193 protein-coding genes, 11 pseudogenes and 2 riboswitches (1 of these 206 only partly in view) are annotated in these 230,686 nt (G+C 72.6%); of the genes and pseudogenes, 112 read left to right on the forward strand and 92 right to left on the reverse strand.

Annotation, left to right across the window (positions count from 1 at the left end; genetic code table 11):
* Positions 1-593: 593 nt before the first annotated feature.
* The 5 genes from OG435_RS03395 (at position 594) to OG435_RS03415 (ending at position 6,148) form a co-directional block, all read left to right on the forward strand.
* A complete protein-coding gene (locus OG435_RS03395) occupies positions 594-1,316 on the forward strand; it encodes a phosphatase PAP2 family protein (RefSeq protein WP_266875205.1) in 723 nt (240 codons plus the stop codon).
* Positions 1,317-1,633: 317 nt separating this feature from the next.
* On the forward strand, positions 1,634-3,190 hold the full coding sequence (locus OG435_RS03400; RefSeq protein WP_266875206.1) for a carboxylesterase/lipase family protein: 1,557 nt from the start codon (positions 1,634-1,636) through the stop codon (positions 3,188-3,190).
* 102 nt (positions 3,191-3,292) lie between these two features.
* The gene (locus tag OG435_RS03405; protein WP_266875207.1) at positions 3,293-4,300 is read left to right on the forward strand and encodes a LacI family DNA-binding transcriptional regulator; all 1,008 of its coding nucleotides are present in this window, start codon (positions 3,293-3,295) and stop codon (positions 4,298-4,300) included.
* 110 nt (positions 4,301-4,410) lie between these two features.
* The gene (locus tag OG435_RS03410; protein WP_266875208.1) at positions 4,411-4,575 is read left to right on the forward strand and encodes a hypothetical protein; all 165 of its coding nucleotides are present in this window, start codon (positions 4,411-4,413) and stop codon (positions 4,573-4,575) included.
* A gap of 184 nt (positions 4,576-4,759) precedes the next feature.
* Positions 4,760-6,148, forward strand: a complete 1,389-nt coding sequence (locus OG435_RS03415; RefSeq protein WP_266875209.1) for a hypothetical protein — start codon at positions 4,760-4,762, stop codon at positions 6,146-6,148.
* A gap of 139 nt (positions 6,149-6,287) precedes the next feature.
* Here the strand turns inward: OG435_RS03415 and OG435_RS03420 are convergent, their stop codons facing one another.
* Positions 6,288-7,247 (reverse strand): alpha/beta hydrolase, encoded by a 960-nt coding sequence (locus tag OG435_RS03420; RefSeq protein WP_266875210.1) that lies wholly within the window; start codon positions 7,245-7,247, stop codon positions 6,288-6,290.
* Between the two features lie 293 nt (positions 7,248-7,540).
* On the opposite strand from OG435_RS03420, the gene OG435_RS03425 reads away from it, so the two are divergent.
* From OG435_RS03425 to OG435_RS03465, 9 genes and pseudogenes are all read left to right on the forward strand, one after another.
* Positions 7,541-8,056, forward strand: a complete 516-nt coding sequence (locus tag OG435_RS03425) for an ATP-binding protein (RefSeq protein WP_266875211.1) — start codon at positions 7,541-7,543, stop codon at positions 8,054-8,056.
* A gap of 179 nt (positions 8,057-8,235) precedes the next feature.
* Positions 8,236-9,894 (forward strand): annotated as a pseudogene (locus tag OG435_RS03430) (AMP-binding protein); the annotation flags it as partial.
* A gap of 159 nt (positions 9,895-10,053) precedes the next feature.
* A pseudogene (locus OG435_RS03435) lies at positions 10,054-10,422 on the forward strand (acyl-CoA thioesterase); the annotation flags it as partial.
* Positions 10,413-12,713: an FAD-dependent monooxygenase gene (locus tag OG435_RS03440; RefSeq protein ID WP_266875213.1), complete on the forward strand. Its 2,301-nt coding sequence runs from the start codon at positions 10,413-10,415 to the stop codon at positions 12,711-12,713. The pseudogene OG435_RS03435 and the gene OG435_RS03440, both read left to right, overlap by 10 nt.
* A gap of 19 nt (positions 12,714-12,732) precedes the next feature.
* Positions 12,733-13,764: a carbon-nitrogen hydrolase family protein gene (locus OG435_RS03445; RefSeq protein WP_266875214.1), complete on the forward strand. Its 1,032-nt coding sequence runs from the start codon at positions 12,733-12,735 to the stop codon at positions 13,762-13,764.
* Positions 13,761-14,873 carry a cupin domain-containing protein gene (locus OG435_RS03450; protein WP_266875215.1) on the forward strand — a complete coding sequence of 371 codons (1,113 nt, stop codon included), beginning with the start codon at positions 13,761-13,763 and terminating at the stop codon, positions 14,871-14,873. The genes OG435_RS03445 and OG435_RS03450 overlap by 4 nt, the downstream gene beginning before the upstream one ends.
* Positions 14,874-14,996: 123 nt before the next feature.
* Entirely contained in the window at positions 14,997-15,911 is a 915-nt protein-coding gene (locus OG435_RS03455; RefSeq protein WP_266875216.1) for a fumarylacetoacetate hydrolase family protein, read from the forward strand.
* Positions 15,912-16,017: 106 nt separating this feature from the next.
* Complete coding sequence (locus OG435_RS03460; protein WP_266881515.1) at positions 16,018-16,761, forward strand: maleate cis-trans isomerase family protein; 744 nt, start codon at positions 16,018-16,020, stop codon at positions 16,759-16,761.
* 62 nt (positions 16,762-16,823) lie between these two features.
* Positions 16,824-17,675 (forward strand): PaaX family transcriptional regulator, encoded by an 852-nt coding sequence (locus OG435_RS03465; protein ID WP_266875217.1) that lies wholly within the window; start codon positions 16,824-16,826, stop codon positions 17,673-17,675.
* Positions 17,676-17,730: 55 nt separating this feature from the next.
* On the opposite strand, the gene OG435_RS03470 is transcribed toward OG435_RS03465, so the two are convergent.
* Positions 17,731-18,723 (reverse strand): LacI family DNA-binding transcriptional regulator, encoded by a 993-nt coding sequence (locus OG435_RS03470; RefSeq protein WP_266875218.1) that lies wholly within the window; start codon positions 18,721-18,723, stop codon positions 17,731-17,733.
* Positions 18,724-19,129: 406 nt separating this feature from the next.
* Here OG435_RS03470 and OG435_RS03475 point away from each other — a divergent pair.
* The 7 genes and pseudogenes from OG435_RS03475 to OG435_RS03505 all read left to right on the forward strand — a co-directional run bounded on the left by OG435_RS03475 (position 19,130) and on the right by OG435_RS03505 (position 26,692).
* Positions 19,130-20,850 (forward strand): annotated as a pseudogene (locus tag OG435_RS03475) (discoidin domain-containing protein).
* Between the two features lie 71 nt (positions 20,851-20,921).
* A complete protein-coding gene (locus OG435_RS03480; protein ID WP_266875219.1) occupies positions 20,922-21,842 on the forward strand; it encodes a carbohydrate-binding protein in 921 nt (306 codons plus the stop codon).
* Positions 21,839-22,285, forward strand: coding sequence for a DUF1996 domain-containing protein (locus tag OG435_RS03485; protein WP_266875220.1), 447 nt, complete (start codon positions 21,839-21,841; stop codon positions 22,283-22,285). Before OG435_RS03480 ends, OG435_RS03485 begins: the two co-directional genes overlap by 4 nt.
* The gene (locus OG435_RS03490; protein WP_266875221.1) at positions 22,261-22,827 is read left to right on the forward strand and encodes a DUF305 domain-containing protein; all 567 of its coding nucleotides are present in this window, start codon (positions 22,261-22,263) and stop codon (positions 22,825-22,827) included. Before OG435_RS03485 ends, OG435_RS03490 begins: the two co-directional genes overlap by 25 nt.
* A 79-nt stretch (positions 22,828-22,906) precedes the next feature.
* Entirely contained in the window at positions 22,907-24,307 is a 1,401-nt protein-coding gene (locus OG435_RS03495; RefSeq protein WP_266875222.1) for a GH1 family beta-glucosidase, read from the forward strand.
* The gene (locus tag OG435_RS03500; protein ID WP_266875223.1) at positions 24,304-25,554 is read left to right on the forward strand and encodes an MFS transporter; all 1,251 of its coding nucleotides are present in this window, start codon (positions 24,304-24,306) and stop codon (positions 25,552-25,554) included. Before OG435_RS03495 ends, OG435_RS03500 begins: the two co-directional genes overlap by 4 nt.
* Before the next feature lie 145 nt (positions 25,555-25,699).
* Entirely contained in the window at positions 25,700-26,692 is a 993-nt protein-coding gene (locus tag OG435_RS03505) for a VanW family protein (RefSeq protein WP_430625568.1), read from the forward strand.
* Here OG435_RS03505 and OG435_RS03510 read toward each other — a convergent pair.
* From OG435_RS03510 to OG435_RS03520, 3 genes are read right to left on the reverse strand one after another with little or no spacing between them, the layout of a single operon-like run.
* Positions 26,682-27,653: an NAD(P)-dependent alcohol dehydrogenase gene (locus tag OG435_RS03510; RefSeq protein ID WP_266875224.1), complete on the reverse strand. Its 972-nt coding sequence runs from the start codon at positions 27,651-27,653 to the stop codon at positions 26,682-26,684. The genes OG435_RS03505 and OG435_RS03510 overlap by 11 nt on opposite strands.
* Positions 27,650-27,892, reverse strand: a complete 243-nt coding sequence (locus OG435_RS03515) for a helix-turn-helix transcriptional regulator (RefSeq protein WP_266875225.1) — start codon at positions 27,890-27,892, stop codon at positions 27,650-27,652. The genes OG435_RS03510 and OG435_RS03515 overlap by 4 nt, the downstream gene beginning before the upstream one ends.
* A complete protein-coding gene (locus tag OG435_RS03520; protein WP_266875226.1) occupies positions 27,886-28,353 on the reverse strand; it encodes a hypothetical protein in 468 nt (155 codons plus the stop codon). The genes OG435_RS03515 and OG435_RS03520 overlap by 7 nt, the downstream gene beginning before the upstream one ends.
* Positions 28,354-28,488: 135 nt before the next feature.
* Between OG435_RS03520 and OG435_RS03525 the strand changes: the two genes are divergently transcribed.
* The 4 genes from OG435_RS03525 (at position 28,489) to OG435_RS03540 (ending at position 32,136) form a co-directional block, all read left to right on the forward strand.
* Positions 28,489-29,133 (forward strand): hypothetical protein, encoded by a 645-nt coding sequence (locus OG435_RS03525; RefSeq protein ID WP_266875227.1) that lies wholly within the window; start codon positions 28,489-28,491, stop codon positions 29,131-29,133.
* Between the two features lie 107 nt (positions 29,134-29,240).
* Positions 29,241-29,486, forward strand: a complete 246-nt coding sequence (locus OG435_RS03530) for a ferredoxin (RefSeq protein ID WP_266881516.1) — start codon at positions 29,241-29,243, stop codon at positions 29,484-29,486.
* Positions 29,479-30,873 carry an NAD(P)/FAD-dependent oxidoreductase gene (locus OG435_RS03535; RefSeq protein WP_266875228.1) on the forward strand — a complete coding sequence of 465 codons (1,395 nt, stop codon included), beginning with the start codon at positions 29,479-29,481 and terminating at the stop codon, positions 30,871-30,873. The genes OG435_RS03530 and OG435_RS03535 overlap by 8 nt, the downstream gene beginning before the upstream one ends.
* A gap of 24 nt (positions 30,874-30,897) precedes the next feature.
* A complete protein-coding gene (locus tag OG435_RS03540; protein ID WP_266875229.1) occupies positions 30,898-32,136 on the forward strand; it encodes a cytochrome P450 in 1,239 nt (412 codons plus the stop codon).
* Positions 32,137-32,224: 88 nt separating this feature from the next.
* Here OG435_RS03540 and OG435_RS03545 read toward each other — a convergent pair whose 3' ends face one another.
* From OG435_RS03545 to OG435_RS03595, 11 genes are all read right to left on the reverse strand, one after another.
* Positions 32,225-32,476 carry an EF-hand domain-containing protein gene (locus tag OG435_RS03545; RefSeq protein ID WP_266875230.1) on the reverse strand — a complete coding sequence of 84 codons (252 nt, stop codon included), beginning with the start codon at positions 32,474-32,476 and terminating at the stop codon, positions 32,225-32,227.
* 107 nt (positions 32,477-32,583) lie between these two features.
* Positions 32,584-33,714 carry a mechanosensitive ion channel family protein gene (locus tag OG435_RS03550; RefSeq protein ID WP_266875231.1) on the reverse strand — a complete coding sequence of 377 codons (1,131 nt, stop codon included), beginning with the start codon at positions 33,712-33,714 and terminating at the stop codon, positions 32,584-32,586.
* Between the two features lie 213 nt (positions 33,715-33,927).
* Entirely contained in the window at positions 33,928-34,740 is an 813-nt protein-coding gene (locus tag OG435_RS03555) for an amino acid ABC transporter ATP-binding protein (protein ID WP_266875232.1), read from the reverse strand.
* Between the two features lie 28 nt (positions 34,741-34,768).
* Positions 34,769-35,569 carry an amino acid ABC transporter permease gene (locus OG435_RS03560; protein WP_266875233.1) on the reverse strand — a complete coding sequence of 267 codons (801 nt, stop codon included), beginning with the start codon at positions 35,567-35,569 and terminating at the stop codon, positions 34,769-34,771.
* Positions 35,566-36,408, reverse strand: coding sequence for an ABC transporter substrate-binding protein (locus OG435_RS03565; RefSeq protein ID WP_430625569.1), 843 nt, complete (start codon positions 36,406-36,408; stop codon positions 35,566-35,568). Before OG435_RS03565 ends, OG435_RS03560 begins: the two co-directional genes overlap by 4 nt.
* 225 nt (positions 36,409-36,633) lie before the next feature.
* Positions 36,634-37,536: an ABC transporter ATP-binding protein gene (locus tag OG435_RS03570; protein WP_430625570.1), complete on the reverse strand. Its 903-nt coding sequence runs from the start codon at positions 37,534-37,536 to the stop codon at positions 36,634-36,636.
* Positions 37,533-38,555 carry an ABC transporter ATP-binding protein gene (locus OG435_RS03575; RefSeq protein WP_266875234.1) on the reverse strand — a complete coding sequence of 341 codons (1,023 nt, stop codon included), beginning with the start codon at positions 38,553-38,555 and terminating at the stop codon, positions 37,533-37,535. The genes OG435_RS03570 and OG435_RS03575 overlap by 4 nt, the downstream gene beginning before the upstream one ends.
* Entirely contained in the window at positions 38,552-39,442 is an 891-nt protein-coding gene (locus OG435_RS03580) for an ABC transporter permease (RefSeq protein WP_266875235.1), read from the reverse strand. The genes OG435_RS03575 and OG435_RS03580 overlap by 4 nt, the downstream gene beginning before the upstream one ends.
* The gene (locus tag OG435_RS03585) at positions 39,439-40,419 is read right to left on the reverse strand and encodes an ABC transporter permease (RefSeq protein WP_266875236.1); all 981 of its coding nucleotides are present in this window, start codon (positions 40,417-40,419) and stop codon (positions 39,439-39,441) included. Before OG435_RS03585 ends, OG435_RS03580 begins: the two co-directional genes overlap by 4 nt.
* The gene (locus OG435_RS03590) at positions 40,416-42,101 is read right to left on the reverse strand and encodes an ABC transporter substrate-binding protein (RefSeq protein ID WP_266875237.1); all 1,686 of its coding nucleotides are present in this window, start codon (positions 42,099-42,101) and stop codon (positions 40,416-40,418) included. The genes OG435_RS03585 and OG435_RS03590 overlap by 4 nt, the downstream gene beginning before the upstream one ends.
* 139 nt (positions 42,102-42,240) lie before the next feature.
* Positions 42,241-43,935, reverse strand: a complete 1,695-nt coding sequence (locus tag OG435_RS03595) for an amidohydrolase (RefSeq protein WP_266875238.1) — start codon at positions 43,933-43,935, stop codon at positions 42,241-42,243.
* A gap of 129 nt (positions 43,936-44,064) precedes the next feature.
* On the opposite strand from OG435_RS03595, the gene OG435_RS03600 reads away from it, so the two are divergent.
* A complete protein-coding gene (locus OG435_RS03600) occupies positions 44,065-44,760 on the forward strand; it encodes a TetR/AcrR family transcriptional regulator (RefSeq protein ID WP_266875239.1) in 696 nt (231 codons plus the stop codon).
* Positions 44,761-44,881: 121 nt separating this feature from the next.
* Here the strand turns inward: OG435_RS03600 and OG435_RS03605 are convergent, their stop codons facing one another.
* Positions 44,882-46,918, reverse strand: a complete 2,037-nt coding sequence (locus OG435_RS03605) for a prolyl oligopeptidase family serine peptidase (RefSeq protein ID WP_266875240.1) — start codon at positions 46,916-46,918, stop codon at positions 44,882-44,884.
* Positions 46,919-46,995: 77 nt separating this feature from the next.
* On the opposite strand from OG435_RS03605, the gene OG435_RS03610 reads away from it, so the two are divergent.
* The gene (locus tag OG435_RS03610) at positions 46,996-48,294 is read left to right on the forward strand and encodes an MFS transporter (RefSeq protein ID WP_266875241.1); all 1,299 of its coding nucleotides are present in this window, start codon (positions 46,996-46,998) and stop codon (positions 48,292-48,294) included.
* 10 nt (positions 48,295-48,304) lie between these two features.
* Here OG435_RS03610 and OG435_RS03615 read toward each other — a convergent pair whose 3' ends face one another.
* The 9 genes from OG435_RS03615 to OG435_RS03655 all read right to left on the reverse strand — a co-directional run bounded on the left by OG435_RS03615 (position 48,305) and on the right by OG435_RS03655 (position 69,140).
* Positions 48,305-49,564: an MFS transporter gene (locus OG435_RS03615; protein ID WP_266875242.1), complete on the reverse strand. Its 1,260-nt coding sequence runs from the start codon at positions 49,562-49,564 to the stop codon at positions 48,305-48,307.
* 30 nt (positions 49,565-49,594) lie between these two features.
* Positions 49,595-50,887 carry an alkaline phosphatase family protein gene (locus OG435_RS03620; RefSeq protein WP_266875243.1) on the reverse strand — a complete coding sequence of 431 codons (1,293 nt, stop codon included), beginning with the start codon at positions 50,885-50,887 and terminating at the stop codon, positions 49,595-49,597.
* 73 nt (positions 50,888-50,960) lie between these two features.
* The gene (locus OG435_RS03625) at positions 50,961-52,013 is read right to left on the reverse strand and encodes a galactokinase (protein WP_266875244.1); all 1,053 of its coding nucleotides are present in this window, start codon (positions 52,011-52,013) and stop codon (positions 50,961-50,963) included.
* The gene (locus OG435_RS03630) at positions 52,010-53,986 is read right to left on the reverse strand and encodes a class I SAM-dependent methyltransferase (protein WP_266875245.1); all 1,977 of its coding nucleotides are present in this window, start codon (positions 53,984-53,986) and stop codon (positions 52,010-52,012) included. The genes OG435_RS03625 and OG435_RS03630 overlap by 4 nt, the downstream gene beginning before the upstream one ends.
* Complete coding sequence (locus tag OG435_RS03635; protein WP_266875246.1) at positions 53,983-55,158, reverse strand: glycosyltransferase; 1,176 nt, start codon at positions 55,156-55,158, stop codon at positions 53,983-53,985. Before OG435_RS03635 ends, OG435_RS03630 begins: the two co-directional genes overlap by 4 nt.
* Complete coding sequence (locus OG435_RS03640) at positions 55,155-55,985, reverse strand: alpha/beta fold hydrolase (protein WP_266875247.1); 831 nt, start codon at positions 55,983-55,985, stop codon at positions 55,155-55,157. The genes OG435_RS03635 and OG435_RS03640 overlap by 4 nt, the downstream gene beginning before the upstream one ends.
* A gap of 7 nt (positions 55,986-55,992) precedes the next feature.
* Complete coding sequence (locus tag OG435_RS03645; protein ID WP_266875248.1) at positions 55,993-56,319, reverse strand: acyl carrier protein; 327 nt, start codon at positions 56,317-56,319, stop codon at positions 55,993-55,995.
* On the reverse strand, positions 56,309-61,078 hold the full coding sequence (locus tag OG435_RS03650) for a type I polyketide synthase (RefSeq protein ID WP_266875249.1): 4,770 nt from the start codon (positions 61,076-61,078) through the stop codon (positions 56,309-56,311). The genes OG435_RS03645 and OG435_RS03650 overlap by 11 nt, the downstream gene beginning before the upstream one ends.
* A complete protein-coding gene (locus OG435_RS03655) occupies positions 61,071-69,140 on the reverse strand; it encodes a type I polyketide synthase (protein WP_266875250.1) in 8,070 nt (2,689 codons plus the stop codon). Before OG435_RS03655 ends, OG435_RS03650 begins: the two co-directional genes overlap by 8 nt.
* Positions 69,141-69,680: 540 nt before the next feature.
* On the opposite strand from OG435_RS03655, the gene OG435_RS03660 reads away from it, so the two are divergent.
* Entirely contained in the window at positions 69,681-70,574 is an 894-nt protein-coding gene (locus OG435_RS03660) for a LysR family transcriptional regulator (protein ID WP_266875251.1), read from the forward strand.
* Between the two features lie 137 nt (positions 70,575-70,711).
* Positions 70,712-72,043, forward strand: coding sequence for a putative Ig domain-containing protein (locus OG435_RS03665; RefSeq protein WP_266875252.1), 1,332 nt, complete (start codon positions 70,712-70,714; stop codon positions 72,041-72,043).
* Positions 72,044-72,090: 47 nt separating this feature from the next.
* Here the strand turns inward: OG435_RS03665 and OG435_RS03670 are convergent, their stop codons facing one another.
* Complete coding sequence (locus OG435_RS03670; RefSeq protein ID WP_266875253.1) at positions 72,091-72,807, reverse strand: 6-phosphogluconolactonase; 717 nt, start codon at positions 72,805-72,807, stop codon at positions 72,091-72,093.
* A 59-nt stretch (positions 72,808-72,866) separates the two neighbouring features.
* On the reverse strand, positions 72,867-73,955 hold the full coding sequence (gene surE, locus OG435_RS03675) for a 5'/3'-nucleotidase SurE (RefSeq protein WP_266875254.1): 1,089 nt from the start codon (positions 73,953-73,955) through the stop codon (positions 72,867-72,869).
* A 394-nt stretch (positions 73,956-74,349) separates the two neighbouring features.
* Between surE and OG435_RS03680 the strand changes: the two genes are divergently transcribed.
* The 4 genes from OG435_RS03680 to OG435_RS03695 all read left to right on the forward strand — a co-directional run bounded on the left by OG435_RS03680 (position 74,350) and on the right by OG435_RS03695 (position 79,304).
* On the forward strand, positions 74,350-76,269 hold the full coding sequence (locus OG435_RS03680) for a beta-glucoside-specific PTS transporter subunit IIABC (RefSeq protein WP_266875255.1): 1,920 nt from the start codon (positions 74,350-74,352) through the stop codon (positions 76,267-76,269).
* A 98-nt stretch (positions 76,270-76,367) separates the two neighbouring features.
* Positions 76,368-77,774, forward strand: coding sequence for a glycoside hydrolase family 1 protein (locus tag OG435_RS03685; RefSeq protein WP_266875256.1), 1,407 nt, complete (start codon positions 76,368-76,370; stop codon positions 77,772-77,774).
* A 120-nt stretch (positions 77,775-77,894) separates the two neighbouring features.
* The gene (locus OG435_RS03690) at positions 77,895-78,725 is read left to right on the forward strand and encodes an HAD family hydrolase (protein WP_266875257.1); all 831 of its coding nucleotides are present in this window, start codon (positions 77,895-77,897) and stop codon (positions 78,723-78,725) included.
* 162 nt (positions 78,726-78,887) lie between these two features.
* The gene (locus tag OG435_RS03695; protein WP_266875258.1) at positions 78,888-79,304 is read left to right on the forward strand and encodes a GNAT family N-acetyltransferase; all 417 of its coding nucleotides are present in this window, start codon (positions 78,888-78,890) and stop codon (positions 79,302-79,304) included.
* Here the strand turns inward: OG435_RS03695 and OG435_RS03700 are convergent.
* On the reverse strand, positions 79,252-80,520 hold the full coding sequence (locus tag OG435_RS03700; RefSeq protein ID WP_266875259.1) for an MFS transporter: 1,269 nt from the start codon (positions 80,518-80,520) through the stop codon (positions 79,252-79,254). The genes OG435_RS03695 and OG435_RS03700 overlap by 53 nt on opposite strands.
* Positions 80,521-80,886: 366 nt before the next feature.
* On the opposite strand from OG435_RS03700, the gene OG435_RS03705 reads away from it, so the two are divergent.
* On the forward strand, positions 80,887-81,042 hold the full coding sequence (locus tag OG435_RS03705) for a DUF6131 family protein (RefSeq protein WP_266875260.1): 156 nt from the start codon (positions 80,887-80,889) through the stop codon (positions 81,040-81,042).
* A gap of 85 nt (positions 81,043-81,127) precedes the next feature.
* Positions 81,128-81,364, forward strand: a complete 237-nt coding sequence (locus OG435_RS03710; RefSeq protein WP_266875261.1) for a DUF6213 family protein — start codon at positions 81,128-81,130, stop codon at positions 81,362-81,364.
* Between the two features lie 46 nt (positions 81,365-81,410).
* Here OG435_RS03710 and OG435_RS03715 read toward each other — a convergent pair whose 3' ends face one another.
* Positions 81,411-81,734, reverse strand: coding sequence for a plasmid stabilization protein (locus OG435_RS03715; RefSeq protein WP_266875262.1), 324 nt, complete (start codon positions 81,732-81,734; stop codon positions 81,411-81,413).
* Between the two features lie 193 nt (positions 81,735-81,927).
* Between OG435_RS03715 and OG435_RS03720 the strand changes: the two genes are divergently transcribed.
* The 4 genes from OG435_RS03720 to OG435_RS03735 all read left to right on the forward strand — a co-directional run bounded on the left by OG435_RS03720 (position 81,928) and on the right by OG435_RS03735 (position 83,435).
* Positions 81,928-82,107 carry a CsbD family protein gene (locus tag OG435_RS03720; protein ID WP_266875263.1) on the forward strand — a complete coding sequence of 60 codons (180 nt, stop codon included), beginning with the start codon at positions 81,928-81,930 and terminating at the stop codon, positions 82,105-82,107.
* 65 nt (positions 82,108-82,172) lie between these two features.
* Positions 82,173-82,472, forward strand: a complete 300-nt coding sequence (locus tag OG435_RS03725; protein ID WP_266875264.1) for an STAS domain-containing protein — start codon at positions 82,173-82,175, stop codon at positions 82,470-82,472.
* A 62-nt stretch (positions 82,473-82,534) separates the two neighbouring features.
* Positions 82,535-82,900, forward strand: a complete 366-nt coding sequence (locus OG435_RS03730) for an STAS domain-containing protein (RefSeq protein ID WP_266875265.1) — start codon at positions 82,535-82,537, stop codon at positions 82,898-82,900.
* Positions 82,901-82,913: 13 nt separating this feature from the next.
* The gene (locus OG435_RS03735) at positions 82,914-83,435 is read left to right on the forward strand and encodes an ATP-binding protein (protein ID WP_266875266.1); all 522 of its coding nucleotides are present in this window, start codon (positions 82,914-82,916) and stop codon (positions 83,433-83,435) included.
* On the opposite strand, the gene OG435_RS03740 is transcribed toward OG435_RS03735, so the two are convergent.
* From OG435_RS03740 to OG435_RS03750, 3 genes are all read right to left on the reverse strand, one after another.
* Entirely contained in the window at positions 83,359-84,249 is an 891-nt protein-coding gene (locus OG435_RS03740; protein ID WP_266875267.1) for a SigB/SigF/SigG family RNA polymerase sigma factor, read from the reverse strand. The genes OG435_RS03735 and OG435_RS03740 overlap by 77 nt on opposite strands.
* A 107-nt stretch (positions 84,250-84,356) precedes the next feature.
* Complete coding sequence (locus OG435_RS03745) at positions 84,357-86,816, reverse strand: SpoIIE family protein phosphatase (RefSeq protein ID WP_266875269.1); 2,460 nt, start codon at positions 86,814-86,816, stop codon at positions 84,357-84,359.
* 50 nt (positions 86,817-86,866) lie between these two features.
* Entirely contained in the window at positions 86,867-87,121 is a 255-nt protein-coding gene (locus OG435_RS03750; RefSeq protein ID WP_266875270.1) for a hypothetical protein, read from the reverse strand.
* 1,007 nt (positions 87,122-88,128) lie between these two features.
* Here OG435_RS03750 and OG435_RS03755 point away from each other — a divergent pair.
* The 19 genes and pseudogenes from OG435_RS03755 to OG435_RS03840 all read left to right on the forward strand — a co-directional run bounded on the left by OG435_RS03755 (position 88,129) and on the right by OG435_RS03840 (position 105,915).
* Positions 88,129-89,910, forward strand: coding sequence for an enoyl-CoA hydratase-related protein (locus OG435_RS03755; RefSeq protein ID WP_266875271.1), 1,782 nt, complete (start codon positions 88,129-88,131; stop codon positions 89,908-89,910).
* Between the two features lie 98 nt (positions 89,911-90,008).
* Positions 90,009-91,082: a hydrogenase expression protein HypE gene (locus tag OG435_RS03760; protein WP_266875272.1), complete on the forward strand. Its 1,074-nt coding sequence runs from the start codon at positions 90,009-90,011 to the stop codon at positions 91,080-91,082.
* 75 nt (positions 91,083-91,157) lie between these two features.
* Positions 91,158-92,942: a nickel-dependent hydrogenase large subunit gene (locus tag OG435_RS03765; RefSeq protein WP_266875273.1), complete on the forward strand. Its 1,785-nt coding sequence runs from the start codon at positions 91,158-91,160 to the stop codon at positions 92,940-92,942.
* Positions 92,939-93,481, forward strand: a complete 543-nt coding sequence (locus OG435_RS03770; protein WP_266875274.1) for a hypothetical protein — start codon at positions 92,939-92,941, stop codon at positions 93,479-93,481. The genes OG435_RS03765 and OG435_RS03770 overlap by 4 nt, the downstream gene beginning before the upstream one ends.
* On the forward strand, positions 93,478-94,131 hold the full coding sequence (locus OG435_RS03775; RefSeq protein ID WP_266875275.1) for a DUF5947 family protein: 654 nt from the start codon (positions 93,478-93,480) through the stop codon (positions 94,129-94,131). The genes OG435_RS03770 and OG435_RS03775 overlap by 4 nt, the downstream gene beginning before the upstream one ends.
* Positions 94,128-94,820, forward strand: coding sequence for a DUF6084 family protein (locus OG435_RS03780; RefSeq protein WP_266875276.1), 693 nt, complete (start codon positions 94,128-94,130; stop codon positions 94,818-94,820). Before OG435_RS03775 ends, OG435_RS03780 begins: the two co-directional genes overlap by 4 nt.
* A complete protein-coding gene (locus OG435_RS03785) occupies positions 94,817-96,265 on the forward strand; it encodes a hypothetical protein (RefSeq protein WP_266875277.1) in 1,449 nt (482 codons plus the stop codon). The genes OG435_RS03780 and OG435_RS03785 overlap by 4 nt, the downstream gene beginning before the upstream one ends.
* Entirely contained in the window at positions 96,262-96,819 is a 558-nt protein-coding gene (locus OG435_RS03790; RefSeq protein WP_266875278.1) for a hydrogenase maturation protease, read from the forward strand. The genes OG435_RS03785 and OG435_RS03790 overlap by 4 nt, the downstream gene beginning before the upstream one ends.
* Positions 96,816-96,920: a DUF6893 family small protein gene (locus tag OG435_RS50670; protein ID WP_430625571.1), complete on the forward strand. Its 105-nt coding sequence runs from the start codon at positions 96,816-96,818 to the stop codon at positions 96,918-96,920. The genes OG435_RS03790 and OG435_RS50670 overlap by 4 nt, the downstream gene beginning before the upstream one ends.
* 117 nt (positions 96,921-97,037) lie before the next feature.
* Entirely contained in the window at positions 97,038-97,448 is a 411-nt protein-coding gene (locus OG435_RS03795; protein ID WP_266875279.1) for a hydrogenase maturation nickel metallochaperone HypA, read from the forward strand.
* 3 nt (positions 97,449-97,451) lie between these two features.
* Complete coding sequence (gene hypB, locus OG435_RS03800; RefSeq protein ID WP_266875280.1) at positions 97,452-98,423, forward strand: hydrogenase nickel incorporation protein HypB; 972 nt, start codon at positions 97,452-97,454, stop codon at positions 98,421-98,423.
* Positions 98,423-100,813 (forward strand): carbamoyltransferase HypF, encoded by a 2,391-nt coding sequence (gene hypF, locus OG435_RS03805; RefSeq protein WP_266875281.1) that lies wholly within the window; start codon positions 98,423-98,425, stop codon positions 100,811-100,813. The genes hypB and hypF overlap by 1 nt, the downstream gene beginning before the upstream one ends.
* Positions 100,782-101,078 (forward strand): HypC/HybG/HupF family hydrogenase formation chaperone, encoded by a 297-nt coding sequence (locus tag OG435_RS03810; protein ID WP_266875282.1) that lies wholly within the window; start codon positions 100,782-100,784, stop codon positions 101,076-101,078. The genes hypF and OG435_RS03810 overlap by 32 nt, the downstream gene beginning before the upstream one ends.
* Positions 101,075-102,217, forward strand: a complete 1,143-nt coding sequence (gene hypD / locus OG435_RS03815) for a hydrogenase formation protein HypD (RefSeq protein WP_266875283.1) — start codon at positions 101,075-101,077, stop codon at positions 102,215-102,217. The genes OG435_RS03810 and hypD overlap by 4 nt, the downstream gene beginning before the upstream one ends.
* Entirely contained in the window at positions 102,210-103,304 is a 1,095-nt protein-coding gene (gene hypE, locus OG435_RS03820) for a hydrogenase expression/formation protein HypE (RefSeq protein ID WP_323187779.1), read from the forward strand. Before hypD ends, hypE begins: the two co-directional genes overlap by 8 nt.
* 104 nt (positions 103,305-103,408) lie before the next feature.
* Positions 103,409-104,248 (forward strand): class II glutamine amidotransferase, encoded by an 840-nt coding sequence (locus OG435_RS03825; RefSeq protein WP_266875284.1) that lies wholly within the window; start codon positions 103,409-103,411, stop codon positions 104,246-104,248.
* A gap of 65 nt (positions 104,249-104,313) precedes the next feature.
* A pseudogene (locus OG435_RS03830) lies at positions 104,314-104,739 on the forward strand (carboxylate-amine ligase); the annotation flags it as partial.
* 202 nt (positions 104,740-104,941) lie between these two features.
* Positions 104,942-105,148, forward strand: a complete 207-nt coding sequence (locus tag OG435_RS03835; RefSeq protein ID WP_266882303.1) for a hypothetical protein — start codon at positions 104,942-104,944, stop codon at positions 105,146-105,148.
* 356 nt (positions 105,149-105,504) lie between these two features.
* Positions 105,505-105,915 (forward strand): DUF5133 domain-containing protein, encoded by a 411-nt coding sequence (locus OG435_RS03840; RefSeq protein ID WP_266881520.1) that lies wholly within the window; start codon positions 105,505-105,507, stop codon positions 105,913-105,915.
* 24 nt (positions 105,916-105,939) lie between these two features.
* Here OG435_RS03840 and OG435_RS03845 read toward each other — a convergent pair whose 3' ends face one another.
* The 8 genes from OG435_RS03845 to OG435_RS03880 all read right to left on the reverse strand — a co-directional run bounded on the left by OG435_RS03845 (position 105,940) and on the right by OG435_RS03880 (position 113,035).
* Positions 105,940-106,428: a DUF6328 family protein gene (locus OG435_RS03845; RefSeq protein WP_266875285.1), complete on the reverse strand. Its 489-nt coding sequence runs from the start codon at positions 106,426-106,428 to the stop codon at positions 105,940-105,942.
* A gap of 345 nt (positions 106,429-106,773) precedes the next feature.
* On the reverse strand, positions 106,774-107,742 hold the full coding sequence (locus OG435_RS03850) for a Ku protein (protein ID WP_323187780.1): 969 nt from the start codon (positions 107,740-107,742) through the stop codon (positions 106,774-106,776).
* A complete protein-coding gene (locus OG435_RS03855; protein ID WP_266875287.1) occupies positions 107,633-108,037 on the reverse strand; it encodes an ATP-binding protein in 405 nt (134 codons plus the stop codon). The genes OG435_RS03850 and OG435_RS03855 overlap by 110 nt, the downstream gene beginning before the upstream one ends.
* A gap of 259 nt (positions 108,038-108,296) precedes the next feature.
* The gene (locus OG435_RS03860) at positions 108,297-109,307 is read right to left on the reverse strand and encodes a D-alanyl-D-alanine carboxypeptidase family protein (RefSeq protein WP_266875289.1); all 1,011 of its coding nucleotides are present in this window, start codon (positions 109,305-109,307) and stop codon (positions 108,297-108,299) included.
* 309 nt (positions 109,308-109,616) lie between these two features.
* Complete coding sequence (locus OG435_RS03865) at positions 109,617-109,772, reverse strand: CsbD family protein (protein WP_382744546.1); 156 nt, start codon at positions 109,770-109,772, stop codon at positions 109,617-109,619.
* A gap of 141 nt (positions 109,773-109,913) precedes the next feature.
* Entirely contained in the window at positions 109,914-110,426 is a 513-nt protein-coding gene (locus OG435_RS03870; RefSeq protein ID WP_266875293.1) for a flavin reductase family protein, read from the reverse strand.
* 534 nt (positions 110,427-110,960) lie between these two features.
* Complete coding sequence (locus tag OG435_RS03875) at positions 110,961-111,098, reverse strand: hypothetical protein (protein ID WP_266875294.1); 138 nt, start codon at positions 111,096-111,098, stop codon at positions 110,961-110,963.
* Between the two features lie 203 nt (positions 111,099-111,301).
* Positions 111,302-113,035 (reverse strand): IS1182 family transposase, encoded by a 1,734-nt coding sequence (locus OG435_RS03880; RefSeq protein WP_266875295.1) that lies wholly within the window; start codon positions 113,033-113,035, stop codon positions 111,302-111,304.
* A 194-nt stretch (positions 113,036-113,229) separates the two neighbouring features.
* Between OG435_RS03880 and OG435_RS03885 the strand changes: the two genes are divergently transcribed.
* Complete coding sequence (locus OG435_RS03885) at positions 113,230-114,591, forward strand: hypothetical protein (RefSeq protein WP_266875296.1); 1,362 nt, start codon at positions 113,230-113,232, stop codon at positions 114,589-114,591.
* A gap of 76 nt (positions 114,592-114,667) precedes the next feature.
* Here OG435_RS03885 and OG435_RS03890 read toward each other — a convergent pair whose 3' ends face one another.
* The gene (locus OG435_RS03890) at positions 114,668-116,647 is read right to left on the reverse strand and encodes a bifunctional metallophosphatase/5'-nucleotidase (protein ID WP_266875297.1); all 1,980 of its coding nucleotides are present in this window, start codon (positions 116,645-116,647) and stop codon (positions 114,668-114,670) included.
* A 74-nt stretch (positions 116,648-116,721) separates the two neighbouring features.
* Positions 116,722-116,943 (reverse strand): hypothetical protein, encoded by a 222-nt coding sequence (locus OG435_RS03895; protein WP_266875298.1) that lies wholly within the window; start codon positions 116,941-116,943, stop codon positions 116,722-116,724.
* Between the two features lie 45 nt (positions 116,944-116,988).
* Here OG435_RS03895 and OG435_RS03900 point away from each other — a divergent pair, with 45 nt between their 5' ends.
* Positions 116,989-117,264: a hypothetical protein gene (locus OG435_RS03900; RefSeq protein ID WP_266875299.1), complete on the forward strand. Its 276-nt coding sequence runs from the start codon at positions 116,989-116,991 to the stop codon at positions 117,262-117,264.
* 327 nt (positions 117,265-117,591) lie between these two features.
* Here the strand turns inward: OG435_RS03900 and OG435_RS03905 are convergent, their stop codons facing one another.
* Together OG435_RS03905 and OG435_RS03910 are read right to left on the reverse strand one after the other, a co-directional pair.
* The gene (locus OG435_RS03905; RefSeq protein WP_266875300.1) at positions 117,592-118,188 is read right to left on the reverse strand and encodes a hypothetical protein; all 597 of its coding nucleotides are present in this window, start codon (positions 118,186-118,188) and stop codon (positions 117,592-117,594) included.
* Position 118,189: 1 nt separating this feature from the next.
* On the reverse strand, positions 118,190-118,732 hold the full coding sequence (locus OG435_RS03910; RefSeq protein ID WP_266875301.1) for a hypothetical protein: 543 nt from the start codon (positions 118,730-118,732) through the stop codon (positions 118,190-118,192).
* A 152-nt stretch (positions 118,733-118,884) separates the two neighbouring features.
* Between OG435_RS03910 and OG435_RS03915 the strand changes: the two genes are divergently transcribed.
* From OG435_RS03915 to OG435_RS03925, 3 genes are all read left to right on the forward strand, one after another.
* Positions 118,885-119,256 (forward strand): hypothetical protein, encoded by a 372-nt coding sequence (locus OG435_RS03915; RefSeq protein ID WP_266875302.1) that lies wholly within the window; start codon positions 118,885-118,887, stop codon positions 119,254-119,256.
* 111 nt (positions 119,257-119,367) lie between these two features.
* Positions 119,368-121,368 carry a hypothetical protein gene (locus OG435_RS03920; protein WP_266875303.1) on the forward strand — a complete coding sequence of 667 codons (2,001 nt, stop codon included), beginning with the start codon at positions 119,368-119,370 and terminating at the stop codon, positions 121,366-121,368.
* 4 nt (positions 121,369-121,372) lie between these two features.
* On the forward strand, positions 121,373-122,848 hold the full coding sequence (locus OG435_RS03925; protein WP_266875304.1) for an ABC transporter substrate-binding protein: 1,476 nt from the start codon (positions 121,373-121,375) through the stop codon (positions 122,846-122,848).
* A gap of 28 nt (positions 122,849-122,876) precedes the next feature.
* Here the strand turns inward: OG435_RS03925 and OG435_RS03930 are convergent, their stop codons facing one another.
* A complete protein-coding gene (locus tag OG435_RS03930; protein ID WP_266875305.1) occupies positions 122,877-123,233 on the reverse strand; it encodes a hypothetical protein in 357 nt (118 codons plus the stop codon).
* Between OG435_RS03930 and OG435_RS03935 the strand changes: the two genes are divergently transcribed.
* The 3 genes from OG435_RS03935 (at position 123,232) to OG435_RS03945 (ending at position 125,458) form a co-directional block, all read left to right on the forward strand.
* A complete protein-coding gene (locus OG435_RS03935; RefSeq protein WP_266875306.1) occupies positions 123,232-123,372 on the forward strand; it encodes a hypothetical protein in 141 nt (46 codons plus the stop codon). The genes OG435_RS03930 and OG435_RS03935 overlap by 2 nt on opposite strands.
* 303 nt (positions 123,373-123,675) lie before the next feature.
* The gene (locus OG435_RS03940; protein ID WP_266875307.1) at positions 123,676-124,923 is read left to right on the forward strand and encodes a lipase family protein; all 1,248 of its coding nucleotides are present in this window, start codon (positions 123,676-123,678) and stop codon (positions 124,921-124,923) included.
* Positions 124,924-125,044: 121 nt separating this feature from the next.
* Positions 125,045-125,458 carry a rodlin gene (locus OG435_RS03945; RefSeq protein ID WP_266875308.1) on the forward strand — a complete coding sequence of 138 codons (414 nt, stop codon included), beginning with the start codon at positions 125,045-125,047 and terminating at the stop codon, positions 125,456-125,458.
* A 51-nt stretch (positions 125,459-125,509) separates the two neighbouring features.
* Here OG435_RS03945 and OG435_RS03950 read toward each other — a convergent pair whose 3' ends face one another.
* Together OG435_RS03950 and OG435_RS03955 are read right to left on the reverse strand one after the other, a co-directional pair.
* Complete coding sequence (locus OG435_RS03950; RefSeq protein WP_266875309.1) at positions 125,510-125,968, reverse strand: GNAT family N-acetyltransferase; 459 nt, start codon at positions 125,966-125,968, stop codon at positions 125,510-125,512.
* 117 nt (positions 125,969-126,085) lie between these two features.
* On the reverse strand, positions 126,086-127,372 hold the full coding sequence (locus OG435_RS03955; protein WP_266875310.1) for a glycosyltransferase family 4 protein: 1,287 nt from the start codon (positions 127,370-127,372) through the stop codon (positions 126,086-126,088).
* Positions 127,373-127,493: 121 nt separating this feature from the next.
* Here OG435_RS03955 and OG435_RS03960 point away from each other — a divergent pair, with 121 nt between their 5' ends.
* Both OG435_RS03960 and OG435_RS03965 read left to right on the forward strand, forming a co-directional pair.
* A complete protein-coding gene (locus OG435_RS03960; RefSeq protein ID WP_266875311.1) occupies positions 127,494-128,186 on the forward strand; it encodes a response regulator transcription factor in 693 nt (230 codons plus the stop codon).
* Positions 128,179-129,705, forward strand: a complete 1,527-nt coding sequence (locus OG435_RS03965) for a sensor histidine kinase (RefSeq protein WP_266875312.1) — start codon at positions 128,179-128,181, stop codon at positions 129,703-129,705. Before OG435_RS03960 ends, OG435_RS03965 begins: the two co-directional genes overlap by 8 nt.
* Positions 129,706-129,714: 9 nt before the next feature.
* On the opposite strand, the gene OG435_RS03970 is transcribed toward OG435_RS03965, so the two are convergent.
* A complete protein-coding gene (locus tag OG435_RS03970; protein WP_430625572.1) occupies positions 129,715-130,512 on the reverse strand; it encodes a polysaccharide deacetylase family protein in 798 nt (265 codons plus the stop codon).
* 162 nt (positions 130,513-130,674) lie between these two features.
* Between OG435_RS03970 and OG435_RS03975 the strand changes: the two genes are divergently transcribed.
* The 7 genes from OG435_RS03975 to OG435_RS04005 all read left to right on the forward strand — a co-directional run bounded on the left by OG435_RS03975 (position 130,675) and on the right by OG435_RS04005 (position 137,659).
* Positions 130,675-131,475, forward strand: a complete 801-nt coding sequence (locus OG435_RS03975; protein ID WP_266875314.1) for a maleylpyruvate isomerase family mycothiol-dependent enzyme — start codon at positions 130,675-130,677, stop codon at positions 131,473-131,475.
* Positions 131,476-132,043: 568 nt separating this feature from the next.
* On the forward strand, positions 132,044-133,864 hold the full coding sequence (locus OG435_RS03980; protein ID WP_266875315.1) for an RICIN domain-containing protein: 1,821 nt from the start codon (positions 132,044-132,046) through the stop codon (positions 133,862-133,864).
* 262 nt (positions 133,865-134,126) lie between these two features.
* Positions 134,127-134,696, forward strand: a complete 570-nt coding sequence (ectA, locus tag OG435_RS03985; protein ID WP_323187781.1) for a diaminobutyrate acetyltransferase — start codon at positions 134,127-134,129, stop codon at positions 134,694-134,696.
* An 86-nt stretch (positions 134,697-134,782) separates the two neighbouring features.
* On the forward strand, positions 134,783-136,051 hold the full coding sequence (gene ectB / locus OG435_RS03990; RefSeq protein ID WP_266875316.1) for a diaminobutyrate--2-oxoglutarate transaminase: 1,269 nt from the start codon (positions 134,783-134,785) through the stop codon (positions 136,049-136,051).
* A 35-nt stretch (positions 136,052-136,086) separates the two neighbouring features.
* Positions 136,087-136,491, forward strand: coding sequence for an ectoine synthase (locus tag OG435_RS03995; protein WP_266875317.1), 405 nt, complete (start codon positions 136,087-136,089; stop codon positions 136,489-136,491).
* A 90-nt stretch (positions 136,492-136,581) separates the two neighbouring features.
* Positions 136,582-137,484: an ectoine hydroxylase gene (gene thpD, locus OG435_RS04000; protein ID WP_266875318.1), complete on the forward strand. Its 903-nt coding sequence runs from the start codon at positions 136,582-136,584 to the stop codon at positions 137,482-137,484.
* Positions 137,485-137,527: 43 nt separating this feature from the next.
* Positions 137,528-137,659, forward strand: coding sequence for a solute carrier family 23 protein (locus tag OG435_RS04005; protein WP_266875319.1), 132 nt, complete (start codon positions 137,528-137,530; stop codon positions 137,657-137,659).
* Positions 137,660-137,986: 327 nt separating this feature from the next.
* Here OG435_RS04005 and OG435_RS04010 read toward each other — a convergent pair whose 3' ends face one another.
* From OG435_RS04010 to OG435_RS04040, 7 genes and pseudogenes are all read right to left on the reverse strand, one after another.
* The gene (locus tag OG435_RS04010; RefSeq protein WP_266875320.1) at positions 137,987-138,646 is read right to left on the reverse strand and encodes an agmatine deiminase family protein; all 660 of its coding nucleotides are present in this window, start codon (positions 138,644-138,646) and stop codon (positions 137,987-137,989) included.
* Positions 138,544-138,945, reverse strand: a complete 402-nt coding sequence (locus OG435_RS04015) for an agmatine deiminase family protein (RefSeq protein ID WP_266875321.1) — start codon at positions 138,943-138,945, stop codon at positions 138,544-138,546. Before OG435_RS04015 ends, OG435_RS04010 begins: the two co-directional genes overlap by 103 nt.
* A 122-nt stretch (positions 138,946-139,067) precedes the next feature.
* Positions 139,068-139,172: pseudogene (locus OG435_RS04020) on the reverse strand (hypothetical protein); the annotation flags it as partial.
* A gap of 31 nt (positions 139,173-139,203) precedes the next feature.
* Positions 139,204-139,413: a hypothetical protein gene (locus OG435_RS04025; protein ID WP_266875322.1), complete on the reverse strand. Its 210-nt coding sequence runs from the start codon at positions 139,411-139,413 to the stop codon at positions 139,204-139,206.
* Positions 139,414-139,446: 33 nt separating this feature from the next.
* Positions 139,447-140,667 (reverse strand): annotated as a pseudogene (locus OG435_RS04030) (purine-cytosine permease family protein).
* Between the two features lie 375 nt (positions 140,668-141,042).
* Positions 141,043-142,245, reverse strand: a pseudogene (locus tag OG435_RS04035) (MFS transporter); the annotation flags it as partial.
* 477 nt (positions 142,246-142,722) lie between these two features.
* A pseudogene (locus tag OG435_RS04040) lies at positions 142,723-144,199 on the reverse strand (NF041680 family putative transposase).
* Positions 144,200-145,108: 909 nt separating this feature from the next.
* Between OG435_RS04040 and OG435_RS04045 the strand changes: the two are divergent.
* The 4 genes from OG435_RS04045 to OG435_RS04060 all read left to right on the forward strand — a co-directional run bounded on the left by OG435_RS04045 (position 145,109) and on the right by OG435_RS04060 (position 160,810).
* On the forward strand, positions 145,109-148,261 hold the full coding sequence (locus tag OG435_RS04045) for a non-ribosomal peptide synthetase (protein ID WP_266875323.1): 3,153 nt from the start codon (positions 145,109-145,111) through the stop codon (positions 148,259-148,261).
* 122 nt (positions 148,262-148,383) lie between these two features.
* Entirely contained in the window at positions 148,384-154,026 is a 5,643-nt protein-coding gene (locus tag OG435_RS04050) for a non-ribosomal peptide synthetase/MFS transporter (RefSeq protein ID WP_266875324.1), read from the forward strand.
* Positions 154,023-157,511, forward strand: a complete 3,489-nt coding sequence (locus OG435_RS04055; RefSeq protein WP_266875325.1) for a condensation domain-containing protein — start codon at positions 154,023-154,025, stop codon at positions 157,509-157,511. The genes OG435_RS04050 and OG435_RS04055 overlap by 4 nt, the downstream gene beginning before the upstream one ends.
* A gap of 197 nt (positions 157,512-157,708) precedes the next feature.
* Complete coding sequence (locus OG435_RS04060; protein WP_266881522.1) at positions 157,709-160,810, forward strand: AMP-binding protein; 3,102 nt, start codon at positions 157,709-157,711, stop codon at positions 160,808-160,810.
* A gap of 88 nt (positions 160,811-160,898) precedes the next feature.
* Here the strand turns inward: OG435_RS04060 and OG435_RS04065 are convergent, their stop codons facing one another.
* Positions 160,899-161,327 carry a hypothetical protein gene (locus OG435_RS04065; protein WP_266875327.1) on the reverse strand — a complete coding sequence of 143 codons (429 nt, stop codon included), beginning with the start codon at positions 161,325-161,327 and terminating at the stop codon, positions 160,899-160,901.
* 215 nt (positions 161,328-161,542) lie between these two features.
* On the opposite strand from OG435_RS04065, the pseudogene OG435_RS04070 reads away from it, so the two are divergent.
* Positions 161,543-162,096: pseudogene (locus tag OG435_RS04070) on the forward strand (YbaK/EbsC family protein).
* A 75-nt stretch (positions 162,097-162,171) separates the two neighbouring features.
* Here the strand turns inward: OG435_RS04070 and OG435_RS04075 are convergent.
* Both OG435_RS04075 and eno read right to left on the reverse strand, forming a co-directional pair.
* The gene (locus OG435_RS04075; protein WP_323187782.1) at positions 162,172-162,534 is read right to left on the reverse strand and encodes a transglycosylase family protein; all 363 of its coding nucleotides are present in this window, start codon (positions 162,532-162,534) and stop codon (positions 162,172-162,174) included.
* 195 nt (positions 162,535-162,729) lie between these two features.
* On the reverse strand, positions 162,730-164,046 hold the full coding sequence (eno, locus tag OG435_RS04080) for a phosphopyruvate hydratase (RefSeq protein WP_266875329.1): 1,317 nt from the start codon (positions 164,044-164,046) through the stop codon (positions 162,730-162,732).
* 175 nt (positions 164,047-164,221) lie between these two features.
* Between eno and OG435_RS04085 the strand changes: the two genes are divergently transcribed.
* The 3 genes from OG435_RS04085 (at position 164,222) to OG435_RS04095 (ending at position 167,899) form a co-directional block, all read left to right on the forward strand.
* Positions 164,222-164,644 (forward strand): MarR family winged helix-turn-helix transcriptional regulator, encoded by a 423-nt coding sequence (locus OG435_RS04085; protein WP_266875330.1) that lies wholly within the window; start codon positions 164,222-164,224, stop codon positions 164,642-164,644.
* A gap of 113 nt (positions 164,645-164,757) precedes the next feature.
* Positions 164,758-165,978: a 4-hydroxybenzoate 3-monooxygenase gene (locus OG435_RS04090; protein WP_266875331.1), complete on the forward strand. Its 1,221-nt coding sequence runs from the start codon at positions 164,758-164,760 to the stop codon at positions 165,976-165,978.
* Between the two features lie 184 nt (positions 165,979-166,162).
* Positions 166,163-167,899, forward strand: coding sequence for a methyltransferase (locus OG435_RS04095; protein WP_266881524.1), 1,737 nt, complete (start codon positions 166,163-166,165; stop codon positions 167,897-167,899).
* A gap of 28 nt (positions 167,900-167,927) precedes the next feature.
* On the opposite strand, the gene OG435_RS04100 is transcribed toward OG435_RS04095, so the two are convergent.
* Positions 167,928-168,494, reverse strand: coding sequence for a dihydrofolate reductase family protein (locus tag OG435_RS04100; RefSeq protein WP_266875332.1), 567 nt, complete (start codon positions 168,492-168,494; stop codon positions 167,928-167,930).
* 79 nt (positions 168,495-168,573) lie between these two features.
* Here OG435_RS04100 and OG435_RS04105 point away from each other — a divergent pair, with 79 nt between their 5' ends.
* The 3 genes from OG435_RS04105 to OG435_RS04115 are packed head-to-tail and all read left to right on the forward strand — an operon-like array spanning position 168,574 to position 173,636.
* Positions 168,574-171,039 (forward strand): ATP-binding SpoIIE family protein phosphatase, encoded by a 2,466-nt coding sequence (locus tag OG435_RS04105; RefSeq protein ID WP_266875333.1) that lies wholly within the window; start codon positions 168,574-168,576, stop codon positions 171,037-171,039.
* A 60-nt stretch (positions 171,040-171,099) separates the two neighbouring features.
* Complete coding sequence (locus OG435_RS04110; protein WP_266875334.1) at positions 171,100-172,488, forward strand: pyridoxal phosphate-dependent decarboxylase family protein; 1,389 nt, start codon at positions 171,100-171,102, stop codon at positions 172,486-172,488.
* A gap of 50 nt (positions 172,489-172,538) precedes the next feature.
* Positions 172,539-173,636 (forward strand): PP2C family protein-serine/threonine phosphatase, encoded by a 1,098-nt coding sequence (locus tag OG435_RS04115; protein ID WP_266875335.1) that lies wholly within the window; start codon positions 172,539-172,541, stop codon positions 173,634-173,636.
* A gap of 24 nt (positions 173,637-173,660) precedes the next feature.
* On the opposite strand, the gene OG435_RS04120 is transcribed toward OG435_RS04115, so the two are convergent.
* The 3 genes from OG435_RS04120 to OG435_RS04130 form a co-directional block, all read right to left on the reverse strand.
* Positions 173,661-176,309 carry a SpoIIE family protein phosphatase/ATP-binding protein gene (locus OG435_RS04120; RefSeq protein WP_266875336.1) on the reverse strand — a complete coding sequence of 883 codons (2,649 nt, stop codon included), beginning with the start codon at positions 176,307-176,309 and terminating at the stop codon, positions 173,661-173,663.
* A 157-nt stretch (positions 176,310-176,466) separates the two neighbouring features.
* Complete coding sequence (locus OG435_RS04125) at positions 176,467-177,162, reverse strand: phosphatase PAP2 family protein (RefSeq protein WP_266875337.1); 696 nt, start codon at positions 177,160-177,162, stop codon at positions 176,467-176,469.
* Complete coding sequence (locus tag OG435_RS04130) at positions 177,159-177,818, reverse strand: DedA family protein (RefSeq protein ID WP_266875338.1); 660 nt, start codon at positions 177,816-177,818, stop codon at positions 177,159-177,161. Before OG435_RS04130 ends, OG435_RS04125 begins: the two co-directional genes overlap by 4 nt.
* 268 nt (positions 177,819-178,086) lie before the next feature.
* On the opposite strand from OG435_RS04130, the gene OG435_RS04135 reads away from it, so the two are divergent.
* From OG435_RS04135 to OG435_RS04145, 3 genes are read left to right on the forward strand one after another with little or no spacing between them, the layout of a single operon-like run.
* Positions 178,087-178,467 carry a BlaI/MecI/CopY family transcriptional regulator gene (locus tag OG435_RS04135; RefSeq protein WP_266875339.1) on the forward strand — a complete coding sequence of 127 codons (381 nt, stop codon included), beginning with the start codon at positions 178,087-178,089 and terminating at the stop codon, positions 178,465-178,467.
* Complete coding sequence (locus OG435_RS04140) at positions 178,464-179,411, forward strand: M48 family metalloprotease (protein WP_266875340.1); 948 nt, start codon at positions 178,464-178,466, stop codon at positions 179,409-179,411. The genes OG435_RS04135 and OG435_RS04140 overlap by 4 nt, the downstream gene beginning before the upstream one ends.
* A 51-nt stretch (positions 179,412-179,462) precedes the next feature.
* Positions 179,463-179,975, forward strand: a complete 513-nt coding sequence (locus tag OG435_RS04145) for a MarR family winged helix-turn-helix transcriptional regulator (RefSeq protein ID WP_266875341.1) — start codon at positions 179,463-179,465, stop codon at positions 179,973-179,975.
* Positions 179,976-180,011: 36 nt separating this feature from the next.
* Here OG435_RS04145 and OG435_RS04150 read toward each other — a convergent pair.
* The 5 genes and pseudogenes from OG435_RS04150 to OG435_RS04170 all read right to left on the reverse strand — a co-directional run.
* Positions 180,012-180,820, reverse strand: a protein-coding gene (locus tag OG435_RS04150; RefSeq protein ID WP_266874839.1) for an IS5 family transposase whose coding sequence is annotated in 2 segments (ribosomal slippage) — positions 180,012-180,481 and positions 180,481-180,820 — 810 coding nt in all. Because the reading frame shifts where the segments join, the coding sequence is not laid out codon by codon here.
* A gap of 160 nt (positions 180,821-180,980) precedes the next feature.
* Positions 180,981-183,305 carry a 5-methyltetrahydropteroyltriglutamate--homocysteine S-methyltransferase gene (gene metE / locus OG435_RS04155; RefSeq protein WP_266875342.1) on the reverse strand — a complete coding sequence of 775 codons (2,325 nt, stop codon included), beginning with the start codon at positions 183,303-183,305 and terminating at the stop codon, positions 180,981-180,983.
* A gap of 161 nt (positions 183,306-183,466) precedes the next feature.
* Positions 183,467-183,689: riboswitch (cobalamin riboswitch) on the reverse strand.
* Between the two features lie 72 nt (positions 183,690-183,761).
* The gene (locus OG435_RS04160) at positions 183,762-184,991 is read right to left on the reverse strand and encodes an alpha/beta hydrolase family protein (RefSeq protein WP_266875343.1); all 1,230 of its coding nucleotides are present in this window, start codon (positions 184,989-184,991) and stop codon (positions 183,762-183,764) included.
* Positions 184,992-185,225: 234 nt separating this feature from the next.
* Positions 185,226-185,645 carry a DUF5990 family protein gene (locus tag OG435_RS04165; RefSeq protein ID WP_266875344.1) on the reverse strand — a complete coding sequence of 140 codons (420 nt, stop codon included), beginning with the start codon at positions 185,643-185,645 and terminating at the stop codon, positions 185,226-185,228.
* A 101-nt stretch (positions 185,646-185,746) separates the two neighbouring features.
* Positions 185,747-186,730: pseudogene (locus OG435_RS04170) on the reverse strand (glycoside hydrolase family 26 protein); the annotation flags it as partial.
* A 251-nt stretch (positions 186,731-186,981) separates the two neighbouring features.
* Here OG435_RS04170 and OG435_RS04175 point away from each other — a divergent pair.
* From OG435_RS04175 to OG435_RS04185, 3 genes are all read left to right on the forward strand, one after another.
* Positions 186,982-187,674: an SMI1/KNR4 family protein gene (locus OG435_RS04175; RefSeq protein ID WP_266875345.1), complete on the forward strand. Its 693-nt coding sequence runs from the start codon at positions 186,982-186,984 to the stop codon at positions 187,672-187,674.
* A gap of 198 nt (positions 187,675-187,872) precedes the next feature.
* Positions 187,873-188,478, forward strand: coding sequence for a hypothetical protein (locus tag OG435_RS04180; RefSeq protein WP_266875346.1), 606 nt, complete (start codon positions 187,873-187,875; stop codon positions 188,476-188,478).
* A gap of 103 nt (positions 188,479-188,581) precedes the next feature.
* The gene (locus OG435_RS04185) at positions 188,582-189,088 is read left to right on the forward strand and encodes a DinB family protein (protein WP_266875347.1); all 507 of its coding nucleotides are present in this window, start codon (positions 188,582-188,584) and stop codon (positions 189,086-189,088) included.
* 38 nt (positions 189,089-189,126) lie between these two features.
* Here OG435_RS04185 and OG435_RS04190 read toward each other — a convergent pair whose 3' ends face one another.
* The 4 genes from OG435_RS04190 to rpmB form a co-directional block, all read right to left on the reverse strand.
* The gene (locus OG435_RS04190; RefSeq protein WP_266875348.1) at positions 189,127-191,364 is read right to left on the reverse strand and encodes a hypothetical protein; all 2,238 of its coding nucleotides are present in this window, start codon (positions 191,362-191,364) and stop codon (positions 189,127-189,129) included.
* Position 191,365: 1 nt separating this feature from the next.
* Positions 191,366-191,737 carry a hypothetical protein gene (locus tag OG435_RS04195; protein WP_266875349.1) on the reverse strand — a complete coding sequence of 124 codons (372 nt, stop codon included), beginning with the start codon at positions 191,735-191,737 and terminating at the stop codon, positions 191,366-191,368.
* A gap of 232 nt (positions 191,738-191,969) precedes the next feature.
* Positions 191,970-192,275 carry a 30S ribosomal protein S14 gene (gene rpsN, locus OG435_RS04200; protein ID WP_266875350.1) on the reverse strand — a complete coding sequence of 102 codons (306 nt, stop codon included), beginning with the start codon at positions 192,273-192,275 and terminating at the stop codon, positions 191,970-191,972.
* Positions 192,275-192,511 (reverse strand): 50S ribosomal protein L28, encoded by a 237-nt coding sequence (rpmB, locus tag OG435_RS04205; protein WP_266875351.1) that lies wholly within the window; start codon positions 192,509-192,511, stop codon positions 192,275-192,277. Before rpmB ends, rpsN begins: the two co-directional genes overlap by 1 nt.
* Positions 192,512-192,580: 69 nt before the next feature.
* On the opposite strand from rpmB, the gene rpmG reads away from it, so the two are divergent.
* The 5 genes from rpmG to rpmF all read left to right on the forward strand — a co-directional run bounded on the left by rpmG (position 192,581) and on the right by rpmF (position 194,770).
* On the forward strand, positions 192,581-192,745 hold the full coding sequence (gene rpmG / locus OG435_RS04210; RefSeq protein WP_030162346.1) for a 50S ribosomal protein L33: 165 nt from the start codon (positions 192,581-192,583) through the stop codon (positions 192,743-192,745).
* 49 nt (positions 192,746-192,794) lie between these two features.
* Positions 192,795-193,043 carry a type B 50S ribosomal protein L31 gene (locus OG435_RS04215; protein WP_266875352.1) on the forward strand — a complete coding sequence of 83 codons (249 nt, stop codon included), beginning with the start codon at positions 192,795-192,797 and terminating at the stop codon, positions 193,041-193,043.
* Positions 193,040-194,218, forward strand: coding sequence for a CobW family GTP-binding protein (locus OG435_RS04220; protein ID WP_266875353.1), 1,179 nt, complete (start codon positions 193,040-193,042; stop codon positions 194,216-194,218). The genes OG435_RS04215 and OG435_RS04220 overlap by 4 nt, the downstream gene beginning before the upstream one ends.
* Positions 194,219-194,267: 49 nt before the next feature.
* The gene (gene rpsR, locus OG435_RS04225) at positions 194,268-194,507 is read left to right on the forward strand and encodes a 30S ribosomal protein S18 (RefSeq protein ID WP_266875354.1); all 240 of its coding nucleotides are present in this window, start codon (positions 194,268-194,270) and stop codon (positions 194,505-194,507) included.
* Between the two features lie 92 nt (positions 194,508-194,599).
* Positions 194,600-194,770 (forward strand): 50S ribosomal protein L32, encoded by a 171-nt coding sequence (rpmF, locus tag OG435_RS04230; protein ID WP_266875355.1) that lies wholly within the window; start codon positions 194,600-194,602, stop codon positions 194,768-194,770.
* A gap of 97 nt (positions 194,771-194,867) precedes the next feature.
* On the opposite strand, the gene OG435_RS04235 is transcribed toward rpmF, so the two are convergent.
* Positions 194,868-195,776 (reverse strand): serine hydrolase, encoded by a 909-nt coding sequence (locus OG435_RS04235; protein ID WP_266875356.1) that lies wholly within the window; start codon positions 195,774-195,776, stop codon positions 194,868-194,870.
* 159 nt (positions 195,777-195,935) lie between these two features.
* Here OG435_RS04235 and OG435_RS04240 point away from each other — a divergent pair, with 159 nt between their 5' ends.
* Complete coding sequence (locus OG435_RS04240) at positions 195,936-196,898, forward strand: hypothetical protein (RefSeq protein WP_266875357.1); 963 nt, start codon at positions 195,936-195,938, stop codon at positions 196,896-196,898.
* A 38-nt stretch (positions 196,899-196,936) separates the two neighbouring features.
* Here the strand turns inward: OG435_RS04240 and OG435_RS04245 are convergent, their stop codons facing one another.
* The gene (locus OG435_RS04245; RefSeq protein WP_266875358.1) at positions 196,937-197,452 is read right to left on the reverse strand and encodes a PP2C family protein-serine/threonine phosphatase; all 516 of its coding nucleotides are present in this window, start codon (positions 197,450-197,452) and stop codon (positions 196,937-196,939) included.
* Complete coding sequence (locus OG435_RS04250; protein ID WP_266875359.1) at positions 197,364-198,065, reverse strand: GAF domain-containing protein; 702 nt, start codon at positions 198,063-198,065, stop codon at positions 197,364-197,366. The genes OG435_RS04245 and OG435_RS04250 overlap by 89 nt, the downstream gene beginning before the upstream one ends.
* 61 nt (positions 198,066-198,126) lie before the next feature.
* Here OG435_RS04250 and OG435_RS04255 point away from each other — a divergent pair, with 61 nt between their 5' ends.
* Complete coding sequence (locus OG435_RS04255; RefSeq protein ID WP_266881525.1) at positions 198,127-198,981, forward strand: PAS domain-containing protein; 855 nt, start codon at positions 198,127-198,129, stop codon at positions 198,979-198,981.
* Positions 198,982-198,990: 9 nt separating this feature from the next.
* Here the strand turns inward: OG435_RS04255 and OG435_RS04260 are convergent, their stop codons facing one another.
* Both OG435_RS04260 and OG435_RS04265 read right to left on the reverse strand, forming a co-directional pair.
* Positions 198,991-201,108 carry a hypothetical protein gene (locus OG435_RS04260; protein WP_266875360.1) on the reverse strand — a complete coding sequence of 706 codons (2,118 nt, stop codon included), beginning with the start codon at positions 201,106-201,108 and terminating at the stop codon, positions 198,991-198,993.
* Between the two features lie 54 nt (positions 201,109-201,162).
* Positions 201,163-201,918, reverse strand: a complete 756-nt coding sequence (locus tag OG435_RS04265) for a type 1 glutamine amidotransferase domain-containing protein (RefSeq protein WP_266875361.1) — start codon at positions 201,916-201,918, stop codon at positions 201,163-201,165.
* A 265-nt stretch (positions 201,919-202,183) separates the two neighbouring features.
* Here OG435_RS04265 and OG435_RS04270 point away from each other — a divergent pair, with 265 nt between their 5' ends.
* Entirely contained in the window at positions 202,184-203,221 is a 1,038-nt protein-coding gene (locus tag OG435_RS04270) for an AraC family transcriptional regulator (protein ID WP_266875362.1), read from the forward strand.
* 47 nt (positions 203,222-203,268) lie between these two features.
* Positions 203,269-203,332, forward strand: a riboswitch (guanidine-III (ykkC-III) riboswitch).
* Positions 203,333-203,407: 75 nt separating this feature from the next.
* Positions 203,408-203,875 carry an Ohr family peroxiredoxin gene (locus OG435_RS04275; protein WP_266875363.1) on the forward strand — a complete coding sequence of 156 codons (468 nt, stop codon included), beginning with the start codon at positions 203,408-203,410 and terminating at the stop codon, positions 203,873-203,875.
* On the opposite strand, the gene OG435_RS04280 is transcribed toward OG435_RS04275, so the two are convergent.
* The 7 genes and pseudogenes from OG435_RS04280 to OG435_RS04310 all read right to left on the reverse strand — a co-directional run bounded on the left by OG435_RS04280 (position 203,865) and on the right by OG435_RS04310 (position 212,561).
* A complete protein-coding gene (locus tag OG435_RS04280) occupies positions 203,865-205,202 on the reverse strand; it encodes an aldehyde dehydrogenase family protein (RefSeq protein WP_266881526.1) in 1,338 nt (445 codons plus the stop codon). The two genes, OG435_RS04275 and OG435_RS04280, sit on opposite strands and share 11 nt — an antisense overlap.
* 139 nt (positions 205,203-205,341) lie before the next feature.
* Positions 205,342-206,658, reverse strand: coding sequence for a flavin monoamine oxidase family protein (locus OG435_RS04285; protein ID WP_266875364.1), 1,317 nt, complete (start codon positions 206,656-206,658; stop codon positions 205,342-205,344).
* Positions 206,659-206,690: 32 nt separating this feature from the next.
* Positions 206,691-207,761 (reverse strand): annotated as a pseudogene (locus OG435_RS04290) (ABC transporter ATP-binding protein); the annotation flags it as partial.
* 389 nt (positions 207,762-208,150) lie between these two features.
* Positions 208,151-209,110, reverse strand: coding sequence for an ABC transporter permease (locus OG435_RS04295; RefSeq protein WP_266875366.1), 960 nt, complete (start codon positions 209,108-209,110; stop codon positions 208,151-208,153).
* Positions 209,107-209,928 (reverse strand): ABC transporter permease, encoded by an 822-nt coding sequence (locus tag OG435_RS04300; protein WP_266875367.1) that lies wholly within the window; start codon positions 209,926-209,928, stop codon positions 209,107-209,109. The genes OG435_RS04295 and OG435_RS04300 overlap by 4 nt, the downstream gene beginning before the upstream one ends.
* A 103-nt stretch (positions 209,929-210,031) precedes the next feature.
* Positions 210,032-211,162, reverse strand: a complete 1,131-nt coding sequence (locus OG435_RS04305) for a polyamine ABC transporter substrate-binding protein (RefSeq protein WP_266875368.1) — start codon at positions 211,160-211,162, stop codon at positions 210,032-210,034.
* 109 nt (positions 211,163-211,271) lie between these two features.
* On the reverse strand, positions 211,272-212,561 hold the full coding sequence (locus OG435_RS04310) for an aromatic ring-hydroxylating oxygenase subunit alpha (RefSeq protein ID WP_266875369.1): 1,290 nt from the start codon (positions 212,559-212,561) through the stop codon (positions 211,272-211,274).
* A gap of 399 nt (positions 212,562-212,960) precedes the next feature.
* On the opposite strand from OG435_RS04310, the gene OG435_RS04315 reads away from it, so the two are divergent.
* The 8 genes from OG435_RS04315 (at position 212,961) to OG435_RS04350 (ending at position 221,174) form a co-directional block, all read left to right on the forward strand.
* Positions 212,961-213,362 carry a hypothetical protein gene (locus tag OG435_RS04315; protein WP_266875370.1) on the forward strand — a complete coding sequence of 134 codons (402 nt, stop codon included), beginning with the start codon at positions 212,961-212,963 and terminating at the stop codon, positions 213,360-213,362.
* Positions 213,359-214,690, forward strand: a complete 1,332-nt coding sequence (locus OG435_RS04320) for an NADH-ubiquinone oxidoreductase-F iron-sulfur binding region domain-containing protein (RefSeq protein ID WP_266875371.1) — start codon at positions 213,359-213,361, stop codon at positions 214,688-214,690. Before OG435_RS04315 ends, OG435_RS04320 begins: the two co-directional genes overlap by 4 nt.
* Entirely contained in the window at positions 214,687-214,878 is a 192-nt protein-coding gene (locus tag OG435_RS04325) for a ferredoxin (protein WP_266875372.1), read from the forward strand. The genes OG435_RS04320 and OG435_RS04325 overlap by 4 nt, the downstream gene beginning before the upstream one ends.
* Before the next feature lies 1 nt (position 214,879).
* Entirely contained in the window at positions 214,880-216,955 is a 2,076-nt protein-coding gene (locus tag OG435_RS04330; RefSeq protein WP_266875373.1) for an acetate--CoA ligase family protein, read from the forward strand.
* 119 nt (positions 216,956-217,074) lie between these two features.
* Positions 217,075-218,250, forward strand: a complete 1,176-nt coding sequence (locus OG435_RS04335) for an acyl-CoA dehydrogenase family protein (protein WP_266875374.1) — start codon at positions 217,075-217,077, stop codon at positions 218,248-218,250.
* A gap of 57 nt (positions 218,251-218,307) precedes the next feature.
* Positions 218,308-219,483 carry an acyl-CoA dehydrogenase family protein gene (locus tag OG435_RS04340; protein WP_266875375.1) on the forward strand — a complete coding sequence of 392 codons (1,176 nt, stop codon included), beginning with the start codon at positions 218,308-218,310 and terminating at the stop codon, positions 219,481-219,483.
* A gap of 62 nt (positions 219,484-219,545) precedes the next feature.
* Positions 219,546-220,406, forward strand: coding sequence for a 3-hydroxybutyryl-CoA dehydrogenase (locus tag OG435_RS04345; RefSeq protein ID WP_266875376.1), 861 nt, complete (start codon positions 219,546-219,548; stop codon positions 220,404-220,406).
* Between the two features lie 132 nt (positions 220,407-220,538).
* Positions 220,539-221,174 (forward strand): TetR/AcrR family transcriptional regulator, encoded by a 636-nt coding sequence (locus OG435_RS04350; RefSeq protein WP_266875377.1) that lies wholly within the window; start codon positions 220,539-220,541, stop codon positions 221,172-221,174.
* Between the two features lie 44 nt (positions 221,175-221,218).
* Here the strand turns inward: OG435_RS04350 and OG435_RS04355 are convergent, their stop codons facing one another.
* The 8 genes from OG435_RS04355 to OG435_RS04390 all read right to left on the reverse strand — a co-directional run bounded on the left by OG435_RS04355 (position 221,219) and on the right by OG435_RS04390 (position 228,114).
* The gene (locus OG435_RS04355) at positions 221,219-222,634 is read right to left on the reverse strand and encodes a sensor histidine kinase (RefSeq protein ID WP_266875378.1); all 1,416 of its coding nucleotides are present in this window, start codon (positions 222,632-222,634) and stop codon (positions 221,219-221,221) included.
* On the reverse strand, positions 222,631-223,362 hold the full coding sequence (locus OG435_RS04360; protein WP_266875379.1) for a response regulator transcription factor: 732 nt from the start codon (positions 223,360-223,362) through the stop codon (positions 222,631-222,633). The genes OG435_RS04355 and OG435_RS04360 overlap by 4 nt, the downstream gene beginning before the upstream one ends.
* A gap of 27 nt (positions 223,363-223,389) precedes the next feature.
* Complete coding sequence (locus tag OG435_RS04365; RefSeq protein ID WP_266875380.1) at positions 223,390-223,950, reverse strand: hypothetical protein; 561 nt, start codon at positions 223,948-223,950, stop codon at positions 223,390-223,392.
* Positions 223,951-224,008: 58 nt separating this feature from the next.
* Positions 224,009-224,752 carry a cytochrome c biogenesis CcdA family protein gene (locus OG435_RS04370; protein WP_266875381.1) on the reverse strand — a complete coding sequence of 248 codons (744 nt, stop codon included), beginning with the start codon at positions 224,750-224,752 and terminating at the stop codon, positions 224,009-224,011.
* The gene (locus tag OG435_RS04375; RefSeq protein WP_266875382.1) at positions 224,749-225,378 is read right to left on the reverse strand and encodes a TlpA family protein disulfide reductase; all 630 of its coding nucleotides are present in this window, start codon (positions 225,376-225,378) and stop codon (positions 224,749-224,751) included. Before OG435_RS04375 ends, OG435_RS04370 begins: the two co-directional genes overlap by 4 nt.
* Positions 225,375-226,172, reverse strand: a complete 798-nt coding sequence (locus OG435_RS04380; RefSeq protein WP_266875383.1) for a thioredoxin family protein — start codon at positions 226,170-226,172, stop codon at positions 225,375-225,377. The genes OG435_RS04375 and OG435_RS04380 overlap by 4 nt, the downstream gene beginning before the upstream one ends.
* Before the next feature lie 307 nt (positions 226,173-226,479).
* Positions 226,480-227,043 (reverse strand): hypothetical protein, encoded by a 564-nt coding sequence (locus OG435_RS04385; protein ID WP_266875384.1) that lies wholly within the window; start codon positions 227,041-227,043, stop codon positions 226,480-226,482.
* Between the two features lie 228 nt (positions 227,044-227,271).
* Positions 227,272-228,114: a CAP domain-containing protein gene (locus OG435_RS04390; protein ID WP_266875385.1), complete on the reverse strand. Its 843-nt coding sequence runs from the start codon at positions 228,112-228,114 to the stop codon at positions 227,272-227,274.
* Between the two features lie 182 nt (positions 228,115-228,296).
* On the opposite strand from OG435_RS04390, the gene OG435_RS04395 reads away from it, so the two are divergent.
* The 3 genes from OG435_RS04395 to OG435_RS04405 all read left to right on the forward strand — a co-directional run.
* The gene (locus tag OG435_RS04395; RefSeq protein ID WP_266875386.1) at positions 228,297-228,872 is read left to right on the forward strand and encodes a putative glycolipid-binding domain-containing protein; all 576 of its coding nucleotides are present in this window, start codon (positions 228,297-228,299) and stop codon (positions 228,870-228,872) included.
* A gap of 127 nt (positions 228,873-228,999) precedes the next feature.
* Positions 229,000-229,563, forward strand: a complete 564-nt coding sequence (locus OG435_RS04400; RefSeq protein ID WP_266875387.1) for a potassium channel family protein — start codon at positions 229,000-229,002, stop codon at positions 229,561-229,563.
* Positions 229,560-230,686, forward strand: partial view of a chloride channel protein gene (locus tag OG435_RS04405; protein WP_266875388.1) — the 5' portion only. It continues 208 nt past the right edge of the window; the window shows 1,127 of its 1,335 coding nt (coding positions 1-1,127); it begins with the start codon at positions 229,560-229,562; its stop codon lies off the right edge, out of view. The genes OG435_RS04400 and OG435_RS04405 overlap by 4 nt, the downstream gene beginning before the upstream one ends.

Genomic DNA, 230,686 nt, shown 5'->3' on the forward strand with positions numbered 1-230,686 from the left:
TCCGCAGCGGGCGTCCACGCGTCCCCGACAGTGCGCCCCCTTCGCACGCCTCCGCGCATCCCCTTCCGCACACGTCCTCAACCTGACCGCCGTCACCGCCTCCCCCGACGGCTCCATCACCCTCGCCTTCCAGACGGCCTGACCCGGACGACCCGCGCCCTCGACAGCGCGCGCCATCCCACGCCTGCGCGCATCACCTTCCGCCCACCTCCGTCCATCACCTCCCCGCACCTCTGCGGCGCGCATCCGCACCTCCGCAGCAAGACCTCCGCCCCCCATCCGTGCGCGCCTCCGCAGGCTTCCGCGGGTGCCCCTCCGCACACCTCCGCCCGCCGCGCGCCGACTCCGGCACGCCCGCCGCCCCACTTCGCTCACCGCACGCCAGCACCCGAACGCCCCTCCCCTCCGCACCCCGCTCGGCGGACGTCAGCTCCTGCACGCCCGCCGCCCGTCCCCACCCCGCTCACCGCACGCCCGCACGCCCGCACCCGCACGCCCGCCACCCCTCCGCTCCGTCCCCGCGCTTCGCGCACGTCCGCTGCCCTCCCATGCGCCGCATCGCGCCTTGGGAGGCGGCCGCGAAAGGTTCCGCCATGTCCGGCTTCCCCGGTCACGCCCCCACCCCGCCACCGATCACCGCCCGGCCGCCCCGGCGCCCCGTCCCCGCGGCTCCGCCCCGCCACGCCCTCGCCTGGGGCCTGGCACTGACCCTGCTGTCCGCGCTGACCGGACTGCTCCTGCGCCTGGACGAACGGCCCTTCTTCCAGGGCCTCGACGACGCGTGGGCCGCTTCACTGAAGGGCTCGCCCGCGGACACCGCCAGCGGGTTCGCCACCGTGCTCGACCGCTTGGGCGGGCCACTGGGTACGGTCCTGCCGCTGCTGTTGATGGGCTGCCTGTGCATGTACGGGCGCTGGCGGTCGGCTCTCTTCGTATTCACCACGGCGATCGTGGCCAACGTGCTCCTGGTACTGCCCCTCAAGCAGTTGGCCGACCGGCCGCGACCCCCGCACACCTGGGTCCTGGTCAACGACGGCTCGTACCCGTCCGGCCAGGTCTTCAGTGCGGTGGCCCTGGTGATGGCGGCCGCCGTGGTGCTGTTCCCGCCGGGCGGCCGGCGCTGGTGGTGGCTGATCGGCGGGTCCTGCACCGGCGCCATGATGTGGAGCCGCACCTGGCAGCACGCCCAGTGGCTGAGCGACACCTTCGCGGGCGCCCTGGCGGCCGTAGGGGCCTGCCTGCTCCTGTGGCGGGCGTTCGCACCCCTACTGGAGACGGAGGCGGAACGCATGGCGTCGGACACCCTCTGGGTCTGACGGCCCTCCGCCCCCTCAGGGAGCGATCCCCAGCTCGAAGCTTTGGGCCGCCGGCACACGACTGCATCAGCGCGATGCCGCCGGCCAGGTACGGATGGACGGACGGACGGACGTGCGCCGGAAGCCGCCTCAAGTGCGGTTGGCGGCGGCGCGGCCGCCCGGCTCGCGCGCGCCCCATCCGACCGCCTCACCGCCTCACCGCCTCCCGCATCCACCGACTAACCCCGCTATCGCGAAACATTGACGGTCGCTGAATTCGCACCATATTCTCGACGGGTCGGCACGCGTTCCGCGCGCGGACCAGGAAGGATCGACTCATGGCATCCACCCCAGGCCCCGGCCCCCACCACCCCGTGGCACACCCGCCCGCGGGCCCGCTCCTCGGCGCGGTCGAGGACGGGCTGTCCGTCTTCCGGGCCGTGCCCTACGCCGCACCCCCGGTCGGCGCGCTGCGCTGGCGGCCCGCGCGGCCGCATCCGGGCTGGAGCGGCATCCGGGACGCGACCGCCGACGGGCCCAGCGCCCCGCAGATATACATGGAGGGCGGCGACCCCGTCCTCGGCGGGCACGGTTCGCCGCCCTTCGACGAGGACTGCCTGACCCTCGACATCTGGACCCCCGCCGTCGACGACGCCCGGCGGCCGGTGCTGGTCTGGATCCACGGCGGGGGCTTCGTCTCCGGCTCCGGGTCGCTGCCGAACTACTCCGGCGCGACCTTCTCCCGCGACGGGGACCTGGTCGTCGTCAGCATCAACTACCGCATCGGACCGCTCGGTTACCTCTACACCGACTCCGAGGAGCAGCCCGACGGCTCCGGCGCCAACCACTGGCTGAGCGACCAGCTCGCCGCCCTGCGCTGGGTACGGGACAACATCTCCGCCTTCGGCGGCGACCCCGACTCGATCACCGTCGCGGGCCAGTCGGGCGGCGCGGTATCCACGGCCGCCCTCGCGGGACTGCCCGAGGCCCGGGGACTGATCCGCCGGGTGATCCTGATGAGCCCGCCGTTCGGGCTGGACCTCCCCGCACCCGACGCCTACCGGGAGCGCACCACCGCGTTTCTGGAGCTGGCCGGGGTCAAGACCCTGGCCGAGCTGCGGACCGTGCCGTGGCCCGAGCTGATCGGCGCCATGGGCGGGCTCTTCGCCCTGACGACGCGGTGGGGGTACTGGCCCACGCCGTTCCTGCCCGTGGTCGACGGCGTCACCCTGCCCCGCCACCCGGCGCAGGCCCTGCTGCACGGCGCCGCCGAGGACATCGAGGTGATGATCGGCTGGACGCGGGAGGAGGCCAACTTCGGCTTCGCCCTCAACGAGGCCTACGCCGCCGCCGACCGGGAACAGGTGACCGCCCGGATCGCGGACACCTTCGGCCCCGAAGCCGCTCCCGACGTGTACGCGGCGTACGAGCGCGCCCGGCCGGGAGCCGGGCCGGCCGGCGTCCTGATGGACCTCATCACCGACGAGCTCTTCCGCGTGCCCGCCCTCCGGCTGGCCGAGGCGCGGGCCGCGGCGGGCCGTCCGGTATGGGCCTACCAGTTCGACCTCCCCGCAGCCGCCTACGACGGCCGGCTCGGAGCCGCCCACTGCCTCGAACTGCCCTTCGCCTTCGCCAACTTCGACCAGTGGGCCCACGCACCGCTGACGGCCGGGCTCGACCCCGCCGTCCGGGACGGGCTCGCGCACGCCATGCACGGGGCCTGGATCTCCTTCGTCCGCACCGGCGACCCGAACCATCAAGGCCTGCCGACCTGGAACCCGTACGGGAAGCACGCCCGCACCACGATGCGTTTCGACACCGTGGTCGGCGCGCTCGACGACCTCGCCGGGGACTCCCTGCGCCTGCACGAGGGAGCGCTTCCCCGGCCCGAGTAGGCCCGTCCGCCCATCCGGGCGGGCCCGCGCTCCCTTGATCTAACTCGTGTAACCTTCGAAGGGAAGGCAGCGAGCCGATCAAAAGGAGCGTCGATCGACGTCATGGCCAAAGACACTCCTGTTCCGGCGTCCCCGACCAGCGCCGACGTGGCCCGCCTGGCCGGGGTGTCCCGCGCCACGGTCTCCTTCGTCCTCAACGACACCCAGGGCCACCGCGTCGGCGAAGCCGCCCGCGCGCGCGTCCTCGACGCCGCCCGACAGCTGGGCTACGTACCGCACGCCGCGGCCCGGTCCCTGCGGGCCGGCCGCAGCAATCTCGTCCTGATGCCCTCGTCGATCTCCGCGGTCGGCCGCCTCGTCAGCGACTGGGTCGACGATCTGCACAGCGAGCTGGACCGGCACGGCTACACCGCGGTCCTGCACGCCGGACGCTTCAACGATCCCCTCGACGCCGCCCGCGCCTGGGCCGAACTGCGTCCCGCGGCCGTCATCGCCCTCGACGGGGACCGCCTCACCGCCCAGGCCGCCGATCTGCTGCGGCGCGCCGGGGTGCGGGGGCTGATCGCCTTCGCGGCCCACCCCGTACCCGGCGTGCACACCATCGGCTTCGACCACGCCCTCATCGGCGCCACCGCCGCCGAGCACCTGATCGCGCGCGGCCGGACCCGTATCGGCGTGGTCATGCCCCAGGAACGCGGCCTCGACCTGTTCGCCGGGCCGCGGCTCGCCGGCGCCGAATCGGTCGCCTCCCGCCACATGGCCACGGTCACCCCGGTGGAACTCTCCTACACCCGGGAGTCCGCGACCGCGCTGGCCCGGCGCTGGCGGAGCCTCGGCCTGGACTCCGTGTTCGCGTACAACGACGAGTACGCCGCCCTTCTGCTCCACGCACTGCGGGCCGAGGGGATCTCCGTACCGCAGGACGTGGCGGTCGTGGGCTCCGACGACCTGGTCCTCTCCTCGCTCCAGGACCCCCCACTGACCTCGATCCGCCTCCGCCTGGTCTCGCCGGCCGCGGTCGCGGACGCCGTGCACGAGCTGATCGAAACGGGCACCACGGCGCCCGTACCGGACATAGAGGCGATCCTGGTGCAACGCGAAACCACCTGAGGCTCTGGCCACCGACCGGGCTCCCCGGACGACGGCGCCGGTGCGGCCTGCCCGCACCGGTGCCCCGTCGTGCGCCTTGGCAGGTCGAGTTCACCGGAACGATCGACGCCATGGGCGCGCCCGAACCCAACGAACACGCTCGATCGCTCAGCGGTGAACTGCTGTACTGGGTCACCTTCGACGCGCCGCAGTACGACTGTGACGGGGCCGGTCCCCATCGCAAGGCCCAGATCTGGGATCGGTACCTCAGGACCGGACCGGAGGCCGCCCTGTAGGGGTACAGCCCTGTAGGGGTACGACACCTTGGGCCGTTCGCACATCCTCCTGGTCCGTCCGGGCTGTCCGCCCGCCTGTATGGATCAAGCCGGGGAGCCGACGGTGGCCGGCCGTGGTCGGCTGGGGGCGGTCGCTGCGGTCCGCTGACGGCCGGTTACGCAGCGCAGGAGGAGGAGTCCCCCGATGTCTCGTCGGCATGTCCCGGCCGTTCTCGGCCTCGTGGCGGGCGTGTTGGTGGCGGTCCCCGCCCCTGCCGCCCACGCCGCCACGCTGCAGGTTCCCTGCTCGGTTCCCGAACTCGTCGCCGCGATCAACGCCGCGAACGGCTCGCCCGGGCCGGACACCCTCCAGCTGGCGCACACGTGCACCTACGAGCTGACGGCGCCGGACCCGGTGAATCCCGGCAACGGGCTGCCGGTAATCACCAGTGAGATCACCATCGACGGGCGCGGGGCCACGATCAAGCGGGACGAGCGGGGGCACAAGGTGCCGAGGTTCCGGATCCTGCTCGTCGGCCCGACAGGGAACCTCACGCTCGACCGTACGACGGTCAGCGGCGGCTACGCCACGGACTGCCCCGCCTTCCCCGACCCGCCGGGCCTGGCCTGCGGTGGCGGCATCTCCAACACCGGACGGATGAGCGTGACCCGCAGCAGGATCACCGGGAACACGTCCCGGTCCGACGTGTTCGCCCAGGGCGGCGGCATCGACAACCCCGGCACCGGCAGCGTGAGCGGGACCGAGGTCAGCGCAAACCACGTCATCTACAGCGGCAGCGATCTCGGCAGCGGAGCCGCGGGCGGCGCCATCGCCAACGACGGTCCGCTCACGGTCACCGACTCCCGGCTGACCGGGAACACGGCGACCGTCACCGAGAACACCCAGAGCTTCGCGTTCGGGGCCGGCATCATCAGCTTCGCCGAAACGACCGTTCGTGACACGGTCATCAGCAAGAACCGTGCCTTCGCCCGGGGCGGGTTCGCGCGCGCCGCCGTCTCCAACGGCATCCCGGAGCCGGGCAGGATGACCATCACCGGCGGCGGCATCACGGCCAACACCTCGGACAGCCCGCACGGCGTCGCCCAGGGCGGCGGCATCGCCAACAACGCCCTGATGACCGTCAGCGGCGTGAAGATCAGCGGGAATCGGGCCGTCGCCGAGAACGGCACCGCGCGCGGCGGCGGCGTCCGCGTGGGCCCCTTCGGGACCCTCGCCCTGAGCGACAGCCAGATCACCGGCAACACCGCCGACGCACCGGGCGGCACGGCTCAGGGCGGCGGCCTCGACAACCCGGACGGCGGCCGCCTGACGGCCAAGCGCAACAAGGTCCTGCGCAACACGGCCGTCGCCAAGGGCGGCACCGCGCAGGGCGGCGGCCTCTACCACGCCGGGGGAACCGAGGAGCTGGGCAGCACGACGCTGGAGGAGAACACCCTCACGCGCAACCGGGCGGGTGACGGCGGCGGCATCTTCACGGCGTCCGGCGTCCTCACCCTGAACGGTGACGACGTCCGCGCCAACCGCCCGAACAACTGCAGGCCGGCCGGCGCGGTCCCCGGCTGCACCGACTGAGAGCGCTCCCCGGGCTGGGCCGTCCCCTCCGGTTCCCCCTCGCGCCCACCGGGCGGAGGGGGAACCGGCGCGTCCGGCGACGGCGACAGCTTGCGCGCCCCCGCCGCCGGAGCGGCCGTTCCTTCTCCCGCTACGAGCCTCAGGCGCCCAGGTGACGGACGAGGAAGGCCACGCTGTCGGCGACGATGCGGCCGATGTCGGGAGAGCCGAGGAAGATGTGGTCGGCGCCTTCCACAGGGGTCAGGAGGACCTCGCCCCCGGCCTTGGCGAGGGCCGTGGCGAGTTCCTCGCTCTGGCTGTACGGGACCAGGCCGTCAAGGGTCCCGTGGACCAGGAGGAACGGCGGCGGGTCGGAGCCCTCGACGGCGTACGTGACCGGGCTGGCGGCCCGCGCCAGCTCCGGGCTCTCGGCGACGGACGCGCCGAGCAGGGCTTCGTAGGGGTCGGGGAACTCGGCTCCGCCGGGCAGCGGCGGGAACGCCGGCATGGGGTGCTCGGCGAGGGTCACCAGGTCGGAGACCCCGTACCAGTCGACGACGGCCCGTACCGCGGTGTCACCGGCGCCCACTCCCTGCGTGCCCTCCAGGGCCACGGCGTCCGGGGTGTCCGCGCCGACGACCCCGGCGAGGGCCGCGAGGTGGCCACCGGCGGACTCGCCCCAGACAGCGATCCGGTCCGGGTCGATGCCCAGGGTGGTGGCGAACTGCCGGACGTAGCGGATCGCGGCCTTCACGTCGTGCAGCTGGGCCGGGAACGGGGCCTCCAGGCTGTGCCGGTAGTCGATCGAGACGAGGGCCAGCCCCGCCGCCAGCACCGATCCGTGCAGCAGCTCGACGGGCACGGTCGGCGGCGGGTAGCGCCGGTCGCCGTCCAGCCAGCCACCGCCGTGGATCCACACCACCGCCGGGAAGGGGCCGTCACCCGCGGGTACGTGGACGTCGAGCAGGCGGGGACGGTAGCCGGGCGAGGTCGCGTAGGTGACCCCGTCGAAGTGGCGGACCCCGTCCACGTCCACGACGGCCGCGACGGGTGTCTGGAACGGCGGCGGCGGCCAGGTCATGTCCACCGTGTCGATCGCGGCGGGGGGCGATTGCGTCATTTCGGCCCTTCCAATCTGCTCGGCCCAGGGGGCCGACGGGTCGAGGTGCGGGTCAGTCGAGGTGCGGGGCAGCGGATCCGGCCCCGGCGCAGCGATAGCGGTACGGACAAGGCTTCGTGACGTATGTCCGAAATGCTTGCGCGAGCCGGGGAGGAGGCCTAGCGTGTTACACGTGTAATCTCGACTCTAGCGACGCGTTTCCGCAGACCACAAGAGCAAGGGCAGTCCCAGTTCCCCGGCAGTTACACGAGCCACCGCGCGAATGTCGTCGCCTTCCCCTCCGGGAGCACGTCATGCCCACCTCCACACCCCCCGCCATCCAGCCCGCCATCCGGCCCGGCGCCGTTCCGGACGCAGCCGCCGCGGACGCTGCCGCGACCGCGTCCGCGGCCGCCCCCCGGGCCCGCGGCTTCGGCCGCTGGGCCGCGGAGCCCATCGCGGAGACCGTTCCCCTGATCCGCTCCCGCGTGCGCTCGGTGCTCGACGGCTGGGAGATCTGCGCCGACATCGCGGACGTCCTGCTGCTGGCCGCGAGCGAGCTGGTCGGGAACGTCGTCCTGCACGCCGCCGGCGCGGGCCGCCTGCGCGTCGAGGTCTCCCTGCGAAGCGGCTGGCTCCAGCTGGAGGTCACCGACGGATCCCCCTCGCTGCCCCGGCTGCCGCAGCCGCGCGGTGAGGTGGACCAGGACTCCGAGGACGGGCGCGGCCTGCTGATCGTGCACCTGATGGCCGCCGAGGCCGGTGGCCGACTCAGCGTCCAGGCAGACGAGTTCGGGAAGTCCGTACGCGTGCGCGTGCCGGCGGCCTGACGCCCACGACCCGGCGCGCACCGGAACCACCGGAGCCCCCGGAGCGAGGTGAGCCGAGGGCCGGGAAGGGCCGAGGGGGACGATTGGCTCACATAACTATGGCTAGGAATTGTCGGTCGCCAAATTATCGAGATACTTGCCCCATCTCCCCCGCTGCTCCCTGAACGAGGTGCCGCCCCATGGAGCTCTCCCCCTCGGCACACGCCGATACCTTCTGCCGCGACCGGCTTCCGCCGTTCGATCTCTGGCCCGAACTCCACTTCGATCTCCCGGAGTTGGACTACCCGGACCGGCTCAACTGCGCCCGCAGCCTCCTCGACGACGCCGTCGAGCGCTGGGGCCCCGACCGCCCCTGTCTGCTGACCGCCGAAGAGCGCTGGACCTACGGCGAACTGCAGCAGCGCGCCAACCAAGTCGCCCAGGTACTCACCGAGGACCTCGGCCTCGTCCCCGGCAACCGGGTCCTGCTGCGCGGCCCGAACAACCCCTGGCTCGTCGCCGCCTGGTTTGGCGTGCTCAAGGCCGGTTGCGTGGCCGTCACCACGGTGCCGCTGCTCCGCGCCGCCGAGCTCGCCGCGCTGTGCGGGATCAGCCGCCCCGCCGTCGCCCTGTGCGACCACCGCTACCTCGAGGAGATCGAAGCGGCGGCCGGCCTCACACCCGACACCGAACCGGGCGCCGCCGAGTACACCGCTCCGCGGGTGCTCGCGTACGGAGGCCCCGGCGAGGACGACCTCGCCGTCCGCTGCTCGTCCAAGGCCGGCGTCTTCACCGCCGTGGACACCGCCGCGGACGACGTGGCCCTGATCGCCTTCACCTCCGGCACCACCGGGCGCCCCAAGGCGACCCTGCACTTCCACCGGGACGTGCTCGCCAACGCCGACACCTTCTCCCGGCACGTCCTGCGACCGCGGTCCGACGACGTGTTCACGGGCACTCCGCCGCTCGCCTTCACCTTCGGGCTCGGCGGGCTGGTGGTCTTCCCCCTGCGGGTCGGGGCCGCCACCCTGCTCGTCGAGAGCGCGACGCCCCGGGAGTTGGCCGACCTGGTCGCCGCACACGGTGTGACCGTCCTGTTCACGGCGCCCACCGCCTACCGCGCGATCCTGGCCGCTGGTGCGGCGGGCCTGCTCGCCGGGCTGCGCCGCTGCGTCTCGGCGGGCGAACCCCTGCCCGCCGCCGTGTGGGAGGAGTTCCACACCGCAACCGGGCTGCGCATCATCGACGGCATCGGCGCCACCGAGATGCTCCACGTGTTCATCTCCGCGGCCGACGAGGACATCCGGCCCGGCTCCACGGGCCGGCCCGTCCCGGGCTACCGGGCCGCCGTGGTGGACACGAACGGGGTCCCCGTTCCCGACGGGCAGCCCGGCCTCCTGGCCGTCACCGGTCCCACCGGCTGCCGCTACCTGGACGACCCGCGCCAGTCCACGTACGTCCGGGGCGGCTGGAACATCACGGGCGACACCTACGTCCGCGACGCCGAGGGCTACTTCTGGTACGTGGCCCGCAGCGACGACATGATCGTCTCCTCGGGCTACAACATCGCGGGTCCCGAGGTCGAGAAAGCGCTCTCCGACCACCCGTACGTGACGGACTGCGGTGTGGTCGGGGTCCCCGACGAGCGCCGCGGCATGCTCGTCAAGGCGTACGTGGTGCTGCGCGCGGGCGTTCCGGCCGCCCCGAAGACCGTCCGGGAGCTCCAGGAACACGTCAAGGCGGCGATCGCCCCGTTCAAGTACCCGCGTGCGGTGGAGTTCGTCACCGAGCTCCCCCGGACGGAGACCGGCAAGCTGCGGCGCGGCGAACTCCGCACCCGGGGAGCGGAACCGGCCGGAGCCGCCCCCGTCGCCGCGGCCCCGGAGGACGGCGGCTGCGCCGCCGGGTGTCCCGAGGCGCTGGTGCCCGACCTGCCCAGCGTCGTGGTCGAGCGCCGGGTCGAGTGGACCGACACCGACGCCGCGGGCCACTACCACCACTCCACGGTGATCCGCTCGGTCGAGGCGGCCGAGGCCGTGCTGCTGCGCCGCCTGGGCCTGTCGCACCTCTTCGGCAGCACGCCGCGCGTCCACTTCGAGGCCGACTACCGGGCCCGGCTGTGGTTCGGCGAGGCCGTACGGACCGAACTGCGGGCCAAGGTGGGCGCGAGCTCCCTGCACTACGCCTTCACCGTCCGCGGCGAAGCCGGCCCGGCGGGACCGGAAGGCACGGAGGCCGCCTCCGGCCGCATGGTCATCGCCCACTCGGCCGCCCGCGCGACCGGGACCACCCCCTGGCCCGCCGAGGTCCGCGAGGTCCTCACGAAGGCCGGCCGGCAGGCCCCCGAACTGATCGAGAACAACCGAGGAGGCGCCCCGTGCGCATAGCAGTCATCGGAGGCGGGCCGGGCGGCCTGTACTTCGCCGCCCTGGCCAAGCAGATCTCCCCGCACTGGGAGGTGACCGTCTGGGAGCGCAACGCTCCCGACGACACCTTCGGCTTCGGGGTGGTCTTCTCCGACGAGACCCTCGACGGCATCGCCCAGGCCGATCCCCTCGCGCACTCCGCGATGTCGGCGGAGTTCGCCCGCTGGAGCGACATCGACGTCCGCCACCGCGGCCGGACCCTCACCTCCGGCGGGCACGGTTTCGCCGCGCTGGGCCGGCGCCGGCTGCTGCAGATCCTCCAGGACCGCTGCGCCGCCCTGGGGGTGGACGTCCGCTACCGCACGCAGTCCCCGGCGCCGGAGCGACTGGCCGCCGACTACGACCTGGTGGTCGCCTGCGACGGCGTGCGCTCGGCCACCAGGGCCGCCTACGCCGACACCTTCGGCGCCGATCTCGACGAGCGCGCGGGCCGCTACATGTGGCTCGGCACCGACAAGGTCTTCGAGGCCTTCACCTTCATCGTCGAGGAGCGGGAGTTCGGCACCCTCCAGGTGCACGCGTACCCGTACGACGACACCCGCTCCACCTTCATCGTCGAGATGGACGAGGAGACCTGGCAGCGCGGCGGGTTCGCCGGGCCGGCCGGATCCACCGGCGCGGACCTCGCTCCCGGGGCCAGCGACGAGGAGGGGATCCGCCGCTGCGAGGAGATCCTCGCCGAGCACCTGGACGGCCACCGGCTCATCCCCAACAACTCCAAGTGGCTGCGCTTCACCACCGTGCGCAACCGCACCTGGCGCCACGGCAACACCGTGCTGCTCGGGGACGCCGCGCACACGGCCCACTTCTCCATCGGCTCCGGCACCAAGCTCGCCATGGAGGACGCCCTCGCGCTGGCCGCCTGCCTGCACGAGCACCCCGACGTGGAGAGCGCTCTCGCCGCGTACGAGGACGAGCGCAGGCCGGTCGTGGAGTCCACGCAGCGGGCGGCGCAGGCCAGCCTGGAGTGGTTCGAGAACATCGACCGGTACACCGGCCAGGACCCGCACCAGTTCGCCTTCAACCTGCTGACCCGCAGCCGCAGGGTCACCTACGACAACCTGCGGGTGCGCGACGAGGAGTTCACCACCGCCGTCAACGCCACGGCGCCCGTCCCGCCCATGTTCCGGCCCTTCCGGCTCGGCGGCCTGCGCCTGCGCAACCGGATCGTCGTACCTCCCATGGCCCTGTCCACGGCCGTCGACGGAGTCCCGGGCGACTTCGACCTCGTCCACCTGGGCACCCAGTCCCTGGGCGGCGCGGCCCTGGTCCTCGCCGGGATGACGGCGGTCAGCGCCGACGGCCGGACCGATGCGCGCTGCCCCGGCCTGTGGACCGACGAGCAGGAGGCCGCCTGGCGGCGGATCACCGCCTTCGCGCACGGCCAGTCCGACACCTGCCTCGGCATCCAGCTCACCCACGCGGGCCGGCGGGCCGCCCGAGGGCCGCTGCTGGCGGCCTCCCCGCTGCCGTGGGACGAGGACGGCGAGGTCCCCCGCGAGGCGGCCCGCGCCGATATGGACCTGGTCGTACGGGACTTCGTGCGCGCGGCCGAGCGCGCCGACCGGGCCGGTTTCGACGTGCTGGAACTCCAGTACGGGCACGGCCATTTGATGTCCGGGTTCCTCTCCCCACTGACCAACCGGCGCACCGACGAGTACGGCGGCCCGGTCGGGAACCGGCTGCGCTTCCCGCTCGAAGTGCTGGACGCAGTACGGGCGGTGTGGCCGGCCGGGAAGGCTCTCCTGGTCCGGGTCTCCGCCGCCGACTGGGCCGAGGGCGGCCTCGACGAGGCGGACGCCGTGCACATCGCGCGCGCCCTGGCCGCGGCCGGCGCCGACGCCATCGACGTCTCGACCGGCGAGGTCGTCCCGTACGAGCGCCCGGCCTTCGGCCGCAGTTACCAGACCCCGTACGCCGACCTGATCCGCAACACCACCGGGGTGGCGGCCATCGCCGTCGGTGCGATCTCCACCTACGACGACGTGAACTCGGTGATCCTGGCGGGCCGCGCCGACCTGTGCGCGGTGGGCCGTGCCCAACTCCACGATCCCCTGTGGACCCTGCACGCGGCCGCGGCCCAGGGGTACCGCGGACCGGCCGCGCCCTGGGCCCGGTCCTGGCGGGCCGGCAGCGCCCGGCCGCCGGCCGCGCGCACCGACCGGGTGCCGCCGCGCCTCGAACTGCTGCGGCGGCCCGCCGCACCGGTGCACCAGCGATGGCTGCCGCGCGTCGCCGCGCCGGCCCTCTGAACGGAACGGCCGAGACCTCATGGACACCCGTGACACCCGTCCCCCGAACGACCTGCCCCGTTTCACCGCGGCCGCCGTACAGGCCGCTCCGGTCTACCTCGATCCCGCCGCCACCGTCGACAAGGCCGTCGCCCTGATCGCGGAGGCCGCCGGGAGGGGCGCCGAACTCGTCGTCTTCCCGGAGGCGTTCGTCCCCGGATACCCGTACTGGAACTGGACGATGAACCCGGTCCAGGGTTCGCCCTGGTTCGAGCGCCTGCAGCGCGCCTCCATCGACGTCCCCGGCCCGCACGTCGACACCCTGCGCGCGGCGGCCCGCCAGTACGGGGTCGTCCTGGTCATCGGCGTCAACGAACGCGCCCCGCATAGCCTGGGCGTGCTCTACAACACGCTGCTGACCATCGGCCCCGACGGCGAACTGCTCGGCGTGCACCGCAAACTGGTGCCCACCTGGGCGGAGAGGCTCACCTGGACCGGCGGCGACGGCAGTTCGCTGCGCGTCCACCAGACCCCCGTCGGCCCGGTCGGCGCCCTCGCGTGCGGGGAGAACACCAACACCCTGGCCCGTTTCGCGCTCCTGGCCCAGGGCGAACTGGTGCACGCGGCCTGCTACATCGCCCTGCCCGTGGCGCCCGCCGACTACGACATGGCCGAGGCCATCGCCGTCCGCACCGCGGCCCACAGCTTCGAGGGCAAGGTGTTCTCCGTCGTCGCCTGCTCCACCGTGTCCCCCGAGATCATCGACGCGGTCGCCGGTGAGGACGAGGCGGTCCGGGCCCTGTTCGCCCGGCCGCGCAGCGCCCTGTCGGGCATCTTCGGCCCCGACGGCCGCCCGGTCACGGAGCCGCTCGTCGACGTCGAGGGCATCGTCTACGCCGAGATCGACCTGAACCGGTGCATCCAGCCCAAGCAGATGCACGACATCACCGGGCACTACAACCGCTTCGACGTCTTCCGCCTCGAAGTGGACAACCGGCCGCGGCAGCCGGTCACCTTCACCGTCCCGCACACCGCCCTGCCGCCCACCGCCACCCCCGAGGAGGACGCATGACCACCGAACAGGACGACACCGCGCTCGGCCGCGCCCGGGTGTCCGACACCCCCGAGCTCACCGCCTACTACGGCGAGCTCGAAGCCCTGGAGGCGGGTGCGCTGTGGACGGTGGCCAACGACATCGAGCCCTGGTATCCGCAGCCCAAGTCCGCTCCCGTGCTGTGGCGTTACGAGGAGCTGCGGCCCCTCGTCCACAAGGCGCTCGGCCTGGTCCGGGCCGACGACGCGGGCCGACGCGTCGTGATGCTGGTCAACCCCGGCCGCAGGGACGTCAGCGCCGCCGCCGGACTGCTCTACACCGGCCTGCAGATCATGGGTCCCGGCGAGGCCATGACCGCCCACCGCCACCAGGCCGCGGCGCTGCGCTTCGTGCACGAGGGCACCGGGGCGTGGACGATCGTGGACGGCCAGAAGCTGAAGGTGGGCCCGCGCGACTTCGCCATCACCCCGAACGGCACCTGGCACGAGCACGGCAACGACGCCACCGACGCGCCGGTGATCTGGCAGGACGGCCTCGACATCCCGCTGGTCAACGCCCTGGACGCCGGGTTCTACGAGGTCCACCCCGAGCTGTACCAGCGGCCCGGGAAGGTGGTCAACTCCTCGGTCCTGACCTACGCCGCGAACCTGCTCCCGTACGGCTCCGAGAAGTGGACCCGGCCGTACTCCCCGCTGCTGGCCTACCCCTGGGAGCAGACCTACGAGGCCCTGCGCGCTCTGGCCTCGGCCACCGACGGCTCCCCGTACGACGGCGTCATCGCGGAGTACACCAACCCGGTGACCGGCGGCTCGGTGATGCCCACCATGAGCGCCCACATGCAGCTGCTGCGCCCGGACCAGGCCACCCTGGCCCACCGCCACACCGGGTCGGTGATCTACACGGCGGCCAAGGGCCGCGGGGTGTCGGTGGTCGCCGGGCAGCGCTTCGAGTGGAAGCAGGGCGACGTGTTCTGCGTCCCGTCGTGGGCCTGGCACGAGCACCGCAACCTCGACCCGTCCGAGGACGCCTGCCTGTTCTCCTTCAACGATTTCCCCGTGATGCGCTCCCTCGGCTTCCACCGCGAAGAGGCACACCCGGACAACGGCGGTCACCAGCGCGCCTCTTGAGCCGCGTCGCCGCACCGGACCGCCGGCCCGGACACCGGTCCCGGTGCGGCGGCGCACCCCGCGCTGCCGTCCTTCCTCCCCACCCCTCCCCCTCTCCTCTTCCCTCTCCCCTAGGAGCCACCGATGCGTCTGGTGACCTACACGACCGCGCCGATGACCGGAACCGCCGACCGTCTGGGCGCCCAGGCCGACGGCCTGGTGTACGATCTCGCGGCCCTCGCCCGGCACGCGGGCGTCGACCTGCCCGCCGACCTGCTCTCCTTCGTCCGGGCCGGCGCTCCCGCCCGCGAGGCGGCCGCCCGCCTGCTGGCCGGCGACCCCGCGGACCGGCCCGCGGGGGCCGTCCACCGGCTGGAGGACGTGACCCTGCGCGCCCCGCTGCGCCCCGGCAAGATCATCGGGGTCGGGCTGAACTACGTGGAGCACGTGGAGGAGTCCAGCCGGAGCCTGGACACCGACAAGGACCTGCCCCCGCGTCCGGTGCTGTTCAGCAAGCCCGCCACCGCCGTCACCGGCCCCGGGGCGCCGATCCTGCACAACGCCGACCTCACGGCGCAGCTCGACTGGGAGTGCGAGCTCGCCGTGGTCATCGGAACGACCGCCTTCCGGGTGACCGAGGAGGAGGCGTACGGCCACATCTTCGGCTACAGCGTCGTCAACGACATCAGCGCCCGCGACCAGCGCCGTTCGGGGCAATGGTTCTTCTCCAAGGGGCAGGACTCCTACGCCCCGTTCGGCCCGGCCGTGGTCACCGCGGACGAGGTCCCGGACCCGATGGACCTCGACCTCGAACTGCGGGTGAACGGGGTCACCAAGCAGAAGTCCAACACCCGCCACATGCTGTTCCCCATCGCACGGCTCATCGCCGACATCAGCTCGGGCGTGACCCTGGAGCCCGGTGACGTCATCGCGACCGGCTCGCCCTCCGGCGTGGGGGCCGGCATGGTCCCGCCCGAGTTCCTCGTGCCCGGCGACACCGTCGAGGCCACCGTCGAGGTCGTCGGAACGCTCTCCAACCCCGTCGTCGACGCCCGCTGAACCCCGCCCGGACAACTTCCCCAACACCCCGCCCGACCATCGAGGAGCACCCGTGCCGCCCCGTACCTACCGCATCGGCCAGATCGTCCCGAGTTCCAACGTCACCATGGAGACCGAGGTCCCCGCGATCCTGCGCGCCCGCATGGAGATCGCTCCCGACGAACGCTTCACCTTCCACTCAAGCCGCATGCGCATGACGCACGTGACGCCGGAGCAGCTCAAGGCCATGGACGCCGATTCGGACCGCTGCGCCGTGGAACTCTCGGACGCGCGGGTCGACGTACTCGGCTACGCCTGTCTGGTCGCCATCATGAGCATGGGCCTCGGCTACCACCGCGCCTCCGAGGAGCGCCTGCACACGCGCACCGTGGAGAACGGTGCCCCCGCCCCCGTGGTCACCAGCGCGGGCGCCCTGGTCCACGGGCTGCACACGATGGGCGCCAGGAAGGTGGCCCTGCTGGCCCCGTACATGCGCCCGCTCACGCAGACCGTCGTCGACTACCTCACCCACGAGGGCATCGAGGTCATCGACCACCAGGCCCTGGAGATCCCGAACAACCTCGACGTGGCCGCCCACGACCCGGCCAGGCTCCCCGGGCTGGCCCGCGCCCTCGACTACGCCGACGCCGACGCGGTCGTCCTGTCGGCCTGTGTGCAGATGCCCTCGCTCGGCGCCATCGAGGAGGCCGAGCAGCTCCTGGGCAAGCCGGTGGTCTCCGCGGCCGTCTGCACCGCCCACCAGATGCTGCGCGCCCTCGGCCTGCCGGCCGTCGCCCCCGGCGCCGGTCATCTGCTCTCCGGTGCCTACGCGGAGGCTCCCCTGCTCCCGGGGACGCCGGCCTCGGGGTGACCGGAGGCGGCCCGGCCGCCGCCCCTCGATAGGATCACCACCCACACCACGGGAAGGTGATCATGCCGGACAGCCCCCTCAGGCCCAGCTCGTTGATCAGTACGGTCTACGGGGCCTTCGTGCGCGGGAGCGGCGGCTGGATCTCCGTCGCCGACCTGATCACGCTCATGTCGGAACTCGGCGTGGAGAGCCAGGCGGTGCGCTCGGCCATCTCCCGGCTCAAGAAGAAGGGCGTGCTCGAACCGGAGCGCCGCGGAGCCACCGGGTACCGGCTGAGCCCGGCCGTCCACCCCGTCTTCGACGCCGGTGACCGGCGCATCTTCGCCAGCCTCGAACCGGCGGACCTGGCGGACGGCTGGGCCATGGCGGTCTTCTCCGTTCCGGAGTCCGAGCGCTCCCACCGCTACCAGTTGCGCACCAGGCTGACCTGGCTCGGCTTCGGCAACATCGCCCCCGGCGTGTGGCTGGCGCCGGGCCGGCTCCTGGAGGACGCGCGCGACATGCTGGTCCGGCTCGGGCTCAGCGAGTACGTCCACCTGTTCGCCGCCGCCGACTACGCCGCCTTCAGCGATCTGCCGGAGGCGGTGAGCTCCTGGTGGGACTTTCCCGCGATCCAGGCCCAGTACGCCACCTTCACCGGGGCGTACGCGCCGGTCGCCGCGCAGCTCGCCCGGCAGGACGGCATCGACGCCGCCGAGGCCTTCCGCCACTACGTGCCGATGCTCACCGAGTGGCGCCGGCTCCCCTACCTCGACCCGGGCCTGCCCGCCGAGCTGCTCCCCTCGGACTGGAACGCGGTGGGCGCCCGGCAGGTCTTCCAGCAGCTGCACGAGGTCCTGGCCGGGCCGGGGCTGCGGCACGTACAGGACGTGACGGGTCCCACGGAGGGTCCTACCGAGGGACGCGGCGTCTGAGGAAGCGCGCCTGAGGGGGACGCTCAAGGGAGCGCTCCCTCAGGACGATAGGACCTCAGGACGATTCGCGGACCTCGAGGCTGTTCGGCATGACCACCCGTTCCCGGGAGCCTCCCTCGATCAGGCCCAGGAGCAGCCGCACCGTGGCCCTGGCCTGATCGGCCATGGGGCTGCGTACGGAGGTGAGGGCGGGGACGGTGTAGGCGGCGGCCTCGATGTCGTCGAAGCCGACGACGGCCACGTCCTCGGGTACCCGCAGGCCCACCTGCCGCAGGGTCCGCAGGGCGCCGACGGCCATCAGGTCGTTGGCCGCGAACACCGCGTCCAGCTCCGGGTCGTCCTCGATCAGCTGCCGCATGCCCTCGGCTCCTGAGGCCCTGGTGAAGTCGCCCAGCGCCACGATGGAGCGGCGGCCGGTGTGGCGCAGGGCGGCGCGGTAGCCCTCGAGGCGTTCGCGGGCCTCGAAGAGGTCCAGGGGTCCGGTGATGGTGGCGATCCGGCGCCGGCCCCGTTCCAGGAGGTGGTGCACGGCGAGCGCGGCGCCGGCCGCGTTGTCCAGTTCCACGTACGGCACGTCCGGGGCGCAGGTGCGGTTGAACGAGGCGACCGGGAGGCCCGTCCTGGCGAGGGCGGCGGGCAGGGGGTCCGTACCGTGCAGGGCGACGAGCATGACGCCGTCCACGTGTCCGCCGGCCACGTACTCCTCGACCCGGGCCCGGCTCCGGTCGGATTCGGCGAGCATGAGCACGACCTGTTTTCCGGCGGCCTCCAGTTCCCTGCTGACGGCGCGGACCACGGTGGAGAAGAGGGGGTCGTCGGAGACCACGCCCTGGGGCGGATCGGAGACGACCACGGCCACCGCGTCGGTCCGCCGGGTGACCAGGTTGCGGGCGGCCGCGTTGGGCACGTAGCCCAGTTCGCGCACGGCCCGCATGACGACCTCGCGGATCTCGGGCGCGACCGTGGCCTCCCCGTTGACGACGCGGGAGACGCTCGATCGGGACACGCCCGCCCGGGCGGCGACCACTTCCAGCGTGGGTCTTCTCATTCCGGCCCGTTCGTTCGGCGGCGCCGCCGGATCGGACGACGGTCCGCGGGGAGCGTTCTCCGGCGATGGTGGACCGGAGCCTGATCGACTGTCAACAGTCCCTGATTCCCTGTGGATTACTCGAGCCCGGAGACAGGGTGATCACCCGCTCGGGATCCTCCCTGGTCAGCGCGGATCACCTCGGTGCGCACGGGCACCGAGGGAGCGCTCCATCAAGGGACGAACCGAAGTCGTGCATGTATCCGCCCGGTGACACGACACCTTGACAGTCCTGTGGGGCCGCCCCATCTCACCCCTCAGGGAGCGCTCCCCCATCTGTCCGCTCCACCTCTCCCCCCCCCTTCGGCCTACTCGCCCTGCTCGCCCTTCCCGCCCTTCTCGTCACCCCTCGTTTCCAGGAGCCGCCGTGCCTCCGTCGCTGCGCCGCCTCGGCTTACTCTTCGCCGTCGCGTTGACCCTCCTCACCTTCAGCACCCTTCCCGCCTCCCCCGCCCGCGCCGCCGAAACGCTGCTGTCCCAGGGCAGATCCGTCACCGTCTCCGGCAGCGAGCCCGGCTACAGCCCGGCGAGCGCCGTCGACGGGAACGCCGGCACCCGTTGGTCCAGCGCCTTCGCGGACCCGCAGTGGATCCAGGTGGACCTGGGGTCCGCGGGCACGATCAGCAGGGTCTCCCTCATCTGGGAGGCCGCGTACGCCAAGGCCTTCCAGATCCAGGTCTCGGACGACGCCACGAACTGGACCACGCTCTACGGGACGACCACCGGGTGCCGGCGGCACGCAGAACCTGACCGTCTCCGGATCCGGCCGCTTCGTGCGGATGTACGGCACCCAGCGCGCCACCGGATACGGCTACTCCCTCTGGGAGTTCCAGGTCTACGGCACCCCCGGCACCGGTGGCGGCGGGGGTGACGCGCTCCTCTCGTACGGCAGGACTGGCGCGGCCTCCTCCTCCCAGGCCGACGGGAACTGCTGGGAGTGCACCCCGGCCAGGGCCTTCGACCGCGATCCCGCCTCCCGCTGGGCGACGAGCCCGGCCACCGGCTGGACGGATCCCGGCTGGATCTCCGTGGACCTCGGCGCACCCGCGCAGATCAGCAAGGTGGTCCTCCAGTGGGACCCGGCCTACGCGAAGTCCTTCCAGATCCAGGTCTCCCCGGACGGAAACACCTGGACCCCGGTCTACTCCACGACGGCGGGCACCGGCTTCAAGCAGACCCTGACCATCTCGGGCTCCGGGCGGTACGTGCGGATGTACGGCACCGAGCGCGCGACCCCGTACGGCTACTCCCTGTGGGAGTTCCAGGTGTACGGCACCGGCGGCGCCCCGGTGACTCCCCCGCCGCTCCCGCCGGACCCCCGCGAACCCGCCGAGGCTGGTGTGGAGCGACGAGTTCGACGGCCCCGCGGCCGGCAAGCCCGACCCGGCCAAGTGGCGGGCTGACCCGGGCACCGGGCAGAACGGCGAGCTGGAGTACTACACCGACCACCAGAACGCCGCGACGGGCGGTGCGGGCCACCTCGTCATGGAGGCCCGCAAGCAGGCCACTCCCGGCAAGGGCTGCCCGCCCGACCCGCTGACCGGCAGCACCACCTGCCAGTACACCTCGGCGCGGATGAACACCGGGGCCACGTTCCAGTTCACGTACGGGCGCGTCGAGGCCCGGATCAAGGTGCCCAAGGGCAACGGGCTGTGGCCGGCGTTCTGGATGATGGGCGGCGACTTCCTGACCGGGCGGCCGTGGCCGTACAACGGCGAGGTCGACATCATGGAGGTCCTCGGCAAGGACGTGAAGACCTCGTACTCCACCGTCCACGCGCCCGCCTACAACGGCGGCGGCGGGATCGGCGGCCCGTACAAGCTGCCCGGGGACGCGGACTTCTCCGACGACTACCACGTCTGGACCGCCGACTGGAGCAGCAAGGGCATCGTCTACAGCCTGGACGGGCGGACCGTCTTCACCCTCGACAAGGAGCAGGTGGAGCGCACCCGCGGGCCATGGGTCTTCGACCACCCCCACAACATGATCCTCAACCTCGCGGTGGGCGGTGACTGGCCCGGCCCGACGGACGCCACCACGCCGTTCCCCGCCCGGATGCTCGTCGACTACGTGCGCGTCTACCAGTGACCCGCCGGGGCTGCCCGACCCCACGGGCAGCCCCACCTCCCCCCACCCCCTCAGCCCTGTGAGGAATCCCCATGAAAAGACCGCAATTACGCCGGACCCTGCTCGCGTGCGGGCTGGCGACGGTGCTCGCCGCCGGTCTGAGCGCCACGATCGCCGGGGCGCCCGCCGGAGCCGCCACCGTCCTGGTCCAGGCCGAGGCCTACGCCGCCCAGAACGGCGTCGTGTTCGAGGCGACCGCCGACGCGGACGGCGGACAGAACGCCGCGTACCTCGCCGACGGCGACTGGCTGCGCTTCGACAACGTCGACCTCGGCGCCGCCGGCCCCCTCACGGTCTCGGCCCGCGTGGCCTCCGCCGTCGGCGGCCCCGGCGCCGTGGAACTGCACACCGGATCCGCCGACGGACCGCTGCTCGCCAGGATCGAGGTCCCGGTGACCGGCGGCTGGCAGAGCTGGGCCACGCGCACCGCGGACGTGACCGCCCACCCCACCGGCCCGCAGACCGTGTTCGCGGTGATGCGGGGCAGCGGCACCGGGGACTTCGTCAACATCAACTGGTTCTCCTTCGGCACCGGTTCCGCCCCGGGATGGATCCCAGTCGATCAGGCGAAGTGGGGAGCGCAGTTGGCTCAGTTCCGGGCGATGACCCCGGCTCCGGTGCCCTCGAACTCGGTGCGCGTTCCCGAGTTCAACGCCACCTGCGTCTACAGCCACTCCAAGCCCGACGACCCGATCGTGGCCCCCGGTCTGCCCGGCGCGTCCCACATGCACAGCTTCTTCGGCAACCGCAGCACGGACGCGTTCACGACGACCGAGTCCCTGCTGTCCCACACCGCGACCAGTTGTTCGCCCGCCAAGGACCTCTCCAGTTACTGGATCCCGACCCTGTACGAGCACGGCAAGGCGGTCGAACCCGAGGGGATGATCGTCTACTACGGCTCCCGGCTGCCCGACCCCAGGCGACGGTCCCCTTCCCCCAGGGTTTCCGGGTGATCGCGGGCAACTCCAAGTCCCAGGTGCCCACTCCGGCCGGCTCGCCCAACCAGTTCTGGTGCGCGGGCGAGGGCGGTGAGATCGGTCGCAACGCCGACGGGAACTGGCCGGTGTGCGCTCCTACCGCCAAGTTGGTGTACCAGCTGGTCTTCCCGGACTGCTGGGACGGCAAGCACCTCGACAGCCCCGACCACAAGTCGCACGTCTCCTACGACACCGTGAACGGCAAGTGCTCCGGCGCCTACCCCGTCGCCATCCCCTCCGTCTCCTTCGTGATCGGCTACCCGACCGGCGGCAGCCCCGACGGCCTCTCGCTGTCCTCGGGCATGGCCTCCTCCATCCACGGCGACTTCTTCAACGCCTGGGACAACACCGCGCTCGGCCAGCGCGTGAAGGACTGCGTCGTACAGAGCGCCAAGTGCAACTCCGCCGGTACGTTCTGACCCGGCGGCCCGCGTGGGCCCTGCTCGCGGCGCTCCTGGTCACCGGCTGCACCGCGCAGCCGGTGGCCGGGCCGCCGCGGGCGGCGGCCTTCAACCCCACCGACATCGCCTGGATCCAGCTCATGATTCCCATGGACGAGCGGGCCCGGCTGCTGACGGAGCTGGCGCCGGGGCGGGCCGGGGATCCGGAGCTGGCCCGGTTCGCGCAGCGGGCGGCGGACCGGCAGGAGGCCGAACTGGCGCGGCTGGGCGAGCTCCTGGCCCGGTCCGGGGCGCCCGACACCCGTCCGCACGAGGGGCACGACATGCCCGGCATGGTGTCCGCCGACACCCTGCGCAGGGCGGGAGCGCTCTCCGGGGAGGAGTTCGACCGGGTCTTCGCCGCCGCCCTGCGCGCGCACCTCACCCAGTCGCTGCTGCTCTGCGGGGGTGAGCGCGCCTCGGGCGGCGCCGGGGAGGCGCGGGAGCTCGCCGGGGAGCTGGAGAAGGGCGGTGCGGAGCAGCTGGCCCTGCTCGACGAGGCACTCCCCGGCAAAAGTTGAGAATTGTTCACTTTCCATTGACAGGGCGGGTCCGGGGACCCGAAAGTGCCGTGAACGTCCCCGACCGAAGCGAGCCCGCATGTCAGCGTCCGTACCGCCCCCGCCCCCGCCCCCCGTGCCGTCCCTGCCGCGGTTCCCGGCCGCCTTCCGCTGGGGGGTCTCCGCCTCCGCCTTCCAGATCGAGGGCTCCCCGACCGCCGACGGCCGGGGGCCTTCGTCCTGGGACGCCTTCACCCGGGAGGAGGGCCGGGTCAAGGACGGCTCGCACGCGGAGGTGGCCACCGACCACTACCGCCGCTACCGCGAGGACGTGGCCCTGATGGGCGGACTGGGCGTGGACGCCTACCGGTTCTCCGTCTCCTGGTCCCGGGTCCTGCCCGACGGGCACGGGGCCGTCAACCGGGCGGGGCTGGACTTCTACGACCGGCTCGTCGACGAGCTGTGCGCCGCGGGCATCGATCCGGTACCCACGCTCTTCCACTGGGACACCCCGCTCGCCCTGGAGGAGCGGGGCGGCTGGATGGAGCGCGACACCGCCGAACGGTTCGCGGCCTACGCCTCGGTGGTCGCGGAGCGGCTCGCCGACCGCGTGCCGATGTGGATCACCATCAACGAGCCCGCCGAGGTGACCCTCCTGGGGTACGGCCTCGGCGAGCACGCCCCGGGCAAGCAGCTCGTCTTCGACGCCCTGCCCGCCGCCCACCACCAGCTGCTGGCCCACGGTCTGGGCGTGCAGGCCCTGCGCGCGGCGGGCGCCCGCCACATCGGCATAGCCGCCTCGCACAGCCCGGTGTGGGCCGCCGGCGAGAGCGAGGAGGACCGGGCCGCCGCCGCGTTGTACGACACCCTCACCAACCGTCTCTTCGCCGACCCGATCCTGACCGGCGCCTACCCGGACGGCCTGGAGTCCCTGCTGCCCGGCCCGGTGGCCGAGGACCTCAAGACGATCTCGGCGCCGCTGGACTGGTACGGGGTCAACTACTACAACCCGATGCTCGTCGGCGCCCCCACCCCGGCCGGCACCTCCGCCTTCGGCGGGATCGAGATCCCTTCCGGACTCCCCTTCGGCATCCGGGAGATCGAGGGGTACGAGCGGACCGACTTCGACTGGCCGGTGGTGCCGGACGGGCTGCGCGAACTGCTCGCCACCCTGCGCGAGCGCTACGGGGACCGGCTGCCGCCGCTGTACATCACCGAGAACGGCTGCTCGTACGGGGACGGACCGGACCCGGGCACGGGCCGGATCGAGGACGCCCGCCGGATCGCGTACCACGAGGGCCACGTGCGCGCCCTGCACGAGGCGATGGCCGAAGGGGCCGACGTCCGCGGCTACTTCATCTGGTCGATCCTCGACAACTTCGAGTGGGCGGAGGGCTACCGGCAGCGGTTCGGCCTGGTCCACGTCGACTACGAGACCCTCGCCCGGACCCCCAAGGAGTCGTACGCCTGGTACCGCGACCTGATCAAGAGCGGCAGGTGACCGCCGGGTTCGGGCCGAAGGCCGCGGCGGCCACGGAGAGCGCCACCCCGCCCGGTGGTCGCTGGGTGAGCGCTCTCTCGCTCGCCAACCTGGGTGTCTGGGTCGGCTGGTTCGGCCCGCTCCAGCTGCTGCTGGCCCGCCAGGCCGAGCAGCTCACCCCGGACCACAAGGCGTCCACCCTCGCCCTGGTGACGGGGCTGGGGGCGGCCGTCTCCATGGTCGCCAATCCCGTCTTCGGAGCGCTGTCCGACCGTACGACGGCGCGTGCGGGCCGCCGGATCCCCTGGGTGGTCGCCGGGGTGACGGGCGGGGCGGCCGGCCTGGTGGTCCTCGGGCTCACGCAGAGCCTCGCGGTGGTGATCGCCGGCTGGTGCCTGGTGCAGCTCGCCCTCAACGCCGCCTTCGCCGCACTCGCGGCCGTCCCCGATCAGGTCCCGGTCCGGCAGCGCGGGCTGGTCGGCGGCTGGCTCGGCGTCTCCCAGGTGATCGGGATCCTGGTCGGCACGGCGCTGGCCACGGTCGCGGGCGGGATCACCGCCGGCTATCTGACCTGCGCGGCCTTCTCCGTGCTCGCGGCCGTGCCGTACGTCCTGATGCGACGGGACTCGGTGCTCACCCCCGCCGCCCGGCCGGTTTTCCGGTGGCGCGGCTTCCTGACCGGCTTCTGGATCGACCCGCGCCGCCATCCCGACTTCGGCTGGGCCTGGCTGACCCGCTTCCTGATGAACCTCTCGTACTCGATCAGCACGATGTACCTGCTCTACTACCTCACCGACGCCGTGCGCTACCGGGGCGACGCGGACACCGGCGTCCTGATCCTCACGGCGCTCAACGCGCTCACCCTGCTCTCCACCGTGGTGATCAGCGGTATCCGGTCCGACCGCAGCGGCCGCCGGAAGTCCTACGTCATCCGGTCGGGTCTCGTCATCGCCGCGGCCACGCTGCTGCTCGCCGTCTGGCAGACCTGGACCGGCGCGGTCGTCGCCTCGCTCGTCCTGGGGCTCGGCTTCGGCGTGTACACGGCGGTGGACTTCGCCCTGCTCACGGACGTGCTGCCGACCGCCGAGGACCGGGGCAAGGACCTGGGCCTCATCAACATCGCCAACGCGCTGCCGCAGGTGCTGGCCCCGGTGATCGCGGCCCCGGTCGTCACGCACCTCGGCGGGTACACGGCCCTGTACGCGCTGGCGGGAGCCCTGGCGCTGGCGGGATCGCTGCTGGTCCGGCGGATCCGTTCGGTTCCGTAGGCGCGTGGGCCCGTGGGCCCGTGGGCCGGTGATCCTGTGGGCCCGCCCGTGGGCCCGTATCGTGACACCCGGCACATTTCTCACCCTTTTGGTCCAATTTGTACCAAACTTGTGTAGTTCGGTTTCCGAAGCGACAGGGAGAGACATGCGACGCGCCCACGGCCGTACCGCCACCAAGCGGATCGCCCTGATATCGGCCGGCACGGCCGCCGTGCTCGGCCTCGGCGGCATCTGCGCCGGCTCCGCGGCAGCCGCGGGCACGCCCGCCCCGGACCGGACCGCCGAGCCCGCGGCGACGGCCCCGGCAGCCGTCGGGCAGCAGGTCCTCTCCACCTTCACCGTCGCCTATCCCGCCGCGCCCTACCGCACCCACAACATCGCGCGCGCCGTGGAACTGATCAACGGGGCCGTCGTCGAGCCGGGCGACATCTGGAGCTTCAACCGGGCGGTGGGCGAGCGGACCGAGGAGAACGGCTTCGTCGACGGCATCATGATCAACGACGGCCGTTACGTGAAGTCCCCCGGCGGCGGGGTCTCCGCGGTCGCGACGACCATGTACAACGCCATGTTCTTCGCGGGCCTGAAGCCGGTAGAGCACGGGGCGCACTCCTTCTACATCGAGCGGTACCCGGAAGGCCGCGAGGCCACCGTCGCCTGGGGCACCCTCGACCTGCGCTGGCAGAACGACTCGGGGCACCCCGTGACCGTCCGGGCCACCTCCACCGCCAACTCGGTGACCGTCACCCTGCTCGGAACGAAGCAGTACGACGAGGTGCGCGCCACCAAGAGCCCCCGCACCCACATCACACCGCCGGCGAAGCGCACCGTGGCCGGCCCCACCTGCGAGCCGCAGACCCCGCTGGAGGGGTTCGACGTCTCCGTCGACCGCGTCCTCGTCCGGGACGGCCACGAGGTCGGCCGCGAGACCTTCCGTACGCACTACACCCCGCGCGACGAGATCGTCTGCGCCCCGGAATCCCCCACGGCCACGCCCGGCACGACCCCGTCGGGCTCTCCCGGGAGGCCGTCGGGCTCCCCCGCCACAGCACCCTCGACGACCGCCGCGCCCTCGACGCCCCCGACGACCGCCGCACCCACCCCCTCCGGCACCGGAACGGCACCCGCGCCTAGGGCGTGATCAGGATCTTTCCGCGCGCTTCGCCCCGGTGGAGCCGGTCGATGGCGGCCGGGGCCTCGGCGAGCCGGCAGGTGAGGTGGACGGCCGGGGACAGGGTGCCGTCCTCGACGTGCCGCCGCAGGACCTCCAGGTCGGCCTGACGTTCAGCGGAGATGAACCCCTTGAGGCCGTGCCGGACGAAGGGGTTCAGCAGCGCGGCCCACAGGACCCGGCCCATGCCGCCGAGCCAGGGCCCGCCGCCCTCGCCACCCACGATCACGAGCGTGCCGCGCAGGGTCAGCGCCCGCCGGAGGTGGGCCAGGGAGCGGTTTCCCGCGATGTCCAGGATGAGGTCGTAGCGGCGCACGCCCTCCGCGAACTCCTCGCGGGTGTAGTCGATGACCTCGTCAGCCCCGAGCCCGCGCACCAGCTCCGTCTTCGCGGTGCTGCACACCCCGGTGACGTGCGCCCCGTACACCTTCGCCAGCTGGACCGCGAAGGTGCCGACCCCGCCGGCGGCGCCGATGACCAGGACCCGCTGCCCGGGCCGGACGCGCCCCGCGTCGCGCAGCGCCTGGAGGGCGGTGAGCCCGGAGATCGGGAGGGCCGCCGCCTCGGCCAGGGGCAGCCCCGTGGGCCGGTGCGCCAGCTTGTCCTGCCGGGCGGTGGCGTACTCCGCGAAGGAGCCCTCGCAGATGCCGAACACCTCGTCGCCCACCCCGAAGGCGCTCACCCCCTCGCCGACCGCCTCGACGCGCCCGGAGACCTCCCGGCCGCGTACGGGGACCTTGGGCGCGCGCAGCCCGTATCCGAGGAGCCGCAGCAGGTAGGGCTTGCCGCTCATGAGGTGCCAGACCCCCGCGTCCAGGGCGGCGGCCCGGACGGATATGAGCACCTCCCCCGCGCCCGGTGCCGGCGTTTCGACGTCCCTGAGCTCGAGCACCTCGCTGGAGCCGTACGTGTCCTGCACGATCGCCTTCACGGCGTCGCCCCTTCCTCGTCTGCACTGCCTGCGTACTGGAATACCTGTTCGAGCGGCACCGCGAAGACGCGGGCGATCCTGAAAGCCGTCTCCAGGGAGGGCGAGTAGCGGCCCTTCTCGATGGCGATGACGGTCTGGCGGGTCACGCCGATGCGTTCCGCCAGCTCCGCCTGGGTCATCTCCCCGCACTCGAAGCGCAGGATCCGGATCCGGTTCGTGATGCCGGTCGGCTTCACCACGACTGGAACCCCCAGCGGTAGGCGGCGAGCTTGACGACCGACCCGAGCACCGCCGAGAGGACGAAGCCCAGGTAGAGGGCGTTCGAGATCCAGAAGCGGTCCGCCCCGGCCATCGAAAGGATCAGCGCGGTCACCGCGCCGATGACGAGGAAGGACTGCCCGGCGTGCTCGCCGAGGCGGCCGATCTCCCTGTCCCGCTGGTCCTTGACGTCGGCCTCGCCGGGCTTGGCCACCGCCACCGCGATGTTGAGGAGGATCGTGGCGGCGATGGCGCCCCCGACCGTCCAGAGCAGCGGGGTGACGTACGGGACCTCCGCGAGGGGGACTCCGTCGCCGGACCCGCCCAGCACGAGGGCCAGGTAGACCGCGTACCCGATGACCGCGACCACCCCCATGATCCACGCGCGCTTCTCCTCGAAGGCCACGACCGCACCCGCTCTCATGTAAAAGAACTTTGACATCAGGAATGTAAAAGGATCCATACCCGGTGTCAATAATTTCTTACATGCGGTTCTCGGGGCCCCGGCCCCGGCCCCGTGTCACCCGGGCGCGCGGCCCCGCTGGCACCACGGCCGCACCCCGGGCTTGCTGGACGAATGAGACCAGAAGCACCGGGGACGGCCCCGGGACAGAGCCTGAGCACCCCCAGGGCGGCGGGGCTCGCGGGGATCGTCTTCGCCGCCCTCATGGCCGCGGCCATCGTGCTGGCCCGGATCGCCCTGCCGGAGGGGGGCGGCGCGGCCGAGATCGAGGTCACCTCGGGGCAGCGGGACGCGGTGACCACCGCGCTGGAGCTCGTCCCGTTCGCCGGCATCGCCTTCCTGTGGTTCATGGGCGCCCTGCGGGAGCACTCGGGCGAGGCGGAGGACCGGTTCGTCGCCAGCGTCTTCCTGGGCAGCGGGATCATCTTCGTCGCCTGCCTCTTCGGCGCCGCCGCGGCCGCCGGGACGGTGCTGGACTCCGACCAGCCCCAGGAGTTCGGCCGTCACTTCGCCTACACGCTGCTGACCACGTACGGGATGCGGATGGCCGCCGTGTTCGTGTTCGCGACCTCCACGATCGGCCGCCGGCTCGGGGTCTTCCCGCGCCCGCTGGCCCTGACCGGTTACCTGGCCGGTCTGGTGCTGCTGGTGGCGGGCTCCTCCCTGCCCTGGTCCGAGCTGGTCTTCCCGGCCTGGGCCCTGCTCGTGAGCGTGTACATCCTGCGATCGGGCCGGGGCCGCCCCCGGCCGGCCCCCTGAGGGGCGACCGCACACCACTCCGATGGCGGTATCTGACGCGCTCCTTAGCAACATCGCGCGCAGGCTGGTTCGGAAAGCCCAGGGGGGCGCCGAAAGGACACGCTGTGCTGAGGCTCGTCGTCGATCTCAACCGGTGCCAGGGATACGCGCAGTGCGCCTTCCTCGCCCCCGACGTCTTCGCGATGCACGGGGACGAGGGACTGCTCTACGATCCGCAGGCCGCGGCGGCCCAGCGCGAGCGCGTGCTCCAGGCCGCGGCCGCCTGCCCCGTGCAGGCGATCCTCGTGGACGGCCTGGACCTGGCCGCCACCGCCCCTGCCGCCGCCTCCCACGGGGAGGCCTCCGATGGCTGACACCGCCCTGGACCAGCTCAAGCGCTCCGGCCGGGTCGTGGTCGTCGGCGCCTCCCTGGCCGGCCTGCGGGCCGCCGAGGTCATCCGGGAGAAGGGCTTCGCCGGCTCGCTGACCCTGATCGGCGACGAGCCCCACGAGCCGTACGACCGGCCGCCGCTGTCCAAGCAGGTGCTGCTGGGCAAGGCCGACGCCGAGCGCACTCTGCTCCCCCGGCGGCGCGACATCGACGCCGAGTGGCGCCTCGGCGTCGCGGCCACCGGACTCGACATGGCGGCCCGTACGGTCAAGCTCGCCGACGGCGAGGAGGTCCCGTACGACCGGCTCCTGATCGCCACCGGGGTTCGGGCCCGGCCCTGGCCGAACGAGGCCGAGGGCGAGCTCGGCGGGGTCTTCACCCTGCGCACCCGCGAGGACGGGGTGGGCCTGGCCCGCGCCCTGAACGCCGGGCCGCGCCGGGTGCTGGTCATCGGCGCCGGGTTCACCGGCTCCGAGATCGCCTCGGCGTGCCGCGAACGCGGACTGGAGGTCACCGTCGCCGAACGCGGCAACGGCCCCCTGGTCGGCGCCCTGGGCGGGGTGATCGGGGCCGTCGCCGCCGAACTCCAACGGGAGAACGGCGTGGACCTGCGCACCGGCATCTCGGTGACCGCCCTGGAGGGCGACTCCACCGGACGGGTGCGCGCCGCGCACCTCTCCGACGGCACCACGCTGGAATGCGACGTGGTGGTCGTGGGGCTCGGCGCCCAGCGCAACACCGAGTGGCTGATGGGCTCCGGGCTCGGGGCGGGTCCGCGCGGCATCGCCTGCGACGCGGGCTGCCGGGCCTTCGACCTCCGCGGGATCGTCACCGACGACATCTACGTCGCGGGCGACGTGGCCCGCTCCCCGCACGCGCTCTTCGGCTACCAGTTCCTCTCCCTGGAGCACTGGGGCAACGCCGTGGCGCAGGCCGAGACCGCCGCCCACAACATGATGAGCGAGAGCACCGACCGCCGGCCGCACCTGTGGGTGCCGGCGTTCTGGTCCTCCCAGTTCGGGGTGAACATCAAGTCCGTCGGCGTTCCCTCCATGGGCACCGAGATCATGATCACCCAGGGGTCCCGGGCCGAGCGCCGGTTCACCGGGGTCTACGGCTACCAGGGCCGGGTCATCGGTGCCGTCACCTTCGACAACGGGCGCTGGCTGCAGTTCTACGAGAAGCAGATCGAGTGCACGGCCCCGTTCCCGCCCCCGTTCACCACGGTGGACCGCCGCCCCGACGGGCAGCGGCCGATCCCGGCCGACTTCCCCGACCCCTCGGTGCCCACGCACGGCCCGACCATCACCCTCAGCGGGTACTCGCCGGCGGACCGCCGGATCGCCACCTTCACCCCCGCCGGGCACTGACCCGCACGTTCCCGGAGGACCCCCATGGCCCACGGCATCCTGAGCCAGATCCTGGACTATTCCAGCCGCGCGAACCCGTACCCGCTGTACGAGGAGCTGCGCAAGACCCCCGTCTTCCACGACGGGACCGGACCGTACGTCATCAGCACGTACTACGACATCCAGAGCCTGCTGCACGACCCGCGGCTCAGCTCCGACGCCCGCAACCTGGCCGCCACGGCCGGGGACCCGCTGGCCGAGGGCGAGGACGGGGAGGAGACGGCGCTGCCGCCGAGCTTCCTCAAGCTGGACCCGCCGGAGCACGACCGGCTGCGGCGGATGACCAACCGGCCCTTCGGGCCGCCGCACTCCCCGCACCGCGTGGACGGGATGCGCGGCGGGCTGAAGGACATCGTCACCGGCCTGATCGACAACCTCGGGGACACGGAGAACATCGACTTGGTCGACCAGTTCGCGTACCCGTTCCCGGTGACGATGATCTGCCAGCTGCTCGGCGTTCCGCGCGAGGACGAGCCCAAGTTCCACGTCTGGGCCGACACCCTCGCCGCCAGCCTGGACCCCGATCCGGACGCCGATCCCGCCGAACGGCAGCGCAAGACCCATGACTCCCGCATGGAACTGGGCATGTACCTGGCCGGGCTGATCGAACAGCGCCGCAAGGATCCCGGCGAGGACATGCTCTCCCAACTGGCCGTGGGACACGGCCCGGACGAGTCCATGTCCACGATGGAGCTGCTGAGCACGGCGGCCCTGCTACTGATCGCCGGCCACGAGACCACGGTCAACCTGATCACCAACGGGATGCTGACCCTGCTGCGCAATCCGGACGTGCTGGCGAAGCTGCGGCAGGAGCCGGGGCTCGCCGTGCCGCTGGTGGAGGAGCTGCTGCGGTTCGAGCCGCCGGTCCAACTACTGCCGCAGCGCACGCCGTTGGTGGACATCGAGGTCGGCGGGATCACGATCCCCAAGGGCTCCTCGATGTGGCTGATCCTGGCCTCCGGCAACCGGGACCCGAACCGCTTCGAGAACCCGGACCGCTTCGACCCGTACCGCAAGGACATCCAGCACCTGGGCCTGGGCAGCGGCATCCACAGCTGCTTCGGCGCCCCGCTGGCACGGCTCGAGGCCCAGCTGGCGCTGACCGAACTGGCCCGGCGGCTGGAGAACCCCCGGCTGCTGGAGGATCCGCCGCCCTACCGGCAGAACGCGGTGCTGCGCGGGCCCCGGCACCTGCGGATCGCCTGCGACGGGATCCGCGCCTGAACGGGCCCTGAGCAGGACCGCTGAGCAGGCCCCCCTGAGTCGGGCCCCGGACCGGTCGCACCGACCCCGGTCCGGGGCCCGCTCGCGGCTACCAGCCGAAGCGGCGGTCGACCTCGCGCTCGAACTCCTCGAAGGTCAGCACGTCGTCGCCGTCCGCGTTCGCCCGGTCGAAGAGGGCCGAGGAGGTGTCCACGTCGCCCACGGCCCAGAAGGGCAGATCGCCCTGGGCGGCGAGGGTGGGGCCCTTGCTGCGCAGGGCCGTGATCACCTCGACGCGGGTCAGCACCCCGTCACTGTTCAGGTCGAGCGCGTCGAAGAGCTTGCGGGCCTTCTCACTCATGACAGGGTCCTTTCGATGGGCTGCGCGGTGCGGGGGGCGAAGGGGCGCGGGCCCCGGACCGTCAGCTTATGACCCGCCTCCGCGCCCACCGCCGCCGGTGTCCCGCGCTACCGCACACCGTCCGCCAGGGCCGGTACGGACACCGGCGCCTCGCGCTGCTGCGGGACCGGCGACACCGCCGGGGCCGCGCCGAACGGCGCGGACCGGAGGTCCTCCTGCTGGAGCGCGACCGTCCGCGTGGGGGCGGGGATCGAAATGCCCTCCGCCCGGAACCGGCTGTGCAGCCGCTTGATGAACTCGTGCTTGATCCGGTACTGGTCACTGAACTCGCCGACGCCGAGGATCACCGTGAAGTTGATCCTGGAGTCCGCGAAGGTGTGGAAGCGTACGAGTGCCTCGTGATCGGGGACCGCGCCCCTCACGTCCGCCATCACCTCGTCGACCACCTCGATGGTCACCCGCTCGACGTGCTGAAGGTCGCTCTCGTAGCCCACGCCCACCTGGACCAGGATCGTCAGCTTGTCTTCCGGCTGGGTGAAGTTGGTCATGTTGGTGCGCGCGAGCCGCCCGTTGGGGATGATCACCAGGTTGTTCGACAGGTTGCGGACCACGGTGTTGCGCCAGTTGATGTCGACAACGTACCCCTCCTCGCCGCTCGTCAGCCGGATGTAGTCGCCGGGCTGCACCGTCTTCGAGGCGAGGATGTGCACGCCCGCGAAGAGGTTGGCGAGGGTGTCCTGGAGTGCCAGGGCAACCGCCAGACCACCCACGCCGAGGGCCGTGAGCAGGGGTGCGATGGATACGCCCACGCTTTCGAGGGCGACGAGCATGCCCATCGCGAGCACCAGGACCCGGGTGATGTTGACGAATATGGTGGCCGATCCGGCCACTCCCGTCCGTGCCTGGGCCACGGACTGGACGAGGCCGGCGACGACGCGGGCCACGCCGATGGTGGCCACGAGGATCAGCAGCGCCGTCAGCGAGTGGTTCACCCACCCGGAGACGCGCGGACCGAGGGGCAGCGTCGAGGCGGCCACGGCGGCGCCCGCGATGACCGCGGCCGCGGGTGCGAGGGTGCGCAGCGCGTCGACGATGATGTCGTCGCCGCTCCAGCGGGTCCTGAGGGCGTGCTTGGCCAGCCAGCGTACGAGGGCGCGCAGGAGCAGCCCGGCGAGCCCACCCGCGGCCAGGGCGATGGCGGCGATCAGCCAGTCGTGCAGGACGAGGTCCCGGGTCAACGGACGTCCTCCGCATCTCGCCGGACCGGAGATGCGGCGGCCGGGCCTGCGGGCCGCCGGATGAGGGGTGTGGTCACCTTGTCACCTGTCAGTTCGTCGTGCGTGGGGCCGCGTTCGCGCATGCGTGCGCATACCGAACGGGATGCCATCCTGCCCCATGATCAACGCGGCGGCGCAGGTGGGCCACGGGAACCGGGCGGGTGCTCCGCTCGATCAGGCGTCCCCGTCCTGCTGCCGGCCCTCGCCGCGGGCCCCGGGTGCGTCGGTCGCCGCCGGGTCCAGGATCCGGTTGAGGAACTCCCTGGTCCGCTCGTGCCGGGGATCCCCCACCACCTGGGCGGCCGGCCCGTGCTCGACGACGACTCCGCCGTCCATGAACACGACCCGGTCCGCGACCTCGCGGGCGAAGCTCATCTCGTGGGTGACGACCATCATCGTCATGCCCTCGCCCGCCAGGACCCGCATCACCGCCAGTACCTCACCGACGAGTTCGGGGTCCAGCGCCGAGGTCGGCTCGTCGAAGAGCATCACCTCCGGGCCCATCGACAGGGCCCTGGCGATCGCCACCCGCTGCTGCTGGCCGCCGGACAACTGGGCGGGGTACGCCTCGGACTTGTCGGTCAGGCCTACACGGGCGAGGTTCTTCACGGCCACGGCCTCGGCCTCGGCGCGGCCCCGGCGCAGGACGCGGCGCTGGGGCAGGCTGAGGTTGTCGCGCACGCTCAGGTGCGGGAACAGGTTGAACTGCTGGAAGACCATCCCGATGCGGCGGCGTACGGCGTCGATGTCGACGTCCGGGTCGGTGACCTCGGTGCCACCGACGAAGACGCGGCCCTCGCTGGGCTCTTCGAGCAGGTTCACACAGCGCAGCAGCGTCGATTTCCCCGAGCCGGAGGGCCCGATGACGCACACCACCTCGCCGCGGGCGATCTCCAGGTCGATGCCGCGCAGGACGTGGTGGGCGCCGAAGGACTTGTGCAGTCCCTGGACCTCGATCTCCGGGCCGTCCGTGACCGTCGTGTCCACCGCTGGGGCCTCCTGTGGCATGTCTTCCTCACACGGCCTTGTCCGCGCGGGCCTCCAGGCGGCGCACCACGAAGCTCAGCGGCACGGTCACCAGGAGGTAGCACAGGCCCGCGACCAGGATCGGGGTGGAATTGGCGGTCTGGCTGGCGAGGTCCCGCCCGAACTTGGTCAGTTCGCGCTCCGACAGCGTCACGCCGAGGAACAGCACGAGCGAGGAGTCCTTGAACAGCAGGACGAGTTCGTTGGTGAGGGGCGGGATCACGATGCGGAAGGCCTGCGGGATGACGATCGAGACCATGGCGCGCGCGTGCGAGAAGCCCAGCGAACGGGCCGCCTCCATCTGCCCCTTGGGTACGGCCTGGATGCCGGCCCGAATCGTTTCCGCCATGTAGGCGGCGGCCACCAGTCCCAGCCCGATCGCGACCTTGCCGTACGTGCCGCCCGGGATCTCCGTACCGGGGAACGCCAGGGGCACCGCCACGCCCACGAAGATGAAGATCAGCAGCGCCGGGAGCCCCCGGAACAGCTCGATGTAGACGCTCGCGACCCACCGGTACGGGGCCACGGAGGACAGTCTCATCATGGCGATGACCAGGCCGAGGACCAGCCCGAGGAGGAACCCGGACGTCGTGTAGATCACCGTGTTGCGCAGGGCCGTGGTGATGATGTCCGGGAAGAGCCGCAGCGCCAGGTCCTTCTGGGCGAACTGGTTCTGCAGCCTCCCCCAGTCCGCGGAGACGGCGATCAGCACCAGTACCGCGGCGAAGAGCGCGTACTGCAGTCCCTGCGAGACCCGGCGGCGCTGGCGCCGGGTCAGCCGGGAGGTCACGGGGTGGTCTGGGGCAGCGGGCCGATCCACTGCTCGTAGAGCTTCTTGTAGGTGCCGTCGGCCTTGGCGTCGGTGATGGCCTTGTCGATCGCCGCCACGAGGGCGGTGTTGCCCTTCTTCACCGAGAAGCCGTACTGCTCGCCCGTCTCGATGTTCTGTCCGAGGGTGAACTCGGCTGCGTTCTTGGGGTCCTTGAGCCAGCCCTGCACCACGGGGTAGTCGATGACGATCGCGTCCACCTGGCCGGTGCGCAGTCCGTTGAGCACCGCGTCCGAGCTCTCGAAGGCGACGGGGTCGAAGCCCTGGGCCTTGGCGTAGCTCTCGCCGGTGGTCTCGGCCTGCGCGCCCAGCTTCTTCGACTTCGCCTTGAGGTCGGCGAGCGAGGTGACGCCGCTCTTCTTGGTGGCGAGCAGTGCCTGCGTGGCGTCGAAGTAGGGGACGGAGAAGTCGACGTTCTTCTTGCGCTCGTCGGTGATCGTCATACCGGCGGCCGCGAGGTCGCATTCGCCGGAGTTCAGGAAGGCGCCGGTCTTGAAGTTCTCGAAGGGGGTGTCGAGGATCTTCTGCTCCACCTTGAGCCGGGTCGCCACCAGGTCGACCAGGGCCACGTCGAAACCGACGACCTTGCCGTCCTTCTCGAACTGGAACGGCGGATAGGGCAGGTGGGTGCAGGTGGTCAGCTTGCCCTTCTCCACGACGGGCACCCCACCGGCCGCCTCGCCCGGGCCATCACCGCCCGAGGAACATCCCGCGACGAGGAACGCACCCGCGGCCGCGGCGCCGACGCGGATTCGGAGGCTGCCGGGGCGCGTGCGGTTTCCTCTGGCCGTCCGGAACACGGTTGACCTCCACGGGTGCGGGTCGAGCAGCGATCACGGACGGGACCGTCCGCGGCGATCGTAAGGCACGGGCGGTGCCCGCTCAGGGATCTTCCGCCATGCGTTGCGGGGACGCCAGCGCGGATCCGGCCATGATCGCCCGGCTGCCCGGAGGGGCCGGTCGGACCGCGCTCGTGACGGTGGCGCCCCGCGGCCGGGGCGGGTCCGTGCGGACCCGCCCCGGCATCAGGCCCCCGCAGCCGCCGGCGCCGTGAGCGGGTCCAGCTCGCGCCGGCGCCGGCTGATCGAGTCGGGGTCCCAGCCCGGACGGGGTACGGAGGCCAGCAGCAACCGGGTGTAAGGGTGCTGGGGGTCGGTGAGGAGCTCGTCGACCGGACGGTGTTCCATCGTCCGGCCGCGGTACATGACGAGCGCCTCGTCGCAGACGTAGCGGACGACGGCCAGGTCGTGGCTGACGAAGACCAGGCCGATCCCGGTGTCGCGCCGGATGTCCGACAGCAGGTTGAGCACCTGCGCCTGCACGGACACGTCCAGGGCGGACACCGCCTCGTCGAGCACCAGGACGGCCGGTTCCACGGCCAGTGCCCTGGCGATCGCGGCGCGCTGGCGCTGCCCGCCGGAGAGCCGGCGGGGCAGGGCGCCGGCCTCGCGGTCGCCGAGGCCCACCTGGGCCAGCAGTTCCCGTACCCGTGCGGTCCGGGCCGTCCGGTCGGACAGGCCGTGCAGCCTGAGGACGCCGTCGACGGTCTCGCCGATGCTCAGCCGCGCGTCCAGGGAGAGGTAGGGGTCCTGGAAGACGATCTGGACCGCCTTGGCACGGGCCAGCCGGGCCGGCCTCCCCCGTACGGAGGCCGCCAGCGGCCGGCCCTGGACCAGGATCTCGCCCGCGTCGGGGCGTTCCAGGCCGATCAGCATCCGGGCGGTGGTGGTCTTGCCCGAACCGGATTCACCCACGATGCCGAGGGCTCCTCCGGCCCGCACGGAGAACGACAGGTCGTCGACGGCGATCACCTCCGTCCCGCCGGTCCGGTAGGTCTTGCGCAGTCCGGTCACCCGGAGGAGCTCCGGGGCGGTCTTCTTCCCTGGCTCGGCGCCCTTGCCGGTGTCGGTGTCGGTGCGGGTGCTCAACGGTCCTCCTCGGACGCGAACTCGGGCGCGAGCTCGGACGCGAACTCGGGCACCAACTCTGGCGCGACTTCGGCGGCGCGGTGGCAGGCGACCTCGGCCGGGCCGTGCCGCAGGAGCTCGGGCGGGGACTGGTCGCAGCGACCCGGTTCGGCGAACCGGCAGCGGGGTGCGAAGGCGCAGCCGGACGCCGACTCCAGCAGGCCCATCGGGGCGCCGGGGATGGGGGTGAGGCGAGCGAGGGGGCCTTCGAGGGGCGGGGAGGAGCCGAGCAGGCCCGCGGTGTAGGGGTGTCGCGGGGAGGCGAAGAGTTCCGCCACGGGCGCCGTTTCGACGATCCGGCCCGCGTACATGACGTAGATCCGGTCGCTGACGGAGGCGGCGAGCTCGATGTCATGGGTGATGAGGAGGAGTCCGAGGCCGCGTTCGCGCTGGAGCCGGCCGAGGACGGCCAGGATCTCGGCCTGGGTGCTGACGTCGAGCGCGGTGGTCGGCTCGTCGCAGAGCAGGAGCTTGGGTTCGGCGGTGAGGGCCGCGGCGATCACGACACGCTGGAGCATGCCACCGGAGAGCTCGTGCGGGAACTGGTTCAGGTGGCGGACCGGGTCGGGCAGGCCGACCGCGTCGAGCAGTTCGGCGGCCCTGACGTTCGCCCGGGCCCTGGACCAGCCGTGCACCAGGCGCAGCGGTTCGGTGAGGAAGTCCCCGACCCGGCGGACCGGGTTGATGGCGGCCCGGGGGTCCTGGTAGATCATCGCGGCCTTGTTCGTGCGCACCTCGCGCAGGCTCGCGGGGCCGGCGCCGACCAGGTCGGTCCCCTCCACGCGGACCCGGCCGCCGATCTCGGCGCCCTGCGGGAACAGGCCGAGGGCGGCGCGGGCGGTCACGGACTTGCCCGAGCCGGATTCGCCGACCAGGGCGACGACCTCACCGGCCGAGACGGTGAGGCCGACGCCGTCGAGGAGGGGGCGGGCCATCGCGGGGAGGGTGACGCGCAGGGCTTCGTAGTCGAGCAGTGTCATTGGGAGTCCCTCCCCGCGAGCCGGTCGCCGAGGTCTTCCCCGACGACGTTGAAGGCGACCACGACCAGCACGACCGCCACGGCCGGCGCGATCGCGGAGAGCGGCTGCCCTTGCAGGACGGCCGCCTGCCCCTGGTTGATCATGGCTCCCCAGTCGGGGGTGGGCGGCTGTACGCCGAGGCCGAGGAAGGAGAGGGCGGCGAGGTCGAGCAGCGCGTAGCCGAAGTTCACCGTCGACTGGGCGAGCAGCGTCGGCGAGATGTTGGGCAGCAGCCTGCGGACGGTGACGTACAGGGGCGAGTGGCCCTGCACCTGGTAGGCGGCGACGTAGGGCCGGGACTTCTCCCGGACGGCCAGGCCCCGTACGAGGCGTGCGGTGTACGGCATGTAGGCGATGGCCATGGCGATCACCGGGGCCGTCATCCCCTTGCCGAACAGGGCCACCGCGAGGATCGCGAGGAGCAGCGCCGGGAAGGCGAACAGGACGTCGAGGACCCGGCCGACGGCGGTGTCGATCCAGCCCCCGCGCCAGGCGGTGAACAGGCCGACGGCGACGCCGAGGACCGTGGAGAACAGGACGACCGCGAGCGGACCGGCCAGGCTGGTCCGGGTACCGGCCAGCAGCGCCGAGAGGGTGTCGTGGCCGCCCTGGTCGGTGCCCAGCCAGTGCTGGGCGCTCGGTCCCAGGAGGGTGTCGCCGAGCTGTCCGAAGGTGGGGTCGTACGGGGCGATCCAGGGTCCGAGCAGTGCGATGAGGACGAACAGGACGAGGAGCGCCAGGCAGGTCCGCTGGAGCCGGCCGCCGCCGAGGCGGCGCAGCCGGGCGAGCGGGTCGCGCCGGGTACGAGGGGTGAGGGGCGCGGCGCCCGCTTCGGAAAGGGTGCTCATCGGGCGCTCCCCGCTGCCGCCGTGCGCGGATCGATCAGTGGCAGGACCAGGTCCACGAGGGCGTTGACGACGACGAAGGCGGCGACCACGAGCAGCACGACGGCCTGGACGACCTGGAAGTCGAGCTGGTCGACGGACTGCACCAGCAGGGAGCCCACGCCGGACATTCCGAAGGCGGTCTCGACGATCGCGGTGCTGACGAGCATGCCGGAGACCAGGAGGGCGGAGACGGTGACGATCGGTCCGAGCGCGTTGCGCAGGACGTGCCGGCGGATGACGGTCCGCCGTGGCGCTCCGCGGCTCAGCGCGACCTCCACGTGGTCGCGGCCCAGTTCGTCGAGCATGGCCGAGCGGGTCACCCGGGTCACCAGGGCCGTGAAGGTGACGGACAGGGCCGCCGCGGGGAGGATCACGTGGTGCAGCCGGTCCATGAGGCCCTCGCCGTTCCCGATGGTGGGGAACCATCCCAGCTGCACCCCGAACACCGACCTGAGCAGCAGGGCGGCGACGAAGGCCGGCGCCGCCGCGCCCACCGTGACGAGCAGCATCAGGGAGCGGTCGGTGCGCGAGCCCCGGCGCAGCGCGCCGACGATGCCGGAGCCGATGCCGAACACGGCGATCATCAGGCCGGAGACGGCGATCAGCAGCAGGGAGGAGGGCAGGCGCGACCAGATGACGGAGGAGACGTCCTGGTGGAAGAGGTAGGAGCGGCCGAGGTCGCCGTGCAGCACCCCTTCGAGCCAGTTCCAGTACCGGACCAGGAAGGGTTCGTCGAAGCCGTACTGACTGCGCAGCGCGGCGAGGTCCTCGGGGCTGGGGCTGCGTCCCTTGATGAGGAAGCTCGCCGGGTCGCCGGGGGCGAGGAAGAGGGAGGAGAAGACGAGGAAGGAAGTGACGAGCAGGGTCGCCGCCATGCCGGCCAGGCGCCGCAGCACCCGTACGGCGCAGGTGGTCGCGGCCGTCGCCGCGGCCGTCATCCCTTGGCTCCGATCTCGGCCGCCCACGGGTAGTAGAGGTAGGCGATGGAGGGCTGGACGCCGGTGATCTTCTTGCCCATGAAGACGCTGACGGGGAGGGTGTAGAGGGGTAGCCAGGGCAGTTCGCGCGAGGCGATCTGCTGCGCCTCGGCGTTGGCGGCCGCGTGCTGGGCGGGGTCGTAGGCCCCGACGGCCTTCTCGACGGCGGCGTCGAAGGCCGGGTCGGACCAGTTGCCGTAGTTGCTGAAGGCTCCGGTCTCCAGCGAGGCGAACATGTCCAGCGGGTCGGTGATGGACGTGTACCAGAAGGTGAGGAAGAGGTCGATGCCCTCGCGCGCCGCGGGGTCGGTGAAGAGGGTCGTGTACTTCTCCGCGGAGAGGGAGTCGATCCGCGGCTTCAGTCCGATGGCGGTGGCGGCCTGGGCTACGGCCTGGGTGATGATCGTGGTCTGCGAGTCCAGCGGGCTGGTCGCGATCACGACCTCCTGGCCGTTGACTCCGGCCTCGGCGGCGAGCGCCTTGGCCTTGGCCGGGTCGTACGGGTACTTCGGCAGGTCCTTCAGGAGCGCTTCGCGGGTCGCTGGGGGCGCGTCGGCCCACAGGTTGTCGGTGACGAGCGAGTCGGAGACCTCGCCGACCCCGCCGGCGCCGGCCTTGACGATGCCCTTGCGGTCGATGGCCATCAGGAGGGCCTGGCGGACCTTGGGGTCGCCGAGGGGGCCCTTGAGGTTGGCGACCACCTCGTCGGCGACGGTGGTGTTGCGGCCGAAGTAGAGCTTTCCGGCCTGGGTGGAGCCCAGTTGGGCGTAGGCGTTCGGCGGGACCATCCAGCCGCCGTCGACCTCCCCGCTCTGGAAGGCGTTGACCCGGGTGGTGGCATCGGCGAGGAAGACGAACTTCACCTCGCCGGACTTGGCCTTCCGTTCCTGGTTCCAGTACCCGTCGAACCGCTTGAGGGTGAGGGACTGGCCGGAGGTCCACGATCCGAAGGAGAAGGGGCCGGTGCAGTTCACGCCGGTCTGCGGATTGCCGTAGTCCTTGCCGGACTTGGCCAGGGTGGCGGCGGACTCCACGGTGCCGGGGCCCGCGGCCAGGTACTTGTTGAAGGTGGAGTCCGGCTTGGTCAGGGTGACGGTGACTTCCATCGGGCCGGTCTTGTCGATGGACTTGACGTTCTTGTACTGGTTCGCCCAGACGCTGGCGGTCTCCGGGTCGAGGTTGCGGCTCAGGGAGGCGACGACGTCGTCGGCGGTGAGCGCCGTCCCGTCGTGGAAGCGCACGCCGGGGCGGATCTGGTAGACCCAGGTGGTGGGCGCGGGGTTGGTGTACGAGGCCGCGAGCCCGGGGGAGGTCGTCAGGTCGGGGTTCCAGCGCAGCAGGCTCTCGCAGACGTTGGAGAGGATCTGGTTGGGCGGGAAGTCGAAGGAGTACGCGTAGTCGATGGTGGTCGGCTCCGCGTAGACGGACCAGGTGAAGGAGTTCACGTTCCCGGTGGTGGCGGGCGTCTTGTCCGTGATCCGGTACGCGGCGGCGCGGTCCGCGTCCTTGTCGGCGGCGGCGCCGCTGCAGGCGCTCGTGACGAGGAGGGCGGCCGAGGCGAGGGCGGCGGCCGCGGCCTGGCGGATGCGGCTGTGGGTGCGGCGGCCGCGGTTCAGCGGGGATCCCGATCGGGCGGATGACATCGTCTGGCTCCCTGAGGGATGAGCTCGGTGGGGTGGGTGACGCTCGGCCGGTGGCGGCCCGGCCGGTGGCGGTGCGGTGACGGTGCGGGGGGCGGTGCGGAGGGGGCGGTACGGGACGGGCGGCCTGGCGGCCGGGCGCTCAGTCGGTCGCGGCGAAGACCAGTTCGCCGTCGATGTACGTGCGCAGCACGCGGGTGTCGGCGATCTCCAGCGGGGGGTGGGCGAAGGGGTCCCGGTCGAGGACGACGAGGTCCGCGTACTTGCCCTCCTCGACGGTGCCGGTGACCTCGTCGAGGTGGTTCACCCACGCGCTGCCGGCGGTGTAGGCGGTGAGCGCCTGGGAGAGGGTGAGCGCCTGCTCGGGGAAGAAGGGCGGCGCCGGTTCGAAGGTCCCGGTGGCGCCCGGCGCCTCGTCGGGCACGGAGCGGTTGACGGCGACGTGGATGCCCCACAGCGGGTTGGGGCTGCTGACCGACCAGTCGCTGCCCGCGACCAGGCGGGCTCCGGCGCGCTGGAGGTCGCCGAACGGGTACTGGAGGCGGGCTCGTTCCGGGCCGAGGAAGGGGATCGTGAGCTCGTCCATCTGCGGTTCGTGCGCGGCCCACAGGGCCTGGATGTTGGCGGCCGCGTCCAGGCTCGCGAAGCGGGCGATGTCGTCCGGGTGGACGAGCTGGAGGTGGGCGAGGTGGTGGCGGTTGTCGTTGGCACCGTTGGTCTCGCGGGCCTCGGCGAGGGCGTCGAGCACCTCGCGGACGGCCCGGTCGCCCAGTGCGTGGAAGTGGATCTGGAAACCTGAGCGGTCGAGCCGCGACACCGCCTCGGTGAGCACCTTCGGATCGATGAAGCTGAGCCCGGAGTTCTTCGTGGCGCAGCCGCAGCCGTCGAGGTAGGGCTCCAGCATGCCGGCGGTGAAGTTCTCGGCGATGCCGTCCTGCATCATCTTCACGCTGGTGGCGTTGAAGCGGCCGGCCTGTCCGGTGCGGCGGCGCTCCTCGATGTCGGGTATCTGCTCCAGGCCGCGTTCGCGGTCCCACCACAGGGCGCCGACGACGCGGGCGCGCAGGGAGCCCTCGCGGGCGGCGCGCAGGTAGACGCCGTAGTTGTCGGGGTTGCCGGGGAAGGCGCCGATCATGGCGTCCTGCCAGCTGGTGACGCCGAGGGAGAAGAGGTGCTCCTGCGCCGCGAGCAGGCCGGCGAGCGCCTCGTCCGGGGTCGCGATGGGCACGTGGTGCGCCACCAGCTCCACGGCGCCCTCCTGGAGGGTGCCGGCCGGGGTTCCGTCCTCCTCCCGTTCGACCCGGCCGTCCGCCGGGTCGGGGGTGGTGCGGTCGACTCCCGCGGTCTCCAGGGCCCTGGTGTTGACCCAGGCTCCGTGGCCGTCGCGGTTGGTGAGCAGGACGGGCCGGTCCGGGACCACCACGTCGAGCAGGGCGCGGGTGGGCGTGCCTCCGGGGAAGACGTCCATCGACCAGCCGCCGCCGCGGATCCAGTCGGCGTCGGGGTGGGCGGCGGCGAATTCCGCGACCACCGCGAGGTAGCCCTCGACGGTTCGCTCCTCGCTCAGGTCGCAGCCGAGCATCTGGACGCCGGCCACGGCGGGGTGGACGTGGGCGTCCTGGAACCCGGGGACGAGGAGTCCTCCGGCGAGGTCGACGACCTCGGTGCCGGCGTCCGCGAGCGAGCGCACGGCCGCCTCGTCGGCCACGGCGATGATCCGGCCGCCTCCGACGGCGACGGCGGCGTCGATCGGGGTGGGTGAGGTGCCGGTGAAGACCCGTCCCCCTACGAAGACGATGTCGGCACGCTGCCTGATCGGCTGCCTGGTATTGCCCATCGACGCATCCTTCGGCTCGGCGGGCGAGGCCCGCACGGCTGGTTCGTTGAGGAGGAGTGAACGGGAGCGCAACATTGTTGTCAACGGTGTTGCGCTCGCTCTGTTCCACATCGTTACACTGGCCCCACCATGCCGAAGTCATCCGACACACCCGCCCGGTCCAAGCGCGCGGGCAGCCAGCTCACACCCGACGCGATCATCGAAGCGAGCCTGCGCATCGCGGCTCGCGGCAGCGAGGACGCCTTCACCGTGCGGCGCCTCGGCGAGGAGCTCGGCGCCGACCCGACCGCGATCTACCGGCACTTCCGCGACAAGGACGAGCTGCTGCTCTCGGTCGCCGACCGCACGCTCGGCGAGGTGCTCGACAGCATCCCCGAGGGGCTCGACTGGAAGGGCCGGCTGCGGGCGCTCGCCGACGGCTCCCTCGAAGTGGCCCTCAGGTACCCGGTGGTCGGCTCGACCATGGCCAGCCGGACCACTCGCAGGCCCAACGAGTTCCGCGTCGTGGAGCTGATCCTCGGCGCGGTGACGGAGGCGGGCCTCGAAGGGGCGGAGGCGGCCGTCCACTACCGGATGGTCGGCGACTCCCTCCTGGCCTACGTCGGGCAGCGCGCCGCCTACCTCTTGTTCGACCCGGAGGTCCGGGCGGCCGACGAGTCCTCGTGGAACCGCGAGTACCGCCTGGTCGATCCCGCGGGCTTCCCCAACATCACCCGGCTCGGCGCACAGCTGGCCGAGGTCACGGACGAGCAGATCTTCGAGGCCAGGGTCGAGGCGCTGATCACCGCGATCGAGAACCGGGTCCTGGCGCTGCGCGGAGCCTGAACGCGGCGCGGCCCGGGATCAGGTACCGGATCTGATCCCGGGCCGCGCGCACCGCGTAAGAGGCGTCACCTCTGTGGCCTCACCTCTATGCCGTCACCTCTGTGCCGTCACCTCTGAAGGGTCACCTCTGCGGGGTCAGCCGGTCCCACAGGAAGGTGTGGACCAGCGCGTGGTTGAAGGCCGTCTGCCCGTGGTCGGTGGCGCCGGAATGGCCGCCGCCGAGGTGCTCGTGGAACAGCACGGGATGCCCCGACTCCCGCAGCCGGGCGGCCATCTTGCGGGCGTGCCCGGGGTGGACGCGGTCGTCGCGGGTCGAGGTCAGCAGGAGCAGCGGCGGGTACGCGGGCCCGTCCGTCCGGACCTGGTGGTACGGGGAGATCCCCTCCAGGTGGGGCCGGTCGGCCGGGTCGTCGGGGTCCCCGTACTCGGCGATCCAGCTCGCACCGGCGAGCAGCTTGTGGAAGCGCAGCATGTCCATCAGCGGCACGAGGGCCACGACCGCGCCGAACAGTTCGGGGTCGCGGGTGAGCATCGCGCCCATGAGCAGTCCGCCGTTGCTGCCGCCTTCGATGCCGAGCTGGGCCGGGGTGGTGATGTCCCGGGCGATGAGGTCCCGGGCCACGGCCGCGAAGTCCTCGTAGGCCCGGACCCGGTTCGCGCCGAGTGCGGCCTTGTGCCAGTCCGGCCCGTACTCGTGCCCGCCCCGGATGCCCGCCACCACGTAGGTGCCGCCGCGCGCGAGCCAGGCGCGGCCGGTCACGGCGCTGTAGCCCGGGACCATGGAGATCTCGAAGCCGCCGTAGCCGTAGAGCAGGGTGGGCCCGGGGCCGGTGCGGTCCTCGGGGCCGACGACGAAGTACGGGACCTCCGTGCCGTCCGCGGAGCGCGCGAAGTGCTGGCGGACCGTGAGACCGGCCGTGTCGAAGAGGGCCGGGTCCTGCTTGACGGTCTCGTCGGCGCCGGCCGGGGCCGTACCCCGGTAGAGCGTGGACGGCTGGAGGTGGCCCGAGACGTTCAGGAAGAACTCGTCGCTCACGTCCGGATCGGTGCCGGTGACGGAGGCCGTGGACAGCGGCGGTACGCCGGACAGGGGGGTGCGGCTCCAGCCGTCGGGGCCCGGTCCGGGGGTCAGGATCTCGAGCCGGGAGGAAACGTCGGCGCTGGTGGTGAGGATCAGGTGGTGGCGGGTCCAGCTCCAGCCCGCGAGGGCGGTGTGCTCGTCCGGGGTGAAGAGCACCGCCGCCTCCCGCTCCCCCGCCCGGAAGGCCTCGAAGTCGAAGGCGAGAAGACTGCCCGCGACGTGGCCGAGCCACGGGGACTTCGGCGAGACGATCAGCCACTCGCGGTGGACGGAGGCACCGGCGTCGTCCGGGACCTCGATCTTCTCGGGCTCCGCCGGGGCGGCGGTGTCCCCGGGCAGGAGGAACAGCTCCTGCTTCCAGAAATCGATCTGCCGGTGGACGAAGTCCCGTTCAAAACCGGGTGTGTCATCGTGCCATCCGGTGGCGGTCATGTCCGTCGGGCGGCCCTCGTAGACCAGTTCCGCCTCCGCGAGGGGCGTGCCGCGCCGCCACCGGCGCACCTGGAGGGGGTAACCGGACGTGGACATCGAACCGGGGCCGAAGTCCGTGCCGATCCAGACCAGGTCCCGGTCGATCCAGCCGATCTGGGTCCTGGCCTCGGCGACCTCGAAACCGCCCTCGACGAACTCCCGCTCCTCCAGGTCGAACTCGCGCACGACACAGGCGTCAGCGCCGTCCCTGGACAGCATGACCAGGGCGTGGCGATGGTCGGGACCCAGCACGGCGCTGCCCGCCCAGGCCCACTTCTCCCCCTCGGCCTCGGCGAGTGCGTCCAGGTCGAGGACCGGCTCCCAGTCGGGCCGCTCCTTGCGGTACTCCTCCAATGTGGTGCGCCGCCACAGGCCGCGTACGTGGTCGGCGTCCTGCCGGAAGTTGTAGAGGTGACGTCCCCGCCGGCGCGCGTAGGGGATCCTGCCGTCGTCGTCGAGGGCCTCGCGGACCTCCGACTCCAGCACCTTGAACCCGGGATCCGAGGCCAGCGCGGACACCGTTTCCTCGTTGCGCTCGCGCACCCAGGACAGGGCGGCCTCGCCGGTCACTTCTTCCAACCAGAGGTAGGGGTCTTCATCGCTCATCCGCCGATTGTGCAGGATCGGAGGGCAGCCGAAAATCGGTTGCCGGAGGGACGGGCGGGCGCCGACCATGGCCCCTCGTGAGCAGATCCCGTTTCGCCTCCGTACTGCCCGACCTGTCCCCGTTGCGGTCCAGCCCCGATTTCCGGCTGCTGTTCTACCAGGGCACGGTCACCTTCTTCGGCTCGTTCATGGCGATGATCGCGCTCCCGCTGCAGATCAAGCACATGACGGACTCGCCGCTCGCGGTCGGTGCGATGGGCGCGGTGGAGCTGCTCCCGCTGGTGGTCTTCGGCCTCTACGGCGGCGCCCTCGCCGATGCCGTGGACCGGCGTCGGATGATCCTGCTGACGGAGGCCGGGCTCGGGGTGCTCGCTCTGGTCCTCCTGGTGAACTCGGCCCTGCCGACCCCGATGCTGTGGCCGCTGTACGTGGTCGCGGCGTGCGTGTCGGCGCTGACCGGCCTGCAGCGGCCGGCCATGGACTCGCTGATGGCCCGGATCGTGCCGCACGACCAGCTGACCGCCGCCGCCGCGCTGAACGGGCTGCGCTACCAGTTCGGAGCCATCGCGGGTCCCGCGGTGGCCGGCCTGGTCGTCGCGTACGCCGGGTACGCGTCCGCGTACGCCGTCACCGTGGCCGGGTTCCTCGTCTCCGTGCTGCTGTGCCTGCGGCTGCGTCCGGCTCCGCCCGCCCGGGACGCCGAGCGGCCCTCCTTGCGGGGGATCGCCGAGGGCGCCCGGTACGCGTGGAGCCGGCCCGTGCTGCTCGGCACGTACGCCGTGGACCTGGCGGCGATGTTCTTCGCCTTCCCGAACGCCATCTTCCCCTTCCTCGCGGACGAGCTCGACGCGGTGTGGGCGCTGGGTCTGATGTACGCGGCCGGGGCGGTGGGCTCCCTGGTGCTGGGGCTGACCAGCGGCTGGGCCTCGCGGGTACGCCGGCACGGGCTGCTGGTGGTGTGCGGGGCCGGGGTGTGGGGGCTGGCCATCGCGGCCGCGGGCTGGTCCGGGAACATCTGGCTGGTGCTGCTGTGCCTCGCCGTGGCCGGCGCGGGCGACATGCTGAGCGGGCTGGGGCGGGCCACCATCTGGAACCAGACGATCCCCGAGGAGCTGCGGGGCCGCCTCGCGGGCATCGAGGTGCTCTCGTACACCGTCGGCCCGCAGCTCGGTCAGGTCCGTGCGGGCACGATGGCCGGCTGGACCGGTACCCGCTCGGCCTTCTGGAGCGGCGGGCTCGCCTGCGTGGCCTCGGTGGCGGTGCTGGCGGCCCTGTTGCCGAAGCTGATCTCCTACGACGCCGACACGGACGAGGACGCCCTGCGGCGCCGGGCCGCGAAGGAGGAGCCGCAGCCGAGCGGGGCGGCGACGGCCTGATCCACCGCCCTCACCCCTCGGGGGACTCCTCCCCCGGGGTGGGGACGCGGCCCGCGAAGGCAGCCGTCAGCGCCAGGGTCAGCAGCAGTCCGACGGCCGTCACGGCCAGCGCCGGACCCGGGCCCCACAGGGTCCACGCCGCGCCGAAGAGCAGGGAGCCCGCGAACCGCGCCAGGGCCTGCGCCGTCTGGAGCACCGCCAGCCCGGTGGTGCGCAGCCCCGCGGGCAGCAGCGGTCCGGCCGCGGCCATCAGCACCCCGTCGGTGGCGGCGTAGAACAGGCCGAGCAGACCGAGGACCCCGCACACGAGCACGGGGCCGGGCGGTACCGGAGCCAGCAGGATCAGGCAGGCGCCGAGCAGGAGCAGGTGGCCGCCGAGGAAGACGCGGTGGCGTCCCAGCCGGTCGGCGAGCCGGCCCACGGGCAGGGCGGCGAGCAGGAACACGGCCGCGGTGCCGACCGGCAGCAGCGGGAACCAGGCGGCCGGCAGTTCGAGGCGCCGCTGGAGCAGGAGGTAGAGGAAGGCGTCCCCGACGGTGAACAGGCCGAGCACCGCGGCGGTCAGGCAGAGCCGCCGCAGGCCCGGGATCCGCAGCAGGGTCCGTGCCGAAGCCGTCCCGGCCGCCGGTGACGCGGGCGCGGGGCTCTCGCGTACGAAGAGGACCAGGATCAGGACGCCCAGCACCGCGAAGCAGCAGCTCAGGGTGAAGACGGCCTCGTACCCGTCGACCGCCACCCACAGCACGCCGAACGCGGCCAGCGGCCCCAGCAGGGCCCCGGCCGTGTCCAGCGCGCGGTGCACGCCGAAGGCGCGGCCCTGCTCCCCCGGCGGGCAGGACAGCGAGATCAGCGCGTCGCGCGGGGCGGTGCGCAGGCCCTTTCCGGTCCGGTCGGCGGCGAGCACCGCCGCCACCGACCAGGGGGTCGTGACCGCGAGCAGGGCCGCCTTGCAGACGGCGGAGATCGCGTAGCCGGTGCCGGCGACGAGCTTGCGGCGCTGCGTGCGGTCCGAGACCCGTCCTCCGAGGAGGCGCAGCAGTGCGGTGGCGCCCTGATTGAGCCCGTCCAGGGCGCCGAAGGCGAGCGGGGACATCCCGAGTCCGGCCACCAGGTACAGCGGCAGGACGGCGGTGACCATCTCCGCGGAGACGTCCGTGACCAGGCTGACCATGCCGAGGGCGAGCACCGTGCCGGGGACGGCCCGCAGCGGGCCCTTCGGTGCCGGAGGGTCGGCGGCGACGTCCGCCGCGCGGCTGGTCGACAGGTACACAGTGCCTCCTTCACGTTCTGAACAGGTTGGTCAGAACCAGGTGAGGGTGAGGGGGAAGGTGGTGGTGGCTGTGGTGGGGGTGGCGTCGGTGGCGGTGGCGGTGATCTGGATCGTTCCGGTGGCCCAGGGTTTGCCGCTGATGCGGCCGGTGGTGGCGTCGAGGGTCAGGCCCCACGGCAGTCCGGTGGCCGTGTAGCGGACGGGGGGCTTTCCGCCGGTGGTGGTGAGCTGGATGGTGCAGTTCTGGTTGAACTTGCAGCTCTGGGGGCCGGGGTTGGCCAGCTTCAGGTCACCGGGGGTCGGCGTGGAGGTGGGTGTCGGCGTGGGAGTCGGGGTCGGGGTGGGTGTCGGGGTCGGGGTGGGGTTCGTGGGGGTGAACACCTCACTGATGGGCTGGACGTTGGCGGCGTTCCCGGCGTGGGTCGCCGTGCCGAACAGGTCCTCGAAGGTGCGCAGCAGGTGGTGGTGGTTGAAGGCGGTGGCGTAGGTGCCCGTCTTGACGTTCGCCCCGTAGAACACGGTGGCGATCTGGTTGGAGCCGAGGTAGTTGTCCTCGTCCCAGGTCAGCACCAGCAGGCTGTTGTTGGCCTTCGCCCACTGCGCGTAGGCGTCGATGTTGTTCTTCGTCCAGGTGTCGCCCGTGCCGACCGAGCAGGAGTGCATGTCGTTGCACTGGTTGGGGACGACGAACGACAGGTTCGGCAGGGCGGCGAAGTTGTTCTGCGGGAACTGCGTCCAGGTCTTCCCGGTGTTCAGCGGCACGTTCTTGAAGGCGAACCACGGGTTGTGCTTCTGGGCGTACTGGCCGTTGGTGCAGGCCGTGGAACCCTCGCTCGGCAGGTCCTCGTTGTACGTCGCGAAGGTCTTGCCGGCCGCGATCACCTCCTGGCCCAGGTTGGGCGCGGTCATCGACTGCGGGGTGTAGCAGCCGTCCCCGGTGATGCCCTGCGTGGCGCCGGAGAACAGGTTGAAGTAGTTCGGCTGGCTCGGGTGGGTCAGCGCCTTCATTCCGGTCAGGCTCGCGCCGCCGCCCGCGAGCTGGTTGATGTAGGGGGCGTTGGCGCTGCCCATGATCTCGCCGTACTGCTTGTTCTCGTACACGACGACGACCACGTGGTCGTACGCCGGGAGCGCGGCCGCGGCCGCCGGAGCCGCGGAACCGCTTTCCGCTGCCTGGGAGTTGGCGATGGTGAAGGCGCCCAGCAGGCCCAGGGCGCCGAGGGCTGCGACGGCGGCGGCCAGGGCGGAGCGGTGGGCCCGGTGTCTCGGGCGTGCGGTCGCGCCCGGGCTCGTGCTCGCTGTCGTCGGGGGACGGAGGGGCATGGGTGGTTCCTCCTCGTGATGAGTGGGGTGGTGCTCGGGGCCGGGACCGGTGCCGGGACCCGGGGGTGCGGTCTCACACCTCGCGGCGGGCCGCGCCCGCGACGGTGATGTTCAGGAACCGGGGCACGGGCAGCTCGCGGTCGCGGAAGTCCTCCGCGACCGCCGCCCGCACCGCCGCCAGCCGGGCCTCGGGCAGCAGGACCAGGACGCTGCGCCCGGGCCGCTTCCCGGGCTGCCAGGCGCTCAGGGCCCCGGCCCGGCGGGCGCACGCGACGGCCCGGGCCAGTTCGGCCGTACGGTCCTGCGTGCCGTCGCCGAGCAAGAGCACCGAGGTCGGGCGGAGCGCCAGCAGCACCAGGCGGGACCCCGACGGGGCGGGGTCGAAGACCACGAACCGCTGGCGCTGGCGCTGCCGCCGGGGCTCCGGACGGGCCGGACCGTGGCCGAGCAGCAGGGCCCTGCCCGGCCGGGCGAAGAGGGCGCCCCGGCGCAGGGCGTCGTCGCCGTCCGGCAGCGCCTCCGCCATCAGCCGGGCCAGCCGTACCCGGTCCGGGTCCTCGCCCGCCGGTGTGTGGACGTCGGCCACCGCGAGCGCCACCGCGCAGTCGGCGGCCTCCTCGGTGGCCAGCCCGGCGGCGGCGGTGAGGGAGCCCTGCACGTGCAGGTCGGTCCCGCCCCGGCCGTACCCGGCCCGGGCCAGCGCGCGCAGCAGGGCGTACGGACGGGCGGCCCAGGCCGGGGCGGCGGGCGGCGGCCCGGACAGGGTCAGGGGCAGGTCGCAGCCGTCCGCCGGGTGGGCCAGGGAGCTGAGCCGTACGAGGCCGTCCGTGCGCGGGGCCGCCGCGGCCGCGACGGGCCAGCCGGCTGCCGCGACGAGGCCCGGGGAGCCCAGGTGAAAGGTGTACGGGGCGCTCCAGACCGCGGCCGGCGGGCGGCCGTGCGCGGCCTCCAGGGCGTAGGCGACCAGGCGGAAGAGCGGGTCGGCGGTGGCTCGTCGGGCGAGGTCCGCCCCGGCGGGGGCCCCGGGGCGGGCGGCGGCTTCGCCGGTGCCGGTCCCGGTGCCCGTGGTGGCTCCGGCGGGGACGGTGGCCGGGGCCGGGCCGGTCCGCGCGCCCGGGCCCGTCACCGCTCGTCCTTGCGGGCCAGCATCCGGTAGGCGTTGCCGCCGTCCGTGCGGCGGGCCGCGGCGGTGCGCAGCCCGTCGAGCACCGCCGCCGCGGCGAAGCAGGGCAGCGAGGCCAGCCGTACCGCGCCGGTGAGGACGCGTCGGCCGGTGGTGGCCGGGGGTCCCCAGGGCCGGTCCGGGTCGGGGGCCAGCCGGGTCGCGGTCAGGGCCACCGCGCCGAAGAAGTCGTTGCCCTGGTGGGCCGGCCCGCGTTCCTCGGCGAGGACGGTGAAGCCCCGGTCGGCCAGCGCCTCGCGCAGGTTCAACGAGGGGATCAGGTGCTGGTGCTGCGGCTGGAACCAGGGCAGCCAGGCCGGGCCGAGCAGCCGGGCCATCCGGGACTCGGGGTCGGGGAGTTCGATGGTGAGGTAGCCGCCGGGGGCGAGGAAGGCGGCCGCCGTGTCCAGTTCGGCGAGCGGGTCCCGGGTGTGCTCCAGGTAGTGGTACATGCTGACCACCTCGTACTGGCCCGCCAGTTTCACCGCGAACTCCGGGAACTGGCCCTGATACCCCGTCTCCACCCAGCCGCGCAGCTCCGCCTCGCGGACCCCGTCTCCCATGTCCAGCCCGTCGAAGCGGGTGTCGGGCCACACGGCCCGGGCCGCGTTGCAGAAGTGGCCGTGTCCGGTGCCGACATCGAGCCAGGACACGGGATCGGTGTGGGGGCGGAGCATCTCGGCCCGGCCCCGGTAGGCGGCGCCGAGCCGGCCGAAGACGGTGGCCGCGCCCTCGCCGCCGCGGCCGTCGTAGAAGTCGCGGTAGTAGAACTCCAGTCCCTCCGGGGAGAGCCGGGGGTTCTGGAAGACGTGCCCGCAGGCTCCGCACTGTTCCAGGGTGAACCGGCCCGGCTTGCCCTGGAGCAGGTCGGGGACCCGGACCCGGACGGTCAGCTGCCCGGAGCCGCACCAGGGGCAGTCCGGCCGGCGCGGTTCGAGGAACCGGTCGGTCCCGGCGGCCAGGTCGGCCCGGTAGGCCTGGATGGCCTCGGCGCGGACCACCTCGGCCCGTACGGCGGCCTGCTCCACCTCGGTGGTGGTGGCCCGGCCGTCGGCGGTGGCGCGGCCGTTCGCGGCCGGGTCGGCCCCGGGTCGCGGGGTACGGGCCGTCGCGGCGGCCGTACGCAGGGCCGCGCCGAGGGAGCGGACAGGGCGGGCGGCCGTGGCCCGGGCGAGGTCGCCGGGGCGCAGGGGCGCGCCGGGCTTTCCGAAGGCCAGGTAGGGCTGGATCCAGTAGAGCCCCGCCGCGGCGGCCCCCCACCGGCCCTGGCGTGCGGCGACGCCGGCCAGCAGGGCCAGCCCGGCGAGCTGCGCGGCGGCGAGCGGCCCGGGCGGCAGTCCCTGGGCCCGTAGTTCGGCCGCCCGGGCCGTGCCGCGCCCGTCCTCGGACGGGCCGCAGCTCAGGGCGGGTGCGATGGCCAGTCCGGTGGCGTCGGCGGCGTACTCCTTCAGTCGCCGGGTCACCGCCATGAGTTCCGCCGGAGTGGTGTCCGGGCCCGTCGGGTCCACTCCGGCCCGGGCGAGCACCTCTTCGGTGACGAGCAGGGCGAATCCGGCCCCGCGCCCCTCGCCGAGCCGGTCCTGCCGGTAGCCGGCCGGATCGACCAGGCGCAGCAGCCCGAGCAGCCGCTCGGCGGGCAGGTCACCGGGCAGCAGGTCCAGCACCCGCAGCCCCTCCCGATCGGCGTGCGCGCAGGCTGCGAGGAAGGTGGCCGCGTCGGGCTCCACCCCGCGGGCGGTGAGCAGCCGCCACCCGGCGGCGCGCGGTACCCCGGTCTCCGCGGACGCGACCATGGGCAGCACCGGGACGGCCCGCAGCCGACGGGCCGCGCGCACGGTGCCCGCGCCGAGGGCGATGAGCAGCAGGGCGGAGGTCCACCGGATGCCGGACGGGAGAAGGGGGATCCGGGCGGGGGAAGGGGGCGGGGTGGGCGTCACAGGAGTTCCTCCAACCGGTCGGCCGCGGCGGCTGCCCCGCCGGCCGCGGCGAATGAGGCCTGGATCCGCCGGGCGCCCCGGCGGTGGCCGGGTTCGTCCAGTACGGCGGTCAGCGCGTCGCGCAGTTCCTCGGCCCTGGTCCTGCCGAACCGCACCCGCACCCCGGCCCCGGCCTCCACGACCTGCCGGGCGACGATCGGCTGGTCGTCGCGGATCGGGGCGACCACCAGGGGCAGGCCGTGCGCGAGGGCCTCGCAGACGGTGTTGTGGCCGCCGTGGCAGACGACCGCGTCCAGGTGGCGGAGCAGCTCCAGCTGCGGGACGCTGTCGCGCAGCAGTACGTTCCCGGGGACCGCCCCGACGAGTGCCGCGGGGGCCGCCAGGATCAACTGGACTTCCTTGTAGAGTCGTTCGGCGGCGCCGAGGACCGCCCCGTAGAACCGGCCTCCGGCTTCCTGGTTGAGGGTTCCCAGCGAGACGAGCACCCGGCGCCGTTCCGGATCCAGCTGTTCCCAGGGGAATCCGGGAGCGGGCGGACGGGCCCCGAAGGCCGGCCCGACGAAGGCGTAGTGCGGAGGGAACTTCCCGTCTCCTCCCACCAGTTCGCGGCTGGAGAAGACCAGGACCAGCCGCCCCGAGAACCGCGGGTCCCACGGCTCCCCGGCCGGTGCGGGGTCGTCCCCGAACTCCGTCAGCAGTCCGGCGATCTGCGCGGCCACCCACTCCCCGATCTTCGGGAAGTCCGTGAAGGGGAGGGTGAGTTCGGCCGAGGTGCTGGCGGAGGTCACCCAGGGCACCCCGAGCCCCCGCGCGGCCACCGGACCGGCCAGGGCCTGCTGGTCGGCGACGATCAGGTCCGGCCGGAAGGTCCGGACTGCCCGGACCACGCCCGGGAGCATCGCCCTGGCCAGGGGGACCAGAGCCTCCTCCCAGAGGAACCGCAGGGCCCCGACCCCTCGCAGATCGCGCCAGCGGGCGTGGAGCAGGGCGTAGTCGCCGCCCGCCTCGGCGCCCGACGAGAGGATCCGGGCGTGCTCGGGCAGCAGCCGGGCCAGTGTCCCGGGCGGGCCGGTCCAGGCGACTTCGTGGCCGCGGGCGGCCAGTTCGCTGCCGACCGCCACGGTCGGGTTGACGTGTCCCGCGAGCGGCGGCACGGTGAAGAGCACCCTCATCGGACCAGCGCTCCCGCCATGGCCGTGGCCGTCGCCTCGAGGTGGGCCAGTACGGCCGCTCGCAGCGCTCCGCTGTTCTCCTTGAGCACGTCGTGCCCGAGGCCCGGCAGGATCTCGACCGCGGTGACGTGCGGGGCGTGGCGGGCCAGTTCCAGTGCGCCCGGGACCAGTTCGGAGTGCTCGCCGCAGACGATCAGGACCGGGCAGCGCAGTCCGGCGTAGTCGGCCGGGGTGAAGGTGCGGCTCGCCGCGATGTCGTCGATGAGGGTCGTGCGGTTGAGCAGGTCGTCGGCGATGGCCGTGAGGTTGGCCGCCTTGCGCAGCCGCAGCGTGAGTAGTTCGGCGGGTACCGCGCTGTCCTCCAGGCCGAGTGCGGCCGCCGACAGGGTGTCCACCATGTTGTCCACCCAGGCCCCGCTGAGCGGGGGTTCGAGCAGGGTGAGCCCGGCGACCAGGTCGGGCCGGGCGAGGGCGGCGTGCAGGGCCAGGGTGCCGCCGTAACTGTTGCCGACGAGGTGCACCGGGCGGTGCCCGAGGCCGAGCGCGCCGAGCAGGGCGAGGAGGTCCCGTACGGCGGTGCGGCTGTCGTAGCCGGTGGCCGGGCGCTCGGTGCGGCCGTGGCCACGCAGATCGTAGAGGACCACCTCGTGCCCGGCCCGGGCCACCGGGACGGCCAGCGGGCAGTAGAAGGAGGACAGGTTGTCGACGACCAGCCCGTGCAGGAACACCACCAGGGGACGGTCGGCGGCGTCGGGGCCGGCCGCTTGCGCGGTGGCCGGGAGGCGTTGGACGTGGAAGCGGACGTCGCCCGCGGGAAGGAAGGCCATGGCGGGATCAGCCGTCCGATCCGGGCGCGGCGGCGGATCCCGCGGAGGTGCACGCGAGGGACGCGTGGGTGATCCGGCCGATGTGCGTGACGAGTTCGCCCACGGACATGGCCAGGATGCCGTCCATGTCCTTCTCGGACAGGAACCCCATCAGGTCGACGTCGGCGCCGTAGCGGTGGTGGAGGAGTTCGGCGAGGGCGACGAACTCGATGCTCTCCAGGGCGAGGTCCTCGTTGAACGTCGTCTTCATCGTGACCTCGTCCGCGAGGAGGTACTCGTCACCGACGATCTCCACGAGCATGCCGGTGATCTCGGCGAGGATGTCAGCTGCCATGACTGGTCTCCGTGAGGTGGAAGGGGACGGGGGACGGGGTCGCGGGCCGGTCGGTCCAGGCGACGACGTGGCCGGGGTGGATGACGTGGCCGGGGTGGCCCGGGTGGCCGGAGTGGCCGGGGTGGCCGGAGTGGCCGGGGTGGCCGGAGTGGCCGGGGTGGCCCGGGTCTTCGAGTGGCGCGTCCGCGAGCAGGGTGGTGCGGATCGGGTACGGGTGCCCGTCCGGGGAGAGCACGCACAGCTCGCCGGAGCCCGGGTCACCGGTGGTCCGCCAGTCGCGCGGGCGGCCTCCGAGTCCGGTTCCGGCGGCCTTGGCGGCCGCCTCCTTGGCGCACCAGAGTGCGGTGAGCGCGGCCGGCAGTCCGGTGCCCTCCCGGGCCGCCATCCGCTCCGCGAGGCCGAGTTCGCCCGGCGCCAGGGCGATGCGGATGAGCGCGTCCGGGTCGGTGGTCACCTGTTCCACGTCGATGCCGACCGGCAGGCCGGGGTGGGCGAGGGCGACCGCGATCCGGTCCTTGTGGGCGATCGCCAGCCGGACTCCCCCGGCCAGGGCTCCCCCGGCGAAGGGCCGCCCGGCCGGGTCGTTGCCGATCGGCACCTCGGCCGGGAAGACCGGCCCGGCCCCGCCGTCCCAGAGCAGGTGGCGCACCGCGTCCTTGGCGGCGATCCGGCCCAGCAGCCAGGGCGCCCGGGCGCGCGGCGCCAGCCGCTCGTAGGCCGCGCGCTCGGCGGCGCCGAGGTAGCGGCGCATGACCAGCTCCTGCGAGGCGGGGTCGGTCCAGCGGCGCCGGGCCAGGCACCAGCCCTCGGGGCGGGGTTCGCCGATGCCGCAGACCTCCGGGGTGAACTTCATCGGCCAGACCCGCTCGTCGGCGCCGAAGCGGCGGTACGTCCAGCCGTCGATCCGGGCCCAGACCCGGCCGTCGGCACGGAGCAGCTCGACATCACCGCGCACGGTGACATCGCGGACCTCGCGGATCCGGGCCGTGGCCTCGACGAGCTCGTACGGCGAGGGCGGCGGCCCCGAGAAGCGGACGGCGTCCACGGCGGCCGGGAACACCAGCCGGTCCACGGGGAGCCTCAGCTGCATCCAGTGCCCGAAGAGCTGCCCGGCGGCGTCGAGCAGCGCGCCGGGGTCGGGCAGTGCGCGCAGCACCCCGCGGATGCCGTCCGCACCGACGGCCCGTACCTCGTGCACCCCGGCGAAGCGGGGCCCGTGGAACATCCACCGGTCCCGGTAGAGGGCCTCGGCGCTGACGGGGGCCGGCCGCGAATCGCGCAGCGGGGCGGGATCCGGGCCGGGCAGGGGCTCGTACCCCTCGCCGAGCAGCACGCACACGTCGGTGTACTCCCCGAGGGTGACGCGCACACGGCCCGGGCCGGCGGGCCGTACGGTGACCTCCACGTCGAGGGCCGGTTCCACGGGGAGCCAGCGCAGGGCCCGTACCCGGTCGTAGCCGATGACGGCCAGGCCGGGCGGTGCGTCCCGCAGGGCGGCTTCTGCCGCCAGTTCCAGCATGGTCGTCATGGGGACGACGGGGAACCGGTCGGAGTCCTCCGGCCAGCCGTCGGGCTGCAGGTAGACGCAGTGGTCCCGTACGTAGGGCAGCGCGGCGAGGGAGAGGTGCAGGGTGTGGGTGCCGGGCTCGGTCCCGGGCCGGGGGTCGGTCGTCCACGGCGCGGGCGCCGGCGCATCGGTGGGTCCTGCGGCAGGGGCCGCGTCCAGGGCCGAGAGCAGGACCGGGCGGGGATCCGCGGCCACCGGGACGGGAGCGTCGGGGGCGTCGGGGGCGGCAAGGGTGACGGGCGCGGCCGTCGGGGTGGTGGCCTGTGGCAGGAGGCCGGCGAGGGTGGTGCGTGCGGCCTCACCGAGGCGGACCAGCGGCGAGCCGAGGTCCAGGAGCACGCCGCGCCGCCCGGCCGTAGGCTCCGCCGGTGCTCCGGCGGCCGCCCGGTCGGGGCCTCCCGGCCCGTCGGGGGCCAGCCGGTCCCAGCGCGGGGCGTGGCCCCCGGTCCACAGGGCCGCGCAGGTGCGCCGCAGGGCGGCGAGTCCGGTGAGCCGGGGTGAGGAGGCCGCCACCGAGAGGTGGGGGCGGTCGCGCAGGGTGTCCTCGACGAAGCCCGGCAGGCTGCCCGGGCCGAGCGTGACGAAGCCGCGGACGCCCGCGTCCTCGTACAGCCGGAGCGTCAGCTCGCGGAAGCGGACCGGCTCCAGCAGGTGGCGGACGACGAGCTCGCGCACCGCTTCGGGCTCCGGGGGGAACGGCGCGCAGGTGGTCGCCGACCAGAGGGGCAAGGTGCCGGGCTGGAGCGGCAGTCGGGCGAAGGCGGCGCGGACCTGTCCCAGGTAGGGCTCCCACATAGGGGTGTGGAAGCCGGAGCGGAAGGGGAGTTCCTGGCCGAGGACGCCCTCGGCCTTCAACCGTTCGAGTGCCGTCGTCACTTGGGAGGGATCACCGCAGACGACCGACTGGTGCGGGCAGTTGTCGTGGCTGACCACCGCCCCGTCCAGTCCGTGCAGCGCGGCCTCCGCCCGCCTGGTTCCGCATCCCAGCGCCGCGTAGACCAGGTCCGGCACCTTGACGGACCCGGGTCGCAGCGAGTCCAGGAAAGTGTCGGCCGCGTCCTGTCGGTACATCCCGGCGGCCACCATCGCCGCCCACTCCCCCAGGCTGTGTCCCGCCAGCACCTCGGCCCGGATGCCGAGTTCGGGCAGGGCCCGGGCGAGGAAACGGCCCGTGGCGATGGCGTCCAGCGCCCGCTCCGTCAGTTCCTCGCCACGGGTCAGCCGGGGCGGCTCCAGTCCGAGCCGGTCCGCCACGTCGTCCAGTACCGGGGCGAACTCCGGCTCCAGGCCCGGGAAGAGGAACGCCAGCCGGCCGCCCAGCGGCTCGGGCGTGAACCACACCTCCCCGCGTCCCTGCCAGGCCCGGCCCCGCGCCACCACCTTCGCGGCCAGCGCGAGCCGCTGGGGTGTGGGGCCGACTACGGCGAGGCGGCAGGGCCCGTCGCCGACGGACACCGGGGCTGCGGAACCGGACGTCAGGGCACCGGAGCCGGACGCCGGGGCGCCGGACGCGGACGCCAGGAGGGCCGACAGCTCGGCCGGGTCCGGGGCCGCGAGGAGGAGCACGTCCTCGCGTGCGGGCGCCCCCACGGGGGCGGCCGGGCCGCCCAGGGGCAGGAACCGGCGTACGGGCGCGGCCGGGCGGGCGGGCGCCGTCCGACCCGAGGGCGCGGCCCGGAGCGCGGCGCCGGGAGCCTCCTCCAGCACCACGTGCGCGTTGATGCCACCGAAACCGAAGGCGTTCACCCCGGCCCTGCGCGGCGCCGGCCCGCGCTCCCACGGACGGGCCGCCGTCACCGGACGCATCCGGGTCCGGGCCAGGCCGGGGTGCGGATCCTCCAGGTGCAGGGTCGGCGGTAGCACTCCCTCGTGCACCGCGAGCGCCGCCTTGATCAGCCCGGCCATGCCGGAGGCCTGCATCGTGTGGCCGAGCATGGACTTCACCGAGCCGAAGCCGATGGCGTTCCCACCGTCGAGGCCGGCACCGTCGTCGCCGGCATCGTCGTCGCTGGGGTGCGGGCCGAACACCTCGGCCAGGGTGTCCAGTTCGGCCGTGTCCCCCACCGGGGTGCCGGTGCCGTGCGCCTCCAGCAGCCCGAGTGCGCCGGGTGCCCGCGGGTCCAGACCCGCCTCCCGCCAGGCCCGTTCCAGCGCCCGCACCTGGCCCGCGACGAGCGGGCTCATCAGGCTCGCCGCCCTGCCGTCCCCGGCGACCCCGGTGCCGCGGATCACCGCGTAGATCCGGTCGCCGTCCCGCTCCGCGTCGGCCAGCCGCTTCAGCAGCACCACTCCGGTGCCCTCGGACAGCAGGGTTCCGTCGGCTCGCCGGTCGAAGGGCCGGATCCGCTCGCTGGGACTCAGGGCGCGCAGCTGCGTGAACACGCTCCACAGGGTGGCGATGTGGCAGTGGTGCACGGCCCCGGCGACCACCGCGTCGCAGCGCCCGCCGGCCAGCAGCCCCACCGCCTGGTCCACCGCCAGGAGGGAGGAGGCGCAGGCCGCGTCCAGGGTGTAGGCCGGTCCGTGGAAGTCGAGCCGGTTGGCGGTCCGGGCGGCCGTGAAGCTCGGTACGAGTCCGATCGACGCGTCGGGCCGTTCGGGACCCAGGGCCTCCTGGAAGGCGGAGCGGACCGCGGCGATCCGCCGCTCGCCGAGCTCGGGCGCGAGCTCGCGCAGGGTCTGCGCCAACTGGTGGGCGGTACGGACGCGTTGGTCGAGCCGGGCGGTGGCCACGCCCATGAACCCGCCGCGCCCCAGCACGATCCCGATCCGCGAGCGGTCGGTCGGCAGGCGGCTCTCGCCGCCCGCGTCGGCGATGGCCTCGGCCGTGGCGTGCAGGGCGAGCATCTGGTCCGGTTCGGCCTCTTCCACGGTGGCCGGCATGATGCCGAACCGGGTCGGGTCGAAGGCGGCGAGCCCGTCCACGAAGCCCCCGCGCCGGCAGTAGAACCGGTCGCCGGAGACCGGTCCGGTGGCGCCGTCCGGGTCGTAGTACACCTCGGGATCCCACCGGCCGGGCGGGACGTCGCCTATGCAGTCCGTACCGGCCAGGAGGTTGCGGCGGTAGGCGGCGAGGTCCGCGGCGCCCGGGAACACCGCGCCCATTCCGACGATCGCCGCGTCGGTGGGACGCGGACCGCGATGGTGCCTCCGCTGACCGGATCCCCGGCCCTGCTGGCGGCGGTCAGGCACGCCGCTCACTCCCCTCGTGCCCCTCGTGCCTCTCGTGTCCCTTGTGTGCCTCGGCCGCCATCAGGACCACCTGTACGTCCGTCCCGTGCGCGAGTTCGGCGAGGAACGCGGCGCCGCCCGCGTCCGGGTCGATGAGCGGAATGCCGCGGCGGCTGTACGCACGTGCCAGTTCGGGGCTGACCATCCCGCCCGCCTCGGCGGCCCAGGGACCCCAGTCCACGGACAGCACCCGGCCGGGGAAGCTCTCCGACCACAGGTGTGCCAGGCCGTCGAGGGCGTCGTTGGCGGCGGCGTAGTCGGTCTGCCCCCGGTTCCCGTACACGCCCGCGACACTTCCGAACAGGGCGAGGAAGCGGGGTGCGGGAGCCGCGCCGTGCTCGGCCGCCGCGGCGGCGAGGTGGAGTGCGCCGGTCACCTTCGTGGTGAACACCTGGGCGAATGCGCCCGGTTGCTTGTCGCGGAGCAGCCCGTCGTTCAGGGTCCCGGCTCCGTGCACGATTCCGTCGAGTCGGCCGTGGCGGGCCCGCACGGTGGCCACGACGTCCCGTACCGCCTGCCCGTCCGTGACGTCCGCGCAGCGGTAGCCGACGGACGCGGCCACGGTCGCGAGGGTCGCCAGGGTGGTCCGTACCTCGCGCTCGGCGAGGATCCGCGAGGCGGCGGCCTCGATCTCCGCAGGGGTGCGCAGACCGGTGGCGATCAGTGCGGCACGCAGGGCCACCCGGTCGGTGGCGTGCCCGAACTCATCCGCCTGAGCCGGTGGTTGAGGTGTGCGCCCCATCAGTTCTACGTGGCATCCGGTGGCCCGGGCCAGCGCCAGGGCGGTCCGGGCGGTGATCCCGCGGGCCCCGCCGGTGAGCAGGACCACCGAGTCCGCGTCGAGGGGCGGTGTCGCGCCGCCGGGGACCAGCGGTGCGGGGACCGGCCGGCGGGTGACCCGTAGGCCCTCGGCGGTGTAGGCGACGGAGGCGGGTGCCTCTCCGGACGGGGCGGCCGGCTCGGTTGCCGGTGCGCAGCTCAGCTCGGCGAGGAGCTGCGCCGCGATCCGCTCGGGGTCCTCCTTGGAGTGGACCTCCACGGCGCGGATCAGCCGGCCGGGGTATTCGAGGGAGGCGCTGCGGGCGAAGCCGTGCACTCCCGCTCCGGCGGATTCGCCGCGGGCGGTGACCAGGAGGAGCCGGTGCACACCGCCGGTCAGGGCCCGCTGCAGCCCGGGAAAGGCCTCGGGCAGGACGGGCGCCGCGCCCGACCGCAGGGCGGAGAGGTCGAGCAGGGCGTCGAACCCGGCTTCGCCTTGCGCCAGTTGCCGTACGTCCGCCCCGAGGGACCGGAGGGCCCCGGTGACCGCGGGGCCGACACCCTGGGCGTCTCCGGCGTCCCCGACGGCTCCGACGACTCCGATCCGCAGACCGCGCAGCGCCGCCGGGTCCCCGGGCGCGGGTGGCAGGGTCTGCGCTTCCACCCGGAGGCGGTCGAGTGCGGGCGGGGCGGTTGCCGGGGCCCTGACCGGGACCGGGGCCACCGCTTCCGTGGCCGACGGCTCGGGGTGGGCGGTGTGGCCGGAGACCCAGTCCACGATGCCGCGCAGGGTTTTGATCCGGGACAGCTCCTCGATGGCGCTCTCGGCGGAGCCGCCCGCGTCCTGGGGCAGACCGATCCGGTCGGCCAGCGCGCCGATGATCTCCACGCGCTTGATGGAGTCGATGGACAGGTCCGCCTCCAGGTCCAGCTCGGGAGCGAGCATGTCGCGGGGGTACCCGGTCCGGGTGTGGACGATCTCCACGATCACGTCCATCACCTCCTCGGCGGACCGAGGCTCCGCGCCGGCCGCACCCCCAGCGCCTTCGCCGCCGCCACTCACGCTCGCCCCGCCCCCGCGGGCCACACCCCCGAGGACCCCGCCCCCGGGGGCCGAGCCGCCGCCAGCGGATGCGGGAGCACCACCGGATACCCAGTCACCCGGCGCACCACCCCCGACCGTCCCCCCGCCCAGGACCACACCTCCCGGCATCCCCACACCTGCGGGCACACCCCCGCCCAGCCCAGCTCCGCCCGGCAGGCCATCTCCCGGAACCGCACCGGCGGACACCCCGGGGCCCATACCGACCCCATGGGGCATGCCACCCCCCAAGGGCGCACCGCCGGGCATCCCCGCGCCCAGGGTGGCTCCGTCAAACACCGGACCATCTGCCGCCGTTGGCCACGATCCGGGTCCGGCGAAGCCCGCGGCCGCCGGCCAGGACCCGTTCGCGCCGCCCGCAAGGCCCGCGCCGTCAGGCCGGTACCCGGCCCGGGCGGGCGCGGCGGATGCGGCCCCGAACAGCCCCGAGGCCGCCCCCGGACCGCCGGGCAGTCCGGCGCCCGGGACCCCGCCGCCTGCGGCCGGCGGCCATGGGCCGGAGTCCGCGAAGCCGACCAGCGGGCCCGGGACACCACCCTGACCCGTGGACCCGGCTCCGCCGGCGCCCCCGGGCCGGCCCCGGCCGTCCACGCCGGTCCCGGCCCAGTGAGCGGCCGAAGCCGTGCCCGGGAACACCCCGGAGCCGGGATCCGCAGCCACCGGGGCGCCGCCCAACGCCCCGGACCAGGCACCGTCCGCACCCGCGGGCAGGCTCCGGCCGTCCGGTCGACTCCCGGGCCAGAGGGAGAGCGGCGCCGTCGACGCCAAATAGCCGATCATGACGTCTCGTTGCGCCTGTACCAGTTCGCGAGAGCCGCGGAGGTACTCCAGGACGGCTTCCTCCCGGCGGTCGGCCGCGGCGGATGCGATGTGCCCGGCCGGGTGGCCGGAGGGAGCGCCCAGGCCCGCCGGGGAGTCGTAACCCGTGCCGGGGCGGCCGTTCACGCTCCGGCGATACCGGCCGTCCCCACCCCCGACGCCCGGACCGGCCACCAGCGCGCCGCTCCCGGGGAGGGCGAAGACCCCCTCGGGCGCCGGAACCCCGGCCCACCCGTTCCGCACGTCCGCGTGCCCGTTGTTCGCGTGGGCCGCCAGCGGGTCCGGGCCCACGTTCAGCTGCGCCCCGAACTGAACGGGCCCGCCGTTCGCGTGTGCCCCCGCGGAGTCGGGGCCCGCGCCGGCCAGGGCCCCCGCAGGGGCGGTCCCGCCGTTCGCATGGGTCCCCAGGAAGGCCGAACCCCCCTCCGGCCCGGTGCCGTTCGTCGGCTGCGTCATCTGATGGGCTCCCTTTCCTTCGGATACCGCGACGTGGACCCGGCGGGCCGGGCGGAGCCCGCCGGGGACGGGGTTGCCGTCCCGGGTGCGGACCAGGTGGCCGTCCACCAGCCAGCCCGGGCGGCGCGGAGCACGCTCGGGGAGCCGGGAGGTGCGGCCTCGGAACAGGGCTTCGGGGGCCATCGGCACGCCCGCCGCAGCCAGTTCGGCCAGGGCCGTGACCAGGCGAAGCAGCCCGTGCTCACCCGGCACGTCCAGCGGCACCACCGTGTGCGGCCGGTCGTGCAGGATGCGGCCGACCAGGCCGGACAGGACGCGGCCGGGCCCGGCCTCCACGAAGGTCCGTACCCCGGCGGCGTACATGTGCTCGACCTGCTCCACGAACCGGACCGGTTCGGCGACCTGACGGGCCACCAGGTCGCGTACCGCATCGGCGGTCTCCGGATAGGGTCCGGCCGTGGTGTTCGACCAGACCGGGAGGGTGGCGGCGGACAGCTCCGTCCCGGCCAGCTCCTCGGCGAGCGCCGTGGCCGCCCCCGCCACCACCTCGCTGTGGAACGCGCAGGCGACGGGGAGCGGGGTGGCCGTGAGACCCGCTTCCCACAGGGCGGTCACCGCCTCGGCCACGGCGTCCGCCGGACCTGAGATCACGCACTGCCGGGGCGCGTTGTGGTTCGCGACCACGCACCCGGCCCGTTCCGCGATCTCCCGCACCTCCTGCGGCGCTGCCGTCACCGCCGCCATCGTCCCCGGATCCGTTCCGGCCGCCGCGAGGATGGCCTCGGCCCGGCGCGCACTCAGCCGCAGCAGGCTCGCCTGGTCCCACACCCCCGCCGCCCACAGCGCGGTGAGCTCGCCGTACGAGTGCCCGGCGACGCAGTCCGGCCGTACGCCCAGCTCCCCCAGCAGCAGGTGCGCCGCCGAGCCCGCCAGCCCTTGGGCCGGCTGGGCGATCCGGGTGTCGGTGACCGCGGCCCGCTGCGCGGTCCGCCCCTGCGGGGTGAAGGACGCCGGGGGGAACACGGTGGAGACCACCGCGCCCGGTGCCGCGTCGAGGAGTTCCCTCAGTTGGGGAAAGGCCGTGAACAACTCTCTCAGCATCCCGGGGCGTTGGCTGCCCTGGCCGGGAAAGAGGAAGGCCACCTGTCCCGGGTCCGCCGATTCCTCCCGTACGTGGACCCCCTCGCCCGGGGTGAAGGCCCGTGCCCGCTCCAGCCTGGCCGCCAGCTCGTCCAGGTCGGCGGCCACGACCGCCACCCGTACCGCGCCCGCGCCCTCCGCGGCCTCCGCGGCGAGGTCCCGCAGCGCCCACGGGCGTCCGGCCGCGTCGTTCTCCTCCAGCCTGGCCGCCAGCCGGGCCATCGCCCGGCCGGCCGCGCGCCGGTCCTCGCCGCGGAAGCAGAACAGCTCGGCCGGCCATTCCTCCAGTCCGTGCCGGGGCTCCTCGGCCCCGGCGTAACCTGTCAGCACCGCGTGGTAATTGGTGCCGCCGAACCCGAAGGCGCTCACTCCGGCGATCCGCCGCTCGGCGGGCACCGCCCACGGCCGGGCCGCGGTGTCGAAGGAGAAGGGACTGGTCTCCGCGTTCCAGGACGGGACCGGTGCGTCGAGGTGCAGGGTCGGCGGCCGTACACCCGCGTGGACCGCCCGGACCGCCTTGATCAGTCCGGCCAGTCCGGCCGCGCATTTGGTGTGCCCGATCTGCGATTTGACCGAACCCAGTGCGCAGGATCCCGGAGTTGCGCCCGATTCGGCGAACAGGGCCGTCAGTACGCCCAGTTCGGTGGTGTCACCGACCACGGTTCCGGTGCCGTGCGCTTCGATCAGGCCGACCTCGCCGGGGCTGATCCCGGCCCGTGCGTAAGCCCGGTCCAGGGCCCTGCGCTGCCCCTCCGGCCGGGGTGCGGTGAGACCCAGGGAGCGTCCGTCGCTGGCGGCTCCGACCGCCTTGATCACGGCGTACACCCGATCGCCGTCCCGTTCCGCGTCGGCGAGCCGCTTCAGTACGAGCGCCCCCACCCCCTCCCCGAGGGCGATCCCGTCGGCAGCCGAATCGAAGGGCCGGCAGCGTCCGCCGGGGGACAGTGCGCGGACGGAGGAGAACAGCAGGTAGTCGTTGATTCCGTTGTGGACGTCGGCGCCTCCGCACAGCACCATGTCGCTGTCCCTGTCGCGCAGTTGACGGCAGGCGAGGTCGAGCGCGGCCAGCGAGGAGGCGCATGCGGCGTCCACCGTGCAGTTCGCGCCGCCGAGGTCCAGCCGGTTGGCGACCCGGCCGGCGATGACGTTGGCGAGGACCCCGGGGAAGGAGTCCTCGGTGAGCCGCGGGAGCTGTTCGTCCAGGGCGGGAGGGAGCTCGCCCAGGTATCCGGGATAGAGCGCGCGCAGCCCGTACGCGCCCGCCAGCTCGGTGCCGGCCTCCGCGCCGAAGACGACCGAGGTACGGGACCGGTCGAACTCCCGGTCCTTGCCGTATCCGGCGTCCGCCAGGGCGCGTGCCGAGATCTCCAGGGCCAGGAGCTGCACCGGCTCGATCCCGGCCAGCGAGGCCGGCGGGATGCCGTGCGCGAGGGCGTCGAAGGGCATCGGGCCGAGGAAGCCGCCCCAGCGGGACGGGGTGCGCTCGCCGGCCCGCGCCGGGTCGGGGTCGTAGTGGAGCGCCGGGTCCCAGCGTTCGGCCGGGACCTCGCTCACGGCGTCACTGCCGTCCAGGATCCGCGCCCAGTAGGCGGCGAGGTCCGGTGCGCCGGGGTAGGCGCAGGCCATGCCGACGACGGCGACGTCCAGCGGTTCGGGCCGCGCGGCGCCGGTGGCGGACGCCGCGTCGGTGGCGCCGGCCACGGGTTCCCCACCGGCGAGCTCCTGGGCCCGCCGCGCGAGCAACCGGCATGCACCTTCGGTGACTTCGGCGTGCAGGGCGGCGATGGTGGTGGTCCCGGAGCGCAGGGTGGCGGCCTGGCCGAGCATGAACAGCCCTTCCGTGTCCTGCTGTTCCTCGCCCACGAACACCATCGCGGAGCCGTCGGCCGCGCGCCGCAGCCCCTTGCTGGCGATCCGGAGCCTTCCCAGGTTGAGCCGCTCCAGCTCCTCCCACACCTCGCGCGGCTCGGCGCCGCCCTGCGCGAGCCGTTGCCGGGTGGCCTCGAAGGTGTCCACGTACGGGGTGCGCGCACAGCGGGTGGCGTGTCCGGGGGCGGTGTGCAGCAGGACGGTGTCCGCGCACTCCAGCGCCGCCCGCTGGAACCGGGGCAGGACCGCGCCCGCCGCCACCGCCTCCTCGGTGAACAGGTAGGCGGTGCCCATGAGCACCCCGATGCGCGCACCCCGCTCGGCCAGTGGGGCCGCCGCGGCGGCGGCCATCGCCGCGGAGCGGGCGTCGTGGATTCCGCCCGCGAACAGCACGTCCAGCGCGGCCGGTTCGGGGCAGGACAGCAGCAGCTCGATCTGCTCCTCCCAGAGCGGGAACGAGGCGCGCGGCCCGACGTGACCGCCGCATTCCAGCCCCTCGAACACGAACCTCCGTGCCCCGTCGGCGAGATACCGCTCCAGCAGGCCCGGCGAGGGCACGTGCAGATGGGTCCGGGTCCCGGCGGCCTCCAGCGGGGCGGCCTGCCCCGGGGTGCCGCCCGCGATGATCGCGTACGGCGGGCGCACCTCGGCGACGGCCGCGAGCTGCTCGGCCCGGAGCTCGGCCGGGGCGAAGCCGAGCATGCCCACGCCCCAGGGCCGCTCCCCGAGGCGCTCGGCGGTTTCGGCGAGGAGCCGGCGTACCTGCGGCCCCTCCATGACCGCGAGCGCGAGATAGGGGACCGCGCCCCCGGCCGCCACCGCTTCGGCGAAGGCGGCCTGGTCACTGACCCGGGTCATCGGCCCCTGCGCCACCGGGAGCGGGCACCCCGGGCCGTGGCCGCCCCCCAGCGGCCGGGCCCGTACGACGGCCGCCAGGTGTTCCGCAACGGCCGACCGGACGGCCTGGAGGATGCCTCCGGTCGTCCGGTGGCGGGCGGCGAGCCGGGCCGCCGAGGCCCCGTCCTGCCCGACGGGGAGCAGCTGTGCGCGCAGGTCCCGGGCACCGAGCAGGGCGCCGACCGGGCCCTGCGGCGGGGTCAGGTCGGGGCGCGCGTACACCCGGTGTCCCTCCAGCAGCTTGGTCTCGGAGCCGTCCATGGCCCGTACAGCCGAGGCCACTTCGGCGGGCAGCCCGGCCTCCCCCTCGGGCGTGAGGGCCAGTTGTACGTCGACCAGCACCCCGGCGGCTCCGCCCGCGACGGCCGCGGCCGCGGTGTGCGGCCCGATCCCGCCGTACGCCCGTACGGGCAGCACCGACGCGGGCTCGGCGAGCAGCTGTTGGAGGAGAACGAAGGTGGTGGTCCCGCCCACCCGGCCGCCCGCCTCGTGCCCCTTGGCCACGAGCGCGGCCACCCCGGCGGCCACCGCCGCCCCGGCTTCGGCCGGATCGGTGACCTCGGCCCACACCCGGGGCCGCCCGATGGCGGCCGCCCAGTCGGCCACCCCCTCCGGGGTGTGGCCCGCGGGGTCGGCCAGCAACACGGTGTCCACCTCGGCCGGCAGCTCCTCGGGCCCGATCGGGCAGCCCGCGGGCACCCGTACCCCGTAGCGGCCGGTTCCGAGGCGGCGGGCGATCTCGGCCATGGCCTGCCGCGCGGACCGGGCGTCCCGGCCGAGGTCGAGCAGGCCCAGGGCGCCGGCGCGCTCGGCGGCGGTGACGATCCGCGGGTTCGGCTCCTCGAACGGGCTGACCGCGACGACCAGGTCACGGTCGGCGGCGCGCAGCCGTCCGGGCCGCGCGGTGCGCGGGGCTGGCGGGGGTTGCTGGGGCGGAAGTGCACGCGGGGGCTGGGGGGACGGCTCGGGCTGGGGGGACACGGACGCTCCTCTTCCAGTGCGATGTGACATGGCGCAATGCGGGACGGAAGACGGGGGGGGAAGGCGTGTGAAGACCAGAGGAAGACGGGGAAGACGGGGGAAGGCGTGGGAGAACGACGGCGGACGAGGAGTCCTCCCGCCGGGTATCCGAGGCGGGTGACGCGCCGAACGGCCGGGCGATCCGGCGGGGACAGGGTTGAGCGGTGGTCAAATTCCCTGTTGCCGGGATGCATCGTGCGGTGACGGCCCCGCACTGTCAACGGTCATCCGGAGCCGTTCACTTCGCACCCCGGACGGCCTCCACCCACCTCGACGGCTCCGCGGCCACGGCTCCGGCGCACCCCGACCGGGGCCGCGGCCTGCGGTGTTGCACCCGGGAGACTCCTCTCCGGCCCACCGGCCCGCGCACCTCGACCGCCCGGACGCATGCCGCATGGGCATGAGTTGCCACCGGTCCGGCATGAGCACCTTTGTGAAGTCTGACGGTTGTTCACCCGACGCGGTCTTACAGGTACACCCTTGCCCGGTTACCGTCCGGTCATGACGCCCACCCTCGCCCAGCTCCGCTACCTCGTCGCCGTCGCCGACTGCCGTTCCATCACCGAAGCGGCGGCCTCCGTCTTCGTCGCCCAGTCCGCCCTGTCCCGAGCCGTCCAGGCCATGGAACGCGACCTCGGGGTCGAACTCCTCGCCCGCCGGGGAAGGGGGGTGGACCTCACGCAGGAGGGGGCCCGGGTCGTCCGGCTGGCCCGCACCGTGCTCGACGCGGTGGAGGCCATCGACGACATCGGCACCCCCCACGGACTGGGTGCCAGAGCCGCCCTGTCCATGGTCACCACCCCCACCCTGGCCCTCGATCTGGCCTCCGAGCTGGTACGGACCTTCACGGAACGGCACCCCGGCCTCGACGTCAAGCTCCACCAGCACGACAGCCGCGAGGCCGTGGTCCAGGAAATCACGCAGGGCCGCTGCGAGTTGGCCCTCGTGGACCTCCCCCTCGACAAGGAACTCTCCACCCACTACATCCAGGAGCGCGAGGTGGTGCTCATCTCCCCCGTCGGGTCCGCGCTGCCCGACCCGTTACCCTTCCGCGCGCTCGACGGGCTGCCGATGGTGCTGCCCACCCCCGGGACCGGCCGGCGCACCGAGATGGAGGCGATGTTCAGCTGTCTGGGCGTCCGTCCGGTGCCTTGCCTGGAGGTGGACGAACGCCTCGGCTGGGTGACGGGGGTGACCGACGGCCGCGGCTCGCTCATCTGGTACCGCGACGTGGTCGCCCGGGCCTTCGGCAGCCGGGCGGAGATACGTTCCTTCACTCCGCCCCTGCTGCACCCGGTAGGCATCGCGCACGCACGCCGGCCGCTGAGCCGTGCCGCCCGCGCCTTCATCGCGCACGCCCGGCACAAGGCACCCATCCGCGAGCCCTCGCGATGACCGGCGGGCGACGTCCCGGGCGGGCCGACGAGGGGTCCCTCCGGACGGCCGGACATGCCCACCCGGCATTGAACGATGCTCAAACGGGGCGCGATTGACCCTGGCGCCACAACCTGACTCCCCCTCACATGGTGGGCATGTCACGACTACTCCTCACTCCCCCGCGGGCCGCCGCCTTCGCCGCAGCGGCCCTCGCCACGGTCCTGCCGGCCGCTGCCTGGCTGACCGGACCCGCCGCCGGGTCCGCCGATGCCGCCTCCACCGCCGCGGTGTCCGTGTCCGCACCCCGGTTCGGCACTACCGGCACTGCCGGCGCCGCCGCGGCCCCCGAGCGCCAGTGCACCCTCCCCGGAGGTCTGGCCGAGCTCAGCGGGCTCGCCATGAGCCGCAAGCACCCCGGGGTCTTCTACGCCGTCAACGACAGCGGGAACACCAACCAGGTCTTCGCCATCGACTGCAACGGCCCCACCGGCCTGCTCAAGGCCACGTACACGGTCTCCGGGGTCGGCAACACCGACTGGGAGGGGCTGACCATCGGAAAGGACTCCTCGGGCCGCCCCGCGATCCTGGTCGGCGACATCGGGGACAATTTCGGCGGTCGCGCCGAGATCACCGTGCATTCCTTCGCCGAGCCCGACCAGCTCGCCAACGCCTCGGCGACCCCCGTGACGTACCGCTTCGCCTATGCCGACGGGAAGCACGACGCCGAATCGCTGCTCGCCGACCCGGTCACCGGCCGGATCCACATCGCGAGCAAACTCATCGGCGCGACTGGCCAGTTGTACCAGGCCCCGCTGCCGCCGGCGCCCGGGCAACTGAACACCCTGACCGCCGTCCGGCCGGGCCCGGTCTTCGCCACCGACGGCGCCTTCTCCCCGTCGGGGGCCTCGTACACCCTGCGCAGCGGCGGCCCTCTGGGGGTCAACACGGCCTCGGTGTACGACACTTCGGGCACCAAGCTCGCGGACGTGGCCCTGCCCGCCCAGTCCCAGGGCGAGACGGTGACCTACCTCGACTGCGCCAACCTGCTGGTCGGCTCGGAGAACGACACCCAGATCTGGCGGGTGCCGCTGCCCCCGGAGGCCACTCCGGGCTGCGGCGGCACGCCGACCCCGACGCCGACACCCACACCCACACCCACTCCGACCCCGACACCCACCCCGACCCCGACTCCCACGCCGACACCCACCTCCACGCCGACCCCCGGTCACCTGAAGCTGGCCAACCCCGGCCCCCAGAGCTGCAAGTTCAACCAGAACTGCACCATCCAGCTCACCACCACCGGCGGAAAGCCCCCCGTCCGCTACACCGCCACCGGACTGCCGTGGGGCCTGACCCTCGACGCCACCACCGGCCGCATCAGCGGCAAACCCTGGGCCACCGGAACGATCCAGATCACCGCCACCGCCACCGATGCCACCCCGACCACAGCCACCACCACCTTCCCCCTCACCCTCACCTGGTTCTGAAGGAGCCGCGGGGCGGACCCGGACCACCCGGGATCCGCCCCCGCGCGTCAGCCCAGCCCCGACGCGGCCTCCCGGTCGGCGACGACGACGAGGTTGGGGTGCGTGCGCAGGATCGTGGCCGGGAAGTCGCTCGAGATCTCGCGTTCCAGCATGCCGGCGAGGGCGTCCGCCTTGGCGGCGCCGCTCACGATCAGCACGAGGCGCCGTACCTTGGCGAGCATGGCCGCTCCCATCGTCACCACGTGCGAGGGGGCTTCACAGCCGTCCGGCAGCAAGGCCAGGGCGTCCTCGTACCCGGGGTAGGAGTCCTTGAGTTCGTAGGTGTAGATCTCCTGGTCGAAGCGCGTGGCGTACGGCATGTTCCCGCAGAAGTGGCCGTCCGCGCCGAGCCCGATCAGCATCAGGTCCAGTCCGCCGTTCCCGTGCAGTTCGCGGGCGACGGACGCGTGATTGCCGACCGTGAGCGGGTGGATGTGGGACTCCGGCACCCCGCCGGGGCCGTAGAGGTGCTCGTGGAGCGCGGAAAGGGTCAGCCCGTGTTCCCGCCCGGCGAGGGGCACCTCGTCGAAATTGTAGAAGTGGACGTCGGAGAAGGCCCCGGGGTTGCGGCGCAGCCTCTCGGTGACGATCTCGTACGTGCCCGCGGGGCTCGCTCCGGCGGTGAGGGCCATGTTGACGCGGCGGTCGTGCAGCATCTCGCCGAGCACGATGTCGGCCGCGGTGCGGCTGAGGTCCTCGTAGTCCCGCGCGATGACGATCTTCATGGGGTGTCCCCGTTCTCGTGGCTCGTGTGTCTTTGGTTTTCAGGGGTCTTCAGGGGTCTTCAGGGACGCGGAGCGGACTTCTTCACGTACTGCTCGGTCTTCTTCAGCTCCTTCTTCGCCTCGACGGAAGTCCCGTAGGTCCGGTCCGAGGTGACGGGCGTGACCGAGACGGCCCCGCCGAGGGCTGCCGTGGAGTCGGCGTCCTGACGTCCCTCCACACATTCCGTGCTGCCGGGGTTCGCCGACGCGCAGTCGCCGAGGGCGATGCCGAAGCTGTCCCCGCCGCCGTCCTGTACGTAGGCGTGGTACGCGTACGCGCCCGAGCCGACCCGGGTCCAGACGGGTGGCCGGGCCTGCGCGCCGGCGCTGATGTCGGGGTAGTCCACCTTCAGCGCGAACGCGTCCGTGAGCAGCCGGTGTTCCTTCAGTCCGGCGAGGAACTTCGCGCCAAACGCGGCGGTGGCACGGTAGTTCTCCACGGGGTGCGCGCTCATGTCCGCGTTCGCGGAGGCGCTGAAGGCCACGGCCGGGACACCGATGTCGATGGCGGCGATCGCGGCTCCGACCGTGCCGGAGTCGTTGACCGAAGAGCTCACGTTGAGCCCGGAGTTGATGCCGGTGACCACCAGGTCCGGGGCGCCGCTCCAGCCCGCCTTGGCGGCGAGTCCGCCGCGCGGGGCGAGTTTGACGGTGTCGGCGGGGGTCGCGCTCGGCGAGTCCGGGCCGCACGGGCCGTCCGTCAGGCAGACGCCGAAGACGGGGGCTCCCGAGGGGGCGCCCGCGCAGTCGTTCTCGTAGCCGGCCGGCATCCGTTCCCGCTGCTGGACCGTCAGTACGCCGTGGTTGGTGACGGCGGTTCCGCGCCCGCTCTGCACCTGCCACGGCGCCATCACCACGACGTCGGCGCCGGCGGCGCACAGTGCGCGGCGCATCTCGTAGGCCCCGAGTCCGTCGGAGTGGCTGGGCTTGGCGGCCTGGATGCCGTCGTCGTTGGAGATGAGGATCCGCATCCCGTCCAGCGGGCCCGCCCCCGATGCCCGGGTGGGCGCGGGCGCCCGCACGGAGTCGGCGGAGGCCGCCGCCCCGGTGGTGGTGGCGAGCGCGCACGCCGCGGCCACGGCGAGGAGTTTGCGATGAACGGTGCGCATGGGGGGCCTTCCTTCGGGTGCGTCGAGCCCGCGGGTGCGTCGGGCTCTTGCGTGCATCGAGCCGCTCTTGCACGCGTCCCGATGTCGCGGGGGCCCGGGAGGCAACGCCTCGATACCGGGCCTTCCCCGTGCACTCTTCCGCCGTCGGACCCTCCGGGGACAGGGGCTGAAAGTCCCGTCCCGGAGGACCGAACGGCCTGATCCGGGCGATGTCATCGCACAGTGAACTCGCTTGCGGAAAAAGCTTGTTGATGAGCCGGGTCGGTAAGGCATAAAGGTCGCCGCATGAGGGACCTTCGACTTCCTTTGTCTTCCGTTGACCTCGTCAAGACTGAGGGGACCTCGGACCGAAGACGTTCCGGGTTCGTTCCACGCGATGCAGGGAGAACTCATCGTGGATTACGGAAAGACGGCGCCCGCCGTGCTCGAAGGCGTCGGTGGCGAATCGAATGTGGAGTCCCTGGGGCACTGCGCCACACGGTTGCGTTTCGTCCTGAAGGATCCGTCGAAGGCGGACAGAGCGGAGGTCGAATCGGCCCCCGGTGTCATCACGGTCGTCGAGAGCGGCGGCCAGTTCCAGGTGGTCATCGGGAACGACGTGGCCAAGGCCTACGCCGAGATCGGCAGGATCTCCGGGCTCGGAGGCGACAGGGCGCGGACGAAGGACGCCTCGGCCGCGGCCACGGGCAAGGCGGGCGGGAATCCGCTGACGCGGCTGGTCGACGTCATCTCCAGCATCTTCACCCCCTTCCTGTGGACGCTGGCCGGCGCGGGTCTGCTCAAGGCCACGATCGTGCTGGTCACCAAGCTCGGCCTGGTCGCCGAGACCTCGCAGGAGTTCACCGTCCTGAACGCGGCCGGTGACGGCGTGTTCTTCTTCCTGCCGGTGCTGCTGGCGGTGACCGCCGCGAAGCGGTTCGGGTCCAACCAGTGGACCGCCATGGCCATCGCGGGATCGCTGGTCTACCCCTCGATCAGCGCCCTGAACGAAGCCGGTGACCCGGTCTCCTTCTTCGGGATCCCGATGGTGATGGTCGCCTACGCCTCCTCCGTCATCCCGGTGATCCTCGCCGTGTACGTGCAGAGCTTCGTGGAGCGCGGCCTCGACAAGGCGCTGCCGTCCAGCGTCCGCAACTTCATCTCCCCGATGCTGACGATTCTCCTCATGGTCCCGCTGACCCTGCTCACCATCGGCCCCGCCTCGGACTGGGCGGGCCAGGGAGCCTCCAGCCTGATCGGGTGGCTGTTCGGCCTCAGCCCGGCCGTCGCCGGAGCCGTCCTCGGCGGCACATGGCAGATCATGGTCGTCTTCGGCATCCACTGGGGCCTGGTCCCGATGATGGCCAACGACCTCGCCGTCCAGGGTCACTCCCTCCTCTACGGCCCGCTGGTCGCCGCTTCCGCCGCGCAGGGCGCAGCCGTACTGGCGGTCATGCTCCGCACCCGCAGCAAGAGCCTGAAGAAGCTCGCCGGTCCGGCCGCCGTCAGTAGCTTCCTCGCCGGCATCACCGAACCCGCGGTCTACGGTGTCAACCTGCGCCTGAAGAAGCCCTTCGTCTACGCCTGCATCGCCGGCGCGGTCGGCGGCGGCATCGCCTCGGCGGGCGGCTCGGCTTCGACCGCCTACATCGTGCCCGGCCTGCTGTCCCTCTCCGCCTACCTGGAGGTCGGCAGCTTCACCCTCCAGCTGATCGGTGTCGGCGTCGCCACCGCCCTGTCCTTCGGTCTCACCATGGCCCTGGGCTTCAAGGACGTCCCGGAGGACGCCGCCGAAACCGCTGAGGACGGCGAGGCCGGCGAGGCGACCGAGATCGGCGCCGCTCCCGAACGCCCCGCCGCCGAGGCCTTCGAGGTCGCCGCCCCCGTCGAGGGCAGGGTCGTCGCCCTGGCCGACGTGACGGACCCGGCGTTCGCCTCCGGCGCCCTCGGTGACGGCGCGGCCGTGGCCCCGACCTCCGGCGAGGTCCACGCCCCGATCGACGGAACCGTCGTCAGCGTCCTGCCGCACGCCTACGGGCTCCGCTCCCCCGAGGGCGTGGAGGTCCTCGTCCACATCGGCATCGACACGGTGCGGCTCGGCGGGGAGCACTTCACCACCGCCGTCGAGCAGGGCGATCACGTCCGGCTCGGCGACCCGCTCGGCGAGGTCGACCTGGCCGCGGTCGAGGCCGCCGGCTACGACACCACCACGATGGTGATCGTCCTCGACGCGGCCGGCACGGGCGTCGTACGGACCACCGAGCACTCCGAGGTCGAGCACAGCACGGTGCTCCTGTCCCTCGGCCCGGAGCGCGAACTCGCCCCGGTGGGCTGACGCCCTGACCCGCGGCGCGCCCGTCCCGCGCGCCGACCCCGTACGGAACACACAGCACCCCTCGCCCTGATCCACGTACCCCCGAAGGAGATCCGCACATGGACCACAAGACCCCCGCCGCCTTCCGCCCCGACTTCCTCTGGGGCGCCGCCACCTCCGCCTACCAGGTGGAAGGCGCCTGGGACACCGACGGCAAGGGCCCGTCCGTCCAGGACGCCCGCGGCAACTACCCCGAGGGCACCACCGACTTCAAGGTCGCCGCGGACCACTACCACCGCTTCGAGGAGGACGTGCGGCTCTTCTCCGAGCTGGGCCTGAAGGCCTACCGCCTCTCCATCGCCTGGACCCGGATCGTCCCGGACGGCGACGGCGCGGTGAACCCGGACGGCATCGCCTTCTACCACCGCCTCTTCGACGCCCTCCTGGCGCACGGCATCGAACCGGTCGTCACCGTCTACCACTTCGACCTGCCGCAGGCCCTCCAGGACAAGGGCGGCTGGACCTCCCGCTCGACCATCGACGCCTTCGCCCGCTACTGCGAGGTGCTGTTCGAGGAGTACGGCAGCAAGGTCAAGCACTGGCTGACCATCAACGAGCAGAACATGATGATCCTGCACGGCGCCGCCATCGGCACCAGCGCGACCACCTCCGACGACCCGAAGCGCGAGCTGTACCAGCAGAACCACCACATGATGGTGGCCCAGGCCCGTGTGACGAAGATGTGCCACGACATGCTGCCGGCCGCCAAGATCGGCCCGGCGCCGAACATCTCGGTCGTCTACCCGGCGAGCAGCAAGCCCGAGGACGTCCTCGCGGCCTCCGACTACAACGCCATCCGCAACTGGCTGTACCTGGACATGGCCGCGTACGGCACCTACAACCCGACGGCCTGGGCCTGGATGACCGAGCGCGGCATCGCCCCCGAGATCGCCGACGGGGACCTGGAGGTCCTGGCGGCCGGACGCGCCGACTACCTGGCGCTGAACTACTACACCTCCGCCACCGTCGCCGCGCCCCTCGACGACGGCGCCGTCACCTTCGAGGGCGGCGACCAGCAGCTCGCGGTGAGCGAGAGCGGGGTGTTCCGGGCCGTGAGCAACCCGCACCTGGCCCGCACCGAGTTCGGCTGGGAGATCGACCCGGTCGGTTTCCGCACCACCCTGCGCGACGTCTACAACCGCTACCGGCTGCCGGTCATGGTGACCGAGAACGGGCTGGGCGGGTTCGACACCGTCGAGGACGGCGAGATCCACGACGACTACCGGATCGCCTACCTCTCCGAGCACGTCGAGCAGATGCGCCTGGCCGTCTCGGACGGGGTGGACGTCATCGGCTACCACCCCTGGTCGGCCATGGACCTGATCTCCACCCACCAGGGCGTGGCGAAGCGCTACGGCTTCATCTACGTCGACCGCGACGAGTTCGACCTCAAGGAGCTCCGCCGCATCCGCAAGGACAGCTTCTTCTGGTACCAGCAGCTGATCAAGGGCAACGGCTCCCTCTGATCCCCTACGCCCCGGGCCGCCGGCCGTACCGCCCACCCGGCGGACGGCCGGCGGCCCCGCGGCGTTCCCCCGGCCCGGCTTCCCGCCGACCTCCCCTCCCCCACTCAGGAGACCTCTTCCATGACCCGCTTCCCCTACCAGTTGATCGCCACCGACCTCGACGGCACCCTCGTGCGCAGCGACCACACCGTCTCGGCGCGCACCACGGCCGTCCTCGCCGCCGCCGTCTCGGCCGGGGCCCGGCACGTGGTCGTGACCGGGCGGGTCACCCAGTGGACCAAGCCCACCCTGGCCGAAATCGGCTACCGGGGCCTCGCCGTCTGCGGTCAGGGCGGCCAGCTCTACGACGCCGGGCGCGACGCCCTCGTCTCGTCGGTCCCCCTCGACCGCGAGCTCGCGGCGCACGTGGTGGCCCTGGTGGAGGCCCGTACGGGTCCGCTTTCGGTGGCGGTGATGCCCCTGGAGCTGGCCGATCCCATCGTCACGGGCCCCGGGTTCCCGCTCCCGCCGATGGCCTCGGCCGCGATCGAACGGGTCCACGACGCGGCCCGGCTGTGGGACCGGCCGATCGGCAAGGTCCAGATCCAGCACCCGCACCTGACGGACGACGAGCTCACCGAGGCCGCCCGGGAAGCGGTGGGTGATCTCGTCACCGTGGTGATGGCCGGCCCGACCTGCGTGGAGCTGCTCCCCCTCGGCCTGTCGAAGGCCACCGGCCTGGCCCTGGCCGCGGAGGCGCTGGGCGCGACGGCGGAGAGCACCATCGCCTTCGGTGACATGCCCAACGACATCCCCATGTTCGCCTGGGCGGGCCGTTCGGTCGCCATGGCCAACGCCCACGACAGCCTCAAGGCGGTCGCGGACGAGATCACCACCGGCAACGACGAGGACGGCGTGGCTGCGGTCCTGGAGCGCCACCTCCTCCCGCTCACGGGAGCCTCGATTCGGTAATAGCCACATACGATTCTGATCCATTACCGTACGGAGGGTGTGAGCAGGGGGAGGGCCCTCCTCGCGGAGCGCGCGCAGGCATACCGGCCCGTCCGGGCGGCCGCCGGCGGAACCTGGCGTACAAAGAACTCAGCGAACGACCCAGCAAGGAGCCGCACCAGCATGTGGAAGTGTGAACAGGTCATCGGTGGCGCCCTCGACGTGGAGGAGGCGGCCGCCCTGTACCGGGCGTCCACCCTCGCCGAACGCCGCCCCGTGGAGGACGCCCAGCGCTTCGCCCGGATGCTCGCCGGGGCCAACCTGGTCATCGTCGCCCGCGACGAGGACGGCCGGCTCATCGGGATCTCCCGCTCGATCACGGACGGCGCGTACGCCACCTACCTCAGCGACCTCGCCGTCGACGCCGCGTACCAGGGCAAGGGCGTGGGCAAGGACCTGATCCGCGCCACCCGGGAGGCGGCGCCGCAGGCCAATCTGATCCTGCTCGCGGCCCCGGCGGCCGTGAACTACTACCCGCACATCGGGTTCACCGCACACCACTCCGCCTGGACGATGGACGGTCCGGCCGACCAGGCCTGAGCGGTAGCGGTACGGGGAGGGAGTCCAGGCGGCGGACCGCGGAGCGCCGCTGGACCGCCGACAGGACCGCGATCCCCGCGCCGAGGGCCAGCCAGCCCGCGGGCCCGGCCGTCATCACCACCCCGGTCAGGAGCAGCGGCCCCGCGGACTTCTGGACGGACTGGGCCATGCCCGCGACTCCCAGGTACGAGGCCCGCGCCTCCTCGGGGGCGAGCGAGACCGCCAGTTCCCAGGAACTCACCGACCGCAGCAGCTCCGCCCCGGTGACCAGCCCCGCCGCGGCGAGCAGCACCACCGACGCGGCCACGGCCCCGGTCCCGGCGCTGAGCGCCAGGAGGACGCAGCAGGCGAGCATGGTCAGCCCGTACACGGAGAGCGCCGCCGCGGCCTGCCGGGGCCGCTCGAACCGTGCCGAGACGCGGAGTTGGAGTACGACGACCAGCACGGTGTTGATGACGAGGAAGGCCGGAACCAGGACGTGCGGCGCGTCGGTGCGGGCCACCAGCCACAGCGGCAGGCCCACGGCCAGGACCGAGTCGTCGAGGTTCATGGGGATGTCGAGCAGGACGAAGCGCAGGTAGCCCCGGTCCCGCCACGGACTCGGCGCCCGCGTCCGGCCGGTCGCGCCCCCACCGGCCGCCGATCCCCCCGCATCCCCCGCGCCCGCGGCCACCCACCCCTCGGCCCGCGGTTCCCGGGTGCGCCGGACCAGCGCGGCCGCCGCGAGGAACGACAGTGCGTTGGCCAGGATCAGCGCCCGGTAGGCCTCCGGGGTGCCGACCGCCAGACCGGCCGCGGCGATGCCCGCGCCCACCGCGTAGCCGGCGTTCGCCGAGCTGCGCGCCAACGCCTGGTAGGTGCCGCGCCGTTCACCCGCCACCCGCGTGGCGAAGAGCATCTCCAGCGCCTTGGCCGCCCGGTCCCCGAGGCAGGTGACGGCGACCAGGGGCAGGAGCACGTCGAAGCGGGTGACCACGAGCAGGGCGCCGAGGGTTCCCAGGCGCAGCAGGTGACAGCCGATCAGCAGGGAGCGCACCGGGAACCGCCCGGCCAGGTGCCCCGCCAGGGGCGATCCGGCGATGCCCGCCACGGCCGCGGCTCCCAGCAGGAGGCCGATCCGGCCCGCGTCCAGGCCGAGGACGAAGGTGAAGTAGAGGACCGAGGAGGCGGCCCACACGCCCGTACCGGTGCGGTCGAGGAGCTGGGCGAACAGCATGATCCGGGCGTCCCGGCCCCCCGGGGGCCGCCGCAACTGTGCCACCAGCCCGGGGCGCCGCGACTCCCGCCCCCGCCCCGAACACCTCCGCCGGCCACGCCACCCCCGCACGCCCCGCCACCCCTGCGAACCCTTCCGGATCCCCGCACCGCGCCGCCTCATCCCCTGGCCTCCGAGCCCCCGCGAAAGTATCTCGACATCGAGATACCAGCGGAAGCCTGCCCGAGATCAATCTTGACGTCAAGATACTTACCGGCACGGGATCAGCCTCCGGGGTCCACCAGGACTGGGCCGCCTCCCCCCGCATTCCGGCACGGGATCCGGGCAGAAGCAGCCTGCTGGATGCCTGCGAGATGGGAGAACGACATGATCGCGCTTGGCATTGTCCTGTTGATCGTCGGCTGGCTCCTCGGCATTTCGATCCTGTGGACGCTGGGGATCATCCTCGTCGTCATCGGGGTCGTCCTGTGGGTGCTCGGGTCCGTCGGGCACGCCGTCGGAGGTCGGCGGCACTATTGGTAGCGCGAACGCGCACGGGCGCGCCCGCCCCGCACGGACGCGCCCGTGCCGCGTCGGCACGCGCGAACGGTTCCCTGGAGACGGTTCCATGATCCAGATGTCCATACCGCTGATCCCCGCGGACGACGGCGCACTGCTGATCCCCGCCGATCACGTCACCGGCCTCCTGCGCCGGCTCTCGGCCGACTGGGTGGAATCGGAGCACACCGGAGAGATGTTCGGCGACGAGCGGACCGTCCGGGACCTGGCGGGCGTACTGACCGAACTCGCCGATCAGATCGACGTCGAATGCATCGGCTTCACTTCGGCCGCCCCCCATCCGTAAGGACACCGAACCGGGCCGTGAGTCGCCGTCAGCATCCGGGTGCGCGTCAGTATCCGAGTGCGCGCTTCAGCCCGGCCTTGTCCATGGAGGAACGGCCGTGCAGATTGCGCCGCTTGGCCTCCGCGTAGAGCTGGTCGTACGTCGGCCCCTGCGTCCCCCGGTGCGAGTGCAGCCCGCCGCGCCTGGCCGAGGAAATGTCCTCGACGGAGCTCCTGCTCGCCGTCTCCGACTCCCCGGAACGGGCCCGTTCCTTGTTGACGGTCCGCGCGGCGATCTCCTTCGCCCGCTCGGCACTCTCGCCGCGCCGCTCGACGCTCTCCTTGATGTGCTCGTACTGACGTTCCCGCTTGGGACTAGAACCACGGGGCATGACCGCTCCTCGACCTGGGGGACAGGGGCATACGGGTCGCCTACCCGGGGCCGCGCACCGCACTCCTCCCGGACTCCCACCTCTGCGGGCCTCTCCGGCCGACCGGAATACCGGGCGATTCGCCTCATATTGCAGCCCGGTCCCCCCTGTCGCATGGTGGCAGCAGTACCCCCTCAGGAAGGAAGAACGCGTCATGAGCAAGGCGAAGGCTAAGGCGAAGCAGGCCAAGGGAAAGCTCAAGGAGACCCTCGGCGACACGATGGACGACAAGCGCATGCAGGCGGAGGGAAGCACCGAGCGGATGGCCGGCAAGGCCGAGGAAATGGCCTCCGACGCCGCGAACAAGATGAAGAAGGCCAAGGGACAGCGCTGACGATGCCGCACGAGCGCGGTGAGCACGATCCAGCCGGGCCGCCTCCCCCTGCCACGGAGGCGGCCGTGGTCCGCATGTCGGGCGAGATGGACATCAGCCGGGTCGACGAGGTGCGCACCCTGCTGCTGGAAGCGGTCACCCGTGCGGACGGTCCCACCGACGTCGTCGTCGACCTCAGCGGCCTCACCTTCTGCGATTCCGCCGGGCTGAACCTGCTGCTCCGGGCCCGCCTGCTCGCCGCGGAGTCCGGCCACACGCTGCGCCTGGCCGCGCCGAGCGCCCAGATGCTGCGGCTGCTGGAGATCACCGGCACCCTCCCGCTCTTCCCCGTCGACAGCGCCCCGCCCGGGTTGGGCGACCCCTGACGGGGTAGGCGCGGGACATAGCCGCTGTCGAGACCCGAACGACCGGGAGAAGGGGGTGCGCGATGCCCTCGGCGGACGACGACCGCTTCGCCGTCGACGTGCGACCCATTGACGGGGCCACCGTCCTCACCCTGGCCGGAGAGCTCGACCACGACACCGCGGAGCCCCTGCGCACGGCCCTCGAAGCCGCCCGGGCAGGTGGCGGACGACGCGTGCTGATCGATGTCAGCCGGCTGGCGTTCTGTGATTCCACGGGACTGAACGTGTTGTTGCACAGCCGGCTCGCGGCCCGGGAAACGGGCGGCAGTCTCGAACTGATCGGCCTGCACCGGCCGGTCGCGCGCATGTTCCAGGTCACCGGCGCCGACGGGCTCTTTCCGCAGCACCCCGATGTGGAGGCGGCTCTGGCGAGCCACCGGCACACGTAGCACAGGAGCATCGATGAGCGACCGCCGGTCACCGGAGCGGACCCGGCGTCTGCTGTTGCACGGCACCGAGGACGCCGTCGGCCGATGCCGCGATTTCACCCGCCGGGCCCTCACCGAATGGCAGTGGCTGCCGGAGACCGACAGCGCGAGCGGCCCCTCGTACGGGCCCGCCGACGAGGACGAGAGCGCCGAGGCGGCGGACGACGTACTGCTCCTCGTGTCCGAAGTGGTGGCCAACGCCTGCATGCACACGAGCGGGCCGGTTTGCCTGCTCCTGCACTGCACCCCGGAGCGGCTGCGCATCGAGGTCACGGACCCCAGTCCGGTCATGCCCCTCTACCGGTTCCCCGCCGATCCGGCCCGCCCCGGGGGCCACGGGCTGCTCATCGTGGAGCGGCTGGCCGGCGCGTGGGGCGCGGATCCGGTCGACGGCGGGAAGTGCGTGTGGGTGGAGGTCATCACTCCACGGGCCCTGCGGGGGACCCCTCGTCTTCCGTCTCATCCTCCAGCATTCCCGTCCGGAGCCTCGCCATGATGCGGCTCAGCAGGCGTGAGACGTGCATCTGGGAGAGGCCGAGCCGCTCGCCGATCTCGGACTGGTTCAGCTCCTGACCGAAACGCAGCGAGAGGATCTGACGGTCACGGTCACTGAGCGTGGCGAGGAGCGGCTTCAGCGTCTCCAGGCATTCGATGCGGTCGTACGCCGCCTCCTCCTCCCCCAGCGGCAGCCCCCGGGGGGCGGCGTCCGTCTCGGGTCCCACCGGAGCGTCCAGGGATCCTGCCAGGTAGCCGTTGGCCGCCACGCGGCCCTCGTCCAGCGCCTCCGCGGTGATGCCGAGCTGCCGCGCCAGCTCCGGGTCGGTCGGCTGCCGTCCCAGCCGCTGCTCGAGCGCGTCGTGCGTCTTGGCGATGTCGAGGCGGAGTTCCTGGAGGCGCCGCGGAACCTTCACGGACCAGCTGGTGTCACGGAAGAACCGCTTCATCTCGCCGGTGATGGTGGGAATGGCGAAGGTGGTGAACTCGACCCCCCGCTCCACGTCGTACCGGTTGATGGCCTTGATCAGGCCCACCGTGCCGACCTGGACGATGTCCTCCAGGGGCTCGGACCGGTTGCGGAACCGGCGTGCCGCGTACTTCACCAGGCTGAGGTTGAGCTCGACGAGCGTATTGCGCACGTACGAGTACTCCGGCGTGCCCTCGCTCAGCTCCTTCAGCCGTCTGAAGAGCGCGACGGACAGCGTCCGCGCCTCGCCGGTGCTGACGGAGAGCCGGTCCTCCGGCACATCGGGCGTCTCGGTGCGGAGGTCGGTGGGGAACGGGTCCGTGGTGTCGCTGGAAACGGTTGCCATGAGTTCCTCCGACGGATTGTGGGCACCGGCCGCTCCGTGCGGGCGGCGGGAACCGTCGTGGCCTTCTCGAAGGGATATACCCGTACGGGGGAAGGCTGACCCTCTTTTTACGGAACATCCCCGTCCGGGACGTGGACGTGCAGCACGCAGATGTCGTCACGGTGGGCCGTGCACAGTGCGGCGAGCGTGCGGGCGAGGGTTTCGCCCCGCCCCTCCCGCAGGAGCCGCACCGCCGCCTCCGCGAGCCGGCCGAGGCCCGCCTCGATGTCCTCGCCCGGTTCCTCCACGAGCCCGTCGGTGTAGAAGAGCAGGTCGTCACCGGGCACCAGGTCGACGGCGGCCTGCCCGTAGGAGGCCTCGCCGGTCGCGCCCAGCAGGGCGCCCTGGGGCTGTTCCAGGAACTCCGCCCGGCCGGCGCGGATCAGCAGGGGCGGCAAGTGGCCCGCCCGGGCCCAGATCAGCCGCCGGTCCCGGGGCCGGTAGCGGGCCATGACCATGGTGGCGGTGGCACTGCCCGGATGGTCCGAACCGGTGTGCAGCAGGAGGGTGTTGAGCCGGCGCAGGACATCGGGCAGGGGCGATCCGATGACCGTCATTCCCTTGGTCGTGAACCGGAGCTGGGCCATGGTCCCGACGGCGGCCAGCCCGTGGCCGGCCACGTCCCCGACCACGAACAGGGCGCTCTCGTCGGGGAGTTCGATGGCGCTGTACCAGTCGCCGCCCACGTTGATCCCGCTGTCGGCGGGGACGTAGGCCACGTCGACGCACAGGCCGGCCAGTTCCAGGGACTGTTCGGGGATCGGCAGCAGGGTGTCCTGGAGGCTCGCGGCGAGCGCCCGTTCGGCCTGGAGCATGCCCCGCTGGAGCAGGACGGCCCGCTCGCTCTCGTGCAAGGCGAGTTCGACGTCGTGCTGTGCGGTCAGGTCCTGGAAGAAGCCGTGCACCTCGACGGGTGCGCCGTCGGCGTCCGTCTGGGCCTCGGCGACGATCCGCAGGTGGCGCACTCCCCGCCGGGTGGTGATCCGGAACGGCTGGTCGACGGACAGCCCCTCGCTCAGCAGCCGCTCGACGGCCGCGCCCAGCTGCTGGAGGTCCTCGGCGACGACGTGGCGCGGCAGCTCCTCCAGCGGCATCGGCCCCCGGCCCGGATCACGGTCGAAGATCGCGTAGACCTGTTCGGACCAGGTGACGGTGTCGGTGACGAGGTTCCAGCCCGCCCAGCCGAGGTTGCCGAGGCGCTGCAGGTCGGCCAGCCGGCGGATCTCGCGCTGGCTGGTGTCGTGGCAGATCCACGACACGACCAGGTGGTCTCCGAGCCGGGACGCCCGGACCGAGTAGACGGACTGCCGGGGGGCGCCCGCGACCACTTCCTCGTAGGTGAAGGGTTCCCCCTCGTACGTGGTGCCGGTGATGAGCGTCTTGAGGTACCCCTCCCAGAGGGCGGTGCCCGCCACGGTGGGGTACGTCTCCAGGATCCGGCGGCCCACGAGCTCCTTGCCGCGCCGGCCGGCCACGTCCACGGACTCGGGCGCGGCCGCGTCGATGCGGTAGTCCTCCACCTCACCCGTTTCCGAGCGCAGGGGGGTAAGCAGGATCGTGGGGCCGGCCATGGTGTCCAGGATGATCTGGACGGGCTCCGCGTAGTCGCCGAAGGCCCCTCCCGCGTCCCGCGGATCGCGGGGTTCGGGCGCTCCCAGGGGCCCCGCGCACAGCCGGGTCGCCTGGCGCAGCAACACCCTGGTGTCGGCGGCGAAGGGGCCCGGCCTGGTGCGCAGGAATCCGATGGCCGCCCGGGGAGGTCCCGCGCCGGGCACCGGCACCCAGGCGCGCGAGGGCCACCGCTCCGGTGGGTCTCCGATCAGCAGATAGCGCCGGGCGTCCTGTTCGACGTCCTCCAGCCAGAGGGCGCGGCGGCCGGCGATCGCTTCGAGGGCGGCGACCCCGCTCAGCGGGGGAATGTGGCGCCACTGCTCGGCCAGCGCCTCGTCGATTCCGGCGCTTCCGGTCAGATCCAGGCTCCCGGCGGCCGCCACGCTGTAGATCATCACCGCGTTCACGTCGGTGGCCGCACCGAGCACGGTCACCAGCAGCTCCGCGATGCCGTCGCCACCGTGCGCGGCCGCCAGGCCGTCGGCGACCCGCGCCAGCAGGCCGTTCAGCTCGCCGTCCCGGTCGTGGTGGCCTGCGAGATAGCGGCGGCTGCTGAACGCCGAGGCACCCGGCGCGCCTTCCGGGCCCGTGGCCGCGGAGACCGGCACGGCCGTGCCCAGGGAGATCCGGGCGGTCCCGGGCGGCCGGCGCACGCGGACGTTCCCGAGCGCGATCCAGCACTCTTCCAGGAGGCAGCGGCCTCGCCGGGCGGCCCGTTCGAGGAGCAGCGCGTACGCCGTGTCGGCGGAGACCCCCACCGTGGCCATGAGTACGCCCTTGGCCCGCTCGACCACGGCCGTGGTCGCTGCGACGCCTTCCAGGTCGACGACTTCCGACCGGAGTCTGGCCACCACCCTGGCGAGCGCCACCACCTCGGGTGCGGCGCCCTCACCCACGGGTGCGGCATCGCCCTTCACTCCTTGAGCATCCCACGCCGTCCTCGTGCCCGCCCGGGTGCGGCCCGGTGTCACCCACCGCGCGGGCTCACCCACCGCGTGCCCTTCCGGCCCGGCTTCCCGCCCGGCTTCTCCGGCTGCTGCGGACGGTCCATACGACTGGCCTCGTCCGTGTCCGCCGCGGGCGTGGTCCGGTCGTCGCTGCGGCCGGTGCGCTCCGTGTCGTCACGGCGGTAGGAGTGCGTCGTGCGGCGCCGTTCCTGCTTCCCGTGCTGCGCCCCGCCGCCCTCCGGCGGCACTCCTCCCGCGCCACCCTGCTCGTCCATGGCCGTCCTCCTCGGTCGACGGGAGCCGTACGGGAGCCCCCACGGCTCCCGCACGGGCGGCTGCCCCGCTCCGGGTGCCGCAAACCGGGCGTCGACCGCGCCCGGACGGGTAGGCGCCCGCTGCGGGGTGCGGCCTCGGCCCTCATGGCCGCGACGGGGGCCGCACTCCGTCATCGGGGGCGTCCGGCGGCTGCGGGACGTACCGGGATCCGTTCCGGGAGGCGCGTTCCGGGAGGCGCGAGGGCAAGGCAGAACGTACCCACGGAGAGGGCCGGCCCCCTGATCACAGGGTCAGGTCACGGGCTCCGGTGCCGGCACGGGTCCCGGCAGGGGCCCCGGCGGAGGATGCCGGTCGGGCCGCGGTACGGGCGGCGGGTCGGGCTCGGGCCGCGGAGGCGCCGGCGGAACCGGGTCCGGCCCGGGTGCCGGTACGGGACCCGGCAGGGGCCCCGGTCGAGGTCCCGGACCGGGGCCCGGGCAGGGGGTCGGGCTGGGCGGCACCGGGTCATTGGGCGGCGTCCCCATGGACGCCGCCCCTCCCGGTACCGGCTGGCGGCCGGTGGGCGCGAGGCTCTTCGGATGCGTCACGATGCCTCCGATCGTTCGTCGGGAAACCGGCGGCCCGGACCCCGGACCGTCCGGCCGGGCACCGTCGGGTGCCCGCCGCGCGCGGGTCGCCGCCTGACGGCGGTACGCGCGGTGCACCGCGCCTACCCGCGTCGCCGGGCCGTAGACACAGAGCCGCACCCGCCGGGCCGCGGACGCCCCGGACGCATGCGCGCACCGGCCCCCTGCGGTACCAGGGACCGGGGCCCGCCGCGGGTCCTTCCCCGCTGCCGCCGAGCGGCCCTGTGCGAGTGCGCGTACGGGTGACACGGACAGCGGGGTGCGCACGCTCGTCCGCGGCCGTGGCGAAACATCTCTGGCGGCCGGTCACGTACCGGCCCCGCACCGCCGATCCGGCCGGGCAACCTGCCGTGGCACCGGTCCGTCGCAGGGAGTCCCCCGTGCACGTCCTGCTCGTCGCGAGCGCCTTCAACAGTCTCACCCAGCGGGTCCACGCCGAGCTGCGCGACCACGGCCACAGAGTCGCCGTGGAGCTGGCGCTCCCCCGGGCCGATCTGGCGGCGTCCGTGCGGCTGCACCGCCCCGACCTGATCGTCGCTCCGATGCTGACCTCGGCCGTGCCGGAGGAGGTCTGGTCCGCCCACACCTGCCTGATCGTGCATCCCGGTCCGGTCGGGGACCGCGGGCCCTCCTCGCTCGACCGGGCCCTGCTGGACGGGGTCCCGCGGTGGGGCGTCACCGTCCTGCAGGCCAATGCGGAGATGGACGCCGGCGACGTCTGGGCCTCGGTGGAATGTCCCGGTCCGGATCCGGGCCTGTCGAAGAGCGCCTGGTACCGGGGCGAGGTCGCCGACGCGGCCCTGGAGGCCGTCCTGCTCGCCGTGGACCGCTTCGCCTCCGGAACGTACGTCCCCGAGCCGCAGACCGGGGGCCTGGCCCGCCCCCTGCTGCGCCAGGAGCACCGCCGGATCGACTGGCTGCGGGACGGTACCGAGCGGGTGCTGCGGACGCTGCGCGCGGCGGATTCCCGGCCCGGTGTACGGGACGAGCTGCTCGGCGGCGTCTGGTACCTGCACGGCGGCCATCCGGAGGACCGGCTGCGCGGCCGCCCCGGTGAACTGCTGGCGACCAGGGCGGGGGCCGTCTGCCGGGCCACCGCCGACGGCGCCGTGTGGATCCCGGAGCTGCGGGCCCACCGCGCCCCGGGGCGGCAGGCCGCCCCCAAGCTCCCCGCCGCCCTGGCCCTCGGCGACCTGCTGCCCGGGCTGCCCGAGCTGCCCGCCCCGGCGGAATCCGGCCGGGGCGCGGAGCCCCGTACCTGGTCCGACATCGGCTACCACGAGGAGGGCGGGGCCGGCTTCCTGTCGTTCTCCTTCCCGGGCGGCGCGATGAGCACCGCCCACTGCCGCCGACTGCTGGACGCCTACCGCGCGGCCTGCGCCCGCCCGACCTCGGTGCTCGTCCTCGGCGGCGGACGGGACTTCTTCTCCAACGGGATCCACCTGGGCGTCATCGAGGCCGCCGCCGATCCCGCCGGGGAGTCCTGGGCCAACATCAACGCCATGGACGACCTGGTGGAAGCCGTCCTGACCACCACCGACCGGCTCGTAATCTCCGCGCTGGGCGGCAACGCGGCCGCCGGCGGAGCGGTGCTCGCCCTCGCCGCCGACGAGGTGTGGTGCCGTTCCGGTGTGGTCCTCAATCCGCACTACCGGCTGATGGGCCTGTACGGATCGGAGTTCTGGACGTACACCCTGCCCCGCCGGACCGGCCGGGCGGGTGCGGAGCGCCTGACCGCGGAGGCCCTGCCGCTAAGCACCGTGGCGGCCCGGCGGCTGGGCCTGGTCGACCGTACGGTCGACTGCCCGCCCGGGGAGTTCGCCGACCGGGCCGCGGCGCTCGCCGCGCGCCTCGCGGCCCACCCCGCGACCACCGCCCGGATCGCCACGAAGAAGGCGCGCCGGGAACTGGACGAGGCGCGGCGCCCGTTGGCCTCCTACCGGGCGGCCGAGCTGGAGCGGATGCGGCAGACCTTCTTCGACCCGCGGTCTCCGTACCACGCGCTGCGGCGGGCCTTCGTGGGCAAGGTGCGCCCGGACGTCACGCCGCCGCACCTCGCGCGCGCCGTACCGGCGCGCCGCGGCGCGCCGCGGGGTGTGCGGGCGCAGCCCGTCACCGGACCGGGTGTATCCGACGCGGCACCGGATCCCGGTCGGTGCTAGCAAGAAAGGTGGGGCCGATGAGCCCCTCGCGGTGAGGGGCCTCCCCTGCGGGCCCCGCCGCCGCTCCTCCCCCTCCCCCTCCCCAAGGAGGCCCCCGCATGGACGCAGCAACGCCGGCCCCGGTGACGGACGACCCGGCGGCGGACGACCCACTGATCCACATCCTCTGGATCAACGCGGGCCTGAGCTGTGACGGCGACTCCGTGTCCCTGACCGCCGCGATGCAGCCGAGCATCGAGGAGATCGTGACGGGGACGCTGCCCGGGCTGCCCCGGATCGCCGTGCACTGGCCGCTGATCGACTTCGAGTGCGGTCCCGTCGGGGGCGCGGACACGTTCATCGAGTGGTTCTTCAAGGGCGAGCGCGGCGAGATCGACCCGTTCGTGCTGGTGGTCGAGGGCTCCATCCCCAACGAGAAGATCAAGGCCGAGGGTTACTGGTGCGGGTTCGGCGACGATCCGGCGACCGGCCAGCCCATCACCACCAGCGAGTGGATCGACCGGCTGGCGCCCAAGGCCCTGGCCGTGGTGGCCATCGGCACCTGCGCCACGTACGGTGGCATCCACGCGATGGAGGGGAATCCGACGGGCGCGATGGGGCTGCCCGACTACCTGGGCTGGGACTGGAAGTCCCACGCCGGAATCCCGATCGTGTGCGTGCCGGGGTGTCCGATCCAGCCGGACAACTTCTCGGAGACGCTCACCTACCTGCTCTACCAGGCGGCCGGCTCGGCCCCGATGATCCCGCTCGACGACAAGCTGCGGCCCACGTGGCTGTTCGGCAACACGGTGCACGAGGGCTGCGACCGGGCCGGCTACTACGAGCAGGGCCAGTTCGCGGAGACCTATGACTCCCCCAAGTGCCTTGTGAAGATCGGCTGTTGGGGCCCGGTGGTCAAGTGCAACGTGCCCAAGCGCGGCTGGATGAACGGCATCGGCGGCTGCCCGAACGTGGGCGGCATCTGCATCGCCTGCACCATGCCGGGCTTCCCGGACAAGTTCATGCCGTTCATGGACGAACCGCCGGGAGCCAAGGTCTCCACCAAGGCCAGCGGCGCGTACGGCGCCGTGATCCGCAGGCTCCGGGCGATCACCCTGCACACCGTCGACCAGGAGCCCAAGTGGCGCCACTCCGGCGAGAAGCTCACGACGGGCTACCGCCCTCCCTGGTGAACCCCGCCCCGGCGGCCGACCGGCCGCTCCGCACACCTCCTCCACCCGCGCTGATGAAGGGTCACGGCAGACACGATGGAACCGAAGACGAAGGCGGCCGGCGACGGCAGCGGCCTGGTCGAGATGGCCTGGGATCCGATCACCCGGATCGTGGGCAGCCTCGGCATCCACACGAAGATCGACTTCAAGCAGAAGCGGGTCGCCGAGTGCTACAGCACCTCGTCGGTCTTCCGTGGCTACAGCGTCTTCATGCGCGGCAAGGACCCCCGTGACGCGCACTTCATCACCAGCCGCATCTGCGGGATCTGCGGCGACAACCACGCCACGTGTTCCGTCTACGCGCAGAACATGGCCTACGGGGTGAAGCCCCCGCACCTCGCCGAATGGATCATCAACCTCGGCGAGTCCGCGGAGTACATGTTCGACCACAACATCTTCCAGGAGAACCTGGTCGGGGTCGACTACTGCGAGAAGATGGTCCGCGAGACCAACCCCGGGGTACTGGAGCTGGCCGAGCGGACCGCCGCCCCGCACGCGGGCGAGCACGGCTACCGCACCATCGCCGACATCATGCGCTCGCTCAATCCCATCGAGGGCGAGTTCTACCGCGAGGCCCTCCAAGTCAGCCGCTACACACGGGAGATGTTCTGCCTGATGGAGGGGCGCCACGTGCACCCCTCCACGCTCTACCCGGGCGGCGTCGGCACCATCGCCTCGGTCCAGCTCTTCACCGACTACATGAGCCGCCTGATGCGGTACGTGGAGTTCATGAAGAAGGTGGTGCCGCTGCACGACGACCTCTTCGACTTCTTCTACGAGGCCCTGCCCGGCTACGAGGAGGTCGGCCGCCGGCGTGTCCTGCTGGGCTGCTGGGGCGCCCTCAACGACCCCGAGTACTGCGACTTCACGTACGCCAACATGACCGACTGGGGACGGAAGATGTTCGTCACCCCGGGCGTGGTGGTGGACGGCAAACTGGTCACCAACGACCTCACCGAGATCAACCTGGGCATCCGCATCCTGCTGGGCAGCTCGTACTACGACGACTGGCAGGGGCAGGAGCAGTTCGTCACGCACGACCCGCTCGGCAACCCGGTGGACCCGCGCCACCCGTGGAACCAGCACACCATCCCGGCCCCGCAGAAGCGGAACTTCGACGACAAGTACAGCTGGGTGATGTCGCCCCGCTGGTTCGACGGCAAGGACCACCTGGCGCTCGACACCGGCGGCGGCCCCATCGCCCGGCTGTGGTCCACGGCCCTGTCCGCGCTGGTGGACGTGGGCTACGTCAAGGCCACCGGGCACAGCGTGGTCATCAACCTGCCGAAGACGATGACCAAGCCCGAGACGACCTTCGAGTGGCGGATCCCGAAGTGGAGCAACGCCCTGGAGCGCAACCGGGCCCGTACCTACTTCCAGGCGTACGCGGCCGCCATCGCGCTGCACTGCGCCGAGAAGGGGCTGGCGGAGGTCCGCGCCGGACGCACCCAGACCTGGGAGAAGTTCGAGGTGCCGGACCAGGCGGTCGGCGTCGGCTTCACCGAGGCCGTACGGGGCGTCCTGTCGCACCACATGGTCATCCGCGACGGGAAGATCGCCAACTACCACCCGTACCCGCCGACTCCGTGGAACGCCAGCACCCGCGACACCTTCGGCACCCCGGGACCGTACGAGGACGCCGTGCAGAACACCCCCATCTTCGAGGAGAACACCCCGGAGAACTTCAAGGGCATCGACATCATGCGGGCCGTCCGCAGTTTCGACCCCTGCCTGCCGTGCGGCGTGCACATGTACGTCGGTGGCGGCAAGACCGTCAAGAACATGCACGTTCCCACCGGCCTGAGCGGACTGGGCGGATGAGCGCCGCACCCGCGGGCGTCGCGCTCGACGCACGGGAGGCGGGGCGCCGGGTGGACGAGGTCCTCGACCGGCTCGCCGCCACGGGGGACCGGGCGGCCTGCGCCGCCGCCGAGGAACTGGTCCGCGGGCTCATGCAGTTCTACGGGGCGGGGCTCGCCCGGATCACGGAACGGCTCGGGGACCACGGCCTGGCCCCGCTGCTGGACGACGAGCTCGTCGCGAGCCTGCTGGCCCTGCACGACCTGAACCCCGAGGACGTGCACGTCCGGATCGGGCGGGCGCTGCGGTCCGCACCGGAGTCCGCGGAACTGCTCGGCTTCGACCCCGCCTCGGGCGTCCTGAGGCTGAGCGTTCCCGCCGGCGGCGGCTGCGGCTGCGGCGGTGCGGACGCCGGCTCCGCCGGGGTCCCGAGCGGCGTGGCGGACGCCCTGGCGGCCTTCGCGCCCGAAGTGACCTCCGTGGAGGTGGAGAAGGCGGCCCCCGCCCCGGCCCTCCTCCAGATCGGCGCCCGCCCGCAGACCCCGGCACGGGTGCGGTGAGCGCGCCGGCCCCGGCCGCGCGCGGCCTGCGCAGGTTCGCCGGCGCCCGGCCACCGCGCCCCGAGACCTGCGAACTGTGCGGGGTGGCCGTCGCCGAGGACGGGCACCGCCACCTCGTGGAGACCGAGCGGCGGGCCCTGGTCTGCGCCTGCACCGCCTGCGCCCTGCTCTTCGACCGGCCCGGGTCGGCCACCGGCCGGTTCCGCGCCGTCCCCGACCGCTACCTCACCGACCCGGAGCGTCCGCTGGGCGAGGGCGCCTGGGAGGCCCTCCAGATCCCCGTCGGGGTGGCCTTCCTCTTCCGCAACGCCGCGCTGGACCGCCTGGTCGCGCTCTACCCGAGCCCCGCCGGGGCCACCGAGAGCGAGCTCGACCCGGAGACCTGGCAGCGGGTGCTCGGCGCCGGACGCCTGGCGGGCCTGCTGGAGCCCGACGTGGAGGCGCTGCTGCTGCACCGCGCGGCCGGCGACACCACCTGCCACCTGGTCCCCATCGACATCTGCTACGAGCTGGTGGGCCGGATGCGGATGCTGTGGCAGGGCTTCGACGGGGGCGCCGAAGCCCGGGAGGCGCTGCGCCTGTTCTTCGAGCGGGTCGAGCGGCGGGCCCGGGTGCTCGCCCCGGACCCGGCGGAAGCGGGGCGGCCGTGACCGACTTCGGCTTCTCCTGCACCGGGGTGCGCGCGGACCCGTACGCCGCCGGACCCACGCTGGTGTTCCGGCTGCGGCTGACCGCCTCGCCCGAGGTGCGCGTGCACGCCGTCGCCCTGCGCTGCCAGCTCCGCGTGGAGCCCGCCAAGCGGCGCTACGGCCCCGCCGAGGCGGACGGCCTGGCCGACCTGTTCGGCGATCCCTCCCGCTGGGGGACCACGCTTCAGCCGGTGCAGTTCGCGCAGGTCCCGGTCATGGTCCCGAGTTTCACCGGGGAGACCGAGGTGGACCTCGTGGTGCCGTGCAGCTACGACATGGACATCGCGGCGACCCGGTACTTCGCGGCGCTCCAGGACGGTGAGGTCCCGATGCTGATGCTGTTCTCGGGGACCGCCTTCACCGGGGCGGGCGGCTTCCACGTCGAACCGGTGCCCTGGGACCGCGAGGCCTCGTACCGGATGCCCGTGGCCGTCTGGCGGGAGATGGTCGAGCAGCACTTCCCGGGATGCGGCTGGCTGCGACTGCCCGCCGACACCATGGCCGACCTGCTGGCCTTCCGCTCCCGGCACGCCCTCCCCTCGTGGGAGGCCACCGTGCGCACCCTCCTGGACCGGGCGGCCGATCCGGCGCCCGCCCCGTTCCGGCTGGGGACGCCGGCGCCGCTCGTCATCGAGAGGACGGCGCCGTGACCACGACCGCCCCCGGCCCCGGCCCCGTCGACGCCTCGGACTGCCGCTTCGCCACGGCCCGGCAGGTGGCCGACGCCGTCCTCTTCGAGGGGTACGTCCTCTACCCGTACCGGGCCTCCGCGGCGAAGAACCGGATGCGCTGGCAGTTCGGCGTGCTCGTGCCGCCCGCCTGGGCCCCCGCCCACGGGGAGCACTCCTTCCAGCGGACGGAGATCCTGCTGGAGCCCCGGGGCGCGGCGACGCTCTCCCTGGAGCTGCGCTTCCTGCACGCGCAGCGGCGTACGGTCCAACGGGTCCGCACCGACGGCTCGTTCGAGGAGGTCGCCGAACTCCACCTGGACGACCGGGTGCTGGTCCCCTGGGACGAAGGGACCGAGGAACGGGTGGAGGTGTCCGTGCCCTTGGCCGAACTGGCGGACTCCGAGGCGGTCTTCCCCTTCTCCCGGGCCGCCCGCGAGGAGGTCGAGCCGGTGCTCGACGCCGAAGGCCGCCCGGTCGGCCGCATGGTGCGGCGCACGGAACGGATCGACGGGATCCTGCGGCTGCGCGCGGCCGAACTCGAAGGGCCCTACCGGGTGTCGAAGCTCACCGCCGTGGTGGAGAACACCGGCCCGTGGGCCCCGGCGGATCCGTCCACGACGCGGGAGGAGGCCCTGCCCCGCTCCCTGGTCGCCGCGCATCTCCTGCTGGCGCTGAGCGCCGGCTCCTTCCTGTCGATGACCGACCCGCCCGAGTGGGCCAAGGGGGCTGTCGCGACCTGCGAGAACCGGCACACCTGGCCGGTACTGGCGGGCGAGCCGGGCCGCGCGGACGTGGTCCTGTCCTCCCCCATCATCCTGGAGGACCATCCGGCCATCGCCCCCGAGAGCGCCGGGGCCATGTACGACGCCACCGAGATCGACGAGATCCTGGCCCTGCGCACGGCGGCCCTCACCGACCAGGAGAAGAGGGAGGCCCGCGGGACCGATCCCCGGGCCGCCGCCGTGATCGAGCTGGCCGACTCGATGCCCCCCGAGGTACTGGAGCGGCTCCACGGGGCCGTACGGGGCCTGCGCGACATCACCGGCGGGGCCGCCTTCGGGGCCGCCGTCGAGCCTGCCGCGCAGGATCCGGACACGCTGTTCCGGCCGGACACCCCCTGGTGGGACCCGGCCGGGGCGGACGCCGCCGCGCCCGTACCCGAGCACGTGACGGTCGACGGCGTCCGGGTGGGCGCCGGAAGCCGTGTCGTGCTGCGGCCGGGACTGCGCCGGACGGACGCCCAGGACCTGTTCCTCCAGGGCCGCACCGCCCTGGTGGAGACCGTGCTGCACGATGTCGACGGGGGCGTTCACCTCGCCGTCACCGTGGAGGGCGACCCGGGCGCCGACATCCGCCGGGAGCAGGGCCGGTTCCTGTACTTCCAGCCGGACGAGGTCACCGTCGTCCCCGGGGAGCCCCGATGAGCGGCCGCACCCTGGTCGCGGGCATCGGCAACGTCTTCCTCGGTGACGACGGCTTCGGTGTGGAGACCCTGCGGGCCCTGTCGGCGCACCCGCTGCCGCAGGGCGTGGAGGCGGTGGACTTCGGGGTCCGCGGGGTCCACCTCGCCTACCAGTTGCTGGACGGCTACGACACGGTCGTCCTCGTCGACGCCACCGCGCGCGGCGGGGCCCCCGGCACCCTCTACCTGATCGAGGTCGGCGAGGAGACGGCCGCTCCCCCGGGCGGGGCCGCCCTCGACGGCCACGACATGTCGCCCGCCACCGTCCTGGCCCTGCTGGACACCCTGTGCGCCGGTACCGGCGCCGAGGCGCCCCGGCGCGTGCTCGTCCTCGGCTGCGAACCCGCCTGCGTCGAGGAGGGCATCGGGCTGAGCGGGCCGGTGGCCGACGCGGTGCCGCAGGCCGTGCGCGCCCTCCTGGACCTGCTCGGGCAGCTGGACCTGCTCGGGCAGGAGGAAACGTACGCACCCGGGACCCACGACCCGAACCGCCGAGAACTGAGGAGCACCCCATGAAGAAGGTACTCGTCGGCGGGGCCGCCGCCTTGGCCCTGGTCGCCGTCCTCAAGCAGGTCCTGCCCGACATCAGGCGCTACTTGCGCATCCGCGGCATGTGAACGCGTACGCCCCGCCCTCCGAATGGAGTACGGGGCGTACGGGCTCCCGGCGTGCCCGGCCGCGGCGCCCCGGTCCTGCCGGTGTAATGAGCCGCGGCAGGACGGAGACCGAACCCGATGCACGAGATGTCGATCGCCCTGGCCGTCGTGGGCCAGGTGGAGGAAGCGGCCCCGGAGGCCGGCAGCACCGTGAGCCGAGTGGAGCTCCAGGTGGGCGAGTTGGCCGGGGTGGTCCCGGACGCACTCGGCTTCTGCTTCGAACTGGCCTGCGCCGGAACCCTCCTGGAAGGGGCCGAGCTCGTCGTCCGGTCCGTGCCGGCCCGTGCACGCTGCGGCGCCTGCGCGGGCGACTGGGCCGTGGGGTTGCCTCCCGAACTGTGCTGTCCCCGGTGCGGAAGCGCCACGGAGGTCGAGCTGCTCTCCGGGCGCGAGCTGCGCATCCTCACCGTGACCTGGGAGGACGCGCGGTCCACCGAGGGCGCCACCGTCGCGGCCCCCTGCCTCGCCCCGATCTCAGAGGAGGCCTGACCCATGTGCCGAGTGGTCGACCTGCAACAGGCGGTACTCGCCAAGAACGACGGGGCCGCGCAGGCCCTGCGCGCCGAACTCACCGCCCGCGGCACGACGGTGGTCAACATGCTCTCCAGTCCGGGCAGCGGCAAGACCGCGCTGCTGGAGCGGGAACTGGTGCTCGGCGCGGAACGCGGGGTGGCCGTCGCGGCCCTGACCGCGGACCTGGCCACCGAGAACGACGCGGTCCGGCTGGCCCGTTCGGGGGCGCCGGTCAAGCAGGTGCTCACGGACGGGCTCTGTCATCTGGAGGCCGTGATGCTGGGCCGCCACCTGCACGGCTGGCTGCCCGAGGAGACGCGGCTGCTCTTCGTCGAGAACGTCGGCAATCTGGTCTGCCCGGCCTCGTACGACCTCGGGGAGTCGCTGCGCGTGGTCCTCGCGTCCGTGACCGAGGGCGAGGACAAACCGCTGAAGTACCCGACGGCCTTCGGCCTGGCCCAGCTCGTCGTCGTCACCAAGACCGATATCGCGCGGGCCGTCGAGTTCGACGAGGCGGCCTTCCGCGCGAACGTCCAGCAGGTCAACCCGGGGGTGGAGGTGGTGCTCACCTCGGCCCGCACCGGCGAGGGCGTCGGCCTCCTGCTGGACCTGGCGCAGGCGGTCGGAGCGGGAGCCGCGGCGCACACCCCGGTGATGGCCGGCGCCCGCGCGCAGACGCCGAGCCCCGGTGCGGGCGGCGGCGCGGACGGTGTCCATGGGCACAGCCACGGGGACAGCCACAGCCACGGCCACCACCACGACGGCCACACGCACGGGCCGGGGGACGGGCACGATCACGACCACGGGCCCGGGCACGGGCACGGGCACGGCCCGGAGCATGGCCAGGCGCACGCCCATGGACACGGCCCGGAACACGGCCAAGCACACGGCCAGGGGCACACACCGCTGCCGTCCGGTCCCCCAGCGGCAGCGCAAGCGCACACCCGCTGATGGAGTCCGTGCAGCGCCGCCGGGTCACCGTCCAGGGCGTGGTGCAGGGCGTGGGCTTCCGGCCGTACGTCTACGCCCGCGCCACCGGGCTGGGTCTGGCCGGACACGTCACCAACACCCCGGAGGGAGTGGTGACCGAGGTCGAGGGAGCGGCGGCCGCCGTCTCCGCGTTCTGCGAGCGCCTCGCGGCCGACGCACCGCCGCTGGCCGTGGTGGACGCCGTGGAGCACTGCGAGGTGCCGCTGGTCGGCGACGCCGGATTCACGATCATCGCGTCCCGGAGCGGCGGCCCGGCCCGGACCCTGGTGTCCCCGGACACGGCCACGTGCGCCGCCTGCCTCGCGGAACTGGCGGACCCGGCCGACCGCCGCCACCGGCACCCCTTCATCACGTGCACGCACTGCGGCCCCCGCTTCACGATCGTCACCGGACTGCCCTACGACCGCGTGCACACGACCATGGCCGGCTTCCCCATGTGCCCCGACTGCGCCGGCGAGTACGCCGATCCGGCCGACCGGCGCTTCCACGCCCAGCCCGTCGCCTGCCCCGCCTGCGGTCCCCGGCTGCGGCTGCTGGTCGCCGGCGCCGGGCGCGAGCCGTACGAGCCCGCCGGTACGGATCCGGTCGCCGGGGCACGCCGCATGCTGGCCCGGGGCGCGATCCTGGCGGTCAAGGGGCTCGGCGGCTACCACCTGGCCTGCGACGCCACCCGCCCCGAGGCCGTGGCGGAACTGCGCCGGCGCAAGTCCCGCGGCGACAAGCCGTTCGCCGTGATGGCGCGCGACCTCGCCGAGGCGGAGCGGCTCGCGCACCTCGGCCCCGAGGAACGCGCCCTGCTCACCGGGAGCGTCCGGCCCATCGTGCTGCTCCGCAGGCGGCCCGGGGTCGCCGGACCGGCCGAGGAGGTCGCTCCGCGCAGCCCCGACCTCGGCGTCATGCTCCCGTACACCCCGCTCCACCACCTGCTGTTCGGGCTTCCCGGCGACCCCCCGGGGCCCGCCCTGCTCGTCATGACCAGCGGGAACCTCGCGGGTGAGCCCATCGTCACCGAGGAGGACGAGGCCCTGGAGCGGCTGGCCGGCCTCGCCGACGGCTGGCTCACGCACGACCGGCCCATCCACGTCCCGTGCGACGACTCCGTGGTCCGGGTCTGCGACGGCGCCGAGCTGCTGGTCCGGCGCTCGCGCGGCTACGCGCCGCTGCCGGTGCCGCTGCCGTTCCCGGTCCCCGCCACGCTGGCGACGGGGGGCGACCTGAAGAACGCCCTCTGCCTCGGGGAGGGCCGCCGGGCCTGGCTCTCGGCGCACATCGGCGACATGGACGACCTGGCCACGCAGATCGCCTTCGAGCGGGCCGAACGGCAGCTGGAGTCCGTCACCGGAGTCGCTCCCGTCCTGCTGGCCACCGACCGGCATCCCGGGTACCGGTCGGGCCGGTGGGCGGCCCGCAACGCGGCCGGCCGGCCGCTGGTGCGCGTCCAGCACCATCACGCGCACATCGCGTCCGCGCTGGCCGAACACGGCCTGGACGGCGGCCGCCGGGTGATCGGCGTCGCGTTCGACGGCACCGGCTACGGTGACGACGGCGCGGTGTGGGGCGGCGAGGTGCTCCTCGCCGACTACGCCGGGTACACCCGCTTCGCCCACCTCGCGTACGTGCCGCTGCCGGGCGGTGACGCCGCGGTGCGCCGGCCGTACCGCATGGCCCTGTCGCACCTGCGGGCGGCGGGCATCCCCTGGGATCCGGACCTGCCGTGTGCGCGCAGCTGCCCGGAGGAGGAACTCCGGGTGCTGTCGAGGCAATTGGAGCTCGGCTTGAACTGTGTCGCCACGTCCAGCATGGGGCGGCTCTTCGACAGCGTCTCCTCCCTGGCGGGCATCTGCCAGCACTCCGGGTACGAGGCCCAGGCCGCGATGGAGCTCGAATCCGCCGCGCTGCGGGCGGCGAAGGGCCCGGGGCCGCTCCCCTACGCCTTCGCCCTGAACCATCCGGCACCCGGCCGCGAGGACCCCGTCACCGCCGATCCGGCCCCCTTGCTGGCGTCGGTGGTGGCCGACCTGCGGGCGGGGGCGGACCCGTCCGTGATCGCGGCGCGCTTCCACGCCGCCGCCACCGGACTCGTCGCCGACCTGTGCGTCCTGGCACGCGAACGGCACGCCCTGGACACGGTGGTGCTGACCGGCGGGGTCTTCGCCAACACCCTGTTGTCCTCGTCCTGTGCCCGCGCCCTGCGCGAGCTCGGATTCACCGTACTGCGGCACCGCCAGGTCCCGCCGAACGACGGCGGGCTGGCACTCGGTCAGCTCGTGGTGGCGGCCGCCCGCGGCGTCACCGACCCCCCACAGCGAGGAGACGCCCATGTGCTTGGCGGTACCCGGCAGAGTGCTTGACATCGCGGACAGAGACGGCACCCGGATGGCCACGGTCGACTTCGGCGGCGTGCAGAAGGAGGTGTGCCTGGAGTACCTGCCGGACCTCCAGGTCGGCGAGTACGCCATCGTCCACGTGGGCTTCGCCCTCCAGCGTCTCGACGAGGAGTCCGCCAAGCAGACCCTGGAGTTGTTCGCGGAACTCGGCATGCTCCAGGAGGAGTTCGGCGACCCCTGGGAGCTGGCGGCGGACGCCGCCGACGGTGGCGAGGGAGGGCCGCGGTGAAGTACATCGACGAGTTCCAGGATCCCGCACTCGCGCGGCGGCTCCTGGACGAGATCCACTCCACGGTGACCCGCCCCTGGGCGCTGATGGAGGTGTGCGGCGGCCAGACCCACACCATCATTCGGCACGGGATCGATCAACTCCTACCGGATCAGGTCGAGTTGATCCACGGACCGGGGTGTCCCGTCTGTGTCACCCCGCTGGAGGTCATCGACAAGGCGCTGGAGATCGCCTCCCGGCCGGGCGTGATCTTCTGCTCCTTCGGCGACATGCTCCGGGTCCCCGGGACCGGCCGCGACCTGTTCCGCGTCCGCAGCGAGGGCGGTGACGTACGGGTGGTCTACTCTCCGCTCGACGCCCTGACCGTCGCCCGGCAGAACCCGGACCGGGAGGTGGTGTTCTTCGGCATCGGCTTCGAGACCACGGCCCCGCCGAACGCGATGACGGTGCACCAGGCGAAGCGGCTGGGCATCACCAATTTCAGCCTGCTGGTCTCCCACGTACGGGTCCCCCCGGCCATCGAGGCCATCATGCGCTCCCCGAGCTGCCGGGTGCAGGGCTTCCTCGCCGCCGGGCACGTGTGCAGCGTGATGGGGACGGCGGAGTACCCCGAGCTCGCGGCGCGGTACCGGGTGCCGATCGTGGTGACGGGCTTCGAGCCGCTGGACATCCTCGAAGGCGTCCGGCGCACCGTGCTCCAGCTCGAACGGGGCGAGCACACCGTGGAGAACGCGTACGAGCGAGCCGTCCGCCCGGAGGGCAACCCCGCCGCACTCGCCATGCTGGAGGACGTCTTCGAGGTCACGGACCGGGCCTGGCGCGGCATCGGAATCATCCCGGACAGCGGCTGGCGACTGTCCGAGCGCTACCGGGAGTTCGACGCCGAGCACCGCTTCTCGGTCACCGGGATCACCACGCGGGAGCCCGCCGAGTGCCGCAGCGGCGAGGTGCTCCAGGGACTCATCAAGCCGCACGAGTGCGAGGCCTTCGCCACCCTGTGCACGCCGCGCAACCCGCTCGGCGCCACGATGGTCTCCAGCGAGGGCGCCTGCGCCGCGTACTACCTCTACCGCCGGCTAGACCTCCAGGCCGCGCCGGCCTCCCCGACGACGCCGCTGGAGGCGAGCCCCGTTGGCTGAGACCGCACCCGCCGAGACATCACCCGCAGAGACCGCGCCCCTGGACATCACCGGCTGGACCTGCCCGGCGCCGCTGCGCGACCATCCCCGGGTGGTGATGGGCCACGGCGGAGGCGGCGCGCTGTCCGCCGAACTCGTCGAGCACCTCTTCCTCCCGGAGTTCGGCGGCGCCGCCCTCGCCCAGCTCGGGGACTCCGCCACGCTCACCCTCGGGGGCGTGCGGCTGGCCTTCTCCACGGACTCCTACGTCGTGCGTCCGCTGTTCTTCCCGGGCGGCTGCATCGGTGACCTGGCGGTCAACGGCACGGTCAACGACCTGGCCATGTCGGGGGCCGAACCGGCCTACCTCTCCTGCGGGTTCATCCTGGAGGAGGGCATCGAGATGTCCGTCGTCTCTCGGGTCGCCCGCGCGATGGGCGAGGCCGCCCGCGCCGCCGGGGTGGAGGTGGTCACCGGGGACACCAAGGTCGTGGAGAGCGGGCACGGGGACGGCGTCTACATCAACACCGCGGGCATCGGCGTCATCCCGGCGGGGGTGGACCTGCGCGCGCAGCGGGTCGTCCCGGGCGACGTCGTCATCGTCAGCGGTGAGATCGGGCTGCACGGCGTGGCCATCATGAGCGTGCGCGAAGGCCTGGAGTTCGGGGTGGACGTGGAGAGCGACTGCGCTCCGCTGGGAGGCCTCGTACGGAGCATGCTCGCGGTCACCCCGGACCTGCACGTCCTGCGCGACCCCACCCGGGGCGGTCTGGCCGCCGCTCTCAACGAGATCGCCACGGCCTCCGGCACCGGTGTCCTCGTCCACGAGGCCCGGGTGCCGGTGCCCCCGGCCGTCGCCAACGCCTGCTCGATCCTCGGCCTGGACCCGTTCTACGTGGCCAACGAGGGCAAGCTCGTGGCCTTCGTACCGCGCGAGCACGCCGAGGCCGTGCTCGACGCGATGCGGGCGCATCCGCTGGGGCGGGGCGCGACCGTGATCGGCGAGGCCGTGGAGGCCCACCCGGGCATGGTCGTGGCCCGCACCCGGCTGGGCGGCACCCGCGTGGTCGACCTGCCGATCGGTGAGCAACTGCCGCGGATCTGCTGAGCACGGTCCTGGCATCCGCCGCGGCGCGCCCCGCCGCCGCGGATGCCAGGACCGCGGCCGCGTACCGGGTTAGGCTCGGAGCAGGCCGCGAAGGGGATGGTGCGATGTGCCGGTGGCTCGCGTACTCGGGTTCGCCCATGCTGCTCGATACGGTTCTCTACCGGCCCGAGCACTCCCTGATCAACCAGAGCCTGCACGCCAGGATGGGCGTCGAGACGACGAACAGCGACGGCTTCGGCCTCGGCTGGTACAGCGGCAACGGAGACGGCACGCCGGCCGTCTTCCGGGACGTCGCACCGGCCTGGAACAACCGCAACCTGCGCGAGCTCGCCGCCCACGTCCGCTCGCCCCTGTTCTTCGCACACGTCCGCGCCTCGACGGGTTCGGCCGTACAGCAGACCAACTGCCATCCGTTCCGGCACGGCCGGTGGCTGTGGATGCACAACGGGGCCATCGCGGACTTCCCGCGGCTGCAGCGGGACCTCTGCCTGGCCGTCGACCCGGCCCTCTTCCCGTCCATCGAGGGGTCCACCGACTCCGAGGTCATGTTCTACCTGGCGGTGACCTTCGGGCTGGACCAGGACGTCCCGGGGGCGGTGGCCAGGATGACCGGGCTCGTGGAGCGGCTCGGCAAGGAGCACGGCGTCGCCGAACCGGTCCAGATGACCCTGGCCATCAGCGACGGAGAGCGGCTCTGGGCATTCCGCTATTCCAGCCGGGGTGCCTCCCGGTCGCTCTTCTACAGCAGCCGCGCCGACACGATCCGCCACCTCCACCCCGAGGTGGAGTTCCTCGAGGACATCTCCGACGACTCGCGCCTCGTGGTCTCCGAGCCGCTGGGAGACCTGCCCGGAATGTGGAACGAGCTTCCCGAAGCCAGCTACACGGTGATCCCCTCCGACGGCGACCAGGACTACCTGCCCTTCTTCCCCGCACTCGACTGACGGCCGTGCCGGATCCGGCCGCCGGGGTCCGCGAGGGCGTCCCCGGGCGGGTCCCGGTCCTGACGATGGGCGTGGAGGAGGAGGAGTTCCTCCTCGTCGACCGCGGCAGCCGGGCCCCGGTGGGGCGCGGCCCCGGCGTCATAGAAGCCGCCGCCCGCACGCTCGGGCCGCTGGTCCAGCCGGAGTTCTTCACCGCCCAGGTGGAGGTCTGCACCAGCCCCACCTCGGACCCCGCGGCGCTCAGATCGGAGCCGGCCCGGATCCGGGCCGAGGTGATCCGCGCCGCGGCCGCCGAGGAGTGCCTGCTGCTGGCCGCGGGAACCCCCGTCGTACCGCCCGAGCATCCGCCGACCGTCACGCGCGACGAGCGCTACCGCCGGATGGAATCCCGCTTCGCCGCGGTCCTCGGCGACTACGACCAGGCGGTCTGCGGCTGCCACGTCCACATCGGCGTCGACTGCCGGGCTCAGGCCCTCGACGTCGCCAACCGGATGCACCCCTGGCTGCCCGTGCTCCAGGCCCTCGCGGCCAACTCCCCCTTCGACCGGGGGGGAACTCCGGGTACGCGAGCTGGCGGGCCGTGGAGCACGCCCGCCGGCCGACCGTCGAGCCGGCCCCGGACCTCGACGAAGCCGGGTACGAACACTGCGCGGCCTGCACGGCGACGGCCTGGACCCGGTCGACGGCGCCCCGGTGCCCGCGTGGACGCTGCTCGCCCGGCTACGGGACCGGGCCGCGCCCGGACTCGCGGCGTCGGGCGACTCGGAGCTCGTCGACGCCCTGCTGGAGGAGGTCCGGACCGAAGGCACCGGGGCGGCCCGCCAGCGCGCCGCGCACCTGCGTCACGGACGGCTCGGCCGGGTCGTGGACAGCCTCGTCGTGGCCGTGGCCGCGGGCTGAGACCGCTGGGCCGAGGTGATGGACCTGGATGCTGGGCGGCGAAGGTACCGGACCGTCCCGCACAGCCGTCCTGCCCTGGGGCGTGTCGGGGGCCGGACCGATCGTGCGAACGGGTCATGGGGTTGTTCGAGCACCGAACCAGCGCGCCGCGCCGTCCGTGCTCAGACGGCGGGCATAGCGTCCGTACGCGGACCACCGCACCGCCCCACCGACCCGACCCCACCGACCCGGACCGGAGGAACCTCGTGCCGACACCCGAACCCGCCCCACCGGGCCGACAGGCCCCCGCCGCCCGGACGCACGGGCACCCGGCGCCGGCGCCGGCGCCCACGGGCAACTGGGCCGTCGGGATGCTCATGGCCACGACCCCCTGCTCGGCGCGCGACGCGCTGCGCATCCTCGCGACGGCCGCGGACCTGGCCCACGTCGCCGTGCAGGACCTCGCGGCCGCGGTGACCGCCACCTCGTGCGGCACCGCCCTCCCGGCCCGCCTCGAACGCGCCCTGCGCCGCGCCGTCGAGGCCGCCCGGACCCACGGCCCGGCGGGCGCGCCCCGCGACGCCGGGCTCGCGCCGAATCCGGCCCGGACCGAGGAGGTGCTGACCCGGCTGCGCGGCTGCCAGGCCCGCCTCGCGGCCTCCCCGCACGACCCCGGGGCCCTGCGGGCCATGGACGACACCGCGTACACCCTGTGCGTACTCATGGGCAGGCCCACCGCCCTCCAGGCCATCGCCGCCGCGGAGGAACAGCTCGCCGCGACGGGGTAGAACGAGGTGGCCGTACGGCGGCGGTCAGCGGTTGGCGGTGTAGCGGATGCGTGCCCACAGGGGCAGCAGGAACCAGCACAGCACGTACCAGGTGAACACCCCGCTGACGAGCCACGTAGCGAGGGCGTTGTCGGTCGCGACCCTGAGGACGAGCAGCAGGGCCGAGGTACAGGTGGCCAGCAGCAGCACGAGACCGGTGGAGGTCAGGCGCGCGGCCCACGCGACGGCCTCGGGCTTGATCCTGCGCCCCGAGACGAGGCGGTGGAAGGCCACGGGGCCGATCAGGGCGCCGGTCGCCAGGGAGCCCAGGACCACCGTCACCACGTAGATCGTCTTCTCGGTCTGCGCGAGCGACGCGAACACCGGGGCGAAGACCACTGTGAGCAGGAATCCGAACAGGATCTGGACACCCGTCTGAGCGACCCGTATCTCCTGGACGAGCTCCTGCCACTGCCGGTCCGCGCGCTCCTCCGGCGACTCGTCGCGTCCCTGCTGGTCCGTGCCGTTCACCATCGGGCCTCCCGGAATGGTCCTCGTCCCCTCAGGTCCCGTCTGCCCCCGGGCCCGGACCTGATGCGTCCGGCCGACCGCCTCTTCGGTCCGGCAGAGGGCCGCCCGGCTACCTGGTCGGGGGCGCCGGCGACGGTTCGGGCATCGGCATCGGCTCCGGGTCGGGGAGGGGCGCCGGGACCGGCCTGGGCGTGTGCGGTGCGGTCGCGTTCACCTTCGCGTTCGTCATGGCTCCGCTCCTTGCGGACGGTGTGTGCACTGCGGCGCCTGCCCGCTCCCGCCCGGGCCAACCCCGCAGGGGCCCGCTCCCGGATGCCGGGCGGAGCCCCTGATGCGCGCTCCGCCCGGTCAGGCCGCCCTGCGCGAGCCGCGTCCGGAGCCGGTGCTGGTGCTGGAGTCCGTGTCGGAGGCGGTGAGCGCGTCGCGGAGTTCGTCCCGGGTCATGTTCGAGCGACCGGGGATCCCTGCCGCCGCGGCCTTCTTGTAGAGCTCCGCCTTGGTCATGCTCCGCTCCCCCGGTGTGCCCCTGGCCCGCTCGACGCTGGCACGCAGGGCCTCGGAGAGGTCGACCACGTGGGTGGACTCGGCCGCGGGCTCCGCCTCCTCCACGCTCTCGCCCGCCCGCTTCGCCTTGATCAGGGCGGCGACCTTCTCCCGGAACGTGTCGTGGAACTCCTCTGGTTTCCCTTCCATGCTGAGCGCCTCGACCAGCTGCTCGGCCATGCTCAGTTCCTTCTGCCCGGCCTTGACCCTGCGCGGCAGGGAGTCGATCTCCGCACGGGGATCGCGGATCTCGTCGGCCCAGTGGAGCGTGTGGCAGGTGAGCAGCCCGTTCTCCGCCTTCACGGCGACGAGGTACTCGTGGCTGCGCATCACGAACCTGGCGATCCCCGCCTTCTCCGCCTTGGCGAGGGCCTGCTCCACGAGGCTGTAGATCTTCCCGTACTCCTTGCCCTTCGGCGCCAGGTAGTACGTCGCGTCGAAGAAGATCGGATCGACTTCGGCCAGGTCCACGAACCCTTCGATGTCGAGCGACCTGGACCGGCCCGGCGCGATCTCGTCCAGCTCCTCCGGCTCCACGAGCACGTACGCGTCGCCGTCGTCGAAGCCCTTGACGATCTCCTCGAAGGGCACCTCCTCGCCCCTCGATCGTGTCCGGCGCCTACCCGGAGGGGCGGTACGCACGCACGGGCCGGCCCCGCCGAGATCATCGCGGCAGGGACAGCCGGACACCGGTGTGGATGGTCTTGCCGCCCGGCCGGTGCCGGATCCGTACGCCGCTGCCGAGCCGGTGGACCAGGGCCCAGCCCCATCCACCGCCGCCCTCCAGATCGGGCGTTCTCAGCCGCGGCTCCGCGTCGCTGTAGTCGGTGACGGCGATGGCGATCTCGTCGGGCTCCAGTTCGAGGTCCAGCACGCAGCCTGCCGGTGTATGCCGGATCGCGTTGGTGACGAGTTCGCTGACGAGCAGCAGCGTCGTGTCCCTGGCCTCGGGCGCCACGGAGCGGCCGCCGCGCGAGGCGTCGTCGAAGAAGTGCCGGGTGAGGTCGCGGGCCGTGGCGGCCGCGGTCGTCCCGTCAAGATCGCTGTGCTTGCTCAGATGGAGAGTCATCCCCGCTCCTGCGGTCTCCACTCTCGCTTCCCCGGACCCAACCGCCGGAATCGACGGTACCGGCCGCCCGAGGAGGGGTGGTGTCCACATCGGTGCGCGTACCCATTCCACGCGGGTTCACCACGTTCGGCGGCCCCGAGGTGCCCCTACCGCACCGGGATCCGTTCCCGCCCGCGGCGCCGGGGCCCCGCCGGGGCCGTACGGAGCACTCACCGGAGGCCGGGCGTACCCGGGTCCGTCCCTCCTGGTACCTGACCGCCTACCCGGCTCGCCCGCGACCGGACAGGGCTCCCACCCTCTCCGCGCCGGGGGCCCGCGGTGTCAGGGAGGAGGGCGTCGCGGGCGCGGACGGCCCGAGTGCCGCGAGTTCGTCGAAGGGTGCCCGCTGCACGGCTTCGACCAGGCGCCGGCTGTGGGCCCAGACGGCCGCCCGGGCGCGCACCGGGGAGCAGCCGCTGCGCTGGGCGAGCACGGCGCCGAGGACCAGCTTGGGGCTGCCGTCGACGTCCTTGTACGCGGCCCACAGGACGTTGCCCCCGGCCGGGGTGCTCGTGCCCGTCTTCAACCCGGCCACACCGTGCCGGCCGAGCAGCCGGTTGGTGGTGCGCGCCTCGCCCCCGTCTCCCGGGAGGCGGACCGAGGGGGTGGCGACGATGGTCCGGAACGCCTCGTCCCGCATGACCGCGCGGGCCAGGACGAGCAGGTCGACGGCCGTGCTGGTGTTCCCGACGTCCATGCCGCAGGAGCCGGTGAACCGGGTGCGGGCCATGCCGAGCTCCACGGCCGCCTCGTTCATCCGGCGCACGAAGGCCGCCTCGGAACCGGCCGTCCAGCGGGCGAGGAGCCTGGCGATGTTGTTGCCCGAGGGGATCAGCATGTACGAGAGCAGTTGCCGCAGGGGGAACTCCTGCCCCTCCTCGACGGGCACCACCGATTCGATCGTGGAACCCGACTCGCGGGCGGCGGCCCTGTCGACGCGGACCGTGGGGCCGCAGTCCCGCGGGCCCAGGGGATGCTCGCGCAGGACCACGTAGGCGGTCATCACCTTGGTGATGCTCGCGATGGGCACCGGCCGCTGCTCGCCGACCGTGCCGAGGCTGCCGACCCCCTCCACCTCCACCCTCGCCTGGCCCTCGTGGGGCCAGGGCAGCGGCGCCGCCGACACCGCACGGTGGGCAGCGGCGACGGCCGCGTCACCGGCGCGGCAGGCCGCGAGCCGGCCCCGCCCGGGCAGTTCGGCGGACCGGCGGAGGAAGGCGTGGACGGACATGGCACTCCCGGGATCGGGTACGGCGGTGGGGGGAGGTGCCCGGCCGCACCCGGAACGGTCCGGGCCCGGCTCGTCCGGCGGCGGAGGGGCACACACCGCAGCATGGCCGCCCAACCCATCGGAACCCCTGCCGCTGTCCTTCGGTGAGCGCTCCACCGTGTATCGGTTCCACAGCGGGCCCACCGACCCGGGGACGCACCGCACCGGCCCGACCGCGTAGCGCGCGTACGGCCACGGCCTCCGTCACCCGTTCCCGGGGAGGAGGCCGTGGCCGCTCATGCTTCGGTGTCGCCGGAGTCGCCTGCCGCGCTAGTCCTTGAGGACGTCCTTGGCCTTCTCCTTGGCCTGGCGGGCATCACCCTTCATCTGCTCCGCGCGCCCCTCGGCGGTGAGCCTCTCGTTGCCGACGGCACGGCCCATCGCTTCCTTGGCCTTGCCCTTGGCCTGCTCCTTCTTGGCCTTCATCTTCTGCTCACCCGACACGGTTCTCACTCCGATCGTTGGCGATCATCTGACATGGCTCGTCTGTCCGAATGTCCTTCCCGTAAACCTGCGGCTCCGCGCTCTCGGTTCCGCACTCAGGGCTCCCCGCTCCCCGCGCGCGGTTCAGGCCGGGTGTCCGGGGGCGATCTCCCTGACGTCGCCGTACCGGAGCAGCTCGGGCACGTCCCGGAGGGCCGGGGAAGCCTCGGTGGGCGCCAGGAGGAAGCCCGTGTGGTCGCCGCCGTCGACCCGTGCCTCGATCCGGCCGACGAACCATGCGGGTGCGCCGGTCAGCAGGGGGCTGCCGTCCGCGCTGGGCACCCACTCGGCGCGGGCGAACTTGTCCGTCCGGTCGCCCGTCTCGCTCCCGAACAGCTCCGCCAGCTCCCGCTGGTCGCGGCCGAGCACGTGCACCGCGAGGTGCGACGCCCCGCACACGACGCGGTACGTGTGGTTGAGCGTGGACAGCCACACCAGGAAGCGCGGCGGCCTGATCGAGCACTCCGAGGCGAAGCCGGCGAGGCAGCCCGCCCGCTCGTCCGTGGCCCCGGCCTCCCGTCCGCTACCGGTAGCGGACGCCGCGGCCGTGACGACGTACACGGGGCCGTCCCGCGCCTGTGGTTCGGTGATGTTCACGCGGCCAGTCCGATGGCATCGCGCCAGGTGGGGGTCGGGGCGGTCAGGCGACCGGGCATGATCGCGGCGGAAGTCCAGTAGACCCCTGAGGCGGATGTGTCGGGCCAGTGGTCGTACTCGCGGGCCGGACGAACGGCGGTGCAGCATCAGTGCCCCGTTCGTCGGCTCGACCACCCACCGCTTCGGCAGCGGGACAAACCCTTTGCCCTGGTACCAACCTCAGGGCAGCCTCCGGATGCTGATGACGGTCTTGCCGCAGCTGCCGCCTTCCACCTTCTGCGGGCCACGCAGGTCCGAGGAGGGCGCCCCCTGCGGTCGCGTAGCCGGCGGGCAGACGCACGTACTGGTGTGGCGGTGCCGCCAAGCCGACCGCACGCGCTCCCGCGGCGCGTCAGGTCCGTACGCCGCGTTCCCAGGCAGCCGGTGGAGCGTTGAGGTGACACGGCCGCCACCGCAGGCCCGCCTACACGATCCCGGCCGCCCCCTGCCGGGCAGCTCAGCGGCACGCCCGCCGCCGCCGGGACCGGCCGGGACCTACTCTTTCACGGTCACCGCGACGGACAGCGCCGTTCCGGCGAACAGCACGAGCCGGACCTTCAGCATCACCGTCACCCCGCAGAGCGGCGGGGGTGGCGGGTCCATCCTGCCGATCAACCTGAGCGGGGTGGTCACGGCGTTCAACAAAGTCGCGATCAACAACCACGTGAACAGCCCCGGCGGCATCAACGTGGCAGGCGGCAATCGCCGGCGGGCCCGTGCCCCTGTCGGCGCGTCGGGCGGGCCCCACGGCACTCCGCCCGACGTGCCCTTTCGGTGAACCGGAGCTCCCCTACGGCTCCTCTTTCGGGATCCTGCTGGCCAAATGTGGGGGGCAGTCAGGCCGTGAGGGTGAGGTCAAGTCTCGCGAGGTGACTGGTGCGGGTGTGGTCGAGGGGTTGGTTGTTCCACCAGGCGTCGAGGCGGATGAGGTTGAGGGCGACGGCGGAGTAGACGTGTTCGAGGTGGGTCTTCGCGAGGCCGCGATAGCGGGCCCTGCGGTTACCGGTGACGGCTGTGGCCTGGCGGATGGTGCCCTCGACGCCGGCGCGCAGGGCGTATGTGGTCTGCCAGTCGGCGTCCTGCTGGGCGGCGTGGTTCGTGTTGATCAGTTCCTGCAGGTCCCGTGGGCGCAGGGTGAGCTGGCGGCCCTGGCGTGTGGCGTCGGTGCATGCCGCTCTGACCGGGCAGGGGCCGCAGTCGGCCTCGTCGAAGCGGACCGCGATCCCTTCGCGGCCGTGTTGCCGGGCCGGGCTCCAGAACCTGCTGGTGGCGCCCTGGGGGCAGGTGGCTTGCTCGGCGTCCCAGTCGATGGTGAAGGCTTCGCGCTGGTAACCGGCGTTCTCCCGGTCCTGGCGGGAGGTGCCCGCCAGGAGCGGTGCGACCAGGGTGATCCCGAAGGCGGCCCGGGCCCCGGCGAGGAGTTCCGCGCTTGCGTAGCCGGAGTCGAGGTAGTGCTCGGCGGGCAGCAGGCCCCGGTCGGCGAGGGCCCGGTGGACGGGCTCGACCAGCTTCACATCGGGCACGGTCGCGTCCGTGGTCGCGACATGTGTGATCACGTTCGGGATGTCCGGACGCGCCCGGCGTCCCGGCCGCGGGGTCCCTCCGCCGGGCCGGGGCCGCTGGCAGACCTCGCTGATGTGCAGTTTGTACCCGGTCCAGTGTAGGGCGTTCTTGGTGCCGTTGCGGGCGTCGAGGTCGTAGGGCGAGGCCAGGCGCAGTCTGCCGGGCGGGAGACCCTCCTTGTCCGCCTCCCGCCGCTTGACCACCTCCCGCCCGTCGCCGCCGGTGGTGACCAGGTAGTTCTGCACAGTGATCCGGCGCAGGACCTGGACCGCGGGCAGCTCGCGCAGCCACAGGGGCGAGTGAGGGTTGTGGACCGCCCGCAGCAGGGCCACCGCGTCACGGCCGTAGTCCAGTACGAGTTCGTCCCGCTTGGCTTTGGAGCTGGCGGGACGCCAGCTCTCGTCGATGCGCCGCCCGTAGCGGCGGTTCCACCCACGGACGTCCACGGCCTGCGCCACCCAGTGCGGGGCCGCGGCGGACAGCGCCTCCAGCGCGGCCCGCACCGACTCCCCGCACAGCTCGAGGCGGTTCAGGTCCCGCACCGCCGCCAGCACGTGGGTGGAGTCGGTCCGCTGCTTACCCCCAGCCTTGACCAGGCCCTTGCCCTTCAATGCCGCCAGCAGCAGATCCAGTACCCGCTCCTCCAGGCCGTGCTCGACCACCCGGGTGCGGAACTCCGAGAGCACCGAGGCATCGAAGCCGACGTCCTCCAACTCCAGGCCAAGGCAGTACTTCCACGACAGGTCGAACCGGACCCGGTGGGCGGCGGCGCGGTCGGTCAGGTTCTCCGCCATCTGCAGCACCGTCACCATCGCCAGCCGCCCCGGCGACCAGCCCCGCCGGCCCCGCAGACCGAACGCCCCGGCGAACTCGGCATCCGCGAACAGCCCGCCCAGCTCATCCCGCACCCGCATAGCCAACGGCGGCGCCCCACGACCAGCCACCGCCCGCGCGACCCGCACCGTCACCTCAGGGACCTCGGGCCACTGCTCCGGCAGCAACGACATGACTCCCACCCCACCAGCCGGGAACGACAGAACCGGCCACCACCATGCCAACCGCCCGCCCTCACCGCAGGACACGACATTTGGCCAGCAGGATCTTTCGGGCCACGACAAACGTCCGGGGCCGGCGGAGACTCATGAGGCAAGGCGGCCCCACGGGCTCCTTTGACCACCCCACCTCATGAACAGGAACAGGCATGACCTCACCGCCCCCGCCCCCGCCGTCCCCGGCAGCCGAAAGGGAAGTACTCGCGATCACCGAAGAGGGGGTGGTCCGGGCCGCCACGGCGAAGCAGCGAGTCGTCGAGCTGAGCAAGGCGGCCGCTCTGATCCGCGAGATTGAGAAATGGCAGCAGCAGGGGATTCCAGAGCTGGTCACCAGCACCATCCCCGCGCTCCAGGAGGCCGCCGAGGCATTCCAGTCGATCGTCTGGGAAGAGAAGCGGAAGGTGTCGGAGACCCGGCGGCAGGCCGAACAGCGCATCGCCGACGCCGACTCCCCGGCGCCCGAGACCGGAGCGGACCAGCTGACGGGTGCGGAACCGGACGGGCAGCGCGCATTCGACGACGAACTCTCCCGCCGTCTCTGGGAGGTGAGCGAGCTCCAGGCGCAGGAGGAGAACGCAGGGCAGCGCGTCGCAGCCGCCGCCGAGCAGCTCCTTCTGGTGCAGGAGATCGTCGACACGGCGCAGTTCATCCTGAAGTACTACGCCCAGCGCGACGGGGCGTCGGCGGTCGCCGAAGTCCTGGCGAAGGTGCACGGCACGGAGAAGATCCTGGACGCCGTCATCAGCATCGGACCGAACCCGACGCGCAAGGGAATGCTGGTCCGGAAGGCGTGCCTGGAAGGCCATGCGACCGCACGTGAGGTCCGTTCCCTCCTCGCCGGGGGATGGCTGGGACAGTTCCCGGAGCTCCAGAACGAATTCACCCTCAAACTGGCCGTGCTGGAGGAATGCCTGGAAAGGTTCCGGGTGTGCCAGGCCATGATCGAATCCGGTGACCTGCGATCCGCTGCCCTGCCGCTCGTGGAACAGACCCTCCAGACCGTGCAGGAGGAGGTCGTTCCTGCGGAGTCCCGGTGGAACGACCTCGTCGAGGGCGCCCGGAGGACCGCGGCCGAGATCGAGCAGGACATCAAGAAGCTCGTCGCCACAGTGTCCGCAGGCGCCCCGCCCCGCCCCTCCGCCCCTGCGGGGGCGATCACCCTGGACCCCGACGAAAGGTACCTCCTCAAAACCCTCACCGAGCACCTGCTGGAAGAGGAGCTGACCGACGACGCGTACAACGCCATGGTGAGGAACATGGGGCTCGACTCCCTCATGGTCGACGGATCGGGGCACAAGCGGGCAAGCGTCGAGCTGGCCATCGCCCAGGTGAGCCTCGCGGCCGGGGCCAAGGCCGAACAGGTGGGCGCGGACATCGACAAGACCATTGGCGAAGCCAAGACCGCGATCGCCGAGGTGCGCCGGCAGGCCGACACCGGATTCTCGAACTTCGGGAAGATCCTCAAGGGGACGCTCGACGATCTCGCCAACAAGGTGAAGGAGAAGAAGTAGGACCGCGGCCCGCCCACCGGGCCCGCAAAGCCCTGAACCTTCCGGGCAGGGTGACCGCGCTCCTGAAGTGATCGGGTCAGCAGGGCGGGTAAACCGCACCGTCCGGCTTGTGGGTAGCCACGATCGCCGCTTGCTGCCTCGATCGCTCCGTGCCATCCGGAAACAGCGGCGCGATCGGCTCGACGATCTCTCCGAGGTCGGGTACCAGGTCTCCGGGGTACAACGCGGTGACCCGGTTGGTCGGCAACGGGCTGAGAGTGCCCGCCTGCCGTACGAAGGAGACGAAGCTCTCGAAGTCGCGTTCGTGGGTGTAGGGCTCCTCGCAGCTGGTCAGCGCCGGATATCCGTCGTCTCCGAGGAACGTATAAGCCAGTGCGGCCAGGCGGTACCTCTTCCCCGGGGCGAGCGGAACGCCGCCGATGACTACGTCGTCCGGCTCGACGCGAGACCCCACGGACGCGAGCGGGTTGAACGAGTAGTGCACGTTCCCGGAGACGGCCAAGGGAGAGTATTGGATCAGGCCGTCCGGTCTGGTCGTCCACTGCTGCTCGAGTGCGTCGTGGATCTGGGTTCCGGTGACCCAGGCTGTGACGATCGGGTTGCCGTACCCCACGGCCTGCCAAGCCTGCGCGAACGTGATCGCGCCGTTCCTCGCCCGATCGTGGATGAGGCCTCCCACGATCACAGACTCCCCCAACCGGGGAGCGGTCGGCACCAGCGCCAGGTCGGCCGGCACATTGCGGTGGCGGTTGCCGTCGCGCGCCCGGTCCGAAGGACGGCGTCCGGCCCACAGGGCCCAGTCGGCGATGAGGTCGCCCATGGGGCTCTGCCCCGTGTCATTCCTCGTCCGCAGGAAGGAGCCGCTCTGCCTGCCGATGACCGAGTCGGCGCGTCTTGTTGCTTTTCGCTGCCAATAGGAAACCAGCTTCTGCATTTCGGGGTCCGGTGCAATGGTGGTCCGCGAATTCGGATGATTGGTGGAGACAGTGAGTTCGCGAACCACCCCTCCGGTCAGCGGATCGATCTTGAGATTTATTTCGTTGATGAGCTGCCCGTAGCACCCGGCCTCCACGAATGGGCGGAGCCTCCCCAGCGGGTCTGGCAGCATGATGTTGAATTGCGTGTGCCAGTGACCCGCAATGATGACGTCAATATCGGGCGAGGCCCGCAGCGCGATCTCATAGGCGGGGCCCGACGGGTTCACTCCGCCAGTGAAATCCCCGTCGGCGTCGGCACCCTCATGCATGCTGAGCACGATGGCATTGACACCTTGGGCCCTGAGCCGGGAGGCGATTCGATTGATGGCTTCAATTTCACTGGTCGCGGTCACGGCGGGCAGGTAGGAGGTGGAAAATCTCGGAGTCCCGATGGTGGTCACGTGAATGAAGCCGATGGGAATATTCCGACCGCACGGCCCGATGACGTAGCGAATATTGCACCCGGGAAGCACACTGGCACCGCTCGCCAGCCACTTCACATTCGCCGAATAGTGCGAGAAGTTCGCGCCCCGGAAAAGGCGCCCTGATGAATCCACGAAGGACGCGTCTCGGCCGACAACAAGGAATGGAACCCCCTCTTCCATATGTTGCGTGATCATCGCCGGAGACCTATCAAATTCATGATTGCCTGCGGTGGAGAATTCAAGTCCCATGAGGTTCAGGGCTTCGATGGTCGGCTCATCGCAGAATATCGACGTATCGAACTGCCAACCGGAGAAGTTGTCGCCCGCGCTGAAGAAGATGGAGTTCCGCCGGCCGTCCCTGAGGCGTTTCAGATGTGCGGCCATGTAGGCCGCCCCGCCCACTTCGTAGGCCCGGCCGTGACGACCGTGGATGACGGAGTGGTCGCCCGGCGCCCCCAGCAGAAAACCGTGCCAGTCGGTGATGCTCAGCAACTGCACGTCCACGTAGCGGTGAGACCCATGCGCGTCACGCGCCTGGTCGGACGCATGTGCCGGGGCGCCGACCGCGACAGCCGCACCGACCGCACCCGCCGCAGCGAGCAAGGAGCGGCGGCTCACCTTCGCCTGGGTCCACGCCTCTGTGGAGCTGGCCATGGGATCATGATAGGCGCACCCTATCCGGCAAATCCATTGATGATCACTGGGTGGGCGAGGTTCTGACCTCTGGATCAAGCGATCGTTTCGGGGTGGATCCCGGTCGCGGTGACGACCGTGTCGGCGGCGGTGCTCTGCAGGACGGTGAAACTGATCCGGTCCATGTCCACCTCCGGGCGGGTGCAGACGGTATCGGCGGCTGCCCGGATCAGGGCCTGGTAGGTGGTCAGCAGGGCGTGGACCTCCTGGTCGAGCCCTTGCAGGCTGCGGGAGCACAGAACGCGGCCGTCGAGCATCGTCGCCTTGATCGAGAAGTAGGTCGTCTCCGACCGCCACCGCTCATGGTAAAGATCAACAAGCTCGGCGGCAGGGAAGGCAACCGGTCCCCGCACGTCGTGGACTGCTTCGCCCAGGCCCTGCGCGCGCGTCCGCGGCTGCGGCTGGCCGCCGTCGTCCCCACCGTTCGGGAGCAGGACGGCCTGCTCACCGGCCCCATGAACCTGATCGGACGGATCACCGCCCTGGAGGAGCTGCGCCGCGCCGGAGGTGACCGGGTCGCGGTGTACGGCCTGGAGAACCGTGCCGGGACCCCCGTCTACGTACATGCCAAGGTGTAAGTGATCGACGACGTCTGGGCCGCCGTCGGGTCCGACAACGTGAACCTGCGGTCCTGGACGCACGACTCCGAGCTGAGCTGCACCGTCCTCGACCGTTCCACCGATCCGAGGCCCCCGCGCGATCCCGGCGGCCTCGGTGACGGGGCCCGCCCGTTCGCGCGGGAGCTGCGCCTGGAGCTGATGCGCGAGCAGGGTGGTGCCGCGGTCCGCGTCCGGCGGGGCGTCTGCGCCGCTACGTCGCTCCGCGGCTGCCGGCCGTCCGGCGCCTGCTCGCGGCCCCGCTGCACCACGCCCTGGTGGACCCGGACGGCCGCCCCCTCGGAATGCTCAGGTCTTGAGCAGGCGGTTGAAGAAGGAGCGGTAGTGCTGCAACGCCTGCCGCAGGTCCTCCGTCTCCACTTGCTCGCCCCGGCCCCACTGCGCCTCCAGCTCCTGCTTGTGCGCGGCGAAGCTGCCCGCCAGGGTCTGCATGACCTCGGCCACCAGGGCGTCCGCGGACCTGACCGCCTCCTGGGGATCGTCGACGAAACGACCTTGGACATCGGTCCAGGCCTGCCGGAACTCCTGCGTGTCCGAGGTGCCGAGGAGCGGTTCGGAGTCGCCCTCGGGAGCGGGAGGCGCTACGGGCGCGTCCGCTCCCTCGGGCACCTCCCGGGCCTCGGGGACGCCCCGGGCCTCGCGGGCCTCGAAGTTCTCCGCGTTCTCCAGGCTCTCCGGGTTCTCCAGGCTCTCCGGGTTCTCCGGGTTCTCGCGGACCTCCCGGTCCTCCGGGTTCTCCCGGTCCTCCCGGCCCTCCCGGTCCCGGGTGGCCTCTCCCGGGTACACCGGGGCTCGTTCCGCGTCCTCCGTCACGGGGTGGGCGAGGTCTTCCGTGGTCAGTCCGGCTCCGGTGAGCCGGCTGTCGTGGTCCGAACGGGGCTTCATTTCACCGGTTCCTCTCGTTCGTGAGCAGCTCCGTGAAGAGGGCGCGGTAGTGCACCATCGCTCCCCGGAGTTCCTCGGTGGTCGCCTGCCCGCCGGCGCTCCGTACCTTGACGTCGTGGGCAGAGCGATAGTGGTCCAGGGTTCCCGCGTGTTCGACGGACAGGTCGCGCAGTTGGCCGCCGTACCCGTCGGTGGGGTAGCCGCGCTCGCTCATCAAGCGGGACACCAGCTCGTCCGCCTCGGCCACCGAGCCGTCCGGCCGGTCCACGAAGTGCTCCTGGACGGTGGCCCACTCGTGCGCGTACTGGCTGCGCCGCTCGGCGGGGAGTTCCTTGATCTCCAGTCGTTCGTGCCGCTGCTCCCGGGCACGCAGTTCGCGCTCCGCGGCCAGCGCGCCGCCCTTCTCCTCGACGGTCCGCTCGTACTCCGTCCCGAAGCGGTCGCGCAGGCGTCGTCGGCGCGCCAGCATGGTGAGGATCAGGGTCAGCGCCACGACCACGACAACGGCCGCGACGATGATCGCTATCAGTGTGTTGGTAGACATGTGCCGCCTCCATCGAGCGGTTCCAAGTGGTCGTCGCCCCTCGGCTACCCCCTGGGAGAAGGTGAAACCTCCCCGCACGGCTTCAGCGGTGCGGCGATGCACCGCTGCGGCGGTCGATGGTTCGACGGGCCGTTCCTGGGCAGACGCCGGGCATGACGTTGGAGCATCCGGCCGAGAAGGGCAGATCGGGGCGGCTGGGCCGCTTCGAGAAACTGGCGGAACTCGCCTCCAATTTCACGAGTTCGGCGCTCTTCTCCTTCCTGTGCGTCCTCCTGGTGGCCGGCTTCGTCGTGGTGCACCTCCTCCACCTGCCGATGGAATGGCAGCACCTCGCCGGTGACGCCATGGCCGCGGTGTCCCTGCTCCTGCTGGCCCTGCTCAAGAACTCCGAACGCCGCGCCGAGCACGCGATCCAGCGCAAGCTGGACGCCATCGCCAACGCCCTGCTGGAGGAACACGAGGGCTCGCGGAGCAAGGCTTTCCGGGAACTGGAGGAGGTCGTCGGGATCGAGGAGGAGGAATGACCCCGGTGGAGGTATCGGAATCGAATCAAGGAGCAGAAACCCCTGTCTGACTCCGGCTCCGGATGACAGGCTCTACTCCTCTGAAGCACGTCCTGGGGGGGATCACACGTGATGGAGCCGGGTACGGGCATGGGCCTGCGCGGTCGCAGCGGCATCCTGTCGCTGGTCGACTCGTGCCTGCAGGAGAGCCCGGCGGCCGAGCGGCCCCTGACCATGCTCCTCGGGCCGGCCGGCAGCGGAGCCAGCGAGGCGCACAGCGCGCTCATGGAGCGCTTCGGGCCCGACTACCCCTTCGCCTTCGTCAACTTCGGCGGGGCCCAGTCCCTGCTGCCGCGCTACGCCCTCGGACTGCTGGCCCGCCAGCTCGAACGCAAGCTGCCCCGCTACGGCCGCTCCCGCTTCCCGCTGCTCAGCCTCGGCCTGCTCGCCTCCGACCAGGAGCTGCGCATGCGCAGCCTCGCGGAGGGGCGCCGCGCCGTACAGCGCCAGCTGGACCGGTTCCAGGAGGAGAACGAGGCCCGCCACGGCGACTACCTGGCGGCCTTCTTCGAAGTGGGCATGGGTGCGGTCGGCATGCCCGAGGGCGCCTCCAGCGCCGCGCTCGCCCTCTTCCAGGACGCCCTGCGGCGCGGCCGCCGCACCGTGCCCGGCCTGCTCGCCGGCAAACTGGGCAGCCGGCTGACGACCGGGGCCCACTGGTACGGGCGCCACCCCATGATCCGCAGCGCGGACCCCATGGAAGCCCTGGTGGAGCTCAACCTGTGGCGCCACGAGGGCGACGAGAACGAGCAGGAGCGGCTCGACCTCGTCCTCTTCTCGGCCTTCCTGGAGGACCTCCGGCGCAATACCGCCCGCAATTTCATGCCGCGCTCCTACCTGCTGCTCCTGGACAACTCCCACACCGAGTACGGACGCCACTTCCTCGACCTGTTACTGCGCTCCCGGCACGACCAGACCGTCGTCGCCGGACACGCCAGTGATCCGCTGACGGTCGTCGCCAGCTCCAATCGCTGGCTGCCCCGCTGGGGTCCGGCCACCGGGGATTCCTGGCCCTGGCAGCTGCGCGGCCCCGACCGGGCCTCGCTGGCCGACTGGCACGCCCACCGGCCTCCCCGCGACAGCGAGGACAGCTGGTGGTACCCGCTCCGCCTGCGCGACCTCAATCTGGACGAGGTCCGGATCCGCATAGAGCTCCAGCTCGGCGGGAACAGCGACCTGGCCCCGCTGACGCGCCTCACCCCCTTCGTGCACCGGCTCACCGGCGGCCTGCCGCGCGCCGTCCACCAGGTGCTCGACGTGCTGCGCCAGGCCGGGCCGCTCCCGGACTCCGGCCCCCAGCAGGACCGTTGGCTGCGCACCCTGCCCGACCGGCCGCTGCGCACCGGGGAGTACTCCGCCAAGCTCGTCGACACCGCCCTCGGGCACCTCCTGCGCGACTTCGACGGGTCCCAGCAGGCGGCCCTGGCGGAATGCGCCGCCGCCCGGGACTTCTCCGTGGGCACGCGTCTGCTCAGCCCCGACGACTCCCTGTTCGGCGACATCCGGGCCCGCTGGCTGCTGACCGGGCCCGTCGCCGTGGTACCCGTACTCCACCCGTGGCTGCGCCGGCTGCTCCTGTGGCGGCTGGCCGAGCGCCCCGACGGGTGGGACGCCGCGCACGAGCTCCTCGCGGAGTACTACCGCGCGGAGGGCAAGCCGGTGCAGGAGATGTACCACCAGCTCGCCCGTGGGCGGACCCAGGAGGTCACCGCCCACCTGACCCGGCGCTTCACCGCCGTTCCGGCCGCGCAGTGGATCTCCGAGTTCGACGCGATCACCACAGCTCCGAACCGGCTCCCTTCGGGCAGCGGGCCGCTGGAGCTCCTCTCCGGGCTCGTCCCGCGCCGACCGGGGCACGTGGTGGACACCGAGTCCGTGATCCACACCCTGGTGACCACCCGCTGGGTGTGGAGCGATCCGCTCGCCGACCCCGCCATGCGGCTGGGGAACCTGATCGCCGACGGCTACACCCAGCTGTCCCAACTCCGGAGGAACGACATCGTGACGCTGTTCAACGAGGCCGAGCGGTACCGGCATTGGCACGATCCCCAGACCCCGGGCTGGGAAGGCTGAGCGCGTGCCCAGACTCGAATGGCCCCTGCACGTCGTCCGCCGCGTCGCGCTGGCCGCCGCGGCGGCCGTCACGCTCGTCGCGGCGCTCTGGCTGGGCGTGGGCTGGATCCAGGAACGCCAGTCCAGATGCGCGGACGGGGTCGTCGAACGGGGACCGGCCGACGAGTGCGTCGGAGTGAGCGACGGCTCCTACGTCTTCGCGCCACACCTCGACGCCGTCAGCGCGAAGATCGAGGAGGAGAACCGCCGGGTCCTCGCCAACGCGGACAAGGAGCCGTACGTCAGCGTCGCCTACTTCACCTCGTTCACCACCAGCACCTCCGACAGCAACTCCGCCGAGGGCGTCCGGCACGAACTCCAGGGCGCCTACCTCGCCCAGTACCGGCACAATCAGGGCGACTTGGCCTCCACTCCCAAGATCCGGCTGCTGATAGCCAACCCGGGCAGCAAGTCCGCGCAGTGGAAGCACACCGTCGACGAACTGATCGCCCGCAAGGACTCCCCGGACCGGCTCGTCGCGGTGGCCGGGCTCGGCCCCAGCACCAAGGAGAACCTCGAGGCCATAAAGCGCTTCTCCGACAACGGGATCGCCATGGTCGGCGCCACCATGACCGGTTCGGCCATCCAGGACATCAAGGGCTTCGTCCGGATCGCCCCCACCAACGAGGACGAGGCGTACGCGGGGGCCGCGTACCTCAAACGGCGCGGGGTGACCACGGCCGTCGTCGTCCAGGACGTGGCGGAGGGAGACCTCTACTCCTCCACCCTCGGCACCGCCTTCACCAAGGCGTTCCAGGACAAGACGCACCAGCTCGTCGCCGAGCACATGACCTACGACTCCTCCGTCAGCAGCGCCTGGCAGAACGAACTGCACTTCATGCCAGGCCAGTTGTGTCAGCAGCGCCCGCAACTCATCTACTTCGCGGGCCGCGGCCTGCACCTCACCCGGTTCCTCGACGCGCTCGCCAACAGCAGCTGCACCGGGCAGAAGTTCACCGTGTTCACCGGGGACGACACGACCAACCTGAGCCCCGAACAGCTCGCTCGCGCCGCCGAGACGGGCATCGAGGTGCTCTACACCGGCCTCGCCCACCCGGACATGTACAGCAAGGCGCCGCAAGCGGTGTCCGGGCCCTCCGCGAAGAACTTCCAGCCGGGCGGGGTGCTGGAGCAGTGGTTCCCGCACGATCCCCGCGGGGACGGCGGGGCCCTGATGGGCCACGACGCGGTCCTCGCGGCGGCGCACGGCATCCAGATGGCCGCCCACTGGCAAGGTCAGGTCACCGGCGACGCCGTGGGCCGGATGTTCCACCAGATGGACGGCGCCCAGCAGGTGGCCGGGGCCAGCGGGTTCATCTCCTTCCAGAACAACGGCAATCCGCGCAACAAGGCCGTCCCCGTCCTGCAGCTCGACGCCAGGGGCCAGGTGGTGTTCGTGGAGGTGTCCGCGGCGGAGGGCAAACCGCCGCAGCAGCAATGAAGCGGGCCGCGGACGGCCGTGCGGTGGATCAGCCGCGGTACCGGGCGAGCGGATTCTCGCGGCGGGCGACGTCCGCGGCGGCGCACCACAGGGTGCCGGTCCCGGCTGCCCCGAAGAGGGCCGCGCACATCAGCAGAAGCAGTCCGATCCGGTCCGTCGGATAGGGCATCGCGCCGGAGCCCCAGGCGTCGAGGACCTTCCCCACGAGCGGGATGTTCGCCCGGTCCCCGCGCCACCACACCCCTGACGGGCAGCCGGCCAGGAACCCTCCGGCCGAGAGCCACGCCCCCGCCCGTACGGCGCGGTCCTGCCGAGCCCGTCGGGCCGCCGCCCCGTGCACGATCTCCGTGGCCCTGGCCACGACGTCCGCCGCCTCGTCCTCCATGAACGTGCCACCCCTCGTCGCCCGTGACGCCCTCAGGGCCCGCCGGGACCGGGACTCGGAGCCGACGGCCGCCGGCTCCGCTCACGCCCCCGGGAAGGACCGTCCGGCCATGGTCGGACACGAGGCGCTCGCCCGGTAGACGTCGGTCACGACGGAAACTCCCGCACGGGGAACCGGGACGGCCACCGTGATCGCGGCAGGTACGTGGGGGCGGAACAGTCCGCGGTGGACTGGTTCCGGTCCCTGCACGAGCACGCGGTGATCGTCCGTGCGAACGGCCGGGCCGATCCGTGCGGGCGCGCCCCGGGGGGGGCGGTCGAACCGCGGGACGCGTAGACGTCGAAAGTGAACTCGACTAGCGTTTCGCGCAGGGCACCGGAGCGTGCCTCACGGCTCGACAACTTCCGTACGCCGCGCGGTCGTTTTGCGAAGGAGTTCCTCCTTGACGCACGGACAGGGCCACCGTCTCCCCCGCAGGCTGTCCCGCTGGGTCCTCGTCGGTGCGATCGGCGCGGCACTGACGCTGTCGGGCTGCACCCGCGGCGGTGACGAGCCGAGCCCGCGGGGACGTACGGCGTCCACACCGGTACCCGAGGGCGACGCGTTCTACGACCCGCCGCACCCGCTGCCCTCCGGCAAGCCGGGCACGGTGATCCGCCAACGCCCCTACGCGCCGACGGAGGCGACGCTGACCGCGCCCTCGCACACCTTCCTGGTGATGTACCTGAGCACCGGGACCGACGGCAGACCGGTGGCCGCGAGCGGGCTGGTGACCGTTCCTCACGGCCCCGCACCCGCCGGCGGGCGGCCCGTCGCCGCCGTGGACCACGGCACCATGGGCATCGGGACGGCGTGCGCCCCGTCCCGCATCCCGGCCTTCGCCGGTCTCCAGGACGCGAGTCCGGTCGGCAAGCTGCTCGCGCGCGGGTTCGTCGTCGTACAGCCCGACTACATCGGCCTGGGGGTGACCGGGGTCAGACACCCGTACCTCGACGGGGAGTCCGCCGCGTACGCCACCCTCGACATCGTCCGCGCCGCTCGTTCGATCGACCCGGGATCGGGCACGACCACGCTCCTCTACGGAGGATCCCAGGGCGGGCACGCCGCGCTGTGGACCGCGCACCACGCCCCCGCGTACGCCTCCGACGTCGACGTCAAGGGCGTGGTCGCCAACGCGCCGGCGGTCGGGTTCGAGTGGATGCCCGCCCTGTTCGCCCAGCAGGACGGGACGGCCACCGCGTACACCGGGATCCTGCTACTGCTCATCAACGGGGCCGCGGCGGGCGACCCGGCGGTCCGGCCCGCCGAACTCCTCACCCCCGCGGGCCTCGCCGCCGCGGAGCGCGTCTGGACGCAGCCCTGCATGGCCGCCGACCCCCAGCTCCCGCCCGCCTCGGACATCCTGCGGCCCGGCGCCGATCTGGCACCGCTCGACGCCGCCCTCAAGAGGAGCGCCACCGGTGAGGTCGACATCAAGGTCCCGGTGCTGTTGCCGCAGGGCGGGAACGACGTGCTGAGCAACCTCAACCAGACGCTCGCCCGGGAGCTGTGCGACAAGGGCGTGGACCTGGAGTTCGCGTACTACCCCGACCAGGGCCACACGATCGACGACGGTCCGCTGGACGATGCCATCGCCTGGATGGACGCCCGGCGCCTCGGCACTCCGCAGGCCCCGAGCTGCCGTTTCTGAGCGGATCCGTCCTGCAAACGGGTGAGTTAGCGCCACGTGTGCCCCGCTCAGGCGTTGCCAGAGCGAACCACCCGACGGGCTCCGACCCGCTCCGACCGCTCCAGCGAAGGATTGCCAGCTCATGCTGAAGAAGATGATGGTCACCGCTGTCACCACTGCTGCCGCCATCGGCGCCGGCGCCGCCATGGCCGCTCCGGCCATGGCCATCGGCAACGACAACGGGATCAACACCGTCAACGGCAACGGTGCCGTGCAGGCCTACGGCAACCAGAAGACCCAGGGCGACAAGAGCCCGCAGCTCTCGGTGATCCAGGGCACGGCGAACAAGCCCTGCATCGGCCTGCCGGTCAAGGTCAACGCGCAGTCGCTCGTCGCCATCCTCGCGAACGTGGGCGTCCAGGACGTCAACGTCCTGTCCAACCCGCAGAACCAGCAGTGCACCGAGAACTCCACCCAGGCCAAGGGCGACGAGGCGCTCTCCCACATCCTGGACAACATCCCGCTCCTCTCGGGCAACGTCTCGAACGGAAGCTGACGCCCGGGTGCTCCGCGGCCGCGGTCCCCGGCCGCGGAGCACCGGCCCGGATCAGTTGCCCGGTGCCATGTCGTAGGTGACCCACATCGTACGAGCGGCCACTTGGTCGTACTTGGCCCGGGCGCGGTGGTTGTCGTCGGCCGTGATCCAGCGGACCACGCTCCAGCCGCGTTCGGCGGCGATCTCCCGCAAGGCCGCGAGCAGCCGGTCGGCGGCGCCGGAGCCGCGGTGGGCGGGGTCGACGAACAGGTCGTCCAGGTACCCGCCGGTGGTGGCCGACAGGGGACGGGCGAAGGGCCGGTAGTGCGCCAGGCCGAGAAGACGGCCTTGCGCGTCCTCGGCGACGAGGCCGCTCTCCTCGTGGGCGGGGTCGTGCAGCCACCCCCACACGCGTTCCGCGGCCTCCTCGGTCTGCTCGACGCGGTAGAAGTCGGCGTAGCCGCGGTACAGGGCGCGCCACTGCGGGAAGTCCGCCGAGCGGACTTCCCGGACGGTGATGGTGGTCGGCATGATGCGCACTTTCGTCGTCGGGAAGGGTCCTCGACGAGGGATCATGCCCGGTCCGCCGGATCCACGGCATCGCCGGAATGTCGAACCCCGTGCTCGTCCGACGACGCGGCGTCCACCTCAGAGGCCCGCCGCGCCCTCCTTCTTCAGGACTCCCCGGGCGGTGCCGCGCAGGGCGTGGGCCGTGTCGATCGCGGCGACCCTCGCGCGGTGCGCGGCTTCCCGGACGGGGCCGAGCGAGCGCCGGCCGGGGCCGCGCCGCAGCAGTTCGCCGTAGAGGTCCAGATGCCGCTGCGCGACGTACGCCGGATCGAAGCGGGCCGAGTTCCTCAGCGCCGCTCCGCCCATGCGCCGGCGCAGCTCCTCGTCCGCCACCAGTTCCAGCAGGGCGGCGGCGACGGCTTCGGTGTCACCGGGGCGGACGAGGCGCCCGTCGACCTCGTCCTCGATGATCTCGCGCGGTCCCACCGGGCAGTCCGTGGAGACGACGGGCAGGCCGCAGCGCATCGCCTCGACGATGGTCATGCCGAACGACTCCCGGTCCGACGTGGACGCGGCGATGGACGCCTTGGCCCATTCCGGCTCCAACGGGTCGGCGTTGCCCATGAGATGGGCGCTGCCGCTCAGGCCGAGCTCCTCGATCAGCGCGGACAGGCCGGCCTTCTCGTTGCCGGTGGCGTCGCCGCTGCCGAAGATGCGCAGCTTCCAGTCCGGGTGGTCGGCGGCGACCCGCGCGAAGGCCCGTACGAGCAGGTCGTACCGCTTCGCCGGAGTGAGCCGACCCGCCGCCACGATGACTTTCCCGGTACCGTCGGCCGGTGCGACGGAGGCGGCGGGAACGCCGTTCGGTATGGCCTCCACCCTCATCGAGGACGGACCGAACCGGCGGTGGGCCCGCGCGTCGGCCTCGGTGACGGTGGTCAGCGCGTCCAAGAGCGGATAGCGGTGGCGTATCTCGTGGCGGACGCGGAAGCCGTGGTGCGAGAGCGTGAGGTGTTCCTGTCCGACGCGGACGGCGGCGCGCCCGGCCTGCCGGGCGATGTGCACGTTCAGGCCCGGCCTGGTCCCCACGACCACCTCGGCGTCGAGCGCCGACAGGTACCGGCCGACGCGCTCGTCGGTGAGCCGGCTGTACTGCCGGTGCCGGCCGTCCGCGCGGGGGAAGACCCTGGCGGGCCGTGCGTGGCGCGGGTCCTCGCCGTCGTGGTGCGGGGAGCCCGGGCGCAGATCGACCAGAGGGGTCAGGACCACCCCGGGAGGCGCGCCCATGGTCGGCACGTCACGGTGACGCAGGACCGAGACGATCTCCACGTCGTGGTGTTCCGCGAGCGTCGCGGCGAGGTTGAAGGTCGACCTGATCGTCCCTCCGATGCCGTAGGCGTTGTGGAGCAGGAAGGAAATGCGCATGCGGCACCGGTCCCTTCGGCGGCGGAGGCAGGATCGTTCCCCACTGTGCGCAGTTCATGCTTAACCGTTCCTGAAGGCCTGGTCGCAGGGGGCCGGAGGTCTCGGGTGGCATGCTGACATCGTGGACATTCTGCTGGTGGAGGACGATCCGCTGATCGCGGGCGCGGTGCGCGAGGGTCTGAGGGGCGAGGGGTACACGGTCACCCTGGTGTCCGACGGCCTGGCCGCGGTGCAGCTCGGGGCCACGGGCGAGTTCGCGGCGATCGTGCTGGACGTCATGCTGCCTTCGCTGGACGGGTTCGCCGTGTGCGGACGGCTCAGGGCCCTGGGTGTCGACACCCCGGTGCTGATGCTGACCGCCAGGGACGGGGAGCTCGATCAGGCCCACGGCCTGGACATCGGGGCGGACGACTACCTGACGAAACCGTTCTCCCTGCTCGTCCTGACGGCGCACCTGCGCGCGCTGATCCGCCGCAGCGCCCGGGAGACCGCGGGCTCCGGGGAGCCGGAGGTGCTGCGGGCCGGCGACCTGTGGCTCGACCCGCAGGCGCGTACGTGCGGGCGCGGGAGCGAACGCATCGAGGTGACGGGCCAGGAGTTCGCGGTACTGGAATGCCTGATGCGCGAGCCGGGCCGGGTGCTGTCGAAGGAGACCATCCTCGGCGAGGCCTGGGACATCGCCTACCGGGGTTCGGCGAGCATCGTGGAGGTCTACGTCAGCCTCCTGCGCCGCAAGATCGACCAGCCCTACGGCACCCGGAGCATCGTGACCGTCAGGGGACACGGCTACCGGCTGGACGACGCACATGCCTGAGGCCGCTGCCGCTGCCCGCAACCCCGCCCGGGTGTCCGCGTGGTGGCTGCGGCTGTCCACCCGGACCCGTACGGCGCTTGCCGCGGGTACGGCCGCCCTGGTCCTCTCCGGCGCCGGCGCCTGGTGGCTGCACCACCACGTGTACGCCACCGAGATGGAGGCGACGCGGGGCCGCGCCCTGGGGCAGTCCCGCGCCACCGCCCTGGAGTTCGCCGGTGTCCAGGCCAGGGACCGGGAGGCCACCACCGACATCCTCGCCGCGTCGCCGGTCCTGGTCATCGGCCCGGACGGCCCCTTCGATTCCTGGCTCCCCCGGGCGTTCCCCGAGGCCGTGAAGGAACTCCCGGCCGCGCCCGCGGCGGCGCGGCCCGGGTGGGCGACCGTCCAGTCGGTCCGCTTCGGCGACCCGGCCCCCTCCTGCCGGAAGAACCCCTCCCGCACCTCGACCGGGGAGCCCGTCCCCGGCTGCCTCACCCAGGCGGCGGAGCTGGCGGGGCAGACCGTCGACATGGCCGGCACCAGCATCGAGGTCCGCTCCCCCGCCGCCCCCAGTCCGTCTGCGCCACCCGCCGGGCGCTACACCGTCTACGTCGCCGTCACCCGGTCCGAGGCGGTCCGGTCCGCCGACGCGCTCGTCCCGGCCCTGGGCTTCGCGGTCCCGCTGGCGGCCCTGCTCGTCGCCCTCTCCGCCTGGGTGGCGACCACCCGCGCCCTGCGGCCGGTCGAGGCCATCCGTACCCGCCTCGCCACCGTCGACCAGCCTGGCTCCGGCACACGGGTTCCCGTACCCGCGGCCGAGGACGAGATCACCCGGCTCGCCCGCACGACCAACCGGACCCTCGACGTCCTCGACGCCCATGCCCGCCGCCAACGCCGGTTCATCGCCGACGCCGCCCACGAACTGCGCAGCCCGGTCACGGGCCTGCGCACCGTCCTCGAGGTGGCCGTGGCCCATCCCGGGCGGACCGACCCCTTGAGCGACGCCCTCGAGGCCACGACGAGACTGCAGTACCTCGTCGACGACCTGCTGACCCTCGCCCGGCTGGACAACGCCTCCGAAGCGATGCCGGACCAGCCGGTGGTGGACTTCACCGCGCTCGTCCGGGACCTCCTCATCGAACTCCCCCACACCCGGCCCGGGGCCACCGCGGAGCTCGTCCTCGATGCCCCCGAGGAGCCCGTCACCCTGCACGGCGATCGGGACCAGCTGCGGCGCCTGCTGCGCAACCTCCTCGACAACGCGGCCCGGCACGCCGACACCCGGATCACGGTCACGCTCGCCGCACCGCCCGGATGGGTGGAGTGCACCGTCCACAACGACGGCGCCCCGATCCCCGCACCGGACCGCGAACGCGTCTTCGACCGCTTCACCCGCCTCGACGAGGCCCGCGCCCGTGACACCGGCGGCAGCGGGCTCGGTCTCGCCATCGCCCGGGACCTCGCCCGCTACCACCGGGGAACGCTCGGCGTCGCCCCGGGCGGCGAAGGAACGGCGTTCCTCCTGCGGCTGCCCCGGTAGGGGCGCGGGTCACGGCCGGTAGACCTTGCCGGGTACGGGGTGGGCCGGCGAGAGGAGTTCGGAGACGGTCACGAAGGTGTACCCGCGGTCGTGGAGTTCACCGACGATCGTCGGGACGGCGGGAATGGTGCCGGCGTACCGCTCGTGGAGCAGGATGATCCCGTCCCGCTTCGTCTGGTCGAGGACGCGCTTCACGATGAGTGCGGTGTCGGTGGTCGCGTAGTCCTTCGCGGTGACGCTCCACAGGACCTGCGCGAGTCCGAGCTCCTTCATCACCTTCGACACCCTGTCGTCGGTGGCGCCGCCCGGGGGCCGCATGAGCGTGGGCGCGTGGCCCGTCGCCTTCTCTATGTCCCGCTGGACCGGCTCCATCTCGGCCCGTATCGCGTCATCGCTGAGCTCGGTCAGGTCCTCGTGCGACCAGGTGTGGTTGGCGATTTCGTGCCCCTCGGCGGCCATGCGGCGCACGGTGTCGGGATAGGTGTCGGTGTGCCCCTTCCCCTGGAGGAAGAACGTGGCCCGGATCTTCTCCCGCTTCAGGAAGTCGAGCAGGCGCGGGGTCGGTTCGCTCGGGCCGCCGTCGAAGGTGAGGGCCACGCACTTGGCGACGGTGCAGTCCACGGGTCCGGAGGCGGGCTTGCCGGCGGAGTGAGCCGCCGCGGCGCGGACGGTGGCCGGTGCGACGACCCCGTTGAGGGAGGAGCAGGCGGTGAGCGTGGTCAGCGCCAGCACGGCCGCCACGGTACCGGCGCGCCGGCAGGACGAGAAGGAGGCGCCGCACGCACGGCGCTTCAAGGAGCGAATCATGAGGGGAGGTCCAGGATCGGTCGGAGGGCACGGGGGACGAGCGTGCACAGACCGTCCTTAATGGACCCTGAAGGCCACCGTCCCGCGGCTCGTGCCCGCCGGCAGGTCCCGCCCGCGAAAAATCACTGTCCGATCACCGGATCATGGTGATAGACATCCGCCGTGGAAAAGAATCTTGAGTTCGCTGACCTGCTGCGCCTGATCGACGAACGGTCGACCGCCTTCCGCACCGAGGTCGCCGCCGCGCCCAGTCTCGACGCGCAGGTGCCGACCTGCCCCGGATGGACGCTGTTCGATCTGGTGAAGCACCTGGGCGGGGGAGACCGTTTCTGGGCCGCCATAGTCGGCGCGGGGCCTGCCGACGGCCCCCCGGCCGAGGCCGTCGCCGCGCGCGCCGCTCTGGAAGTGCCGCGGGAGCGCGAGGCCCTGCTGGCCTGGCTGGCCGATTCGACGCAGGTTCTGCTGAGCGCCCTGCGCGAGGCAGGGCCGGAGAGCGGTTGCTGGACCTGGTGGCCCGCGTCGCAGACACCGTCGACCTCCGGCGGTGCCGCCCGGCACCGGGTCCAGGAGTCCGCGATGCACACGTACGACGTCCAGCGCATCGGGGGCGCCCCGCAGCCGCTGCCGCTCGAGGTGGCGCTCGACGGTGTGGAGGAGTTCCTGTTCACCGTCTGCGCGACGCCGAGTGCCTGGCCGCACAAGCCCACGGCCTTCGACTTCCACGCCGCCGAGGGCCGCTCCTGGCGCCTCACCGTCGACGGCGACGGCGCACGCATCACCCGCGTCCCCTCGCCCGCTGCCGCGGCCGGCGAGGACTCTGACGCGGCCGGCGCCTCCGTCCACGGCACGGCCAGTGAGTTGGTCATCTACCTGTACGACCGCATCCCGGCCGACTCCTTGCGCGTTGACGGAGACGCGGGGCTGCTCGACCTGCTCCGCGCCTGGGAGCCGGAGGAGAAGTAGGAAGAAGCGGGGGCGGTTGGCCGCGACTCGAGCCCGGCAGGACACGACTCCGCGCCGGGTTCGCCGGTCGCGGCCCCGCCCGGACCGGAGTTCCGTGCCGGGGAAAAGGCCGAGCGGCCGGTTCGCGTGCTGCGGCATGATGACGGCATGGACGATCAGGTCTTCGAATGGGTGACCCTCTTCCGCTACGAGAACGTCGCCGGCCGCCCGCGGCCGGGCCAACTCACGGCGGTTTGACTGCGGGACCGGGGTATCGACTGGCACCCGTTCGCCGACGAGGAGATCAAGGTCGACCTGATGTGCGGCGTGCGCTCGGACGGGCACTGGCACGGCACGTTCGCCGTCAGCTTCCGCGCCGAGGCCCTTCGTCGGCTCGGGCTCCATCCCGACCAGCCGACATCGGCACCGGCGGACCCGCCGCCACCGAAGTGGTGGGGACCGTGGGCCCGGTGAGCGGGCACTGACAACGGGACCGTGGCGATCTCTGTGCCGATCCTTGACAGCCGTTGATTAATTCCGCTTCTATTCAAATTAATTGACGCCCTGTTGTGAGCAGAGAGGAGTACCCGTGTCAGCCCCTCCCGCGACGAGGACCGCCATCGCGCTCGCCGCCACGGCCGCGGTCCTGTTCGCCGCCCTGGCCACCGCGCCGGCTTCGGCCCAGTCCCCCGCCGCCACGTACACCGTCTCCATCGGCGCGAAGGGTCCCTGGACCCACCCCGACGACACGCCCGCCGCCACGTACATCGACAAGAACGGCGCCTTCTACTACCAGTCGGCCCACGCCCTGTACGCGGCGAACGATCCCCGCAAGTGGACCTTCTACACCGGCAAGGACTTCGACTCGGCCACCCGCTCGGCCTCGCTGAGCACCGCGGTCAATCCGGCGAACGCCCAGGACCGCAACGACGACACGACGTGGCGCTGCAACAACAGCCCGACCGGGCGCGAGGCCACGTACGCCCCGGACACCACCCACTACGCGCAGAAGAACTACTGCGACCTGATGGGCGTGTGGGTGGATCCCGACACGGGCGACTGGTACGGGCTGGTCCACAACGAGTTCACCCCGCGCCCCTTCGGCGACGGTCTGCACTACGACGCGATCGACTACGCCGTGTCCAAGGACCAGGGCAGGACGTGGGCCATCAAGGACCACGTCCTCACCTCGCCCTACAGCACCCGGCGGGGCGACGCCGCGGCCTTCCCGCACGAGACGTACCACTACGGCAACGGCGACGCCCGCCTGTTCGTGGACACCGCCTCCGGGTACTTCTACGTCTACTACAACTCCCGCGTCATCCCGAAGGGCGGCGTCCCTGGTTCGTGGACCGCGGGCAGCCGGGCGCACGTCGCCCGCGCACCCATGTCCGGGAAGATGGCGCCGGGTTCGTGGCAGAAGTGGTACGACGGCTCGTGGTCCCAGCCCGGAACGGGCGGCCTGGAAAGCAACATGGAGCCCGTCGACGCGACCCACACCACCGGATACACGCCGGTGGCGAAGGACTATGACCCGTCGAACGCCGGCCATGTCCAGGAGCAGCAGGCCGCCGGTGAACTTCCCGCGAAGTCGGACCTGTTGACGATGAACATCGCCTACAGCGCCTACCTGGGCATGTACGTGGGCCAGCCCGAGGCGGTCAACCAGGACGGCAGCGAGCCGCAGCGGTTCTACGTCACCGACAACCTCGCCACCCAGAAGTGGCGCCTCGCCGGCGACTCCGGCGCGTACCGCACCGGCTCCTGGTACCGGTGGGTGCTGGACGCGGTGAACAAGACGGGCTCCACCATCGTCGGCAAGAAGTTCCGGTCGTACTGCTCCTTCTTCTGCTCCGAGGGGGCCGACGGCGAGTACTACGACACCGTGATCGACACGAACACTCCGGCCGCGGTCATCGATCCGGGCAAGTCCTACACGATCGCCGGCGGCACCGGCCGCCACCTCGCCCAGGTCCAGGGCAGTACGGCGACCACGTCCCTCCCCTCCGCCGGCGGGTCGGCCCTCAGCCGGTGGGTGTTCACTCCCAACGGCGACGGCTCGTACCGCATCGCCAACGCCTCCACCCGCCAACTCCTCGGCGTCGACTCGAAGGCGAACGCGGGACGCGCCTGGGCGGCCAAGCCCACCGTGACGAAGGCACCGCAGAGCGGGCCCACCGTGGGGCAGCAGTGGTTCGTCATCCCGAACTTCACGACCGACGGCCGGCCCACCGGTACCCATCGGCTCGTGAACCGCTACAGCGGACTCGTGATCGGCCTCTCGGACGTGTCCGGCCGCCTCGCCGAGACCACTCCCACCCGCGCGTGGACCGACACCACCGGCAGCCCGGTCGGCGGCGCCCGCACCTCCGCCGAACAGACGCTCACCCTCACCGCGGCCGCCTTCTAACCGCTCAGGCGCGAACGAAACCCCGGTCCGCCGAGGAAGGCGTCACATTCAAGTGGAAAATATGAGACAGAGAAAAGAAGTTACCTGCTCGTTACAAAACTGAGGGTGGGGTGGAAATGTCGGCATTTTTCGCAGCATACCTTGCGCATTGCCGACGCTTTCGCGACCCTGGGGAGGCGTTTCCATATATCACGGATAACGCCCTCCCCGTAACCTCTCAGGGCCGTGCAATCCGCTCCAGCCCTCGGTAACTTCGGCCCGCATGACCGCTCATGCAGAACTGGCCCATTACCGGAAGACACCGCCCACCACCCCGACCACCTCGTCCGCCCCGAGCACCGCGACGGCGCGCATCGACCGCCCCCGCCCGGGCGACGGCCGCCAGCTGTGGCGCCTCGCCCGCGACTCCGGGACGCTGGACCTCAACTCGGCCTACAGCTATCTCCTCTGGTGCCGTGACTTCGCCGGCACCTCCGCGGTGGCCCGCGACGCATCCGGGCGCGCCGTCGGATTCGTCAGCGGATACCTTCGGCCCGAAAGCCCCGCCACCCTGCTCGTCTGGCAGATCGCCGTCGACGAATCCGTCCGGGGCCTGGGCGTCGCCGGTGCCCTGCTCGACAGCCTCTCCGCCCGCGTGGCGGCAGAGCACGGACTGAGCTCCCTCGAGGCCACCGTCGCGCCCGGAAATCTCGCCTCGGAGCGCCTGTTCGCCTCGTACGCCGAACGGCACGGCGCCACGCTCACGCGCGAAGTGCTGTTCGCCCCGGAGGAGTTCCCCGACCACGGGTCCGCCCCGGAGGTCCTGCACCGCATCGGGCCGCTCACCTTCTGAGCGCCGGGCCCCGAACACGTCGTGGGCCATGCCCCGTAGGCACCACCTCGTACCGAAGAACACCCCACGATCATTGGAGAGTTCCCTTGACCATGACCGAGCCGGTCCTGTCCGTCTTCGAGACCCTGGAGTCCGAGGTGCGCAGCTACTGCCGCGCCTGGCCCGTCGTCTTCGAGCGCGCCACGGGGAGCCGGCTTTACGACGAACACGGCAGCGGCTACCTGGACTTCTTCGCGGGCGCCGGGTCCCTGAACTACGGGCACAACAACCCCGTCCTGAAGCGGGCCCTGCTCGACTACCTGGAGCGGGACGGCATCACGCACGGGCTCGACATGGCGACGACCGCCAAGCGGGCCTTCCTGGAGACCTTCCGGTCCCACGTCCTCGAACCCCGCGCACTGAACTACAAGGTGATGTTCCCGGGGCCCACCGGGACCAACGCTGTCGAAGCGGCGCTCAAGCTGGCGCGGAAGGCCAAGGGCCGCGAGTCGGTCGTCTCCTTCACCAACGCCTTCCACGGCATGTCGCTCGGCTCCCTCGCCGTCACGGGCAACGCCTTCAAACGGGCCGGCGCCGGTGTCCCCCTGGTCCACGGCACCCCGATGCCCTTCGACAACTACCTCGGGGGCAGGACCCCCGACTTCCTCTGGTTCGAGCGCCTGCTGGAGGACCAGGGATCCGGCCTCAACCACCCGGCGGCGGTCATCGTCGAGACGATCCAGGGCGAGGGCGGGATCAACGTGGCGCGCGCGGAATGGCTCCGCGCGCTCGCGGACCTGTGCCGGCGCCGCGACATGCTGCTGATCGTCGACGACATCCAGATGGGCTGCGGCCGCACCGGCGAGTTCTTCTCCTTCGAGGAAGCCGGCATCACGCCCGACATCGTGACGCTGTCGAAGTCCATCAGCGGGTACGGACTCCCCATGTCCCTGTGCCTGTTCAAGCCCGAACTGGACCTGTGGGAGCCGGGCGAGCACAACGGCACCTTCCGCGGCAACAACCCGGCCTTCGTCACCGCGACGGCCGCCCTGGAGACCTACTGGGCCGACGGGGTCCTGCGCGAGCGGACCCTCGCCCAGGGCGAGTACGTCGAGGGAGCGCTGCGCGGGCTGTGCGCCGAGCACGTCCGGCTGGGCGCCTCGTACCGCGGCCGCGGACTGGCCTGGGGCATCGAGTTCGCCCACAAGGAGCGCGCGGCGGCGGTGTGCCGGAAGGCCTTCGAGCACGGTCTGCTCGTCGAGACCTCGGGCCCCGAGAGCGAGGTCGTGAAACTGCTCCCGCCGCTCACCGTCACCGCCGACGAACTCGACGAGGGCCTCGGCATCCTCGCCCGCTCCGTCCGCGAAACCGTCTGACCGGCACCCCGCCACACACCACGAAGGGCACCACCATGATCGTCCGCTCGTTCCGGGACCTCGAGGGAACCGACCGCCACGTCAGGGCGGCATCCGGCACCTGGGAGAGCAAGCGCATCGTCCTGGCCAAGGAACGCGTCGGCTTCTCCCTGCACGAGACCGTCCTGTACGCCGGGACCGAGACGTCCATGTGGTACGCGAACCACGTGGAGGCCGTGGTCTGCACGGAGGGAGAGGCCGAACTCACGGACGAGGAGACGGGCCTGACCCACACGATCACGCCGGGAACCATGTACCTCCTGGACGGCCACGAGCGGCACACCCTGCTCGTGAAGCGGGAGTTCCGCTGCCTGTGCGTCTTCAACCCGCCCGTCACCGGCCGGGAGGACCACGACGAGAACGGCGTGTACCCGCTGCTCACGGAGCCCGGCCATGGCTGAGCCGCGCAACCCGTACGCGGTGGAGAGCAGTACAGCAGGGCAGTAGAGCAGCACAGAAGAGCAGTTCAGAGAGGAGAGGCAGGCACCACCATGACCTACGCATCCGCACGCACGGCGAAGGACCTGTATCCGACCCGGGGCTCCGAGGAGGTGCTGACCGGCCGCGTGGACCCCGTCGTCTGGTCCGAGCCCGGTACGCCGGGCCCGATATGGGCCCACGAGCTGGAGAGTTACGAGCGCGACGGCTTCCTGTCCGTCGGCGAACTCATCACGCCCGAGGAGACGGAGGTCTACCGGGCCGAGATGGACCGGCTGCTCCGTGATCCCTCGACGCTGGCCGACGACCGGTCCGTCGTGGAGCCGAAGTCCCGGGAAGTGCGCTCGGTGTTCGAGGTCCACCGGATCAGCGAGGCGTTCGCGGCCCTCGCCGCCGATCCGCGCGTCGTGGGGCGCGCGCGACAGATCCTGGGCTCCGACGTGTACGTGCACCAGTCCCGGATCAACGTGAAGCCCGGTTTCGGGGCCAGCGGCTTCTACTGGCACTCCGATTTCGAGACCTGGCACGCCGAGGACGGCCTGCCGAACATGCGCACCGTGTCGGTGTCCATCGCCCTGACGCCGAACTACACCAGCAACGGCGGCCTGATGATCATGCCCGGCTCCCACCGGAGCTTCCTGGGCTGCGCCGGTGCGACGCCGAAGGACAACTACAAGAAGTCCCTTCAGATGCAGGACGCGGGCACTCCGTCCGACGAGGCGCTGACCACGTTCGCCTCGGCCTGCGGCATCAAGGTCTTCACCGGCAAGGCGGGCTCGGCCACCTGGTTCGACTGCAACGCGATGCACGGCTCGGGCGACAACATCACGCCCTACCCGCGCAGCAACGTGTTCCTCGTCTTCAACAGCGTCGACAACCGCCCCGAGAAGCCCTTCGCCGCCCCTGTGCGCCGACCCCGGTACATCGCCTCGCAGGACTTCACCCCGGTGGGCTGACGAAACCGGCCGACTTGCGGCGTGGCCTCGATCTTCCAGGCCCTTGGGGTCTGGAAGATCGGCGCTGGGCGGCGTCCTCACCTCGTTCCCGTACGCGGCGTTCGCGGAGAGCATCGGCCTGATGCGGCTGACCAAGATCATGAGCCTCCCCCGCCCGGCCCTCCTCTGGCTCTAACTCTCTTCGCCGACCAACTCCCAGAACCGGTCGGACAGTCGTCTCAGGACTCGGCCGCGCGGTACTCGCAGGGATCCATGCCCAGGCGGTACTCCAGCCGTTCCGCACCGACCCGGCGGGCCAGCCGGTACTCGACGAGCGTCTTCGGCAGCTGAGAACGGAGCGCCGTACACGTACAAGACCCCTCGCGACAACTGGGCCCGTAGGCGCATGATCCTGACATTCTTCGGGGTGTCCGTACTTCCGGAGGTGTTCAGCGGAACGCCGCCCCCGACGGAAGCGGGGACGGCCGGCCCGGCTCTCGGGCATGAGAGCCGGGCCCGTCGCTCAGAGGTTGGGCTCCTGCATGGTGACGCAGTGCGCGCCACCGCCCCCGTTGCCGTAGAGATTGTCGAGGTTGAGTTGTACGACGGGCCGGCCGTAGGCGGCCGCGATGGCCGTCTTGGCCGCCGCGTCCTTGGCGGTGTCGCCGAACTGGGTGGTGATCACCGCCTGGTTGGTCACCGCCCAGTTCAAGTAGGAGCTGAGGAACGCCGCCTGCTTGCCCCGCGAGTTCCGGGGCAGGGTGTCCGGGCCCTCGATGGTGAGGACTTGGAGTCGGCGCCCCCTGGCGTCGGTCGCGTTCGCCAGCACGTCGCGGATGGCGTTGGCGTTGGCGGTCCAGACGGCCGGCCGCACCGCACCGGCCAGTTGCACCATCACCACGCCGGGCTTGATGTAGCGGGCGGTCCCGTCGATGTGGCCGTCGGTGACGTCCTCTCCGGTGACGCCGGGCAGCCAGATCATCTTCGTGGCGCCGAACCGGGAGAGCAGCTCCGCCTCGATCTGGCCGCGCGTCTTGCCGGGGTTCCGGTTGGGGTTCACCCAACAGCTCTCCGTCGCCATCAGCGTGCCGTCGCCGTCGTACTCCACACCGCCTCCTTCACCGACCACGGACGCCCTGGCGAACGGGACCCCGTTGTAGGCGGCGAGGTTCTGTTCGACCACGCGGTCCTTGTTGTAGGCGGAGGCGGGGATGCCGTAGAAGTCGTGGCGTTCTCGCCCCAGGCGTTGAAGTTCAGGCCGATGGCGTCCAGACCACCGGCGCCGTCGACGCGGAACAGCGGGCCGGTGTCCCGCATCCAGCAGTCCGACACGGGAACCGAGCTGATCACCGTGACGGTGGACCCGCACATGCTCCTGGCCGTCGACTCGGCGGAGGAGCCGTCCGCGCACATGATGACCTGCTCGTACTTGGCGATCTCCTTGGCGAGCTTCGCGATGTCGGCCTGGATCTTGGACAGCACGCTGCCCAGATCGTGGAGCTGGACGGCCAGGCCATCCAGGTCCGCTTGTGCGACGTCTCCTCCCCGGGTACCCGCCAGGACGCGGCCATGGCGGGCTGAATGCCACCGAGGACCGGCCCCACCGCCAGCGCGGCCGCGGCCGCTCCGGTGCGGGCCAGGAGGGTTCTGCGGCTGATGGGCGACTTGTGGCCGTCGTTCTCTGTCATCACGTGGTGCTCCCTGTTCATGGCAGTGCTGTCGGTGCGGGCGCGGGGTCGCTCAGTGGAGTCGGTCGAGCAGCCCTTCCTCTCGGACCATCCGGCGCTCGGTGTCCAGGTCGAGGCTTCGGGCGAAGAGCCAGTAGAGGCAGCCGGACACCGGGAGGCCGACGAAGATCGAGTAGTCGACGCCCCCGAGGGACTCCGCGACGGGCCCGACGTAGAGGCCGGTGATGACCATGAAGGGCGCCATGCAGGCCAGGCCGATCACGTAGGCGAGATTCCCCCGCCATCCCCATCGGCCTTAAATGCCGTCCGGGTTGAAGATCTCCTTGACGACGTACTGGCCGCGCCGGACGAAGAAGAAGTCGACCAGGTTGATGGCCTTCCACGGGATGAACAGGTACGTCAGCACCACGACCACGTTGGCGAAGAACCAGTTGAACTGATCGATGCCGACGAGGATGGAGACCGTCCCGACGGCCACCATCATGATCCCGATCGTCGCGATCCGGATGTTCCGCGTCGGCTTGACCGGCCGGAAGGAGTCCACGATCGAGATCATCGTGAGACTGCCGCCGTACTGGTTGATCGCCATGATGGAGAGCAGCCCCACCAGCAGCACGACCACGGCAACCGTGCCGAACCCGCTGAACAGCCGGTCCGCCGCCAGCTTCAGGGCGGTCACCGGGTCGGTGCCCTCGGGGGCGCCGGCCGAGACCACGGCGCCGAGGACGAACACCCAGATGCCGGAGACCGCACTGGGCAGGTAGGTCCACCAGAAGGTGCTGCGCACCGGGACGTCGGGCCTGAGGTAGCGCGAGTAGTCCGAGACGTACGGCGCCCAGCCCAGCTGGAAGCCCGCGACGAAGACGAAGACGAGCATGAACGGGGCGAGCTCGAACGGGCCTGCGTCCCAGACCCCGTCCGGCAGCCCGCCGCCGAACAGGTCGGCCCCGGTGATCGCCGCGGTGATCACCACGAAGGGCCAGGTGAGCCACTTGTTCAGGCGGTGGATCCACTCGTATCCGAACAGGGCGATGACGGCCGCCACCACGGCGGCCAGCGCGTAGCCGAGCCCGTTCGGTATGCCGGTGAGCGTGTTCAGGGCCTGCCCGGACAGCAGGGCGTCGGACGTGTTGAAGGCCACGTAGTTGACCAGGGCGAACACCCACACGGTGAACGCCGCACCCAAGTAGCCGAACTGAGGTCGCGACTACACCAGTTGGGGAAGGCCCAGCTGGGGGCCCTGGGCCGAGTGGAACGCCATGAAGAACGTTCCGAAGAGCGAACCGAGAACCGTGGCGACCACCGTCCAGAGGAGCGAGGCTCCCATGGAGAGGGTCACGACGCCGGTCGCCAGGCCCGTGAGGTTGAAACTGCCGACGAACCATATGGCCCCGACGCTTGAAGGTTTGCCGTGCCGTTCCTCGAGGGGCACCCAGTCGATCGAGTGCACTTCGATGCCCGCAGGAGGTGTTGAATCCGATACCTCTGAGGCAGTTGTTCCCATTTGATCTCCCATATACGGGCATTCGCACGGCCGTTGAGCCGCCTCGCCCCTCCAGAGCCGATCAGGCTGCGCTCACCGTAGGGACTGACTGAAATTCCAGTCAATGGCCAAGGCGCATGTTCCTTGCAAGCAAGTCCAGCCTGGGTCCACATGCGCGACCGATGAGCACGAATGTCTGGATTTGGCGCATCAGACCTTGGATATAGCGCCCCAGAGGCCCTCGGTACCATGTATTCGTGCTGACGGAATTTTCAGTAGCCGTGTGCGAGCGTCTCCGTGGCAGGGACGAGCCGGCTGAGGAGCAGGCGGTGGCCGGGGGCGGCCCTATCGGAGCAGCAGGTCGACGCCTGCCGCCACGCCCTGGATCCGCTGCTGGAACGGCGGGGCTCACGCCGCCACGGACACCGGCTCCCGGCGCCACGGCCTCAGCAGGACGACGGCCAGCGCGGCGACCGCACTCAGGCACAGGAACACCGGCCGGATGCCGACCATCGATGCCATCAGCCCTCCGAATGCCGCACCGAGGGGCGCCGACCCGATCCCGACGAACTGGAACGCGGAATGGACGCGGCCGAGGAGCTCGTTCGACACGGATCTCTGCCGCATGGAGATGACCTTCACCCCGAAGAGCGTGCCCACCGTGCTGCCTGCGGTCATCAACAGCGCGATGACCCACACGCTGTCCGAGAGGCCGGGCGCCGCGATGGTGGTGAGTAGTCCCCCGACGCCGACCGCCACCGCGTGGGACTTCCCGAGCAACCGGGAAACCCGGGCCGCGACCGCACTGCCGATCATCGACCCGATCCCGAGGGCGGACAGCAGCAATCCGTACTCGCCCGTCGTGAGCTGGAGCGGACCTGGACTCACTGCGTACGTGACCAGCATTGCGGCATTGGCACCCGACGCGAAGTTCATGACACCCACCGACAGTGCGGCGCGACGCAGCCAGGAATTACTGGTGACGGCCGACACCCCGATGCGCAATTCCCGCCAGATCTGCCGGGGAGACCAGGGCTCCGGGGAGTCCTGGTCGCTGTCGGGAGTGGCCGGGACCGACAGCCCGGCGATCACGTAGCAGGCGCAGATGAGTCCGATCACGGCGGCCTGCGTCCGCCCGAAGAGAAGTCCGGCCACCGCCGGCCCCACCAGCGTATTCGCGACCACCTGGGACACGGATATCCGCCCGTACGCGCTTTCCAGCTGCTCGTTCCTGACCACCTGGGAGACCGCGCTCTGCGAACTCAGATCGGCCGCCACCTCGGCGACCCCGTGCACCAGGGCCAGCGCGATCAGCAGGGCGACGCTCGCCAGGTCGGCGACCGTCAAGGACAGGAGGGCGAAGGTCGCGAGCACGCGTATCGCGTTCGCCGCGCGAATGATCGTGGACCGGTTCAACCGGTCGACGAAGACACCGATGAGCAGGCTTCCGAACAACCAGGGCAGATAGCTCGACGCGACGACGAGGGACACCTCGAAGCCGGAGGCACCCCAGGCCAGGGCCAGGAGCGGCAGCAGGACACGGAGCAGCCCGTCTCCGAAGTTCGAGGACGCGGTGGATACCCAGAGGCGGTAAAACTTGATCACGTTCGACTCTCTGAAAGGTGTCGCCGGCCGCCGGGAGGTGGGAGCGCGCGGGCAAGGATCTTACTGTCCTCGCACAGGACAAGTCCCAGACCGGCCAGGTCGGCGACCAACCCCCAGGACCGGCCCTTCGGAGTGACCCATTTCTCGGCTGACCGCGCGAACTGATCGAGGTTTGCTGAAACAACGGCGGTAGAGGTCGGCGTGCACTCCGTCGACGACGTACGAGCGGTGTGCGGATCCTGGACGCCGTTCGTCCATCTTCATGAAGCCAGGACCGAACTGGCATATGGGACTGAACCGTTCGAGCCACAACCGACCGTCGCCGCCCGGCGGTTGCAGATGAGGAATTCTTTCGAGCACGGCGACTTGGGCGGAGTAGTGCTCCGCCAGCTCGCCGGGGAATCCCCCCACAGGAGATTCCAGCCGCCTTCGATTCCATGGAACCTGCTCCACCTCAGAAGGTTCATGTTCTGAACTTGTCGTTTATCCAGTTCGGCGGGGTTTGGTCCCGATTTTGTGGTGTGCTGGTCGGGTGTAGGGCTCGCCGGTGGCGAGGACGCGTCCGACGTCGTAGCGGGTGGCGGGACGCTGGTTCTTCGAGCCGGGAGGTCGGCCGGGGCCCGGGCGGGTCGGTTTTGGTGCACGGGCTGGTGTGCCGGTCCGCGCGTGCAGGTTCCTGAACCCTCTGCGGACGCGGGCCGGTGTCAGCCTGTTCGGTTCCGCTGGCTTCTCCCACGGCCGGCGGAGGTCGGCGGCCAGCGGGCGGGCAAGGCGGAGCCGGGCATGTGCGGCCAGGATGATCCAGGTCCAGCGGTCTGCCGCGTCCGAGCTGCGGAGCCGGGGCTTGGTCCAGCCGAGGGTCTGTTTGAACAGGCGGAAGGTGTGCTCGAGGTCGAATCGTCGGAGGAAGGACTGCCAGCAGCGGTCGACGTCCGCGGTGGTGGCGCCGGTGCCCGACCACCACAGCCAGACCGGCTTGTTGACCCCGCCGCTGGGCAGTTTCTCCACGGTCAGGCGGATGACGGTCCCCTCGATCACGGGCAGTTCAGCCCCGTGGGCGAGCCAGGCGGCCCGCCGGGTCAGCCTGGGGTGCAGCCGGTCCCACGCCCGCGCGGTCGCATTCCCGTAGAGGCGGGTGTCCGTGGCCGTCACGACATGCTCAGAGCCCCAGGTCTCGGGCTGGCCGAAGACGAACTCGCCGCCGTGCCTCGGTGGGCGTCCGCCGGCGGGATGCTGCCTGTGGAACTCCTCGCGGGTGGGAGCCGGCCGGCACATCACCCGGTCCGAACGCATCCGTCCCAGGATCTCGACGGGCAGGCCGGCCAGCAGGTGAGCGATGCGCGGAGCGTCGTATCCGGCGTCCAGCACGACCAGGATGTTCGGGTCGCCTGGCTTCCACTGGCCCGCTGCAACGAGTCGCTCGAGGACCTCGCGAATCTGGAACGTGGTCACCGCTGCCACGTCAGCGCCGGGCCGGAGACGGACCGCATCGAGCACTGCCGTCCACGAGGTGCGGCCGCTCTCCAGCGCGGCCACTACCGAGTACGGCCAGCCGGGCACCATCTGGTGTTTGCCCACGCCACGGCCGAAAGTGTGGCAGAAGGCCCGGTCACCGCCAGGTATTGGCGTCCGGCCTCAGCCACGGCGAGACGTCCACCGCCAGGACCAGCCTGCCGTCCGCCGCCCTCGGCAGTGGCATCCCGGCCAGGGCCCGGCGCAGCCGGGCGACATCGATCCGGCCCTGGTTGAGACCGCCGTACAAACCACCGTGACCACGGCGGTGTTCAGGCGCGAGCGCGAGATCTACGAGCGTCCGCACCGGTCCGTCCGTGCACAGCAACGCGTCGCACAACTCGAACAAGGCATCGCCCCGCACGGTCAGACACGCGTACAACTCCGACCGGAAGTGTGACACTTCCGCGAACGCGTCCCGCAGGACGTCCTGCTCCATCAGACTCATGACCACGGCCTTCGCGCTGATCCGCTCTGTGACGGAGCCCAGGATCAAGCGAAGGCCGCCTTCGCGTCCGCTGAACTGCGAAAACGCCGACCAAGTGCGAGTCGCGTTCGACATCGGACCATAAACGACAAGCTGAAGCGCGGTGACGCCCTTTCGCATCAACTTCAGTACCGGTGCGGAGAGTGACTCGATGCCTGGTTGGATCCTCTTCACGCCCGCGCCGGCAAGGCGTTCCACCTCGGCCGGGGATACGTTGCTCTCCATCCTGAACTGCATGCCGCTCGCGTTGAGACCGCGGAAGACGCAATGGTTCTTCTCGCCCCACCAGCATCCTCATGCGCTCTCGAACGGGAGATCCACGTGGGAGCGGGACATCTTCTTGCAGGGCCTTTTGCGCCGTCTCGAACGCGAATCATGAGCGTCGGCGCCGTGCGGTCACGGCGCCCCGTGGGCCACGCGCCGGAGTCGACCGGTCGGCAAACAAGTGATGACGAATCGTCAAAGATGCATGCTCGCCCGGATGTTTGGGAGAACTCCGGTACAGATCGACGCGCACATGGCGGCCCATTCCGGGCAATGGACACCCCTTGACGCCCCATGGGCGTTGTGCGAATCTCTCGACAGGTCTGGACCAATTGTCTTCATCGGGTGGGGGCCCGAGCCGAGGCACCGGACGTCCCGGGAGATCCCTGGACGTCCGGCGGTCCTGACCGTTCACGGCCGTCGGCCGGTCCCCGGGGGAGGGCCGGGCGCCACACCGTGGCCGATGCCGTCACCGAACCCGCTTGCCGCAGCCTGCCGTTGGTGCCCCGGGGGGGCCACCGTGTGGCAGCCCGCGCCCCATGTCGCGTCCGCACGCTCACCCGTGCAGCTCCGCCACCCTGCTCCGACGTCCTAAGTGAGCCGCCGATGTCCGAAGTACTCCCCCTGCCCGACCCTGCGCCGGCCTCGCCGGCCCAGCACGGCGTCTGGCTCACCGAACGGCTGGGGCTGGCCCGCGAGGCGTTCCACATGCCGGTGCGGATCTCCTTCGACCGGATCGACACGGCGGAGCTGGCCCGCGCGGTGGCCGCGGTGACCAACCGCCATCCGGTCCTGTCCGCCCGGCTCGTGGAGCGTGACGGCAAGGTCCGGCAGGAACCCGCGAGGCGACGGCCCGAATTGGTGCGGCTCGAAGCGCCCACCGACGAAGCCGACTTGGAGAAGCTGCTGGAGGGGGAGGCCGCCCGCCCGTTCGTCCTGGAGACCGGACCGCTCAGCCGCTTCACCCTGTACCGACGCGCCGACGGCAGCGCGGAGCTGCTGGTCACCGCCCACCACGCGGTCTTCGACGGCAACTCCAAGGACGTCCTGACCCGGGACCTCGCAGCCGCGTACGCCTCGGCACCCCTGCCCCTCGCCCCGGCCGACACGCCGGGCAGCGCACCGGCCGGACCGGCCGCCGATCCGGACGCCGTACGCGGAGCCGCCGAGTGGTACGGGCCGCGCTGGGCCGCCGCCACCGACCCGGTACTGCCCGGTGCGGCGCATGCCTCGACCGTCGCCGGGGCCGGTGAGGCGGTCGAGTGGCGCCTCGACGGCGCCGAGGCCGAAGAGCTGGCCGCGGCGGCCACCCTCGCCGGTACCACCGTCTTCGAGTTCCTGCTCGCGGCCCTGCACGGGCTGCTGCGGCGGTACGGCGGCGAAGCGGTGCCGATATCCGTCCCGTTCTCCACCCGCACGGCTGAACTCGCGGACGAGATAGGGCTGTTCGTCAACGAGCTGCCCGTCCACGCGCCGCCGGGCGATGCGTCGCGGACCTTCGCCGATTTCGCCGCCGCCGTCCGGGCCGAGCTGCGGGCCGGTTACCCGTACCGCGGCGTGCCCTTCGGCACCGCCGTCCCCGGACTGAGCCCCCGCGTCGGCCTGACCGCGGTCTCGCTCGGCTACCGCCGGCGCGGACCGGACCCGGAATTCGCCGGCACCGGTGCCCGGGTCGCGTGGGCCGTGCACAACGGCACCGCCCGCAACACCCTCCACCTCCAGGCGGTCGAGGCCCCCGGCACCCCCGGCGCCCCGGGCGGCGGCATCGACTTCAGCCTCCAGTACGACCCGGCCGTGCTCGCCCCGGACGCCGCCCGCCGGATCGCCGGCCACTACCGCACCCTGCTCGCCGGCGCGGTCGCCGCCCCCGGCACCCGGCTGGTGGATCTGCCGCTCCTGGACGCCGCCGAGCTCCGGGCCGTCACGGCCGTGCCGAACGCCACCGACCGGCCCTATCCCGCCGACCGGACCGTGCTCGACCTGGTCCGCTCGCAGGCGGCCGCCACCCCCGGGGCGATCGCGGTCAGTGCTTCCGGCCGCCACCTGTCCTACCGCGAACTGATCCTCCGTAGCGAACAGTTGGCAGAGGCCTTGCGTGCCGGCGGCGTCCGTCCCGGCGACCTGGTCGCCCTCCACCTGGACCGCACCGCCGACCTGCCCGCCGCGCTGCTCGCAGTCCTCGCCACCGGCGCGGCCTACCTGCCGCTGGACCCCGGCTATCCGGCCGAGCGACTGGCCCTCGTCCTGCGCGACTCCGGAGCCGTTCTGGTGCTCGCCGACCGCGAGCCCTCGCCGCTCGTGGAGGCTGCCGCCACCGCGGTGCTACGGGTCCCCGCGTGGTCGGCGCAGGACCCGGGCGGGGCCGCCCCCGGGGTCGGCACCGAGGCCGCCCCCGGCCCGGAGGACGTGGCGTACGTCCTGTACACCTCCGGCTCCACGGGCCGTCCCAAGGGCGTCGCGGTCGGCCACCGGGCGCTGGTCAACCTCCTCACCTCCTTCGCCGACCTGCTCGGCTCCGGCCCCGAGCACGCCTGGCTCGGGTTGACCTCGCTCTCGTTCGACATCTCCGCGCTGGAGCTCTACCTGCCGCTGATCACCGGCGGCCGCCTGGTCCTGGCTCCGGACGGCCTCGCCGTCGACGGCCCCGGCCTGCTCGCGCTCATCGGCACCGAGGGCGTCACCCACGTCCAGGCCACCCCGTCCGGATGGCGGGTGATGCTCACGGCGGCGACCGGGGCCGGCGGGCGCCCCGCCCACGCCTTGGCCGCCGTCACCGGCCTGGCCGGCGGCGAGGCACTGCCGCTCCCCCTGGCCCGCGAACTGCGGGCGCTCACCGCCCGGTTGTTCAATGTGTACGGGCCCACCGAGACCACCATCTGGTCCACCTGCGCCGAACTCCCCGCCGATCCCGATCAGGTCCGGATCGGCCGACCGATCGCCAACACCCGGACCTACGTCGTGGACGAGCAGCTGCGCCCCACCCCTCTCGGGATCCCCGGAGAACTGCTGATCGGCGGGGACGGCGTCGCCCACGGCTACCTCGGCCGGCCCGAACTCACCGCCGAACGGTTCGTGCAGAGCCCGTTCGGCCCGCCCGGCGCCCGGCTCTACCGCACCGGGGACCGCGCCGTCTTGACGGCCGACGGCGATCTCGAGTTCCTCGGCCGCATCGACGACCAGGTCAAGATCCGCGGCCACCGGATCGAGCTCGGCGAGATCGAGTCCGCCCTGCTGGAGCACCCGGCCCTCGCCCAGGCCGCCGTCGCCGTCCGCACCGAGGAGGACGGCGAGCCCTTCCTGGCCGGCTATCCGGTACCGGCCGCCGGCGTCCCGTCGCCCACCCCCGCCGAGCTGCGCGAGCACCTGATGCGCACCCTGCCGGCCGCGATGGTGCCGCAGCGCTGGCTCACCATGGAGCGCCTGCCGCTCACCCCGAACGGCAAGCTGGACCGGCGGGCCCTGCCCGTTCCGCCGCCGCGGGAGGCTCCGGCGCCGCAGACCGCCGAAGCCGCATCGGGCACCGAGGTCCGCGCCGAGGACGAGACGACCTCAATCGTCCGCCGGATCTGGGCCGAGGTGCTCAACCTGCCCGATGTCGGCCCCGAGGACGACCTGTTCGACCTCGGCGGACATTCGCTGACCGTGATCCAGATCGCCGCCCGGATCCGCGACGCGCTCGGCGTGGAGCTCGACTTCGACGTCTTCTTCGACGTCCCGACCCCGGCCGGCATCGCTGCCGCCGTCCGGGAACGCCAGTAGCCCGTCACCTCCCGCGCGACCCTGCGCCCGGTACGCCGGACGCAGGGCGCCGTGCCGCGCCCGGCCCCGCCGCGCCCGCACTCTCCGGCTCCTCCCCCGCCGCACGCCCGAACAGGAACTCGATGACGGATACCCAGGACCTGCCCACCGACTGGTCCGCAGCCAAGCGCGCCCTCCTCAGCCGGCGGCTGCGGGGCGCCTCGGCCCCCGCCCGGGTGGTGGACCCCCGCCCGGCGGACACCGCACCGCCGCTCTCCAGCGGCCAGGAACGGCTCTGGTTCATGGACCAGCTCGCTCCCGGATCCACTGCCTACACCCTGGCACCGGCCCGCCGGCTGCGCGGCCCCTTCGACCGCGCAGCGCTCGACACCGCTCTGACCGACCTGGTGGCCCGGCACGAGAGTCTGCGGATGACCTTCGCCACCACCGAGGCCGGCACCGCCGAAGTCCGGGTCTGCGAGCCCGCGCCGTTCGCGGCCCGGCACCTGGACGCCGGTACGGACCCGGACCCGCAGGCGCGCGCCGCCGCCGAACTCGGCGCCCTGATCGCCGAACCCTTCGACCTCCAGGCCGGCCCGCTGCTGCGTGCCCTGGTGGTCCGGATCGCCGAGGACGACCACGTCCTGGCCCTGGTGATGCACCACATCATCTGCGACGGCTGGTCCATCGACCTCCTCAACCGGGAGCTCGACCTCCGCTACGCCCACCACGCCCACGGCGCTCCAGGTGAACTCCCCTCACTGTCAGTCCAGTTCGGTGACTACGCGGCCTGGCAGCGCGGCCGCCTGGAGAACGGGCAGATCGCCGCCTCGCGCGAGCACTGGCGCAGGGAGCTCGACGGCGTCCCGGCGCTGGAGTTGCCCTCCGACCGGCCCCGACCGCCGCTGTTCACCTTCGACGGCGCCGCGACCGAGTTCCGCTGGAGTCCCGAACTCTCCCGCCGGATCGCCGAGGTGGCGCGGTCCTTCGGCGCCTCCACCTACATGGTGCTGATGGCCGCGTTCCAGGCCCTGCTGGGCCGGCACTCCGGCCAGCGCGACTTCGCGGTCGGCTCCGCGGTCGCCGGCCGTCTCCACCATGAACTCGAAGGCGTCGTGGGCGCGTTCGTGAACATGCTGCCGATCCGCGCCCGGCTCGGCGCCGACCTCGACTTCGGCCGGCTGATCAGCCGGGTCCGCGAGACCACGCTCGACGCGTACGCGCACCAGGAGGTGCCGTTCGAGCAGATGGTCAACGACCTCGCGGTCGAACGCGACGTCAGCCGCGCCGCCGTCTTCCAGACCACCTTCGCATTCCAGAACTACGGCGACCGCGCCACCGCCCCCACAGCCGGCCTGGACACCGAGGGCTTCGGCTACGAAGCCACGACGACCCACGCCGACCTCTCCCTCTACATGCGCGAGGAGCCGGACGGCGGCCTCTACGGTCTGTTCACGTACCGCACCGACCTCTTCGACGCCGGCACCGTCGAGCGCCTCGTCGAGCGCTTCGAGCTGCTGACCGCGGCCGGCGTCGCCGACCCCGCAGTGCCGGTGGACCGGCTCCCGCTGCTGACCGCGGCCGAGCGGTCGGCCGTACTGGGTGATTGGGCCGTCGGTCCCGCGCTACCGGACGGCGGCCCCGCGACGCTGACCGGGGCACTGGCCGAGGCAGCGGCCCGGACGCCGGAGGCGCCCGCGCTGGTCTTCGAGGACCGCACGCTGACCTACGGCGACCTCGACCGGCGCGCGAACGCCATGGCCCGGCGCCTTCGGGCGCTAGGCGTGGGTGCGGACGACCGGGTCGCCGTCTGCCTGGAGCAGTCCGCCGAGCTGGCGGTGGCCCTGGTCGCCGTACTCAAGTCCGGCGGCGGCTACCTGCCGCTCGACCCCGAACAGCCGCCCACCCGGCTCGCCCACCTGGTCGCCGATGCCGGGGCCAAGGTCCTGATCACCGACACCGAGCTGCGAGCCCGGTTCGGCGACCACCCGGCGGCCGACCTGCTGACGGACGGCGACGAGGACGGCGCGCCGGCAGGGGACGGGACTGCGCTGGAGGAGGTCTCCGGCCCCGGCCACCTCGCGTACGTGATCTACACCTCGGGCTCCACCGGCACGCCCAAGGGCGTGGCGGTGCAGCACCGCCAGATCCTCAACTACCTCGCAGGTGCCCGCGAGCGGCTGCGGATCGAACCCGGGGGCTCCTACGGGCTGCTGCAGTCGCTCTCCTTCGACTTCAGCATGACCATGCTCTACCTGGCGCTCACGACCGGCGGCCGGGTCCACCTGCTGCCGCGACGGATCGCGGGCGTGGAGCTGGCCTCCGAGATCGAGCGGGCGGGCATCGACCACCTCAAGATGACGCCGTCCCACCTGGCCGCGCTGACCGCCGACGCGCCCATCGAGCGGCTGCTGCCGCGCCGCACCCTGGTCCTGGGCGGCGAGGCCAGCAGCTGGTCCTGGGCGGCGGGCATCGCCGCACTGGGCCGGTGCGCGGTCTTCAACCACTACGGACCGACCGAGGCGACGGTGGGGATCACGGTCCACGAGGTCACCTCCGACGGCCTGGACGCTCCGGGCAACACCCCGATCGGCAGCCCGCTGGCCGGTGGTCGCTGCTACGTGCTGGACGAGTCCCGCAACCCCGTTCCGCCGGGCGTCACCGGCGAGTTGTACCTGGGTGGGGACCGGCTGGCCCGTGGCTACCTCGGGCGCCCGGACCTGACGGCCGAGCGGTTCCTGCCCGATCCGTACGCCGCCCCGGGCCGCGTCGACCCGTATGCCGCCCCGGCCGGCGTGGACCCGTACGCCGCCCCGGTCACCGGCGGCCCGCGGATGTACCGCACCGGCGACCTGGCACGCTGGCGCACCGACGGGACCCTGGACTACCTCGGCCGCGGCGACGACCAGATCAAGGTCCGCGGGTACCGGGTCGAGCCCGGGGAGATCGAGGCCGCGCTGACCGCCCTGCCCGGCATCACCCAGGCGGTGGTCCTGGCGCGCGGTGAGGGCGTCAAGCAGAACCTCGTCGCCTACCTGGAACGCCCCGCCGGCGGTGAACCGCCGACCGCTTCCGAACTGCGCGCCACGCTGGGCGAGTTCCTGCCGGACTACATGGTCCCGGCCCGGTACGTGGTGCTGGAGCGGCTGCCGCTGCTCGCCCACGGCAAGATCGACCGCAAGGCGCTGCCCGCACCCGCGGACGGCCCGGCCGCCGGAACCCACGTCGATCCCGAGGAAGGGGCCGAGCAGGTCATCGCCGCCCTGTGGGCGGACCTGCTGGAGCTCCCCCGCGTCGGCGCGCTGGACGACTTCTTCGAGCTCGGGGGCCACTCCCTGCTCGCCACCCAGGTGGTCGCCCGGATGCGCCGGGCCTTCCCCGAACTGGCCGCACCCGTCGGCGTGATGGACCTCTTCAAACACCCGACGGTCCGCCGGCTCGCCGCACTGGTGACCGCGCCCGAGGCCGACCGCGGCCCGCGCCGGCTGCTGCACCTGCTCACCCCCGAGCGCCGCAAGGCGGCCGCCAGTGTGGTCTGCGCCCCCTACGGAGGCGGCAGCGCACTGATCTACAAGCCCCTCGCCGACGCCATGCCCGCGGACTGGGCCCTGCACTCCATCGCCGTCCCCGGCCACGAGCTGGGCGAGGAGGCCATGGACATCGACGAGGTCGCCCGGCTCTGCGCGGAGGAGATCGTCGCCGACGTCGCCGGACCCCTGGTGCTGTACGGGCACTGCGGGGTCGGCGTCCGGCTGACCGTGGAGATCGCCCGCCGGGTGGAGGCGGCCGGCCGGAAGATCGACGCCGTCCACCTCGGAGGCATCTTCCCGTTCGCCCGCCCGAAGGGTCGCGGCGCCGCGTTGGCCGAGCGGTTCGCCGAGCTGGCCGCCCGGCTGCGCAGCGACCAGGGCATGATCAACGCCCTGGCCGCGGCGGGCCTGGACGTCGATGAGGTCGACGAGGAACAGCTGCGGCTGATCGTGCACAACCGCCGGGTCGGCACCAAGGGCGCCGAGCGCTACTTCGGCGAGCTGTACGAGAGCGAGGGAGGTGCCATCACGGCGCCGGTGATCGCCGTGTGCGGCGACCGCGACCCGGCGACCGAGTTCTACCAGGAGCGGTACCGCGAGTGGCACCGGATCACCGGGACCGCTGCCGTGGTGGTCCTGGACGAGGCCGGGCACTTCTACCTCAAGTACCGTGCCGAGGAACTGGCCGGCATCGTGACCGGAGTGCACCGCTCGATCGCCGCCGGCGAGGAGGTGCGCCACGAACGCACCGCCGATGCCACCTGGTGGCTGGCCGGCCTGTCCCGCGACGCCGCCGGGACGGAGCCGGACTCGGGGCCGGAACCCGGGCAGGAGCCCGATCGGGCGGAGGATCCGGAGCCGTCCGGGACGCCGGGGAGGTGGTCCCGCAAGGCCCGCCCGCGCCGCCGACCCGTCCGCCCGACCATGGGCCGCTTCCTGGCCGTCGCCACCGGCCAGCAGCTCTCGATGATCGGCTCGGCGCTCACCGAGTTCGCCCTGCCGATCTGGATCTACCTGCAGACCGGTTCGCTGTTCCAGCTCGGTCTGCTCGCCGCCTTCGGCCTGGTGCCCGGCATCGTGGTCGCCCCGCTGGCCGGGGCCATCGTCGACCGGGGCGACCGCCGCCGGGTGATGCTGGGCGGCGACATCGCGGCCGGTCTGTCCCAGGCGGCCCTGCTGGCGCTCTACCTCAGCGACTCGCTGGAGATCTGGCACTGCTACATGATGATCTCCCTGCTCTCCGCCGCGCTCGCCTTCCAGCGCGTCGCCTGGGGCTCGGCGGTACCGCAGCTGGTGCCCAAGCGGTTCCTCGGCCGCGCCAACGGTGTGGTCCAGATGGCCCTGGGCCTCGCGCAGTTCCTCGTTCCGCTGATCGCGGTCGGCATCCTGCACGTGATCGGCCTCGGCGGCATCCTGGTCTTCGACGTCGTCAGCTACCTGATCGCCACCGGAGTCACCCTGGCGGTGCGCTTCCCCGACGTGATGGCCGCCACCCGACGCGAGAGCGTCGCCGCGGAGATCCGCGCGGGCTTCCGACGGGCGCTCGGAAGCCGCCACTTCAGGGCCATGCTGTTCTGGTTCGCGGCGCTGAACATCTTCCTCTCCCCGCTCTTCCTGCTCATCACCCCACTGGTGCTCTCCTTCTCCTCCACCGCCGCGGCCGGCTGGGTGTCCACCGCGGCCGGCCTGGGCGCCGTCCTCGGCGGCCTCACCCTGCTGGTCTGGGGAGGCCCGCGCAGGATGCGCCTGCGCGGCGTCCTGTTCGCCGCCCTGGGTCTCGCCGCCGCCTGCGTCATCACGGGGCTGCGGCCCTCAGTGGCCGTGGTCGCCGCCGGTGCGTTCGGCATGACCTACGGACTGGCGCTGCTCAACGGCATCTACGCGACGGTCATCCAGACCAAGGTGCCGATGCGCTTCCACGGCCGGGTGATCGCGGTGAACACCCTGGTCGCCTGGTCCACCCTGCCCATCGGCTTCGCCCTGGTCGCCCCGGCCGGTCCCGAACTGCTCCAGCCCCTGATGGACGAGGGCGGTGCGCTGGCTTCCAGCGTCGGCGCGCTGATCGGCACGGGCGACGGGCGCGGCATCGGGCTGCTCTACCTGGTGTTCGGCCTCGCCATGGCCGCACTGGTCCTGATCAGCCTCCGCATTCCCGTCCTGGCCCGCTTCGACCGGGAAGTCCCGGACGCCGAGTCCGACGACCTGATCGGCCTGGAGACCCTGCAGGCCCGCACGAAGAGCGAGATGAACAGATGACCACCTCTCCGACCCCGGCCCCGATCGCCCGCCATCCACTGACCGACGAGCAGCGCCGTCTCTGGTTCCTCCAGCAACTGGGTCCGCAGGACGCCGGGTTCAACATGTACCTGAACCGACGCTGGAGCGGTCCGGTCGATCCGCGGGCCATGGGCGCGGCGCTGACCCGGCTCACCGCGCGGCACCAGGTGCTGCGCACCCGGTTCGCCCTGGACGGTGAGCAGCCCGTCCAGCTCGTGGAGCCCGTACGGAACGTCGAGCTCACCCTGGTCCCGATAGCGGACGCCGCGGAGGAGTCCTTCACCGCGGCCTGTGCCCCCTTCGTCAACGCCCCCTTCGACCTGGGCGAGCGCCCGCCCCTGCGGGCCGTCCTGGTCAGCGCCGGAGAGCACGAGCACGCGCTGAGCGTGGTGGTCCACCACATCGTCTCCGACGGCTGGTCGTTCACCGTGCTGTGGCGCGAGCTGCTCGCGCTGTACCGCGAGGAGACCGGCGAGGGTCCGGCCGAACTACCGCAACTCAAGCTCCAGTTCGGCGACTTCGCCCTCGCCGAACGGACCAGGCTGGACGGCGGCGCGGCGGAGGAGGCGGTCCGGCACTGGAGCGGACGACTGGCCGGTGTCAGCGCCCTGCGGATGCCGCTGGACCACCCCAGACCCGCCGACCCCGCCCATCCGGCCGGCTTCGCCGAGCTCGCCCTCGGTCCCGAACTCGTCGCCGGACTCGACGCCCTGGCCCGCGGGCAGCGCTGCACGCCGTTCATGGTGCTGCTCGTCGCCTACCAGTTCGTACTGGCCCGCTGGAGCGGCACCTACGACTTCGCCGTCGGCACCCCGCTGGCCGGCCGCAAGGAGACCGCCCACGAAGCCCTGCTCGGCTACTTCTCCCGCACCGGGGTGATCCGCGCGGACCTCACCGGCGAACCCGACTTCCGCACCGCGCTGCGCCGGGTCCGCTCCGCGACGATGGCCGCACTGAGCCATCAGGACGTCCCGGTCGAGCGGGTGGCAGCCGAGCTGGAGCTGCCCGTATTGCCCGGCGTCGGCCCGCTCTACCAGGCGGTGTTCGTCCACCAGAGCCAGTACGAGCTGGCCGGCGCCGACGAGCGGACCTCGCTGCCCGAGGGGGTCCGCACGGCGAGCATGGACTCCGGCTTCGACCGGGCCAAGACCGATCTGCTGCTGGACAGTTGGCGGACCCCGGACGGCGGGATGACGCTCTCGTTCTGCTTCGACCGGGAACTCTTCGAGCGCGCCACGGTCGAGGCCCTGGCCCGCCGGGTCCGCGACCTGCTCGCGCGAGCCGTCACTGACGTGGAGGTCCCGCTGCACGGCGACTGGCTGCTGCCGGCCGGCGAGGAGCGGGCCGCGGTGCTCGCCCTCGGCGCCGGACCCGCCGTGGCCGAGGACGCCCGCCCTGTCCTGCGCGGCTTCGCCGACCAGGTCGCCGCCCGCCCCGACGCAGCCGCCCTGGCATGTGCGGGCAGCATCCTCACCTACGCCGAACTCGACCGCGCGTCGGACGAGCTGGCCGGGCGACTGGGTCCGGTGGCCGGCCGTGCGGTGGGCGTCCGGATCGAGCCGTCCTTCGAACTGGTCACCGCCCTGCTCGCGATCTGGAAGGCCGGCGCCGGCTATCTGCCGCTCGACCCCGCGCACCCGGCCGAACGCCAGCGGCTGATGCTCGGCGAAGCGGACGCCGCCCTCCTCCTCACCGGAGGCGAGCGACCGGACCTGGGGTTCCCGGTACTGGCCGTCGGCGATCCTGCCGGCACGGCCGGACGGGCCGGGGCGGGGCAGGCATCGGCCGGGCAGGCATCGGCCGGGCAGGCATCGGCCGGGCAGCCGTCGGCCGGACAGGCCGGAGCCGAGCAGGCCGGGGCCGGACAGGCCGGAGCCGAGCAGGCGTCCGTCGGACAGGCCGGAGCCGAGCAGCCATCGGCCGCACAGACCGGGGCCGTGGGCATCACGTCCGGGAGCTCGGTGGCCGCAGGGGCCGCGCTGCCGTCCGGGACCGGCCCCGGCGGCCTCGCGTACGTCCTCTTCACCTCGGGCTCCACCGGTGCTCCCAAGGGCGTCGTCGTCGAGCACGCCGCTCTGGCCGAGCGGGTCCGGTGGATGGCCGGACCGGAGGGGTACGGGCTCGGGCCGGGCGACCGGATCGTTCAGTTCGCCTCCATCGGCTTCGACACCCACGCCGAGGAGATCTGGCCCGCCCTCACCGCGGGCGCCTGTGTCGTCCTGCTGCCCGGCGGCGGCCGGATGCTGCCCGACCTGCTGCGCGGCGAGGCCGGACGGTCCGTCACCGTACTCGACCTGCCCACCGCGTACTGGGAGGAACTGGTCTCGCTCGGAGACCAGGCCCCGTGGCCGCCCGCGCTGCGTCTGGTGGTCCTCGGCGGGTCCGAGGCGCGCGCCGCCACGCTCGCCCGGTGGCGGGAGCGGCACGGCGACACCGTCCGGCTGGTCAACACGTACGGCCCGACCGAGGCCACCGTCATCGTCACCGCGGGCGAGCTCGCCGGCGAGCGCGCTGGCGACCCCGGTGGCGGGCCCGGCAGCGTAACCGGCGGCGTGACCGCGCCCGGACAGCGGCCTCCGCTCGGCCGTCCGCTGCCGGGGGTGCGGCTCTACCTCCTGGACGAGCGCGGCAGCCTGCTGCCCGCCGGCTCCGAGGGCGAGCTGTACATCGGCGGCGCGGGCCTCGCACGCGGCTACCTGGCCCGGCCCGACCTGACCGCGGAGGCCTTCCTCCCCGATCCGTTCAGCGACGCCCCGCACGGCCGGATGTACCGCACCGGCGACCGCGCCCGCTGGCGCATCGACGGGCAGTTGGAGTTCCTCGGCCGCGCCGACGGCCAGGTGAAGATCCGCGGATACCGGATCGAGCCCGCCGAGATCGAGGCCGCCCTCACCGCCCATCCGGCCGTCGCCCTGGCGGCCGTACTGGTCCGGGGCGGCCGCCGGCTGATCGCCTACGCCGTCCTGCGACCCGACGCCGGACAGCAGCCCGCGGCAGCCGCGCCGAAGACGGGCGCGCCGCAGGCGGGCGAGCTGCGCGAGCACCTGGCACTGCGACTGCCGGCCTTCATGGTGCCGGACACCGTGGTGCTGCTCGACGCCCTCCCGCTCACCGCCAACGGCAAGCTCGATGCGGCGGCGCTGCCCGACCCGGAGCCGGCGGGCGCCGGCGCCGGGTACCTGGCACCCCGTACCGATGCCGAGGCCTTGGTGGTGGACCTCTGGCAGGAGGTGCTCGGCGTACCGAAGGTCGGCGTACTGGACGATTTCCTCGCCCTCGGCGGTGACTCGCTCCTCGTCACCAGGGTCGCCGCCCGCATCCGGGCCGGCGTCGGCCTCGACGTGTCGATCCGCGACGTCTTCGACAGCCCTACGCCGGCGGCCCTGGCAGCCCGGATCGAGGCACTCCTGATCGCGGAGATCGACGCCCTCAGCGAGGAGGAGGCCGCCGACCGCCTGGGCTGACTCCGCGCCCGCCGCCTCGGGACGGGTCTCGCCGCGAGCCCCGCCCGAGGCCGTCGCGGGCTCCGCCCAAGGCCGTCGCGAGCCCCTCCCGAGGCCGTCCCGGCACCGGACCGTCAGCGGCACTCCCGGGCAGTGGAGTCGGATCCACTGCCCGAACCTCCCATCGAAACCCACCGGAGAACGCCATCAGCATCGCCATCACCGCGCCGCCCACCGCGACCACCGTCCCGGAGCTCCTCGACGCCCGGGCCGCCGAACACCCCGACCACATCGCGCTACAGGTCGTCGACGGCGGGGAACTGAGCTACCGCCGCTGGCGCGAGGAGGCCCTGCGCGCTGCCGTCGGGCTGGCCGCCGCCGGGATCGGATCGGGCGACCGGGTGCTGCTGCGGTTCTCCAACGCGCGCTGGGAGCGGTACGCCGTGGGCTTCCTCGCGGTCCAGTACGCGGGCGGGGTGCCCGTACCGGTCCGCGAGGACCTGTCCGGGGCCGATGCCGCCGCCCTGGCCGCGCTGGCCGGAGCCGGCACGGTCCTGCTGGACGGTGCACCGCACACCGTCCCGGGACTGGTGGAGCTGGATCTGGACGCCTTGCTGTCAGCGCACCCCGAGCCGCCGGCTGCCCCGCCGCACCGGGTCGGTCCGGCCGACCCTGCCCAGGTCATCGGCACCTCCGGCACCACCGGCGCGCCCAAGGGCGTGCTCGCCGCGCACGCCAACCTGACGGCCGGCCTGACCGCCGGGCCGGCCGTCCGTCCCCGCCGCCGTGCCTACGCGCACTCGCGGTACGCCCTGCACGCCTTCCCGATCGGGACCAACGCGGGCCAGGTGATGCTGCTGAGCGCGCTGACCGCCGCGCCCACCACGCTCAGCCTGCCGCGCTTCGACGCGGACGAGTTCGGCGCCGCGGTGGAGAAGTTCGGGATCGGCACCGCCTTCCTGGTGCCCTCGATGGCGATCGAACTGCTCAACGCGGGCACCGCCGCCCGGTACGACCTGGGCAGTCTGCGCCTGGTCAACTCCTCCGCCGCCGCACTGCCCGTACCGGTGGCCGCCGCGCTGGCCGCGGCGCTGCCGGATGCGACCCTGGTCAACACCTACACCTCCGCCGAGGCCTCGCCCGCGCAGATCTCCACCGTGGTCGACACCCGCCGCCCCGGCTCGCTGGGCCGCCCGGCGGACCCCCGTGACCTGCGGATCCTCGACGCGGACGGGCGCGCGCTGCCCGCCGGGCAGGTCGGCGAGGTCTGGCTGCGCCAGCCCGGACCGCCGCGCGGCTACCTGGGCGCCGCCGGGGAGAGCGCGAAGGTGTTCCGGGACGGATGGGTACGGATGGGCGACGTCGGACGCCTGGACCCGGACGGCTACCTCCACTTGGTCGACCGGGAGAGCGACGTCATCAAGAGCGGTGCGCTGAAGGTCTCCACGCTGCGGATCGAGGAGGTGCTGTACGAGCATCCCCGCATCGCGGACGCCGCCGCGCTCGGCCTGCCGCACCCCGTGATGGGATCCGTCCCGGTGGCGGTCGTCGTGGCCGGGCCCGGCGGTCTGGACCTGGACGAGCTCCGGCTGTTCCTGAGCGCCCGGCTCAGCCGGCCCGAACTGCCGGTCCGGATCCTGCTCGCCGACGACCTGCCCAGGAACCCGAGCGGCAAGGTGGTCAAGCACCGGCTGCGCCCCCTGTTCGACGCGCCCGCCGAGCCCAGCGGTCCGGCGGTCGCCCCGGCCACCCCGACGGAACTGCGCCTGGCGGCACTCTGGCGGCGTCTCCTCGGCCGGCCGGTCACCGACGTGGCCGCCGAGTTCTTCGCGCTCGGCGGCGACTCCTTCCGGGCGGTGCAGCTCGCCGCCGGCATCAGCGGCGAGTTCGGGGTCCGGGCGGGCACCGCCATGGTCTTCGAGCGGCCCTCGCTGCGCTCCCAGGCCGCTTGGGTGGACCACCCGGACCGGCCTGCGACCACCACGGCCGACGCGTGCATCGGTACGTCCGCCGGCACGTCCGCCGGCACGGAGACCGTGACGCCCTTTCTGGCCGCGCTCCGTGCGCAGCCGCATGCGATCGCACTCACCTCGCAGCAGGAGAACTTCTTCCGCTGGATGGCCGAGGCCCCCGGGCGGGACGCCGGCGCGGTGACGGCGCTGTTCCGGGTCACCGACCGGCTGGAGCCGCGAACCCTGGGCCTGGCGCTCACCGAGGCGGTCCGTCGCCATCCGGCGCTGCGGACCCGGTTCGAGGCGGCGGGTGACGGGGTCGTACGGGCGGTGCTGGACGAAGAGCCCCGGGTACGGATCACGCTGACCTCGGCTCCGGGGGCCACGGACCCGGAGGTGGACGCCCTGCTGCTGGCCGAACGCGACCGCCTCACCGACCTGGCCGTCGACCCGATGGCACGCCTGCTGGTGGTGAGCCGTTCGGAGACCGACCACGTGGTGCTGGTCGCGGTGCACCACATGGTCTCCGACGGCTGGTCGGTCGGTGTGCTGCTGGCCGACCTCGGGGTGTTCTACTCGGCGCTGCGGCGCGGCCGTTCGGCTCCGCCGGCCCGCCCGGGTCCGGGCTACCAGGAGTTGGTGGAGTGGGCGAACGCGCACTGGCCGGTCTCCCGGGCCCATTTCGCGACCGCGCTGGCCGGGGCGCCGCAGGCCCTGGAGCAGTTCGCCGGTCGTCGGGCAGTGGAGGAAGTCCTCACGCAGGCGCACGAGTTCGAGGTGGCGCCGCCGTTGGCCGAAGCCCTGCGGGTCCGGGCGGCCGAGCTCGGCGCGACCCCCTTCCTGGCCGTGACCGCGGCCTGGACCGGACTGCTGGCGAGCCGTAGCGGCCGCCCCGACCTGGTGGTGATGACCCCGGTGCCCGGCCGTCCGCGCCCGGACTCCGAGCGCACGGTCGGCTGCTTCGTCCAGTCGCTGCTGCTGCGGGTGGACGCGAGCGGGGGGCCCGGCTTCGCCGAGCTGGTCGACCGGCTACGGACGGTGTACAGCGAGGCGCTGGACCAACAGCTGTACCCGTTCGCCGAGTTCAGCCCGTCCGTACCGTTCGCGGCCTGGCTCCGCTACGAGGCCTGGGCCGCGCCCGCCCAGGTGCCCGGCCTGGCCTGCGCGCCCTGGGAGCTCCCGCGCGGGAGCACCGTGCCCTGGCCGCTGCCGGGCGGTGACCGGGGCGTGCCCGAGCTGACCGTGGTCGAGCAGCCGGACGGCGGCCTGCGGTGCTGGCTGCAGTACAACGCGCTGGCCTTCGGTCTCCCCGCGATCACCGAACTGGCCGGGGAGTTCACGGCCGCGCTGACCGCCGCTTGCGGGTAACCCGCCGTCGGGTCCGGCGGCGCCGGACCCGACGACTCAGGTGACTTCGCGTGCGGTGTCCCTCACCCGCCGACGCGGCCGGGGCGCGTCAGCCGCACTTCAGGCCGGTCTGGGCATTCGCGACAGCCTCGTCGAGATTCTGCAGGTTCGGGGTGAGCTTGGTGAGGGCCTCGGCGCCGGTGGTGTCACCGGGCAGGCCGTCGTACGTCTTCTTCACGTCTTTGGTCGCGTTCTTGATCGCTTCCTTATGGGCGGCCTTGAACTGCGCGGTGGACTTGGCGACGGTCGTCCAGTCGTCCTGAACGGCCTTGTGGGCTTCCTCGATCTGGTCCTTGGTGGCTGTAGCCGGGTCGAGCTCACGCAACTTCGCGTTGTCGGCCTTGAGTTCGGTCAGACTGCTGCACAGCTTCGTGGTCGCGTCGTCGGTGGGCTCGGCGGCGGAGGCCGAGGCGGCCCCGCCTGCCACGAGAAGCGCTGCGGCGGCCGTGCTCACGGCCGTGGCGAGAAGTCGGTTCATCTGTGATGCACCCCTTCGGGGAAGACGCCCCCCGCGATCCAGCCCCCACTCGTACCAAGCTGACACAGAGCCCCGGGGCCCGCATCCGCACGCCATACCCCCACCCCGTCTGCGTTCCAGATGAAACCGCAGGTCAGCCAGGGTTACCAGGCGGCCAGACGAAGGCGGTGCCCGGGGCCGTGGGGCACCTCGACGCCCGGTGCCAGCGTGCGGGGATGCGCACTCCCATCGGACCGTTCGACCATGCCGCACCCGCCCCCGATCGTCTCGCCGAGCTCACCCCGCCCGTGGCGCGCGCGGTCGACGGTTGGCGGGGAGACGTACCCGCCGCACAGATCCTCTACGTCGACACCGACCCGGCCATCGCGGACACCGCCGCCTTCGTCGCGCACTACGGCCAGGAGCTGCTGGACCAGTCGGCGAACTGCGTGGTGGTGGCCGCCAAGCGCGGCGGCGAGACCACCCTCGCCGCCTGCCTGGTGCCCTCCGCGGCCCGGGTCGACGTGAACGGCGCCGTTCGCCGCCATCTGGGGCGCGCAAAGTCTCCTTCGCTCCGATGGCCACGGCCGTCGAACTGACGGGCATGGAGTACGGCGGCATCACCCCGCTGGGCCTTCCGGACGACTGGCCGCTCCTGGTGGACGCGGCCGTCCGCGACATGCCGTACGTGTTGATCGGCAGCGGGCGGCGGCGCGGGAAGCTCATCGTGCCCGGGAAGCTGTTCGCGGAACTCCCCGGCGCCGAACTGATCGACGGCCTCGGCGTCTGACGGGCGCCGCTCTTCGGGCCGTCCGGCCGGGTTTGCCCCAACAGGACTATGGAACAGCCCTGTTGGGGCGGGACTTCATCTGCGGCGTGCGCAGGTCCAGGCCCCCATTCCCTGGATCTTGGCGAGCCTCCTCGCCGTGGCGATCTGCTCCGCCTTCGTGGCGAGGTCGGCGCGTGGTGCGTACTTGCGGCCTCCGGCCGCCTTCCAGCTCGACTGGGTGAACTGCAAGCCGCCGTAATGGCCGTTGCCGGTGTTCGCCCGCCAATTCCCACCGGATTCACAGCGGGCGATGGCATCCCAGTCGGGGCCCTGTTTGGAGTGCACCGCGGCGGCATGGGCTCCGGAGACCTCCAGGAGCGGAACCGCCAACACCATGATGAAGACGAGCAGTTGACCAACCCTGCTCCGATTTCGCCGGTCCTTCGGGTAGCGCGACATCAGTCCTCCTTCGCTGTTGGGGCCGAACCTGCCGCGAACAGCGGGCGGGCCCGCGTACGACCCCTTCGGGCCGTGGCCACAGCACAGCACGGACCGACGCACTTCCAGGCGCACTTACCACCCGCGAAGGGCCAACGCCACCCGAACGGACGCTCTACGACCCTCGCGCAGCCCCGCCCGCCCACTGCCGGCCGTTCATCCCCTGCTCAGCGCGGAGCGGCCCGCGTAGCGCGCCGAGCCGCCCAGTTCCTCTTCGATCCGGATCAGCTGGTTGTACTTCGCCGTGCGGTCGGAGCGGGAGAGCGAGCCGGTCTTGATCTGACCGCAGCCGGTGGCGACCGCCAGGTCCGCGATGGTCGTGTCCTCCGTCTCGCCCGAGCGGTGGGACATGACGGCCGTCCAGCCCGCCTGGTGGGCCGTGGCCACCGCGGCCAGCGCCTCCGTCAGCGTGCCGATCTGATTGACCTTGATCAGGATGGAGTTGCCGGCGCCGGTGGCGATGCCTTCGCGCAGGAGCGTCTCGTTGGTGCAGAACAGGTCGTCGCCGGTCAGCTGGCAGCGGTCGCCGACACGGGCGGTCAGCTCGCGCCAGCCGTCCCAGTCGTTCTCCGCCATCGGGTCCTCGATGGAGAGGATCGGGTAGGCGTCGATGAGCTTCACCAGGTAGTCGACGTTGTCGGAGGGGCTGCGGCGCACGCCCTCGCCCGCGTAGTCGTAGACCCCGTCGCGGAAGAACTCCGACGACGCCGGGTCCATGATCAGGCCGATGTCGGGGCCGGGGCGGTAGCCGGTGCGCTCGATGGCGGCCATCACGAAGTCCAGGGCTTCTTCGGCGGTGCGCAGCGCGGGCGCGAACCCGCCTTCGTCGCCGACGCCGGTGGAGTGGCCGGCGGCCAGCAGGTCCCGGCGCAGGGTGTGGAAGACCTCGCTGCCCATGCGGACGGCTTCGGCGAAGGTGTCCGCACCCACGGGCGCGATCATGAACTCCTGGAAGTCCAGCAGGTTGTCGGCGTGGGCGCCGCCGTTGACGATGTTCATCATCGGCAGCGGCAGGAGGTGGGCGTCCGCGCCGCCGAGGTAGTGGTACAGGGGCTGGCGGTGGGCCGCCGCGGCGGCCTTGGCGGCGGCGAGGGAGACACCGAGGACGGCGTTGGCGCCGAGCCGTGACTTGGTGGCGGTGCCGTCGAGTGCGACCAGAGCCGCGTCGAGGCCGGCCTGGTCCGCCGCGTCCCGGCCGCGTACGGACGCCGCGATCTCCCCGTTGACGTGGGACACCGCCTGATCGACGCCCTTGCCGTGCCAGCGCGCGGATTCTCCGTCGCGCAGTTCCACGGCTTCCCGGGCGCCGGTGGAGGCTCCGGAGGGGACGGCCGCGCGTCCCGTGGATCCGTCCGCGAGGACGACGTCGACCTCGACCGTGGGGTTGCCCCGACTGTCGATGATCCGGCGTGCGGTCACGGTCTCGATGGTCGCGTCGGCTCTTTCGGTGGTTCCGGCCGCCTGTGCGGACATGGGAGTCCCTCCCCGTTGTCGTGTGCCGCGGCCCCGGCTGCGACAACGCTGGCGCTGAGCCCGACAAGCCAAACCATACAGCAAGGCTGTGCAGTTTTGCTGTACAGCTGTTCTGTACAGCTGAGCTGCGCAGAACAGCTGTACAGCTTTGCTGACCAACGGGGTAAACTGCCCCATGCCCACCCCGGAAGCCGCCGCCATCGCCGCCGAACTACGCACCGCGATGGGCAAGCTCACCCGACGCGTCAAACACGAGGACCACATCCCGCTGGGCCAGGTCGCCGTGCTCGGCGCACTCGACCGCGACGGCGCCATGACCACCAGCGACCTCGCCGCCGATCAGCGCGTACGCCCCCAGTCGATGGCCCGCGCCGTGGGACTCCTGATGGAGCAGAACCTGATCACGCGCCGCGCGCACCCCACGGACGGCCGCAAATCGCTGGTCGAGCTCTCGGACGCGGGGCGGGCAGCACTCGAAGCGGAGCGCGGCCGTCGGGCCGGCTGGCTCGCCCAGGCCATCGAGGCCGAACTCACCGATGAGGAAAGGGCGCTGCTGGCGCGGAGCGCCGCATTGATGGAGCGGCTCGCCACACGCTAGCGCCGCCCTCGCCACCGTGAGCGAGAACCGGATCCGGCGATTTTCACCTTAATACTGCATGTGGGTTATTGGTGATCTTCCTCCGGTTTTTCCGTGCTTATGATTCCCGCGCTATGACAGAAAGTAAGAATTGTCGGGGCTTACGCGCCTCGGCCGACGTGGTCGTGCTCGGCGCCGGTCCCGCCGGCCTCGTGCTCGCCAACTTCCTGCTCGCCGCCGGGATCGACTGCGTCGTTCTCGAACGCGCCGACCGCTCGCACGTCCAGACCCGGGCCCGGGCGGGATTCCTCGCGCCGAACACCGTACGGATCCTGGACCGCCACGGCCTCGCCGACGGGCTGCACCGGCACGGACGCACGCACGGCACCTGCGAGTTCCGTACCGGGGACGGCAGCTTCCGCCTCGACTACGGCTCCCTGGGCCGGGGCGAACGGCACACCGTCTACCCGCAGCAGAACCTGGTCACCGACCTCCTGGCGCACTACCTCGACGCCGGTGGCAGGATCCACTTCGCGACCGAGGCACTGGCGGTCCACGACGCCGACAGCCCCCGGCCGTACGTCTCCACCAGGGAGCCGGACGGCCGCCCCACCCGATGGGAGGCCAGGTACGTCGCCGGCTGCGACGGCCGCCACGGAGCGTCCCGCCGCTCGCTGCCGCCCGACGCGGTCCGCCACCACCACGACCACGGAGTGAGCTGGCTCGGCCTGCTCGCCGAAGCTCCGCCCAGCCTCGACGCCGTCGGCTACGCCGTCCACGAGCGCGGCTTCGCCGGCCACATGGCCCGCAGTCCGCAGGTCACGCGGTACTACCTCCAGTACCGGCGCGGCGTCCCCGCCGACGCCTGGTCCGAGGAGCGGATCTGGGACGAACTCGACCTGCGGATGCGCGCCGCGGAGCACGGTCCGCTGCACAGGGGGCCGATCATCGAGCGCGGCGTCGTCGACCTCGCGTGCGACGTGATCGAACCTCTGCGGCACGGCTCGCTCCTGCTCGCCGGTGACGCCGCGAGCCTGACGGCGCCGGCCGCCGCGAAGGGCGCGAACCTCGCCGTCCTGGAGGCGGAGATCTTGGGCGAAGCCCTCGCCGAGACCCTCGCCGGAGGGAACGGCGCAGCCCTCGACCGCTATTCGGCGCAATGTCTGGCGCACATCTGGCGCGCGCAGGAGTTCACCCAGTGGATGACCGGCCTGCTGCATGCGATCCCGGGCCAGGTCCCGGACGCGTCAGGCGGATCGTTCTTCCAGGCTTCCCTGCGGCGCGCACGCCTCGACTCCCTGCGTACCTCCCGCGCCCACCAGGACTGGTTCGCCGAGAACTACGTCGGCGTCTGACCACCGCTCTTCCCCGCACCACCGCTCTTCCCCGCACCCCCTCGCCCGACCACCGCACAGCCGGTCCACCATGCCCCGCTCCCCCGGAGCACCCGCCCCTGCACCGCCGAGGAACTCCGCGATGACGACGACCCTCCCCGACGAAGCGACGCGCCCCGCCGGATCGCCGCTTCCAGGCGAAACGATGCTTCCCGACGACGCCATGCCCCCGGACGACACGGCCCGCCTGCGCGCGGCCGTCGCCTTCGTGCGGGAACACGACATCGCCACCCTGTTGCCCCTCCTGCTGCCCGGTCTGCGCGGCCCGGAACTGCGGTCCCTGGCCCCGCACTGCCGCTTCGCCCACGCCGGCCTGCTGCTCTTCCCCACCGACCCGCAGGACCTGCGCCGCCAACTCGCCGACTGCGGGCTCGCCGTCGACACCCCGTCCCAGCCGAGCGTCGTCGTACGGGAACGGCTCGCCCGGCGCCACCGCCGTGCCCTGGCGGAGCTCGACGTCCGGATCCTGCGCCCCCGCGTCCACGGCCCGGCCGGAGAGCGCCGGGCGGTGGAGGTGTTCGCCCTCACGGTGCCCGCGCACTCCGACCTGGAACCGATCGCCGCGCACGAACGCGCCCGGGGCCACGAGGCCCACCTAGCCCTCGAACTGGAGCACCCGGACCCGCTGGTCCTGCGCGGCCTGTGCGCGGTGCTCGCCCGCCACGGCGCCCGCCCCGACGGCGGCGGGTACAACCCGCACGAGGACGGCACCGTCCTCTACTTCACCACCCCCGCGGCCGGGGCGAGCGGCTACCGCCGCCTGGAGCTCTACACCCCCGGCGACCACCGGGACGCCCTCGACGACCACCTCCGCGCGGACACCCGGGCGCGTCCCGACGCGGGCCGGCCCGCCGAGACGCTCCTGCGCCTCCTCACCGGAGCATGGACCACACAGGCACTCGCCGCGTTCGCGCGCCTGGGCCTGCCCGAGGCCATGGACCCGCACGCGGCCACCAGCACCCGGGAACTCTCCCGGCGCACCGCCACCCGCCCCGAGAACCTCGCCACGCTCCTGCGCTACCTCACGATGCTCGGCGTCGTGGCCGCGTGCACCGGGGAGGCCCCGTGCACCGAGGAGGAGGAAAGCTTCCGCCTCACTCCGCTCGGAGCCCTGCTCCACGCGGACTCCCCGGACACGATGCGCCCGCTGGCCCTGATGTACGGGGGCCCCTTCTACCGCTCCTTCGCCGCGCTCGACCACACCGTACGGACCGGACAGCCCGGCTTCGACCACCTCTTCGGCGAGAACCACTTCGACCACTTCGCGCGCGACCCCGCGCTCGCCGATCTCTTCGACCGTTCCATGGCGGCCAGTTCGCGCATGTTCGAGCCGCTTCCCGCCCACCCCGTGATCATCACCGCGGCCCGGGCCTCCACTCCGCGGACCGTCGTCGACGTGGCAGGCGGCAACGGCGAACTCCTCGGACGCATCCTGACCGCGCACCCGGAGCTGCGGGGCACGCTCCTGGAGCGCCCGCACGCCGTCGAGGCCGCCCGCCGCTCGCTCGACGCCGCGGGCTGCGGCGCCCGGTGCGACTACCGCAGCGGCGACTTCGCGGACGTACCGGCCGGCGGTGACGTGTACGTCCTCTCCCGCATCCTGCACGACTGGGACGACGAGCGGTGCCGGGAGATCCTGCGCCACTGCGCCCGCGCCATGCCCGACCACGCCGACCTGCTGGTCGTCGAACGACTGCTGCCGGTCGACGGTTCCCCCTCACTGGCCACGGCCTGGGACCTGCACATGATGTGCAACGTCGGCGGTCGTGAACGCAACCGCGAGCACTACGCCCGCCTGCTCGCCGACGCCGGACTGGAGCTGCTCGACCACACCCCCCTCCCCCTGGAGGCGTACGTCCTGCACGCCCGCAAGGCCCGGTAGGGGCACCGGGCGCTGGCTCCTGTGGAGCTCAGCGCCTGGTCTCGTACCTGGTGACGACCACGCCGCCGGGAAGCGTCCGCGTCTCCACCAGATTCAGGTTCACCCGGCCGTCCAGCGCGGTGAAGAACGGCGTGCCGCCGCCCACCAGGACCGGGTGGGTGGCGATCGCGTACTCGTCGACCAGCCCGGCGCGCACGGCCGCCCCGGCGAGCGTCGCGCCGCCGATGGTCATCGGGCCGCCGTCCCCGGCCTTGAGCCGGGTGATCTCGGCGATCGCGTCGCCGGTGACCAGGCGGGTGTTCCAGTCGACCCGGTCGATCGTCGAGGAGAACACCACCTTCGGCGTGTCCCGCCAGTTCCGCGCGAACTCGATCTCCGCCGGGGTGGCGCCCGGCAGCTGGTCGCCGGTGGGCCAGTAGGAGCTCATCGTCTCCCACAGCTTGCGTCCGTACAGCGACAGGCCGCTCGCCAGCTCGTGGTCGAGCCACCACTGGAACAGTTCCTCGCTCGGCGGTCCGCCCCAGCTGATGTCGTCGCCGACCGCGGCGATGTAGCCGTCCAGGGTCAGGTTCATCCCGTAGATCAGTTTCCGCACGGTTCGGCCTTCCGTTCGTGGGTGTCCGGCGTACCTGAGAGCATGAACGCAGAGGGACCGTCGGACGAGATGGGCACGCATGCGCGCCACTGATGGCTATCAGGACCATCCCTTCGCTGTCACGAACACGGCCGCGGCGCTGCTGGACGGTGCCGGGACGGTCCTCGCCTGGACACCGGCCGCCGAAGCCCTCCTGGACCGCCGGTCCACCGACGTGTGCGGCCGGCCGGCGCGCGACCTCCTGGTGGACCCGGGCAGCTGGGAAGCGGTTCTCGCTCAGGGCGGGCGTGGGCAGCCGGCGGGGTGGGAGGGCCGCGCCACCCTGCGGCACGGCTCCGGCCGCCCCCTGGAGATCGGCTTCCGCGTCGTCCCGCTGGACGACGGCGCGCGCGGGGACGCGGCCCGGTGCCTCGTACTCGGCTCGCCCCTGGAGCTGGTCGCCCAATGGCGCCAGGACCACGCCTTCACGCACGAACTGTTCCTCCAGGGCCGGGTGGGCCTCGCCCTCTTCGAGGCGGACCTGAGCCTGCTGCGGACGAACACGCACCTGTTGCCCTACACCGGGGTGCCCGTCGACCTGAAGGGCCGACGCCTGGCCGACTTCCTGCGGGCCGAGGACGCGGCGATCATCGACGACCGGCTGCGCGAGGTCCTGCACAGCGGGAACCCCCTGATCGGCTTCAACGCGACCGCGCGCACCCTGGACGACTCCAGAGGCGGCCGGGTCGTGGCCGTTCAGGCGTTCCGGCTGCAGGAACCCGACGGACATCCGATGGGTGTGGCGGCGGTGTTCACCGACGTCACCGACTACGAGCGCTCGCGCGGGCGCCTGGACCTGCTGTACCGCGCGACCGGAGCACTGGGCGGTTCGCTGTCCGTCCCGCGCACCGTCGAGGACCTGGTCGGCATCCTGGCGCCCGCGCTCGGGGACTGTGCCGCGGTGGATCTCCCGGAGGCCGTCCTGACCGGCGGTGAGCCGGCCGCCGACGGGCCTTCCGCGCAGCCGTTGATCCGGATGGCCGTCGCCGGGGCGGACGCGGACGTGCTGCGTACGGCCACGGTCCATTTCGCGACCCGTCCCGCGGCGGACGGTCCCGTGGCCCCGGACGCCACCGCTCCCCCGGCGCGGGAGTGCCGGGGAGAGCTGATCAGCGGCCTCGGAGTCCGCTCCGCGGGGCCCGGGGACGATGCCGCACCGCAGTGGGCCACTGCCGTGCCGGGTGCGCATTCGGCGATGACGGCGCCGCTGTGCGCACGGGGCATCGGGTTCGGGAGGATCACGGTCTGGCGCACGCAGGACTCTCCCCCGCTGGACGAGGACGACCTGGCCCTCCTGGAGGAGATCGCGGCCCGTGCGGCCGTGGCCGTGGACAACGCGCGGCGGTACACCAAGGAACGCCGCACCGCCGTGGGCCTGCAGCGCAGCCTGCTGCCCCCGGCCACCGCGGAGACCCCCGCGCTGGAGGCCGCGGGCCTCTACCTGCCCGCCGACGCGGACAGTGGAGTGGGTGGCGACTGGTTCGACGTCATCCCCCTGTCGTCGGCCCGTGTCGCCCTGGTCGTCGGGGACGTCACCGGTCACGGGCTGCACGCCACGGCCATGATGGGCCGCCTGCGCAGCGCCGTACGCGCGATGGCGGACCTGGAACTGGAACCCGAGGAACTGCTGGCGCACGTGGACGACATGGTCCTGCAGGTCGTCGCCGAGGCCGACGTCGACGACTCCGACGAGGGCGACGCGGGCACGCTGCTGCGCATCGGACCGGCCGGCGCCACCTGCCTGTACGCCGTCTACGACCCGGTCACCCGCGGTTGTGTCATGGCGAGCGCCGGACACCCGCCTCCGGCCGTGGTCAGCCCGGACGGAACCGTGGAGTACGTCGAGCTGAGCCCCGGACCGCCCCTGGGGGTCGGCGGCTGGCCCTTCGAGCCGGTCGAACGCGAGCTGCCCGCGGGGAGCGTCCTCGCCCTGTACACCGACGGCCTGATCGAACGCGGCGAGGGGGACATCGACGAGGGCATGCGCGACCTGGCGGACCGCCTGCTGCGTACGGACGTGCTCGGCCGGCCGCTGCGCCAGGCCCGGCACGACATCGTGGAGGGGTTGCCGCCGGGCCGGCTGAGGGACGACGTCACGCTCCTGCTCGCCCGTACCCGGGTGGTGGACGACGACTGCCTCGCGACGTGGCTGCTCGAAGCCGACCCGGCGATCGTCGCCGACGCGCGCCGTCTCGTCCTGGAACAGCTGACCGCCTGGGAACTCGACGAGCTCGCCTTCAGCACGGAGCTCATCGTCAGCGAGCTGGTCACCAACGCCATTCGCCACGCCGGCGGCCCGGTCCGGCTCCGGCTGATCCGGGCGGACAGCCTGACGTGCGAAGTCTCGGACTCCAGCAATACGCAGCCGAGGATGCGGCGCGCGCGGAACCACGAGGAAGGCGGTCGCGGCCTGTACATCGTCGCCCAGCTCTCGCACCGCTGGGGCAGCCGCTACACCGTGGAGGGCAAGACCGTCTGGTCCGAGCAGAACCTGCCCCCGCATTGACGGTCCCGCCGGGTGCGTGACGGCTTGCGGGGTGGTGGCCCCTGGCCCATAGTCCGAAGTATGGACGCGCGCGAGGCGGCGCTCCGACAGGCACACGGCCATGCCGTCCGCTGGCTGGCGAGCCTGAACGACCGCCGGGTTCCCGCCCGCGCTTCGGTCGACGAGATCGTGCGCGCGCTCGGTGAGGAACTACCCGGCGCTCCCAGCACGCCCGCCGACGTCGTCGACCTGCTCGCCACGGCGTGCGAGCCGGGGCTCACCGCGTTCCCCGGTGGCCGCTTCTACGGGTTCGTGGTCGGTGGTACCGAACCGGCCGCGCTCGCCGTGGACTGGCTCGTCAGCGCCTGGGACCAGAACTGCGTGATGCGCGCCGCATCCCCCGCGTACGCGGCGGTGGAGGAGGTGGCGGGCGCCTGGCTGCTGGATCTCCTCGGCCTGCCCGGCGACAGCGCCGTCGGCTTCACCACGGGAGCCACGATGGCCAACTTCACCTGCCTGGCCGCCGGGCGCGACGCGGTGCTGCGGCGCGCCGGCTGGAACGTCGCCCGCGACGGACTCACGGGCGGGTCGGCCGTACGCGTCATCGCAGGCGAGGACCGCCACATGGCCATCGACCTGGCGCTTCGCTACCTGGGGCTCGGCCGGCCCGAACTGATCGCGGCGGACGGGCAGGGACGCATCGAGCCCGCTGCCCTGCGGCGCGCCCTGGCGGCCGACGGGCAGCGCCCCACGATCGTGGTCCTGCAGGCCGGAGACATCCACTCCGGGGCCTTCGATCCGTTCCCCGAGGCGATCCGCGCCGCTCGCGAGGCGGACGCGTGGGTGCACGTCGACGGCGCCTTCGGACTGTGGGCGGCCGCGTCCCCGGCGTACGCGCGCCTGACGGCGGGCTGCGCGGACGCCGACTCGTGGGCGACCGACGCCCACAAGACCCTGAACGTCCCCTACGACTGCGGTCTCGCCATCGTGCGCGACCCGTCGGCGGTCCGGTCGGCGATGGGTCTGCGCGGCGACTACCTCATCCAGGACGAGCAGGGCGATCCCGTCGACAAGGTCCCCGAACTCTCCCGCCGCGGCAGGGCCTTCACCGTGTGGGCGGCTCTCAGGTCCCTCGGCCGGTCGGGCGTGGCCGACCTCGTCGACCGGCTGTGCCGGCACGCTTCCGCCTTCGCCGTCGGCATCGCCGGGACGGACGGCGCGACCGTCCTCAACGAGGTGGTGTTCACCCAGGTCTGCGCCGAGTTCGGCGACGACGAGCGCACGGACCGGGTCCTCACCCGGCTGCTCGACGACGGCACGGCATGGATCAGCGGCTCCACCTGGCGCGGGCGGCGCGTCATGCGGATCTCGGTGAGCAACTGGTCGACGACCGACGACGACGTGCGGCGCGCCCTCGACGCGATCCGGCGCGCCTCCGCCGGCGGCGCCGCCGACACCAGCGGCGCCTGAGGGGCGGCCGGGCCGCCGGAGTGCCATGCCTCCATTAGGTGGATACCCTGATGATTGTGATCACGTCTGGACCACCGTGGCGCCGTAGGCTCCCAGGCCCGGGAAGTCTCGTACGGCTGTCGCCGGTCGTCCTGACCGTCATCATCGCGAGTCTGGCCTACACCACTCCGCCGGACATGGCGTTCAGCCGTCTCCTCCCGGCGGCGCCGGCCCTGGCCGCCGCCATGTGGCCGGTCCTCCCCACCATCCTGCTCGGGACGGTCTGCCTCCTCCTGATGATCGGCCTCAGCCTCGTCTTCCCCGACCTGGGGACGTGGTGGACGGCCGCGGGCATCATCGCGGTCACCGTGGCCGCGGCGTACGGAAGCCACGTCCGGCTCCAGCGGGAGCGCACCCTCTTTCAGGTGAGGCTCGTCGCCGACGCCGCGCAGCAGGTGGTGCTGAGCCCCATGCCGCACCGCCTGGGCAACATCGAGATCGAGTCGCTGTACCTCGCGGCCGCGGCGGAGGCCCGCATCGGCGGGGACTTCTACGAGGTGGTCGACACGCCGTTCGGGATCCGGCTGCTCATCGGTGACGTGCGGGGCAAGGGGCTACCGGCCGTGGGGGCGGCCGCGACGATCGTCAACGCCTTCCGGGAGGCGGCGTACGGGGAGGCCGACCTGGTCGACGTCGCCCGCAGGCTGGACGCCAGCAGCACCCGGTACAACTCCGCCTTTCCCCTCGACGGGGCGATGGAGCGATTCGCCACGGCCCTCCTCGTCCAGATCCCGCGCGAGGGCGGCCGTTTCGACATCCTCAACTGCGGGCATCCCCCGCCGATGCTCCTGCACCGCAGAAGACTTCGCGTACTGGAGTCCGCGGATCCCTCGCCGCTGATCAGCCTCGCGGAGCTCGTCGGCGATCACTACAACGTCGACACCTACGATTTCGCACCCGGCGACCTGCTCCTCCTCTATACCGACGGGATCGCCGAAGCCCGCGCCCGCGACGGCGAGTTCTTCCCCTTGGCGGCCTGGATGGTCCGGCAGCCGCCGACACCGCCCCGCGAACTGCTCGCGGCCCTGCACCGCGATCTTCTGCGCTATCGGAGAGGGCGCCTCGACGACGACGTCGCCGCCCTCGCCGTACGCCTGTCCGAGCCCTGAGGCCGGCACACGCAAGCCGCCCGCTCAGGGGTCCACGTGCTCCGGCAACGGCTGCTCGGACCAGATGATCTTCCCGGTGGGCGTGTAACGGGTGCCCCATCGGCCGCCGATCTGCGCCACGAGGAAGAGCCCGCGACCCCCTTCGTCCGTGGTCGCCGCGTATCGCAGGTGGGGTGCGGTGCTGCTGCCGTCGGAGACCTCGCAGGTCAGCAGCCTGCCGTCATTCAGCAGCCGGACGCGGACCGGTGCGCTGCCGTGCCGGATGGCGTTCGTGACGAGCTCGCTCAGTACGAGTTCCGTGCCGAAGGCGAGCTCGGACAGCCCCCATTCCTCGAGCTTCTCGACCGCGCGGGCCCGCACGCCTCCCACGGCGTTCGGCTCGAAGGGCACCTCCCAGTCGGCGATGCGGTCCGCGCCCAGCGCGTGCGTCTGCGCGATGAGGACGGCCACGTCGTCCCTCGGGCGCACCGGCATCAGCTCCTTCAGGACCGCCCGGCAGGTTTCGTGGGGCCCCGGGCCGGCGTGGGAGAGGGCGGAGCGGAGCAGTTCGAGCCCCTCGTCGATGTCGCGGCCCGGGTCCTCGATCAGGCCGTCGGTGTACAGCACCAGCAGCGAGCCCTCGCTCAGGTCCAGCTCCGCCGACTCGAAGGGGAACCCGCCCAGCCCCAGCGGTGCGCCCGGGGGCAGGTCGGGCATCCGCGCCGATCCGTCGGGACCCACCACGAACGGCGGTACGTGCCCCGCGCGGGCCATCGTGCACCGCTGGGTCACCGCGTCGTACACGGCGTACAGGCAGGTCGCTCCGATCAGTTCGCCGTCGGTGCCGCCGCCCTCCCCGCTCTGGTCGATGTACTGGACGAGGTCGTCGAGGCGCGCCAGCAGTTCGTCGGGAGGAAGGTCCAGGGAGGAGAAGTTGAGTACGGCCGTACGCAGCTGGCCCATGGTCGCCGCGGCGCGCAGTCCGTGGCCGACGACGTCACCCACGACCAGGGCGACCCGGCTGCCGGGCAGCGGGATCACGTCGAACCAGTCGCCGCCGACCCCGGAGTGGGCGGGCAGGTAGTAGTGCGCCACCTCCACGGCGCTCTGCTCGGGCAGCTCGCGCGGCAGCAGGCTGTGCTGGAGCGTCACGGCCAGGGCGTGCTCGCGGGTGTAGCGGCGGGCGTTGTCGATGGTGACGCCGGCCCGTGCCACGAGCTCCTCGGCGAGCGAGAGGTCCTCGTCGTTGAAGGGTTCGGGCTTGCGCGAGCGCCAGAAGTTGGCCACGCCGAGCGTGACCCCGCGGGCCGTGAGGGGGGCGGTGATCAGGGAGTGGATCCCGGAGTCGACGATCTCCCGGGCCCGCCGCGGGTCCTGGGCGTGCCAGCCGGGCGCGTCGGCGAGGTCCTTCACCACCTCGGCCCGGCCGCTGCTGAAACCGCGGGCCTGCGGGGTGGACGGCAGGAAGTCGATCAGTGTGCCGCGCGGATAGAGCGGCGAGTCGTCGCGGATGCCGCTGACCCCGGTACGCCGCAGGTCCGCGTCCGGGGTGGGCTCGTCCCCGTGGAGCACGGGCTCGGCCAGGTCCACGGTGGCGAAGTCCGCGAAACGCGGTACGGCGACGTCGGCGAGCTCCTGAGCCGTCCGCTCCACGTCGAGGGTGGTGCCGATGCCGGTGCCGGCGTCGTACAGCAGCTTGAGCCGTCTGTGGGCCGTGTCGGCCCGTGCGCTGAGCAGGCGCATCTCGGTGGAGTCACGGATGGTGACGGCCGCCCCCTCGGGCCCGCCGCCGGGACGGGTCGGCCTCTGGCTGATGACCAGGAGCCGGTCCCCGGCCTCGTGCACCTCGTCGGTGGCCTCCCGACCGGACCGCAGGAGCTCGGACACCTGCCGGTCGAGGCCGGGCAGGTCCCGGATCAAGGTCCCCTCGGCCTCGGGGGAAAGCCGCAGGAGCCGCTTGGCCTCGTCGTTCGCGAGCAGGAGCCGCCCGTCGCCATCGGTGATCAGGACCCCCTCGCGGACGGCGTGCAGCACCGCGTCGTGGTGCTCGTACATCCGCGTCATTTCCAGGGGGCCGAGGCCGTGGGTCTGGCGCCGGAGGCGTCTGCTGATCAGTGCCGCTCCCCCGGTGGCCAGGGCGAGGCCGGTCGCGGCGACGCCGAGGATCACGGGGAGTTGCCGATCGACCGCTCCGGTGAGGTTCTTGACGGTGAGACCGGCCGACACCAGGGCCACGACCCGGCCGTCGTCGGAGAACACCGGCACCACGGCCTGGATCTCGTTGCCCAGCGGGCCGTCGACGCTCTCCGTGTACACGTGGCCGGCGAGCGAGGGCGCGATCGTCCCCACGAACCGCTTGCCGATGCGGTCGGGCAGGGGGTGGGTGTAGCGGATCCCCTCGGTGTCCATGACCACGATGAAGTCCACCCCGGTCGCCTTGCGCGTCGACTCGGCGAGGGGCTGGAGGATCGCGGAGGGGTCGGGAGAGCGCAGGGCCGCCTGCAGCCCGAGCGAGCGGGCGAAGGTCTCGGCGACCGCCACCGAGCGGCTGCGGGCCTCGCGGTCGATGTCGTGGCGCGACTGGAGCACCAGAGCCAGCACCGCACCGGCGGCGAGCAGCACCACGACCGCCACCTGCAGGACGAAGACCTGCCGGGCGACGCTTCGCGGGCGATTGCCGCTCAGTGACCGCACCGACGTCCCCGGTACGGGTTACAAGGAGAGGTCACAAACCAGTTGTAGCACTGCCTGGCGCCCGTCGTGGGGAGGAAGGCCGTGCCGGGCGAGGTACCTGCCAGTCCGCTTGCCGCGGTGGGGGTGGTGGGGCTCGGCCGTCGCCGGTGCAGTGGCATCAGCGGCCGTCCGTCCGGACCGGCGCGGTCGCCGGTCCGAAGGGGCGGGCGCCGGGTCCGGACCGGAGCCATGCCGCGGCGGCGCTCAGCCAGATGAGGGCGTAGAGCCAGCCGCCCAGGATGTCGGTGGGCCAGTGCACGCCCAGGCAGACGCGGCTCAGCGCCACGCCGACGGCCCAGCAGCCCAGGAGAACCCGGATCCGGCGGTGCGCGGCCGGACCGGTCCTCCGGCACAGGGACAGTGCGAGGAGCCCGGCCACGAGGGCGGAGGTGGCGCTGTGGCCGGAGGGAAAGGCGAAGCCGGAGGCGTGGGTGGCCCAATCGGCCGCGGGCGGCCTCACGCGCGCGAGGGAGTACACGAGCGCGTAGCGCGCGGCCTGCGCCGCGACCAGGAAGGCCGTCGCGTACGCGGCGGCCCGAAGGCGGCTCCGGTCGTCGTGCCCGGCGATCCACCCGGCGCCCGCCGCACAGAGGTACGGGAGCGGCCCGGTGCCGGTCGCGGCGAGGAGGCGGAGTCCGGAAGTGAGGGCGGGGGGACGGTGTTCGAGCGCCCACCGGTGGACGGCCCGGTCCACGGCGTAGGGAGCGCCGTGACGAGCCGCGAGTTCCGTGGTGAGCAGGATGAACAGGACCGCGAACAGTACGAGTGCCGCCCACCGCGCCCGAAGGCGTGGAGGAGTCCCGGTCGGGCTCATCCGTCCGTGCCCCGCTGATGGCGCCGGCGGATCATTTCGACGGCCAGCGGCGTCAGGGAGATCAGGACCACGAGGGCCACGATCGGCAGGAGGTAGCGGTCGACGTCGGGCACGGAGGAGCCGAGGGCGTATCCGGCGAGCACGAGGCCTACGGTCCAGAGCAGGCCGCCGACGACCTGCCAGAGGGCGAAGACGCGGGCCGGCACGCTCACGGCGCCGGCCAGGGGGTTGAGGACTGTGCGCACGATGGGGACGAAACGTGCCAGGACGATGGCCTTGGCGTGGCCGTAGCGCTCCAGGAACTCCTCGGCCCGCGCGGCCCCCTCGTGGAGCTTGCGGCTGCGGCTGCGGGCGAGCAGCGCCCGGCCGCCCCGCCGGCCGAGGTGGTACCCCGCCTGGGCTCCGAGAAGTGCGCCGAGCACGGCGCAGGCCAGGACCTGGGGCATCGAGAGGCGGGCGGAGCCGTCCCCTCCCGGTACGCAGAGCAGGCCGGCGGTGAACAGGAGGGAGTCGCCGGGCAGGAAGAAGCCGACCAGGAGGCCGGTCTCGGCGAAGAGCACGAGCGCGATGCCGAGTGCGCCGAACGCGGAGAGCAGTGATCCCGCGTCGAGCAGGTTGACGGCCTGCGGCACTGCCGTGTGGGCGGATAGGGCCATGGCGGGCGGCTCCCGGAGGTGAGTGGGCCGGGTCGGAGGGCAAGCAGCGGCGACTACCGCCTCGTAGACGGTCTACGGCACTGTAGACGACCGGATGGCGAGGAGACGCCCATGGGAACGCACCCGTGGCTGGGCGCCCTTCGGCCGCCTCCGGACAGGGCCGTGCAGGTCCGTGCAGGGCCCGCCCCGCACCCCCGTACAGTAGGTAAGGCAAACCTATATAGGCGCCGGACGTGACAGTCCGTGGCAGTAACGGGGCGGTAGCAGGATGGCGGAGGAAGGCCCGGACGCGAGGCGTCCGCACGGGGAGCTCGTCGCGGACGTACTGGCGATCCTGTGGGCGGCCGACGGGCCGATGACTCCACAGCAGATCAACGCCGCGCTCGGCCGGGACCTGGCGAGGACGACGGTGACGACGATCCTGGCCCGCCTGTACGAGAAGGGCACCGTCCTGCGGACCCGCGAGGGCCGGGGCTTCGCCTACGCCGCCGCGGACGACGCCGCCGGGCTGGCGGCCGGACGCATGCACCGGGAACTCGAACGGGGGCCGCAGCGCGACCTCGTCCTGAAGCGGTTCGTGTCCTCGCTGTCCGGAGACGACGAGGAGGCGCTCAGGCGCCTGCTCCTGGAGGCGGCGGAGGGCGAATGACCCTCGCCCTCGCCCTGGTCGCGCTGACCCTGGCCCTCCCCTGGGGCGCGGCGGCCGCGACCCGCGGGCTCGCCGCGCTCCTGCCGCCGCGCGAAGCGTGCGCGGCGCTCACCTCGGCGGCCGTCCTGCTGGCCGGCGGCACGGTGGCGGCACTGATCGGCCTGCTCCACGTACCGTTCCTCGCGGCCCTGGAGCGGATCCCGCCGGCGCGGGCGGCTGCCGAGTGGCCCGCCGCCGTGCCGGTCTCCGCCGCGGCCGGTGCGGCTCTGGCGTTCCAGGCCGTACGGACGACCCGCCGCTGGTTCGCGTACCGCTCGGTGCTCGCGCGGGCGTGGGCGTCCACCAGTGACGCCGTGTCCGACGGCGACCTCCTGGTCGTCACGGATGGCGGCCCGCGGGCCTACGCCCTGCCCGCGTGGTGCGGGCACGCCGGTCGGGTCGTCGTGACGACGGGCATGCTCCGCACCCTCGGCCGGGCCGAGCGGGAGGTCCTGCTCGGGCACGAGCGGGCCCACCTGAGGGGCCGCCACCACCTGCTGTCCCTGGCCGTGGACCTGGCCGCCGCGGTGCACCCCGCCCTACGGTCCCTGCGGCCGGCCCTGGACTTCCACCTGGAGCGGTGGGCGGACGAGTCGGCAGCCTCCGCCGTGGGCGACCGGCGCCTCACGGCGACCGCGATCGCACGCGCGGCACTGGCCGCCTCGACCGCGGAGAAGCGGCCCGAGAACCGCGGACCCCTGCTGACGGTGGGCACCGGACCCGTTCCGCAACGGGTCGAGGCGCTGCTGCGGCCGGTGCCCCTCCGGCCGCGGAGCCACCGGACCCGCGCGGCCCTCGCCGGACTCGTGACGGCGGTGTCGGTTTCGGCCCCGTCGGGCCTGGTCCTGGCCTACTGGCTGCACGAATACGTGGAGCTCACCGCCAGGGCCCTCCTCGCCGACTGAACGGCGCGACCGACGACAGTGACGTAGACCGATCACGCAAGGACACGTATCGTGAGCCCAGGTACGCCCGGCTTCCTTGCCTACGGCCCGGCGATTGGATGCGACGTGTACGACAGGGGTAGCGGATCTTCGAGCCCCTCGGAGGAGATCGCGTACCTGCTGGCTGAAGCAGGCAGGGCGGTGGACGCCCTGATGGCCGAGCGGCCGGGCATGCGCCTCCTGGGCCCCCTCCACCAGACGGTCCTCAGGACGCTGGCGGATCTGGGACCGCACGCCCGGCTCGATCTCGCCGAGCAGCTCCAGGCGGCGCCGGCCGCCGTCGCGCAGGCGGTCGACGACCTCCTCGCGCAGGGCCTGATGCAGGCCATGGTCATCAACCTGGGCGGCCGGCACGAGGTGGTGGCCCTCACTCCCGCCGGTGTCGCGGCCCTGACGACGATGCGGAACGATCTGGAATCCCTGCACGGCACACTGCTGGCATCCCTCACGAAGGGCGAGCGCGCCCAGCTGCGCTACCTCCTGCGCCGGATCCGCGCTTCGGCCACCCGCGCGGGCGTGCTGTGACCTCCCTCCCCTGACCCATGCCTCTTACTGATCGTTTCAGAATGAGGTTCGGAGTCGCCGTAAGCAGATGATGCTGCAGGCGAGTTGGAGGAGTCCGAGGTGGAGGTCGGCTCGTATCTCGTAGCGGATTCGAAGGCGTTTGAACTGGTGGAGCCAGGCGAAGGTGCGCTCGACGACCCAGCGGGTCTTGCCCAGGCCGGAGCCGTGAAGTGTGCCGCGGCGGGCGATCCTGGGGGTGATCCCGCGGGCCCGGATCAGGCGCCGGTACTTGTCGAAGTCGTAGCCGCGGTCGGCGAAGAGTCGGCGGGGTCGGTGACGTGGCCGTCCTCGAAGCCCGCGGATGCGGGGTATCGCGTTGAGCAGAGGCATGAGCTGGGTGACGTCGTGACGGTTTCCGCTGGTCAGGGAGACGACGAGTGGGGTTCCGTGCCGGTCGACGATGAGGTGGTGCTTGCTCCCCGGGCGGGCGCGGTCGACTGGCGAAGGTCCGGTGTGAGCCCCCCTTTGAGGGCTCTGACGTGCGAGGCGTCGATCGCGGCGTCATCCATGTCCAGCAGCCCGGCGGCCCGCAGCTCGGCCAGGAGGACTTCGTGGAGGCGGGGCCACACGCCTGCCTCGGTCCAGTCCCGAAGCCGGCGCCAGGCCGTCACACCACTGCAGCCGAACCGCTCAGCGGGAACGTCCCGCCAGCTCACGCCCTTGCACAGCACGTAAACGATGGCCCTCAACGCCGCACGATCGTCTACCGGCAGCCGCCCGGGATACCGAAACCGCCTGGCCGGCCGCTCCGGCAACAATGGGGCCACACGTTCCCACAGGTCATCAGGCACGAGATCAGCAGACACACCCCAGATCCTGCCGACACCACACCCAACTGCCAAGCCCCGCAACCAATCTCATTCTGAAACGATCAGTTAGACGGGTGGGGGACGAGAAGTCACGCAACCGCGTCGGACGCACTCCCGGACCGTCGGCTTCGATCGCCGGCGGTCCGGGAGCGGGGCGTCAGGAGTTGTCGGCCGGCAGGTCCGCGCGGATCTCGCGGGCGGCGGCGACGAGGTTCTCCAGGGAGGCCCGGGTCTCGGTCCAACCGCGGGTCTTCAGGCCGCAGTCGGGGTTGACCCAGAGCCGTTCGGCCGGGATGGCCTCCAGGCCCTTGCGGAGCAGGGCCGCCGCCTCCCGTGTGGAGGGGATGCGCGGCGAGTGGATGTCCCAGACGCCGGGGCCCGCCTCGCGCGGGTAGCCGTGGGCGGCGAGTTCGCGTGCGACCTGCATGTGCGAGCGGGCGGCTTCCAGGCTGATGACGTCGGCGTCGAGGTCGTCGATGGCCCGGACGATGTCGCCGAATTCGGCGTAGCACATGTGCGTGTGGATCTGGGTGTCCGGCCGTACCCCGGAGACGGTGAGCCGGAAGGACTCGGTCGCCCACGCCAGGTAGTCCGCGTGGTCGGCGCTCCGCAGCGGGAGCGTCTCGCGCAGGGCCGGCTCGTCGACCTGGATCACCGAAGTACCCGCGGCTTCGAGGTCGTCGACCTCGTCGCGCAGGGCCAGGGCCACCTGCCGGGCGGTGTCGCCGAGGGGCTGGTCGTCGCGTACGAAGGACCAGGCGAGCATGGTGACCGGCCCGGTCAGCATGCCCTTGACCGGCTTGGAGGTCAGGGACTGGGCGTACGAGGTCCAGCGGACGGTCATCGGCTCGGGGCGGGAGATGTCCCCGGCCAGGACCGGCGGCCGCACGTAACGGGTGCCGTACGACTGGACCCAGCCGTACTGGGTCGCGAGGTAGCCGGTGAGCTGCTCCGCGAAGTACTGGACCATGTCGTTGCGCTCCGGCTCGCCGTGCACCAGGACGTCGATGCCGGTCTTCTCCTGGAAGGAGATCACCTCGCCGATCTCCGCCTTGATCCGCCGCTCGTAGCCCGCCGCGTCGATCCGGCCGGCCCGCAGGTCGGCGCGGGCGACCCGCAGTTCGTCGGTCTGCGGGAAGGACCCGATCGTGGTGGTCGGCAGCAGCGGCAGGCCCAGGTGCGCCCGCTGGGCGGCGGCGCGCTCCGCGTAGGGCTGGGCGCGGCGGCCGTCCGCGGCGGTGACGGCCGCGGTGCGGGTGCGGACGGCCGGGTCGTGGGTGAGCGCCGAGCCCGTGCGGGAGGCCAGGTCGGCCCGGTTGGCGGCGAGTTCGGGTGCGATGGAGTCCGTCCCCTGGGCCAGTCCCCGGGCCAGGACGGAGATCTCCCGCGTCTTCTGCCGGGCGAAGGCGAGCCAGCGGCGGACCTGCGGGTCGATGTCCCGCTCGGCGGCGGCGTCGAGCGGGACGTGCAGCAGGGAGCAGGAGGCGGCCACGTCCACCTGGTCGGCCAGGCCCAGCAGCGTGCCCAGAGTGGCGAGGGACTTCTGGTAGTCGTTGATCCAGATGTTGCGGCCGTTGACGACGCCGGCCACCAGGCGCTTGCCGGGCAGACCTCCCACCGCCGCGAGGTCCTTCAGATGGGCGCTGCCCGCCTCGGTGAAGTCGAGCGCCAGGCCCTCGACGGGAGAGGCGGCGAGGACCTGGAGGGCTTCGCCGAGCCGGCCGAAGTACGAGGCGACGAGCAGCTTGGACCGGTCGGTCAGGGCGCCGAGGTCGCGGTAGGCGCGGGCCGCGGCGTTCAGGTCGGCCGGGCTGCGGTCCTGGACCAGGGCCGGCTCGTCGAGCTGGACCCACTCGGCCCCGGCGGTCTTGAGGGCCGCGAGGACCTCGGCGTAGACGGGGAGCAGCCGGTCCAGCAGCGTCAGCGGCTGGAAGTCGGCCGCCACGCCGGGGGCGGGCTTGGCCAGCAGCAGATAGGTGATCGGGCCGACGAGCACGGGGCGGGCATCGTGGCCGAGCGCGAGGGCTTCCCTCACTTCGGCGACCTGCTTGGAGGGGTCGGCGGTGAAGACGGTGTCCGGTCCGAGCTCGGGGACCAGGTAGTGGTAGTTCGTGTCGAACCACTTGGTCATCTCCAGCGGGGCCACGTCCTGCGTGCCGCGTGCCATCGCGAAGTACCCGTCGAGCGGGTCGGCGGCGACGGCCTCCCGGTGCCGCTCGGGGACGGCGCCGACCATGACGCTGGTGTCCAGCACGTGGTCGTAGTACGAGAAGTCACCGGTGGGAACCTCGTGGACACCGGCCTCGGCCAGCTGCTGCCAGTTCGCACGGCGCAGTTCGGTCGCGGTCTCCCGGAGGGCGTCCGCGGTGACGCGGCCCTTCCAGTAGCCCTCGACGGCCTTCTTCAGTTCCCGGTTCCGCCCCTGACGGGGGTAGCCGTACACGGTGGCTCGTGCTGCCGCGGCTGTGGGCTTCGCTGTCACGGAACTCTCCTTCGCGAGATGTGTCCAGGAATCCGGCGACGGGACGCGGACGCGAAGGAACGGCACAACGGGCGGTGCACGCCGCGGAATCACCGCACGTGCCGCTCCGTGTGTACGCCGACCCGCCCACGAGGTCACCGGGATCTCCGCACACGGAATCGTCCGCGTGCGGGCAACGGGCAGGTCTTCGGACTCGCGGGCGCGCGGACCACGAAGGCCCGCACCTACTGGCCGTCGCTTCCCAGGACCTGTTCCGGTCCCAGTGCGTATGACGGCGGTCGTTCCCACTCACCGCTGCGGGGCAGTCCCGGATTCCCACCGGGTTCCCTCTTACGACGCATCCCGCCTGGCGGACGGGGGCGAACCAGCTGCGCGGCCCACCCTAGGCCGCCGCGCTTGCCCATGGACACCGTGATCCAGATGTCGGACGGTGAAATGAGACACGCCGCCGGCCGGTCAGGGAAGGAAGGTCACCTCCGGGTAGGCCGGGGAGGGCCCGTCCAGCAGGTGGCCCTGGCCGTGGCGCAGGTGCTCGTCGAAGAACGCGAGCGGGTACACCTGCTGGATCTTCACCGCGCGGTCGGGATCGAGGGTGCCGATCACGTCCTGGAGCTGCTGCGCGGTCCATCCGTACACCTTCGCCACCTGCGGGTACAGCGCCTCGTTGTCGCCGTAGGAGATGTGGACGGCGCCCTCCGCCCGGATGTCCAGCCGCCGTCCCCGCAGGTGCGACCAGAAGGCGGCGGCCGCGGGATCCGTGGCCCGGCTGAACTCGGCGGACATCATCATGAACGGCCGGTGCAGGTCGCCGGCCAGCGGCGGGTTCATCTGCATCGGGGCGTCGAGGCTCAGCCCGGCCCGGATGCGTTCGTCCGCGAGCGTGGCGCAGGCGGTGGCCGTCCCGCCCTTCGACCAGCCGAGCGCGCCCATGCGCCGCGGGTCGAGCGAGCCGAGCAGCCCGGCCGGCAGTTTCTTGCGGTCGACGTCCGGATTGCGGCCCGCGGCGAGCTGCTCGACGCAGTCGAGGACGAAGCGCAGGTCGTCGGCGAAGTCCCCGGGCAGTGTCGGCGCCCGCCTGTCGTCGAGGGGGACGGCGACCCGGCCGTCGGGGTACTCGGTGTACGTGTCGTACTGGTGCGCGATGGTCACGGCCGCGTATCCGTGGCTGGCGAGCTCCTGGACCATGACGGTGTGGTCGCCCTGGTGGCTGTGCGCGCCGTGCGAGAACACGACGACGGGCAGGCGCCCGCCGAAGTGGCCCGACCGGCGCACCGGCGCGCCCATGTGGCCGGCGGTCAGCGGCCCCAGGGAGGCCAGTTCGCTGAGCCCGGCGTCGTCGACGAACGCCCGGAACGCCCCGGCCGGCATCCAGGGCGCCACGGGATACCGCCGGACGTCCCGGGCGGGGTACCAGACGGTGGCCATCAGCTCACGGAAGTGCCCGGGCCCCGCGACGGCGTCCGGGCGCGAGCGGTCGACGAGGTGCAGCTGGACCGTTCCCACGGGATGCGGCCCGGTCGGCGCGGGCAGCGTGAGCCGCTCCGAGGCGCGGGCGGCGGGCGCGGCCGGGCCGGCCCACGCGGGGCCGGTGGCAGCCAGCGGCGCGGCGGCGCCGACGGCGAGCGCGGCTCCCAGCACCCGGCGGCGCGTCACGCCCTCGCGGCTGATGAACGGTGTGGTGGTCATGGGCTCTCCCGTGGTGACGCATCGTCAACTGTGCTGCCACGGAAGGTCCGTGGACACAGCTGAACGCTGTCACGCGCCCTCCCGCGCGGCATCGGCTCACCGATGTAACACGCGCGAGGGCGTAGGCCCACGGGTTTACGCCCCCCGGACGATGCGGTCGCGGAAGTCGTCCGGTAGCCGGTGACCGGGCCCTCCCCGCGTCGGCCCGGCGGGCCCTCGCTCCCGCGGGACCCGTCAGCTCCAGCTGATGCCGGGCGGGCGCACCGCGGCGCACACGGGCATGCCGCAGCGGTCCGTGAGCCGTAGCCCGGCCTCGGCGGCGCCGCGGTCGACGGCGTGCGGCGGGAGGTCGTCGAGCATCAGCTTGGCGCGGCGGAACATCGTGAACTCCCCGCCGCGGCGAAGCTCTCCCCACGTCAGGTACAGGAACCGGCCCCCGCGTCGTCCGTGGACGTGGGGCCCACGAAAGTCCCGTGCCCCGTCCGTCAACGCGACGACCTCCACGGTGAACTCCCAGACCGCCTCCGCGGCGTCCCCGGGGACGGCTCCTTCGGCTTCGCGCCCGCGCTGCACGGCGACATGGACGTCCCGGTACCCGCCGCATTCACGACCCGGGAGATCGCGGCCGACGATACGAAGTGAGAGCGATGGCATGCACAGCACTCTGCCATGCGCCCTCCGACCTCCCTGTCCGGGCTCTCCGACGACGTGCGGCGTCACCTTGTCCGGAGGTCGGACCCACGGCTCTGGTCACCGGAAAGGTAGTCCCGGAACACCTGCGAGGAGCGCGGATTCCGCCCGCACTGCCACACGCCGTGCGGGCAGAAGTCCGTGATGCTGTGGTAGAGCGGCCTGTGCTCCTCGATCCATTCCAGCATGTGCCGCACGTACTCGGGGTTGTCGCCGTGCCGGAACAGCCCCCACTCGGGGTACGAGATCGCCTTGCCGTGGGCCCTGGCGAAATCGACCTGCTGCCGCAGTCCGTAGGGCTGGGTGACCTGCTCGTCGAAGGTCCGGCCGGGTTCCTGGTCGTACGAGTCCATCCCGATGACATCGACCACGTCGTCACCCGGGTAGCACCGGGTCCACGCGATCGCGTCACCGCCGCGGTTGGGGGCGAAGTCGAAACGGAAATCCTGCCCCTTCACGGACCGCATGGCGGCCACGATGCGCCGCCAGTACTTCTTCCAGTTCTCGGGGTCGGGCCGGCACCGGTGGGTGTAGTCGAAGCCGTTCATCTCCCAGCCGAGGACGATCACCGTGTCCGGCACGTCGAGGTCGACCAGGCGCTGGGCCAGCCGCCGGAAGTGGTGATCGTAGGTGCCCCGCGCACCGGTGCGGATCAGCTCGGCGACCCGGGCGTCGGGGAGACGGGCCTCGTTCCGCTCCTGCATGGGCACGTTCAGGACGAACAGCCGGTCGGCCCTCTCGCCCCGCCACCGCGCCCAGGTGCGCAGGGAATCGGGTGCGCCCTCGATGTTCGCCCAGGTGTCGCCCGGCAGATAGGTGTGCCCGGCGCGCAGCTCCGTACCCCCGAGCCAGCGCGAGAGCTCCTGCATCCGTTCGACGCCGGGCGATCCGTAGTGCAGGTAGGCGCCCACCGCGATCTCGCCGCCGGCGCTTGTTCCGGAGTCCTGCCGATGCGGCGCCTGGACGCCCTGGGCGCCCCCGGTCAGAAGCAGACCGACGGCGACCGTAGTCGCGCAGACACCCGCCAGCAACCTGTGACGACGGGACATGGCACCTCCACAAGCTGCGCGAGCACCGACGTGTCTGGCAGCGACGTTAGGCATCTCATCCGATGCGCGGCCCGCCCAGTGTCCCGATGCTGGGCCATTCGCGGCAGCCACCCGCCCCCGCTTGACCCGAACGGGTGAGGCCTCGGCGGCGCCGGGCTTACCCGGACACTCCGCGCGGGAGCGTCCGGGCGCGGCGTACGGCCGGGCACACCGGCTCCCGTCGCCAGGGGCCGGTTCGGTAGCGTGGCCGGGTGATCTCCGGTGACACCCTCCTTAAGCAGCTGCGGGCGCTGGCCGCCCGAGTCCCGTTCGACCTCGCGGTGCAACCCGGCGTCGCGGACGCCGACTTCGACCACTGGCCCGTCCCGGTACCGGCCGAGGCCCGCGAACTGCTGGGCCGGCTCGGGGGCTTCGCCGTGCCGCCGGTGGAGTTCAGGCTGACCGGCCACCCCCGCCAGGCCGGCGACCACGGCCTGCCGCACCCCCACTGGCTGGTCACCGACGACGGGGGCGGCGGCGTCACCTGGGTCGACATCGAGCCCGACGGCCGGTGGGGGCAGGTCCTGATGCAGTACCGCGAGGGCGGACTCCACGTCGAGGCCGACTCGCTGCCGCAGTGGCTCGACCGGCTCCTCGGCACGGCGGAGGAGCTCGTCGAGGAGACCGGCTTCGAGGAGGGCGTCCAGCCGTACGCCGACGATTTCTGGGACCTCCTGCACCTGAACGGCCCCGAACTGCCGCTGCACCCCGCGGCCGAACTCCTCGACAGTACGGACCCGGTGGTCGCCCGGCTCGCCGCCGAAGTACCGGACGGCGCACTGGTAGCCGATCTCCGCGGAGCCCTGCCGGGCAGCCGCGCCCGCTTCGACCGGGCGCTCAGGCGGTACCGCCTGACCCGGGCCGTCGGCGGCCCCGTGTTCGCCGCCGTTCCCCGCGCGGACTGACCCGGAGCCGGCACGGCGCCGACCCGGCGACGTGTCACTGCTGCGGAACCGACCGACGCCACATGCCGACGGACGCCACGCGCCGGCCGGGTCCGGCATACGGTCGAGTTCCGCATCGAGTCCCGCATGCGGTCGAGTCCGGCATCCGGTCGAGGGACCGGCCGGCCCCTGCCGCCAGCACCGGAACAGGAGCAGCCCGTGCTTCTCTACGCCCAGACCCCAGCACGGCGGAACCGGCAGGTCCTCGCGGACCTGATCGCCGTACTGCTGATCGCCGCCGCGGTGAAGTTCGCCCTGACCGTCCGCGACGCGATCATGCGGCTGGCCGAACCCGGACGGAAGGTCGAGAGCTCGGGCGACAGCCTCGCCCACGCCCTCACCGAGGCCGGAGACAAAGCCTCCGACGTGCCGCTCGTCGGCGACCTCCTGAAGAAGCCGTTCCGGTCGGCGGCCGACGCCGGCACCGGACTCGCCGACGCGGGGCAGTCACTGCAGGACGTCGTCGGCCAGGTGGCCACCCTCGCCACCATCTCCCTGATCGTCCTGCCCGTGGCCTTCGTCCTGCTGCTGTGGCTTCCCCCGCGCGTGCGCTGGATCCGCCGCAGCGCCACCATCCGGGACCTCCGCGACGCACCCGGAGGCGCCGACCTGCTCGCCCTGCGCGCCCTCACCGGCCCCGTACGCCCCCTCTCCACGATCCCCACCCCTGCGGGCGGTCTCGCCGATGCCTGGCGCCGCGGCGACCCGCAGGTGATCGCCGACCTGTCCGAGATCGCCCTCAGGCGGGCCGGCCTGAAGCCCTGACCGGCGTGGCGGGGAAGAGGACCGGGCCGGGAGGAAGGGTGCGGACCCCTCCCGTCGGAAAATGCCTCGACACCCGTCGCGCCGATCGGGGATGCTCCGCGGGATGACCAGAATCGATGACATACCGTCCGCGTGGGACGAGCGCACCCAGCTCACCACCTTCCTCGACTACGCACGCGACACCACCCGCGCCAAGTGCGCGGGCGTCTCCGACGAGAACGCCCGCAAGGCGATCCTGCCGGGCTCACCGCTGATGACCCTGAGCGGATTGGTCAACCACCTGCGCTGGGTCGAGTACTACTGGTTCCAGGTGGTCTTCCTCGGCGAGCAGGACCACGGCCCCTGGACCGACGAGGACCCCGACCGCGAGATGCGCGTCGCCGTCGACTTCCCGCTCGCGCAGCTCCTCGACGAGTACGCCGAACAGAGCGCCCGCTACCGCGAACTGGTCGCCGGGAACAGCCTGGACAAGCAGGCCCAGCGAGCCAACCGCAACGGCCTCCACGTCGACCTGCGCTGGATCCTCCTCCACCTCACCGAGGAGACGGCCCGCCACAACGGCCACCTGGACATCCTGCGCGAGCTGCTCGACGGAACGACCGGCGACTAGGCCGTCAGACGGCCTGGGCCGTCCCTCTTCGGCCCAGGTCACGGTCGCGGTCGGGCGGGGTCCTGCCGTGCGTCCAGGCGGTCCTCGCCCACCATGTCGCATTGCGCCTCGGACGCGTCCGCCTCCTCGGTCCTGCCCAGCTGACGCAGGACCGAGGCCCGTACCAGCCAGGTGGCGGCCTCCCTGATGTCGCGCGTCGCGCGCAGCAGCGGGAGCGCCTCGTCGAGCAGGCCCAGGGCCTCGGTCCAGCGGCTGCGGAACTGTTCGGTCTGCGCGGCCGTCAGCAGGGCGACCGCCAGTGAGCCCGGCGTGCCCACCGCGCGGCTGAGCCGTACCGCCTCCCGCCCCGCCGCGGCGGCCGCGTCGACATCGCCCCGGTCGATCCGGACCGAGGCCAGTTGCTGGGCCACCGCGCTCTGCTCGGCCAGATCGCCCAGCCGCCCGAAGAGGGAGGCGGCCTCCTCCAGCAGGGCTTCGCTGCCCGCCAGGTCCCCCACGCCTCGCCGGGCGCTGCCCAGAGCCCGCAGGGCCAGGGCCTGTCCGGTGAGGTCGTCGTATTCCCGGTAGATCGCCAGGGCCTGTTCCAGCGGCGCGAGCGCCTCGCCGTTGCGCCGGGTGCCCACCGACTCCCCCGGCGCCGGCCGCGCACGCGCCATCCCGAACGCCTGCCCCAGCGAGAGCATCGAGGACGCGGCCATCAACTGCCGGATCCTCAGAGCCTGCCGGTGAGCGGTGATCGCCTCGTCGGCCCTGCGGTCATGGAGCAGTTCGATGCCCAGGACATGAAGGGCGCCGGCCTCGTCCGCGGCGCGCCCGGTGCGGTGCGCTGCCGCCGCCGCGGAGGCGGCCACGGTGGCGCGGGCGTGGTGGTCGTGCCGGGCGAGCATGTGTCCGTCGAGCAGGGTGGCCACGACGAAGGCCCGCTCGGCGCACGCCTCGTCATCCGTCCATCCGGCGGCGGTGACGAGGTGGAGGCGCTCGGCGTCGAGCCAGTCGGCCGAGTTGGCGCGCGCCCGCGCCAACTCGGGGTCCTGGGGACCGTGCAGCAGCGCGTCCGCTTCCCGCAGGGCCTCGGCGTAGTGCTCCAGCAGTCGGCAGCGGGCGGCTCGTCGCTCGTCCCGGAAGTCTTCGGCGTCGGCCAGTTCGGCCGCGTACTCGTGGAGCAGGTCGTGCATGCGCCAACGGCGATGCGTACCGGACCGGGCGATGAGGTGGGCGTCCAGCAGGGGGTGCAGCAGGTCGTGCAGTTCGTCGAAGTCCTCGGCGTCGGCCAGCTCCACGAGGGCCACCTCGTGCGCCTCCCTCCCCGGCAGCACGCCCAGTTGGCGGAAGAGCTGCTGGGAGCGCGGTTCCAGCGCGTGGTAGGACATCGCGAAGACGGCCCGTACGGCACGCTCGCCGTCGCGCAGCCGCCCCAGCCGGGCACCGCCCGCGGCCAGCCGGTCGGCGGCGGCTCCGATGCCGAGGCCGCGATCGGCCTTCAGCCGCGCGGCGGCGATCTGGAGCGCGAGCGGCAGGTGCCCGCACGCGTCGGCGAGCCGGCCGAGGTCCGCCCGGTCGAGGGATCCGGGGCGGAGCCGGGGATCGTCGGGCCAGGCCGTGCTCAGCGCCTCGACGATGAGCTGCGCGGACTCCTCGGGCTCCAGTACGTCGAGGTCGATGAGCCGGGCGCCCAGTTCGGCGAGCCGGTTGCGGGAGGTCACGACCAGCCGGTGGCGTGCTTCCCCCGGGACCAGTGAGCGGACCTGGGCGGCGCGCGAGGCGTTGTCCGCGATGATCAGGGCCGGGCCCTGGAGCCTCGCGAGGCTGGAGCGGTAGAGCCGTTCCTTCTCCTGCCGGGTGGGCCGGCGCTCGATCTCCGGCTCGCCGACCCCGAGGTCGCGCAGCAGTCCGTCGAGCGCTTCCTCCGGCATCATCGGGTCGCTGCCGTACCCGCGCAGGTCGGTGAAGAGCACGCCGCCGGTGAACCAGCCGTCGCCCACCGCGCCGCGGGCGGCGATCACGGTCAGGGTGGTCTTCCCGACCCCGCCCATGCCGGACACGGCGGAGACGACGACGGGCGCGGTGTCCTCGGCGGTGCGGGGTGTGCCGGGGTCGAGGTGCTCCCTGAGTCTGCGGTGTTCGCCCGTGCGGCCGACGAACTCCGTGGGCGGCTCGGGCAGGGACGCGAGCGCGGCCAGGGGCTCGACGGGGGCCAGATGGATGTGCTGCACGTTCCCGTCGCCGGTCTGCGAGGGGCCGATGTTGATCTGCGTGGTGATCGGGGCCTCGGGCACGTCAGCCGACGATCTGGATGTTCCCGGAACCGGTCTGGGACGGCCCGATGTTGATCTGTGAGCCGATCTGCACACCGGGTCCGTAGGCGGCCGCCTCGGTCCGGGCGGCCGTGTCGACGTCCAGTACGACCGCGAGCCGCGCGGCCCATTCCTCGCGCACCACGCGCTCGGCCTCCGCATCGCCCTGGGCGCGCGCCGTGAGCACGGCTTCCCTGGCCTGTTCCAGCTCGGCCTCCACGGAATCGGCGTGCTCGGGCTGCCTGCCGACCAGGCGTGCGAACCCCTGCTTGGCCCGCCCCCAGGCGTCCGTGGTCATCGCGCCGACGAGTGCTGCGGCGGCGGTTGCGGCGAGTGACGCGATGGCAGGATCCACAGTGTTCCCCTCCTCGATCGGCCCGTCGGGGAGCCGATGCCCCCAGTCTGCCCGCTCGAACGGGTTCCGGGCAGGTACTCCCGGGACGTGGGGTTCGGGTGCGCGGGCGGGTCGTCGCCGGATCCGGTCGGCCTCATCGAGGCGAACGCCCGGCACCGGTCGGGCCGCCGACGACGCGGGCCCGCACTCCACCGGAGTGCGGGCCCGTTCGCTTCCGTCGGTCGCGCAGGCCCTACCAGGACGACTTCGTGACTCCGGGCAGGACCCCGGCGTGGGCCTGTTCACGCATCCGCACGCGGGAGAGACCGAACTTCCGCAGGTGTCCGCGGGGCCGCCCGTCGACAGCGTCCCGGTTGCGCACCCTGGTCGCGCTCGCGTCGCGCGGCTGCTTGCGCAGCTCGGCCACGGCCGCTCCCCGTTCGGCCTCCGTCGAGGAGGGCCTGCGGATGATCTCCTTCAGCTCCGCCCGCCGGGTGGCGTGGCGCTCGACGATCACCTTGCGCCTCTCGTTCCGCGCGATCTTGCTCTGCTTCGCCATCAGACCTTCACGCCCCGGGCACGGATGCGCGCCACCGCGGCCTCGACACCGATCGTGTCGACGGTCTTGATCGCCCTGGCGCTCAGCTTGAGGCGGATGTGGCGCCCCTCATTGGGAAGCCAGTACCGCTTGCTCTGGATGTTGGGGTCGAAGCGGCGCGAAGTGCGCCGGTGCGAGTGGGAGATGGCGTTGCCGAAGCCCGGCTGGGCGCCGGTCAGCTGGCAGTGGGCGGACAAGGGGGTACCTGCCTCTCTCTGAGCGGGGATCGTTACTGAAAATGATTTCCATTCCCGTATAGTAGCCCCATGGCACGCAACGAAGTACGCCCGATCGTCAAGCTCCGCTCCACCGCGGGCACCGGCTACACCTACGTCACCCGCAAGAACCGGCGGAACGATCCCGACCGGATGGTGCTGCGCAAGTTCGACCCGGTGGTCCGCCGGCACGTCGACTTCCGCGAAGAACGCTGAAGCCCGTCCCCTCTCCCCCCAGCCCCCGCCCCTGCCCGAAGGACCCGCCATGAAGCCCGGAATCCATCCCGCCTACGGCCCCGTCGTCTTCCGCGACAAGGCCGCCGACTTCGCCTTCCTCACCCGCTCGACCGCCACCAGCGACAAGACCGTCGAGTGGGAGGACGGCCACACCTACCCCGTCATCGACGTCGAGATCTCCTCGCGGAGCCACCCCTTCTACACCGGCACCGCCCGCGTCCTGGACACCGCCGGCCGCGTCGAGCGCTTCGAGCGCCGCTACGGGAGCGGCAAGTGAGACTGCCCGTCGTCATCGTCGGCGGGCTGCACTCCGACGCCCGCAAGGAAGTCGTCGACCGACTGCTCCGCTCCGTCCCCGGCAGCGTCGCGCTCCACCACGACCTCGCCACGGCGCCCGCCGGTACCGTGCTGCGCATCGTGCGCGACGCTTCGGGTGAACTGTCGCGAGGCGAGGCGCCGCTCTTCAACGACTGCGCCTGCTGCGCGCTCCGCGAGGACCTTGTCCCCGAGCTCGAACGGCTGGCCGGCGGCGGAACGACGCGCCTGGCCGTCGTCGAGCTGTGGGACTCCGTCGAGCCCAAGGCGATGGCCGAGGTCGTCGCCGAGCACGGCGGCGACCTGCTCGATCTCACCGGCGTGATCACCGCGGTCGACCCCTCGCTCGTCCTGCCCTATCTCGTCAACGGGGACGATCTGGCGGACGTGGGCCTCGCGGCGGCAGCCGCGGACCGGCGCACGGTCGGGGACACCTGGGCCCGGCAGCTGGAGTACGCCCCCGTACTGGCCCTCGTGGACAGCACGGACGCCGGACACGCCGCGGACGCCACGTACGCCGAGGACACCGCGGACGCCGGCCTCGCCCTCTTGGCCCAACTCCATCCGACCGCCCGCCGGGTGCCCGCCGGATCCGGGGAACTGGCCCGGGCGGCCTTCGCCGGCTTCGACGTGGAGATGGCGGCCGCCGCCCAGCACCCCGCTTGCGCCCTGCTGCCGCAGGAGGCGGAAGAGGCGGGAGTCACCACCTTCGTCTGGCACCGCAGCCGCCCCTTCCACCCCGGGCGGCTCTACGAGGCCCTGGAGGACCTCTGCTGCGCCGCTGCCCGCAGCCGCGGCCGGTTCTGGCTCGCCGACCGCCCCGACACCCTGCTCGCCTGGGACGCCGCGGGCGGCGCCCTGTGCGTGGAGAACGCCGGGCCCTGGCTGGCCTCCCTCCCGGACGCCGCCTGGGAGATGGTGCCGCCGCTGCGCAGGGCGGCCGCCTCGCTCGACTGGCATCCGGAACACGGCGACTGCTGCCAGCACCTCGTCTTCACCTCGCCCGGCCTCGACCGCGACGGGCTGGAGCGACTCCTGGAGTCCTGCCTGCTCACGGACGCCGAGTACGCCTCGGGGCCCGAGGAGTGGCAGAGACTGCCGGCCGCCTTCGACTCGCTCCTCGACCCCGTCTCCTGACGCCCCACCGACCGGCACTTCCATCGCCCACCCCGCTCAAGGAGCCCTCATGGCCCGCCGCCAAGTCCCCCTCAAGCCGCCGAAGTCCCGCCCCAACCCCCTGGACGCGGCAAAGATCACGTACATCGACTACAAGGACACCGACCTGCTGCGGAAGTTCATCTCCGACCGCGGCAAGATCCGCAGCCGCCGCGTCACCCGGGTCACGGCGCAGCAGCAGCGACGGCTCGCCGCCGCGATCATGAACGCCCGCGAGATGGCCCTGCTCCCCTACGGCAGCAGCCGGTAGGGCCTCCGCACGCGGTGCGCGGCGGCGACCGCCCCCGTACCGACCGACACCACCCGAGCCCAGCTCAGCCCAGCCCACCCGAGGAGACACCCATGGCCGTTCCCAAGCGGAAGACGTCCCGCAGCAATACCCGCCACCGCCGCGCGCAGTGGAAGGCGACCACCCCGCAGCTCGTCGCGATCACGGTCGACGGCTCGGTGTACCAGGTGCCGCAACGCCTGGTGAGGGCGTACGGGCGCGGTCTGCTCCGCCCTGAGGACTGAGCGCCCGTGGACGCGGGCGCGGCGTGCGCCGGGTTCTGCCGCGCCCTGGAGACCGAACCCTGGTAGAGGACTGGCCCTCTGGACGGCGTACGCCCGACTACCCGTCGGTGACGGCAAGTCGTGTCAGCTCGGCAAGGTCTTCGACCAGCGAGATGCCGGCCTTCTGCGAGGTCTGGCCGTCGCAGAGCACGGCGAGCAGCAGGGTGTGGCCGCCGGCCTCCACCCGGCCGATGCTGTTGACCACCCAGAGGCCGCTCTCGCTGCGCGCGAGCCAGCCGTTCTTCAGGTACACGGATCCGGAGTCCTCCAGCCCGGCCGATATCCCCCAGTCCTGGTCGGGGGCGATCGAGCCCATGAGTCCGCGCAGGTACGCCCGGGCATCGGCGGACAGTACCGACTCCTCGCCGAACACGGCTTGGAGCAGACGAAGTTGGTCGGCGGATGTGGTCTGCGTCAATCCCCAGTACGCGCCGTGGCCCGGCGTGGTCTCGGTGAGGCCGAGCCGCAGATTGGCCTCGGCCATCCCCTCCGCGCCGCCGATGGCATCCCACAGTGCGTTGGCCGCCGCGTTGTCACTGTTCTCGATCATGACGGTGGCCCAGCGCTGTTCCTGGGCGGTCAGCAAGCGGCCGGCATCCGATGCTTGCAGGAGCAAGGTGGCGAGGATGTCCACCTTGACGATGCTGGCGGTGACGAAATCGCGGTCGGCGCCGACCCGGGCGCTCTCACCGGTGGACAGGTCCAGGACCGCGACGGCCGCGTTCCCCTCCGCGCCCGCCAGCACCTCACGGGCGGCTTCCTCGACCTTCACCTGGGCGGATGTGGTGGTGGGTGACGTGGTCGGTACCGGAGTGGCCGTCGTCGAGGCCGCCGCCGCCGTGGCGAACGTGCCGTCCCGGGGCTCCGAACGCGCGTGGGCGAAGGTGATTCCCCCTGCGAGCGCGGCCATGGTCGCGAACGCCGCGAGCCTCCTGCGTATGCGCGACGGGGATCTGTGCAGTGCCATGGCGCCGAAGCTAGGAGGGCGGCATGGGGATCACATGTGAGCCGGCTCTCGATCTCCTGTGAGAACCCGGCCCTCCCGCAGGAGATGGTCCCGGCTTGATCGGCAGGACACCCCCTAGGATGCCGGGGTTCGACCGGCAGGACTTCGGGGGTGCGTGGCATGAGCGGTTACGGCAGTGGTGGGTACGGTGACCCGGCGGGCGGCGCCGGGAACCCACCGCCGGGGCGCCCCTACACCCCGCCGGTCCCCCGGCAGGGATACCCGTACGCCCCGCCCGGCCCGCCGCCGGGATATCCCTACGCCCAGTCCGGCCCGCCGCCGGGATACCCGTACGCGGTCCCCTACCCGCTGGTCCCGCCTCCGCCCGCCGAGCCTTCGCGAGCTCGGAGGATCCTGCGCGGCCTCTACAACCCCCTGTACGCCGCCCAGCGGACCTTCCGCCCCTCGCGCCCCGGGATCGTCGACGACCGGGAGGTCCGCAAGCTCCAGTTGTGGCGGACCGGGCTGGGACTCGTCGCCTGGGTGGGTCTGATGATCACCTACAACGCCGTCGCGAGCGCCGCCGACGTCGAGGGCGTGGCGAGCGAACGCCTCAACCAGAGCTGGTACAGCGTCCTGACACTCGTCTGCACCTTCCCCGTGGTGGTCGGCGCCTTCGTGGCAGCCGCACGCGGCGGGCTGCGTCGGGTGTACCTGCGCCGGTCCCTGCGCCCGCTCGGCTCGGTTTTGGCCATCATGGCGTCCATGGGCACGTCCGCCCTCGCCATGGCCCCGGAGTTGGCGGGCCTGCGCGACGCCGTGGGGCTGCCCGGGAAGATCGTCATGGGCCTGCTGGCCCTCTGGTCGCTCGGTTTCGCCCTCTACGGCATCGGACTGTCACTGGTGCACGTCTTCCGCACCGCCGACATCCACGAGGTGTTGCCGCCGATCCTCGCCGGCGTCCTGGTGTGGGAGGTGGCGCTCCTGGATCTGATCACCGGGTCCTACGAACGGGTCCCGGTGGGCGCCCGGATGGTCTTCATCCTCGGCGCCCCCGTCACGGTGACGGCTCTGTCCTGCTGGGAGCTGCACCGGCTGCGGCGCGACCACGGACTCACGCTCCGTACGGCGCTGCGACGCTGACACCCCCATCCGCACCCGCCCGCGCCGGGGGTCAGGTCCTATGGGGCGCGGTGGACGCGGGCGAGGACGAGGACCGTGTCGTCGGCCGGTGGCGCGGGCAGCAGGCTCGCGAGAATACGGTCCGCCATGTTCTCCAACGCCTCTTGGCTGCATGCCAGTTCGGTGCGCAGCGCCTCCAGGCCGGCTTCGATGTCCCGGCCTCGTGCTTCGATGAGGCCGTCGGTGTACAGGGCGAGGGTCGCGTCCGCGGGGAGCTCGATCTCGGTCGCCCGGAAGGGGTGGCCACCGACGCCGAGGGGGACTCCCAGGACTTCGTCGATGGTCTCGACCGTGCCGTCCGGCCGGAGCAGCAGGGGCGGGAGATGGCCGGCGCTGGCGATGCGGGCGCGTCCGGTCCCCGGGTCGTAGACGATGTACAGGCACGTCGCCAGCTCGATGCCGGCCTCCTGGGCGCACGCGTCGAACTCAGTGAGCAGGTCGGCGGGCTCGCTGACGTGCCTGGCCAGGGCCTTGGTGGTGATGCGCAGGCGACCCATGGCGGCGGCGGCCGACACGCCGTGCCCCATCGCGTCGCCCACCACGAGGACGGCTGTACAGCCGGGCGTTGTCCAGGCAGATCGCGGCGCGTGAGGCGAGCTCACTCGCGAGGCTGACATCGTCCTTGGTGAAGGCCGGCCGCTCCCCGGACCGGCCGAACATGGCGATTCCCTGGATGGTTCCGCGGGCGATGAGCGGTGTGACCAGGACGCAGGCCAGCCCGCTCTCGGCGAAGAGCCGCGCGCGTGACTCGATGAGGACGGTCCGGGCCAGGAACTCCTCGTTCACCACGGCGGAGATGGCGCGACCGGTCGTCAGCATGTCGTGGATGACGGAGCCGGGCGGATAGCGGACCTTCTCCACTCCGCTCACGAGTTCGGTGGCCGGAGGGGGCAGGATCGTCCCGGATGCGATCCGGCGGGTGGACAGGGGCCGCGCCGGATCGAACACCTCGGCCTCGGCCATCCACTCCACGACTTCGACCACGGCGCCGTCGCAGAAGTCCGGCATCGACGCGTCGACCAGCTCCTGGGCCGTGAGGTTCACGTCCAGAGCGGTCCCGATACGGGTGGAGGCCCCGTCCAGCAGAGCCAGCCGCCGACGGCTGACGGCACGGCATCGTGATGCCACGAACTTCGCGTGCGGGTTCCGGGCCTTTTCCGTGAAGGGAGCCGAAGGACGGTCCGTGGTGATGGTCCTGGCGAGCCGAAGCGACGAGCTCGACCGGGTCAAGACCAACCTCGCCTTCCTCGACGCCCTCTTCGAGACCTGCCCCATCGGCCTGGTCATGCTCGACCCCGACCTGCGCTACGTCCACCTCAACCAGGCGCTCGCCGACATGGACGGCCTTCCGATCGAGGCGCACCTCGGGCGGCGCATGGACGAATTCATGATCATGTCCGACGGCGGCGAGTACCGGCGCATGCTCAGGGCCGTCGCCCTCGGCGGCCCCCCGGTCGTGGGGACGCTGGTGGGCCTGCGCCCGCGGGGGCATCCGGACCGCGACCAGGTCCGGTCGGTGAGCTTCTTCCCCCTGAGCCAGGCGGTCGGCTCGCGTCCCGGAGTGGGCGGGCTGATGATGGACGTGACCGACCGGGAACAGGCCATCCTGGAAGCCACCGCCAGCCCTCCAGTAGCCGAGGGTCCGGCCCCGATCCGTCAGCCGGGCGCAGGATTCGGAGGCGCCTCGATGCCCGTCCGCGAAGAGGACGGCGCCCGGCTTCGACAGGACGGCGGCAGCGTCGTACCCGAAGAGGTCCCGTGCACCGGGCCCCCAGTAACGGACGAGGTCGTTGTCATCGACACCGAAGACGGCCACGGCCACGTGCTCCAGCAGTGTCCCCGGCTCGGACCAGAACGGGCCGTGAGCCTCCTCGCCCCCCGGCGGAGCCGATGGCACGAGACGCCCCCTTCCAGTCGCCTTCCCACCCATTATCCGGACAGCCCGGGCATTGCGCGGCGCGAGGTGCGCCGCGACGAGGACGACCCGCACTCGTCCGGGTGGGCCGGGTGCCCCCGGGGTCGCACGAGCCGGGGGCACCCTTGAGTGTCGCCGCTACGGGCCGGCCACCGGCATGACGTGGCCGAGCAGGCTCTCCCTCACATAAGGCCCTTCACAGTCGGCCCTGTTGGAGACGAAATGGTCGAACACCGAAGGTGCGTAACATCGGTAGAGGGGGATCGAGCCCGGCACCGCCTTGGTGTACGCGTATCCGACCGCGCCGAGCGGCTGTTGGCCCTCGCATCCCGGGTCTGGGGTGAGCATCGAATGGTTCGCCACCTTGCACTCGTAGAGCCGGACCGTGCCGGGCGCGGGGTTCCGCAGCAGCTTCCAGACCCCCTCGTGGGTGAACCCCGCGGGCAGGGGGCGTGAGGACGCCAGGTGCCCCGCGTGCGAGCGGTGACCGCGGACCAGCGGTACGTACGGGGTGGTGTGGCCGGCGGCTCCCTCCCAGGTGCGCAGGTAGCCTTCGGCTCCCCGCATGAGCTCGTCCACCACGTCCTGGCCGCCGGTGACCCGGATGTCCTCGATCCAGTCCGGTACGAGGCCGTAGTGGGTGCCGCCGCCGTCGGTGTTGACGTCCCAGACGCGCGAGCCGGTGACCTGGCGGTCGAGGACCGAGCCGCCGTCGGGGCTGCGGAAGGGGTAGCGGACCGGGTTCCCGTCCGCCGCCCGGGGACCGGGGAGCCAGGCGAAGCCGTTCATGTCGGTGCCGATCCCGTACCCGGCACCGTACTTGGCGCGCAGATCGGCGTGCCTGCGCGCCTCGGCGGTGAAGGCGGGCGCCTCGTACATGTGGCCCGTGATGAACCCGCCCAGGCGGTAGACCCGTTCGGTCCAGCTGTCGTCCATCCAGCCGTGGGTGGAGAGCACGCCGGAGTAGCGTTCGGCTTCGAGCACGCGCAGCGCCTGGTTGGCCGCCTTGACGCTCATGTGGTCGATCTCCAGCATCATGTTGCGCTTGGTCATGCCCAGCACCGCGTACTCGCCCAGTGCGGTCAGGCCCCGGCGGTTGCACTGAGCCGCCTGCAAGGAGCCGCCGTACTGGGGCAGTTCGGCGCCTTCCGGCAGGGCGGCCCGGATCCGGGCCTCCGCCTGCGCGTCCTCCTCCGTGGTGCCGGTGTTCCCGGCTGTCGCGGTGGCGGCCGCCTGCGCGTGGTCCTCGGCGGCCAAACCGAAGCCGATGGGGTTGTCGTGCTCGGCGCCGGCGCAGGGCTCCGTACTCCAGAAGGTGCCCGTCGACAGGAACTGGCCGACGTTGATGGCCATGCCCTGGGTGCCCGAGTCAAACCGGACGCCGCACAGGGCGTTGTCGAACTTGTGGCACAGGAACATGCTGCGCACGCCCAGCCGGTGCAGTTCGTCGAGGCCGCGGTCGATGTCGGCCATGGTGCAGCCGGCGGCGTCCCGTACCTGCTTGCAGCCGAACGGTTCGGAGGTCTCCACCCCGAGGACGACGGCGAGCTTGCCCTCCTGGATGACCTTGCGGGCCTGGGCGGGCTCGGTGACGACCCGGAACCAGCCCTTGCCGGCGCCGCCGTACATGGCGTCGACGTAGTCCTGGAGCTCGTACGTCTTCTGGATCTGGAGCCTGATCGCGGTCATCTCGTCGCAGCCGCGGTCCTTGAAGAAGTAGAGCGAGCAGATGACGCCGTTGGTGACCATGTCGTTCACCAGGACCCGCTGGCCACCCCGCCAGGCCCGCTCCACCCAGGCGTAGTACGTCTGCTGGTGGGTGGCGGAGTCGTGGGCCGGCCAGTCGCGGAACGTCGGCCAGCCGGTCGGGTCGTGCCGGCCGTCACCGCCCTTGGTGATCATGTCGAAGAGGGCGAGGACACCGTTCGGGTAGTGCTCCGGACAGTCCTTGAGGGCGTCCGCCGCCCCTGCCGCGGAGAAGACCTTTCCGCAGACCAGCCGCCCTCCGAAGCCCTCGTTGGACATCAAGTGGACGTGCCCGTCGACGTATCCGCGGACCCGGCCCCGGTCGTCGGTCCCGGTGAACGGCTCCCCCGTGACGTTGACCTGCGAGTCCGGCGCCGGGCGCGCCACGGGCTCCCACCATTGCGGGCCCGCCGCGCCGGCGGCCGGGGGGCCGAGCAGCAGGGTGACCAGTGCGAGGACCAGGCCGGTTAACAGGTACCGGCTTCGCCCGCGGGCTCTTCGTCGGTTCATCCCCATCCCTTTCTCCTTTTCTCCTTCAGGGGTCGTTCACGGCGTTCAGGGCGTTCACGACATGACGTGGGCACGGACCAGGGCCAGGTAGTCGGCGGCCAGGCGGTGGCAGTCGCCGGGCCAGCGCGCGGAGACGTAGTTGCCGTCCTTGACGGTGAAGCCGCGTCCGGGCCGGGCGGCGGTGTCGCGGACGGGGAGCGGCGGGCCGGCGAGGAAATGGGCCGGATCGGCGAGCGCCGCGGTGACCTCCTGCTGAACGGTGGCGCGGTAGGTGCGGTAGTAGCGCCCCAGCCAGAGCCGGGTGAGGTTCCATCCGGTCAGCTCCAGCAGGGACGTCAGGGCGGTCGTCCGCCGGCCGTGGAGGACCGAGCGCCCGGTGGCGGGATCGATGGCACGGGCGGCGAGGAGCACGCCGTGGCAGACGGCCCCCACCGGCAGCCCCTGGGTGAACACCCGGGCGAACAGGTACTGGGCGGTGGCGTCCTCGAGCAGCGTGCGCATGCCCGCGGCGTGGCCGCCGGGGACGAACAGGCCCGTGATCTCGGCCGGGTCCACCTCCTGGTACGAGGAGGGGGTGAGGAAATGGGGGTCCTCGGTGAGGTCGCGGTAGGCGGCGAGCTCGGCGCGGCGGGTCATCAGCCAGGGCGACAGCCAGGAGAAGCCGAGGTCCGTGAGCCGGGGGTCGGCGTACGCGGCCTTGCCGTCCGGGGTCGCGAACCGCACCTCGAAGCCGGCGTCCCGCAGCGCGGCCCAGGGCACGGCCGCCTCGGTGGGGTCGTAGTCGCCCGCGGGGAGCAGGAAGAGAATCACGGCGTACTCCTCTGAGCGTTGGTTCGGGAATGCGCCGGGGCAGCGGGCTGCCCCGGCGCTGGGGAGGCCCCGATTCCGCCGCTGCCCGCACGCCGACCTTAGGAGCGGCCCGCGGCCCCGTCATTGACTCCGGCGGCCAACCCGTTGACTCTCCGGACCCGCCCCGGCCGTCGTCCCGCGGGCCGCGTCGCCGGGGCGGTGTCGACGGGTGCGGTGTGGGGGTGCGGTGTTGACGGGGACGGTGCGCCCGCATTGACTGACCGACGTGTCAGTCATCGAGCCTCCCTCCGTCACCGCGTGCTACGCCCTCGCCGTCCTGAGCGCCACGGCGGAGGGCACCGGCGGGCCGGCTTCCTGGAGCCTGCCCACGGACCGGCTGGAGTTCGGCGAGATGCGCGCCCTGTGGGACGAAGTGCTCGGCGCCGTGGGCGCCGGCCCGCACACCGGGCTGCTCGTGGGTGACCGGATCAGGCCCGAGGGCCTGCACATCCTGGGCCACCTCGTCCTCACCTGCGCCAGCCTCGCGGACGCCGCGCAGGCGGCCGAGCGCTACCACCCCCTGGTGAGCCAGGCGGGCAAGGTGACCCTGCACCGTCACGGCGGCGTCGGCAGGATCTGTTACCGGCCGACCGTCGCCGCCGCGGCCATGCACCCCCAGCAGGTGGAAGCGGTCGTCAGCAGCATGGTGCGGGCGGGCCGGTGGATCGCCGGCGACGGCTGGGCGCCCCTGGCCGTGTCGTTCGCCCACCCGCGGAGGGGCTCGGCGGAGCCCTACGCCGACGTCCTCGGCTGTCCCGTCGCCTTCGACGCCCCGGAGACGGCGATCACGGTCGCCGACGAGGACCTCGACCGGCGCCGCCCGCTCTACGACCCGGCGCTCAACGCCCTGCACCGGTCCTACGCCGACCAGCTGCTGCACCGGCTGTCCGCCGCCGGGACCGTCGCCGAGCGCGTACGGCAGTGGCTGGAGGACGCCGCGCTCCAGGACGCGGGACCGCAGGGCCCCGCCGGGGAGCTCAGCCTCAGCGTCCGGACCCTGCGCCGGGCCCTGCACGCGGAGGGCACGTCGTGGCGCGCGCTCCTCGACACCGCCCGCCACGGCCGGGCCGGGCGGCTGCTGGAGACCACCGACCTGCCGCTGGACCGGATCGCCCCGCTCGTCGGCCTCAGCGGCGCGACGGCCCTGGTCCGTGCCTTCACCCGGTGGGAGGGGATGCCTCCGGGGGCCTACAGGAGCAGGCACCGGCCCGCGTCCACGGTTCGCGCCGGGGCCGGCGGCCCTGGGGAAGGTCACCGCGAGTGAGGAGGGTCACCGCGGTCGACCCCCCCGGACGGCCGCCCCCGTTGCTAGATTGTCCGGCGGCCCAGGCCCCGGACGAGACGCGCCGTACCCGGTTACGCACGACGACGCGCGAGGTGCCGCACGAGCGGCGCCTTCCGCTGTCCGCGCCCGGGCAGCGTCCTCGTCGAGCAAGATGGGCCGAACGCCATGACCGTGCCACTCACCCGCAGCCTGTACCGGACGACCGCGCACGCCGCCGGGGGCCGGACCGGATCCGTCCGCACCGACGACGGGCGCCTGGACGTCCGCCTCGCCCCGCCGCGCAAGAAGGTCCCGGGCACCACCAACCCCGAGCAGCTCTTCGCGGCCGGTTTCGCCGCCTGCTTCACCTCCGCGCTCGCGGAGGTCGCCGCCGAGTTCGGGGCGGACGCCTCCGCCGCGCGGGTGGCCTGCGAAGTGGAGCTCGGCACCACGGACACGCCCGCGGGCTACGGCCTCGCCGTGGCCCTCACCGTCAGCCTGCCCGGGTGGCGGGCCGCGGACCTCCAGCCGCTGCTGCACCGGGCGGACGCGGTATGCCCCTACTCGCAGGCCGTACGCGGCAACGTACCGCTGACGCTCCTGGCGGTGGAGGACCCCGCCCCCGGTGAACCGGCGCCCTCGCTCACAGCATGACGTGCTTGGCCTGGGTGTAGTCCAGGAGCCCGGACAGGGAGAGGTCGCTGCCGTAGCCGGAGTGTTTGACTCCGCCGTGCGGCATCTCGGAGACCGTGGTGCCGTGGGTGTTCACCCAGACGATTCCGGTGTGCAGGGCACGGGTGGCGCGCATCGCCCGGTCGTGGTCGGTGGTCCACACGCTCGCGGCCAGGCCGAAGCGAACTCCGTTGGCGAGGTGCAGGGCCTCGGGCTCGTCCGCGAAGGACTGGACGGTCACGACGGGTCCGAAGATCTCCTCCTGCACGATCTCGTCGTTCTGACGGACGCCCGCGACCACGGTGGGCTCGTGGAAGAAGCCGGGGCGCGGGAGCCGGCTGCCGCCGGTGACGATCCCGGCATGGGCCGGCAGCCGGTCCAGGAGCCCCCGTACCGAGGCCAGTTGGACGGTGTTGTTGAGGGGGCCGAAGTCGGCGCCGGCGCGGAGCCCGGCCGCCCGGGCGGCGAAGGCCGCGAGGAACGCGTCGTGGATCCGGTGGTGGACCAGGAGCCGGGTGGGTGCGGTGCAGTCCTGGCCGGCGTTGTAGAAGGCGACCGCGGCGAGGGCGGCGGCGGTGGCATCCACGTCCACGTCCTCGTGGACGATGACGGGCGCGTTGCCGCCCAGTTCCAGGTGGACCCGTTTGAGGCCGGCCGCGGCGGCCGCCGCGATCTCCTGTCCGGCGCGGACGCTGCCGGTGACGGCGATCAGGGCGACCGCCGGGTGGGCGGTGAGGGCCCGGCCGGTGTCGCGGTCCCCGCAGACGACGTTGAGCACGCCCGGCGGCAGATGGTCGGCGGCGATCCGGGCCAGGAGCACGGCCGAGGTGGGGGTGGTGTCGGCGGGCTTGAGCACGGTGGTGTTGCCGGCGGCGATGGCCGGAGCGATCTTCCACGCGGCCATCATCAGCGGGTAGTTCCAGGGGGTGATCTGGGCGCAGACCCCGACCGGTTCGCGGCGCAGCAGGGAGGTGCGGCCTTCGGTGTACTCGGCAGCGGCGGCGCCCGGGAGGTTCCGGGCGGCTCCGGCGAAGTAGCGGAAGCAGTCGGCGATCCCCGGGAGCTCGTCGTCCCTGAACTGCTCGGCGGGCTTGCCGGTGTCCCCGGTCTCGGCGGCCGTGAAGGCCTCCGCGTGCGCCTCGATGGCGTCGGCGATGCCGAGGAGGGCGCGCTGGCGCACCTGCGGGGTCGTGGTGGACCAGTGTGCGTACGCGGCGGCCGCCGCGAAGCAGGCCGCGTCCGTGTCGGCGGGGCCCGAGCGCGGGGCGTGGCGGTGCACGCGTCCGGTGGCGGGGTCGGTGAGGGCCATGGTGTCGCCGGTGGCCGCGGGCCGGTCCACTCCCCCGATGTGGTTGTACAGGAGCCCGGTGGGGTGAGGCGGGGGCCCGATGCGGTCGTGCGGCGTCGCGGTGCCGTCGTGCGGCGTCGCGGTGTGGTCGTGCGGGGCGTCAGCCACGGCGCAGGGCCTCCTCGGCGGCGGCGCGTCCGGTGCGGACGGCACCTTCCATGTAGCCGGCCACCCACTGGTCGGACCCGCAGACGTAGAAGGGGGGTTCATGGGTGCCGTGGCGGGGGCCGACGGCCATGACGTCACCGGGGGCCCACTGGGTGACGTACCCCTGGGTCCACGGGTCGGTGCCCCACATCCGGATGAAGGTGGCGAGCGGCCGGTGCGCCTCGTCTCCGTAGAGGCGCGCGATGTCGGCCAGCAGTTCGGCGGTGCGCAGGGGGGCGGGCGTGCCGAGGAGGACTCCGTAGCGTTCGGGCGGGACCAGGGCGGAGAGGATGCCTTCGCTCTGGGGCCAGGTGCTGCCGAGGACGCCTTCGCATTCGGAGAGGCCGCTGAGGCCCTGGTCGCGCCAGAAGGGTCGGGCGTACGCGGCGGTGAACTTGGCGGCGAGGGCGTGGCGTTGGCGGTGCAGGGAGGAGAGGCGTTCGTCGGGCACCCCGGTGACGGCGAGCGCGCGGAACGGGCCGGCCGGGAGGGCGCTGACCACGGCGTCGGCGGTGAGGGTTTCGCCGTCGGCCAGGCGTACGGAGCTGCGGCCCGGCCGCCGTATCGCGACCTCCGCGACGGGGGAACCCGTACGGATCCGGCCGCCGAGGGCCTCGGCCATGCGCAGGGCCACGGTCGCCGAGCCCTCGGTCACGCGCAGGCCCTCCCACGCCTCGTACTCGTAGTGGCCGGTGCCGGGTACGGCGGCGTGTTTGCGCAGGGCCGCGAGCAGGGAGGTCCGTTCGCACGAGCCGTCGGCGAGGGCGAGTTGGCCGATCTCCCAGAGGCGTACGACGGCCTGGGTGGCGCCCTGGGCGCGGAGCCAGTCGCCGACGGACAGCCGGTCGAGCCGCGCGGCCTCGGGGTGGGACCAGGGGTCGGCCGGATCGACGTCGGCGGCGAGCGCCGTGAAGGCGGCGCTGACCTTGGCGTGGCAGGCGTCGTCGCCGGGCCCGAACCAGTGGGGCGGGTCCGCGGCGGAGACTCCTTCGGGGGTGGCGCGGACGAGGGCCCCGGGCTCGGCGACGTAGCTGGGGACCAGGGTGAGGCCCAGTTCCGCGGCCAGAGCGGTGTAGGCGGTGTGGGCCCGGCCGACCACCTCCCCGCCGAGCTGGACCAGCCGGCCGTCGGGGAGGGTGGTCTGTTCGACGCGTCCGCCGACCCGGTCGCGGGCCTCGACGACGAGGACGTCGGCCCCGCCCGCGGCCAGGTCGCGCGCGGCGGCGAGACCTGCCAGTCCGGCGCCGAGCACGATGACGTCGTGGTTCATGGGTGTGCTTCCTTCGGTCGGTGCCGGATGGGTCAGTCGAGGACGAGGCAGTGCTCGGGGTCCCAGCCGATCTCGACCTGCTCGCCGCCGCTCCAGCGGTCCTCCATACGGGACCGGACGGTGTTCTGCTCCAGCACGGACACCGTGACGCCGGGGGCCAGCTCGATGAGGTAGGTGGTGGTCGGGCCGCTGTACACGGTCTCCCGGACGACTCCGCCGACCCGGGCCATGCCCGGTTCGAAGCCGGAGAGCCAGACCTTCTCCGGACGGATCGAGAGGCTGACCCGGCTGCCTTCGGGGACGCCGGGCCGGGGGCCCACGGGCAGGGCGGGGCCCTGGTCGAGGACGACGCGGCCGGAGCGGTAGGTCCCCGGGACCAGGTTGGAGGTACCCATGAAGGAGGCCACGAACCGGCTCGTGGGGCGCTCGTACACGTCCTCCGGTGTGCCGCACTGCTCGATGCGGCCCTCGTTCATGACGGCGAGGCGGTCCGACATGGTCAGCGCCTCGTCCTGGTCGTGGGTGACGAAGACGAAGGTGATGCCGACCTCGCGCTGGATCTGCTTGAGCTCGACCTGCATCCGGCGGCGCAGTTTCAGGTCGAGGGCGGCCAGTGGCTCGTCCAGGAGCAGGACTTGGGGCCGGTTGACCAGGGCGCGGGCGAGGGCGACGCGCTGGCGCTGGCCGCCAGAGAGCGTGGGCGGCTTGCGGCCGGCCAGTTCTCCGAGCTGTACGAGGTCCAGCATCTCGCCGACCCGCCGGCGGATCTCGGCGCGGGGAACGCCGCTGCGCTTGAGGCCGAAGGCCACGTTGTCGGCGAGCGAGAGGTGGTCGAAGAGGGCGTAGCTCTGGAAGACGGTGTTGACGTTGCGCTTGTTGGGCGGCAGGCCCGTGACGTCCTCGCCGTCGAGCAGGACGCTGCCCTCCGTGGGGTCGACGAAGCCTCCGGTCATGCGCAGCAGGGTCGTCTTCCCGCAGCCGGAGGGGCCGAGGAGGGAGAAGAACTCACCGGGGGCGATGTCGAGGGTGACGTCGTGGACGGCGTAGGTGTCCGTGTTGCGGTACTGCTTGGCGACCCGGTCGAGCCGGACCGCCGGGTGCGGGTCGCCTGCGGCGTGCTCGGCGGGTTCGGCGTGCGGGGCGGCTGCGGCGTGCTGGGCAGGTTCGGCGTGCGGGTCGCCTGCGGCGTGCTGGGCGGGTCCGGCGTGCGGGGCGGCTGCGGCGGGCGGGTCGCCTGCGGTGTGCAGGGTGGCTGCGGCATGCAGGGCGGCGTCGGCGGGCGGGTCGCCTGCGGTGTGCAGGGTGGCTGCGGCATGCAGGGCGGCGTCGGCGGGCGGGTCGCCTGCGGTGTGCAGGGTGGCTGCGGCATGCAGGGCGGCGTCGGCGGGCGGGTCGCCTGCGGTGTGCAGGGCCGCGGCGTCGGGGGCGACGGCGTGCGGGTCGACGGTGTGCGCGTCCGCGGGCGGATCAGGGTTCTGGTGCTGCATGGGTGTCACTTCCCCGGGAGCAGATCGAGGCCGCCTCGGCGGCCGAAGAGGCGCGGGATGGCGAGGGCGAACGCGATGAGGGCGATGGAGCCGACGAGCATCAGGGTGCCGACGGCGTTGATGGTGGGCTGGACGCCGAACCTGATCGCCGAGTAGATGCGGACGGAGAGCGGTTGCGGGTCGACACCGGTGGTGAAGTAGGCGAGGACGAAGTCGTCGAAGACGAGGGCGAAGATCAGTACTCCGGACGCGAGGATGCCGGGGAGCAGCGCGGGCAGGGTCACCAGGCGCAGGGCCTGTCCGCGGGTGGCGCCGAGGTCCATCGCGGCCTCCTCGACCTCCGGGTTGAGGGCGGCTATGCGGGAGCGCAGGATCACCGTGACGTAGGAGACGGAGAAGGTGATCTCGGCGAGCATCACGGTGGTGGTGGACAGGGTGATGCCGAGGCCCTTGAAGAGCATCATCGAGGCGACACCGGTGACGATCTCCGGAGTGATCAGCGGGACGAGCATGACCAGTCCCGCGAAGGAGCCGAGGCGGCCGCGGCCGCGGACCAGTCCCAGGGCGAGGGCCACTCCGAGGACGAGCGAGACGGCCATCGCGACCAGGGACACCCGCAGGCTCATGCCGAGCGAGCCGATGAGTACGTCGTCGTGGAGGAACGCGTCGTACCAGCGCAGGCTCACCCCGTCGAAGACGGTGAGGGACTTCTGCGCGTTGAAGGAGAACAGGACGACGACGCCGACGGGGAGGTAGAGCAGCGCGAAGAAGAGCACCGTGACGGCGATCGCGAACCGGGGCCGGCGGTCGGCTCCGCGGCGCCGCGGGGCGGGGCGGCGCGTCCGGGTGGCGGGCCGGGTCTTCGCCGCGCCGGCGGTCCGTGGGTCGGTCCGTGGGGCGGTGCCTTCGGTCGTCGCGGCGTGCGGCGCGGCAGGCACCGTACGGGTGACCGGGCGCGGGTTCATCGGACCGCCTCCGCCTCGTCCTTGCGGGTGCGCCTCAGGTAGCCGAGCATCCCGAGCAGCAGCACCGCCATCAGCAGGATGGTCAGGGCCGAGCCGAGCGGCCAGTTCTGGCCCTGGAAGAACTTGTCCTGGATCAGGTTGCCGATCATGATCTGGTCGGGGCCTCCCATGAGCTGTGCGCTGACGAAGTCGCCCATGGCGGGCAGGAAGACGAGGACGCAGCCGGCTGCCGCGCCCTGGCGGGTGGCGGGCACGGTGACGAAGAGGAAGGTCCTCAAGGGGCCGCCGTAGAGGTCCCGTCCGGCCTCGATGAGTGAGGTGTCCATGCGCTCCATGGCCGCGTACAGCGGGATGATCATGAAGACGACGAAGCCGTAGACGAGTCCGGCGATGACCCCCGGAGCGGTCTGGAGGATCTTGGTGTCGCCGTCGGCGAGGCCGATCGCGCGCAGGGCCTTCAGTACCGGCCCGTCGTCGGAGAGCACCACGGACCAGCCGTACATCCGCACCAGGTAGTTGGCGAAGAACGGGACGACGATCGCGGCGATCAGCAGGTTCTTGAAGCGGCCGCCGCTCAGGGCGATGGCGTAGGCGACGGGGTAGGCCACGGCCAGGCAGATCAGGCAGGTGATCAGCGCGTAGCCGAGCGAGCGCAGCAGGACGGTGCGGTAGGCCGGATCGGCCAGCGCGGCGAAGTTCTCGAAGTTGAGCCCGAAGCGAGGGTTTCCGAGCGGGTCGGTGGTGCCGAGGGAGAGGGTGGCCACCAGGAGCAGGGACGCGACGAGGAACCCGGTCATCCAGAGGGTGCCCGGGAGCATGAACCAGGTCCACAGCCTCGCCTCCTTCCCCGCGCGTCCTCCGCGCGGCGGACGGGGCGGGACGGATCCGACCCGCGGACCCCGAAGATCAGGTCGTGGCATGTCAGCCGGCCTTCACGTCGGTCCAGGCGGCGTCGCGGTGCTGCTCGCCCTTGGCCGTGCCGTTGCGGAAGTAGAGGTCGTCCTTGAGGTCGGCCGCCGTCACCTGGCACTGGGGGAACGGCTCGACGAGCGCGGTGTAGGTGTCCTCGCTGCCGCGGACCGGCATGGGGTAGCCGATGTACTCGATGTTCTTCTTCACGTTCTCCGGGCGGAGCATGTAGTCGATGAAGAGCATCGCCGTGCCGGGGTGCTGCGCGTTGGCGGGGATCGCGTAACAGTCGGAGTTGAGGGGGGCGCCCTCGCGGGCGACCTCGAAGCCGAAGACGGAGGGGTCCTCCGCCTGGGCGAGCATGGCGGCCATGTCCCCGCTCCACGCCTGCGTCATGTCGGCGTTGCCGTTGAGCAGGTTGTTGTAGCTGTCGCTGGAGAAGCCGCGCAGGCGGGGGCGGAGCGAGCGCAGGGTGTCGGTGACGCGCGCGAGCTCGTCCTGGTCGTCGGTGGTGAGGCCGAGGCCGAGCTTGAGCTCGCCCACGCCGAGCACCTCGTCGCGGTCGTCGAGGACGAAGACCTTGCCCTTGGCCTGCTCGTTCCACAGGTCGTCCCAGGAGCCGGTCAGGTCGCCGAGCCGGTCGCGGCGCCAGCCGATGCCGGTCTTGTACATGGTGAAGGGCACGGTGTGCCGGGAGCGGGGGTCGTACCAGGGGTCGGCGAAGTAGTCGTAGCCGGCGAACACGGCCTCGGCGTTCTTCAGCCGGGTGTGGTCGATCGTCCGCAGCTTCCCCCCGTCGGCGAGGCGCTGGGACCACTTCGCCGTGGGGAAGATGATGTCGTACCGGTTCCCGGAGTTGAGCTTGGCGGCCATGCCTTCCATCGAGTCGAAGTTCGACTGGACGACCTTGACGCCGTACTCCTTCTCGAAGCCTTCGAAGACGGCCGGGTCGACGAAGTCGGCCCAGTTGAAGTAGACGAGGTCGCCGTCGACCTTGACGTCGATCGGCGTCTCCTCGGCCGCTTTGCCGGCCGGGTCGTCACCGGCCGCGAACCCGCAGCCGGCTGCCGCGAGGCCGAATGCGGCGGCGGTGCCGGCGCGGAGGAGGGAGCGTCTGGACAGGGGGTGTGCCTCGGGGGACATGCGGGGTCCTCTCCGTAGGGGGCCGTGGGGAGACGGCTGGTGGGAAGACGTGCGCGGAGGGTGGGGGGTGAGGTGAGACGGGGGGAACTGGAGCTGTCTCAGGCGCGGTTCAGCGCTCGACGTCTGCCGCGCCGGGATCCGCGGCGGGATCAGCTACGGCGTCCAGGTCCGCCCGGATGCGGCCGGCGAACCAGCCGACCGCTGCCTCTCGGCGGGACAGCGGGCCGGGCTCGAAGCCGGGGGTGGAGAGGCCCTTCTGCACACGGGCGACCAGCTCGACGTCCTCGTCGTTGGTGATCCAGCCGATGTGGATGTTCAGGCGGCGGGCGATGCGGGTGCGCAGGCCCGTACCGCGCCGGGTGTAGAACGCGCCGGGGACGGCCACCCGGTCGACCGCCGTCGGGATCGCGGTCCAGGCCAGGACGTGGTCGGGGTAGAAGTCGATGAGGGTGTTCGGGTAGATGACCGCGTAGCGCCAGGTCCGGCGGTCGGCTTCGGCGAGGCCGGGCATGGGGGCGGCGATGCGCTGGTAGAGGCGTTCGGCCCAGTTCGAGGACGGCTTGTCCCGCAGGGGCGAGGCGAACAGTGCGTAGGACTCCTCGATCTCGCAGGTGTAGCCCTGGTAGTCGAGCAGCCGCATCAGCCCCGGATGGGCCACCGGTACGTGGTAGCCCTCCAGGTAATTGTCGACCGTCACCTTCCAGTTGGCCTCCTGCACCTCGGCTGCGGCCAGGTCGTGGATCCGGGCGCGGCCGACCGGGACCAGGTCGGCCCCGGCGTAGTGGCCGACGGCCTCGGCGAGCCCGGCGCACTGCTGGGCCAGGGGCACGGCGTCGGGGTCGAGGTTGACGAACACGAAGCCGAGGAAGGATTCGACGCGGGCCGGGAACAGGCCGAGGGCGGGCTTGTCGAGGCAGGGGATCTGCCTCGCCTCCGGGGCTCCGACCAGGGTTCCGTCGAGGCGGTAGGTCCAGCCGTGGTACGGGCAGCGGATCGCTTTGCCGGCTGGTTCGGGGGCGGTGACCAGGCGTGTTCCGCGGTGGCGGCACACGTTGAGGTGGGCGGCGAGGGCGCCGTCCTCGGTGCGGACGACGAGCACCTCGCGGCCGGCGACGGTGGCGGCGAGCCGGGCGCCCGGGTTCGGCAGGTCGGACTCGTGGCAGACGAGCTGCCAGGCCTTGGCGAAGACCTGCCGGACCTCCTGGGCGGCCGTGTCGGGATCGGTGTAGTAGCGGGCTGACAGGGCGGGCCCGGGGGCGTCCGGGACCGGCGCGCGGGCCGGCATCGGCTGGTCGGCCCGGACCGGCGGGTGGGGCTCGGCCGACTGGTCGGCCGGGACCGGCGGGTGGGACTCGGCCGACTGGTCGGCCGGGGGCTTTTCGGGGGCTCTGGAGTGCATCGGGTGACTCCTCCGTACCGCGGTGCGGTGATCGGTCTCGGCGAGGGCATCGAGACGACCCGGCGTTGGACAGCGGGCCGCGGCGGTCGCCGGGGCCTTGCTGACCGATTGGACAGCCAGATTGCTGGCTGATTTCCGCCGGGTCAAGACTTGTACGCTGACCGATCGGTCAGCTAGCGTAATTCTCGTCGCTGCACCGGCGTTCGGCCTCTTCTGGGCCTTTTGTCGGGCTGGATGCAGCCCCGCCGCCCTGGCACCCGCCAGGGCCCGCACCCCCTCCTCCTCCCCTGCCGCACGCCATCGGCGTCCCCGCGGTGAGCCCCGGGCATCCCCACGCCGACCCCGGCTCCCGGAACCGGCCCGGTGGCTCACGGCACCCCACTCCTCCCGGAGGCACGCATGAGCGGTCGTCGGCGTCTGGACTGGCTCGGGCTCACCCCCGAACCGGAGCGGGAACTGCCCGCTGCGGTCGCCGCCCTGCGCGCTTCCCCGCACCGTCCCCCCACGGACCTGATCGCCTCCGAGCAACACCGCCTGGAGCGCCTGATCCTGCGGGGCGGCCGGCGCGGCTGGCTGCGCTACCTGGCCGAGGTCACCGCCCTGGTGACCGCCGCGGCCGGCGGCCCCGGTCAGGGCGACCGCACGGCAGCCCTGGTCGCCGGCGAGGTGGTCCTCGACCACCACCGCATGCTCATCGGCCTCCCGGGAACGGGATACGCCCGCACCGCCGCGGACCGCACCGCACTCGAGAGCGCCGTACGGACCCTGCGCGCCAACCCCCGGACAGGAAGCAGCCGATGACCACGATCCGAATCCCGACCGGGCAGGCACCGGGCTCCGTACTCGGCGCCGCGCCCGGCACGACGGAAGACCTCGAGGCGTACCTCGCCACCGGTGGCTACACCGACGCCACCGGCCCGGAGGAGCTGCTGCGCCACCTCGCCGCATCCGGTCTGCGCGGGCGCGGCGGGGCCGGCTTCCCGGCCGACGTCAAGCTCCGCGCCGTCCGCGAGCGCGGAGGCGCCCCGGTGGTGGTGGCGAACGGCGAGGAGGGCGAGCCCGGTTCGGTCAAGGACCGCTGGCTGCTGCGGGCCAGGCCCCATCTGGTGCTCGACGGCCTCGCCCGCGCCGCCGCGGTCACCGGCGCCGTACGCGGCTACGTCTACCTCTCGGACCCGGTGGCCGCGGACCGGGTGCGCCGGGCCCTCGCCGAACGGGAGCCGTGCCTGCCCGTCGAGGTCGTCGAGACCGCCCACGCCTACGTCGCCGGGGAGGAGAGCGCGGTCGTCCGCCGGATCGACGGCGGCCCGGCCCTGCCCACGGCCAAGCCGCCCCGCCCCTTCGAACGCGGTGTCGGCGGCGCGCCGACCCTGGTCTCCAACGTCGAGACGCTCGCCCGCATCGCCCTCACCGCCGCCCTCCCCGGCCTGCGGCGGGCGATCGCCCGCTCCACCCTCGTGACCCTGTCCGGCGGGAGCGCGGCCCCCGTCCTCACCGAGGTCCCCTACGGAGTCCCCCTGCGCACCCTGGCCGGCGAACTCGGCGCCCCGGACGCGGCCGGGGCACTGCTGGGCGGCCTGTTCGGCGGACTCGTCGACGCCCGCGCCCTGGACCTCCCCCTCGAACCCGGCGCGCTCGCCGCGGCGGACACCGCACTGGGCTGCGGAGCGATCCGCTTCCTCGCCCCCGGGGCCTGCCCGGTGAGCACCGCCGCCGACGCCGTCGGTCACCTCGCGGCCGAGAGCGCACGGCAGTGCGGGGTCTGCGTCTCGGGCACCGCGGCGGTCCGCGACGCCGTGTACGCCCTCGCCGTGGGGACCGCCGGCCCCGACACCCTCGTCCACCTGGAGCGGTGGTCGCGGGGCCTGCCCGGGCGGGGCGCGTGCGGGCTGCTCGACGCCGCCGCGGGCCTGGCCGGCAGCCTCCTGCGCTCCTTCCCCGAACTCGTCCGGTCCCACCTGCGCGGGCCCTGTCCCGGCTGCGCCCGCGCCGTCTCCTCACCCGCGAGCGGTCACGGGCACCGCCTCACCGTGGCCGTACCGGACGTCTCCGCCGCGACCGCGGACGACCGGACCGCCCGGACCGCCCCGACCGAACCCCGCTTGCCCGCCCTGAAGGGAACACCGTGAAACTCCTGCTGGACTCCACCCGCTGCCAGGGCTACGGACTGTGCCAGGAACACGCACCCCACCTGGTCGAACTCGACGAGTGGGGCTACGCGAAGGTCCTCCCCGTCACCGTCCCGCCCGGCGCCGAGGAAGCGGCGCGCGCCTGCGCCGAGAGCTGCCCCAACTCCGCGCTCAGAGTGGAGAACTGACATGGAACGTGAGCTGAGCGCTCTGTTCGACCCCCGCTCGGTCGCCGTGGTCGGCGCCAGCGACGACCCGGCGAAGTACGGCCACGCGGTGGCCTCCCAGGCCTTGCGCGCAGACGGGCGGCGCCCGGTGCACCTGGTGAACCGGCGCGGCGGCACCGTCCTCGGCAGGCGGGCCGCCCCGTCCCTCTCCGCGATCGGCGAACCCGTCGACCTGGTGGTGATCTCCGTCCCCGGCAGCGGCTTCGAGGCCGCCGTGGAAGAGGCCCTGGCCTGCGGGGCGAAGGCCATCGTCGGCATCACCGCCGGCTTCGCCGAAGCCGGCCCGGAGGGTGCGGCGCGGCAGCGCGCGATCGTCGCCCGGGTCCGGGCGGCCGGAGCCGTGCTCGTCGGACCCAACTGCCTGGGCATCGCCGACAACACGACGGAGCTGTACCTCGCCTCGGACCGTTTCGCACCCGGCGGCGTCGCCCTGCTGAGCCAGAGCGGCAACCTCGCCCTCGAACTCCAGCTCCGCGGCGCTCCGCACGGTCTGGGCTTCTCCCGCTTCGTCTCCCTCGGCAACCAGGCCGACGTCACCCTCGTCGACCTCGTCGAGGACTGCGCCCGCCACGAGGCCACCACGGCGATCGCCGTGTACGCCGAGGACTTCGGCGACGGCAGGGCCTTCGCCCGGGCCGCCGCCGCGGCCGGCAAGCCGGTGGTCCTGCTCACCGCCGGGCGCGGCTCCGCCTCGGCCCGCAGCGCCCGGTCGCACACCGGGGCGCTCACCACATCGGCCGAAGTCGTGGCCGCCGCCTGCCGCGACGCGGGGGTGGAACTCGTGCGCACCCCGAGGGAGATGACCGTCGTACTGGCCGCGGTGAGCAGCCGCCCGGGGCCCCGTACGGGAGGCGGCCGGACTGCGGTCTTCACCGACGGCGGCGGCCACGGGGCGATCGCGGCCGACGCCGCCGAGGAGGCCGGGCTCGCCGTGCCGGAGCTCGCGGAGGCGACCCAGGCAGGACTGCGGACCGTGCTGTGGCAGCAGTCCGCGGTCGCCAACCCGGTCGACCTGGCGGGGATGGGCGAGCAGGAACCCCTGTCGTACGCCGACACGGTCGGGCACCTGCTCGCCGCCGACGAGGTCGACGCCGTCCTGATGACGGGCTACTTCGGCGGGTACGCGGCGTCCGAGGGCGGCCTGGGCGGCGGGCAGGCGGGCGGCTCCGCGCTCGCGGAGGGGGAGACCCGGGCCGCCGAGAAGATCGTCGCCCACGTCGCGGGCTCGCCGAAGCCCCTGGTGGTGCAGTCGATGTACCCGGGGTCGCCGAGCTGCCGGGTACTGGCCGGGGCCGGGATACCCGTCTTCGCCGCCACCGAGGACGCCGCCCGCGCGCTGTCGGCGATGACCGGCCGCGCGGCGGGCCCCGTGCCGGGGCTCCCGGCGCTGCCCGCCGCCGCGGCGGCGCTGCGCGATCCTGGGTACCACGGGGTACGCGCGCTGCTCGGCGCCGCCGGTGTGCCGTTCCCGGCCGCCCGTGAGGTCACGGACGAGGCGGGAGTACTGGCCGCGGCCGGGGAGTTCGAGGGCCCGTACGTACTGAAGGCCCTGCACCTCCTGCACAAGTCCGACGCGGGTGGCGTGGCGCTGGGCCTGGCCGACCGGGACGCGCTCCTCGCCGCCTACCGGGACATGCGCGCCCGGCTCGGCCCCGGCTCGTACTCGGTCGAGGCGATGGCGGACCTCTCGGACGGCATCGAGCTGATCGTGGGCGTGAACCACGACCCCCGCTTCGGACCGGTGGCCATGGTCGGGCTCGGCGGGGTCCTCACCGAGACCCTGCGCGACGTGGCCTTCGCGCTGGCGCCCGTACCGGCGCGGCGGGCCGAGGAGCTGCTGCGGGGGCTGCGGACCGCGGCCCTGCTCGCGGGTGTCCGGGGCCGGCCGGCCGTCGACGTGGCCGCCGCGGCGGCCGTGATCGAACGCATCACGACGGTGGCCGCCGCGCATCCGGAGATCGCGGAACTGGAGGTCAACCCGCTGCTGGTCCGCCCGGACGGCGCCCTGGCGCTGGACGCACGGGCCGTCCTGGGCTGACCGACCGGCCCGCGTTCCCCCGCACCTCCCACATTCCTTCCATCCCTCCGCCCCCTTCCGCACCTTCCGTCCCCTCCATACCTTCCCTCCCCTCCATCCCTTCCGCACCGGAGAGCGTCATGGATTTCCGCTACACGCCCGAGCAGGCCGACCTCAAAGCCCGCGCCGCCGCCTACGCACAACTCCTGATGGGGTACGAGGACCAGTCCGAGGAAGCGGGCGGTCCCCTGCCCGTCGGGACGGTCCGCGAACTGACCCGGGCCGCCATGGACGCCGGCGTCTACGCGATCAACATGCCCGCGGCCTGGGGCGGGGCCGGCCTGTCCCTGCTGGACCAGGTCATCGTCGAGGAGGAGTTCGGCAAGGTCACCAACTGCCTCTGGGACATCCCCTGGCGGCCCGCGAACGTCCTCGCCCACGGCACCGAGGCGCAGCGCGAGGAGTACCTCCTGCCCGTCATCCGGGGCGAGCGCTTCGACGCGTTCGCGGTGACCGAACCCGGTGCCGGCTCGGATCCCGGCTCGTGCACGAGCACCGCGACCCGCACCGAGGGCGGCTGGCTGCTGAACGGCGAGAAGTGGTTCGTCACCTGTGGTGACATCGCCGACTTCCTTCTGGTGCAGGCCGATGCGGGCCCGGAGCGGGCCGCGACCCTGTTCTTCGTGGACAAGGGGGCGGCGGGCGTCGAGATGACCCGGGTCCCCCGGTTCATGCACTCCGCGGTGAACGGGCACCCCGAGTTCACCTTCACCGACGTCTTCGTCGCCGACGAGGACGTGCTCGGCGGTGTCGGCAACGGCTACGAGCTGACGAAGGAGTGGTTCACGGACGAGCGGCTGATGATCGCGGCCCGGACCGTCGGAGCGGCGGAGCGGGCCCTGGAACTCGCCCGCGACTGGTCGGTGCGTCGCCGCCAGTTCGGCTCGCCCATCGCCGACTTCCAGCTGATCCAGGGCATGCTCGCCGATTGCGCCGTCGACATCGCCGTCAACCGCGCCTACACCCACCAGGTCGCCTGGGAGGCCGACCAGCCGCACACCGACCCCAAGACCCTGCACGCCAAGGCGTCCACGGCCAAGCTCGCCGCAAGCGAGGCGGCGGGCCGGGTCATCGACCGGTGCGTGCAGATCTTCGGCGGCCGCGGCTACGACCGCTCGTACCCCGTCGAGCGGATGTACCGCGAACTGCGCGTCGACCGGATCTGGGAGGGGACCTCCGAGATCCAGCGCCTGATCATCGCGAACGAGCTGATCAAGCGGGGTACGCGGGCACTCGCGCTGCCCGGCCGCTCCTGATCGGTCCACCACCACCTCCCCCTCATCCACGATCACGAACACGAGGACGAACAACACATGGACTTCCGCCTCACCGCCCGTCAGGAAGAGCTCCGCGACTCGGCACGCGCCCTCACCGAGTTCATCACGAAGTACGAGCTCGACTGCGAGGAGAACAACGGCCTGCCCCCGCAGGCCCACACCGAGATCCGCGACGCGGTCCTCGACAGCGGCCTCCAGGCCGTCAACATGCCCGTGGAGTGGGGCGGCGCCGGCCTGAGCATCCTGGAGCAGGTCACCGTCCAGGCCGAACTCGGGCGGCTCACCGGCGCCCTGTGGGACATGGTGTGGCGTCCGGCCAACGCACTGTCCTTCTGCACGCCGGAGCAGCGCGAGCGGTACCTGGTCCCGGTGATCCGGGGACAGCGCCGTGACTGCTATGCGGTGAGCGAGCCCGAGGCCGGCTCCGACCCGCAGAGCCTGCGGACCACGGCGACGCGGACCGGGGACGGCGACTGGGTGCTGAACGGCGAGAAGTGGTTCGTCACCGTGGGCGACCACGCCGACTTCATGATCGTGCTCGCGGCCGCAGGGGAGGAGCGGGCACCGACCCTGTTCCTCGTCGACAAGGACACTCCGGGCATCGAGATGACCCGGGTGCCCCGCTGGATGCACACCTTCGTCTACGAGCACCCCGAGTTCACCTTCACCGATGTCCGCGTGCCCGGGGACGCCGTGCTCGGTGAGGTGGGCACCGGCTACGACATCACCCGCTCCTGGTTCACCGAGGAGCGGCTGATGATCGCCGCGCGCACGATCGGAGCGGCGGAGCGGGCTCTGGAGCTGGCCCGCGACTGGGCGGTCGAGCGGCGCCAGTTCGGTTCCCCCATCGCCGACTTCCAGCTGATCCAGGGCATGCTCGCCGACTGCGCCGTCGACATCGCCGTCAACCGCGCCTACACCCACCAGGTCGCCTGGGAGGTCGACGAGGGCGCCCTCGACCGCAAGACGCTGCACGCGAAGGCGGCCATCGCCAAGCTGTCGGCGAGCGAGGCGTCCGGCCGGGTCATCGACCGCTGTCTGCAGATCTTCGGCGGCCGCGGCTACGACCGCTCGTACCCCGTCGAGCGGCTCTACCGCGAACTGCGCGTCGACCGGATCTGGGAGGGCACCTCCGAGATCCAGCGCCTGATCATCGCGGGTGAACTCGTCAAGCGCGGTACGGGCGTGCTGCACATGCCCTCGGCCGTGTGACCTCCGCGTCCGACGTATCCGACACATCTGACGCATCCGACGCATCCAAAGGGGAAGAGCCGATGACCGATGTCGAACGCGTCGGGATCGTGGGGTGCGGCCTGATGGGCTCCGGCATCGCCGAGGTCTGCGCCCGCGCCGGACGGGACGTGGTGGTCGTGGAGACGAGCCGGGCGGCCGCGGACGCCGGCCTGGAGCGGATCACCCGCTCCCTGGCCCGTGCCACGGCCGCCGGGAAGCTGACCGCCGCCGAGCGCGACGCGGCGGCGGGCAGGATCACCATGACCACGGACATGGACGGGATGGCGGACCGGGACCTCGTCGTCGAAGCGGTGGCGGAGGACGAGCGGGCGAAGCTGGAGGTCTTCGCCCGGCTCGACCGCACGGTCGGGCGCGGGGACGCGGTCCTCGCGACGAACACCTCCTCCATCCCGGTCATCCGGCTGGCGGCGGCCACGTCCCGGCCCGAGCAGGTCGTCGGCCTCCACTTCTTCCAGCCCGTCCCGGTGCTCGCCCTGGTCGAGCTGGTGCCCTCCCTGCTGACCTCCGCGGAGACCGTCCGGCGCACGCGGGAGTTCGCCTCCGGCGTGCTGGGCAAGGAGGTCGTCCACGCCGAGGACCGGGCCGGGTTCGTGGTGAACGCGCTCCTCGTCCCGTACCTGCTGGCCGCCGTACGGATGGCCGCGTCGCGGACCGCCTCGGCCGAGGACATCGACCGGGCCATGACCCTGGGGTGCGCGCACCCGCTCGGGCCGCTGGCCCTGGCCGACCTGATCGGCCTGGACACCGTCCAGGCGATCGCCCGGTCGATGTACGCGGAGTACCGGGAGCCCCTGTACGCCCCGCCGCCCTTGCTGGCCCGGATGGTGGACGCGGGCCTGCTCGGCCGCAAGACCGGCCGGGGGTTCCACACCTATTCCTGACCGCGGTGCCCCGACGGCCCGATCGCTGACGCCCCATGCGCGAGGATGGGGTTCGGCGGGCCGGGCCGCCGGGGTCTTCCGCCCACCCGCGCATCCGATCCGACGGGTGCGCCGACACGGGGAGCAGCCAACGTGACCAAGGCCGAGCGCGCACTCGAAACGCGGGAGCGAATCCTCAACGCCGCGTGCGAAGTGATCGCCGACATCGGTTTCGAGCACGTCAGCATGCGCAAGGTCGCCGAGCACGCCGGTGTCTCGAAGGCCCTGCTCCACTACCACTTCGACACCCGCGAGAAGCTCTTCGCCGAGGCGATGACGCACTCCTTCGCCAAGACCGGTACGGACACCGGCAGCGAGGACGAGACGCTCCCGGCCGCCGCCGTCCTGGCCCGCATCGTACGGAGCATGCTGCCCACGGACGCCGAGCTCCGCCAGGACTGGAAGCTCTGGCAGGAGCTGTGGGTGCGCGCCCTGCGCGACGCGGCGGCCCGGGAACTCGCCGTCGACCTGTACGACCAGCTGCACGCGTGGGTCACCGGAGTCGTGGAACGGGGTATCGCCGCGGGCGAGTTCACCGACTGCGACGTCGCCGAGGTGGGCACGCTGGTGCTGGCGCTGTGCGACGGCCTCGGCAACCGTCTGATGCTGGAGGACCCCCGCATCGACCTCCCCACGGCCCAGGCGACGATCTGGCGGGCGATCGCGCCGGCCCTCGGGATCGCCCCCGTCTTCCCGGAGGTCGCGGCGGGGATCTCCCCGGCGGTCTGAGAGGCCTCCCCGGCGGTCCGACGGCGCGGCCCCGCCGCGCGCCCTCACCGGGCGCGCGGCCATCCCGTACGCCGCCGGGAGGCGCGCGGCGCACGCCCGGACGGCAGGGTCGCGGCCAGACCGAAGACCACGGTGATCCGGGCGCCGCCGCGGGGCCCGCGCCCGATGCGCACCGAGCCGCCGGTCACGGACCCGGCCCTGCGGGCGATGTCGAGGCCGAGTCCCGAGGAGCCGGTGCTGCTTCCGCGGGAGAGTGCCTGGTCCGGTTCGGGGATGCCGGGACCCGCGTCCTCCACGACCAGTTCCACGGCCTGGGCGGTACGGGCGACGCGGACGGCGAACGCGGTGCCGGGCGGGGTGTGCCGGAAGACGTTGCCGATGAGCGCGTCCACCACGGCGGCGACGTCGTCCTCGGAGAGGCCGACGGCCGCGGGTTCCTGGGTGAGGTCGAGGGAACAGGGGCGGTTCTGCTGCTCCGCCAGGACCGCCCAGAAGGCGGTCCGGTGGCGCACGACGTCCGCCGCCTCGCAGCGGGGTCCGGCCGGTCCCGGGTACGTGGCGTGGTGCGGCGTGACCGTGTCCGGGCCCGTTTCCGCGCCGAGCATGCCCTGCCCCATCGGGCCCACGGCGAGCGGGGTGCGGGCCGCGGTGATGATGGCCCGAAGTTCCGTTTCCAGGGCGCACACGGCGGCCTCGACCCTGGCCGACTCCGGTGAGCCGGCCATGCGTTCCGTCGCCAGGTGCAGGGCGGTCAGCGGGGTGCGCAGCCGGTGGGACAGGTCGGCGACCAGCTCGCGTTCGACGGCGAGCAGTTCGGTCATCCGGTGGGCCATGGTGTTGAAGGCGATGCCCGCCTCGCGCAGTTCCCTGGGTCCCATGGGGTCCACGCGGGCGTCCAGATTGCCCCGGCCCAGTGCCTGGGAGGCGTGGGCGAGCCTCTTGGAAGACCTGACGACCTTCGCGCCGAGGCGGTCGGCGACCAGGACGGACCCGCCGACCAGTCCGACGGCGAGGAGGACCATGACCGTCCAGGAGGCCGTGACCCCGCGGCTCAGCTCCTCTTCGGGGACGAAGTTCTCGATGACGGCGACCTGGTCCCCGGGCAGCACCACCGGCTGCAGGCAGATCCAGCCGCCGGGCATCCGCTGGGAGATGGACTCGCGGCCCTGCTGAGCCCGTTCGAGCAGGGCCGCCGGGGCCCGGGACGCGCCGAGGGCCGGCTCGTCCGGCAGGTGGACGACCACGTACTCGGCCGCGTCCAGGCTCGCGGCGGATTCCCGCAGGGCGGACGGATCCGTGGTCAGTGCCAGTACGGGGGCCAGGGCCGCGGCCCGCTGCTCGGCCGCGGTGACGCTCTGCTCCTTGACGAGCGACATCACCAGGGCGGCCAGCGGTATGAGGAAGGAGAGGGCGACCATGGACGTGACGGCGAGCGCCACTCCGGCGAGCGAGCGTCTCACCGCGGCGCCACCAGCTTGATGCCGACGCCGCGGACGGTCAGCAGGTAGCGCGGGGCCGCCGCGCGTTCGCCGAGCTTGCGGCGCAGCGAGGACAGGTGCACGTCGACGGTCTGGTCGTCGACGTAGGGTTCGCGCCAGACCTCGGTCAGCAGCCGCCGTTTGGAGACGACCTGGCCGCAGTGGTGGGCGAGGAAGGCCAGGAGGTCGAACTCGCGGCGGGTCAGCCGGAGCTCGCGGCCGGACAGGTACGCGGTGCGCGCCCCGGGGTCCACCGCCAGCTCGCCCACGGTGGTGGGGCGCAGCGGTTCGGCCGCGGGCACCGGCCGCGAACCCGGGACACCGTGGGCGGGATGGGCGGGCGGCAGGTGGTTGGTGCGCCGCAGGACGGCGGAGAGGCGTGCGATGAGCTGTCCCCCGGAGAAGGGTTTGACCAGGTAGTCGTCGGCGCCCGCGTTGAGGAGCCGGATGATTTCCGCTTCGTCGTCGCGGGCGGTGGCCACCAGGACGGGAACGGAGGAAATGCCCCGGATCATGCGCAATGCGTCTCCTCCGTCCAGATCGGGCAGTCCCAGGTCGAGGACCACCGCGTCGACGGGCGACTGGGTGACCTCGCGCAGGGCTCCGAACCCGTCGCCCGCGCTGCGTACGGCATAGCCGTGCTCCGCCAGGACTTCGATGAGGGACTGGCGGATACTGGGGTCGTCTTCGACGACCAGGACGCTCGGCATGGGCACACCTTAGGTGAACGTTCGTTCCTATCGGTTGCCGAAGGCCGGACCCTCGTCCGTGACCTGCAGGTGGACCGGGCGGTCGGAGACCGGAATGGTACAGCCCTCCTGCGCACTGCAGCTCGCGTACCCGAGGAGTACGGTCGCGTCCCCGTTGCCGTCGAGGCGGACGGGGAGGGTGGTGGTGACCGGGCCGTCCGGGTAGACGGGGACCGGGGCGTCGACGCCGGGCACGCTGATCGTCCGTACGTCCGCCGCGGCCGTCAGCTTCCCGTCCGCCCGCAGGACGCCGGTGACGTCCAGCGAGGTGGGCCGGCCGACGCCCTCTATTCCGGTGGCCGGCAGATCGGTGCTGTAGAGGTGGAACCCCTTCTCCTCGGGGGTGAAGACCGCGGTCAGGGTGGCCTTCGGCGGCTGCCATTGCGAGACCGAGAGCGTGACGGTGACCCCGTTCTCGGTGAAGCTCGTCTTGGGCGCCGGGGCGGTCTCCGCGGGCTGCCCGCCGCAGGCCGTGAGCGCGGTCAGGGTGAGCAGGGCGGCGGCGAGGCGGGCCTTGCGGGAGTGGTGCGCGTACGGGGGCACGTTCATGGCGGTGCTTTCGTCGGGGAGGCAGGTAGGGGAGGTGAGGTGAGGGAGAGGAAGGGCTCTAGACGGCCGCCGTGTAGGCCGCGCTCCACAACTGGAGCCGGTACACGAGGTCGTTCCACACGCCCGTGGCCAGCAGCACGCCGACGAGGACGAGCATGGCGCCGCCGGTCCGCAGGACCCACTGGTAGTGCCGTTTGACCAGGCCGAAGGCGCCCAGTGCCCGGCGGAAGGCCAGGGCGGCCAGGAGGAACGGCAGGCCCAGCCCGAGGCAGTAGGCCGCCATCAGCAGGGCCCCGCGGGCCGCGCTGGCCTCGCTCCAGGCGAGCGCCTGTACGGCGGCCAGCGTCGGGCCGATGCACGGGGTCCACCCGACCGCGAACACCGCCCCCAGCAGCGGGGCGCCCGCCAGGCCGAGCACGGGCCGCCGGTGGCTGCGCAGCTCCCGCTGCGTGAAACCCGGCAGGAAGCCCATGAAGGACAGCCCCATCAGCACGGTGAAGACGCCGAGCACCTGGGTGACGACCTCCTGGTGGGCCAGCAGGGTGCGGCCGAAGTACCCGAACAGGGCGCCGCCGGAGACCAGTACGGCCGTGAAGCCGAGGACGAACAGCGCCGCGCCGGCGGCCATGCGGCCGCGCTGCCCACCGCGGGCGTCCGCCAGGTCGGAGACCGACAGGCTGGTCACGTAGCTGAGGTAGCCCGGTACGAGCGGCAGTACGCACGGCGAGAGGAACGAGACCAGCCCCGCGAAGAACGCCACGGGGGCGGCCACGAGCAGCGCCCCGTGGAGGAGTTCCGTCATGCCGCCTCCTCCGCGACGCGGGCGATCAAGGGGCTCAGTTCCTCGTCGGTGACCGCGCCCCCGATGCTCACGGCGATCCGGCCGCGGCGGTCGATCACCAGCGTCGAGGGGATGGTCTGCGGGTTGAGGAGCGCGGGCGGAAAGCGGAGCAGGAGTTCGCCGGTGGGGTCGTGGAGGCTGGGGAACCCCAGGCCGTGCGCGCGTACGAAGGACCGCGCCGCCGCGCGGTCCGGGTCGCGGGTGTTGATCCCGAGGAACCGGACGCCCTGCGCGCGGGTCTGCCCGCTGAGCCGCTCGAGGTCGTCGGCCTCCGCCCGGCAGGGCCCGCACCACGATCCCCAGACGTTGAGGACGACGACCTGGCCCCGGAACTCGGCGAGACCGACCGGCTTTCCGTCCAGGTCCGCGCCCGTCAGCACGGGTGCCTGCGGCCGGACCCCGGGGTCCACGACCGCGGCTGCGGACATGGGCCTGACCGCGGCGCTCCCCGGACCGGTCGGCGCCCCGCTGCCGTCGCCTCCGTCGCCGCCGGAGGCGGCGCCCGCAGCGGCGTAGAGGCACCCGGCGAGCGCCACCGCGAGGCCCGCACCGGCCAGGGCCGTGGAGCGCGGGGGCCTTGGCCTCATGACGCCCACTGCCGGAGGAAGGCGCCGAGGCCGGCCGAGGTCAGGGCGGGGTTGCCGGTGACGTGGGTGTCGGTGCGCACCGTGCCGGACGCCGAGACCACGACCAGGACGGGCATCTTGTACGTCCCGCCCGAGGGGCTGTACTTGCGCAGGAGGGCGGAGTTGGCGGAGCTGTTGCCGCCGATGTCCACCTTGACCAGGTGGTACGAGGCTCCGAGGAGCGATGCCGTCTGCGGCTGGGCGAACACCTTGTCGGCGGCCTTGCAGTTGCCGCACCAGTTGGCGCCGAAGTCGAGCAGCACCGTCCGGCCGTCGGCCTTGGCCGCGCGCAGCGCCGCGTCGATCAGCTTCTGCGCGTCGGCCGAGCTGTCGTAGCCGGGGCCGGGTATCCGGGCCGCCGGGGCGGGCGCGGCGGAGGTGCGGGACGGCTTGGGGGCGGGCTTGGCGGGCTGGGCGGGCTTGGCGCGCGAGGAGGCGGGCGAGGCGCCGGCCGGGGTACCGGCCGACGCGGACGCCGACGGCGGCGCGGACGACGCGGCGGACGCGGTCGGGGACGCCGGGGACGCCTCGGCGGACGCGGACTCCGTCGCGGCCCCGGGGCTCTGCAACGGCTGTCCGGCCGCGGCGGGCGCCGCGGCACCGGCGGACTGGGCGGACGGACCGCACGCCGCGGTCAGCCCGACGGCGACCACGGCCGCCGCCACCAGGGGCAGCCGCACGGCCAGGGGGGCCGCGGAACGCGGGCGCGGCGTGCGGCGGGTGGCACGGTCGGGTCTGAGTATGCGAGAAGTCAAGGCGAAGACACCCCAGGGCACGGTTCGGAGTACGGAAGCGCGAAACGCCTTCCGGATCGGTGGAGCCGATGGCACGGCGGCTCGGCGGCTCCTCGGGGGTGCCGGGGCAGTCGTTGCCCGGGCACCGAAGGCCGTTCGGCTGAGGCGAGCATAGGACCGCCGGGGGCCGCCGGAACCGGCTGGGCGCGATCTTGAGGTTCCCCTAAGGAACAGCTCACCTTCCGCTTCACCGGGGTTCGGGTGAGAGGCGTACACAAGGGGGCGAACGCCCTGAAAAGGGATCAGAAGGATTAGCAGGACCAAGGGATCAGAAGGACGTCTCGCGCACGCTGGCCTTCGCCGACGGGGTGATCGTCGCCGTGATCACCGAACGGTGGTCCGCGCCGGTGAACGTGACGGCCAGGGTGTCGTCCGCGGTCTGTGACGTGGCGGCCTTGTATCCCCGGCCGGGTACCGCCGAGATCAGGCACACGCCACGGCTGCCGTAGCGCACGGTGACCTTGCCGCCCTCCGAGGGGACGGTGTGCAGGCCGAATCCGCCCCCGTTGCAGTCGACGGACAGTTTGGGGGGCGTCGTACGGGGCGTTGCCGTCGGGGACTTCACGGAGGCGGGCGTCGAAGCCGGGGGCGACGACCGCTCGGTCGCGACGGGCGAACCGGCGCCGGTGGGGCCCGGGGACTGCGGGCTCGGCGACGGGTCCGGGGCGGCCGTCCAGGCCGGCGGCGTCTCGATGACCACGGGGGCGGACCGCGCGACCGGGGGCGTGTGCCTGGTCGAACCGACGACGAACTGGACCGTGCCGAGCACGGCGGTCACGCTGGCGGCCGTGCACGACAGCCATATGAGCAGGTAGCGCGGAATTCGGGGCACGGCCCCATAGTGGCCGACCCGCTCGGCCGCCCGTCACCGCCTCCCCCGTAACGGACCCGGGCCGTCGGCCGGCCCGTGGGGCGGCCCGCGAACTGCCCCCGGATGTGCGGGCAACGCCGACGTCCCCCTGACCCGCGTACGGGTCGGAGGACGACGTGTGGGGGCCCCGTGGGTGCGGGGGCGGGGGCGGGTTCCTTGTTCCCTGTTCTTGTTCCCTGTTCCTTGTTCCTACCTGGCCGTTCCGAAGTCCTGCGTCCACCAGGGGCCGCCGTCGCCCTTGTGGAAACCTATGCCGATCTCCCGGAAGCCGCAGTTGAGGATGTTGGCCTTGTGGCCGGGGCTGTTCATCCACGCCTTCATCACCGCGGCGGCGTCCGCCTGGCCGCGGGCTATGTTCTCGCCCAGGCGGGACCAGCCGTATCCGGCGGCCTCGACGCGGCTGGTCATGGTGGACCCGTCGGGCCCGGTGTGGGACATGACCCCGCTGCGGGCCATGGTGTCGCTGTACGCCCGTGCCGCGGCGCTCAGTTTCGCGTTCGTGGCCAGCGCACCGCACCCGGCCGCGGCCCGCTCCTTGTTGACCAGGGCGAGGACCGCGGACTCCACGGCGGAGGAACCCGAGGAGCCGGAGGAACCGCCCGAACCGCCCGAACCGCCGCCGGTGGTAGTGGTACCGGTGGACGTACGGGTGGGCTTCGGCTTGGGCTTCGCGGCCGGGGCCGCGGGAGCCGGGCGGCTCTCCGTCGCCGACTTCGCGGGGGCGGCGGATCCCGTGGGGTCGGTCCCGGCCGCCGCCGACGGCATCGCGCCCGTCGCGGACGCGGTGTCGGCGGAGGGTGCGGGTGCGGAGGGCGTGGAGGACGGGGATTCCGCCGACGGCTGACCACCGGAGACCACCGCCCGGGCCTTCGCCCCGGAGCCACCTGCCCCGTCGTCGGAGGCCGCTACCGCGACCCCGACCGCCACCACCGCACCCGCCGCGGTGAGGGACAGCACGATGCGCGTGCGCACCGTCTTCTTCCGTCGCGCCTCGACGCGGGACGGAGTTCCGGGGGTTCTGCTGCGGCTCATGCCTGGGGACCTCTCGGCGAGAAGGGGAGACGGTTCCCTGACCCTAGGGTGGTGACCAGCGGAAATGGCGATCCGGAGGCGTTCTTCAAGGTCCCTTAAGGAAGCCCGCAGGATGGGCACAGGAACGGGGCACTCACCCGGGGCCCGGCGGGCTCGCGCACGCGGGCGGATACGCTGACGGCATGAGCGGATCCCGGCGCCTCGCCCGCACGTGGGAGGTCTTCCCCGGCTCGGGTTACTCGACCGCCTGGGTCGACCTCGGTCCGGGCGCCCTGACCGCGCGCGGGCGCGCCGTCGGCCTGGAACCCGAGCCGTACTGGCTGACGTACGCGCTCGAAACGTCCGACGGCTACGTGACCTCGCGCCTCCGCGTCACGGTCGAGGAGGCGGCGTCGACCCGCGAGCTGGACCTGCGGCACGACTCCGGACGCTGGACCGTGGACGGCACCCACCGCCCCGACCTCGACGGCGCGCTCGACTGCGACCTGGGCCTCTGCCCGATGACCAACACCATGCCCGTGCTCCGCCACGGCCTGCACCGGCGGCCCGGAACCGGGCCGCACCACTTCCTCATGGCCTGGGTCTCGGTCCCGGACCTCGCGGTCAGCGCGAACCGGCAGACGTACACGCGTCTCGGCCGCGCCGAGCACGGCGCGCGCATCCGCTACGAGTCCGACGGCTTCCGCGCGGACATCACCTTCGACGACGACGGCCTGGTCCTGGACTACCCGTCCCTGGCGGCCCCGCTCACCCCATGACGTGCCCGGACCGGGTGCGGTCCGGATACTGAAGATGCAGGTCGCCGTGGCGGATGCTGCAATGGCTGCAGAGCCCTGACCGCCAAGGGATGCGCCGCACGGTCCCGGTCCGGTGCGAGGAGTGGTCATGAGCGACGGCGAGAGGGGCGGGCTCCGGGCGCCGCGGCGGCGCCGCCTGGTGGCGGGTTGCCTGCTCCGCTCGACCGCATCGGCCGTCCTGCTGACCGGGCTGTTCTATCTGGCACCCCTGGAGCGCGGGTTCGGCGTCCTCACCGTCGCGCTCCTGGCCCTCGGTCTCGCGCTGTTCGGCGGTGTGGTCGCCTGGCAGGTCGCCGCCATCGCGCGTGCGGAGTACCCCAGGCTGCGTGCCATCGAGGCACTGGCGACCGCCGTGCCGTTGTTCCTGATCCTCTTCGCCGCGTCGTACTTCCTGCTCTCCAAGGAGCTGCCGCAGTCGTTCTCGGAGCCCTTGAGCCGGACCGACGCGCTGTACTTCACGATGACGGTGTTCGCGACCGTGGGCTTCGGGGACATCGCCCCCACCACCCAGGTCGCCCGCGCCTTGACCACCGCGCAGATGGCCGCCGACCTGATCGTGGTGGGAGTCGTCGCCAAAGTCCTCTTCGGCGCCGTCAGGATCGGGATGCGAAGGCGCGGGGAGGCCGCCCCGCCGTCGGAGAACGAGCCGTGACCGGCCGGAGCCGACGGACCGGCCCGCCGTCCGGTACCGGGACCCAGCCGCAGGAGGCGGACGTCCTGCGGGACATCCTCCGCGGCCCCGGCTACCTCAAGGCGCTCGTCCTCTGCGCCCTCATCGGCATCCCGGTGTCCCTCGCCGCCTTCTGGTTCCTCGTCGTGCTGCACGAACTGGAGTACGCGCTGTGGGCGGACCTCCCCCAGGCGATGGGCTGGGACACTCCGCCCTGGTGGTGGCCGCTCCCCCTGCTGCTCGTCGCCGGGACCGTCGTCGGCCTCGTCGTCACGCACCTGCCCGGAGCGGGCGGCCACGTCCCCGCGTCCGGACTGCACACGGGAGGCGCCTCGTCGGCCGGTCTGCCCGGAGTCCTGCTCGCGGCGGTGGCGAGCCTGCCGTTCGGCGCGGTTCTGGGACCGGAGGCCCCTCTGATCGCACTCGGCGGCGGCCTGGCCCTGGTGTTCCGCGACCTCGCGCGGGCACCGGCGACCGCGCAGAGCACCGTCCTCCTGGGCGCGGCCGGAGCCGCCGCGGCCATCTCCGCGATCTTCGGCAACCCGCTGATCGCCGCGGTGCTGCTGATCGAGGTGGCGGGCGTGGGCGGGACGCGGCTGTTCGCGGTCATGCTGCCGGCTCTGCTGTCCAGCGGGGTCGGGGCGCTGGTCTTCACCGGCCTCGGACGCTGGACAGGGCTGGCCACGGGGGATCTCTCCCTGAAGCTCTCCTTGCCGTTCCCCCGGCTGGACGTGGCGGACGTGCTCTGGGCGGTGGTCATCGCCGTGGCCCTCGGCCTCGTACTGCACCCCCTGCTGGGCGGGGCCCGGGCGATCGCCGCGTACGTCGCGGCCCGGCCCCTCGTACGGACCGTCCTGTGCGCCTTGGGCGCGGCGGTCTGCGCCGCCGGCTACGCGCTGATCACGGGGCGCTCCCCCGGCGACGTCGTCTCGTCGGGGCAGGCCGGCCTCGCCGCACTGGCCGCGGACCCGCACGCATGGGGGGTCGGCGCGCTGTTCGCCGTCCTGCTGTTCAAAGGCGCCGCCTACCTGCTCTGCCTCGGCAGCCTGCGAGGCGGCCCCGTGTTCCCCGCGCTCTTCCTCGGGGCCGCGGCGGGCGTCCTCCT

It is taken from the genome of Streptomyces sp. NBC_01264 (genome assembly GCF_026340675.1).
Classification (GTDB): domain Bacteria; phylum Actinomycetota; class Actinomycetes; order Streptomycetales; family Streptomycetaceae; genus Streptomyces.

What these genes read in the sequence shown, in the direction of transcription:
- OG435_RS03395 (WP_266875205.1), top strand. Translation starts at nt 594, where the DNA reads ATGTCCGGCTTCCCCGGTCACGCCCCCACCCCGCCACCGATCACCGCC.
- OG435_RS03400 (WP_266875206.1), top strand. Translation starts at nt 1,634, where the DNA reads ATGGCATCCACCCCAGGCCCCGGCCCCCACCACCCCGTGGCACACCCG.
- OG435_RS03405 (WP_266875207.1), top strand. Translation starts at nt 3,293, where the DNA reads ATGGCCAAAGACACTCCTGTTCCGGCGTCCCCGACCAGCGCCGACGTG.
- OG435_RS03410 (WP_266875208.1), top strand. Translation starts at nt 4,411, where the DNA reads ATGGGCGCGCCCGAACCCAACGAACACGCTCGATCGCTCAGCGGTGAA.
- OG435_RS03415 (WP_266875209.1), top strand. Translation starts at nt 4,760, where the DNA reads ATGTCTCGTCGGCATGTCCCGGCCGTTCTCGGCCTCGTGGCGGGCGTG.
- OG435_RS03420 (WP_266875210.1), bottom strand. Translation starts at nt 7,247, where the DNA reads ATGACGCAATCGCCCCCCGCCGCGATCGACACGGTGGACATGACCTGG.
- OG435_RS03425 (WP_266875211.1), top strand. Translation starts at nt 7,541, where the DNA reads ATGCCCACCTCCACACCCCCCGCCATCCAGCCCGCCATCCGGCCCGGC.
- OG435_RS03445 (WP_266875214.1), top strand. Translation starts at nt 12,733, where the DNA reads ATGGACACCCGTGACACCCGTCCCCCGAACGACCTGCCCCGTTTCACC.
- OG435_RS03450 (WP_266875215.1), top strand. Translation starts at nt 13,761, where the DNA reads ATGACCACCGAACAGGACGACACCGCGCTCGGCCGCGCCCGGGTGTCC.
- OG435_RS03455 (WP_266875216.1), top strand. Translation starts at nt 14,997, where the DNA reads ATGCGTCTGGTGACCTACACGACCGCGCCGATGACCGGAACCGCCGAC.
- OG435_RS03460 (WP_266881515.1), top strand. Translation starts at nt 16,018, where the DNA reads ATGGAGACCGAGGTCCCCGCGATCCTGCGCGCCCGCATGGAGATCGCT.
- OG435_RS03465 (WP_266875217.1), top strand. Translation starts at nt 16,824, where the DNA reads ATGCCGGACAGCCCCCTCAGGCCCAGCTCGTTGATCAGTACGGTCTAC.
- OG435_RS03470 (WP_266875218.1), bottom strand. Translation starts at nt 18,723, where the DNA reads ATGAGAAGACCCACGCTGGAAGTGGTCGCCGCCCGGGCGGGCGTGTCC.
- OG435_RS03480 (WP_266875219.1), top strand. Translation starts at nt 20,922, where the DNA reads ATGAAAAGACCGCAATTACGCCGGACCCTGCTCGCGTGCGGGCTGGCG.
- OG435_RS03495 (WP_266875222.1), top strand. Translation starts at nt 22,907, where the DNA reads ATGTCAGCGTCCGTACCGCCCCCGCCCCCGCCCCCCGTGCCGTCCCTG.
- OG435_RS03505 (WP_430625568.1), top strand. Translation starts at nt 25,700, where the DNA reads ATGCGACGCGCCCACGGCCGTACCGCCACCAAGCGGATCGCCCTGATA.
- OG435_RS03520 (WP_266875226.1), bottom strand. Translation starts at nt 28,353, where the DNA reads ATGTCAAAGTTCTTTTACATGAGAGCGGGTGCGGTCGTGGCCTTCGAG.
- OG435_RS03525 (WP_266875227.1), top strand. Translation starts at nt 28,489, where the DNA reads ATGAGACCAGAAGCACCGGGGACGGCCCCGGGACAGAGCCTGAGCACC.
- OG435_RS03535 (WP_266875228.1), top strand. Translation starts at nt 29,479, where the DNA reads ATGGCTGACACCGCCCTGGACCAGCTCAAGCGCTCCGGCCGGGTCGTG.
- OG435_RS03540 (WP_266875229.1), top strand. Translation starts at nt 30,898, where the DNA reads ATGGCCCACGGCATCCTGAGCCAGATCCTGGACTATTCCAGCCGCGCG.
- OG435_RS03545 (WP_266875230.1), bottom strand. Translation starts at nt 32,476, where the DNA reads ATGAGTGAGAAGGCCCGCAAGCTCTTCGACGCGCTCGACCTGAACAGT.
- OG435_RS03575 (WP_266875234.1), bottom strand. Translation starts at nt 38,555, where the DNA reads ATGACACTGCTCGACTACGAAGCCCTGCGCGTCACCCTCCCCGCGATG.
- OG435_RS03580 (WP_266875235.1), bottom strand. Translation starts at nt 39,442, where the DNA reads ATGAGCACCCTTTCCGAAGCGGGCGCCGCGCCCCTCACCCCTCGTACC.
- OG435_RS03585 (WP_266875236.1), bottom strand. Translation starts at nt 40,419, where the DNA reads ATGACGGCCGCGGCGACGGCCGCGACCACCTGCGCCGTACGGGTGCTG.
- OG435_RS03590 (WP_266875237.1), bottom strand. Translation starts at nt 42,101, where the DNA reads ATGTCATCCGCCCGATCGGGATCCCCGCTGAACCGCGGCCGCCGCACC.
- OG435_RS03595 (WP_266875238.1), bottom strand. Translation starts at nt 43,935, where the DNA reads ATGGGCAATACCAGGCAGCCGATCAGGCAGCGTGCCGACATCGTCTTC.
- OG435_RS03600 (WP_266875239.1), top strand. Translation starts at nt 44,065, where the DNA reads ATGCCGAAGTCATCCGACACACCCGCCCGGTCCAAGCGCGCGGGCAGC.
- OG435_RS03605 (WP_266875240.1), bottom strand. Translation starts at nt 46,918, where the DNA reads ATGAGCGATGAAGACCCCTACCTCTGGTTGGAAGAAGTGACCGGCGAG.
- OG435_RS03620 (WP_266875243.1), bottom strand. Translation starts at nt 50,887, where the DNA reads ATGCCCCTCCGTCCCCCGACGACAGCGAGCACGAGCCCGGGCGCGACC.
- OG435_RS03635 (WP_266875246.1), bottom strand. Translation starts at nt 55,158, where the DNA reads ATGAGGGTGCTCTTCACCGTGCCGCCGCTCGCGGGACACGTCAACCCG.
- OG435_RS03640 (WP_266875247.1), bottom strand. Translation starts at nt 55,985, where the DNA reads ATGGCCTTCCTTCCCGCGGGCGACGTCCGCTTCCACGTCCAACGCCTC.
- OG435_RS03645 (WP_266875248.1), bottom strand. Translation starts at nt 56,319, where the DNA reads ATGGCAGCTGACATCCTCGCCGAGATCACCGGCATGCTCGTGGAGATC.
- OG435_RS03660 (WP_266875251.1), top strand. Translation starts at nt 69,681, where the DNA reads ATGACGCCCACCCTCGCCCAGCTCCGCTACCTCGTCGCCGTCGCCGAC.
- OG435_RS03665 (WP_266875252.1), top strand. Translation starts at nt 70,712, where the DNA reads ATGTCACGACTACTCCTCACTCCCCCGCGGGCCGCCGCCTTCGCCGCA.
- OG435_RS03670 (WP_266875253.1), bottom strand. Translation starts at nt 72,807, where the DNA reads ATGAAGATCGTCATCGCGCGGGACTACGAGGACCTCAGCCGCACCGCG.
- surE (WP_266875254.1), bottom strand. Translation starts at nt 73,955, where the DNA reads ATGCGCACCGTTCATCGCAAACTCCTCGCCGTGGCCGCGGCGTGCGCG.
- OG435_RS03685 (WP_266875256.1), top strand. Translation starts at nt 76,368, where the DNA reads ATGGACCACAAGACCCCCGCCGCCTTCCGCCCCGACTTCCTCTGGGGC.
- OG435_RS03690 (WP_266875257.1), top strand. Translation starts at nt 77,895, where the DNA reads ATGACCCGCTTCCCCTACCAGTTGATCGCCACCGACCTCGACGGCACC.
- OG435_RS03695 (WP_266875258.1), top strand. Translation starts at nt 78,888, where the DNA reads ATGTGGAAGTGTGAACAGGTCATCGGTGGCGCCCTCGACGTGGAGGAG.
- OG435_RS03700 (WP_266875259.1), bottom strand. Translation starts at nt 80,520, where the DNA reads ATGCTGTTCGCCCAGCTCCTCGACCGCACCGGTACGGGCGTGTGGGCC.
- OG435_RS03705 (WP_266875260.1), top strand. Translation starts at nt 80,887, where the DNA reads ATGATCGCGCTTGGCATTGTCCTGTTGATCGTCGGCTGGCTCCTCGGC.
- OG435_RS03710 (WP_266875261.1), top strand. Translation starts at nt 81,128, where the DNA reads ATGATCCAGATGTCCATACCGCTGATCCCCGCGGACGACGGCGCACTG.
- OG435_RS03715 (WP_266875262.1), bottom strand. Translation starts at nt 81,734, where the DNA reads ATGCCCCGTGGTTCTAGTCCCAAGCGGGAACGTCAGTACGAGCACATC.
- OG435_RS03720 (WP_266875263.1), top strand. Translation starts at nt 81,928, where the DNA reads ATGAGCAAGGCGAAGGCTAAGGCGAAGCAGGCCAAGGGAAAGCTCAAG.
- OG435_RS03730 (WP_266875265.1), top strand. Translation starts at nt 82,535, where the DNA reads ATGCCCTCGGCGGACGACGACCGCTTCGCCGTCGACGTGCGACCCATT.
- OG435_RS03735 (WP_266875266.1), top strand. Translation starts at nt 82,914, where the DNA reads ATGAGCGACCGCCGGTCACCGGAGCGGACCCGGCGTCTGCTGTTGCAC.
- OG435_RS03740 (WP_266875267.1), bottom strand. Translation starts at nt 84,249, where the DNA reads ATGGCAACCGTTTCCAGCGACACCACGGACCCGTTCCCCACCGACCTC.
- OG435_RS03750 (WP_266875270.1), bottom strand. Translation starts at nt 87,121, where the DNA reads ATGGACGAGCAGGGTGGCGCGGGAGGAGTGCCGCCGGAGGGCGGCGGG.
- OG435_RS03760 (WP_266875272.1), top strand. Translation starts at nt 90,009, where the DNA reads ATGGACGCAGCAACGCCGGCCCCGGTGACGGACGACCCGGCGGCGGAC.
- OG435_RS03765 (WP_266875273.1), top strand. Translation starts at nt 91,158, where the DNA reads ATGGAACCGAAGACGAAGGCGGCCGGCGACGGCAGCGGCCTGGTCGAG.
- OG435_RS03770 (WP_266875274.1), top strand. Translation starts at nt 92,939, where the DNA reads ATGAGCGCCGCACCCGCGGGCGTCGCGCTCGACGCACGGGAGGCGGGG.
- OG435_RS03790 (WP_266875278.1), top strand. Translation starts at nt 96,262, where the DNA reads ATGAGCGGCCGCACCCTGGTCGCGGGCATCGGCAACGTCTTCCTCGGT.
- OG435_RS50670 (WP_430625571.1), top strand. Translation starts at nt 96,816, where the DNA reads ATGAAGAAGGTACTCGTCGGCGGGGCCGCCGCCTTGGCCCTGGTCGCC.
- OG435_RS03795 (WP_266875279.1), top strand. Translation starts at nt 97,038, where the DNA reads ATGCACGAGATGTCGATCGCCCTGGCCGTCGTGGGCCAGGTGGAGGAA.
- hypB (WP_266875280.1), top strand. Translation starts at nt 97,452, where the DNA reads ATGTGCCGAGTGGTCGACCTGCAACAGGCGGTACTCGCCAAGAACGAC.
- hypF (WP_266875281.1), top strand. Translation starts at nt 98,423, where the DNA reads ATGGAGTCCGTGCAGCGCCGCCGGGTCACCGTCCAGGGCGTGGTGCAG.
- OG435_RS03810 (WP_266875282.1), top strand. Translation starts at nt 100,782, where the DNA reads ATGTGCTTGGCGGTACCCGGCAGAGTGCTTGACATCGCGGACAGAGAC.
- OG435_RS03825 (WP_266875284.1), top strand. Translation starts at nt 103,409, where the DNA reads ATGTGCCGGTGGCTCGCGTACTCGGGTTCGCCCATGCTGCTCGATACG.
- OG435_RS03840 (WP_266881520.1), top strand. Translation starts at nt 105,505, where the DNA reads ATGGCCACGACCCCCTGCTCGGCGCGCGACGCGCTGCGCATCCTCGCG.
- OG435_RS03845 (WP_266875285.1), bottom strand. Translation starts at nt 106,428, where the DNA reads ATGGTGAACGGCACGGACCAGCAGGGACGCGACGAGTCGCCGGAGGAG.
- OG435_RS03855 (WP_266875287.1), bottom strand. Translation starts at nt 108,037, where the DNA reads ATGACTCTCCATCTGAGCAAGCACAGCGATCTTGACGGGACGACCGCG.
- OG435_RS03860 (WP_266875289.1), bottom strand. Translation starts at nt 109,307, where the DNA reads ATGTCCGTCCACGCCTTCCTCCGCCGGTCCGCCGAACTGCCCGGGCGG.
- OG435_RS03865 (WP_382744546.1), bottom strand. Translation starts at nt 109,772, where the DNA reads ATGAAGGCCAAGAAGGAGCAGGCCAAGGGCAAGGCCAAGGAAGCGATG.
- OG435_RS03880 (WP_266875295.1), bottom strand. Translation starts at nt 113,035, where the DNA reads ATGTCGTTGCTGCCGGAGCAGTGGCCCGAGGTCCCTGAGGTGACGGTG.
- OG435_RS03885 (WP_266875296.1), top strand. Translation starts at nt 113,230, where the DNA reads ATGACCTCACCGCCCCCGCCCCCGCCGTCCCCGGCAGCCGAAAGGGAA.
- OG435_RS03890 (WP_266875297.1), bottom strand. Translation starts at nt 116,647, where the DNA reads ATGGCCAGCTCCACAGAGGCGTGGACCCAGGCGAAGGTGAGCCGCCGC.
- OG435_RS03895 (WP_266875298.1), bottom strand. Translation starts at nt 116,943, where the DNA reads ATGCTCGACGGCCGCGTTCTGTGCTCCCGCAGCCTGCAAGGGCTCGAC.
- OG435_RS03900 (WP_266875299.1), top strand. Translation starts at nt 116,989, where the DNA reads ATGGTAAAGATCAACAAGCTCGGCGGCAGGGAAGGCAACCGGTCCCCG.
- OG435_RS03905 (WP_266875300.1), bottom strand. Translation starts at nt 118,188, where the DNA reads ATGAAGCCCCGTTCGGACCACGACAGCCGGCTCACCGGAGCCGGACTG.
- OG435_RS03910 (WP_266875301.1), bottom strand. Translation starts at nt 118,732, where the DNA reads ATGTCTACCAACACACTGATAGCGATCATCGTCGCGGCCGTTGTCGTG.
- OG435_RS03915 (WP_266875302.1), top strand. Translation starts at nt 118,885, where the DNA reads ATGACGTTGGAGCATCCGGCCGAGAAGGGCAGATCGGGGCGGCTGGGC.
- OG435_RS03920 (WP_266875303.1), top strand. Translation starts at nt 119,368, where the DNA reads ATGGAGCCGGGTACGGGCATGGGCCTGCGCGGTCGCAGCGGCATCCTG.
- OG435_RS03935 (WP_266875306.1), top strand. Translation starts at nt 123,232, where the DNA reads ATGAACGTGCCACCCCTCGTCGCCCGTGACGCCCTCAGGGCCCGCCGG.
- OG435_RS03930 (WP_266875305.1), bottom strand. Translation starts at nt 123,233, where the DNA reads ATGGAGGACGAGGCGGCGGACGTCGTGGCCAGGGCCACGGAGATCGTG.
- OG435_RS03945 (WP_266875308.1), top strand. Translation starts at nt 125,045, where the DNA reads ATGCTGAAGAAGATGATGGTCACCGCTGTCACCACTGCTGCCGCCATC.
- OG435_RS03950 (WP_266875309.1), bottom strand. Translation starts at nt 125,968, where the DNA reads ATGCCGACCACCATCACCGTCCGGGAAGTCCGCTCGGCGGACTTCCCG.
- OG435_RS03955 (WP_266875310.1), bottom strand. Translation starts at nt 127,372, where the DNA reads ATGCGCATTTCCTTCCTGCTCCACAACGCCTACGGCATCGGAGGGACG.
- OG435_RS03965 (WP_266875312.1), top strand. Translation starts at nt 128,179, where the DNA reads ATGCCTGAGGCCGCTGCCGCTGCCCGCAACCCCGCCCGGGTGTCCGCG.
- OG435_RS03970 (WP_430625572.1), bottom strand. Translation starts at nt 130,512, where the DNA reads ATGATTCGCTCCTTGAAGCGCCGTGCGTGCGGCGCCTCCTTCTCGTCC.
- ectA (WP_323187781.1), top strand. Translation starts at nt 134,127, where the DNA reads ATGACCGCTCATGCAGAACTGGCCCATTACCGGAAGACACCGCCCACC.
- OG435_RS03995 (WP_266875317.1), top strand. Translation starts at nt 136,087, where the DNA reads ATGATCGTCCGCTCGTTCCGGGACCTCGAGGGAACCGACCGCCACGTC.
- thpD (WP_266875318.1), top strand. Translation starts at nt 136,582, where the DNA reads ATGACCTACGCATCCGCACGCACGGCGAAGGACCTGTATCCGACCCGG.
- OG435_RS04045 (WP_266875323.1), top strand. Translation starts at nt 145,109, where the DNA reads ATGTCCGAAGTACTCCCCCTGCCCGACCCTGCGCCGGCCTCGCCGGCC.
- OG435_RS04050 (WP_266875324.1), top strand. Translation starts at nt 148,384, where the DNA reads ATGACGGATACCCAGGACCTGCCCACCGACTGGTCCGCAGCCAAGCGC.
- OG435_RS04055 (WP_266875325.1), top strand. Translation starts at nt 154,023, where the DNA reads ATGACCACCTCTCCGACCCCGGCCCCGATCGCCCGCCATCCACTGACC.
- OG435_RS04065 (WP_266875327.1), bottom strand. Translation starts at nt 161,327, where the DNA reads ATGAACCGACTTCTCGCCACGGCCGTGAGCACGGCCGCCGCAGCGCTT.
- OG435_RS04075 (WP_323187782.1), bottom strand. Translation starts at nt 162,534, where the DNA reads ATGTCGCGCTACCCGAAGGACCGGCGAAATCGGAGCAGGGTTGGTCAA.
- eno (WP_266875329.1), bottom strand. Translation starts at nt 164,046, where the DNA reads ATGTCCGCACAGGCGGCCGGAACCACCGAAAGAGCCGACGCGACCATC.
- OG435_RS04085 (WP_266875330.1), top strand. Translation starts at nt 164,222, where the DNA reads ATGCCCACCCCGGAAGCCGCCGCCATCGCCGCCGAACTACGCACCGCG.
- OG435_RS04090 (WP_266875331.1), top strand. Translation starts at nt 164,758, where the DNA reads ATGACAGAAAGTAAGAATTGTCGGGGCTTACGCGCCTCGGCCGACGTG.
- OG435_RS04095 (WP_266881524.1), top strand. Translation starts at nt 166,163, where the DNA reads ATGCTTCCCGACGACGCCATGCCCCCGGACGACACGGCCCGCCTGCGC.
- OG435_RS04105 (WP_266875333.1), top strand. Translation starts at nt 168,574, where the DNA reads ATGCGCGCCACTGATGGCTATCAGGACCATCCCTTCGCTGTCACGAAC.
- OG435_RS04110 (WP_266875334.1), top strand. Translation starts at nt 171,100, where the DNA reads ATGGACGCGCGCGAGGCGGCGCTCCGACAGGCACACGGCCATGCCGTC.
- OG435_RS04115 (WP_266875335.1), top strand. Translation starts at nt 172,539, where the DNA reads ATGATTGTGATCACGTCTGGACCACCGTGGCGCCGTAGGCTCCCAGGC.
- OG435_RS04125 (WP_266875337.1), bottom strand. Translation starts at nt 177,162, where the DNA reads ATGAGCCCGACCGGGACTCCTCCACGCCTTCGGGCGCGGTGGGCGGCA.
- OG435_RS04130 (WP_266875338.1), bottom strand. Translation starts at nt 177,818, where the DNA reads ATGGCCCTATCCGCCCACACGGCAGTGCCGCAGGCCGTCAACCTGCTC.
- OG435_RS04135 (WP_266875339.1), top strand. Translation starts at nt 178,087, where the DNA reads ATGGCGGAGGAAGGCCCGGACGCGAGGCGTCCGCACGGGGAGCTCGTC.
- OG435_RS04140 (WP_266875340.1), top strand. Translation starts at nt 178,464, where the DNA reads ATGACCCTCGCCCTCGCCCTGGTCGCGCTGACCCTGGCCCTCCCCTGG.
- OG435_RS04160 (WP_266875343.1), bottom strand. Translation starts at nt 184,991, where the DNA reads ATGACCACCACACCGTTCATCAGCCGCGAGGGCGTGACGCGCCGCCGG.
- OG435_RS04165 (WP_266875344.1), bottom strand. Translation starts at nt 185,645, where the DNA reads ATGCCATCGCTCTCACTTCGTATCGTCGGCCGCGATCTCCCGGGTCGT.
- OG435_RS04185 (WP_266875347.1), top strand. Translation starts at nt 188,582, where the DNA reads ATGACCAGAATCGATGACATACCGTCCGCGTGGGACGAGCGCACCCAG.
- rpsN (WP_266875350.1), bottom strand. Translation starts at nt 192,275, where the DNA reads ATGGCGAAGCAGAGCAAGATCGCGCGGAACGAGAGGCGCAAGGTGATC.
- rpmG (WP_030162346.1), top strand. Translation starts at nt 192,581, where the DNA reads ATGGCACGCAACGAAGTACGCCCGATCGTCAAGCTCCGCTCCACCGCG.
- OG435_RS04215 (WP_266875352.1), top strand. Translation starts at nt 192,795, where the DNA reads ATGAAGCCCGGAATCCATCCCGCCTACGGCCCCGTCGTCTTCCGCGAC.
- rpsR (WP_266875354.1), top strand. Translation starts at nt 194,268, where the DNA reads ATGGCCCGCCGCCAAGTCCCCCTCAAGCCGCCGAAGTCCCGCCCCAAC.
- rpmF (WP_266875355.1), top strand. Translation starts at nt 194,600, where the DNA reads ATGGCCGTTCCCAAGCGGAAGACGTCCCGCAGCAATACCCGCCACCGC.
- OG435_RS04235 (WP_266875356.1), bottom strand. Translation starts at nt 195,776, where the DNA reads ATGGCACTGCACAGATCCCCGTCGCGCATACGCAGGAGGCTCGCGGCG.
- OG435_RS04240 (WP_266875357.1), top strand. Translation starts at nt 195,936, where the DNA reads ATGAGCGGTTACGGCAGTGGTGGGTACGGTGACCCGGCGGGCGGCGCC.
- OG435_RS04255 (WP_266881525.1), top strand. Translation starts at nt 198,127, where the DNA reads ATGGTCCTGGCGAGCCGAAGCGACGAGCTCGACCGGGTCAAGACCAAC.
- OG435_RS04260 (WP_266875360.1), bottom strand. Translation starts at nt 201,108, where the DNA reads ATGAACCGACGAAGAGCCCGCGGGCGAAGCCGGTACCTGTTAACCGGC.
- OG435_RS04275 (WP_266875363.1), top strand. Translation starts at nt 203,408, where the DNA reads ATGACCGTGCCACTCACCCGCAGCCTGTACCGGACGACCGCGCACGCC.
- OG435_RS04280 (WP_266881526.1), bottom strand. Translation starts at nt 205,202, where the DNA reads ATGGCCCTCACCGACCCCGCCACCGGACGCGTGCACCGCCACGCCCCG.
- OG435_RS04285 (WP_266875364.1), bottom strand. Translation starts at nt 206,658, where the DNA reads ATGAACCACGACGTCATCGTGCTCGGCGCCGGACTGGCAGGTCTCGCC.
- OG435_RS04295 (WP_266875366.1), bottom strand. Translation starts at nt 209,110, where the DNA reads ATGAACCCGCGCCCGGTCACCCGTACGGTGCCTGCCGCGCCGCACGCC.
- OG435_RS04300 (WP_266875367.1), bottom strand. Translation starts at nt 209,928, where the DNA reads ATGCTCCCGGGCACCCTCTGGATGACCGGGTTCCTCGTCGCGTCCCTG.
- OG435_RS04305 (WP_266875368.1), bottom strand. Translation starts at nt 211,162, where the DNA reads ATGTCCCCCGAGGCACACCCCCTGTCCAGACGCTCCCTCCTCCGCGCC.
- OG435_RS04310 (WP_266875369.1), bottom strand. Translation starts at nt 212,561, where the DNA reads ATGCACTCCAGAGCCCCCGAAAAGCCCCCGGCCGACCAGTCGGCCGAG.
- OG435_RS04315 (WP_266875370.1), top strand. Translation starts at nt 212,961, where the DNA reads ATGAGCGGTCGTCGGCGTCTGGACTGGCTCGGGCTCACCCCCGAACCG.
- OG435_RS04320 (WP_266875371.1), top strand. Translation starts at nt 213,359, where the DNA reads ATGACCACGATCCGAATCCCGACCGGGCAGGCACCGGGCTCCGTACTC.
- OG435_RS04330 (WP_266875373.1), top strand. Translation starts at nt 214,880, where the DNA reads ATGGAACGTGAGCTGAGCGCTCTGTTCGACCCCCGCTCGGTCGCCGTG.
- OG435_RS04335 (WP_266875374.1), top strand. Translation starts at nt 217,075, where the DNA reads ATGGATTTCCGCTACACGCCCGAGCAGGCCGACCTCAAAGCCCGCGCC.
- OG435_RS04340 (WP_266875375.1), top strand. Translation starts at nt 218,308, where the DNA reads ATGGACTTCCGCCTCACCGCCCGTCAGGAAGAGCTCCGCGACTCGGCA.
- OG435_RS04345 (WP_266875376.1), top strand. Translation starts at nt 219,546, where the DNA reads ATGACCGATGTCGAACGCGTCGGGATCGTGGGGTGCGGCCTGATGGGC.
- OG435_RS04360 (WP_266875379.1), bottom strand. Translation starts at nt 223,362, where the DNA reads ATGCCGAGCGTCCTGGTCGTCGAAGACGACCCCAGTATCCGCCAGTCC.
- OG435_RS04365 (WP_266875380.1), bottom strand. Translation starts at nt 223,950, where the DNA reads ATGAACGTGCCCCCGTACGCGCACCACTCCCGCAAGGCCCGCCTCGCC.
- OG435_RS04370 (WP_266875381.1), bottom strand. Translation starts at nt 224,752, where the DNA reads ATGACGGAACTCCTCCACGGGGCGCTGCTCGTGGCCGCCCCCGTGGCG.
- OG435_RS04375 (WP_266875382.1), bottom strand. Translation starts at nt 225,378, where the DNA reads ATGAGGCCAAGGCCCCCGCGCTCCACGGCCCTGGCCGGTGCGGGCCTC.
- OG435_RS04390 (WP_266875385.1), bottom strand. Translation starts at nt 228,114, where the DNA reads ATGAGCCGCAGCAGAACCCCCGGAACTCCGTCCCGCGTCGAGGCGCGA.
- OG435_RS04395 (WP_266875386.1), top strand. Translation starts at nt 228,297, where the DNA reads ATGAGCGGATCCCGGCGCCTCGCCCGCACGTGGGAGGTCTTCCCCGGC.
- OG435_RS04400 (WP_266875387.1), top strand. Translation starts at nt 229,000, where the DNA reads ATGAGCGACGGCGAGAGGGGCGGGCTCCGGGCGCCGCGGCGGCGCCGC.